The organism is Parachlamydiales bacterium (genome assembly GCA_041671045.1).
In the GTDB taxonomy this organism is placed as follows: Bacteria; Chlamydiota; Chlamydiia; order Chlamydiales; family JABDDJ01; genus JABDDJ01.
The window spans coordinates 1-230686 of the sequence record JBAZCF010000001.1 but is presented as its reverse complement, the minus strand read 5'-3'; the positions used below and the strand labels follow the sequence as shown (position 1 = coordinate 230686).

The 230686-nt window shown below is 41.3% G+C and carries 213 protein-coding genes, 8 tRNA genes and 1 pseudogene (1 of these 222 cut by a window edge); 79 read left to right on the top strand and 143 right to left on the bottom strand.

What is annotated here, in order from left to right; translation table 11 throughout:
- Positions 1-523, top strand: partial view of a phosphoglucosamine mutase gene (gene glmM / locus WC222_01110; GenBank protein MFA6914970.1) — the final stretch only. Its footprint begins 848 nt before the window's first position; only the last 523 of its 1371 coding nucleotides appear in the window; its start codon lies beyond the left edge, outside the window; the stop codon is at positions 521-523.
- 8 nt (positions 524-531) lie between these two features.
- A complete protein-coding gene (gene glmS, locus WC222_01105) occupies positions 532-2358 on the top strand; it encodes a glutamine--fructose-6-phosphate transaminase (isomerizing) (GenBank protein MFA6914969.1) in 1827 nt (608 codons plus the stop codon).
- 179 nt (positions 2359-2537) lie between these two features.
- Here the strand turns inward: glmS and WC222_01100 are convergent, their stop codons facing one another.
- From WC222_01100 to WC222_01085, 4 genes are all read right to left on the bottom strand, one after another.
- Complete coding sequence (locus WC222_01100; GenBank protein ID MFA6914968.1) at positions 2538-3902, bottom strand: sodium:alanine symporter family protein; 1365 nt, start codon at positions 3900-3902, stop codon at positions 2538-2540.
- Positions 3903-3923: 21 nt separating this feature from the next.
- The gene (locus tag WC222_01095) at positions 3924-5270 is read right to left on the bottom strand and encodes a sodium:alanine symporter family protein (GenBank protein MFA6914967.1); all 1347 of its coding nucleotides are present in this window, start codon (positions 5268-5270) and stop codon (positions 3924-3926) included.
- 98 nt (positions 5271-5368) lie between these two features.
- A complete protein-coding gene (locus WC222_01090; GenBank protein MFA6914966.1) occupies positions 5369-8170 on the bottom strand; it encodes a J domain-containing protein in 2802 nt (933 codons plus the stop codon).
- A 139-nt stretch (positions 8171-8309) separates the two neighbouring features.
- Positions 8310-9758: a hypothetical protein gene (locus WC222_01085; protein ID MFA6914965.1), complete on the bottom strand. Its 1449-nt coding sequence runs from the start codon at positions 9756-9758 to the stop codon at positions 8310-8312.
- 57 nt (positions 9759-9815) lie between these two features.
- On the opposite strand from WC222_01085, the gene WC222_01080 reads away from it, so the two are divergent.
- Together WC222_01080 and WC222_01075 are read left to right on the top strand one after the other, a co-directional pair.
- A complete protein-coding gene (locus WC222_01080; GenBank protein MFA6914964.1) occupies positions 9816-10868 on the top strand; it encodes a 3-deoxy-7-phosphoheptulonate synthase in 1053 nt (350 codons plus the stop codon).
- Positions 10853-11302, top strand: a complete 450-nt coding sequence (locus tag WC222_01075) for a hypothetical protein (GenBank protein MFA6914963.1) — start codon at positions 10853-10855, stop codon at positions 11300-11302. Before WC222_01080 ends, WC222_01075 begins: the two co-directional genes overlap by 16 nt.
- A gap of 89 nt (positions 11303-11391) precedes the next feature.
- Here the strand turns inward: WC222_01075 and WC222_01070 are convergent, their stop codons facing one another.
- Genes WC222_01070 through WC222_01040 form a run of 7 tightly spaced genes read right to left on the bottom strand, consistent with a single transcriptional unit; the run spans position 11392 to position 18945 of the window.
- Entirely contained in the window at positions 11392-11814 is a 423-nt protein-coding gene (locus tag WC222_01070; protein MFA6914962.1) for an ATP synthase subunit C, read from the bottom strand.
- Positions 11815-11829: 15 nt separating this feature from the next.
- Positions 11830-13752, bottom strand: coding sequence for a V-type ATPase 116kDa subunit family protein (locus WC222_01065; protein ID MFA6914961.1), 1923 nt, complete (start codon positions 13750-13752; stop codon positions 11830-11832).
- Positions 13745-14392 carry a V-type ATP synthase subunit D gene (locus WC222_01060; GenBank protein MFA6914960.1) on the bottom strand — a complete coding sequence of 216 codons (648 nt, stop codon included), beginning with the start codon at positions 14390-14392 and terminating at the stop codon, positions 13745-13747. The genes WC222_01065 and WC222_01060 overlap by 8 nt, the downstream gene beginning before the upstream one ends.
- A 3-nt stretch (positions 14393-14395) precedes the next feature.
- Positions 14396-15715, bottom strand: coding sequence for a V-type ATP synthase subunit B (locus WC222_01055; GenBank protein MFA6914959.1), 1320 nt, complete (start codon positions 15713-15715; stop codon positions 14396-14398).
- A gap of 23 nt (positions 15716-15738) precedes the next feature.
- Entirely contained in the window at positions 15739-17535 is a 1797-nt protein-coding gene (locus WC222_01050; GenBank protein MFA6914958.1) for a V-type ATP synthase subunit A, read from the bottom strand.
- Positions 17532-18311 (bottom strand): DUF2764 family protein, encoded by a 780-nt coding sequence (locus WC222_01045; protein MFA6914957.1) that lies wholly within the window; start codon positions 18309-18311, stop codon positions 17532-17534. Before WC222_01045 ends, WC222_01050 begins: the two co-directional genes overlap by 4 nt.
- Before the next feature lie 10 nt (positions 18312-18321).
- Entirely contained in the window at positions 18322-18945 is a 624-nt protein-coding gene (locus tag WC222_01040) for a V-type ATP synthase subunit E (protein MFA6914956.1), read from the bottom strand.
- A gap of 186 nt (positions 18946-19131) precedes the next feature.
- On the opposite strand from WC222_01040, the gene WC222_01035 reads away from it, so the two are divergent.
- The 3 genes from WC222_01035 to WC222_01025 all read left to right on the top strand — a co-directional run bounded on the left by WC222_01035 (position 19132) and on the right by WC222_01025 (position 20806).
- Entirely contained in the window at positions 19132-19977 is an 846-nt protein-coding gene (locus tag WC222_01035) for a hypothetical protein (protein ID MFA6914955.1), read from the top strand.
- Between the two features lie 110 nt (positions 19978-20087).
- Positions 20088-20312, top strand: a complete 225-nt coding sequence (locus WC222_01030) for a hypothetical protein (GenBank protein ID MFA6914954.1) — start codon at positions 20088-20090, stop codon at positions 20310-20312.
- Between the two features lie 2 nt (positions 20313-20314).
- Positions 20315-20806, top strand: coding sequence for a hypothetical protein (locus WC222_01025; protein ID MFA6914953.1), 492 nt, complete (start codon positions 20315-20317; stop codon positions 20804-20806).
- Positions 20807-20938: 132 nt separating this feature from the next.
- Here WC222_01025 and WC222_01020 read toward each other — a convergent pair whose 3' ends face one another.
- Complete coding sequence (locus WC222_01020; protein MFA6914952.1) at positions 20939-22789, bottom strand: hypothetical protein; 1851 nt, start codon at positions 22787-22789, stop codon at positions 20939-20941.
- A gap of 215 nt (positions 22790-23004) precedes the next feature.
- On the opposite strand from WC222_01020, the gene WC222_01015 reads away from it, so the two are divergent.
- From WC222_01015 to WC222_01005, 3 genes are read left to right on the top strand one after another with little or no spacing between them, the layout of a single operon-like run.
- Positions 23005-23397 (top strand): hypothetical protein, encoded by a 393-nt coding sequence (locus WC222_01015; protein ID MFA6914951.1) that lies wholly within the window; start codon positions 23005-23007, stop codon positions 23395-23397.
- An 8-nt stretch (positions 23398-23405) separates the two neighbouring features.
- Positions 23406-24380, top strand: coding sequence for a transaldolase (gene tal, locus WC222_01010; GenBank protein MFA6914950.1), 975 nt, complete (start codon positions 23406-23408; stop codon positions 24378-24380).
- Position 24381: 1 nt separating this feature from the next.
- Positions 24382-25899 (top strand): carboxypeptidase M32, encoded by a 1518-nt coding sequence (locus WC222_01005; GenBank protein MFA6914949.1) that lies wholly within the window; start codon positions 24382-24384, stop codon positions 25897-25899.
- Positions 25900-25970: 71 nt separating this feature from the next.
- On the opposite strand, the gene WC222_01000 is transcribed toward WC222_01005, so the two are convergent.
- The 4 genes from WC222_01000 to WC222_00985 all read right to left on the bottom strand — a co-directional run bounded on the left by WC222_01000 (position 25971) and on the right by WC222_00985 (position 32402).
- Entirely contained in the window at positions 25971-28163 is a 2193-nt protein-coding gene (locus tag WC222_01000; GenBank protein ID MFA6914948.1) for a hypothetical protein, read from the bottom strand.
- 217 nt (positions 28164-28380) lie between these two features.
- On the bottom strand, positions 28381-29775 hold the full coding sequence (locus WC222_00995) for a DUF1254 domain-containing protein (protein ID MFA6914947.1): 1395 nt from the start codon (positions 29773-29775) through the stop codon (positions 28381-28383).
- A gap of 32 nt (positions 29776-29807) precedes the next feature.
- The gene (locus WC222_00990; protein ID MFA6914946.1) at positions 29808-31181 is read right to left on the bottom strand and encodes a DUF1254 domain-containing protein; all 1374 of its coding nucleotides are present in this window, start codon (positions 31179-31181) and stop codon (positions 29808-29810) included.
- A 435-nt stretch (positions 31182-31616) separates the two neighbouring features.
- Complete coding sequence (locus WC222_00985; GenBank protein ID MFA6914945.1) at positions 31617-32402, bottom strand: hypothetical protein; 786 nt, start codon at positions 32400-32402, stop codon at positions 31617-31619.
- 226 nt (positions 32403-32628) lie between these two features.
- On the opposite strand from WC222_00985, the gene WC222_00980 reads away from it, so the two are divergent.
- From WC222_00980 to WC222_00970, 3 genes are all read left to right on the top strand, one after another.
- Positions 32629-32715 (top strand) — tRNA-Ser (locus WC222_00980).
- A 102-nt stretch (positions 32716-32817) separates the two neighbouring features.
- A complete protein-coding gene (locus WC222_00975; protein MFA6914944.1) occupies positions 32818-33051 on the top strand; it encodes a hypothetical protein in 234 nt (77 codons plus the stop codon).
- Position 33052: 1 nt separating this feature from the next.
- Positions 33053-33943, top strand: coding sequence for an inverse autotransporter beta domain-containing protein (locus WC222_00970; protein MFA6914943.1), 891 nt, complete (start codon positions 33053-33055; stop codon positions 33941-33943).
- A gap of 99 nt (positions 33944-34042) precedes the next feature.
- Here the strand turns inward: WC222_00970 and WC222_00965 are convergent, their stop codons facing one another.
- Both WC222_00965 and WC222_00960 read right to left on the bottom strand, forming a co-directional pair.
- Positions 34043-34669: a LysE family translocator gene (locus tag WC222_00965; GenBank protein MFA6914942.1), complete on the bottom strand. Its 627-nt coding sequence runs from the start codon at positions 34667-34669 to the stop codon at positions 34043-34045.
- 213 nt (positions 34670-34882) lie between these two features.
- Positions 34883-35710, bottom strand: a complete 828-nt coding sequence (locus tag WC222_00960; GenBank protein ID MFA6914941.1) for a hypothetical protein — start codon at positions 35708-35710, stop codon at positions 34883-34885.
- Positions 35711-35858: 148 nt separating this feature from the next.
- On the opposite strand from WC222_00960, the gene WC222_00955 reads away from it, so the two are divergent.
- Positions 35859-37058 (top strand): MFS transporter, encoded by a 1200-nt coding sequence (locus tag WC222_00955; protein MFA6914940.1) that lies wholly within the window; start codon positions 35859-35861, stop codon positions 37056-37058.
- A gap of 147 nt (positions 37059-37205) precedes the next feature.
- Here the strand turns inward: WC222_00955 and WC222_00950 are convergent, their stop codons facing one another.
- The 3 genes from WC222_00950 to WC222_00940 all read right to left on the bottom strand — a co-directional run bounded on the left by WC222_00950 (position 37206) and on the right by WC222_00940 (position 40195).
- Complete coding sequence (locus tag WC222_00950; protein MFA6914939.1) at positions 37206-38408, bottom strand: BON domain-containing protein; 1203 nt, start codon at positions 38406-38408, stop codon at positions 37206-37208.
- A 197-nt stretch (positions 38409-38605) separates the two neighbouring features.
- Entirely contained in the window at positions 38606-39022 is a 417-nt protein-coding gene (locus tag WC222_00945) for a hypothetical protein (GenBank protein ID MFA6914938.1), read from the bottom strand.
- Positions 39023-39187: 165 nt separating this feature from the next.
- On the bottom strand, positions 39188-40195 hold the full coding sequence (locus WC222_00940; protein ID MFA6914937.1) for a UDP-glucuronic acid decarboxylase family protein: 1008 nt from the start codon (positions 40193-40195) through the stop codon (positions 39188-39190).
- 112 nt (positions 40196-40307) lie between these two features.
- Between WC222_00940 and WC222_00935 the strand changes: the two genes are divergently transcribed.
- From WC222_00935 to WC222_00915, 5 genes are all read left to right on the top strand, one after another.
- Positions 40308-40392 (top strand) — tRNA-Ser (locus WC222_00935).
- A gap of 458 nt (positions 40393-40850) precedes the next feature.
- The gene (locus tag WC222_00930) at positions 40851-41477 is read left to right on the top strand and encodes a DUF6088 family protein (protein ID MFA6914936.1); all 627 of its coding nucleotides are present in this window, start codon (positions 40851-40853) and stop codon (positions 41475-41477) included.
- 87 nt (positions 41478-41564) lie between these two features.
- On the top strand, positions 41565-42485 hold the full coding sequence (locus WC222_00925; GenBank protein ID MFA6914935.1) for a nucleotidyl transferase AbiEii/AbiGii toxin family protein: 921 nt from the start codon (positions 41565-41567) through the stop codon (positions 42483-42485).
- A 22-nt stretch (positions 42486-42507) separates the two neighbouring features.
- Positions 42508-43020 carry a hypothetical protein gene (locus WC222_00920; GenBank protein ID MFA6914934.1) on the top strand — a complete coding sequence of 171 codons (513 nt, stop codon included), beginning with the start codon at positions 42508-42510 and terminating at the stop codon, positions 43018-43020.
- A gap of 517 nt (positions 43021-43537) precedes the next feature.
- The gene (locus tag WC222_00915; protein MFA6914933.1) at positions 43538-44332 is read left to right on the top strand and encodes a sulfite exporter TauE/SafE family protein; all 795 of its coding nucleotides are present in this window, start codon (positions 43538-43540) and stop codon (positions 44330-44332) included.
- Between the two features lie 232 nt (positions 44333-44564).
- Here the strand turns inward: WC222_00915 and WC222_00910 are convergent, their stop codons facing one another.
- The 4 genes from WC222_00910 to WC222_00895 all read right to left on the bottom strand — a co-directional run bounded on the left by WC222_00910 (position 44565) and on the right by WC222_00895 (position 47856).
- Positions 44565-44999 (bottom strand): arsenate reductase ArsC, encoded by a 435-nt coding sequence (locus WC222_00910; protein MFA6914932.1) that lies wholly within the window; start codon positions 44997-44999, stop codon positions 44565-44567.
- A gap of 4 nt (positions 45000-45003) precedes the next feature.
- On the bottom strand, positions 45004-46074 hold the full coding sequence (gene arsB, locus WC222_00905; GenBank protein MFA6914931.1) for an ACR3 family arsenite efflux transporter: 1071 nt from the start codon (positions 46072-46074) through the stop codon (positions 45004-45006).
- A gap of 207 nt (positions 46075-46281) precedes the next feature.
- Positions 46282-47205, bottom strand: a complete 924-nt coding sequence (locus tag WC222_00900) for an alpha/beta hydrolase (GenBank protein ID MFA6914930.1) — start codon at positions 47203-47205, stop codon at positions 46282-46284.
- Positions 47206-47856, bottom strand: a complete 651-nt coding sequence (locus tag WC222_00895) for a DUF2268 domain-containing putative Zn-dependent protease (protein MFA6914929.1) — start codon at positions 47854-47856, stop codon at positions 47206-47208.
- A gap of 265 nt (positions 47857-48121) precedes the next feature.
- Here WC222_00895 and WC222_00890 point away from each other — a divergent pair, with 265 nt between their 5' ends.
- Complete coding sequence (locus WC222_00890) at positions 48122-49138, top strand: Lpg1974 family pore-forming outer membrane protein (GenBank protein MFA6914928.1); 1017 nt, start codon at positions 48122-48124, stop codon at positions 49136-49138.
- A gap of 47 nt (positions 49139-49185) precedes the next feature.
- Positions 49186-50175: an exosporium glycoprotein BclB-related protein gene (locus tag WC222_00885; GenBank protein ID MFA6914927.1), complete on the top strand. Its 990-nt coding sequence runs from the start codon at positions 49186-49188 to the stop codon at positions 50173-50175.
- 84 nt (positions 50176-50259) lie between these two features.
- On the opposite strand, the gene WC222_00880 is transcribed toward WC222_00885, so the two are convergent.
- Positions 50260-50895: a hypothetical protein gene (locus WC222_00880; GenBank protein ID MFA6914926.1), complete on the bottom strand. Its 636-nt coding sequence runs from the start codon at positions 50893-50895 to the stop codon at positions 50260-50262.
- An 85-nt stretch (positions 50896-50980) separates the two neighbouring features.
- Between WC222_00880 and WC222_00875 the strand changes: the two genes are divergently transcribed.
- Together WC222_00875 and WC222_00870 are read left to right on the top strand one after the other, a co-directional pair.
- The gene (locus tag WC222_00875; GenBank protein MFA6914925.1) at positions 50981-52123 is read left to right on the top strand and encodes an FIST N-terminal domain-containing protein; all 1143 of its coding nucleotides are present in this window, start codon (positions 50981-50983) and stop codon (positions 52121-52123) included.
- Between the two features lie 50 nt (positions 52124-52173).
- Positions 52174-53517, top strand: coding sequence for an ATP-binding protein (locus tag WC222_00870; protein ID MFA6914924.1), 1344 nt, complete (start codon positions 52174-52176; stop codon positions 53515-53517).
- 211 nt (positions 53518-53728) lie between these two features.
- Here WC222_00870 and WC222_00865 read toward each other — a convergent pair whose 3' ends face one another.
- Entirely contained in the window at positions 53729-54019 is a 291-nt protein-coding gene (locus WC222_00865; protein MFA6914923.1) for a hypothetical protein, read from the bottom strand.
- Between the two features lie 247 nt (positions 54020-54266).
- Between WC222_00865 and WC222_00860 the strand changes: the two genes are divergently transcribed.
- Both WC222_00860 and WC222_00855 read left to right on the top strand, forming a co-directional pair.
- On the top strand, positions 54267-55715 hold the full coding sequence (locus WC222_00860; GenBank protein MFA6914922.1) for a protein kinase: 1449 nt from the start codon (positions 54267-54269) through the stop codon (positions 55713-55715).
- A 128-nt stretch (positions 55716-55843) separates the two neighbouring features.
- Entirely contained in the window at positions 55844-56431 is a 588-nt protein-coding gene (locus WC222_00855; protein MFA6914921.1) for a hypothetical protein, read from the top strand.
- Between the two features lie 74 nt (positions 56432-56505).
- Here the strand turns inward: WC222_00855 and WC222_00850 are convergent, their stop codons facing one another.
- From WC222_00850 to WC222_00825, 6 genes are all read right to left on the bottom strand, one after another.
- Entirely contained in the window at positions 56506-56778 is a 273-nt protein-coding gene (locus tag WC222_00850) for a hypothetical protein (protein MFA6914920.1), read from the bottom strand.
- 75 nt (positions 56779-56853) lie between these two features.
- Positions 56854-57150 carry a hypothetical protein gene (locus WC222_00845; GenBank protein MFA6914919.1) on the bottom strand — a complete coding sequence of 99 codons (297 nt, stop codon included), beginning with the start codon at positions 57148-57150 and terminating at the stop codon, positions 56854-56856.
- A 113-nt stretch (positions 57151-57263) separates the two neighbouring features.
- A complete protein-coding gene (locus WC222_00840; protein ID MFA6914918.1) occupies positions 57264-58061 on the bottom strand; it encodes a hypothetical protein in 798 nt (265 codons plus the stop codon).
- 167 nt (positions 58062-58228) lie between these two features.
- Positions 58229-58528 (bottom strand): YtxH domain-containing protein, encoded by a 300-nt coding sequence (locus WC222_00835; GenBank protein ID MFA6914917.1) that lies wholly within the window; start codon positions 58526-58528, stop codon positions 58229-58231.
- Between the two features lie 2 nt (positions 58529-58530).
- On the bottom strand, positions 58531-59091 hold the full coding sequence (locus tag WC222_00830; GenBank protein MFA6914916.1) for a YtxH domain-containing protein: 561 nt from the start codon (positions 59089-59091) through the stop codon (positions 58531-58533).
- A gap of 3 nt (positions 59092-59094) precedes the next feature.
- Complete coding sequence (locus WC222_00825) at positions 59095-59463, bottom strand: hypothetical protein (GenBank protein ID MFA6914915.1); 369 nt, start codon at positions 59461-59463, stop codon at positions 59095-59097.
- Between the two features lie 302 nt (positions 59464-59765).
- On the opposite strand from WC222_00825, the gene WC222_00820 reads away from it, so the two are divergent.
- From WC222_00820 to WC222_00805, 4 genes are all read left to right on the top strand, one after another.
- Positions 59766-61823 (top strand): hypothetical protein, encoded by a 2058-nt coding sequence (locus WC222_00820; protein ID MFA6914914.1) that lies wholly within the window; start codon positions 59766-59768, stop codon positions 61821-61823.
- Between the two features lie 38 nt (positions 61824-61861).
- On the top strand, positions 61862-62920 hold the full coding sequence (locus tag WC222_00815) for an aldo/keto reductase (GenBank protein ID MFA6914913.1): 1059 nt from the start codon (positions 61862-61864) through the stop codon (positions 62918-62920).
- Between the two features lie 158 nt (positions 62921-63078).
- A complete protein-coding gene (locus WC222_00810; protein ID MFA6914912.1) occupies positions 63079-63309 on the top strand; it encodes a hypothetical protein in 231 nt (76 codons plus the stop codon).
- Between the two features lie 284 nt (positions 63310-63593).
- The gene (locus WC222_00805) at positions 63594-64016 is read left to right on the top strand and encodes a hypothetical protein (GenBank protein ID MFA6914911.1); all 423 of its coding nucleotides are present in this window, start codon (positions 63594-63596) and stop codon (positions 64014-64016) included.
- Between the two features lie 60 nt (positions 64017-64076).
- Here WC222_00805 and WC222_00800 read toward each other — a convergent pair whose 3' ends face one another.
- Genes WC222_00800 through WC222_00790 form a run of 3 tightly spaced genes read right to left on the bottom strand, consistent with a single transcriptional unit; the run spans position 64077 to position 66435 of the window.
- The gene (locus tag WC222_00800; GenBank protein ID MFA6914910.1) at positions 64077-64565 is read right to left on the bottom strand and encodes a YbaK/EbsC family protein; all 489 of its coding nucleotides are present in this window, start codon (positions 64563-64565) and stop codon (positions 64077-64079) included.
- A 4-nt stretch (positions 64566-64569) separates the two neighbouring features.
- Positions 64570-64983 carry a DUF2000 domain-containing protein gene (locus WC222_00795; GenBank protein ID MFA6914909.1) on the bottom strand — a complete coding sequence of 138 codons (414 nt, stop codon included), beginning with the start codon at positions 64981-64983 and terminating at the stop codon, positions 64570-64572.
- 15 nt (positions 64984-64998) lie between these two features.
- A complete protein-coding gene (locus tag WC222_00790) occupies positions 64999-66435 on the bottom strand; it encodes a PhzF family phenazine biosynthesis isomerase (GenBank protein MFA6914908.1) in 1437 nt (478 codons plus the stop codon).
- A 244-nt stretch (positions 66436-66679) separates the two neighbouring features.
- Here WC222_00790 and hemF point away from each other — a divergent pair, with 244 nt between their 5' ends.
- Positions 66680-67591, top strand: coding sequence for an oxygen-dependent coproporphyrinogen oxidase (gene hemF, locus WC222_00785; protein MFA6914907.1), 912 nt, complete (start codon positions 66680-66682; stop codon positions 67589-67591).
- A gap of 126 nt (positions 67592-67717) precedes the next feature.
- Here hemF and hemE read toward each other — a convergent pair whose 3' ends face one another.
- The 4 genes from hemE to hemC all read right to left on the bottom strand — a co-directional run bounded on the left by hemE (position 67718) and on the right by hemC (position 72040).
- Complete coding sequence (gene hemE, locus WC222_00780) at positions 67718-68782, bottom strand: uroporphyrinogen decarboxylase (protein MFA6914906.1); 1065 nt, start codon at positions 68780-68782, stop codon at positions 67718-67720.
- A 5-nt stretch (positions 68783-68787) separates the two neighbouring features.
- Positions 68788-70092: a glutamate-1-semialdehyde 2,1-aminomutase gene (gene hemL / locus WC222_00775; protein ID MFA6914905.1), complete on the bottom strand. Its 1305-nt coding sequence runs from the start codon at positions 70090-70092 to the stop codon at positions 68788-68790.
- Positions 70093-70116: 24 nt separating this feature from the next.
- On the bottom strand, positions 70117-71064 hold the full coding sequence (hemB, locus tag WC222_00770) for a porphobilinogen synthase (GenBank protein MFA6914904.1): 948 nt from the start codon (positions 71062-71064) through the stop codon (positions 70117-70119).
- A 61-nt stretch (positions 71065-71125) separates the two neighbouring features.
- Positions 71126-72040 (bottom strand): hydroxymethylbilane synthase, encoded by a 915-nt coding sequence (gene hemC, locus WC222_00765; protein MFA6914903.1) that lies wholly within the window; start codon positions 72038-72040, stop codon positions 71126-71128.
- A 698-nt stretch (positions 72041-72738) separates the two neighbouring features.
- Between hemC and WC222_00760 the strand changes: the two genes are divergently transcribed.
- Positions 72739-73773: a hypothetical protein gene (locus WC222_00760; protein ID MFA6914902.1), complete on the top strand. Its 1035-nt coding sequence runs from the start codon at positions 72739-72741 to the stop codon at positions 73771-73773.
- Between the two features lie 169 nt (positions 73774-73942).
- Here the strand turns inward: WC222_00760 and WC222_00755 are convergent, their stop codons facing one another.
- Both WC222_00755 and WC222_00750 read right to left on the bottom strand, forming a co-directional pair.
- Entirely contained in the window at positions 73943-75187 is a 1245-nt protein-coding gene (locus WC222_00755; protein MFA6914901.1) for an MFS transporter, read from the bottom strand.
- Between the two features lie 121 nt (positions 75188-75308).
- On the bottom strand, positions 75309-76736 hold the full coding sequence (locus tag WC222_00750) for an NAD(P)/FAD-dependent oxidoreductase (protein MFA6914900.1): 1428 nt from the start codon (positions 76734-76736) through the stop codon (positions 75309-75311).
- Between the two features lie 310 nt (positions 76737-77046).
- Here WC222_00750 and WC222_00745 point away from each other — a divergent pair, with 310 nt between their 5' ends.
- Positions 77047-78297 carry an FAD-dependent oxidoreductase gene (locus tag WC222_00745; GenBank protein ID MFA6914899.1) on the top strand — a complete coding sequence of 417 codons (1251 nt, stop codon included), beginning with the start codon at positions 77047-77049 and terminating at the stop codon, positions 78295-78297.
- 123 nt (positions 78298-78420) lie between these two features.
- Here WC222_00745 and WC222_00740 read toward each other — a convergent pair whose 3' ends face one another.
- The 3 genes from WC222_00740 to WC222_00730 all read right to left on the bottom strand — a co-directional run bounded on the left by WC222_00740 (position 78421) and on the right by WC222_00730 (position 80077).
- Positions 78421-78843, bottom strand: coding sequence for an SgcJ/EcaC family oxidoreductase (locus tag WC222_00740; protein MFA6914898.1), 423 nt, complete (start codon positions 78841-78843; stop codon positions 78421-78423).
- Between the two features lie 117 nt (positions 78844-78960).
- Complete coding sequence (locus WC222_00735; GenBank protein MFA6914897.1) at positions 78961-79374, bottom strand: SgcJ/EcaC family oxidoreductase; 414 nt, start codon at positions 79372-79374, stop codon at positions 78961-78963.
- Between the two features lie 217 nt (positions 79375-79591).
- Positions 79592-80077, bottom strand: a complete 486-nt coding sequence (locus tag WC222_00730; GenBank protein MFA6914896.1) for a cyclic nucleotide-binding domain-containing protein — start codon at positions 80075-80077, stop codon at positions 79592-79594.
- A gap of 637 nt (positions 80078-80714) precedes the next feature.
- Here WC222_00730 and WC222_00725 point away from each other — a divergent pair.
- Positions 80715-81842, top strand: coding sequence for a uroporphyrinogen-III synthase (locus WC222_00725; protein MFA6914895.1), 1128 nt, complete (start codon positions 80715-80717; stop codon positions 81840-81842).
- Positions 81843-82426: 584 nt separating this feature from the next.
- On the opposite strand, the gene WC222_00720 is transcribed toward WC222_00725, so the two are convergent.
- Complete coding sequence (locus WC222_00720) at positions 82427-83707, bottom strand: hypothetical protein (GenBank protein ID MFA6914894.1); 1281 nt, start codon at positions 83705-83707, stop codon at positions 82427-82429.
- 98 nt (positions 83708-83805) lie between these two features.
- On the opposite strand from WC222_00720, the gene WC222_00715 reads away from it, so the two are divergent.
- From WC222_00715 to WC222_00695, 5 genes are all read left to right on the top strand, one after another.
- The gene (locus WC222_00715; protein ID MFA6914893.1) at positions 83806-84957 is read left to right on the top strand and encodes an ABC transporter permease; all 1152 of its coding nucleotides are present in this window, start codon (positions 83806-83808) and stop codon (positions 84955-84957) included.
- A gap of 1 nt (position 84958) precedes the next feature.
- Positions 84959-85639 carry an ABC transporter ATP-binding protein gene (locus tag WC222_00710; protein ID MFA6914892.1) on the top strand — a complete coding sequence of 227 codons (681 nt, stop codon included), beginning with the start codon at positions 84959-84961 and terminating at the stop codon, positions 85637-85639.
- Positions 85640-85642: 3 nt separating this feature from the next.
- Positions 85643-86743, top strand: coding sequence for an HlyD family efflux transporter periplasmic adaptor subunit (locus tag WC222_00705; GenBank protein ID MFA6914891.1), 1101 nt, complete (start codon positions 85643-85645; stop codon positions 86741-86743).
- The gene (locus WC222_00700) at positions 86736-88148 is read left to right on the top strand and encodes a TolC family protein (GenBank protein MFA6914890.1); all 1413 of its coding nucleotides are present in this window, start codon (positions 86736-86738) and stop codon (positions 88146-88148) included. Before WC222_00705 ends, WC222_00700 begins: the two co-directional genes overlap by 8 nt.
- 108 nt (positions 88149-88256) lie before the next feature.
- Positions 88257-88667 (top strand): DUF1761 domain-containing protein, encoded by a 411-nt coding sequence (locus WC222_00695; GenBank protein MFA6914889.1) that lies wholly within the window; start codon positions 88257-88259, stop codon positions 88665-88667.
- A 79-nt stretch (positions 88668-88746) separates the two neighbouring features.
- Here the strand turns inward: WC222_00695 and WC222_00690 are convergent, their stop codons facing one another.
- Positions 88747-89439: a hypothetical protein gene (locus WC222_00690; protein ID MFA6914888.1), complete on the bottom strand. Its 693-nt coding sequence runs from the start codon at positions 89437-89439 to the stop codon at positions 88747-88749.
- Positions 89440-89498: 59 nt separating this feature from the next.
- On the opposite strand from WC222_00690, the gene WC222_00685 reads away from it, so the two are divergent.
- On the top strand, positions 89499-90155 hold the full coding sequence (locus WC222_00685) for a DUF6629 family protein (GenBank protein MFA6914887.1): 657 nt from the start codon (positions 89499-89501) through the stop codon (positions 90153-90155).
- Here WC222_00685 and WC222_00680 read toward each other — a convergent pair.
- Positions 90136-90369, bottom strand: a complete 234-nt coding sequence (locus WC222_00680) for a hypothetical protein (protein MFA6914886.1) — start codon at positions 90367-90369, stop codon at positions 90136-90138. The two genes, WC222_00685 and WC222_00680, sit on opposite strands and share 20 nt — an antisense overlap.
- Positions 90370-90422: 53 nt before the next feature.
- Positions 90423-91577 carry an MFS transporter gene (locus tag WC222_00675; protein MFA6914885.1) on the bottom strand — a complete coding sequence of 385 codons (1155 nt, stop codon included), beginning with the start codon at positions 91575-91577 and terminating at the stop codon, positions 90423-90425.
- An 88-nt stretch (positions 91578-91665) separates the two neighbouring features.
- Here WC222_00675 and WC222_00670 point away from each other — a divergent pair, with 88 nt between their 5' ends.
- Entirely contained in the window at positions 91666-93165 is a 1500-nt protein-coding gene (locus WC222_00670) for a hypothetical protein (protein ID MFA6914884.1), read from the top strand.
- Positions 93166-93170: 5 nt separating this feature from the next.
- Here WC222_00670 and WC222_00665 read toward each other — a convergent pair whose 3' ends face one another.
- Both WC222_00665 and WC222_00660 read right to left on the bottom strand, forming a co-directional pair.
- Complete coding sequence (locus tag WC222_00665) at positions 93171-96287, bottom strand: hypothetical protein (GenBank protein MFA6914883.1); 3117 nt, start codon at positions 96285-96287, stop codon at positions 93171-93173.
- A 106-nt stretch (positions 96288-96393) separates the two neighbouring features.
- Entirely contained in the window at positions 96394-96630 is a 237-nt protein-coding gene (locus WC222_00660; protein ID MFA6914882.1) for a hypothetical protein, read from the bottom strand.
- A gap of 214 nt (positions 96631-96844) precedes the next feature.
- On the opposite strand from WC222_00660, the gene WC222_00655 reads away from it, so the two are divergent.
- Both WC222_00655 and WC222_00650 read left to right on the top strand, forming a co-directional pair.
- Entirely contained in the window at positions 96845-97489 is a 645-nt protein-coding gene (locus WC222_00655) for an FAD-dependent oxidoreductase (protein ID MFA6914881.1), read from the top strand.
- A gap of 137 nt (positions 97490-97626) precedes the next feature.
- Positions 97627-99072, top strand: coding sequence for a sodium/proline symporter (locus WC222_00650; GenBank protein MFA6914880.1), 1446 nt, complete (start codon positions 97627-97629; stop codon positions 99070-99072).
- A gap of 39 nt (positions 99073-99111) precedes the next feature.
- Here the strand turns inward: WC222_00650 and WC222_00645 are convergent, their stop codons facing one another.
- Positions 99112-99882: a methyltransferase domain-containing protein gene (locus WC222_00645; protein MFA6914879.1), complete on the bottom strand. Its 771-nt coding sequence runs from the start codon at positions 99880-99882 to the stop codon at positions 99112-99114.
- A 145-nt stretch (positions 99883-100027) separates the two neighbouring features.
- Here WC222_00645 and WC222_00640 point away from each other — a divergent pair, with 145 nt between their 5' ends.
- Entirely contained in the window at positions 100028-101098 is a 1071-nt protein-coding gene (locus tag WC222_00640; GenBank protein ID MFA6914878.1) for a glycosyltransferase, read from the top strand.
- Between the two features lie 26 nt (positions 101099-101124).
- On the opposite strand, the gene pncA is transcribed toward WC222_00640, so the two are convergent.
- Together pncA and WC222_00630 are read right to left on the bottom strand one after the other, a co-directional pair.
- A complete protein-coding gene (gene pncA / locus WC222_00635; protein MFA6914877.1) occupies positions 101125-101769 on the bottom strand; it encodes a bifunctional nicotinamidase/pyrazinamidase in 645 nt (214 codons plus the stop codon).
- A 1-nt stretch (position 101770) separates the two neighbouring features.
- Positions 101771-103267 carry a nicotinate phosphoribosyltransferase gene (locus WC222_00630; GenBank protein MFA6914876.1) on the bottom strand — a complete coding sequence of 499 codons (1497 nt, stop codon included), beginning with the start codon at positions 103265-103267 and terminating at the stop codon, positions 101771-101773.
- A gap of 116 nt (positions 103268-103383) precedes the next feature.
- Between WC222_00630 and WC222_00625 the strand changes: the two genes are divergently transcribed.
- Positions 103384-103818, top strand: coding sequence for a hypothetical protein (locus WC222_00625; GenBank protein ID MFA6914875.1), 435 nt, complete (start codon positions 103384-103386; stop codon positions 103816-103818).
- Positions 103819-103902: 84 nt separating this feature from the next.
- Positions 103903-105129, top strand: a complete 1227-nt coding sequence (locus WC222_00620) for an aromatic amino acid transport family protein (protein MFA6914874.1) — start codon at positions 103903-103905, stop codon at positions 105127-105129.
- A gap of 86 nt (positions 105130-105215) precedes the next feature.
- Here the strand turns inward: WC222_00620 and WC222_00615 are convergent, their stop codons facing one another.
- The 32 genes and pseudogenes from WC222_00615 to lpxC form a co-directional block, all read right to left on the bottom strand.
- Positions 105216-106154 (bottom strand): hypothetical protein, encoded by a 939-nt coding sequence (locus tag WC222_00615; protein ID MFA6914873.1) that lies wholly within the window; start codon positions 106152-106154, stop codon positions 105216-105218.
- A gap of 422 nt (positions 106155-106576) precedes the next feature.
- Positions 106577-107584 (bottom strand): type I glyceraldehyde-3-phosphate dehydrogenase, encoded by a 1008-nt coding sequence (gap, locus tag WC222_00610; protein ID MFA6914872.1) that lies wholly within the window; start codon positions 107582-107584, stop codon positions 106577-106579.
- Positions 107585-107690: 106 nt separating this feature from the next.
- Entirely contained in the window at positions 107691-108119 is a 429-nt protein-coding gene (gene rplQ / locus WC222_00605) for a 50S ribosomal protein L17 (GenBank protein MFA6914871.1), read from the bottom strand.
- Between the two features lie 24 nt (positions 108120-108143).
- Positions 108144-109265, bottom strand: a complete 1122-nt coding sequence (locus WC222_00600) for a DNA-directed RNA polymerase subunit alpha (protein MFA6914870.1) — start codon at positions 109263-109265, stop codon at positions 108144-108146.
- 47 nt (positions 109266-109312) lie between these two features.
- Positions 109313-109720, bottom strand: coding sequence for a 30S ribosomal protein S11 (gene rpsK / locus WC222_00595; GenBank protein ID MFA6914869.1), 408 nt, complete (start codon positions 109718-109720; stop codon positions 109313-109315).
- 19 nt (positions 109721-109739) lie between these two features.
- Positions 109740-110108 (bottom strand): 30S ribosomal protein S13, encoded by a 369-nt coding sequence (gene rpsM, locus WC222_00590; GenBank protein ID MFA6914868.1) that lies wholly within the window; start codon positions 110106-110108, stop codon positions 109740-109742.
- A 119-nt stretch (positions 110109-110227) separates the two neighbouring features.
- A complete protein-coding gene (gene secY, locus WC222_00585) occupies positions 110228-111598 on the bottom strand; it encodes a preprotein translocase subunit SecY (protein ID MFA6914867.1) in 1371 nt (456 codons plus the stop codon).
- 153 nt (positions 111599-111751) lie between these two features.
- Positions 111752-112186 carry a 50S ribosomal protein L15 gene (rplO, locus tag WC222_00580; GenBank protein MFA6914866.1) on the bottom strand — a complete coding sequence of 145 codons (435 nt, stop codon included), beginning with the start codon at positions 112184-112186 and terminating at the stop codon, positions 111752-111754.
- Positions 112183-112683, bottom strand: a complete 501-nt coding sequence (gene rpsE, locus WC222_00575; protein MFA6914865.1) for a 30S ribosomal protein S5 — start codon at positions 112681-112683, stop codon at positions 112183-112185. The genes rplO and rpsE overlap by 4 nt, the downstream gene beginning before the upstream one ends.
- Positions 112684-112698: 15 nt before the next feature.
- Positions 112699-113070 (bottom strand): 50S ribosomal protein L18, encoded by a 372-nt coding sequence (rplR, locus tag WC222_00570; protein ID MFA6914864.1) that lies wholly within the window; start codon positions 113068-113070, stop codon positions 112699-112701.
- Between the two features lie 25 nt (positions 113071-113095).
- On the bottom strand, positions 113096-113635 hold the full coding sequence (rplF, locus tag WC222_00565; GenBank protein MFA6914863.1) for a 50S ribosomal protein L6: 540 nt from the start codon (positions 113633-113635) through the stop codon (positions 113096-113098).
- A gap of 29 nt (positions 113636-113664) precedes the next feature.
- Complete coding sequence (gene rpsH, locus WC222_00560; GenBank protein ID MFA6914862.1) at positions 113665-114066, bottom strand: 30S ribosomal protein S8; 402 nt, start codon at positions 114064-114066, stop codon at positions 113665-113667.
- 17 nt (positions 114067-114083) lie between these two features.
- Positions 114084-114641 carry a 50S ribosomal protein L5 gene (gene rplE, locus WC222_00555; protein MFA6914861.1) on the bottom strand — a complete coding sequence of 186 codons (558 nt, stop codon included), beginning with the start codon at positions 114639-114641 and terminating at the stop codon, positions 114084-114086.
- Positions 114642-114655: 14 nt separating this feature from the next.
- Positions 114656-115003 (bottom strand): 50S ribosomal protein L24, encoded by a 348-nt coding sequence (gene rplX / locus WC222_00550; protein MFA6914860.1) that lies wholly within the window; start codon positions 115001-115003, stop codon positions 114656-114658.
- A 16-nt stretch (positions 115004-115019) separates the two neighbouring features.
- On the bottom strand, positions 115020-115388 hold the full coding sequence (rplN, locus tag WC222_00545) for a 50S ribosomal protein L14 (protein MFA6914859.1): 369 nt from the start codon (positions 115386-115388) through the stop codon (positions 115020-115022).
- 16 nt (positions 115389-115404) lie between these two features.
- On the bottom strand, positions 115405-115659 hold the full coding sequence (gene rpsQ, locus WC222_00540) for a 30S ribosomal protein S17 (GenBank protein MFA6914858.1): 255 nt from the start codon (positions 115657-115659) through the stop codon (positions 115405-115407).
- A gap of 5 nt (positions 115660-115664) precedes the next feature.
- Complete coding sequence (rpmC, locus tag WC222_00535) at positions 115665-115874, bottom strand: 50S ribosomal protein L29 (protein ID MFA6914857.1); 210 nt, start codon at positions 115872-115874, stop codon at positions 115665-115667.
- Positions 115875-115881: 7 nt separating this feature from the next.
- The gene (gene rplP, locus WC222_00530; protein MFA6914856.1) at positions 115882-116301 is read right to left on the bottom strand and encodes a 50S ribosomal protein L16; all 420 of its coding nucleotides are present in this window, start codon (positions 116299-116301) and stop codon (positions 115882-115884) included.
- A 2-nt stretch (positions 116302-116303) separates the two neighbouring features.
- A complete protein-coding gene (gene rpsC / locus WC222_00525) occupies positions 116304-116960 on the bottom strand; it encodes a 30S ribosomal protein S3 (protein MFA6914855.1) in 657 nt (218 codons plus the stop codon).
- Complete coding sequence (rplV, locus tag WC222_00520; protein MFA6914854.1) at positions 116960-117304, bottom strand: 50S ribosomal protein L22; 345 nt, start codon at positions 117302-117304, stop codon at positions 116960-116962. The genes rpsC and rplV overlap by 1 nt, the downstream gene beginning before the upstream one ends.
- Positions 117279-117576: pseudogene (gene rpsS, locus WC222_00515) on the bottom strand (30S ribosomal protein S19). The gene rplV and the pseudogene rpsS overlap by 26 nt, the downstream one beginning before the upstream one ends.
- 2 nt (positions 117577-117578) lie before the next feature.
- Positions 117579-118427, bottom strand: coding sequence for a 50S ribosomal protein L2 (gene rplB, locus WC222_00510; protein ID MFA6914853.1), 849 nt, complete (start codon positions 118425-118427; stop codon positions 117579-117581).
- A 31-nt stretch (positions 118428-118458) separates the two neighbouring features.
- Complete coding sequence (gene rplW / locus WC222_00505; GenBank protein ID MFA6914852.1) at positions 118459-118794, bottom strand: 50S ribosomal protein L23; 336 nt, start codon at positions 118792-118794, stop codon at positions 118459-118461.
- Between the two features lie 25 nt (positions 118795-118819).
- Positions 118820-119506, bottom strand: a complete 687-nt coding sequence (gene rplD / locus WC222_00500) for a 50S ribosomal protein L4 (GenBank protein MFA6914851.1) — start codon at positions 119504-119506, stop codon at positions 118820-118822.
- Between the two features lie 33 nt (positions 119507-119539).
- On the bottom strand, positions 119540-120217 hold the full coding sequence (gene rplC, locus WC222_00495) for a 50S ribosomal protein L3 (GenBank protein ID MFA6914850.1): 678 nt from the start codon (positions 120215-120217) through the stop codon (positions 119540-119542).
- A gap of 276 nt (positions 120218-120493) precedes the next feature.
- Complete coding sequence (locus tag WC222_00490) at positions 120494-120988, bottom strand: hypothetical protein (GenBank protein MFA6914849.1); 495 nt, start codon at positions 120986-120988, stop codon at positions 120494-120496.
- A gap of 130 nt (positions 120989-121118) precedes the next feature.
- The gene (locus tag WC222_00485) at positions 121119-123461 is read right to left on the bottom strand and encodes a hypothetical protein (protein MFA6914848.1); all 2343 of its coding nucleotides are present in this window, start codon (positions 123459-123461) and stop codon (positions 121119-121121) included.
- A gap of 93 nt (positions 123462-123554) precedes the next feature.
- Positions 123555-124187, bottom strand: coding sequence for a hypothetical protein (locus tag WC222_00480; protein MFA6914847.1), 633 nt, complete (start codon positions 124185-124187; stop codon positions 123555-123557).
- Between the two features lie 6 nt (positions 124188-124193).
- Entirely contained in the window at positions 124194-125141 is a 948-nt protein-coding gene (gene fmt, locus WC222_00475; GenBank protein ID MFA6914846.1) for a methionyl-tRNA formyltransferase, read from the bottom strand.
- A complete protein-coding gene (gene lpxA, locus WC222_00470) occupies positions 125138-125977 on the bottom strand; it encodes an acyl-ACP--UDP-N-acetylglucosamine O-acyltransferase (GenBank protein ID MFA6914845.1) in 840 nt (279 codons plus the stop codon). Before lpxA ends, fmt begins: the two co-directional genes overlap by 4 nt.
- Before the next feature lie 30 nt (positions 125978-126007).
- Positions 126008-126472, bottom strand: coding sequence for a 3-hydroxyacyl-ACP dehydratase FabZ (gene fabZ / locus WC222_00465; GenBank protein MFA6914844.1), 465 nt, complete (start codon positions 126470-126472; stop codon positions 126008-126010).
- Positions 126447-127346 (bottom strand): UDP-3-O-acyl-N-acetylglucosamine deacetylase, encoded by a 900-nt coding sequence (lpxC, locus tag WC222_00460; GenBank protein MFA6914843.1) that lies wholly within the window; start codon positions 127344-127346, stop codon positions 126447-126449. Before lpxC ends, fabZ begins: the two co-directional genes overlap by 26 nt.
- 242 nt (positions 127347-127588) lie before the next feature.
- On the opposite strand from lpxC, the gene WC222_00455 reads away from it, so the two are divergent.
- Positions 127589-130135, top strand: a complete 2547-nt coding sequence (locus tag WC222_00455; GenBank protein MFA6914842.1) for a hypothetical protein — start codon at positions 127589-127591, stop codon at positions 130133-130135.
- An 11-nt stretch (positions 130136-130146) separates the two neighbouring features.
- Here the strand turns inward: WC222_00455 and lnt are convergent, their stop codons facing one another.
- A complete protein-coding gene (lnt, locus tag WC222_00450; protein ID MFA6914841.1) occupies positions 130147-131757 on the bottom strand; it encodes an apolipoprotein N-acyltransferase in 1611 nt (536 codons plus the stop codon).
- Positions 131758-131904: 147 nt separating this feature from the next.
- Here lnt and WC222_00445 point away from each other — a divergent pair, with 147 nt between their 5' ends.
- From WC222_00445 to rsmA, 3 genes are all read left to right on the top strand, one after another.
- On the top strand, positions 131905-133029 hold the full coding sequence (locus WC222_00445) for an RsmB/NOP family class I SAM-dependent RNA methyltransferase (GenBank protein ID MFA6914840.1): 1125 nt from the start codon (positions 131905-131907) through the stop codon (positions 133027-133029).
- Positions 133030-133097: 68 nt separating this feature from the next.
- Positions 133098-134156, top strand: a complete 1059-nt coding sequence (locus tag WC222_00440) for a peptidylprolyl isomerase (protein ID MFA6914839.1) — start codon at positions 133098-133100, stop codon at positions 134154-134156.
- Positions 134157-134170: 14 nt separating this feature from the next.
- Positions 134171-135028, top strand: coding sequence for a 16S rRNA (adenine(1518)-N(6)/adenine(1519)-N(6))-dimethyltransferase RsmA (rsmA, locus tag WC222_00435; protein MFA6914838.1), 858 nt, complete (start codon positions 134171-134173; stop codon positions 135026-135028).
- On the opposite strand, the gene WC222_00430 is transcribed toward rsmA, so the two are convergent.
- A complete protein-coding gene (locus tag WC222_00430) occupies positions 134993-135427 on the bottom strand; it encodes a hypothetical protein (GenBank protein ID MFA6914837.1) in 435 nt (144 codons plus the stop codon). The genes rsmA and WC222_00430 overlap by 36 nt on opposite strands.
- Complete coding sequence (locus WC222_00425; protein ID MFA6914836.1) at positions 135358-136263, bottom strand: hypothetical protein; 906 nt, start codon at positions 136261-136263, stop codon at positions 135358-135360. The genes WC222_00430 and WC222_00425 overlap by 70 nt, the downstream gene beginning before the upstream one ends.
- Before the next feature lie 136 nt (positions 136264-136399).
- Between WC222_00425 and WC222_00420 the strand changes: the two genes are divergently transcribed.
- The gene (locus WC222_00420) at positions 136400-136819 is read left to right on the top strand and encodes a hypothetical protein (protein MFA6914835.1); all 420 of its coding nucleotides are present in this window, start codon (positions 136400-136402) and stop codon (positions 136817-136819) included.
- A gap of 63 nt (positions 136820-136882) precedes the next feature.
- A complete protein-coding gene (locus tag WC222_00415) occupies positions 136883-137725 on the top strand; it encodes a collagen-like protein (GenBank protein MFA6914834.1) in 843 nt (280 codons plus the stop codon).
- Between the two features lie 155 nt (positions 137726-137880).
- Here WC222_00415 and WC222_00410 read toward each other — a convergent pair whose 3' ends face one another.
- From WC222_00410 to WC222_00380, 7 genes are all read right to left on the bottom strand, one after another.
- Positions 137881-138450 (bottom strand): hypothetical protein, encoded by a 570-nt coding sequence (locus tag WC222_00410; GenBank protein MFA6914833.1) that lies wholly within the window; start codon positions 138448-138450, stop codon positions 137881-137883.
- Between the two features lie 40 nt (positions 138451-138490).
- Positions 138491-138892 carry an ATP-binding protein gene (locus WC222_00405; protein MFA6914832.1) on the bottom strand — a complete coding sequence of 134 codons (402 nt, stop codon included), beginning with the start codon at positions 138890-138892 and terminating at the stop codon, positions 138491-138493.
- Between the two features lie 26 nt (positions 138893-138918).
- Positions 138919-139497, bottom strand: coding sequence for a hypothetical protein (locus tag WC222_00400; protein MFA6914831.1), 579 nt, complete (start codon positions 139495-139497; stop codon positions 138919-138921).
- Entirely contained in the window at positions 139497-140522 is a 1026-nt protein-coding gene (locus WC222_00395; GenBank protein MFA6914830.1) for a tetratricopeptide repeat protein, read from the bottom strand. The genes WC222_00400 and WC222_00395 overlap by 1 nt, the downstream gene beginning before the upstream one ends.
- A 142-nt stretch (positions 140523-140664) precedes the next feature.
- A complete protein-coding gene (locus WC222_00390) occupies positions 140665-141810 on the bottom strand; it encodes an SAM-dependent methyltransferase (protein ID MFA6914829.1) in 1146 nt (381 codons plus the stop codon).
- A 4-nt stretch (positions 141811-141814) separates the two neighbouring features.
- Complete coding sequence (gene dnaE, locus WC222_00385; protein MFA6914828.1) at positions 141815-145555, bottom strand: DNA polymerase III subunit alpha; 3741 nt, start codon at positions 145553-145555, stop codon at positions 141815-141817.
- A gap of 3 nt (positions 145556-145558) precedes the next feature.
- Positions 145559-146899 (bottom strand): MFS transporter, encoded by a 1341-nt coding sequence (locus tag WC222_00380; GenBank protein ID MFA6914827.1) that lies wholly within the window; start codon positions 146897-146899, stop codon positions 145559-145561.
- A 367-nt stretch (positions 146900-147266) separates the two neighbouring features.
- Here WC222_00380 and WC222_00375 point away from each other — a divergent pair, with 367 nt between their 5' ends.
- From WC222_00375 to WC222_00360, 4 genes are all read left to right on the top strand, one after another.
- Complete coding sequence (locus WC222_00375) at positions 147267-149756, top strand: FHA domain-containing protein (GenBank protein MFA6914826.1); 2490 nt, start codon at positions 147267-147269, stop codon at positions 149754-149756.
- Between the two features lie 68 nt (positions 149757-149824).
- On the top strand, positions 149825-151102 hold the full coding sequence (gene hisS, locus WC222_00370; GenBank protein ID MFA6914825.1) for a histidine--tRNA ligase: 1278 nt from the start codon (positions 149825-149827) through the stop codon (positions 151100-151102).
- 52 nt (positions 151103-151154) lie between these two features.
- Positions 151155-152018 carry an FKBP-type peptidyl-prolyl cis-trans isomerase gene (locus WC222_00365; protein ID MFA6914824.1) on the top strand — a complete coding sequence of 288 codons (864 nt, stop codon included), beginning with the start codon at positions 151155-151157 and terminating at the stop codon, positions 152016-152018.
- Between the two features lie 82 nt (positions 152019-152100).
- A complete protein-coding gene (locus WC222_00360; protein MFA6914823.1) occupies positions 152101-152550 on the top strand; it encodes a tRNA (cytidine(34)-2'-O)-methyltransferase in 450 nt (149 codons plus the stop codon).
- Positions 152551-152597: 47 nt separating this feature from the next.
- On the opposite strand, the gene trxA is transcribed toward WC222_00360, so the two are convergent.
- Entirely contained in the window at positions 152598-152921 is a 324-nt protein-coding gene (trxA, locus tag WC222_00355; protein ID MFA6914822.1) for a thioredoxin, read from the bottom strand.
- A 131-nt stretch (positions 152922-153052) separates the two neighbouring features.
- On the opposite strand from trxA, the gene WC222_00350 reads away from it, so the two are divergent.
- Genes WC222_00350 through WC222_00340 form a run of 3 tightly spaced genes read left to right on the top strand, consistent with a single transcriptional unit; the run spans position 153053 to position 157506 of the window.
- On the top strand, positions 153053-153835 hold the full coding sequence (locus tag WC222_00350; GenBank protein ID MFA6914821.1) for an ankyrin repeat domain-containing protein: 783 nt from the start codon (positions 153053-153055) through the stop codon (positions 153833-153835).
- A gap of 30 nt (positions 153836-153865) precedes the next feature.
- Positions 153866-154852, top strand: coding sequence for a rhodanese-related sulfurtransferase (locus WC222_00345; protein MFA6914820.1), 987 nt, complete (start codon positions 153866-153868; stop codon positions 154850-154852).
- Positions 154834-157506: a DEAD/DEAH box helicase gene (locus tag WC222_00340; GenBank protein MFA6914819.1), complete on the top strand. Its 2673-nt coding sequence runs from the start codon at positions 154834-154836 to the stop codon at positions 157504-157506. Before WC222_00345 ends, WC222_00340 begins: the two co-directional genes overlap by 19 nt.
- On the opposite strand, the gene WC222_00335 is transcribed toward WC222_00340, so the two are convergent.
- The 3 genes from WC222_00335 to WC222_00325 form a co-directional block, all read right to left on the bottom strand.
- Positions 157492-159015 (bottom strand): hypothetical protein, encoded by a 1524-nt coding sequence (locus tag WC222_00335; GenBank protein MFA6914818.1) that lies wholly within the window; start codon positions 159013-159015, stop codon positions 157492-157494. The genes WC222_00340 and WC222_00335 overlap by 15 nt on opposite strands.
- A 295-nt stretch (positions 159016-159310) precedes the next feature.
- A complete protein-coding gene (locus tag WC222_00330; GenBank protein MFA6914817.1) occupies positions 159311-159508 on the bottom strand; it encodes a hypothetical protein in 198 nt (65 codons plus the stop codon).
- Between the two features lie 95 nt (positions 159509-159603).
- A complete protein-coding gene (locus WC222_00325; GenBank protein ID MFA6914816.1) occupies positions 159604-159816 on the bottom strand; it encodes a hypothetical protein in 213 nt (70 codons plus the stop codon).
- A gap of 276 nt (positions 159817-160092) precedes the next feature.
- Between WC222_00325 and WC222_00320 the strand changes: the two genes are divergently transcribed.
- Positions 160093-160626 (top strand): hypothetical protein, encoded by a 534-nt coding sequence (locus WC222_00320; GenBank protein MFA6914815.1) that lies wholly within the window; start codon positions 160093-160095, stop codon positions 160624-160626.
- Between the two features lie 81 nt (positions 160627-160707).
- Here WC222_00320 and WC222_00315 read toward each other — a convergent pair whose 3' ends face one another.
- The gene (locus tag WC222_00315) at positions 160708-161688 is read right to left on the bottom strand and encodes a hypothetical protein (GenBank protein MFA6914814.1); all 981 of its coding nucleotides are present in this window, start codon (positions 161686-161688) and stop codon (positions 160708-160710) included.
- Positions 161689-161704: 16 nt separating this feature from the next.
- Positions 161705-164092 carry a phenylalanine--tRNA ligase subunit beta gene (gene pheT / locus WC222_00310; protein MFA6914813.1) on the bottom strand — a complete coding sequence of 796 codons (2388 nt, stop codon included), beginning with the start codon at positions 164090-164092 and terminating at the stop codon, positions 161705-161707.
- Positions 164093-164310: 218 nt separating this feature from the next.
- Between pheT and WC222_00305 the strand changes: the two genes are divergently transcribed.
- The gene (locus WC222_00305; GenBank protein ID MFA6914812.1) at positions 164311-166935 is read left to right on the top strand and encodes a BTB/POZ domain-containing protein; all 2625 of its coding nucleotides are present in this window, start codon (positions 164311-164313) and stop codon (positions 166933-166935) included.
- A gap of 61 nt (positions 166936-166996) precedes the next feature.
- On the opposite strand, the gene gnd is transcribed toward WC222_00305, so the two are convergent.
- Complete coding sequence (gnd, locus tag WC222_00300; GenBank protein ID MFA6914811.1) at positions 166997-168448, bottom strand: decarboxylating NADP(+)-dependent phosphogluconate dehydrogenase; 1452 nt, start codon at positions 168446-168448, stop codon at positions 166997-166999.
- Positions 168449-168555: 107 nt separating this feature from the next.
- Here gnd and WC222_00295 point away from each other — a divergent pair.
- Positions 168556-168628 (top strand) — tRNA-Arg (locus WC222_00295).
- Positions 168629-168660: 32 nt separating this feature from the next.
- On the opposite strand, the gene WC222_00290 is transcribed toward WC222_00295, so the two are convergent.
- Genes WC222_00290 through rsmH form a run of 5 tightly spaced genes read right to left on the bottom strand, consistent with a single transcriptional unit; the run spans position 168661 to position 174058 of the window.
- Positions 168661-169383 (bottom strand): N-acetylmuramoyl-L-alanine amidase, encoded by a 723-nt coding sequence (locus WC222_00290; protein ID MFA6914810.1) that lies wholly within the window; start codon positions 169381-169383, stop codon positions 168661-168663.
- Positions 169380-170864: a UDP-N-acetylmuramoyl-L-alanyl-D-glutamate--2,6-diaminopimelate ligase gene (locus tag WC222_00285; protein MFA6914809.1), complete on the bottom strand. Its 1485-nt coding sequence runs from the start codon at positions 170862-170864 to the stop codon at positions 169380-169382. Before WC222_00285 ends, WC222_00290 begins: the two co-directional genes overlap by 4 nt.
- A 22-nt stretch (positions 170865-170886) precedes the next feature.
- Positions 170887-172857: a penicillin-binding protein 2 gene (locus WC222_00280; protein MFA6914808.1), complete on the bottom strand. Its 1971-nt coding sequence runs from the start codon at positions 172855-172857 to the stop codon at positions 170887-170889.
- Positions 172854-173135, bottom strand: coding sequence for a hypothetical protein (locus WC222_00275; protein MFA6914807.1), 282 nt, complete (start codon positions 173133-173135; stop codon positions 172854-172856). The genes WC222_00280 and WC222_00275 overlap by 4 nt, the downstream gene beginning before the upstream one ends.
- Positions 173132-174058, bottom strand: coding sequence for a 16S rRNA (cytosine(1402)-N(4))-methyltransferase RsmH (gene rsmH, locus WC222_00270; GenBank protein ID MFA6914806.1), 927 nt, complete (start codon positions 174056-174058; stop codon positions 173132-173134). The genes WC222_00275 and rsmH overlap by 4 nt, the downstream gene beginning before the upstream one ends.
- A gap of 120 nt (positions 174059-174178) precedes the next feature.
- Between rsmH and WC222_00265 the strand changes: the two genes are divergently transcribed.
- Both WC222_00265 and WC222_00260 read left to right on the top strand, forming a co-directional pair.
- A complete protein-coding gene (locus WC222_00265; GenBank protein MFA6914805.1) occupies positions 174179-174634 on the top strand; it encodes a DUF5399 family protein in 456 nt (151 codons plus the stop codon).
- Between the two features lie 3 nt (positions 174635-174637).
- Positions 174638-175033 carry a tetratricopeptide repeat protein gene (locus tag WC222_00260; protein ID MFA6914804.1) on the top strand — a complete coding sequence of 132 codons (396 nt, stop codon included), beginning with the start codon at positions 174638-174640 and terminating at the stop codon, positions 175031-175033.
- Here WC222_00260 and pseC read toward each other — a convergent pair.
- Entirely contained in the window at positions 175030-176199 is a 1170-nt protein-coding gene (gene pseC, locus WC222_00255; protein MFA6914803.1) for a UDP-4-amino-4,6-dideoxy-N-acetyl-beta-L-altrosamine transaminase, read from the bottom strand. The genes WC222_00260 and pseC overlap by 4 nt on opposite strands.
- A 71-nt stretch (positions 176200-176270) precedes the next feature.
- On the opposite strand from pseC, the gene WC222_00250 reads away from it, so the two are divergent.
- The 5 genes from WC222_00250 to WC222_00230 all read left to right on the top strand — a co-directional run bounded on the left by WC222_00250 (position 176271) and on the right by WC222_00230 (position 184341).
- Positions 176271-178124, top strand: coding sequence for a methyl-accepting chemotaxis protein (locus WC222_00250; GenBank protein MFA6914802.1), 1854 nt, complete (start codon positions 176271-176273; stop codon positions 178122-178124).
- Positions 178114-179961 carry a methyl-accepting chemotaxis protein gene (locus tag WC222_00245; protein MFA6914801.1) on the top strand — a complete coding sequence of 616 codons (1848 nt, stop codon included), beginning with the start codon at positions 178114-178116 and terminating at the stop codon, positions 179959-179961. Before WC222_00250 ends, WC222_00245 begins: the two co-directional genes overlap by 11 nt.
- A 118-nt stretch (positions 179962-180079) precedes the next feature.
- On the top strand, positions 180080-182035 hold the full coding sequence (locus WC222_00240; protein ID MFA6914800.1) for a hypothetical protein: 1956 nt from the start codon (positions 180080-180082) through the stop codon (positions 182033-182035).
- A gap of 100 nt (positions 182036-182135) precedes the next feature.
- Positions 182136-183014 (top strand): hypothetical protein, encoded by an 879-nt coding sequence (locus WC222_00235; GenBank protein ID MFA6914799.1) that lies wholly within the window; start codon positions 182136-182138, stop codon positions 183012-183014.
- 253 nt (positions 183015-183267) lie between these two features.
- Positions 183268-184341 carry a hypothetical protein gene (locus tag WC222_00230; GenBank protein ID MFA6914798.1) on the top strand — a complete coding sequence of 358 codons (1074 nt, stop codon included), beginning with the start codon at positions 183268-183270 and terminating at the stop codon, positions 184339-184341.
- A gap of 25 nt (positions 184342-184366) precedes the next feature.
- Here WC222_00230 and WC222_00225 read toward each other — a convergent pair whose 3' ends face one another.
- The 31 genes from WC222_00225 to WC222_00075 all read right to left on the bottom strand — a co-directional run bounded on the left by WC222_00225 (position 184367) and on the right by WC222_00075 (position 215911).
- A complete protein-coding gene (locus WC222_00225; GenBank protein ID MFA6914797.1) occupies positions 184367-184612 on the bottom strand; it encodes a BTB/POZ domain-containing protein in 246 nt (81 codons plus the stop codon).
- A 190-nt stretch (positions 184613-184802) separates the two neighbouring features.
- Positions 184803-188444, bottom strand: a complete 3642-nt coding sequence (locus WC222_00220) for a BTB/POZ domain-containing protein (protein ID MFA6914796.1) — start codon at positions 188442-188444, stop codon at positions 184803-184805.
- A gap of 117 nt (positions 188445-188561) precedes the next feature.
- On the bottom strand, positions 188562-190160 hold the full coding sequence (locus WC222_00215) for a protein kinase (GenBank protein ID MFA6914795.1): 1599 nt from the start codon (positions 190158-190160) through the stop codon (positions 188562-188564).
- A gap of 10 nt (positions 190161-190170) precedes the next feature.
- Complete coding sequence (gene sctQ / locus WC222_00210) at positions 190171-191565, bottom strand: type III secretion system cytoplasmic ring protein SctQ (GenBank protein ID MFA6914794.1); 1395 nt, start codon at positions 191563-191565, stop codon at positions 190171-190173.
- Positions 191566-191591: 26 nt separating this feature from the next.
- Positions 191592-192959 carry a hypothetical protein gene (locus WC222_00205; protein MFA6914793.1) on the bottom strand — a complete coding sequence of 456 codons (1368 nt, stop codon included), beginning with the start codon at positions 192957-192959 and terminating at the stop codon, positions 191592-191594.
- A gap of 46 nt (positions 192960-193005) precedes the next feature.
- Complete coding sequence (locus tag WC222_00200; protein MFA6914792.1) at positions 193006-193509, bottom strand: type III secretion T3S chaperone; 504 nt, start codon at positions 193507-193509, stop codon at positions 193006-193008.
- 16 nt (positions 193510-193525) lie between these two features.
- Positions 193526-194842, bottom strand: a complete 1317-nt coding sequence (fliI, locus tag WC222_00195) for a flagellar protein export ATPase FliI (GenBank protein ID MFA6914791.1) — start codon at positions 194840-194842, stop codon at positions 193526-193528.
- A gap of 63 nt (positions 194843-194905) precedes the next feature.
- On the bottom strand, positions 194906-195598 hold the full coding sequence (locus tag WC222_00190; GenBank protein ID MFA6914790.1) for a hypothetical protein: 693 nt from the start codon (positions 195596-195598) through the stop codon (positions 194906-194908).
- A 34-nt stretch (positions 195599-195632) separates the two neighbouring features.
- Positions 195633-196115, bottom strand: a complete 483-nt coding sequence (locus WC222_00185; protein ID MFA6914789.1) for a SctF chaperone SctG — start codon at positions 196113-196115, stop codon at positions 195633-195635.
- Positions 196116-196307: 192 nt separating this feature from the next.
- The gene (locus tag WC222_00180) at positions 196308-196577 is read right to left on the bottom strand and encodes a DUF5407 family protein (protein MFA6914788.1); all 270 of its coding nucleotides are present in this window, start codon (positions 196575-196577) and stop codon (positions 196308-196310) included.
- Between the two features lie 485 nt (positions 196578-197062).
- Positions 197063-197311, bottom strand: coding sequence for a DUF5398 family protein (locus tag WC222_00175; GenBank protein MFA6914787.1), 249 nt, complete (start codon positions 197309-197311; stop codon positions 197063-197065).
- 169 nt (positions 197312-197480) lie between these two features.
- Positions 197481-199634: a type III secretion system inner membrane ring subunit SctD gene (gene sctD / locus WC222_00170; GenBank protein ID MFA6914786.1), complete on the bottom strand. Its 2154-nt coding sequence runs from the start codon at positions 199632-199634 to the stop codon at positions 197481-197483.
- 70 nt (positions 199635-199704) lie between these two features.
- Complete coding sequence (locus WC222_00165) at positions 199705-200097, bottom strand: type III secretion system chaperone (protein ID MFA6914785.1); 393 nt, start codon at positions 200095-200097, stop codon at positions 199705-199707.
- A 71-nt stretch (positions 200098-200168) separates the two neighbouring features.
- Entirely contained in the window at positions 200169-201128 is a 960-nt protein-coding gene (locus WC222_00160) for a hypothetical protein (protein ID MFA6914784.1), read from the bottom strand.
- A gap of 24 nt (positions 201129-201152) precedes the next feature.
- Complete coding sequence (locus tag WC222_00155) at positions 201153-202772, bottom strand: hypothetical protein (GenBank protein MFA6914783.1); 1620 nt, start codon at positions 202770-202772, stop codon at positions 201153-201155.
- A gap of 38 nt (positions 202773-202810) precedes the next feature.
- Complete coding sequence (locus tag WC222_00150; GenBank protein MFA6914782.1) at positions 202811-203368, bottom strand: SycD/LcrH family type III secretion system chaperone; 558 nt, start codon at positions 203366-203368, stop codon at positions 202811-202813.
- Positions 203369-203387: 19 nt separating this feature from the next.
- Positions 203388-207065, bottom strand: a complete 3678-nt coding sequence (locus WC222_00145; GenBank protein ID MFA6914781.1) for a hypothetical protein — start codon at positions 207063-207065, stop codon at positions 203388-203390.
- Between the two features lie 12 nt (positions 207066-207077).
- On the bottom strand, positions 207078-207644 hold the full coding sequence (locus WC222_00140; protein ID MFA6914780.1) for a SycD/LcrH family type III secretion system chaperone: 567 nt from the start codon (positions 207642-207644) through the stop codon (positions 207078-207080).
- A gap of 136 nt (positions 207645-207780) precedes the next feature.
- Positions 207781-208233, bottom strand: a complete 453-nt coding sequence (locus WC222_00135) for a hypothetical protein (protein MFA6914779.1) — start codon at positions 208231-208233, stop codon at positions 207781-207783.
- Positions 208234-208253: 20 nt separating this feature from the next.
- The gene (locus WC222_00130; GenBank protein MFA6914778.1) at positions 208254-208955 is read right to left on the bottom strand and encodes a hypothetical protein; all 702 of its coding nucleotides are present in this window, start codon (positions 208953-208955) and stop codon (positions 208254-208256) included.
- A gap of 523 nt (positions 208956-209478) precedes the next feature.
- Positions 209479-210408 (bottom strand): GNAT family N-acetyltransferase, encoded by a 930-nt coding sequence (locus WC222_00125; GenBank protein ID MFA6914777.1) that lies wholly within the window; start codon positions 210406-210408, stop codon positions 209479-209481.
- 6 nt (positions 210409-210414) lie between these two features.
- On the bottom strand, positions 210415-211665 hold the full coding sequence (gene clpX / locus WC222_00120; GenBank protein ID MFA6914776.1) for an ATP-dependent Clp protease ATP-binding subunit ClpX: 1251 nt from the start codon (positions 211663-211665) through the stop codon (positions 210415-210417).
- Positions 211666-211687: 22 nt separating this feature from the next.
- Positions 211688-212314, bottom strand: a complete 627-nt coding sequence (locus WC222_00115; GenBank protein MFA6914775.1) for an ATP-dependent Clp protease proteolytic subunit — start codon at positions 212312-212314, stop codon at positions 211688-211690.
- A gap of 122 nt (positions 212315-212436) precedes the next feature.
- On the bottom strand, positions 212437-213735 hold the full coding sequence (tig, locus tag WC222_00110) for a trigger factor (GenBank protein ID MFA6914774.1): 1299 nt from the start codon (positions 213733-213735) through the stop codon (positions 212437-212439).
- A 32-nt stretch (positions 213736-213767) separates the two neighbouring features.
- Positions 213768-213839: transfer RNA gene (locus WC222_00105), tRNA-Gly, on the bottom strand.
- A gap of 41 nt (positions 213840-213880) precedes the next feature.
- Positions 213881-213952: transfer RNA gene (locus WC222_00100), tRNA-Gly, on the bottom strand.
- A 37-nt stretch (positions 213953-213989) separates the two neighbouring features.
- Positions 213990-214062, bottom strand: a tRNA-Gly gene (locus tag WC222_00095).
- 53 nt (positions 214063-214115) lie between these two features.
- Positions 214116-214325, bottom strand: a complete 210-nt coding sequence (gene yidD / locus WC222_00090; GenBank protein ID MFA6914773.1) for a membrane protein insertion efficiency factor YidD — start codon at positions 214323-214325, stop codon at positions 214116-214118.
- A complete protein-coding gene (locus WC222_00085) occupies positions 214322-215113 on the bottom strand; it encodes an RMD1 family protein (GenBank protein ID MFA6914772.1) in 792 nt (263 codons plus the stop codon). Before WC222_00085 ends, yidD begins: the two co-directional genes overlap by 4 nt.
- A gap of 49 nt (positions 215114-215162) precedes the next feature.
- Positions 215163-215246 (bottom strand) — tRNA-Leu (locus tag WC222_00080).
- 62 nt (positions 215247-215308) lie between these two features.
- Entirely contained in the window at positions 215309-215911 is a 603-nt protein-coding gene (locus tag WC222_00075) for a recombination protein O N-terminal domain-containing protein (GenBank protein MFA6914771.1), read from the bottom strand.
- Positions 215912-216083: 172 nt separating this feature from the next.
- Here WC222_00075 and WC222_00070 point away from each other — a divergent pair.
- The 4 genes from WC222_00070 to WC222_00055 all read left to right on the top strand — a co-directional run bounded on the left by WC222_00070 (position 216084) and on the right by WC222_00055 (position 218482).
- Positions 216084-216157: transfer RNA gene (locus WC222_00070), tRNA-Arg, on the top strand.
- 7 nt (positions 216158-216164) lie between these two features.
- On the top strand, positions 216165-217232 hold the full coding sequence (gene rlmN, locus WC222_00065) for a 23S rRNA (adenine(2503)-C(2))-methyltransferase RlmN (GenBank protein MFA6914770.1): 1068 nt from the start codon (positions 216165-216167) through the stop codon (positions 217230-217232).
- 169 nt (positions 217233-217401) lie between these two features.
- On the top strand, positions 217402-218061 hold the full coding sequence (gene raiA / locus WC222_00060) for a ribosome-associated translation inhibitor RaiA (GenBank protein ID MFA6914769.1): 660 nt from the start codon (positions 217402-217404) through the stop codon (positions 218059-218061).
- The gene (locus WC222_00055; protein MFA6914768.1) at positions 218036-218482 is read left to right on the top strand and encodes a type I restriction enzyme HsdR N-terminal domain-containing protein; all 447 of its coding nucleotides are present in this window, start codon (positions 218036-218038) and stop codon (positions 218480-218482) included. The genes raiA and WC222_00055 overlap by 26 nt, the downstream gene beginning before the upstream one ends.
- 29 nt (positions 218483-218511) lie before the next feature.
- Here the strand turns inward: WC222_00055 and WC222_00050 are convergent, their stop codons facing one another.
- On the bottom strand, positions 218512-218814 hold the full coding sequence (locus tag WC222_00050; protein ID MFA6914767.1) for a Rieske (2Fe-2S) protein: 303 nt from the start codon (positions 218812-218814) through the stop codon (positions 218512-218514).
- Between the two features lie 12 nt (positions 218815-218826).
- Entirely contained in the window at positions 218827-220407 is a 1581-nt protein-coding gene (locus WC222_00045) for a hypothetical protein (protein MFA6914766.1), read from the bottom strand.
- A gap of 90 nt (positions 220408-220497) precedes the next feature.
- On the opposite strand from WC222_00045, the gene WC222_00040 reads away from it, so the two are divergent.
- The 5 genes from WC222_00040 (at position 220498) to WC222_00020 (ending at position 227206) form a co-directional block, all read left to right on the top strand.
- Positions 220498-221037 carry a hypothetical protein gene (locus WC222_00040; protein ID MFA6914765.1) on the top strand — a complete coding sequence of 180 codons (540 nt, stop codon included), beginning with the start codon at positions 220498-220500 and terminating at the stop codon, positions 221035-221037.
- The gene (locus tag WC222_00035) at positions 221034-223508 is read left to right on the top strand and encodes a 6-hydroxymethylpterin diphosphokinase MptE-like protein (protein ID MFA6914764.1); all 2475 of its coding nucleotides are present in this window, start codon (positions 221034-221036) and stop codon (positions 223506-223508) included. Before WC222_00040 ends, WC222_00035 begins: the two co-directional genes overlap by 4 nt.
- Before the next feature lie 4 nt (positions 223509-223512).
- On the top strand, positions 223513-224565 hold the full coding sequence (locus tag WC222_00030) for a hypothetical protein (protein ID MFA6914763.1): 1053 nt from the start codon (positions 223513-223515) through the stop codon (positions 224563-224565).
- A gap of 89 nt (positions 224566-224654) precedes the next feature.
- Entirely contained in the window at positions 224655-226604 is a 1950-nt protein-coding gene (locus WC222_00025) for a 6-hydroxymethylpterin diphosphokinase MptE-like protein (protein ID MFA6914762.1), read from the top strand.
- Entirely contained in the window at positions 226601-227206 is a 606-nt protein-coding gene (locus tag WC222_00020) for a hypothetical protein (protein ID MFA6914761.1), read from the top strand. Before WC222_00025 ends, WC222_00020 begins: the two co-directional genes overlap by 4 nt.
- An 80-nt stretch (positions 227207-227286) precedes the next feature.
- Here WC222_00020 and WC222_00015 read toward each other — a convergent pair whose 3' ends face one another.
- Positions 227287-228621 carry a hypothetical protein gene (locus WC222_00015; protein ID MFA6914760.1) on the bottom strand — a complete coding sequence of 445 codons (1335 nt, stop codon included), beginning with the start codon at positions 228619-228621 and terminating at the stop codon, positions 227287-227289.
- 193 nt (positions 228622-228814) lie between these two features.
- Between WC222_00015 and WC222_00010 the strand changes: the two genes are divergently transcribed.
- Positions 228815-230326 carry a YifB family Mg chelatase-like AAA ATPase gene (locus tag WC222_00010; protein ID MFA6914759.1) on the top strand — a complete coding sequence of 504 codons (1512 nt, stop codon included), beginning with the start codon at positions 228815-228817 and terminating at the stop codon, positions 230324-230326.
- 116 nt (positions 230327-230442) lie between these two features.
- A partial coding sequence (locus WC222_00005; protein ID MFA6914758.1) for a hypothetical protein occupies positions 230443-230686 on the top strand: 244 nt, incomplete at its 3' end.

Sequence of the window (230686 nt, the reverse complement as noted above, 5' to 3'; positions counted from 1 at the left end):
AAATGATCAAGTTGTAGGCACTGTCATGAGCAATCTCGGTTTTATCAAAGCCATGGAAGCAATGGGCATTACAGTCCACCAAGCTGCTGTCGGCGACCGCTACGTTATCCAGAGCATGCTCCAATACGGCGCTAACCTTGGCGGAGAACAAAGCGGACATCTGATATTCCTTGATCACAATACGACCGGCGACGGCCTAGTTGCTGCCCTGCAAGTGCTGCGCATTATGATCGAAACCGGTTCCAGACTATCAGACCTCTGTAATCTCTATCACAAATATCCTCAGGCTTATGTCAATGTCAAAGTGACTAATAAACCTCCCTTAGATTCTCTTCCAGGCCTTCAGGAAACCATTTCCGACATCAAAGTCAAACTCGGCGACAGCGGCAGGATCCTTGTACGCTATTCCGGAACAGAAGACATCTGCCGTATCATGGTAGAAGGGCCAAAACAAAAGCTCGTCAACCAATATGCTACTGAAATCGCTAAAACTTTAGAAACAGAGCTGCTTCACTCTAAATAGGTATACTTATGTGCGGAATTTTTGGTTACACAGGTCATCGTAAAGCTGCAAAGATAGCTATTGAAGGGCTAAAACGCTTAGAATACCGTGGCTACGATTCTGCCGGGATAGCTCTTTTAGAAAATGGGAACATCTCCTTCAACAAACAGCGCGGTAAAGTCGCAGAATTAGAAAAAGTGCTGAATGGCCACTCGGACAATGCCCATCTCGCCATAGCACACACACGTTGGGCTACCCATGGCAAACCTTCCGAGATCAATGCCCACCCCCATTTGGATGAGAATAAAACTTTAGCGCTAGTCCACAACGGCATCATAGAAAACTACCAAGCCCTGCGCAGTATGCTGATAGAAAAAGGTGTGAAATTCACTTCGGAAACAGATACCGAAGTCGTAGCGCATCTTATTGCAAAAAATTATGAAGGCAATTTGCTTGCAACAATAAAACATGTGCTGACACTAATTCAAGGGGCATTTTCTATCGCACTCATTCATAAAGACTACCCCGGTAAAATCTTTGCCTTCGCCCACCATGCGCCCCTCGCAATTGGACTAGGCGTGAATGAAGCCTTTGTCTCTTCCGATGCCACAGCATTCGGCGAATATACACGTGAAGTAACCTTCCTGGGAAACAATGAAATTGCTGTTATCGATGCAAATAAAATCGAACTATACAGCGTAGACCTTGCCCCCATATCACGCGAAATGCAACAGCTTTCAGCTTCAGCATGCGAAATCAATAAGGGAAAATACGAGCACTTTACCCTGAAAGAGATTTTTGAGCAGCCAACGACCATAAGCAACGCTATTGAAGGACGCATTATTAAAGAATATGGCACTGCCTCATTCCAAGAACTGCGCATGAATCCCAACGACATGTTGTCAATACAACGTATCCTCATACTAGCTTGCGGAACTTCTTGGCATGCAGGCTATCTTGCAACCTACCTTTTTGAGGATCTAGCCCGTATCCCCACGCAAGTAGAGATCTCCTCAGAATACCGCTACAAAAATCCCGTCGTTGTTCCTGGAACATTAGTCATAGCGATAAGCCAATCAGGCGAAACAGCTGACACACTAGCCGCAGTGCGCGAACTGAAAGCAAAAGGCGCCAACATCCTAGCCATTTGCAATATTGACTCTTCTACTTTAGTAAGAGAAGCAGACAACACCCTTTTCCTGCGCGCAGGCCCGGAAATCGGAGTTTGTTCCACTAAAGCCTTTACAAGCCAAGTAGTCATTCTGACCCTTCTCGCACTTCAAATGGCCCGTATGCGCCATCTTTCCAAAACAGAAGGACAGGATTTTATTACTGCGCTTGAAAAATTACCGGAGCAAGTTGAAAAAGTTCTATCGATGGCTTCAGGCATACGACAACTTGCAGAGAAATATTCCCACTACGAGAATTTCTTCTTCCTAGGAAGACGTTATATGTACCCCACAGCAATGGAAGGGGCATTAAAACTAAAAGAGATTTCTTATATCAATGCCAATGCATACGCTGCCGGCGAAATGAAACACGGCCCTATTGCGCTTATTGGAGAGAACTGCCCCACAGTGGCATTCTGCGCTAATAAGCAAACTGCGGACAAATTCATGAGCAATCTCATGGAAGTCAAATCACGCAATGGCCCTATCCTGGCAATTGCAGAAGAAGGAATGCAAGGTCTTGAAGGGATAGCGGATGATGTAATCCTTGTGCCCTCTACAATTGATGAATTAGCCCCTATCTTATCCACTGTGGCTGCCCAACTATTTGCATACTACGTAGCATTAAGCCGCGGTTCGGACATTGACCAACCACGCAATTTAGCTAAGTCCGTCACTGTAGAATAGTAGCTAATAACTGCGAAGCAGTATTTTGCCACGAAATGGCTACATGAAGCTAGCCAGCGAATGAGCGAAGCGAGTAAACGATCTTTTTAAAAACATTGTATGATGCCCTCGACAAGTCGAGGGCTATGAAAGCGGCGACAAGTCGCCGCACTCCTACACTAGGACAGGGTTTGCTTACCTTACCCTTTTTCTGCAGCGATTTCCAGCTTGCGTTGTTGCGCAAACTCTTTCGCTTCTGCAAAAACAACACTTGCTAATGCAATCAGTCCTATCAAGTTAGGGAAGGCCATTAACCCGTTTGTGATGTCAGAAAGCTTCCATACAATCTCAAGATCCAAAATAGCTCCGGGAATAACTACAAGTGTAAATAAGGCGCGGTACCAAGGGATTGCTTTTTCACCCATCAGATATTCCATGCACTTTTCGCCATAATAAGCCCAGCCTACAATAGTGGTAAAAGCGAAAAGAATCAAACCTACCGTGACAATATAATGTCCACCTGGAATAGCCATATTAAAAGCCTTTAATGTCAAACTAGCGCCTGTCATCAGCTTTCCGGCTTCATCCACGCTGCCAAACACCCCGGTCACCCCAATCACTAGGCCCGTGACTGTACACATGATGACTGTTGCCAGAAAAGCACCTGTCATAGAGACTAAAGCTTGACGGCAAGGAACGTCTGTCACTGCGGCCGCTGCTGCAATAGAAGCTGTTCCTAATCCAGCTTCACTCGTCATCAACCCCCGGCTTGCCCCTACTTGAATTGCCATTACAATAGTCGCACCCATAAAACCGCCAAAAGCTGCCTGACCAGTAAATGCAGCTGTCACGATATTTACAAATACTTGAGGAATGTTCTCCCAAAACGTGACCAACACAACAAGGGCGCCACCGATGTAGATGATAGCCATCAAAGGGACTAATACGCTGGCTACTTTACCTATGCTTTTGATCCCCCCTATGAGTGTCAGTGCCACCAATACAGCTAAAACAACTCCTGTCCAGTTGGGATCCACATTAAATGTTGCCTTCATGACGTCAGCAACAGAGTTAGCCTGAAGCATGTTGCCCCCGCCAAAAGCTGCGATGGCACCAAAGAAAGCGAATGCAAAAGCTAACCAACGCCAATTGAGACCACGCTCGATAAAATACATAGGTCCACCGCTCATCTCGCCACGTTTGTCCATGGTACGATACTTTACGGCTAACACTGCCTCAGCAAATTTCGTAGCCATGCCGATAATTGCGGTTACCCACATCCAAAATAGCGCACCCATTCCGCCCACAGTGATAGCTGTTGCCACACCTGCGATGTTACCTATGCCGATAGTGGCTGCCAAGGCGGTCATTAAGGATTCGAAATGCGAAATATCTCCCTTAGCCTGTGATTTTTCATGCCTTAAGACTAAAGAGAGTGCATAACGCAATTGGGTAAATTGGATTCCTCCTAAACGGATTGTGAAATATAAACCCACACCCATTACGAGAAGTGGAAGAGGCCAGCTCCAAATACAAGCATAAAGTATATCCATCCATGATAACACTGTGTCCAACTGCAATACTCCTTATTTAGTTTCTTCGATGAGTTTATTTGTTTCAGATACAACGACTTTAGATAGACCTAAAACTGCTATCAGGTTAGGAATAACCATTAAAGCGTTTGCCACGTTGGCAACCAACCAAACGGTTTCAAGATCTAAAATAGCGCCTGGTAAAATCACAAGAATATAGATGATGCGATAGAAATAGATCCATTTTTCGCCAAAAAGATACTCAAAGCATTTCTCACCGTAATATGCCCATGCGATAATTGTAGTATAGGCAAACAATATAAGGCCGATAGCTACAACGTATTCACCGCCGGTAATCGTTTTCTTAAAGGCTGTGATTGCCATAGAAGCGCCGTTTAACATTTGCCCTTCCAGTGTAGTCGCACCTAAAACCTCTGTTACGGATAAAACCAACCCTGTCATAGTGCAGACGATCATTGTGGAAATCAGCGCACCGGTCATTGTAATCATCCCCTGACGTGCGGGGCTATCAGTTTTTGCTGCGGCGGCGGCAATCGTTGAAATACCCAGTCCGGATTCATTGGAAAAAATACTGTTTGAAATGCCCAACTGCAAAGCTAAGACAACCGTTGAACCTGTAAAGGCGCCTATTGCCGCTTGTCCGGTGAATGCACTTGAAACAATGTGCTGCAAGGCAGCCGGAATATGTTCGATGTGAGCCCCAATGACTATTAATGCTGCGATAATATAGAAAGTTGCCATAAGAGGGACGAGAACTGCTGCTACATGTCCAATACTGCGGATACCGCCAATCACAACTAAACCGGTGAAAACTAATACGACAAGCCCTGTCCAAAGAGGATTGATATTCCAGACATGTCCGACCCCTTCGACTATGGCATTCACTTGAACCATGTTACCGGTGCCAAAAGTTGCGATCACGCCTAAGACAGCGAACAATATAGCAAACTTTTTCCAGCCCAGACCATTTTCTATATATTGCATGGGGCCGCCGATCATCTCACCGCGGGCATCCATATGACGATATTTTACAGCAAGAAGAGATTCAGCGTATTTAGTCGCCATTCCTAATAATGCTGTAACCCACATCCAGAAAATGGCACCTAAGCCGCCCACGGCAACAGCTGTAGCAACCCCGACGATAGATCCGGTTCCAATCGCACCGGCAAGAGAAGTCATCAATGCTTCAAAATGGCTAATGTCACCTTTGGCTTGAGTTTGTTGTTTTGCTATTGCGGCGCGAAAAGCGTACCCTAGATATCGAAACTGAAATCCTTTAAGAATAATAGTCAGGTAAAGACCTGTGCCGAATAGCAAGAGCAGCAAGGGCCCGCTCCAAAGCCATGAATTAAGTAGTTCTAACCAATGAATAATTAACATGAAATTCTCCGTCGCGACGAATAATCCCACAATTTAATAACGTTAAACTATTTCTAATCAAGAACTTTAAAAGTTATCTTCTTACAGCTCGAATAGGATTACTCCCCATCCACAATAAAACTTTCTTTAGGCAAAAGCTTATGCTTGTTTTCGATGTATTCTAAAACCTCTTTAGAGACATTTACCTCAGCAGGATAGCTCCTTTTATCAGGGTGCAGGATTATACTGATGTGACGATAACGTTTTTTGATTTGCACTAGAGTTGAAGCGAATGGAATCCCATACTGTAGCGTAACATAATGTTTACGAATTGTTTCGTCAGAAGCACTGTAATAATTAGGAATTTGGTTTCTAAGGATCTGTTGTGTTGAATCCTCACTAAAGTTACCCATTGATGATATTTGCTTAGCAAGCCCTAACTGCTCAGCAATAGCAAAGAGTGTTTCTACATAGACTATTTTCATTTTGATTGAGGCAGGGTTTTCCGTTTTTTTATACTCGGCTAGTTTTTCAAGAATTAGTTTTTTCTGATCTAATGAAGCAGATACGCTTTTATCAACATTCATATCGATCACTATATTGCAGTATTCAAAGAGGACGGGGTACTTCTCTTTGAGAAGTTTATTCCATTCAGTTTCAACATAGGCTTGAATTTTTTTGATCTTTGCTACGGTGACAGGATCTTCTTTCTCATTTCTCTGCCTAAGTTCTGTAGCAATAGCATTCATAAGGGCAATTTTCTTTTCTTCTAACAGCTCAAGATTTTCACTCAACTCTTTATTAGGATCTAAGATATCTACAATGGAGCGTCTCTCATCCGATTCCAGCATCTTATGAAGCTCTATTAATGCTAATGAACGCTTATACGCATCTTCTTTATCCATGAACATATCGACATAATTCTTATCCATATAGGGCAGAATCAATTCTTTTATGATTTTAGATTTATAATCTTTAGCATAACTTATAACGCTTGCCTTTTCTTGGAAGAGAACGATACTAAACTGCCGTTCAGCCCTTTCAAAGTTCGCTTTTTCTTCTTCAAATCTTGCTTTCCAAGCAGCTTGGATTGTATCGAGAAACCTTACGAAGGGATTATTTGACTGCGGAAGCGCCTTTACAGTAAGATCCATAATTTGCTGGTAATTATCTTTAAGGTATTCTGCATAGTGTTGTACAAACTGTTCACAAAGAGATTGCAGAGTTTTATTTATTTCTGCGTATATTTCCTTTCCCAAATCTGTATTGATGGAGGTGCTCTCAGCTTGGTCATCACGTTCGCACATTACTTGCTCAATACATGAAAACATTTTTTGTAATTTTTCAATACTGACTGACTTGGGCTTATCTGTACCAAACGTTAATAGCAAAGGCTTTTTAGGGTCTTTAGGTGCTTCTGCTTCTTTATTTGATAGGGCAAATTCTTTTTTATTTTTCCGCACGCATTGGAGTGCTTTGCATAAACGCTCCTTGGTTCTTTCATACCCTTCCTTTACAAAAGCACTTATCTCATCTGCCGGACGGTACTGCTTAGGTGTGGGTAGGTTCTTATAATCCTTTAACAGTTCTAAAAAACGATTATTATGCGATTGGAGTTCCTCCAAACTTATTGCATCAATAAATTCCTCAGGGAGTCTATGCTCTGACTTTTTGCAAGGTAATGAAACCATTTGGCCCAACAAAATTTTAGAATACGCATTATTAAGAATTGTTCTGCTGGACTCATAGGATGGGTTACTACCCCATCTGAGCATTAAAGCTCGATACCTTTTCTGGCATTCAGAAAAATCTTTAGATCCTAGCACATCTTCGACAGACTGATCCTTTAGCTTTTCTACCCTCTTCGCTTGCCAACGGCCATAAGCGTCTAGTACAGTTTTCTTCGCAGTTTCAACCTCCTCGACTAAAATCATCGGGAGTTCTCTCTTTATATTATCTTCTAATGCAAGCTCTCTTAAAAGCTGATTACACTTGTCCCTTAAAGCTGTATATGAGTCCTCTTCAGCTTCTTGTAGATTTCCTTCTCGAATGGATTTTGCTTTGGATAGTTGAGGGATAAGCTGTCTTAAGCGCTCATAATAAACCTCTTGAGCATGAGTGGACAGTTTACTCCATTCCTCATCAGTTAATTTGAAATTGACCTTTTCAGTTAGGTCTAGTTTCGTTTTTTGATTATCTTTGGCTGTATTATACAGATTTGTCAGGTCAATGAATTTTCTTAAAGCTAGCTCTCGGGTTACAATAGTGGGGTCATTCATCTCAGTTTTGAATTTTTCAGCGTTGAGGCTATACGGTAGTATCTTTTGAAAATGATTAAAGACTTCTAGATAATTTAATTCCGTAGTGTCGTTACGCTCTGTGACTAGGTTAGTAATATTGTCATTATCTTCTTGCGTGGCAATATTGGTCTTACCCACAACAAAAAAAGCTTTGATAGATCTTTTTTCCATTTCTTTGAGGTCAAAAGCCTCTGAAAAAAACGATCTTACGAAGGATCCAACTAAAGGTATTGCAGCTAAAAAACGAATAAATCTATTTTCAAAGATAGCGTGGATCTTTCCGTTATATTTTTCTATTTTCTGATTTAGAAAGTTAAAGAGTTTTGCCGCACCCACTGCATGATGGGGTAAGAAATTCCCACATAATTCTCTTTCACCGGTAACACCATCCAAAAGGGCATTAGGTGAAGCGAAAAGTGCTGAAAGGGAAGCGAGATTAGTGTTTAAAGAAACATTAAGATCCTTAGCCAAAGTTTCTGTAGTAAGATGAAATCCATCTCCTAGAACATAAAAACCTATTCTATTAGTTTTAGAGTCTACAGAATTAAACTTATCAAGCAGTTCATGATCTATATGAATTGTTTTGTCTAGAACAACCGTATATATGCCCACATTCGCCATTTTAACACCTAAAAATAAATAAAAATCAATTATAACATTTGATTGTTAATATTTCATTAAGAAATAATTTAATAAATTTAACTATTATGAATATAATCAAGTTAGAATCCTGATAAAAAGATCTGTAGCATTCTTTTTATCAGCTCAAAAAGATAGAGGAATTCCACCAGTGCACATCTTCTTTAGAATAGTTCTGCGGAATGTCAAGAAATCGTATCGTCACCCCGGAACGAACGGCCTGTCCTGGGCTGCCATGCATAGTGGTCCAATACCCGCCTTTCAAATCTTGTTCATCGACAATCTGAGGAAGAGAGATTTGGCCATTGAGCAGATGCTGTAAAAGCATCCTTCGGAGGTCAGTTAGACAATGGCAAACAGCGGAAGACACCTCTGCCGGCCAAGGAATAGTATTTAGATATTTTATTTTACTTAAGGACATCTCAATAAAAGATTTTTGCTTATCGTAATCCGCTTGTTGTCCGGCTCCATAAAAACTTTTTACATCATAAGATAATGCCGTTAACGCCATCAAATGTGGATACATCTGGTCAAAATCCAAGGAAGGGTTATAGGTGCTAAACCACTGCCTTACCCATTGGCTCAACGAATGCCCTGGTTTCCATACCCTTTGCGCAAGGGACCAGAGAAGGCAGTGATAAAGAGTTCCTTGCGGAGGAAGATAAGTTCCTGAAAAAGCGATCGTATGCCATACAGGTAGTAGAGGAGAAGAAAAAATCTCATCTATCCCTTCTACATAAAGATGGGGCCATAACCCCCCGCCACAACCTGCTGTAGGGATAATCGGAATCAACATCCCTCGGTAGCGTTCTCCTAATCCCCTGCACAATTTCAGAAAAGCGGCTGCATCCTGGCATAAAAAGCCTATTAAGCACTGCGGTGGAAGCTTAGCAAGTAATTTCTCCCAAAAACTAATCTCGGAATGTATTTTAGGGTAGACCAAAACTAACTTCTGTTTGGGTTTTAAATCAGAAGCCCTCTGCTCAGCATCCTCAAGGATACTATCCAACTTGCTGATTCCCCTATCGTTAAGTTCACGAGAAAGAGGGGTTTCCCATTCTTTTGCAAAGTGGATGACATGATCCATCACAATTTCATTATTCCTAGCACTTCCGAAACTCAATCCATAGTCTTGAGAGGTTATACTTAGTCTTTGCAAGACTTCCTCAGGTAACTGCAATTGTTCTTTATCCCAATCTGAAACCCACAAAGCATTGCAGCCTAAGGCAAGTATATTCTCGCACAATACATCGATACGGTTTTGTATATCGGGGGCTGCTGCATCCAAAAACTCTATGATGAGAGGAGATTTCTCCAGGCAAAAAGGTCGTAAAGTAAAAATGGGGGTGTGCTTCTGATTTAATTCCGAAATGAATCCTGATTTCCATAAAGAATAGGACTGACAAACGCCTTGAATTAGCTCGGGAGAATTTTTAGCGCGCAAAGTGATTTTACCGCGTGAACACTCGGCTATGTACCCTTGCTCGCTGCTGGGGGTATATATAGTTTCCAGCGAAGGAAAGTTTACTTGGTCTGTAAGCGTTTTAAGAAATTTATCTGCTTTATCCATCGAGCAAAAAACACCATTTTGATAAAGTAAATGCTTAATTCAATTTAATAAGAAATTATGCCAGTCATCCAACCTCTACCTTCTCCAGCAGCAATAAAAACGTTGCTACCAGCCCATGGGCATATTTCACAATTTATTCAGAATACCCGGCAGCAAATTCGCCGGATATTACAGGGTGAAGATCCACGTTGGATTGTTATTGTAGGCCCCTGCTCTATTCACGATATCACAGCAGGACTGCAATTCGCTACCAAATTACGTGAACTAGCTCAAAAGACTTCAGAGACTTTATTTATTGTCATGCGTACTTATTACGAAAAGTCGCGCACTGCCGGAGGTTGGAAAGGGCTGCTTTATGATCCTAACCTTGACGGTACCCAAGATATTGAAGAGGGAATAAAACAGACGCGGAAATTTCTTCTTGATATCGCTCAAAAAGGCATCCCTACAGCAGCAGAATTATTGGATCCGTTGACCGTCCCTTATTTAGAAGATCTTATCAGCTGGTCATGCATCGGAGCGAGAACATCCACTTCGCAAACACATCGTCAATTGGCCTCCTCAGTAGATTTTCCTATCGGCATCAAAAATAGCACAGATGGCAGCATTGATAACGCCATTAATGGGGCAGTTTCAGCTTCCCTGCCTCACAGGCTTCTAGGTATTAATGCAGAAGGGCTGGTGTCTACCATTACATCCCGCGGAAATCCCGCTTCCCATGTGGTATTACGTGGGAGCGAAAATGGAACTAATTTCGATAAAGCCTCCTTAGAAATCACAGCACAAAAACTCGAGAAAACCAATCTAGTCAAACGATTTGTTGTGGACTGTTCCCACGGAAACAGCCAAAGAAATCCGCAGAAACAAAAACACGTGTTAAATAGCCTATTAGAAACTGCCGAAGAAGGTTTTTCATCTGTTTGCGGCATTATTTTAGAAAGCCACTTAAAACAAGGGCAGCAGCTTCTGCAAGCAGAAGCACCCCTATCCTATGGCGTTTCTGTAACCGATTCGTGCTTAGGTTGGGAAGAAACAGAGGCAATGCTTCTCGAAATGCATGAGCGTCTTCTAACACATACCTTATCCAAGCGATCATGTCTGGCTCAATAAGGGCATTCCTACTAGCGCTCTGCATATTGCTTGCAGGTTGCTGCAAAAACACATTAGAACTCTACACGGAATTCCTGGGGGTAGAGCAATACGCCAGCTATTATATCGGTACGCCTGACCCTGCGTTATGCAATCCTGACTTCGGGCAGATGCTTGTGGTCAAATGGGATCTTCCCTCAGAGTATTTATGTTATGGACGCATTCATATCCTAGTCACATTACGCTATCAATCCGGAAAAGAAGAAGAAATAGATCTGCCCCTATGTAAAAGAAGCGGCACATCTTCGTGGAAGTTGATGAACGAGAACTTTCTTGCTACTGGAGGGATTGCAACGTATAAGGCTGTACTGATGAGCGACAGCACCCCCCTCAGCTACTGGAACCAAACTCTTTGGAATGAAACAATTTCTGTAGGTGAAGGTACCGACTTGTGATACGGGGATTAAGACAATCCTTTAGGATAACATATGTATACTGCTCCCCATAGTTTGGGAGTTCGGCGTACCGCCTCACTCCCCAAATACTATATGATCAACAAGCTGAATACAAACGTGAACAACGCGAATGATTCGATAATCCCCAATGCCACAAAGCACTTACCGTAGATGGAAGGCTGTTTAGCTGAAGACTGAATACCTGTCGCTGCGCACATGCCCATATAGATGGCCGAAAACATGAACGCCAAGCCAGTAGCAGCTCCGATACCAATTCCTGCAATCCCTGTTAAAGTGCCTGCCTTAATTGCCCTACTCATCAGCAACATTAACAAAAAGCCATAGATAGACTGTGATGAAGGGGCTGCAGCCATACCAATAAATTTTCCGTGACCTTCTTCCACCCTGCTCATTACCGCATGCGAGGCCATGCCGGCAATACCGCACCCCACGCAGCTTCCAATAGAGCTTAAGGCTAGGGGCAGGGCCGGGCCTATCATATCAAGTTCCATAGTCAGTCTCCTTAATTATTCAATTTTCATTTTTTCTAATGGTTTAAAGGCCTTACCACCGCCTTCAAAAGAGTAGTGATACCATTCCAAGAAGTTAAGACGAAGGCCGTGTATCACACCACCCATAATACTGAGAACAATGTTGAAGGTATGCCCAATAATCATGATGATTATTCCAATGATACCCCCGATCGCAAGTGCTCCATCATTGACAGTTTCACTCATAATCACTCCGGCCATACCTAGAGCATATAACCGCAAATAGGATAAGACGTCGCTGAAGACTTGTATGACTTCTAGGGACTCCAGTAAGCCAAAAATCTTGTGGCGGAATATGGAAATTCCTAAAACAAGCGAAAACCCTATGATCATGAGATAAATCCCATCTGTGGCCATTGTATCCACATTAAATCCAAACAGAAATTGCATCAAAGTCGTAGCGCCAAGGTATTTTGGAATGTAGAAATAGCAGCCTATGATGAAGAGAATCCATCCAAAATTGCTAGGTTTCCGTTTGATATAACGCAGCATAGAAATAATGATGTGGACCATACCTATAAAAATGGCCAATTCCATCAATATGTTATCTGTAAATTTATGATATAATTCATAGGACATATGGCCGTTAGGTTTTTTCTCTGCCGCAGTCATAGCAATTTCCGTCGGATCTGTCATCGTTGCAATTTGCGGATACTTCTTGACCCATTCCTGGTATACAGCATCCTTATGCTCCCAATGGTAATCCGTTTTATTACGCTCCAACCAGTTAATGACTGAAACCTTCATCCAAGGACTGTCAGGAGGGAGAGGTATTCCAAAAAAACTATTGGAGAGAGTACCCCAGACAATACATGTTCCCGCTAAGATACCTATTAGAAGCCATATACGATGTCCTAATCCGCTCATCTTTTTATATTTGAAACGTAAAAACAGGACAACGCCTAAGAAAATAAGACCGTAGCCTGCATCTGCAATAATCATAGCAAAGAAAAGAGCAAAAAAACAAAGCACCCATAAGGAAGGGTCTTTATCTTTGCTGGAAGGTACATCGAAAATATTGATCAGGTCTTCACCTACACGTGCTACACCTTCATTTTCCAAATACGTAGGGACTACGTCAGTACTTTCCCGTGCAATCTGTTCGTAATAGACATCTGATTCTTTGGAAAGTTTTTCTAACTGATCCACTTTATCTTCAGGCACCCAGCCTTCGATAGCAAAGACTTCGTCATCCATCGCCATCTCGACAAACTCTTGGGTATTTAAGAGATTGTATCTGTTGAGCTTCTGAATTAAGGCGTGGTGGAGAAAAGTAGAATATTTCTGAAAAGATTTAAGTTTTTCATCATCTTTTGCAAGGGCTTTTTCTGTCTCATGGATTTTTGTATCCAGATCTTCCAAGCTATTATCTACAGCCATCTCTACTAAAGGCGCTACAAAAAGCGGCTCTTTAGAAATTCCCATATAATAATCGATGCCATGGTCAGAGTTAATATAGATAACCTGCTGCGGCAGGGCCTGCTCTCTGACAGTACCGTGTTTGGCCCAATAGAAAAATACTTTGGTATCGCCTTCTTTCTCGACGTACTGAATGTCTTCTTTAGAGAAAAATCCTAACGGTTCAACGCGGGCCCTTTCCAATTTCAGGATGCGCAAAGACTCAGCCTGCTTTTCGATACGTTCGTGCAATTCTAAAAACTCATTGACTATGCTATCTACAAGCTGATAGTTCTCTGTATCCTCTTGTTCTATGACAGGAAGGCTGCGCATGATCTTTAGAGCTCTTGTCAAATGCTCAAGATCCTCAGGGATATCGTGTGTACCTACGCCGGACATATCGATAAAATGAACGATACCCAAATCCTGTGCACTTTTAAAAAATACTTCTTTCTGTTGTATAGAACCTACGAAGAGCATTTTGTTCACATCTTTACGCATCAGGATCCTCCCCGGCAACCAACACTTCTAAGTGTTTCTTCTGCCGCTTGACAATCTTTGTTTTGGCTATTTTTGCCTGAGAGACTGCTGCCAACTGTAAATCTCCTAAGAATACTTTTATCTTCTTGATATTGCGCAAAGCGCGGGGAATCAAAATTTTCTCAAAGAGGTTAACACGGATGGAAACTTCGCGCAGCTCATTCTCCAAGATCTCTTTTTTTTCTTTGGCAACGTCGACAGCTACACTGGAAGAAACTAAATTCCGTATTCCTGTAATAGCGCTATCGGTCCAGATGGGCGTTTCAAAAAGACCATATTCGTAGGGACGAAAATCGATTTTCTCAAAATAAGGAACTTCAATGCCTGCAATATTTTCAAAACGGCGATGGATTTTATCTATTTTTGCAGCTTGCTCATAGTTGATATTAGAAAATGAGGAATACACAGCAGAAAAAGACTCGATTTTTTGGTGCTGTTGACGGTAAGAATTTTGGAGTACTTCAATCTCTTGCCTTGCCTCCTGCACCTGCGCCTGAAGCATGGCTTTTTTTAACTGCAAAGTCGGCAGATACCGTTCTAGCTGGGCTAGGCGGATTTGCTGATTACGCAGATCGTTTTTTGTAAGTTTTATCTCTGCCATTCTTTATTGCACCGTTTGAGCAACTTCCGCCGGCCAGTATCTCTCCACTAAGGTTTGTTTAATACCCGTCTGTCCGGGCTCAAAGCAATCCGAAAGTATTTTCCATCCTAAATCCAATGCTTCAGTGATAGAGTAGTTAACTTCAAGGTCCATCATCTTATCTTCAAACAACTTCCCGTAGCGAATCAACTGCTCATCCCATTTAAAAAGCTTGAAACCCATGCTTTGTCTTTCCCTGGCTTTTTTAGCCTCTGCGTAAAGACGAATCATCGCATTGGCAAGGTCTCCATGGTCTTCACGCGTTACTTTACCAATCACCAACTGTTTTAGACGCGAGAGCGAACCGAAGGGATCGATTTTCCCATTATGCAAGTAGAATTGCCCTTCAGTGATATATCCGGTATTGTCCGGAACGGGGTGGGTAACATCATCTCCCGGCATTGTAGTCACAGCAATAATCGTGATCGAACCACTTCCCTCAATCATGACAGCTTTTTCATAGCGGGAGGCTAAATCGGAATATAATGATCCCGGGTATCCCCTATTAGAAGGGACTTGGTCCATAGTAATACTAATTTCTTTAATTGCGTCCGCAAATGCAGTCATATCCGTCAGCAAAACAAGGACGTTCTTATCATTGATTGCAAACTTCTCCGCACATGCCAAAGCCATATCCGGAACTAATAAACATTCTACTACTGGGTCTGTGCAGCGATGAGCAAAAATAATGGTTTTATTCATTGTGCCCGACTCTTCCGCGTTATCAATAAATGCTTGATATTCAGCAAAAGTCAGACCCATCCCTGCGATGATCACCACATCAGCATCTGTCTGATTCGCAATACGCATCAACAACTTATTGTAAGGTTCACCCGGAATAGAAAAAATAGGGATCTTCTGTGATTTAACCAAGCAGTTAAACATATCGATCATAGGAATATTCGTTGCCACTAACTCACGGGGAATAACCCTTCTAACAGGATTAAACGAAGCACCGCCAATATTTATCGATTCGCCCACAATAGAAGGACCGCCATCTATCGGCCTACCTGAACCACTTAAACGTCTACCCATTAAAGCATCGCCATATACAGCCTGCATTTGACGGCGTAAAAAGGTTACTTGGTCATTGGTTGAAATCCCACGCGTGCTTTGAAAAACTTGCAATGTGACTTCCTCCTCCTCGATCCTTAACACAGAGGCAAAAACTTCCCTTCCATCTTTAAGTGTAATACGGGCTAACTCACCCATCGACACGCCTTTGGCGCGGACTGTGATCAGGTTTCCCCGCATTTTTAATATTCTGTCATATACTATTTTCATAACACACTCATCGATAACGGGTTTTATTTCACTGCTTCAGGATTTTCTATCATACTATGGATCTGCCGCATTTTATTGCGGTACTCATTGGTGTCCCGCGGCATGAAGTTCATGTTCTTTATGTTGTTTTGCAGCTTCAAGAAATACTCTCTCGCCACATCATGAGAAGAGAATTTAAACTCTTGGTCAAAGATCTCATTAATAAGTTTAAAAAGTTCTACTTGTCTATCAATAGGGCAATATGCGTCTTCTTTATCAAAAGCATTTTGCTGCAGGTAGCTGAAATCGTATAATTCTGCTTTTAAGTAGATGATGAATTCTGCCATGGCAGTACCTTCCTCACCTACAACCTCCATCCTTTTTCCGATCTCACTGCCCATGCGCAATAGTTGCGATGCGCGCCGTACTTTACGACCCCAATCATCCAAAAGCTGGTTCAATTCCATTCCAACTTTGTTAGTATAAGACGACCAAGAAATCAACGGATCGATGGATGGGTAGCGGCGTGAATCAGAACGTTCGCGCGACAGCCCCAAAAAGGCTCCGACAACAGCTAAAGTTGCCTGTGTCACGGGTTCTTCAAAGTTGCCCCCTGCCGGTGAGACAGCACCGCAAACTGTAATAGAACCGGTTTTTCCGTCATGCAACGAAACAACGCCCGAGCGTTCATAAAAATCTGCAATACGCGATGCCAAGTAAGCAGGGAACGCTTCCTCCCCCGGAATTTCTTCTAGTCGTCCTGACATTTCTCGCATAGCTTGTGCCCATCTAGAAGTGGAATCTGCTAGTAATAGCACATCCAATCCCATCTGACGATAATACTCTGCTATAGTCATCCCCATATAGACAGATGAATCTCTCGCTGCTACAGGCATGGAAGAAGTATTGCAAATGATGACAGTACGTGTCATCAAGGTCTCGCCGGTATGGGGATCAATCAAGTGTGGAAATTCCCGCAAGATCTCTACCACTTCCCCTGCACGCTCGCCGCATGCTACAACCACAACGATATCCACTGAAGAATATTTTGAGAGATGGTGTTGTAAAACTGTTTTACCTGCTCCAAAAGGACCCGGCGTACAGAATGTGCCCCCTTTCATGATAGGGAACTGCGTATCTAAAATACGTAATCCGGTGTCCATCATTTTGGTAGGCTTGATTTTCTCGCCTTCGAATAAACTATTCTTAATGGGCCAGCGTTGAACCATTGTGAAGGAAAACTCTTGGCCTTTTTCATCTTTAGCTTTAGCTACAACCGTATCAATATTGTATGAACCTGGTTTGATCACCCAAGTTATTGTATACTGACCGTACAAGCTAAATGGCACCATGATCGCATGATGAAAGCGCCCTTCTTGAGTAAACCCGAGGGCATCGCCTCTCTTTAATACGTCCCCTACCTTAGAGGAAGATTGATAGTCCCAGTTTCTTTCTCTATCTAAAGGAGGAAGGTATATTCCACGCGGAAGAAAATAGCCGGAATGCTGTGCAACTTCCTCTAACGGGTTCTGTAATCCATCTACAATTGAAGTAAGAAGTCCTGGCCCCAGCTCAGCCTCTAGCAATTCACCGGTAAAAGACACCCTGGTATTAAACGCTATTCCGCGCGTATCCTCAAAGACCTGAATTTTAGCTTGGTTGCTGCTGATCTCAATCACTTCGCCTTTTAATAGCAAATCATTGACATGCACCATTGCCACTTCACCCTGCCTGATATTTCCATCAAATTCCACCAATAGCAAGTTTCCGAAAGCGGTAATGACTTTTCCTTCTGCGTTAGGGGAAGAGGTTTGTACGTTATCCTCAGTAGAGTTTTTCATGACGGTTCCTTAATAAATGAATCCACAAATTTTAAACCTTTCGTATTATCGAGTTCAAACCAACGCTCCAAAGCAATCAGCTGCATGAAGTAACCTAAAAGACGTTCTATAGAAAATAGATCTACGCCTAGAAAATCGTTTATTTTTATAAAGCGCCACTCTAGCATTGCCTGCATCAATTCTAAGGGAGAGTCCGCATACTCATCATAAATATTTTTCAGCTCTGAATAATTGTCAGGAGGAACAATGCTGCTGGAGTCTTTTTGAACAAGCAGTTCAGCAATGATAGTATCGGAAGGATCCTCAAATTGCAGTTCTTTTAATAAATCCCGCCCCATTTTCTTCGCACGCATTGCTGTAAAAATTAGTCTCCACTCCCGATCAAATTGCAAATATTTGCGAAGAAACCCTTCACTATGGTCAATTTCATAGATATAATAGTTTGCCAGCAATGAGGAGAAGTTTTTTAAGCGATCCTCAGCGGTCTGGTATTTTTCCAAATAATCAAAGAAATAGGGTGGAAGGCCGTTAAAGCCGTTCAACGCCTCTTCCATCTGCATTTTGTTTAAATTTCCATAAGGGGAGAAGGGTTCATGCAAAAGCATGTTGCGCACATTCTCCACATCGTAATAACGACGCAAAACTTTGACTTTATGCAAATCTTCGGCAGACAAATTCTCTTCGAAAAGAATCATAAGTTCTTCAAATGAAATCTCCGGTGGAGCATTTAACTCTAGCGAAGGCAAAGCGGAAGCAGGAAAGTAGTAACGATTCATAACCTACCGTTTAGCTTGTAAAAATCATTTTACGAAAATCTTTGCGTAAATGTTCTGCAAGCAGTTTTTTGATATCGTCCTGGGTTAAAGAAACGCTCATATTTTTACCCTGTACAGTAATTTTTACTCCTCCAGAAATATCACCCACCTCTACAGATTGCTTTTGCAATTTTTGCAGCACTCTTTTAGCCAACAGTTTATTCACTTCTTCGGCATTGACAGACTTAGCCACAACAACAACTAAGTCAGTGTCTAAACCATCTTTTTCAATAGCTTTGACGAGCGCACCTATTATGCTAGCGATAATTGCAGGTTCTGAAAGGCTATCTGAAAGCATATTCTGCAATTCGCTATTAAATAGATGGGTAATCTGCTGCTTCAAGCTTTCAATAGACTGTTTGGATGCTTGCTCCAAAGCTGACTCAAAAATATTCTTGTCTTGCGCAATCTGATTATGAGCCTCTTTTATAAGGCGCTCTTTCTCTCTTTGCCCTTCAACAATTAGTTCAGCCTTGCGCTGCTCCCCTTCCTCGATGATCTTCTGTGATTCTTTCTTAGATGGATCGATCACATTTTTACGGATTTCGTCACTGATTTGCTGGATGCGTGTTCTTCCGTCTTCTAACGTTTTCATAATGACTATATATCCTTAGAGGGTGTTAATTTCTTCTCTGGAATACTCGTTATTTTCCAATTATTGGTATTTTTGCAAGTATATTTTGCCCTCTATTATGCAGTAATTATTGTTTTCAAAAAAAATTATTCTATGTTATATGATCCTAACAAGTCGTCTCTGATCTATAATAAAAGGAGCTTTGCAATGCGCGCACTAACTAGAAGATTACTATTACTAACTCTTATTCAAACAATTTTAATTACTCCCTTTTTACAAGCGGCAAATCCTATAGAAATTAGACCCAATAAACAGGTCCCTTCTTCCCCCACTCCTCCCACTCCGCAACCGATGATCGTACAATTTACCCCTCCTCCCGGATGGGGTGCAGCTGATCCAAGCAGCCTTCCTCCAAGTGTAAAAGCAATGGTAATAGGAAAAGGGAAAGGTGCTTTCCCTCCCTCCATAAATTTAGGTATGGAACCGTATACAGGAACGATTAAGCAATATTTAAAAATTATCAAAGCTATCAATGACTCCCAAGGAAGTCAATGGAAAGACCTCGGAACTGTCCGCACCGCAGCGGGTGATGCTAGTCTTTCACAAGTAGACTCCAAAACAGAGTGGGGAGAAATCCGCATGATGCATGTCATCCTTCAAAAAGAAGGAACCATATACATCCTAACAGCTGCAGCAAAGAAAGACGAGTTTCCTCAGCACTATAAAACTTTTTTTGACAGCATGAAGTCTTTACGGTTTAACGGATCACCCATTGATTTAATCACTAATGCTGCCCAAAAAGAAGCTCTACTTAATCGCATTCAAACCGTAAAATCTGCTTTTAATACTTTAGCTGCTAAAGAGAAAAGCTCATATCCATCTGAAAATGAAGAGACTATTAAACAAAAAGTTTTTAATAATTCGAATTTTCAAATGGAATATTGGAACCCTTTTACCCAAACTTTGGACCGTGATTATGCTATAATGGGTGATGCCTGGAAATCTTTAATCGTCGAGTCGACACAAAACGAATTGATGAGAGAAAAAAAATAATAATCTCTAAGAGAAAAAATTTGCGCAAAATATTTTTGTATGCAATACATGTAGAGAATTGAAAAGAACAATTTACACATATCTTTTTCGACACAATAAGGAGAACAGAAATGAAATTAGTCAAGAAATTGATGGCTTTAGGATTGGCTGTGGCGCTCTTCAGCTCATCCTCCAATTTGAACGCACAAGACTGCTGCGTTGACACGGGAGGCTATTGCTACGAAGATTGCCGTCGCGCACCTTGCATCACACCTGCGATCGCATTAGGCGCAGTAGCATTAGTAGCTATTATTGCTGTTGCAGTTCAAAACTCCAATAGCGGTCACTCACATTAATTGTGTGGACTCTACAATCTATACGGAAAAAGAGCCTTTGGGTTCTTTTTCCTATCTTAATGTTCCTTACTGCAGCCTGCTGTCAAAAAAATTGCTCATCTTGGGATATTTGGTGTAGCTCTCCCGCATGCCCGCAATACTACTCTGCAAAAGTTTCAAATATAATCTGTAATCCCTTTAGGGACATTAAATTTGAAATTATTCGCACAGGAGAAGATTGGAGAGGGATTTTCATCGTACAAAGCGTACCCTTAATACCCTGCGACTGCACTGAACGTACAATTTCAATCTCTATCTCTATAGACTGCGAAGAAAAAATGATTGAAGGAATAGTTTTTGAAGGTGGACAACAAGTACTTCTTAGCCCGGATGACTCCATCACCCTCATTGAAGCTTTGCTTAATCAGCAAGAAGTCACTGTTAAAATGGGAAGATATTGCTCAACCCTGCCACTAGAAGGTTTTTATGATGCCTATACTGCATTCTGCAAATAGCCGAAAAGACACCCGTCCAATAGATACACAGCATATCATAGTTTAGGAACAGGCGGCTTGCCCGCCGCTTTATTCTATCATCCGTCAGGTAAAATTAAGGTGCATTTCCCTAATAAACCTGGGTAACAGCCCTTATGGATCGTCAGCCGTCACAAGCCCCCTCTGAAGACGCATTTCATAAATTGTATTTTCAATCGCTTCAAAATATTGATCTGCAAAAAAGAATTGCTGCCTGATATAATATCCTTCAGGCTCTTCTTTAAGATGCATAAAAAACTCTCCGAACTGGTAACGATACTCTAATAATTGCTGAGCGCCCTCCTCAACATGGCGACGTGCCCGCTTAGGACCAATGTTCTGATCTTTGGTTGCCCGCTGCAAAGTAGCAAAGAAATCCTGAAGATATCCTTTTAAATCACTAATATCGTACTCAACATCATAACCGCTATGATGCTCCTGACGAATCTTAGAACGTACTTGGCGTAATAACTGTTGGAATTTTTCCATGCGCTTATCATGCCCTTGATCTATCGAAGGACCGATAATACCGCTGTGCTGCCAATATAGCCGCTTAAAATCCTGATTGGAAGTAATTAAATGATCCTTCCAATCTGCACGAAGCAGCCGTCCCATTACATAACGCGTATAGTCCACACATTCGCGTCCATAAGCTCCCAACTCATTCATTTCATCCAAAAGCTCCAATACATGATCTGCATGCGTCTTGAAATATTGGGAAGAGATTAACGGCTGCGCAAGAGTATGTAATGCACGGGATATTTGCTTTTCAATATGCTCTGTCTTCTCTTTGTCATTTACTGTAGGGCCTGCTTCCAGTGCTCCTATTAACTTTTTATACTGCAAATCCAGTTGTTCAACCGAAAGGTTCAAATCATTTAACATCTTAGCATAACGAGGCGGCTCCCCCACAGGGGAATCAGCAAATCCCCATCTCGCTCTTACATAAGGATCGGGATGTGAACGCAAGAGGAAATCACGTAGCTTGCTTATGGTACTTCCTAAGGTATGGACTTCTTTTTGATACCCTCTGACCGTTTCTAGTAAAAAAGATCGCCCTTGAAATTCTGTAAAAAGATGCCGAGGCGAGGCTTTCAATGTTCTACTCTTATCATATAACGCTGTTTCCAATGCGCTATGATACTTTTTTAACAGGGTGAAGGTCTTGTCCCTTGAAAACTGCTGGAAAGATTTTAAGACGGACTCATTAGAGGCTGAATGGACTGGAACAAGTCCCTCCCATAATTTTAAAAAGAAATAGAGGGATTCAAACTGCTGGGAATACTCCGTGCCTATGTCATTTAGAATTTCGTAACCATTAAGCTTTTGCACTTGCTTATCCACATCTTCGGCCACTTTCTGATAAGTTTCAAACCGCTCTATGAATTGGTTTGTCTGCATTTCTAAAATATTTTCACAATTTGTTAAATCGCTCTCAAGCTCTTCCTCTAACCCTTGTCCGCCACTCCAGGGACTTAAAAAGCGCTGGTACCATGCTTTTTCATTGCCGGAGCCACTGAGAGCTAATTTTAGCGATGCAATGATTTCTCGTGTTAATTTGATATGCTTGTTCAAGACCTTTGAAAATCCTTGCAAGCTCTCTTTCAAAGAGACTTTCCATTTGGTAATGCTGGCATAAGAAAGCTGATGAAAGAGCTCGTTTACAAAGCCTTCTAACAGTTCAACCTGCTCCCAAAGTATCGTATTATAAGTCCTGATGAGATCCTGCCAACCCTCTTTTCTTTCAGGAATTTCTTTAAGCACTCCTTCAATTTCTCTAGCAGCACTCCTAAAATTGCCTGCGGACGACTCCCCCGGTTGAGCTTCATTGGCAAACTTCTTTATCTCGAGCACTAATGCTTTGGAAATATACTCTTCATGAGAATTCAAGAATTCATCTAGCTTTTGCACTAAGGAAGCGTCGTTCAGGGAAATCCCTAAGAAATCTATACCCTGCCAAGTCATGAAATTCACCCTGGTTAGAAAATATTCTTTTTGAATAACAGGTATTGGGAAAAAAGAAAACGTCTAGCAAATTTTCCCAAACATGCTATGATTATGCACAGGTGAATTCGAAATTGAGATTTTGACCTTACGATTTCCTTCAAATTCCACTCTCTCGTGGTCAATGACTTCACTTAAATTAAAATTTTTATTATCCACATCAAATACAAAGTAATATGTCTAAAGAACAAACTATCCCATTTCAGAAGGGACATGATTTAGAGTTCCCCTGCACTCACTGTGGCAAGGATGTCACTTTCTCGGTTTTCGAACTTGATTCTACGCAAGGAAAGCTCCAATGTACGCACTGCGAACAAAACTATCTTTTCAATGATCCAAAACTATTGCATCAACTTCGCCTCTTCGAGAACCTTTGCCGTCAAATTCACGCCTCTGAAGAGATCCTAAGCAATACGTCGATAGGGATTAATGTGGGATCACACGCCGTAGAGATCCCGTTTAAACTTTTACTGACCCGTTTTAACTCCCGTTTAAAGCTCCAAATGGGAAAAGATGAGGTTATTATTGCTTTTCGACTTGAACCCCAGCAAATGCCTGTTAAAAAATGAGGTAGCCCATGTCCGCAAATACTCCGTCTAAACTTGAACAACTCCGTAAGATGACGACTATTGTCATCGATACCGGTGATATCGACGCTGTTAAAACGTATCACCCTCAAGATGCCACTACTAATCCATCGCTTATCTATGCAGCCTCGCAAAAACCTCAGTATCAGCATCTTATAGATAATGCACTCGATAGAGCAAAAAAAAGCGGCGGCTCTTTAGAGCAAAAAAAAGAAAAAATGATGGACATCCTATTCGTCAATTTCGGCGTGGAAATCCTGAAAAACATCCCCGGCAGAGTCTCAACCGAAGTAGATGCACGTCTATCTTTTAACGTTCAAGGCAGTATTGAAAAAGCTCATACTCTCATTAAACTTTATGAAGAAGCCGGAATAAGCAAAGACCGCATCCTAATCAAACTCGCTTCCACCTGGGAAGGTGTGCAAGCTGCTAAAGTTCTTGAGAAAGAAAATATCCATTGGAACCTCACCCTAATGTTCAGCCTTGCCCAAGCCGCTGCGTGCGCAGAAGCAAAAGCCACCCTAATTTCCCCCTTTGTTGGGCGTATATTAGACTGGCATAAAGAACGCCGTGGAATCGCCTCTTTTGCACCTAGCGAAGATCCTGGGGTAATCTCAGTAAGACAAATCTATTACTATCTCAAAAAGAACGGCTATAAAACACAAGTGATGGGTGCAAGCTTCCGCAATGTGGATGAGATTTTAGAACTTGCCGGATGCGACCTTTTAACCATTGCCCCTCAATTGTTAGAAGAATTGGAAAAGCTGACCGGAGACCTTGAACGCAAACTCGACACCGCTAAAGCCGCTAGCTTAGGATCCGATAAGATCGGAACCGACGAAAATACATTCCGCTATCTTCTGAACGAAGACCCAATGGCAACAGAAAAACTTGCTGACGGAATCCGCCGCTTCGCTGCAGACTCAATAAAACTAGAACAACATCTCCAAACTAGACTAGCATAATATGGATAGTAAAGAAGATTACCAAAACCTTGTCAAAGCTTCGCAAAACAAGTATGTGCTTCGTGGTGTCGAAGCTCTGCTACACTGGGATCAGGAAACATATATGCCTCCTCAAGGAGCTGAATTCAGAGCGGAGCAGCATAAAACTATCGCTTCCCTAGTGCATAACGCATCCACATCAACGGAGCTTAAATCTGCTATTGAAGCTCTAATAAGTATCGAAACCGGCGAAGTAAAAGCGACAAACCTGCCTGTCGACCAACAAGCTGCCCTCATCCGTTGGAGAAGAGACTACAAAAAATCTGTAGCCCTTCCGGGCTGGTTTGTAGAAGAGTTGGCCAAACTCACTTCCCATTCATTGGAAGCTTGGAAGGAAGCAAGAAAAGAAAAAAACTTTAATAAATTCGCTCCCTACCTAGAAACTTTAGTAGAGATGGCCCAACGTCAAGCAGAGTTCTTAGGCTTTAAAGACAATCCCTATGACGCCCTCATAGATCAATTTGAACCGGGAGCAACGACAGCTTCGACAACTGAGTTATTTGATTCTATCAAACAGCCTCTTGTCGAACTGCTTAAAAATATTACAGAACGTCCACAATTAAATACTAAATTTCTTGAAAACCCTGTTTCAGAAGATAAACAACTAAAAATGGGTAAGACCATTTTAGAAGAAATGGGATATAATTTTAGTAAAGGTAATTTAAGCAAAACTACGCATCCCTTCTGCCAATATATTGGCGCAAACGATTGCCGTGTCACCACTCGCATTCAAATCAATGACTTCATGAGCAATCTTAAAGTTGTACTGCATGAGGGAGGACACGCACTTTACGCCCTGCAGCTTCCTGTGGATAAAGCGGGTACTCCGTTAGGAGAAGCTATCTCCATGGCTGTCCATGAAAGCCAGTCCCGGTGGTGGGAATGCTGCATAGGTTTAAGCAAACCCTTCTGGAAATATTACCTTCCTGTCCTACAAAAGGAATATTCGCCTCAGCTAGACGGCATCCAGCTAGAGGATTTTTGGAAAGCGGTCAATAAAGTTAAACCGAGCTTTATTAGAGTGGAAGCGGATGAACTCACCTACCCCCTCCACATCATTCTCCGTTTTGAGATCGAGCAGGCCCTTATCAACAATCAATTGAAAGTTAAAGATGTACCTGAAGTCTGGAATAGTAAAATGAAAGAATTGCTAGGCATCACACCTCCAGATGATAGCATGGGATGCCTTCAAGATGTACATTGGGCCTTTTGCGGGTTTGGATATTTCCCCACCTATCTGATGGGTAATGCCTACGCTGCATATATGCTTGAAGCTTTCACCGCCCAAACACCTGACTGGGAGGCTAGGCTGGCAGGCGGTCAGCTTGCTTTCATCAATGAATGGATGGCAAAAAATGTCCACCAATATGGCAGGCAATTTGACGGACCTGAACTTCTAGAAAATATCGGTAAAAAGCCCTTTACGGCAGACCCCTACATTCAGTATCTGACAGCTAAGTATACTGAAGTTTACGCATAAAAAAGAAACGCCAAGAAACAGACGTATAATCTTGTTTCTTGGCGTAATTTTTTAATCGCTCATTAGACTTCTCAAGTCCAGCTCACCTCAGCGTTCCATAATGGAAGCGAGAATATCCCTGAAAACTCTTGTCGTAATTGATGCTGCAAATTGGCATGGCCCTTTTTCTGAATCGAGTTTTCCAAAACTTTTAAAACGTTCATCAAACGGTAAAACTGTTCAGGCCGCAATGCCCTCTCCCGCCATAACAGTGAAGGAGCAAAGAGCAGATATGTAAGAAAATCATCCCCTTTAACATCTTTATAATTAGGCGAGACCCATTGAAAAAGTGCAAACAAAAGTCCAGAAAATGCGGCTCCCGTATCAATTCCATCTTTGCAACAAAAACTCAAAGCATCTGCCTGAGACAGCTCTACTATCTTCAAAGTAGTAAGAACATAGGTCAAATCAATAAAAGCATGTCTTTCTTCCCTTGTCAAAAGGGTGGCCTTTTCGAAGAAAAGACTGTGGACTGCCTCAATACATTGCGGTAAAAACTCTGAATAGAGCGGCCTTTGCAGATGCGGGGGAAAAAAGAAACCTGAATGATCATCTTTCATATGCTCTAAAAGTATTTTCTTAAAGCTCTCTGCCTCATTTTCATCCTGATAATGATCTGTCTGCCGGTAGAGATCTGTATCATAAGTGAAAGTGCAAACTTCAAGGTGGTTTGAAAAGTCTTTGTGATGCAACAACCCCTCAATAGCTTGACAGCGAGCAGCTTCCTTCCAAGTTGTTTTATCCTGCAGCACGATTAACAGATGTTTCTTGATGCCGCTGCCCGTCTCGCAAGAGGTAAGATAGTTTTTAAACTCTTCATTCACAAATGCTTTATGAACATACTCTTGGTGCGTAGGACTTGGCATGCGGATATAGAGTAATCTCTTATCATTAAAATAAGCTGCATATAGCGGTGAAGGTAAATTCAATTGCCCCATCGGATCAAATTCATCGTTTTCACCATCAAGCAGCATATCCAGCATTTTATTGAGCGGCCCATGCGCATGCACTTGTATCAGATGCTGCAGCTCTTCATAAGATTCCATCAATTCCACTAGACGATCCTGACTTTTGGATCCTTTCTTACCTTTATGAATAAGATCATTGGTGAGCGTTTGCAAGATAGACAGGCCTTTTGCATGGATATAAAGACCTCTACATAATCCCAATGTCGTTTCGCGAATAAGTCCGCCTATTTTATTGTTCCCGATTGTGGAGGAAACTAGTAGTTTCTGGTACTCTTTAGAGTGAAGTATTTCTCTAAGAAAACGTTGGAAATCTTTAAAATATGCAAGGCAACTTTTCGAAGGATGTTCACTCAGTAAATGTTTGGGACTAGCGCTAAGGAGCAATGCCATCGAAGTTTTTGTCAAATCCTCTACTAATGGCTTACCTTTATTGCGCACAGCCTCCCTAAAAAACATATCCAGCTTATTTTTGAGCGAGTTTATCATGGAAGCAGCTGTTGCCTGGATGTATTTGTCCAGCCAGATATCTAAGCGCGGTAAAGTGTGACGTTTTTCTTGACTCCGGAAAAAATGCCCCAAATCACTTACCAATTTCAAATTTCTAATTAGCCTAGGATTGAAAAAACGGGAACCATCCTCTTTACGGATGAAAAATAACTCATATTCAGAGTCTCTCTTTACAGAATGTAAATCAACAAACACATGCTTGGTTGTATCATTAGCAGAATGTTTAAGCTTTAAATGCGCTTTTGCCGCTAAAGGCCCTTTTGATAATGCAAGTATCCACTTGCCCATATGGCCGTCGTCAATTTTTGGTGCGACTTTAGTTAAATAGTAAGCTTGCAGCTGTTGGTACTCTTGTAATTCCATTACACTGATAGGCTGATGCGACAGAGTAAACAAGTTTCCATATTTATCTAAATTTTTTGCAGCTTCCCCCACTAAGACCATAATAGTCCTAATTTCTTCTGCCGTCTGCTTGTCATTGACCTCATTATAGCCTTTTTCGTAGAAACCGATGAGATATTGTAAAATGACGCGGAATATATCTTTTATCACCGCTAGCGTACTTTCTCCGTCGCTATGATGCAGCCATCTGACTGAATGATAAGAAATCTTCTTCTCTTTAATTTTTAGCTGCTGCTCTTCAACAACCCCTGTTTTTTTATCCGCTCCCAACTCCGCAATACTAGAAAGAGTTTCTATTGCATCTACTAACGTTAACTCTTTAGTCTGATCTTTTGTTTTAGTCGCCATATGAAAAACTCAGTTGTAGTTTTTATGAGCAAGTAAACTTCTTAATATTATTATTACAGTTTTAAATATAAATTTGAAAATCAAATAAATAAATACACATTAATTCATACAAATAAAAAATAAAGAAAGACTAAAAAAAGAAAAAAGCATAAGGAAGGACCTTGTTGCATAAATTCCCGACAGGGCATTTATGCAACAAGGTCCTTTTTACTCCTTATCAACCCAAGCGCTTCACTGGAGGAGGCACCCAAGAACCATCTAATGCATTGGACTTGGGCCAATAGAGTCTTAGATTCATTGTGAATGGCCCACTCGAAGGCGCCGGCAACCAGTTTGATTCTTTATCTTTTCCTGGTGACTCTCGTTGAATATAAAGATCCAGTGAGCCGTCGGGATTAAAGATGAGATTGTCCCGATCTCCTATGGCATACCGGTCTATAGGATTAGGAGTAAAAAGCTGACGCTGGTCGTACATGGTCAATGACCAAAAGCCCCGCACTGGGGGAATTTGGGCTTTGTCGAAATGAAGTACATACTGGCGGTCGCTATTAAACGGCTCACCATTTGAATCAGAAAAAGCCGTCGGATAGACAGCATCTTGGATAACATTAGCGCCAAGCCCTGCATAGGCGACACCGGCCCTATGCAAGTAATCCGTACCATAGGTACCTATCGCAGTCAGATTTGTACGCCATCCGTTAGCCTTTATGCCGGAGTTTAAAAATACTTCCTTTATCTGCTTAAGAGCAACTAAAGGGGCTGCATTAAGTGCATCTTGAACATCCTTCGGAGCGGTATCGAATGAAAAATCTTTACCCGGCTCAATGCCAATGCGTTTTAACTGGTCTATTATAGGGTAGTCATTTTCGTGAGGAGGATTGGCTTTCAGCAGGTTGGTAAATATGGTAAAGAAGGTTTTAGCATTCATCTTGTCGATCTGTTCCGGAGGGGAGCTCATATCCTGGTTTGGATTTACTATGCCCTTCGGGGGAGAATATGGCTTTCCATAGGAACTCAAGGGTACTGCTTGCATACCGTCCTGGAACTTGTGTACAGCTTCATAGTCTCCTTTGCCATTCGTCTGAGTCCGGCCAATCAATAATCCGAAAGCTGTCGGGCTTCTGTACACCCGGACTTTATCAGGAAGCGTTCCATTCCAACCAGGGCCGACGATGGCAAAGATCTGTGCATCGTTGCCTGTAGTGCGGCTTCCTGGAGCTGTGAACACGTCAGTCCACCAATCCAACCAGGGTAATAAAAAGTAGCGGCCTTCGGAGGAGGGCACAGAGACGATCAGAGGTTCATTAGAGACATCGTAGTTTAGTGCAGTATAAAGTGTATCCGCATTAGGCCGAACAACGTCGGTAAAAGACGGGTCGGGAAACGTTCGCGCATGAGCTAACTGGTTGATGGGAGCATGCAGTTCTGTTGGTTTGCTGACATTGGTGCCAACATCTCGGGTGATTTGCATCAGCACTATTGGGTAAGCGTAGATGTAGGCTTCTAAAGCTATCTCTTTGGCCTCTTCAGGTGAAATACTCTGTGGTGCAGCGTCTGAAGTTGAAATTCCCAGCATTGCGATACAAAATGTTGCCAGCAGCATTACTTTCATATGAAAAACTCCTTTAAAGCACTTGTATGAGGTTAGCGAATTTTTTTGATAGGAGGTATTGTTAATTCTCCTCGCAAAACTTCGGGTTTTGGAGAGTACATTCTTAACATCACCTGAAAAGGTCCTTTGGGCGCTGGAAGCCAGTTTGATTCCTTGTTTTTCCCAGGAGATTCATGCTGGATATTAATATCCAGCGAACCATCGGCATTAAAGGTGAGTTTATCGCGGTCGCCGATTGCAAACCGGTTGATCGGGTTGGGAACCTGAAACCCTTCCTTATCATACATGGTGAGCGACCAAAAGGCATTTGCAGCCGGGAGTTTTCCCTTTTCAAAATGCAAAACATAGATGTGCTCGCCAGTAGTTGGATTGCCATCCCCATCGATAAAGGCGTTTGGATAGATGGCATCCTCAGGTAAATTGGCGCCCAGGCCAGCCATGGCAACCATGGCGCGCATGCGATAGTCTGTGCCGTATGTTCCCATGCCCCCCAGAGTATAGTTCCAGCCATTGATTATCTCGCCTAGTTTTCCTTGGGCTATCACTTGCTGGAGGTCTGCAATAGCCTCTTTTGCTGCAGTGTTTATCGCTTGGGCAGTAAGCGGATCAAGTTTTGCAAGATCAAACTCTTGACCAGGCTGTATGCCGAGAAGGCGCATACGAAATAGAATCGGATAATCATTTCCATGAGATGGGTGTATCTTCAAAAGTTGTGCAAATCGATTAAGTAATTCGACACCTGTCATTTTATTTATTTGGACAAGAGGTGGAGTGTTGTTTTCAATACTGGGATCTGTAGGAGATTTTGCTAGTTGAACAGGGTTTTTGCCCCACTGGCTTAAAGACGTCAACCTGTAGGAATTTTGAACTTTGTGAACTTGTTCGTAATCGTCAGGACCATTTGTTTGAGTGCGGCCCATAATCCAAACAACCGGGGTCGGCGCGCGAATAAGTTCCACGCCATCGGGTAGTTTCCCTTGCCAATTTGGCGATGCAATCGCAAAGTTTCCCGCTTTTCCACTAGTAGTGCGTGTGCCGGGAACTGCAAATACATCGGTCCACATATCCAGCATTGGAACTAGATAGTAACGCCCGTCCGTATCAGGTACCGACAACACAATGGGCTCTTTACTCACATCGAGCCAGGCAAAAGAATACAGTGTATCAAAATTGAAGCGCACCACATCTTTGGAGCTTGCATCTGGATATTTACGAAAATGTGCAAACTGATTGACAGGTGCGCGCATAGGAATGCTGTTCGCATCTGGAACGTTGGTTACTTGTTTCATGGTGATATCCATCAATACAATGGGATAAGCATAGAGATAGACTTCACGCGCCAAGGATTTTATTTCGTCAGCGGTCAATGTTGTTTGGATTCTTTCTTTTGTAGCATATGACTGCATAGTCTGCGTCCTATAATAAAAATTTTTATATTAGTTCAAATCTGCGCTTATCACAAAAAGAATGGATATATCAAGAACTTTTTGCTTAACTCGATAAAAAGCTAATTTTTTTGACGGCGAAATTTTACAGAGAATCTTTTGAACACAGAAGGTCTTTCTTAGGGTATAATGTAAGCACGATTAAATGTTTAAAAACACGATGGCAGTGCGCCTATTAGCGCAATTTTACGTCGGCTTCGGTTCATGATAGCCAAGCGGCGATTCTTTAAACAAACGGAATGAGGCTGCAAAGAAGTAGGCAATTTTTTGACAGATGTATCAAGTTTAATAAAAAATTGAGTTGAGCAAGATAAAAATAATCGCAAAAAACCCAGCTAGTTCTATGCATTTTAGCTTTTGCAAAACGGAGTTTTGCAAAAGCTAAAAGACATTATATTAAAATGTATAACGTAAGCCCAATGTAATTGGGAATGATACCTCTGTCCCAACTTCACTCAAGTTAACATTTGTTAGTCCACCCGTCAAAGCCGGGTCCAGTTCATTGTTTCTGTTAGCTCTTGGGCCGCCCGAGGCTACCGCTTCAAAACTAACAATTGCCGAGATATTATCGCAGATTTGGATATCAAACCCGATTTGTGCTCCAATGCTCACGCCACTTTTGCCATGATAGTAGATATCGTTTTCAACAAACACACCATCCACAGTCAGGTCATATCTAACTTTCTTGTGATTGATAAAGCCTGCTTTCAAACCTACGAAAGGCGAAACACGATCGCAAATCCAGCTGCGGGAAAAATAATATCTACCACCAAGGTACCATGACCAAGCTTGGTAATCATCAAAACTAAATCCAACAGGAAGTCTTCCTACGACACCATGGTTTTTTCCATCTGCATGTAGATAATTAGCTTCAAAAAATACTTGGCCTTGACAGGATAAATTATATGCAACTTCACCGCCTACGATGTACGGCAGCTTATATTGATCTTTGAATTTTGGTCCGCTATTGAATGAAATCACCGCAGGAACAGCTGCAGGAATTGTCAGCCATACTTTACCTCTTGATGTCCAGTGCGTCGGATTGACACCGCCTTTTACAAGCAAGCTGAAGCTACCCTCTGAAAGTGGTCCACAAGGACAACAAGGGTCTTCACAACATTCGTCAACACAACAAGAGTCGAAAGTAGAGCAACAAGAGCTATCGTTTCCCGACCATCCCATTAATCCTGCTGGAAGAAAGATAGAGACTGCAAATGTTAAAAATAAGTTTTTAAATCTCATGGATTAAACCCCTTAACAGTAAATAGTTAGTAATTTCTGACTATAGGAGCTAACTATCAAACTGTCAAATCATAATTTAATACGGTCTCACTGTGAATGAAATGTGAGCTTACTCGCTTTTAGATATTGACACTCTCCTACGGTAAATGGTATAAAGTTCGCATCTGGAAGAGTGGCAGAGTGGCCGATTGCGTCTGTCTTGAAAACAGAAGGGCCTGCAAGGGCTCCGTGGGTTCGAATCCTACCTCTTCCGATCTTTTTTCTCCTTCCTACCTTCTATTTCTATAGCTATTTACATTGTATTAATATCACATTCTCTTTATGCAAATATTTTTACACTTAACTTTTTGTAAATATGAAAAATATCATTCCCTTCTCCCCTTTTTATATCTTGTTATGCTCCCCTTCCTTAATTGCTAAATCCGATGAGATTAATTCGGTAAATTATCCTGTACAGCGTCTTAACGCTAATGATCTTGTTCAAATCATTAACGTCCAAACAACTGTAAATTTAACTCCAAAACCTCCTGCAGGTTCTGGGGCCTCTCCCATTGCTTTAGAAATGACGCTACTCTATCCCGCTGGCTAGAATGAATAAAATATTAATTCTACTAACAACACTTCTAATAGTTTTTCTTCCCTCCGAAGCCATTGAAGAAGAAAATGAGTTGTATTTTGAGGAAGAACGCTGTGAAGATTTTCAGTCCATGTCAAAAACATGTGCTGAAGTATACGCACGAATGACTTTTGGAAAAATGATAGGAGTTGATGATAGCTATTCAACAATGGGCGTTTGGGCATTCAGGGAAGAGTCAGACTACTTATATTTTTTAGACGGTAGGTTCCACCATATTTCAAATGGCGGTAATGGACTTAACGTGGGCACTGGAATACGCTTTGGCGATATACATAGAGGTTGCGGGATAAATCTCTATTACGATTGGCGTAATATGCACTCTACCAATCTAAGTCAAATTCAAATTGGTCTAGAAGGTTGGCTATGTCCATGGGAGTACCGCTTCAATGCATATATACCCCTGCAATCTATAGAGCATTATTCACAAAAGAAAAGTTCTTACCCGGGCGATTTTGTATTTCATACAACAAAAACTCTTTATCCCTGTCGAATGGCTTCTTTGTTAATGGGAAGAAAATTTAATTATGAACTATGTGATTGCGTCGACTTATATTTTACAGCACTTGCCGGACCTTATTGGATATCTAACAGAAAAAACAGAAATCGCTATGGAGTCCTAGCTAACATAGATTTGTGTATTAATGAAATCATAAGCTTAAAAACTCTATTTTCCTATGATCCCATTTTTCATAGCAGAACTGCAGGCATATTAGTGTCCCTAACAATTCCATTTTTTTGTAATTATGAAAGAGAAAATCAGTGCTCTAAACCGTTATATTACTCTATTCCTGAACGCCTAGATTTAATCCCTGTTAAAGATAAAACTTCTTGCTCGAATAATTGAAAAATACTTAATAGAACATGCATAAGTTTTGAAAACACTTCCACATACACTCTACAGTAAAATAGTCCACTTTCTACAAGGTTTGGCAGGCTTATCGGCTTAAACAAATAACAACTTCACCCCTAGCAACAACAACGCGCCCCCCATTATTCTATCGATGGGGTTTTGAAATCTTTGCAGACGTTCCGTAAAACCATTTATGGTTACGATGTAGGAAAGACATAAAAACCAGCCTATGCATGCTGCCCAATTGATAATGGCAAATTCTACTCTTAAATATGTAGGCGTATTCGGATCGATAAATTGAGAAAATAAACTTATAAAAAATATAGCTGCTTTAGGATTAAGTAAATTTGTTAAAAACCCTTGTGAAATGGCTCCAAAGGTTGTTATTTTCTTTTTTGACTTTGCCATCTCAAGATTCATCGTTGCATGCCCGAAAGAAGAAATAATGCTCTTTAATCCTATATAGAATAGATATGCAACACCCACATACTTGATAACCCCATACAAAATCGGACTCTCTATGATTAGAACCCCGATTCCCACTAAAGTATAAGTTAAATGAATCAAGACCGCCAAGGAAACACCAAAGGCTGTCAGAAAGCCAGCCTTTCTAGAATGTGTTAAACTATTTTTCAACACGATAAAAAAGTCCGGTCCCGGGCTTATTGCTGCGACTAGTGAAATTATTCCCACTGTTAATATACTTGTGAGGTCTTCCATAGTCTACACATTACCTTTAGCTAATTGAATATGCTTGTAATGCTTAGCCTTGTAGGTGCAGGGAATGAATAACTTTCGACTTTTTACCCAGACATAAGCACAAATTTTCTGCTAATTATAGCAAGTATTTTACAATTTATCAATAGATAGGTGTGTGGATGTATTTTTTAAAAAAACCAAGACCTGAGGTTTCAGGCCTTGGTTAAGAAAGAATTAGAACGTATAACGTAGTCCAAGTGTAATTGGGAAAGAAACTTCTGTTCCAACTTGACCAATATTCACGTTGGTTAATCCACCTGTTAAGACAGGATCAAACTCATTATTTCTATTCGCTCTAGGTCCTTGGGAAGCCACAGCTTCTAAGTTCAAAACTGCAGATAGTGCATCTGTAATTAGGATATCAAAGCCGAGCTGAACACCGGCACTGACGCCACTCTTACCGACATAGTATGGGTCCTTCTCAATAAACGTACCGAATAATGAGAGGCCATATTTCACTTGTCTATGGTTTACAAAGCCTGCTTTAAGACCAACAAATGGTGATACACGGTCGCAAATCCAGCTACGGCTAAAATAATATCTGCCGCCAATATAACCCGACCAAGCCTCGTAATCATCATTCACTTCGCTAACAACAAATGTTCCTGCAATAAAGTTGAATGTTTTCCCTTTACCATGAATATAGTTAGCCTCAACGAAAAGCTGTGCATTATCTGACAAGTTATAAGCAATCTCGCCGCCTACAATATAAGGAAGTTCAAATTGATTTCTGAACTTAGCTGTTCTGCTAACAGAGAATACCGCAGGAACTGCTGCAGGTACTGTCAACCACACTTTGCCTCTTTCAGTCCAATGAATTGGATCAATACCGCCCTTTGCAAGTATGCTCCAACCACCTTCACATAATGGACCTTGATAGCAGCAAGGATCCACAGTTTCACAGCAGGAGTTGCAGTTATCCCAGAACCAACCCATGACTTGCGTAGGAGCAGTCACAGAGGCCATTAGCATTAAGTAAACAAATAAATTCCGTAACTTCATAAAAAATCTCCTTAATCACGTTCAGTTTAAAATTTGGACTATAAAAATAAACGATCAAACTGTCAAATCATTTATTTAACAAGTCGTTTTACATATTGATAAAGAAACTTGATCCTGATAAAATAATCCAAATTTTTATAGAGTTAAAATGAATAAAACAGAACTAAAATATATCACTCTAATTATAGCAATAATAATTGCCGCCTGTGTAGAAACAGATATATATCTTCCTGCATTTCCAGATATGATGGCATTTTTTCAGGTATCAGAAACCGAAATCCAACAAGTATTGACCTGGAACTTCTTAGGTATTTGTATCGCCGGTCCATTTTATGGCCCCCTTTCCGATTCGATCGGACGAAGACTCCCCCTTCTTTGGGCATTGCTTATCTTCTTTATTGGAAGCATATTCACCTTCATTTCTGATAATTACAACATCCTTTTAGCAGGACGACTCCTGCAAGGTATTGGAAGCGGTGGATGCTTCACACTTGGAACTGCCGTCATATTCGATGCTTTCCAAAAAGAAAATGCAATGAGAGCGATGAACTATCTCAACTTTAGCATCCCATTTATTATGGCAGGCGCTCCTATGCTTGGTGGCTTCCTGAACAGTGAATATGGATTCCGTTCTAATTTTATTGCGATTGGAATTTTAGTTGGATTCAGTCTGCTATATTGCCTTTTTTGCTTTAAAGAAACACTCGCTCCCCAACAAAGAGCTCCCTTTAACTTCACTAAATTCAGAAAAGATTTTGCAAAAGTTCTGGGAAGCGCCTCTTTTTGGCAGCTTACCCTCATCTTTAACCTGGCTTTTTCAGGTTATATCGCCTTTCTTTCTTCCATTTCGGTTTTCTTTGTAACGAAACTTGGTGTAAGCAAAGATATACTTCCTTTCTACCAATGCGCATTATTAGGTGCTTGGCTTATTGCTAGCATTACATGCTCCCGTTTGATGAAACACTGGGGAGCACCTTTTATGAAAAAAATGTCCTCAGTTTTCATAGTCATAGGCGGGATTGGACTCGCTTTAGGTATGATCATAGATCCCTTAAGCACCTACATCCCTACCGCATCCATGATGATCTATACAGCAGGAATAAATTGGATTCTCTCCACTTATTTTCCTGAATCCATGGAACTTTTCCCAGACATTAAAGGGGTTGCGGCAAGCATTTTAACTAGCCTAAGGCTCTTGATCACAGTATTCGTTATCGGGTTAGTCAATCTGTTCTATAATGAAACCATTTACCCCATTTCTGGGATGGTTATTGGAATAATCCTGACTATGCTTCCACTCATGTATCTATATGAGCGTAAGACTGCTCTACTTCAATCCGCAAACTAGAAATTACCGAAGAAGTTGTTTCCAACTTCTCCGGTAAACACACACATCGCTGAGAGAGTGCTTTATAGGAAAATATGATTTCATCTTCGCCTATAAAACACTCTCTCAGATTAAGGAAGAGAAGATTACCTTCTCTTCCTTTGCAATTTACTTAGAAATTTTTCTAATAACCGCTTGGTTATCTATTGACTGTACACCATCAATTCCTTGAATACGGTCAGATAGTGTTTTGATATCAGATGGGCTGTCAACAACCCCTCTAACAATTACAGAACCATTATTCACAATAACTTCGATTTGCTCAAAACCTTTGCTAAAAAAACCACCGCGAAGTTTGTCTTCGATATTAGTTTTTAAAACTTGGTCGGAAACACTTGTGTTAGAAGGTGCAGTATTACTAAAAGCTAACTCTGAACTTTTTTTGTTGTTAACACTTGTTTGGTCATTAACTTGGTTAACACCTTGTACCTGCTGAATTCTGTTTTTCAGAGCAGCTCTTGTTTGCTCACTATCTAAATTGCCTTTTAAAATAACAATATTCTTCTCTACATGTATCTCGACATCGTCATATTTACCTGCATCACGATCATTGTCAATCACTCCTTGTATCCTTTCTAAAAGGATATGATCGTTGTCCTTGTTGCCGGATTGATCTGCTTCTGTTTTAGACCCGCCCCACCAAGAAGTACTCTTATTAGGATAGTCTAATTGGTTGTCTACGCCATTAACACCTTCAATAGCAGTTACTGTTTCTTCAAACTTTGCTGACTCATCTTTTGAACCGGCAATACCTTTTAATTGAATTTTCTTATCCACAACAATAATGGTGACATTATTCTGGTTTAATTCTCTTCTGTTGCTCAACTCCTGACGTATTCTTTTCAGAAGATCACGATCTTCCTGAGTTTTAAATGCATCTTGAGCAGCTAAAGCTTGATTATTCTGTCCGGAATTGTTGCGAGAATCCCAGTTCGGGTTATCTCTAGAATTCCCATTTGAATTGTTACGATTTGGGTTACTGGAATTTTGGTAATATTGTCCACCATAACTTTGGCCATCTCTAGACTGTCCGCGATAATTCTGGTTGTATTGTCCATAGCCTTGGCTATTACCATACTGTCCGCCATAGTTCTGTCCGCGTTGACCAGTATAGCCTTGGTCTTCTGCGTAGTTACCATAATTGTAATGACCTTGGTAATATCCGCTAGAAGGATAATAGTTACCCTGGTAATAACCTACATCGCCTTGATCATAGCCGCCGCTTTGGCAAGCTGGGCAAGAATAATATGCTGCACCGAGCAGGGATGGGGCAATAGCAACAGCTGAAACGATAGCATAAATAAGCTTCATAAATAATCACTCCTTGAATGGGTATGTGTTAATACTTTCAAATAGGTCTGGAGCGTGCAGATTGACACTGCAAATGTTAGGTAGTTGGCAAACTTTGCTTAAAAAGGCATTTCAGTAGTGTATACATTATTGAAATGCTCTTTAGTTTTGTTTTGTTAGATTTTTAGCCTTAGCAAATGCCTCATTGCTAGAAATGCTTAACGTACATTTTTGGCATTCTTTGAACTTCTTCTGCCTTCTGTATCGTCTTCGTCTGTATCATCGCCCTCATCCTCGTCATCGTCGTCGTCACGATGATTTTTAGGGCTTAGATCTTTTTTTTCTAGACGAACAGGATTTAGATTTTCTTTTATACCGGAAGGCTTTTGGGGTTTCGTTGAACCTTCATTATAGTCTCTTGCGCTGCTTCCGGTAATTAAGCCTGATTCTTTCTCCTCTTCGTCCATCCGAGGATAAAATCCCTCTTTAGAATTAGACTTAGCAGGCTTTTGAACTGTATTTTCTTTTTGCGTTCCTCTTCCAAGATTAGGCTGAGTGTTTGTGCGATTTCCTTCCTCATTTAGCTTTGCAGTAGGATTTTTCTCAGAATTATAGGGTTTCTGTTGCGATGGCATAACTGGCTCCTTTTGTGAATGTTAAATATATAACGTGACAATCAAGATAAGTAATGCTTACAACAACGAGTACAAAGAAATCTCATGAATACCAATTAACTAATTCATTTCAAAAATAAAGTCAAACTTAATGAAATACCCCTCTTCACAAGGGGTATAGAAGATTTAGGAAGGCTTGGCTAAGCTAGCGCGAAAATATTCAATCGTAGATTTCAATCCATCTTCAAGCTGGAATTTCGGCTCCCAATTCAAGACCCTTCTCGCTAAACTAATATCAGGATTTCTTACTTTAGGATCATCCAAAGGTAATGGTAACGAAATTATTTCTGAGGTAGAACCCGTCATCGCTAGGACTTTCAAGGCTAGTTCTTTGACGGTAAACTCGTTAGGATTGCCAATATTTACCGGACCATGAAAACCGTCAGGTGAGTCCATAAGCAATAATATAACGTCTACTAAATCATCCACATAACAAAAAGAACGCGTTTGCTGGCCATCACCATAAATTGTGATCGGCTTGTTTTCTAAAGCCTGCACAATGAAATTGGAAACAACACGCCCATCATCTGCATTCATCTTAGGTCCGTACGTATTGAAAATACGACCTACTTTTATATTTACTCCATACAAACGCTGATAATCAAAAAATAACGTCTCAGCACACCTTTTCCCTTCGTCGTAGCAAGAACGTATACCGTCCGGGTTTACATTCCCCCAATAGGTTTCTTTCTGTGGATGCTCTAAAGGATCTCCATATACTTCACTTGTGGATGCCTGGAATATTTTAGCATGACTTCTCTTCGCCAACTCCAAAACGTTGATTGCTCCAATAACATTTGTCCTCAATGTCTTTATAGGATCCCTCTGATAATGCGGCGGAGACGCCGGACAAGCTAAATTATATACCTCATCTACTATCAAATCTTGCGAAAATGGATCCTCAACATCATGCTGGATAAACTGAAACCCTTTCTTTCCAATTAAATGAGAAATATTACGTAATGAACCGGTATACAAATTATCCGCACAAATCACCTCATTCCCCGCTTCATATAATCTCTCACACAAATGCGATCCCAAAAATCCCGCACCACCCGTCACCAATACCCTCTTTCCTTCCATCACACTTAAAGAACAAACTAATACCAATACTATCCAAATTAATCTTCTCATAAGTGACTCCTCACATTTTTTTGATTTATTCTTATAACCTCCTCTACATATTTACTTGAAGTATATAGTGCTATTGATCTTAATCCCCTTTTATGACAAACTTTTCCTCCTTGGAAGAGTGGCAGAGTGGCCGATTGCGTCTGTCTCGAAAACAGATTCACCGCAAGGTGACGGGGGTTCAAATCCCTCCTCTTCCGTTTAAGGGGTTTTACCCCTTAAAAATCCCCACCAAAGGGCCAAAGGCCCTCTGGACTCCCGCATAGAAGCTTCGCCCCCATCAAAACTTTTTTTTGCTGATTGTGAAAAAAACTCGAATATTAGTTAAACTTACCCAACCAATCAGGATAACAATTCCAACCGTCATTTACATAAGTTCGTTCTAGTTTATGAAAAATATCATCTATAAAGATCTTCGCCATGAAACTTTTGGAAGCAATATAATTCTTTAAACTTACCTTCATCTGGATTTACGAGCTAAATCCTCTTTAGCTAATGCAATCGATTTGCAAAATTTATACCTATTTGTAAGAAAAACATATCATTACTCCTTACATAAAAATAATCAAATCATTGACATTCAAATGATTAAGTTTATAAATGAATTTTTTGAAAATAGCTCTTGTATTTGTAAGAAAAACAGACTAGTATTTCTTACATGAAGAAAAATCAAAAAAAAATGAATAGCATTAATAATCAGATCCTTGAACTTATAAATATCCGTGGGCATGGTGCCGTATTCGTCCCAATGGAGTTCTTGGATCTAGGAAGTCGGCAAGCTGTCGACATTGTTCTTCACCGGCTCGTTCAAAAAGGAATTATTCGCCGTCTGGCTAGAGGAATATATGATTTTCCTGAAGAGCATCCGATACTTGGAAAACTTCAACCATCTCCAGAAAAAATAGCAGAGGCTTTGGTTGGCCGTGACTGCACGCGTATTCAACCAACCGGCGCTTACGCAGCAAACATCTTAGGGCTATCCGAACAGGTTCCAGCTAAAGTAGTATTTTTGACAGATGGACCAAGCCGAACAGTAAAAATCGGAGCAATAACCATTCAGCTTCGACGAACAACCCCAAAAAATATGGCGATGGTAGGACGACTCAGTGGACTTCTGGTTCAGGCTCTCCGCGAACTGGGCAAAGAAAATGTTACCGCAGAGCGGCTTGAGCATTTAATGCGAGTTCTTCCGATTGATAAACGACAAGAACTACTCAAAGACATTCGCCTTGCGCCAGAATGGATGCATTCCATTTTTAGGAAACTGGCAGAGGAGACCGCTTGAAACTTGATTTTTTAAAATTATCTCCTAACGAGCGACATCTGTACATTGAACAGGCTGCCATTCAAAAAAAATGTATCTCCTGTAATCATGGAAAAAGATTTTTGGGTGTGTTGGTTGCTAAATATTCTATTTGAGTCGGAATTCGCAGACAGTCTCGTATTCAAAGGTGGCACCTCGTTGTCAAAGGTATTTGGTGCAATCAACCGTTTTTCTGAAGATATTGATCTCTCTGTGTCCCCTACTTTTTTGAAACTATCTGAAGGCGAAATAACATCTCGTACTCAGGGCGCTAAATGGATGAAAAACGCTGAAGCTGTGTGTGAAGTTGCTGTTCGAACTCAGATCATGCCGGCACTGGAAGCTTCTGTGTTAGACGTTCTAGAAGATGATCAGGTGCGATTCGAGTTTTTGAAAGATCCGAACTCAAATTCGCCGGTACTTCTTTTTCACTACCCATCATTACAACCAACAGGATTTGATTATATCAAACGTTCTGTAAAATTAGAATTTGGTTCTCTTACTGATCAGCAACCAACAGGGCGTCATACGATAACGCCTTGGATTGCCGAGATTTTTCCCAAAGCATTTCCCGATTGGCGTTGTGAGGTCATGGCTCTAGAGATAGAACGAAGTTTCTGGGAAAAGGCTACGATCCTGCACGCAGAATACCATCAACCACCCGACAAACCAATACCAGATAGGTATTCACGCCATTACGCGGATACTGCGATGCTTAAAAAGCAGATTGAGACAATCAAAGCTGTAAATCACCACGATCTGAGAAACCAAGTCGTTTTATGGAAGAGTCAGTTCTTTGGCAACTCATGGGCAAACTATATCTTGGCCAAACCAGGAACCTTTCGCCTTGTTCCTCCTAATGAAAGATTGCCCGCGTTGCGACGTGACTATCAGTTGATGCGCGAAATGTATCTTACAACGCCACCCAGTTTTGATGATATTCTCACTTCTTTATCTAACCTAGAGCATCGTATCAACCTCGTTTTCTAATTAACTACTTTTGGAGAAAAAAATGTTCAAATATATATGCGAAAAACTAGGCTTGAACTTCTCATCAGAAAGAAATCAATCTCCAAACCTTAAAGCTGTTGCAAAAAGTAAGCACGAAAAAGCAGCAGCGACAACAGGAAATTACAGTCCCATTCAAATGCCAGAAGGTGATATCAACATTATCAATACATATCCATCTGTGCTCGCTGTCGATGATTACAAATCATGGGAAGAACTATTACAATGTTTTTCTGATCGCACAACAAATCTGATTATCGATAACTATATAAAAGATCGCCGCATTGGCAAGGATCTGGAAAGTGCATTTGGATGGCAGAAATACTTAATAGGGAAATTTGATAAGGTTCAAATTTTTCAGAAAGACATGCGTGCAAAAGCATTTGTAAATATTAAAACAAACAGCAAAGAGGCGCTCAACTCATTTATGCATTCCAAAAATTGCGAGCAATTTAAACAAGCTTGGTTTTCTTTTCGTGAGGCGCTCACTTCTATCAGAGATAGTAAATCTGATTAACGATGACATCATCAAAAGCGCAAAGGGAATTACTTTTTAATTCATTTTCTTTTGCAAATTATGCACAAATAGGCAGTGTATAGACTAAGCATTGCCTCTCAATTTTTGCTGTGAAGTTGGTTGTTTAGTGTTGGGGATGCCTGCAGGGCATCGGACTCGAAAATAGATTCACCACAAGATGATGGGGGTTCAAATCCCTCCTCTTCCGTTTAAGGGGTTTTACCCATTAAAATCCCCACCAAAGCGCCAAAGGCCCTCTGGACTCCCGTATAGAAGCTTCGCCCCCATCAAAACTTCTTTTTTTGCTGATTGTTATATACACCCGACGATTATCTTAGCGATCTAACAGCTTTCCTTGCTCATCTCAAGGGCTCTTTCGCTCTGAAGAAAAAGTGCTGAACTTTAAAAGTTGACTGCTCATGTTTAAAGGAAATTGATTTTTTATTGATGGTCGATGATGAAGAAAGACAAGATGCCTTAAATTAGAATGGGCTAAACATTCACAAGTACAGGATTTATGAATATCGAGTATTCGATTATTTGCATCACCTCCTTCCTGATTTCTATCATTACCCTATTTTCAGGATTCGGTTTGGGAACGGTTTTAATGCCCGTATTTGCTATATTTTTTCCCCTTCCTCTAGCTATAGCATCGGTCGCCGTTGTCCATCTTGCAAACAATCTTTTTAAGGCTCTTTTAGTTGGAAAATATGCTAAAACTAGTGTTGTAATTAAATTTGGTATTCCAGCCGCTCTAGGCGCAGCTTTGGGAGCATATCTGCTAAGTTTTTTTTCAAATTGGCCACCTCTCTTTTCATATCACCTTTACAATTCAGATTTTAAGATAACTATGATAGGAATAATAGTCGGTAGCATGGTTATATTTTCCTCGATTTTTGAATTGGTTCCTCGATTTTCTGACTTATCTTTTGACCGAGATTATATCCCTCTCGGTGGAGCTATTTCTGGTTTTTTTGGTGGCGTATCAGGTAATCAAGGAATTTTACGCTCAGCCTTTTTAATAAAATCAGGATTAAGCAAAGAGGAGTTTATAGGTACGGGTGTATTATGCAGTGTTATCGTAGATGTTATTCGCATACTTGTTTACGGTTGGGCAGCATACACCCAAAAGTTTACAGAAGCTCTCTCTCAAAATATGATCGGAATTATAACCGCAGCAAGTATCACCGCTTTTCTTGGGTCGTATATCGGATCAAAACTGACTCACAAGATTACATTTAGAATGCTTCAAATCATTGTCGGTTCAATGCTTTTGATATTGGGTTTTGCAATCCTGGTTGGGATAGCTTAAATATAAAATAAAAGGAGACTTCTAGGCAGCGAATGATAATTGGCTATTTTACTAAGCTCTCCATCTCTAGTATTTTCGGAATCACCCAAAAAAGCTGAGAAAACAAATAGAACAAGAAGAAGTAGCACCAAAGGAAGATCTAATGCGTGAACATGAAAAAAGATCACACCCAACATAAAACGAATGAGCATTATCAAATATTTAAAGCCTATTGCTCTAACATCATTAGCTCTCATAAGTTAGCAGGCATCTCAGATACATATTGCTTAATTTCGTCTCTAACACGGCGATAAATAGCTAAGGACTCTTCCTCAGACTTCGTTTTTCGTGATAAAATAGGCGGATTATCAAACCCATGATGAAGGCGTTTTGCTTTACCTAAAAAAACCGGGCACTTTTCATTGGCGTCATTACAAATCGTGACTACATAACCAAAATCTTTTTCACCTAATTCACTTATGAGCTTAGATTGCTGCTTTGAAATGTCTACTCCTACTTCAGACATTACCTTCACTGCTTTAGGGTCAATCCCATGCTTTTCTATTCCCGCTGAATAAGGCTCTAAAACATCCCCTTTAAGCTTTCTTACCCACCCTTCCGCCATCTGGCTACGACAGGAATTTCCCGTGCAAATAAAAAGAATTTTTTTGATTAAAGGCTTGGACATTTAATCACCCTCCCACCTCATTCCCCATCCTATAGATTTTTTTCTTAATCCACAAAGAAACTTGCACAAGGCTTATCAGCACAGGCACTTCAACCAATGGTCCAATAACAGCCGCAAAAGCTTGCCCTGAATTGATACCAAAAACAGCTATTGCAACAGCTATAGCCAACTCAAAGTTATTAGATGCCGCCGTAAAACTCAAGGTTGCAGACTGCTCATAACTAGCTCCAGCCTTATAAGACAAATAAAACGATAGCAAGAACATAATGAGAAAGTAGATAGTTAGAGGTATGGCTATTATCAAAACATCCAAGGGAAGCTGCACAATGAACTCACCTTTCAGAGAAAACATCACTAGAATGGTGAATAAAAGTGAAACTAGGGTCAGTGGTGAGATTAATGGCATCAGAACATTCTCATACCACTCTACTCCCTTAAGCTTAATTCCGATGACTCTCGTGAGAATCCCAGCCAAAAATGGAATGCCTAGATAGATAAAAACGCTATAGGCTATTTCTCCTATGGAAACATCTACTACACTTCCATTTAGTCCAAAGAATGTGGGCAGTATTGTAATGAATACATAAGCATATATTGGAAAGAAAAGAATCTGAAAAATGGAGTTAAAAGCCACAAGCCCAGCACAATATTCCCTATCTCCTCTTGCTAAATCATTCCATACAATGACCATGGCAATACATCTGGCTAATCCAATAAGGATAAGACCCACCATATACTCAGGATAGTGAGGTAAGAAGACGACTGCCAACGCAAACATTAGAACCGGCCCAATAAGCCAGTTTTGGACTAATGACAAAAGAAGAATTTTGAAGTTGCGAAAGACCTCTCCAATACGTTCATATTTAACCTTTGCAAGAGGCGGGTACATCATAAGGATAAGGCCAATTGCTATCGGAATGTTCGTTGTACCAAACTGAAATCTATTAATAACAGTTTGAATGTTTGGATATAGGTATCCACAGCCAACTCCAACTAGCATGGCCAAAAAAATCCAAAGAGTTAGATAACGATCCAAGAAAGAAAGGCGTTTAACCGACGTCTGTATATTTCCCATAATAGCCTCTCATTTTGAAATTATCATTATACTATATTTGTAGGTGTACGCAAGGCAGCTGCAAGCAATTTTTCCAAGTATGCTTCTTGCTGAGGCTGCTTAAAAATCATTCGCACAAATTCTTTTGTTTTTGAACACGATCTTTTTGGAGATCCTCTCAGTAATTGACTAAGGCCTGATAAAATGGCCAGTTCGGATCTATACCTATTAGGAATGAATAAACCTGCTGATTTGAGTTAGAACTTCAGACTTTTCAGGTAAATCCAAAGGTAGCGTTGGAAATCCGTGGACCATTCCTTTAAAAAAAAGATCCATACAGTTTACTCCTGCCTCCTGCAACTTTATTGCATAACCTCTTCCATCATCCCTAAGAGGATCATACTCTGCAGTAACAACTAAAGCTGAGGGTAAATCCTGGAAATTTGCACTTTTTAATGGCAGTGCTAACGGGTTTTGGCGCTGTTCTTTTTCAGGTGCATATTGTGAAATAAACCAAATGCATTGTTCTCGCGTTAAATTATACCCTGACGCATTCTCTAAATAAGAAACCGTATCAAAATTATCATCTGTCATTGGACACAAAAGAATTTGTCCCTGGATTTCAGCCCCTCCTCTATCCCTCACCATCATGCAAACAACTGCCGCAAGAGTAGATCCAGAGCTAGAACCACCTACAAAAAGCCTTTTTCGATCTCCATTCCACTGTTCCAGATGTTCATATATCCATGTAGTTGCGGCATACAAAGCCTCCGGAGCAGCAGGAAAAGGATTTTCTGGAGCTAGTGGATAATCTACAGAAATGACCATGCAATTAGCAAAATGTGCAATTTCTCTACAATGACACTCCAGAGTATCTAAATTGCCAAAAACAAATCCTCCGCCATGAAAAAAAATTAAAACCGGCTGTAGCTTATCAGAATCCTTTCGATAGATGCGTATAGGAATTTCAGTTGAGAAATTCATAATAGTACTGTTCTGAATGCTCAAATCATAGCTTGGAGCCTTTTCATTGAATTTTATTTGACGGTCATTAAATTGCTTTCTCAAATCAGGAATAGAAAGAGTTTCTAGATTCGGTAAAAGCGGACTTTGCTTTAAGTAGTTTTCTAAAATTGGTGATAATTTTCCCATCTATTCTCCACTATAATTAAATACAAAGTCATTTGCAGAAACATCAATCAGTTGTGAGGGACGAAGTCCCCTATGCTCTAGATATCTTCCTACTAAATCAAACCCAATCGCATAACCTGCCCAACGAGGGATCTTCTCATCTTTAGAACCGAAAAACCAATCCTGATGATTATAAAAACGACTGTGGTGTTCCTTCTCAGCCAGTAGAGAAAGAGCTTTTAACTCATGATGCTTAAGTGCAATGCTCCATGGCTTGGGTTCAGTTTGGTTCAGCTCAATATCAAAATGATCCGCTAATCCCTCACTAACAAGTGCTTCAAGCAATGTATTACCATACCCGACGCCTGACATGCGCATGACATGATGTAGCTCATGTGTAACAGTACTTGCAATCCCTTGTTTAAGGTTATCCCTAAGATACGATGAGGAAGGATCAATAGATAGAAAAATTGTGGTGGGATTCTTTGCATAACCACTGATTCCCAGTTCAGGAACTACTGACTGAGGGTCATCCATAACAACAATATCTAATGAAGGGACTATGACTAATTTTTGCGCTCTCTTGAAAGTACTTCGAATGGATTTTTTTATCACTGTGATAAAGTCATCACTTAAGCGACCTGACTGTTTGAGTATGTGAATAATTTGCACCACTTATACCTACTAATACTCTACCAAAGCGTCAAAGACCCTCTGGATTTTTATTTGCGCCGTCATACTATAAAAGATCTTTCCAACACTTTATTGAAAATGAGCTTAAAAAACTCCGTAATCATAAAACAGTAATCGAAAACAACTAAAGTATTGAGCTAACCCTACTCACTTTAGAGAATCCCGTCGAATCCTTTCAAACTTGATTTATAACATAATTACATAATATTTTATTTAATTCACTCGCAGCTTAACAGGAAGATCTATGGAAAAATTTAAAAAAACAATCTCAGTATTTACAGTCTTCATGGCCTCTTTGACAGGTTTTTTACATGCAGATTATCCTTATCGAGATAACGTAACCGCCTATTCTGATAACAATTGTTGCGCTCAAACATGTTGTGAAGAAGCTCCTTCCGGACATTTCTTTGTAAATGCAGACTTGCTTTATTGGAAACCGTATATTTCAGGGTTGGAACTCGATTTTGGCACTTTGAGCCTTTCACAAGCACTTGTTGATGGAACTACAATATTCACAGCCAATGAATTAGATGTTGATCCGAATTTTAAATGGAATGCTGGATATCGGATTGGTGCTGGTTATCAATTTGCTTGCAGCAATTGGCAGATCGGTGCCATATGGACTCACTTTCAGGGAAAAGGCAGCCATAGAGATGGATCGGTGGGAGAATTTGCGAATAATGGTCATTGCAGAACTCACTTGAATCAGATCGATGCTGTCGTTGCCTATAACACATGTTTCTGTTCTTCATTCAATGTGAAACCTTTTCTGGGAATCCGTGCTGCAAAAATCCACCAAAGTATAAGCGCTCAGCTATTTACGGAGATTACCTTAGCTGCTCCGACGACGGTTATTACAGAAAGTAGATTTTTGGACGATACCCAAAATTTTCGCGGACTAGGCCCTATTCTGGGTCTGAATCTTGACTGGGATGTGGGATGCGGTTTTGGCGTTTATGGAAGTGCAGCTACAAGCATTCTCTATGGTAACTATAGAGTAGATTTCGACGATTCTGGTTCGACTCCTGCACCCATTTCGCAAGAAGTGATCAGTAGAATCAGAAAGCGTCTGCATGCTGTCGATTGTGTCGTAGATCTTGCATTAGGCGTCAGTTGGCAGACAAGCTTCATGGAGTCGTATCAGCTAGCTGTAAAGCTTGGATTCGAACACCATCAATACTTCAATCATAATCATCTAGGCGCAAATCGTGGTGATTTGTCCTTTGATGGTGGAATATTGTCTGTTGGTGTAGCCCTTTAAACTTAAAATAAAAGATTTCGAGCATCACGTAAAAAACCGGAGACTCTGTGAAGAAAAAACTATTCTCTTTTTTCATGTTTACCTTTGTTTTGACAACTCAAGGTGTACACGCCTTTCCTAATTCAGTTCCTAGCCGTAGTGAAGGAACATTACAAGTTATTCAAGAACAAGATGCTACTGTCGGTCCTCCAGGACCTGCTGGTCCAACAGGTCCTCAAGGCCCCGTTGGCCCTGCCGGAGCTACAGGCGCGCAAGGTCCCATTGGACCTGTAGGACCCCCAGGACCCGATGGTCCAATTGGCCCCACAGGAGCAACCGGAGCGACAGGACCCGATGGTCCAATTGGCCCCACAGGCGCAACCGGAGCAACAGGACCCGATGGTCCAATAGGCCCCACGGGCGCAACCGGAGCAACAGGACCCGATGGTCCAATAGGCCCCACGGGCGCAACCGGAGCAACAGGTCCAGATGGTCCAATAGGCCCCACGGGAGCAACTGGAGCAACGGGAGCAACCGGTCCTTCAGGACCTGGTGCAATCATTTCCTATGCTTCGGGACAAGATCCTGCTGTTATGACTTCCATTATTACTGGAACATCCGGTACAGGCGCTCTCATTGGTTTTGGAAGTTCGTTATCGGGTGTTGATGTTTCCACAGGATTTATTGATTCTACTACGCTTGGTAGTTACGCCTTTTCAATGCCTAGAGATGGCACAATCACTTCAATGTCAGCCTTCTTTAGCATTAACGTTCCATTAAATCTTGTAGGTACTACCATCGATATAACAGCACAGCTGTACTCGTCAACGACGCCGGACAATACATTCGCTCCTATTCCTGGAGCTTTGGTTACCTTAGCCCCTCCTTTAACGGGAATAGTAAGTACCGGGACAATTAGTAACGGGATAACCACGGGACTATCTATACCTGTAACATCTCAAACGCGGTTGCTTATGGTATATTCCATAACTTCTACTGGGATTTCGCTAACAAATACAGTCAGTGGATTTGCTAGTGCTGGAATAACACTTGAATAGATGATTCTAATTAGAGTACGGCCGTTAAAGCCGTACTCTTTTCTGGGCTTGTTAAAGCATAGCGAGTAGCTACTTCTGCGCGTGTTAGAACTGCCTTCTGATCTGTTTGTTGAGTTTTTCATTTACCGTTTTAAGATGATTAACGGCACTTTCCAAGGTATCTAATGATTTTTTCATGTCTGTATTTTCTTTTTTTGGCATTCTTTTTAGTGCCGAAAATTCATTTTGAATAGCTCTATTGAGATTCCACCGCTTTGTTAGAGAACTAGCAAGTTGGATAATTTCAATAGGATCAAAGGGTTTTTTCAATATAAATAATCTATCGGATTCTCCAAGGCGATTAATGATTTCTCCCCAGCTATACTTGTTGTAAGCGGTACAAATAACAGTTTGTATTTCTGAATCTAGGTCCCAAATTTCATTAATAGTTTCGATTCCATCTTTACCAGGCGGCATGAGGATATCCACAAAGGCAACAGCATAAGGCTTACTTTTTTCAATAGAGCTTCTTACAAGAGAAACTCCATCATCTCCTTGATAGGATGAATCGATGATAAAAGGGGGAAGGGCAGGTTTTTCTATCGCTTCTTCTTCAAAAAGTTTTGCGTTCATTTCCTGAAGTAATTCTGTAGAAGGATTTACTGATGGCGTTAGTATTTTTTTGAAATCCGAATGGATAGATTCGTTATCATCAATAACTAAAATGCGATGATTAGTCATTTTATTCCCTTTTTGTTCTATAAAGCTCCTTATCATGTAGCTTTTTCTATGTCAAAATGTTATTTGAGGTAGAAAAAGGGCGTTTATGAAAATAGAACAAAAAAAATGGTCTGAAGCTAAAGGTTGGCAAACAACCTTTTCTGAATTTGCACAAAATGATAACGCTGATTTTGTCTTAGCTTTTGGTGATCGATTCATTTTGGAAACGGAAGAGCGATTTCAGGAACTAAAACATTTATATCCTAACGCTCATATTGCTCTTTCATCAACTTCTGGAAATATTGTAGGATTGAATATAGAAGATCTCTCGATTATTGCGACTTCAATAGTTTTTGAAAAAGATTCTCATATCGAAATCCAACGTATTAATATCAATGAAGTTGCAAATAGCTTTGAAGCGGGTGAATCCGTTGGAAACCGTTTACATAAAGATGGCTTAAAGCATATTTTTTTGCTATCAGACGGACATCTCGTTAATGGTACAGAGCTAGTTAAGGGACTATTGTCAACAGTACCGATAACCACCTTAGTTACAGGCGGTCTAGCTGGGGATGGAACTCGCTTTGAAAAAACTATTGTCGGAGTAGACGCTCCACCTAAAGTGGGAGAAATTATAGTTGTTGGTTTTTATGGAAGCCATCTGCGATTTGGGGTGGGCTCTATGGGTGGCTGGGATCCATTTGGGATTGAAAGGAAAATTACAAAATCATCCGGTAATATTCTTTACGAACTGGATGGCAAATCGGCTTTAGAATTGTACAAAAAATATCTTGGCGATCAATCCAAGGATCTTCCCGGGTCAGCCTTGCTTTTTCCACTTGCAATACGGCCAAACTTAACTGCAGAGCCTTTAGTCAGAACCATTTTAGGAATCAACGAAGAAGAGCAAAGCATGGTTTTTGCTGGAGATGTCCCTGAAGGATGGTATGCACAGCTAATGAAAGCTAATTTTGACAGGCTTGTAGATGGTGCAATTGAAGCAGCGAGTTTAAGCTATGAAATGATTGGTAACGAAAGTCCTGAATTAGCAGTACTCATAAGTTGTGTTGGGAGACGCAACGTGCTCGATCAGAGAACAGAAGAAGAAATTGAAGGCGTGCGTGATGTAATAGGAAATGCCAAAATAATAGGATTTTATTCCTATGGTGAAATTGCTCCTACTCGTATGGGGACTGGCTGTGAACTTCACAACCAAACGATGACAATTACTACGATTTCTGAGAGATGATGTTTACAAGTCTTTTGCAGCGACAATTAAAAAGATATACTAACCCATCAATGATCACGCCAGCATGGCAGGATTTTTTAGCGGCAGTGAACCGTTCTTATGAACACTATGAGCGTGATCACCATCTTGGAAAGCAGTCTTTAGAAATAAGTACGGAAGAGCTTCGGGAACTTGCATATGAGCTTACTGATAGAGAAGCTCGTTTAAGATTCATTTTAGAGGCTGCATCGGATGGTATCTTGATTTTTAACAATGAGAACAAAATAGTCATTTGCAATCATTCTGTCATAACTTTTTTTGAACTTAATGAAACCGAACAAGAACTTATAGGAAAAGATATATCTATTTTTAAGACAACACCACCCTTTTCTGATATCACTTTGCATAAAGAAGGGAATTTACATGTATTTCAAATATTAAAAAGTGATGGATCTAGCCTCCCTATTGAATTGTCTATTTCAGAAATATCCTTAAGTCAGAAAAAATATAAAATTTGCGTTTTAAGAGATATTACAATTGCTTTGCAGCATCAATTAGCATTACAAAGAGAAATTGATTTACAAAAGCAGCTGGTAACATCAGCACGAGAAGCTGGAATGATGCAAGTTGCTACTAGTGTGTTACATAATGTGGGTAATGTTCTAAACTCGGTTAATATTGGCCTAACAAAGCTTAAAGAAAGCCTTTATTTCTCAGAGGAGGGAAAGCTAACAAAATTGGCTTCTATGATTAAAAGTCATAAGGAAAATCTAACTTTTTTTTTAACGGAAGATCCAAAAGGCAAATACTTACTTGATTACATAGTGACATTAGATGAATTTTGGAAAAATGAACGCAAAAGTTCTGATTTTGAAATTGAAGCCATCTCTAAAAAAATAGAGCATATAAAAAGTATTATTAATATCCAGCAGTCCTCTAGTCGAATGACTAATATGAACGAAAGCATCAATCTGAAATTAATTTTAGATAATTTGCTCTTGGTATATCAAAAAGATTTACAAAAATATAATATAGCTTTGTTGTTTGATTATACTCCTATTCCAAACATTTTGACCGACAGAAGCAAACTTTTACAAATTTTAGAAAATCTGATACGCAATGCTATAGATGCCTTATTGACAGTAAAGACTCAAAGAAATTTAAGAATTCGTATAAATTTACTTGAAAATGGTTTTGTACAACTTATTGTTGAAGATAGTGGCTGTGGTATTGATTCGAGTAATTTATTAAAAATATTTTCTTTTGGATTTACGACAAAAATGGATGGGCATGGCTTTGGTTTACATAGCAGTGCACTTTTTGCTAAAGAGATGGGTGGAGAGTTGGTTGCTCAAAGCGATGGTATTGGAAAAGGCGCTCGGTTTATTTTAACATTGCCTGCAAAGATCTCTTGAGCCTTACGCACATTCACCCTTCTAGTTCACGTATTCCATAGGAGCGTGCTAACTAAGTGTTTTGCATAGAAAATATTTCGGGGACTTGATTTTCAATTTCAAGTCCCTCTATCCTAAAGATTGTTTTGCCTCTAAAGTGCTCTTCTACTTAACTCTAAGTAGGGATAGTAAAAGCCTTTTAAGTATAACCATTTATATAACTATTATCTATTTATAGGAACGAATAAATTTTTTCCCTAAGTATGATAATTTTATTTAAACAATCATATTTAGAGCTACTTTCACTTTCCATTAAATTTAATTTATCCAATGAACTAGAGAGAGTCCACGACCAGGTGTTAATATCATGTTCAGCATGTCCAAAGCGAATTAAGCCCTCTTCTCCCCACATTACAGAAGAAATAGACATAGAATATTCTACGGAATTCAAATCATTCGAAATACCTTCAATAATACGATCATTTTCTGAAGGATAGGAATATTGTGGTTCAGTAACTAACATACAAACTCCACATTTTTATTTATCAACTTAATTTTAAATCATTAAAATTAAGATGTTGTAAATCTCTGTTAGTCTATATAAAAATTTTTCAGATTATTGAAGACACAGCGCTTCATATATTTACATTTAGATTTATCACGTTCAGTAAGATAATAATTTTTAATCATTATTAATATGTGTTATTTTAATAATAAGGCTATTTGTAAATTTTTTAATAATACATTAATTAATTATTAAAAAGGTTAGCATGAGTACAATTGGCGGGCAAAGCGCTACACCTCATTTTGAATCCTTCCATGTTCCTGCAACTGCCCCTGTACAAAAATCAAATGTGGATGCCTACGGGGAAGTAACAACCCCAAAACCCCCAGGGTCTAGCTCAGTTAGTCCACATAGTGAAAATGAAGCAGTTAACCAAGATCAAAACGAATATAAACGTTTTTGGAGTCAATCACAGGGAGTAAATACTCTTAGTCATCCTACAAAATCTTCCCATGTTACAACTCCGCAAGAAGCTAGAATTAATAAACTCCAAAGCATTTTCCCTAATGTCAATCCGCGTCACGTAGTCGAAATGAAATTATCTTTTCATAATGATATTTCCCCATCCCCTTCTCTGGAAAATCATCAAATTAAGCCTCAGGATCCCACGGAAAAGAATCAAAAAATCCACAGCATTTTTCTTACTCTTAAAGATAGTGATGGAAATACGTTCCATGAAACTACAGTCTTAGACAACAATTCCGGTACTCAAGGAAATTACAAAACAATGAGTGTTGGAACTATCCAAGAAACAAACGACATAGTGGCTGTTACAATCCTTAAACCAGAACACACTAATCCACTGAATATTGATAGAGAAGTTTCAGGTCTGACATTGATCAATGATATTGCAGGATGCTGTGGCGCTACTAGAATAGCAAGTTGCGAGGGGCAGCTAGTGATCATGCAGCCTTATTGTGAAGGCGGAACGTTTAAAGATGCAATTAAATCAAATACGATGACAGATCAAGTTTTTTATCTTGCAAACCTTGCCCATACTCTCGCTGATCTCCATTCTCACAAAATTATCCACAATGATATTAAAGATGACAATGTGATGTTTAAATTTGATCCATCCTCCCCTACTCAATGGAGTACCCGGTTAATTGATTTTGGCCAAACTGAAAGGGTGAGGGATGGTGAAGTCATAAATAATACTGGAGGTACTGTTCGCACATTTTCACCAGAGAAAGCGGTAGTATCCCTAAAAATTATTGAGTATCAAAATATTGAAAGAGGAATAGAAGAGCTAAATGAGGCTCTCGATAATGATCCTGATAATCCCGAATTGAATGAACAGTTGAATGGATTATTAAATGAAAGAGATAAAGTGTACGAACAGTATTCTAAATATGTTTTGGATATACGCGAGCCAAATGATGTGTGGACTTTTGGACTTTTATGCTACCAAACCACACACGGCGAACGACTTGAATGGCAACAAAATGTGGAATTGAATCAGGCAAATGACGTGCCTTCCGAAGAAATATTATATCAAGCTTTCCAAGAGATGAGACAACCTATAGCAGACCTAGATCCAAATAATCCTATGGATATGCTTATCAAGGATGCTCTCACTCAAAATCCTAAAAATAGGCCTACGATGGAGGAATTAAATACTCGATTGCAAGAAATGTTAAATCCTCTTAACTAATCTCCCTATTTCAAGCATCGGCAAAGGTCGAAGAGGCATATATCGCCTCTAAACATAACATTTACATTTACAAACTAACCTAATTATAATAAAATTATATATATTTTAATAATTCCGGCATATGAAACATGCATTACATTACACGCGTCCTCTTAATATTAGTCTTATTCTTCTCATATAACTTAAATGCCGGCGCTCTCACAATAGATACTCCAGTTAATAATTTCTGGGTCGGCACTGGATGGGGTAGTCTCCAAACAAAAATCAAATATTTATCTGAAGACCAATCTGAGTATTTAGTAGGTTATATTGAATACAAAGATGATCAAAGGCTTTTAAAAGATTCTGAGGGAAATGTTAAGTTAATAGCTGAAGTTTATCCGTCTGAGGATTCAAAATATAGTAGAGTGCTGCTTTTTAAAACCTCGGATGGTAATCCTGTTGGTATTTTCTATCTGTACAATAACTATTTAGGCTTTAAGTATGAGTATGTCAGTCTATCCGGGGAAAAACTTTTCTTTACGCATGTATATTTTCCTAAACACTCCTATGAAGATTATTTCCTAGTAAAAGAGCGTATTCTTTCCCAGAACCCACGCAACAGCTTCAAATTTATGCGCCTAGCCAATGTATCCGACATCTCAATCTTTGATAGTAATCCCACCTTATGGCTTGAATTCGTCATGATCAAAAGCTTTTTCTGGGCAGCTCTGTAGATCCAATGTGGAATGAGCGCATCCATACATTATGATATGATGACTTCTATACTAGGATAAGGTATTCCTCTATCTTATTTAATGTACAATATTCTATCGATGAGAGGGTTGGCGTCTTTATAATCAATTTCTGACAGCTTAAAGAAATTATCCTTACTGATCATTCGATAAGGTATTTTACCCAATTCAATAATGTTCTTTATTTCTGCAAATAACCTACTTAACCGCTGGGCAGTGAGTTTACTTATCTTACTCTTCGCTGTTTCTTTTACTTCTGCAGCGATTTCAAATACGTTTTTTACTGGATCGATAATGATCCTAGATATTTCTGATATTAAAGATGGCATATACATACTAAAATTTATTGAATTTTAGCATATAAAGAATAAAAAAGCAGTATTTAGTTTTTTATTAGTAACTATTCACTTCTGTGGAGGAGCTGTCTTTTGTGGAGCCTCGGTCTTTTCAAAGGGCGTAGTGGAGAATGTCTCTACTCCATTTACATCTTCACTATAGATAGGGATAAAGTTCATCTTTTCATTATTGCTTTCCTCATCTGCCCCATTATTTTGATTACTATTGTTATAGTTATAGTTACCTGAGTTATTATTTTCACGGTTTTGAAAATGCCCTTGTTCCATCTGTCTTAACGCTTGTAAGTTAGGTGTCTGGATGACTGATAATAACAGCGCGAAGGCAAAAAGTGTGATAGCTCTCATATTCCCCTCCCTTAGATTAATATCTTTATCTAAATAGTAATCTATAAACAATATTTTATCCAACTGATCCATTATTATTAGAAGGGGGATAAATATCCCCCTAGGGAATAGGATTAATTTTTTAGAGTTTCTTCCATCTTGCTAATTTGATCTAGAAATTGTTGCGCCTCTTTTTTACGTAATTCAGTACATTGCGTTGCGGGAATAGTATTTTTAGAACCAGTGAAAGCTGCTAGTCCATGAGGATAAACCCAGCTTGCCGAAGGTAATGAGTCGGCATTAGGTCCTACTAAGGGAGTTAATACTTGTTTCAATATGGCAATGTTGTTCTTCTGAAATTCTTTCGAGTTCTCAGTGATAAATTTCTGCAGATCTTCTTGTGAATTTTTCACGAGCAAATCATTTAGGACCCTATCGCGATAAGTCACTAAAAGTAACTCTGGCGCTGCCATTACACTCTGGTCTGATGTACAAGCTGCATCTATCAAGGTACGGCGAGTGCCTGACATCAACCAAGGCATTGTTTTTAAGACAAAGGTCTGGATGGTAGGATTTTGTGCATAATACTCTTCGCCCAGTTCAAACATCAAGATTGGATGGCCTTGATTCACTCTTGCCTCTAACCACTGACGGCGTTTATTTGCATCCGGCTCCGTCCAAAGGTGGTTGAGAACTTCGATGTAATTTTGTTGTTTAAGGAGCTGATCGATTTTGGCTGTATCTTTTAAACCATTATATTTAGTTTTCAAAGAAACAACATAGTTAGGATCATTTTTCTTGCCTGTGTAGGATACAACATCCGCATTATTGTTGATGGAGGTAATATTACCTTGTTTTTCTACAGTATAACCCTGGGCATTCAAATTGAATGTAAATAATGCTAAGAAAATTATGTAGTAATGAACTTTCATGCGCTGTCTCCTTTGATTCATTTCATAAGAAAACAGGAATATGGAATTACAATAAAGTGATTTCTTGGAATACGAAGAGTGAAATGTTCTTCCTTTTGAGTGCTTCCTAATTTCGGTAACAAGCAAATATTCTGCGGGCTTCTTGCCCGCAGAACCTAAAAGGAAAATTAGGCTACTGGTTTTCGTCTTGGGGCTTTTTTCGCAATGTGTTTTTCATGATGTTCATCCTTTACAGGATGTTTTTTATGAACACTTTTACTATGTGAAGTAGGTGCTTTTTTTCCATTGGCAGCAAACCTTGTGCTTCGATGACCATTATTTGATTTATTTATTTCACCTGCGACTAAATCCTGTACGAATTCCCTGACTTTAGCCCCTGAACGCGGTGTAAAGAGCAGCACGGTAGCGGCGGCAATACCACTACCTATGAGTGCTCCTATAATAAATTCCTTATTTTCAATAGCCATAGCTATCTCCTTTTTTGCAACTGGTGCAAAACATTTAAGCCAAGACCTGCCCAATCCATTATTTGTTCTAGAACTTCAGATTTGCCTTTCTTAGCACTACTTGAATTGAGTTTATTGACTATTGTTAATAAAGTATCTTTCCAGTCTTCTAGATGCTCTACAGCATCGTGACCTTTTTCACCTACTTGATGTACGAAGTCTTCCGCTTTTTCACGGATATCGCAGTATTGATTTCCTAAGCGAGCTCTAAGCTTGCTTCCAGATTCTGGAGCCAATAATAGGGTTACGATGGCAGTAAGAATACCACCACAGGCTAATCCTATAAGCATTGAAGAATTGGAGCTTGTTTCTTCTTCTTGTCCGTGGAATAAATGATGGCCTCTTTTTCTTAACTCATCTGCAAAGTCGCTTGTACTTTGTGAGACAGAATTATATCCATCAACGATTCCATTACGAAGTTCTCTACCTGATCTTGGAGCCAAGAGTAAACCGGTAATACCGGCAGCTAATCCTCCAAGTAGAGCCCCTTTCAGAAATCCAATGCTATTTCTTTCGTGATACATAACTTACCTCCGGTTAAAAAACCTTTCGCCTAATTTTATACTAACGATCAACCATTCAACTAAGTCGTCTGTGTACGATTCTTTGCGATTAATATTAGCTTCAACTTTGCGGTCACTTTTCCCCAGTTCTTCGTATGCTTCTATTATCTCTCTATCTTTTTTGATTTTTTTGGTTTTTTTCTCGAGCATCTCCCCAACATCTGTAATGGCTTGCAGGGTGGGATCCAAAGAACTCAATTTCCTTTCAGTTTCAGAAAGGGTACGGTCCACTTTTACTAGGAGCCTTTGCAACAAAATGAGGGTATAAATGAAGGTGATAGCAAGTAAGACGAAAAATATTACTGCTATGGCGACTGAAGTTTCGATATTCATAGATCTCTCCTCCGACTATCTTAGACACTCACCGATCCATTTTTAAGAATGTCATTATCTTTCTTTCTTTGTCAAATCAAGGTGATTTTTTAAGTGTCAGATACTCTGACATTTCCGCTCACAATAGCTCTTGATAGCTCTTTTTTAATGAAAATATCGTTAATATAATCTATTTAAGATGTAACATAGCGATTTATTTTACGATATAATAGTTCTTCTTATAAGAAGCGCGACAATTAATTTATTACAATTTATATCAAACGTTACTAAATGTTATAATGACGTCTTTTTAGGATTATTCTATGTCAGCTATTTTAGGTATTGCATCTTCGTCTACTGGTTCTTTTATAACTCAGAAAGATCTTGCAATGGATGAAATAAAAAAAACATCCTTAGTGGAGCAAGCTGCTCCTGACACTGCATCCTTACCTATTTCAATCGATAGCGTTTCTGAAATTAAAACACAACAACTGCAAATCCTTCCCTACTGCCTTAATGAAGCTTTGGGGCTTGAGCTTTTACACAACTCCAATTTACCCCTCAAAATTAATAAAGAAAGGGATCCTTTACCCGCATCCAACTTTATGACGACAAGCTTTGCCCTTCTTAAAAAGCTAAATATAGCTTTAGTCAATGAAGACGAATCCGCTTATAATTTAGCTTTAAAAAAACAGGATCTCTTTTGTCTTGGAATCTTTTTTTTTGGATACCTAACCGGTTGCGGAGTCAGATATGATTATAACTCGACGACCTGCGGAAAGATGTTTAAAAAAGGTATTATTGTAAAAAAAGAGAGTTTTGAAGACCCTTTTTTTCTCTTACTTCCACCTGATATCCAAGAGATGTTCCATAAAATATTTTTTGATATCGACTCCCTCACAGCATCGCATATTGTTCAGCTTTTGCAAAAATTTGTCCCATTATCACCTGTTACTCCTAAAATAGTACATGATGTAAGCCGATACAAGCGATTCGGTGAGAAATCAGAAAACGAAATCATTTTTTTCAAACATAACACGTCTTTGCCCGTAAGTTCAAAAACTATGGATGAATTGACTGTTTTAGCTCTGAATACTCTGGCCACATGCCCCTTTGAAAGGAAAATCTGGATTCATGAACTGACACCTACTCTAAATCTCTTCGCAGTTAACGTACGTAAAGGCCTGAAAATTACCACTCAGATCTATGCCATGACTAGCCCTCCCAAACGGGGTGGTTGGAGCGAGGTCCATTTCGGAATAAAACTATCTACAGGTAAATGGATTGCTTTAAAAAGTGATAAAATCGGAACTCAATTCGTCATTAACGAGGTGGCTAAAACACGACAAATACACGCAAAGGTGGAAGAAAATAAAGCCGAATTAAGAAAAGAATACCCTGAAGCATTTTCTGAAGATCCTAAAGGCCCCAAAATCATTGTAATACAATCGAATCCTCATACGTATGTATTGGAACCCCATCAGATGATCACAGATAAATGCGATTCCGATTCCAGAGGGGTATGCATTTATTTTAACGATAAAATCCAAAAATTTTCACGAAACTACACAACTTTAAGCAACGACATCCTTACATTTACACGGCGCATTGCAAAACAATTAACCGAATTGGAAAGAAATTTAGAAGAAGATAAACTTAGCTATTCTGACTATCTGATGCGTAAACAATATTACAAAATCCAGTTAGAGACAGTTAATAATAAATTATTTATCGCCGGTAAAGAGCTATATTTGATGCGAGCAGATGAAATCTCTTTGCATAAAGAGATACTGCAAAAACGTCAAAAAAAAATCATGGGTCTTTGCTTATATGAAATTATTGCTTTAGCCATCCTGCATGAGCTTTCCTTTACACATAGCGACCTCAAACCTGAAAACATACTAATAACGAATACTTCCTCGGATAGACCTAAAGCTGTATTTTGCGACTTATATAGCGCGCAACAACTACATTCTTATATTAAAAATCCTTTTATTTTTGCGAATAAAAATCCACCGGGCCTTTCCCAAGGCACGGAAACATATATTTCTGAAAAAGCAATAAATGCAACAACTGTTGCTTTACTCGCAGAAGATAATTATGCTTATCACATTGCAGTAAAGGGCTCAGACAATTTTGCATTGGGGGCAATATTATATTTTCGCCTTACAGGGATTGAGCTTCCTCGGTATTTTCAAACGGTCCTCAATCACCAAAATAATTACACTGTTTGTGTTAAACCCCATCCGGATGCTTACCGAGATACAGCGTTTCTTCTTTTACCCCCCGAAATACGAACTGTTCTCTGTAAGCTCATTTCTAATGATGATTCGATTACACTTAAAGAAGTGGCTAATTTATTCCGCAAATATAAAGAGTAAATACCTACTTGCCAAAGAAATAATTTGTCGGCATGACCATGAATTCCCTAAAAAAAGAGGTATTTATGGAATTCAGACAATTAGGCCGCAGTGGATTCAAAGTACCTGTTTTAAGTTTTGGAACAGCAACTTTTGGGGGCCAAGGCGAGCTCTTTAAAGCATGGGGTGAGACTGATGTCAAAGAGGCCAGCCGTCTTATCGACATCTGTCTGGAAAATGGTGTAAATTTCTTCGATACTGCCGATATTTATTCCAGGGGTGCATCTGAAGCAGTCCTCGGAGCTGCCATCAAGGGCCGCACTCAAAACATTCTCATTTCGACAAAAGCAACTTTCCGTTTCAGCGATAATGACCCCAATGATGTAGGTTCCTCACGCCATCACCTGATCAATGCCTGTGAAGGAAGCCTTAAACGTTTGGGCGTGGACCACATTGACCTTTATCAGTTGCATGGGTTTGATGCTTTTACGCCTGTGGAAGAGACACTGCGCACTTTGGAGAATTTAGTTCAAAGTGGAAAAGTCCGCTATATTGGCTGTTCCAACTTTTCCGGCTGGCATCTCATGAAATCTTTATCAGTCTCAGAAAAATATGGACTGGAACGTTATATTGCATATCAAGGTTATTATTCGCTTATAGGCAGGGACTATGAATCTGAACTTATGCCATTAGCAATAGATCAAGGTATAGGCTTGCTAGTTTGGAGCCCTTTAGGCTGGGGAAGGCTGACAGGTAAGATTGATAGACAGCATCCCAACCCCCCAGCTGTCAGCAGGCTGCATGATACAGCGCAATTTGGGCCGCCAGTGAATGAAGAGTATCTTTACAATGTTGTGGACGTATTGAAAGAAATCTCTAAAGAAACAGGTAAAACAGTCCCACAAATTGCCATTAACTGGCTTTTACAAAGACCTACAGTTGCCAATGTTATTGTGGGAGCCCGGACTGAAGAACAGCTAAAAGACAATTTAGGCGCTATCGGATGGAATTTAAATGCAGAGCAGATTTCCCGTTTAGATAAGGTAAGCGCACTTCCACTCCCCTATCCTTATTGGCATCAGCGAGGTTTTAAAGAGCTAAATCCTTCTCCTGTTTGATCTCGTATATGCCATGAGGGTAACCTTGTCCTAGTGTATAGGAGTGTCGGCGACTTTTCGAGGGCACTCCTATACTAGGGAACGCTTCATTTGGGTTATTGTCCCTGGCTCTGATTATACTTCTTGTTTTGGTTCAGTGCAGAATTTGGATTTGAATATTGCATCAACTGATCAAAATTCTCATTTGGTTGGACATAGGTATTGCCGCTGTTGCTACTCCCTTCATTCTCTCCTGCATGATATGCCCCACTATAGTGGTTATTCCTATCGTAGTTACTATTTCCCCTATTAAAATTGCTGTTAGATCGATTGAAATTGCTGTTAGATCGATTGAAATTACCACCGTCCGAACGATTGAAACCGCCGCCGCCTCTTTCAAAGCCATATAATGATGAGTAGGATCCTGGGAGAACGGAAAATAAGGAGAGAACTGCGCTTAAAAGAAATATTTTCTTAATTACTTTCATAAATCCTCCAATAATAATAAATTAACCTTCACGCTTTATTATAATTATAAAATATTAATTAATATAGAAAGGCAAATGGCCTTATCCTAGGTAAAAAAGACTAGATCCTAGGCTAAATATTTTTAGATTCAAGATGAAAAATATATCCATAGGTCAAAAAATATATAATGGTTTAAGAGTTTGAGTTGTAAAAACATGGAGGCCCTATGGACATTCTCAATAAATTTCTGCTTGCTGCTGTCATCGGATTAACTCTTCAGTATCCTCATTTAGAAGGTGCTGAAAGAGCTGCACCTGCCCATCAACAATCGGGAAATTATAATAGATCCTATAATAACTCCTATCAAGACCACCGAAACTACAATCGTGGTTACAATCAAGGAGTTAACAGAGGTTATGATGAAGGCTTAAACCAAGGCTATACCAATGGCGGATGGTACGATAATGGAGGCAACGGATGGGTTCAGCCCATTGATCTAAACAATGCTGAACAGTATGCAAATCCGGATTCAGCCCAAAACCAAAATTACCAATACAATCAAAATCAGCAGAATAATCAGAATCAGCTCAATCAAGACCTAAACAGAGATTCAAATCTTTTGAATCAAGAGCTGAATCGTCAATATTAAGCCCATGAAAGCACTCTCTCATCCCTTCTCTTTGAGAGAGTGCTTTTTTAAGACCGTGTTCTAAGCCTGTTTTAGGTCGATGTATTTTCCATTAGTCAATGGCTGCAAATCTGATGAAAGCAATTGAAATACTGAAAATGGCGTTCCAGCAGCCGCCCATAAAAGTTCATATTTCTTTAATTCTTCATCTAAGAAAATAATAACTTCTTCTTGGTGCGCTACTGGCGGAACACCTCCAATAGCAAAACCTATGCGTTCTTTCACATACTTACCATCCGCTTTTTCCAACTCGAGACCGGTAGCATGCGTAATTTTTTGCAAATCTACACGATTTGATCCCGAAGCGATAATGAGTACCGGTCTTTGTGTTTTCTTATCTTTGAATACTAAGGATTTTGCGATTTGCGAAACTGAACAGCCTATTGTTCTAGCAGCTTCTTCTGCACTACGCGTCGTATCCGGCAGCTCTTTAACTTGATAGGTATATCCTCGTTGTCTCAGATAATCCTGAACATTCTGAGCGCTTTGAGGTAGTGAACGTTGTTCCATTCTTCTACCTCCACAATGAGAATTTTTTGGTTAATTCAGCAATAACCTCTTTAGGACCGAACAAGACCATTCCGTAAAACTGCAATTGTTCTTTTTTCGTTTGCTGGGTCCTTACTTCCTGATCTTGCCAAGTTCCTTGAGTCATCGTTTCGGTAAATACAGTATACTCAACTCCCCTCTCCTGCGCATGTTGAAAAAGTGTTTGCAGCTGATTAGAATTTTTTGCCTGCAATATGATGTAGGGCATCTTTGAAATGTTAGGATAAATGGTTTTCTCTGCATCTTGAAAATTCATCAAATGGACCTCTTCTGCTGTATGGGCGGCTCCAAAGCCCAAAGACAGGTGGGCTAAGGCATTCATAGCTACACCGGGCTCTATCTGTTTATTAATAATCGCGACTAGTTTTGTATTAAACATGTTATTATCATCTCCTTAACTTACATTTATCTCTGTAGTAAAACAGTGGATTGCTTGCGCATACACCTTTACCTTGTAATTCTGATCCTCGACCGAAAATTCCACTTTTACAAATCCCGGTCTATCTACAAAATGCCCTTGTTCCACCCAGAAAACTGTGTCTTCTTTTTTCAAGAGCTTGTTTTGATGGACATATGCTGCCAAACCTCCTAATACAGATCCGGTAAAAGGATCTTCGGGTATTCCTACCATGGGGGCGTAACAACGCATATGAAACTGATGCTTCATATCGAATGTTTCCGGTGTCAACATACAAATAACAACACACTGATGCTCTTTACAGAAAGTACCAAAGGACTTTGGATTAGGTTCAATCGTCTTTAATAGTGCTAAGTCTTTTACAGTAATAAATAGGATTTTTGTTGTTGCATCATACTGCACAGGATAACTGGCAAAAACTTCCTCTGAAACGCCTGCCGCATCCGCGATCATTTTAGGAGTGATTTTAGACATCTTAAGATCTACTTTGGGAGACTCATAGGCGACATAAATTTTATCTTCCCCTTCAGCAATGGTCTCCATATGTAAGAGCCCGCACATTGTCTCAACGAGAAATTTGTGTATGCCTTTTTGTTCGATTCCAAAGCGTTTTTCGTGGGCTATAGTAAAAAGGGCGCCTACAGTCGAATGTCCACAAAATCCGATTTCATGACCTGTAGGAGTGAAATAACGTAAACGAAAGTCTCCCGCCTCGCTTGGGAGGACAAAGGCTGTTTCTGAAAGGTTTAACTCGCGTGTGAGTTTTTTCATCGTGGGCTCATCTAGATATTCTGCATCTAACACTACACCTGCAGGGTTTCCTCCAAAGCGCTTATCAGTAAATGCATCCACTTGATGTACTTGTACTTTTTTCAGGCTTGTAGCAGTCTTGAGATAGTTATAGACGGTAGCGCGTGATGTTTGGATTTTTAAGGCTATGTATGCTGAAGCTTCTTTGTAATCAAAGAGTCCTTGGCGTTGCAATAATACGACTAATTCGCGTTTATCTTTTTGTGTTGCCGCTTCAAGGGTTATTTCTTTGTTTCTAAAGTATTGGCTAATAATTTGATCTATTGATCGTTCCCAATTTTCATTACCGGTATTTCCTATATCAGCTTCTGTGATCAACACGGATTCTAGTTGTTTGTGCAAATCGAAGAAGAAATTTAAATCCATACGTAAACGCAGACACCCTTCCTCCAAGGAATACAACATTGTTTTTACTTTTTTACCGCTTTTGAGCTGTTCTATGCTGGGACTCTCTGAATAGTTTCGGTTGATCTCTTGGTCTTCTTTATGTGAAGAGAAGGAATTAATGATTTCCTCCGCCCCGTCTTTAGCATTAAAAAAAGTTGCCTCCACTAAAGGGAAAAATAAATTTACAATGGCTCTGATAAGTTGCTTGGTTTTCATATTCACCTCATACAATTAGAATGATATTCTAAATTGGAATTTTAGTCGATATGAAAATTCACTTACTTGCTTACATTTATCAACAATTAACCCTGTAATTAATTTGGACTTAATCCCTTTGCGAATTGCATGCAAACTAAATAACTAATATTTCTTTATTCTTTACATGAATTTTTTTTTATGGTTCGATTGAAACGTATAACAAAATATTAGAACTACTTAAAGGAGAGGGCCTGTGAAAGCAATGCGAGATAGGATGGTAGAATGCGTTACCCTAGGACAAAAAAACATTTGTCAAGCTTTAAGTGAAATCGACAAAAAGCAATTTGAACCGCATCCTTGGACTTCTACAGAGCTTAATGGGCAGGGTTCTGCCAATATTTTTTCTAATGGAGCCGTTCTAGAAAAAGGCGGTGTGAGCGTTTCTACGGTGCGAGGAAAAGTCTTTGGAGATATGGTAAAAATGCTTTCCATCGAGCAGCAAATTGATCCTGCGAAATTTAGCTACTTTGCTACAGGCATCAGCATTGTCTTGCATCCTAACTCCCCCATGGTACCAACCATCCATGCTAATTACCGTTATTTTGAGATTGAAGATGAGAAAGGTAAAGTCGTAACTTGGTTTTTTGGCGGCGGGACAGATTTGACTCCTTACTATTTGTTTGATGAAGATGGAGTGCATTTTCACCAGACGCTAAAGGATGCCTGTGACCCTTGTGAAAAGGGATTGTATGAAAAGTTAAAGCAAGAAGCCGACAGCTACTTTTATTTGCCCCATCGCAAAGAACACCGAGGAATCGGCGGCATTTTTTCCTTACGCATGGATGGAAGGCCTGCAGAACAGATTTATCAATGGGTTGAAAATTGCATTCGCGCCTTTACTGAAGGGTATATTCCTATTGTGAATAGACGCAAAAAAGATGCCTATACCGAAGCTCAAAAAAGATGGCAATTAATAAGGAGAGGGCGCTATGTCGAATTCAATTTATTATACGATGTAGGCACGCACTTTGGGCTCAAATCTGGAGGCAATGCAGAAAATATTTTGATGTCACTCCCACCTTATGTGGCATGGGAATTCAAACATCAATTTCAGCCTGGATCTCCAGAAGGAAAATTAATGGAAGTCATTAAAAACCCTAAAAAATGGATTTGAATATATTTTTGAAGTCTCCCTATTGAGGATATGAGTAGAAAATAGCACCACTAATATGGATTTTCATTACGCTAATTGTTTAGCATAATGAAAATCCATGATTAAGACGGCTGCATTCAATCTCATCTAACCCGCAGGGAAATTTTTGACAAGATCCACTAAAAATTTGACATTATCTTCTGGTACGTTGGGCGTAACACCATGACCTAAATTAAAAATATATCCTTTAGTTCCTTGCATCGATTTCAAAATGCTCATCACCTCTTTTTCCAATACAGATTTGCTGCATAAGAGGAAATAAGGATCCAAATTGCCTTGCAAAGCGATCGTTGGCTTCACAACTTTCCTGACATTAGAGATGTCTATCCTAGAATCGATGCTAATTACATCAGCCCCGATGCCTTCAATTAAAGGATAAAAAACAGAAAAAGTTGTGCCAAACACAGTCACAGGGATGTTATTAGGATTATCTAAACGACTAATCACTTGCTTGAGATAAGGCAAAGAGAGCTCTTTGAAGGAATTCCACGACAAAACATTGCACCAAGATTCAAATATTTGAATAGCATCTACCCCAGCTTTGATCTGTTCATTTAGGTAGATAATAGTAGCTTCTGTCAGCTTATCTAACAGCGATTTAATCAAAGCAGGCTGATTTGAAATAAGGCCCATAAATTCGTTTAGGTCATGGCCTTCTCCTTTGCCTACAATGTAGGATGCGACTGTAAATGGAGCGCCGGCAAAACCGATTAATGGGGTTTTATGAGGCTTTAAGGCCTCTTTGGCAAGCTTAATGGCTTCCATCACATAGCTTGTAGTGACGGATATTTCCTCTGGCCTCAACCGATCGACATCTTTTTGGGATCTGATTGGATGCTTTGCAACAGGTCCCTTTTGGTCGATAAATTCGATTCCAATCCCTAAAGCATCAGGTACAGTCAAAATGTCAGAAAATATGATCGCAGCATCCATATGGAAAGCTTCGATGGGCTGCAATGTCACCTCACAGGCTAGTTCTGGAGTAGTGATCAGTTGCTTCATGGAGTATTTTTCTCTCATCTTTTGATAAGCTTTCATATACCGCCCAGCCTGCCTCATCAACCAAATGGGAAAATGTTGGACTGGCTGACATTTTGCAGCTTGGATATATGAATATTCCTGCGTTATTTTTGTCGCTTTTGTTGTCGCCATTGTCGTCATTTTTGACCTACTTGTTGTATTGATTCTAATATTGATTCAAAGGCTTCCACAGTTTGATCAATTTCTTTCTCATGATGCGCCGAGGAAAGGAAATTGGATTCAAACTGAGAAGGGGCAAGGTAGATGCCTTTTTCTAGCATCCCCTGAAAAAATCTAGCAAATTGCGCCTTATTAGCGGTTTGTACATCTTTTAGGCTGTTAACAGGATTAGATGTAAAAAACAAGGTGAACATCGTGCCTATGCTATTAATCTGAAATTGAGCTCCTCGTTTTTGCATGACCTGCTTAAAGCCTTGCACCAATCTCTTTTGCATATTTTCTGCTGCAGTAAACAGCTCCGGGTGATCTTTTAAATGCTGCAGCATAGCCGAGCCTGCAGCCATGGCTAAAGGGTTTCCGCTGAGAGTTCCTGCTTGATAGACTGGTCCTAACGGGGAAAGAAAATCCATAATTTCAGCACGCCCTCCAAAAGCCGCACAAGGAAGGCCGGCACCAATAACTTTTCCTAGGCAGGTCAAGTCTGGTTTTATTTTGAAGACAGCCTGAGCGCCTCCTGGGCTGACGCGAAATCCTGACATGACTTCGTCAAAAATCAATAGCGTCCCATGCTTTTGACAAAGCTTTTGAATGTCATTTAAAAAGTTATTCTGGGGTAAGACGACTCCCATATTTCCTGGGACCGGCTCCACAATAAGCGCAGCAATATCTTCAGGATAAGATTTGAAAGCCTCAGCTACACTTTCGATCTGGTTATAGTCGCACAAAATTGTATGCTGCACAGCTTCGGGTAAAACGCCTGCGCTATCGGGATATCCATGTGTGAGCCCTCCTGATCCAGCCTGTACAAGCAAAGAATCCACATGTCCATGATAGCAGCCTTTAAATTTAATGATTCTTTTCCGCTTTGTAAATCCCCTGGCAAGTCGAATGACGCTCATGGTAGCCTCTGTTCCAGAATTGACCATGCGGACCTTTTCACAACTGGGGAAAAAATGACGGATCAATTCGGCAAGCTCAATTTCTTGCTTACAAGGAGCTCCGAAGCTTGTGCCATGTTCCATGGCTTTTTGGATGGCTTTCAAGACAATGGGATTGGCATGTCCAAATAACATGGGGCCCCATGAAAGCACATAATCGATGAAAGCATCTCCATCCTCTGTATAAAGATAGCAGCCTTCAGCTCTGCTGATAAAAAGGGGATCTCCTCCTACAGCTCCAAATGAACGTACGGGACTGTTAACACCGCCGACCAATATTTTTTGTGCTGATTTAAATAGTTCTTTCGATTTCTTGTTGTTCATTATCTCTCCCTACAAAAATTAGCTTCAGATTAAAGATACGATCCTATCAGCGTAATATGTAATAATTAAATCAGCGCCTGCTCTCTTTAGACAAATTAAAGTTTCTTTAAATGCTTCCTGTTCATCAATTAAGCCATTATCTGCAGCATATTTTAAAGTGGAATACTCTCCGGAAACTTGATAAGCCACAATCGGAAGTAATGTCTCTTGACGTAATGTTTGGATGATGTCCAAATATGGCAAGCCTGGCTTGACGATCAAATAATCCGCGGACTCATCAATGTCTAACAAAGCTTCTCTTAAGGCTTCCCTTTTTTGCGAAGGTTGAATTTGATGGTGTTTACGATCGCCTATAAAAATGTCATCTGAACTAGCTTCTCTGAAAGGACCATAAAACTGTGAAGCAAATTTAGCTGCATAAGACATGATGGGAATCATAGGATATCTAGCTTGATCAAGTGCCTGCCGAATAGCCTGAACCATGCCATCCATCATTCCTGAAGGCGCAACAATGTCTACTCCTTTTTCGGCATAAGAGATGGCCACTTTTTGCAAACTCTCTAATGTTTTGTCATTGTCGAGATGCCCTTCACACATAATGCCGCAATGCCCATTGGAGGTGTATTCACAAAGGCAACAATCAGCTATTAAGACAATTTCCGGGAAATTCTTTTTAATCATAGCTATTGATTTTTGCACAACACCATCAGAAGCATAGGCTTTGGAGCCTTGTTCGTCTTTTTCAGAGGGAATTCCAAATAAAATCACGGACTCAACGCCTAATTTAGCAACTCGCTCGACTTCAGGAAGCAAAGAAGCAAGAGAGTGTTGGTAGACGCCGGGCATTTTTTTGATCAGCTTTTTCTCGCGGCTGCTCTCATGAACGAATAAAGGGAAAATGAAATCCGATTTGTTGAGTTTCGTCTCGGCCAATAATTTTCTCAATTGAGGTGTTTGTCGGTACCTCAACATACGTAACTCTGGATATGACATAAAAATCCTTTAAATAATAATTAGGTTCCAGACGCAACTATTAATCGTATTGCTCCTTCCAGGCAAGCAATTTAGTGCTTATTTTTGCCGCAGCTTCTTGACGCTCCTCGACAGGAAACTTAATTCGTTCTTCAAAGAACTGATCCATCGTAGAGGAAGATATAAAGACTATGAGCGTAATAGTTTTCCAGTCAGGACTCAATTCAGAATATATCCCTAGCGGAATGCGACAATCAAATCCTACTTTTTCTAAGCATGCCAGCTCTGTACTTGATTTGATTTCTTGCTCTGGACTATTGACTGCACGGCAAATTTCTACAAGTTCAGGGTCATCCCTGCGAGTTTCCAAAGTGATCACTCCTTGGCCTGGTGCTGGACAAAAAATGTAAGGGCTAAAGCGGTAAGAAATGACATCTTGCAGTCCAAGTCGGATTAAGCCAGCTTCTGAAAGCAGGAGGGCATCTGCTTTGCCTTCTTTTAATTTTTGCAGACGCGTCAAAACATTACCGCGATAATCGATGAATTGAATGTCAGGACGCAATTTTTTTATTAGCGCGCGGCGGCGTAAACTCCCTGTTGCAATGACAGCTTCTTTGGGAAGTTGATCGAAGTGCGTTAAGGCTTTGTTGAAAATCAAAACATCCGTGACAGCTTCAGGCGTTAAAAAAGCTGCCAGGCTGAGTTCCTTAGGAATGGCGCTGGTAATATCTTTAAGGCTATGCACAGCAATGTCGACTTGTCGATTCTTCAACGCTACCTCTAATTCTTTGATAAAGACTCCTTTCCCACCAATTTCGCAAAGAGGACTGTCTAAATCAAGATCACCGGTAGTATGGACAACCTGAATTTCAAAGGAGATACTTGGAAATAAAGATTCAAATTTTGATTTCACTATTTCTGCTTGAGCTAGCGCTAATTTGGATCCGCGCGTCCCCAATCTAACTTTTTCAATCATAACCGACCTATGGGGTATGGAATTTTAGGAAACTTTTATTTGAGATGTTAGTCCATTATTATTTTAATCAAAATATCTTTTTACAAGCCAATTTTAGGCGTAAAAAGGGAATTATCAAACAACTAGGCAGAGCACCTTAGCATAGATTCTCATTACGCTAATCATGTAGCGCGGCTGTATATCTAGACCATGGCGTGAGCCCGATTAACAAATAAACCATTGATCTTAAGTAACTTATAAATAATTCCCTAAATATGAAAATCAATCCTTTTCAAAATGTTATGTATAGAAAGCTACCTACTAAACAACTGTTCTGAGCGCCTAGTGCAGCTGATTAGAAGGTAGCATTTCATTTAAATTTTAAACATATTATTTTTCATGATATATGAACCACAACTTTTAAATTAATTGACTATAGATTTTTTATTAACTATTGCAAATCTCCACTGAATTAAAGTACTTAAATTAGACGCAAATTTTATTTAACATAGATTTTTGATTTTTTTACTTTACCGTTAATATTCTTATAAATTAATTTAAAGTTATAGATTTTATTATTACATTTGGTAATAATAAAGAAAGGAGTTAGTAAATAGAGGTTTTTATAATAAAGTAAAAGAATGCATTTTATTTAATTTTAAAATTTTCCTTGTCTTTATAAAAAAAATTAACCGGGAAGATATTTTATGAAAGTAGCAATGGTTGGCTTAAATGCTCAATTACAGAATTTCGAAAGTTTTCTGAAAATAGGCAGTCATATAGATTCTCGATTAAGTGAACTTGAAGAAGAAGTCGAGGGGATTATTTTATTACATACTTGCAATCGAATAGAACTATATTTTCGTTCTGATAATCCAAAACAGGATTCTATTAAAATAAAAAAATTTTTGGATAAACATAAGCTAATTACAGAAGACTGCCAGATTTACAGTTTATATGATTACGATTGTATCGCACATTTATGTCGACTAGCCAGCGGATTGATCAGCCCAGTTTTCGGAGAAAGCGCTGTAAGTGCTCAAGTAAAAAGGGCTTATCAAGAGGCTTTAGACCAAAAGAAAATTTCTAAAGAGCTAAACATTTGTTTCCAAAAAGTTTTGCATATCGCTAAAGATGTAAGGAATGAATTTGGCTTGAATGATATTCCTTCCATTGTTTCAAGAGCCATTTTACAAGAAGCTGAAAAGATTTTTTCAGATCTTCACAGCAGAAAAATGCTTTTTGTTGGAAACTCTAAAATCAACCATGAGATCATGGGGCATGTGCATAAAATTAAGAAAAACCATAACTACTTGACCAATCGTACTGCTGAAAATGCAAAACACGCTATTGAAGCCTTTCAAATGGAATACATTGAATGGGAACGTCTTGAGGAGTGGAGCGAATTTGATATCATCATTTGCGCTGTAACCACCGATAATTATGTTATCAGTTCCTCAAAAGATGTCTATTCAGTGAAAACCAAGCTCATAGTCGACTTAGGAGTACCTCACAATGTGAACCCTTCATTAAGTCATTCAGATATGAAGCTTATTAACATGGAGGCTTTAAACTTGCTGTGCGTACCCTTTTATGAACACCTATTTAATTTGTACTCAGCTGCAGATCAATTCATTGCTTCGAAATTAGGTGGCTATATAAGTCGCTTAGAGCTAAGCAGAGACTTAGATTCAGACAATGTTGATATTGAGACCTACTTGAATTCTTCAGCCACGATGAAAGTGAAAAGATAAGTGTAAACCTAGGAATCAATACTTCCGAATTGACGAAGGAGGGAGATTTAAAATCCCTCTTCCGTATCTCTCCCTATTGGACTTCTTTCGAAATTCGCTTAGGTTGAGAAAGAAGCATTTCAAAAATAAAATTTAGTCAACTGCAATTTAGGTCAAAAAAATCTATCCTCTAGTAATTTAATGAGGGCTGATTTTTACCTATAGCTATAAATATTCCCCCAGCGAGAAATATGACTAATGATGCCAGCCAGATAGGGGTTTCTGGAGAAAATGACGCAGCTAAGAATCCTGAAGCCAACAAAGGAAGGATCCCGGCAAAGGCCATGACACTTCCATTTAATCCCATTGCCTCTCCTTGCCGCTCTCTGCCTGCCCGCTTGGAAATTAAAGCCGTAAGGTTAGCCATTGTTAATCCTGAAGTCATTGAGAAGAAAGGGGCATTAAGATAAAGATATTTGGATATATAGATGTTCACAAAGACTAAAACAAAAAAGGCTGTGCCCCAAATACTGAACTTAAGGACTTTTTCTTCATTAGCAAATTTGCTTACAAAATTTGTTAAGAAGACCTGACTGATTAAAATACATAGCCCAATGAACGCATAATATTTTCCGATGTCTCCCTCAGAATATTGAAAGCGGTGCGTTAGAAAAACAGGAGCAAAGGAAGTGTAAAATATAAAACCAAACATGAAAAGAAAGTTAGTGATGAATAAAGTCCGAAGGCTTACGAAATGCCAAGCGCCAAATATGCGATGTAAGGCCTTAGAAAAAACAATGGTGATATCGGGATTTTTTTTGGCATGAGTTTCAGGGAGTACTTTCACAATAAAGAGAACATTGAAAAATGAAAGTAAGGCAGCAAACCAAAAAGGTGTTGCAGCCGAAAACCAAGAGACCATTTTTGGGTCTGCTAGGATGCCTCCAATGATTGGTCCTAAAATTAGACCAACGCCAAATGCTGCGCTTACAAGTCCAAAATTTCTGGCTCGATTATCGGGTCGAGAGATATCTCCAATGGCAGCTTGGGCTACCACAATATTTCCGGAGAACATACCTGAGAGGGCACGCGCAAAAAATAATAACCCGATGCTATGAGAGTGTAGGCCTATTGCAAAAATGATATAGCCCACACCTGTGCCTGCAATTGACCAAGGCAGTACTTTTTTACGCCCTAGCTTATCTGAGAGTTGTCCGAAAATTGGCGCTGCAAAAAATTGGCCGATTGAATATGTGGCCATTAAAAGTCCAAGTAGCTGATACCCAGTTGTGATATTTTCTCCAGTAGGATCTAGCAAATAATGAGACGATGCCGGATTTGCAAAAAGTTGCGGTAGAATGGGAATAAGAATGCCAATACCAACCATATCTAATACGATTGTAAAAATGAGGGGTATAAGGGGAGATTTACTCATATCGATTTATGCCTTTAAGTTTCGATCCTGGAGGTTTGGTTAAGTGTAGGCTAGTCCTTTTCAAGCTAGTTCTGGCTATGCTTTCATTCTATTTCTGAACCTTCTAGCAGTTTAGCGCATTTCATTGTTTATGCTTAAGGATGACATCTTGACAGATTTCTTTGGCGACGCGTATGCCTGCATAGACAGCGGCATCAAAACCACGGCTTTTTAACTCTGTGTGCTCACCTGCAAAATATCTGCCTAATGATGGTTGATTGATAGCCTCATAATAGCTTGGGATTTTAGCTGAGGGAAGGTAGTAGTGAAATGCGCCTTGAGCGGTTTCCATTCTTCCCCAATCTACTGTTTCAACAAACTCTAAACACCCCTGAGTTGAAGGACGAATTTTTTCTAAAATGCTTTTGGTGTGATCAGCCAGAGAGATCCTATCCTTCTGTTCAGCTTGATATAAACGTTCAACGGTTTGACCACTTGAAAAAGCATAAATTCCCCATACATCTGGACCGCTTAAAGGAGTTTCACGTGTATCTTTATTATAGACAGGCACAACCATATTAATATCGGTATCCGTCCACATAAAGAGTGGCAACCCATCTTTTTCCCAAAAGGGAGATGTGACACGAAAAAACGTTTTTACTGAAGGCGTATATTGAATTTTTTCAAAGGCTTCTTTTTGCAGACCGGTGAGGGGGGGATCCATCTGAATGGATCGCATGGGCCCAGCAGGTACAGTAAATACGACTGAATCACAAATAAATATTTCTCCATTTTCAGCTTGAACCTCGTATTGATCACCCATTTTTTTGACTGAAGTAACTTTTGTATTGTAATGTATATCTTTAAGGTTTGCTGCAATAGCTTTTGGAAGATTTTGTTGTCCGCCATGTACAAAATAGTAATTTGAAAATACCACACTCTCAGTAATCCAAGTTTTCATAGCAATATTAAATGCGGAAACTTTAGTAATGTCATCAACTTCAGAATTTGTTTTAATAATCGATAACGCTTCAGCTGGAACGTCCTGCTCTTTAAGAAATGCCTCTAAAGATTTTTGTGAAAGCTCTGTAAAGAATGGATCTGTGAAAACATGCTCAAAAGAGCTGGGCTTTGGGATTTTTGCGATATAATACCTGAGCAACATCATGGGGGTAATTTTTTGAATGTCTATAGGCAGAGGGTTATTTTGCCATTCAGCCCAATCTTTTTGCTTGACCCACTCGTTTTGATTCTTAAAGTAGTATGCGATATTAAAGGCTTTATTTAAAATGCTCATAGGTGCAGATGTTAGCTTGATGCCTACTTCAGAAGCCAGGGCATGTAAGGTCGTATAATAAAAGCCAATGGCCTCGCCTCCCCCTTCACCGCCAAATTCTGTTGTTAGCATACGTCCGCCTGGATACGAATTTGCCTCAAGTACAGTGACGCTAGCTTCAGGGAGATCTTTCTCTAATTGAAACGCAGCTGTTAAACCGGAAAGTCCGCCTCCAATAACAATCACACGATGCTTGTGCGCTTTCATAATACTACCTTTAATTTCATAGGCCATTATCACAACTCTGATTTTAAATAGAAGGCTGCTATTGCTTGCCAGAATTTCAACAAAATGGGAATCGTTGATTTTTTTTTATCCTATTTCTCATTTAAATGAATAATCAGGAAAAGACAAGAATTAAATTTGATAGAGAGTGTTCTAAAATACGTAGTACTTTGGCTGCATCAAAAAAAAGATTGACATTTCTGGGACACCTTGCAATGGTGCTAATATGGTCATCTTATGGAGTTTTTTCCTCTCGATTATATCGATTCAATCATCATAAGACTTGATCCCATTAATTTAGAATAAAAGGGAGTACTCTATGAAAAAACCATCCATTTTGATTATTGGAGCTGGCATCACGGGATTAACAGCTGCTTTTTTTGCCATGAAAAGAATCCCTGGAGCTCAAATCACGATTCTGGAAGCAGATCATCGTGTAGGCGGGCGCGTGTTAACCATTGATAAAATTGAATTAGGTGGCGAGACCATTTATTGTACCCCTGATGCGGATGAAATGTTTTCCGCATTAAAGCTTGATAAGATTCCTGGTTTAACTGGAGATCGAGAACTGATGGGAAATGGGGATCCGATTTCCCTTATACCTACTTTAGCTATGATGCAAGAAGTTCCTGAGGTTAATGAGTCTCTGTGCCAGTTTTTAGAACGGGTAAGAAATTTTTCTGCTAAAGATATCATACGCTCAAGCCTATCAAGTATTTTTTTTGCGTATGATGCGGAACAGTTGTCTGCAGATTTTGCTAAATTTAGAATGATTGGGGCAGGACGTCTTTTGAAAAATGAATTTCCTTGGGTAAAGCCAGAGGAAGGCATGGAGGAATTTGCCATAAAAATGGCTGAGTATTTACAGCTTCCTGAAAAGGGCGGAAAAATTATTTTGGGATGTAAAGTTCAGGCCATACAAGTTGAAGATGATAAAGTTACCGTGCAAACAGATACACACGAGAATTTTACTGCTGATTTTATCATTGTCACGGCTCCTCCTGCAGCTGTGATTAATAATCATATCAATATTGAACCTGAGCTGCCTAAAGATTTAATCAACGCCTTTGACCACATTAAAATGGCAAATTTAGGCAAGTTATTGATTAAATTGGAAAAGCCAAAAGACATCAAAATGCGCATAATTTTTTATCCAGAGGATAATAGTTTAGTCAACCAGATGGTCGTTTACCCAGGCTTGGAATATGCTTTAGTCGCGATTAACTTCTCCATTATTAATAAATTCACTCAGAATGAATTTGAGGAGCTAATTAAAAAGGCTATTGGAAATTTTGTTGGAAATTTTGAAATTATTCACACAGCACTTTGGGATGGAAGTCACCCCAGTGGAGGTGGGTACCCTCTTGTTCTTCCAGAAAAATCCAAAGATGGTATGCGGGTTCAGGAAATTCAAAATGTAATTGACAGGTATAATCAGCAGTCAAAAGCTATTTTTTTTGCTGGGGATTGCGTAAGGCTGGATTATTATGGACTACAGGCTTGTGTGGAATCAGCAATCACCTCTGTCACACAAATTAGTAATCTAATTACTATACATGCTAAACCTTAAGTGATCTTTGAGGTCTCATGGTCCAAAATGTTTTTTTGAAGATAATGTAGTAAAGTACTGTTCAACTTAAGGAGCCTATGGCTCTTTAAGTTGAACAGTACTTTAGCCTCTCTTTAGCCTAAGCTAACCTAACTTTTTAGTGAGCTGATAGCTTGATACTTCCCACTTCCCATTATTTTTTGTAGCTGTAAATAGCATGAGAATTGTGAAAAGTGCGCTGGGATTATTCTGGAAATGACTTACTGTAGTAACATTCACAATGGCGACATCAGGACGCAAATAACGAATGTCTTCAACGATAAAATTTGAATCAAGATTTACATAAATAGTATCAAATATTTTTTGAAGAAGCTCTGTAATGGTATTGCGTCCTTTCAAAAGCGTTCCTTCTAATGGCACATAATCGACATCTTCGGCAAAAAATTTTAGATACTCATTACTCTTTTTTAAGTTCCATCCTTGTTGCATTTGGTTGACAATAGCACGAATTCCAACTTCGTCCTCTTCCGCTGCACGTGACACAGGTTCTAAACTTTTATTTAACATGTTTATCTCCATATTTTCGATAATAATCTTTATGGATATGCCATGGCGGCCTAATTAATTTAGATCCTCCGTTATATCCTTGATAGAATCCAAGAAAATACTTTTTTAAATGCTTGGCTATATTTTCCTAAAAGGGGTGAACTGATAGACCGTAATGTCCCATTTAGAATTATTCTTTTTCATCACTAACTGCATGTGTCCATTAATCGTTTTGGAAGGGTCCTTTAGTAAAACCGATTCAGCACGAATATGTACAGTAGCCACATCTGGACGCAAAAATCGAATTTGTTCAACAGTGAGATTCCAATCTACATCTTTATAGGACGTATCAAAAAGTTTTTGAAGGCTCTGAGCATTTGCCTCACGCCCCTTTATATGTAATCCATTAGCGGTAATGAAATCTGCATTTTCTTCAAATAGATCCGAAAACTCTTTACCATTTTTATTGTTCCAAGCGGTTTCAATATTTTCGACGTGTGTTCGAATGATTGCCTCTTCTTCGGTTACCATTTTTAAAGTTTTTTCTGCCATTTTTTTATCTCCTATTGATTTCTATGAGCCACAAGGAAACCTAATTAGTCGTTCTCTATACTCTCTGAATAGCTTAGCTTGATTTATTTGTCTAAACTTCTTATCTACTTTTTAAAGAAACCTCACGAGTAATTTATAACTCCGATTTATGGCCCTCTATAGGTAAATCGGCTCAAGATAAGGTCTCTCTTGAAGACTCTTTTGCTTTGATTACTATTTAGCGGCCTTCAACGTGCTCTTTTTTGTTTGCTGTTGCATACTTTTGGTTTTTATCCTGTTCCAATGAAGCTATTTTCAACTTGGAGCTAGTAATGCGCAAGCGATTGGCTAACAAGCAAGAGATAAACCAAAGAAATTTAAATGCAAGCTCTATATTTTTGGATTTTAATTCCATAAACTTAGCATTATCCATTGTATCTACTATCACTTCTGTTTGAGCTTTAACAACTACTGAAGCAGGATGTCCATCAAGAAATCCCATCTCACCAAATAAAGTCCCTTCCGAAATATCCCCTAATTTGATTTCATTCCCTTCAATATTAGTAATAAAAACGTCGGCCACTCCAGATTTCAGATAATAGAAATCACGCTTAATTTCTCCGAATTTAAGAATTTCCTCTGAGGACTCATAAGATTTTTCTTCGTAGTAAGTTGAGATTTCTTCCCATTCTTCTTTAGTAAAATTTTTTCTAAAATCAGCCATATGTACTTCCTTTTTATACATTTAACACTTTCTTTCAGATCACATTTTTCAAAGACTGCTTTACAGTAGGCTGCCTCTTTTTAAACTGCAATCTATCTTAGCTTTTACTCTAAAATCTCATTCCTCAGACTAAGCAAATATACACACTGCTTAGGCCTTCATGGATTATATTACACTATTCGTATAAGCGGCATAACTGTTTGATTTTCAGGGTGTAGTAAAAAAACTTAGAGCATATTTGCTAATATAGTCGAAGCTTTTTATCTAGCATGAAACAAGGGATATGTCGCTACATGATTAGTGTAATGAAAATTCATGCTAGGAAGGCTTGGCTTAATAAGTGTTCTTGCTACAACATTTACTTTAGCCAGATATAAAAGTAAAGTTACTGAAAAAACTCGGGAAAATTTACTAGAACACCTATCATTTTCAAAAAAATCGCTCTGATATCTTCCATAAGCTACATTTCATTTCCAAGCAAATGTTCAAAACCTATGAATATTTTTTTCTTCAATTCATCATTATTTGATACAAATAACCCTCTCTTTAAATAAAGATTATTAAATAATCTCTCAGCCTTTCCTTTTTTCCTATATAGACAAAAATCGGTAAATATTCTAACTATGATGAAAAGCAGATGTTTGAAACAGATCCAAGTAATTTTATGAATGCAACCTCAACACCTTCAAAATTTAAAATCTATGTTGTGGGTTTCGGCGGAGGAAATCCCGAGCACTTGACGTTGGAGGCTAAAAAATATTTGCAATCCGCCAACCTCATTTTTTACGACTCCAAAATACATCCCAATCTGTTCTTTTTAAGTTCTAAAGAGGCTAAATGGGTTTCTATATCCTCTTTAAGTAAACGACAACTCCATTCCAAGCTAGAAAAACAGCTCGATATAAATCAAAACGTCGTTTTTCTTATCCCTGGAGCACCTGAACCTAAAGTCATCAATGCTCTTTTGGACAATCGGCAATTTCCGTATACACTCATTCCAGGCATCTCTTCTGATAATTCACAAGATTTCCCTTTGCCTAAGAACCGTGCAATTGTCTTAAGAGGCATCGATCAATCCCAAAGCTTTTTAAATGATCTTGTTGAGTTAGGTTTGGATGTCATTCAGTGTCCTATGATCGAAATTATTCCTAATAAACAAGCGCTTAAGCGTCTGACCTCTTCTTTTATCTCCGGTTTTACTAGCTTAATTTTTACAAGCAGCAACGGCGTTACTATTTTCTTTCATCATCTCATCGAAAATGAAATCGATATCAGAATCTTAGCTAACAAAAAAATCTTTGCTGTCGGACCGAAAACAGCGGAAAGTTTGAAATTATTCGGACTTATCCCTGATGCGATACCTGAAAAATTTGCTGGTGATACCATACTCAAACTGTATAGTGAAAATCTCCAAGAAGAAAAAATTTTAATTCCTAGGGCTAAAATTGCTCGCCAAACATTGCCAGAAGAATTGAAAGCCAGAGGTGCCAAGGTATGCGATTTGAGCGTTTATCGCACCGTTTCTCCCAAGCTAAAGCCCATTGCTATTCAGGACAATGACTTAGTGATCTTTACAAGCTCTTCTACAGCTGATCATTTTTTCCAGAGTAAGCTTTATAAAAATCAACGTATCGTACCATTTTGTATCGGCGATTACACGAGGCTGACTGTAGCCGGTTATTTTTCAGGAACCATTTACACATCAGATCAAGCTACGGCTGAGTCATTGACAAAATGTATAGAAGATTATTTAAAAAATGAGTAAGAAATCAGTTTGCGCAATGGATAAATGAGTTTTCAAGCAGGCGACTTTGCAGAAGTATGAGCTAATAATTTGATCTATTAATCGTTCCCAATTTTCATTACCGGTATTTTCCGTAAACTACCTACAAATCACATGCCAAACTAAACAACTAATGAAAATTTTTCCATTGAAAATTTTATTTAACACAATTCAAGTAATTGTAAATTAATCACTTATAACTAATGTTATTGATTATTAAATCTAATATTATTAATAAATAATCTTAATTAATGTTATTATAAACGAAAAAACAGGTACTTAATATTTTAATTAAGTTCCTTATGAAGCAGTATAACTTCTCTCCTTTAGAAGAAAGGACGGTTCTTGATGCTGCAATACGAGCAGCATTAGCGATCTATCTCATCAGAATAACGCCACCATTAGTGAGGGTAACAGCGTCACCTCAACTGTTACCTTCACCATTACCTTAAGCAATGCAAGCAGATAATAACGGCGATTTATTTGCCTCCAATGGGGATACAATAACCTATTCTTTAATAGAACCCGACTCAGCTTATTTGAAGCCAAATCGGGTTGGCATTTTCCTAACTTAAATCAGGCCATCCACCCACATCTTCTTGTGATTTGAGAATGTCTTCGAATTTCAATGCCTTGATTTTCTTTATGATTCTTTCATCCACAGAATCTCTCTTCAAATTGCACCCTGCATTTTCAAGTATGATGGGATAAATGCTCTCCGCTGAAAAGGTCGATATTGGCACCGCAGCAGAAAACATTTGCTCATAACTTAAACGACCGCGGATTTTCGCTTTGGAGTCGAGAATAGGTGTTCCACTCCCACTGCCCACTTTCACCCCTACATACTGGCCCATTGCTTGGCTTGAACGGATCGGACCTATATTTCCTGAAATAAATACTTTTAAATTCGGTTTTGCGGTGGTGCTATCCTCTACATTGATTTCAGGCTTTACGTCCGTTTTGTTAACATACAAATTATTGATGTATTGGAATTGGAATATGACGTCACCTAGTTGATCGGGATTATCTACTCCTGTTGTGTACCTGGATCCGGAACGTGTATAGTTATAAATTAAATTATTTACAGCTTCCATCTTGATGTCATAGTCCCTTTTATTAGCATCGACATCATTCGTTTCAAACTGAGGCCCACGCATAACATAGTTTGCAAACAAGCAATGATGAACGGATAGGGTGTTAGCACTGGCATTAAATCCATACGCGTGTTCATCGCCATAAGGATGGATTTTAGGATTAGCTAAAGGTTCTGTAATGAAGCACCACTGGATAGTGACATTCTCACTTCTTGTCACACTGACAACCTCATCGCAAGACCAGGAAAGAGAGCAATGGTCTACGATGACATCTTTTGATGTATCGATGTTAATGCAATCCAATCCAACGGATTTTTCAGGACGTGAACGTCCTTCCTTTTTATTTTCCTCTAATACTTTAACATCCCCATGACGGACACGGATATAACGTACAATGATGTCATGGGTATCTGAAAATTCAAGTCCATAATTTTTAATGCAAATTCCTTTATCTGGTGCTGTGGATCCATCAATGGTCAAAAATGGTTCTTCAATAACGAGCCTGTCTTGGAGTGAGATGTTGCCCGAAACATCAAATTGGACAATACGCGGTCCTTTTTGATTTACCGCCCATCGAAAAGAACCTGTTTTAGGATTATTGGGATTATCATCGAGCCTGGTAACTTTTATTATCTGTCCGCCCTTACCTCCCTTTGAATTAGCTCCAAACCCTTCTGCACCTTCAAATGCTAATTCAGCATTTACCGATCCCAGCCAACAAGTGAAAAATAAAATTGCCAAAAGCTTATACATGAGTTTCTCCCGTTAGTATTTCTAAGTCATTGATCAATATAAGGTATTATCTATAATAAAAATTATTTAACATTACAAAAACTTTACAACGCTTACTCATGCTAACTTTAGCTCTCAAAATGCTTGTGGGCAATAAATCATCTTTTTTAGGGGTTATTTTCGGCATTTTTCTCGCCACATTACTGATTTCCCAGCAGTCTGCAATTTTTTTGGGACTGGTTTCACGTTCCTATAGAATGGTAACAGATATTTCAGCTCCCAATGTATGGGTCATGGACCCGGCAACAGAAAGCAATGATAAACTACGCAATATGTCCCTGAAGAATTTATCTTTGGTTCGCAGCGTAGCAGGGGTGGAGTGGGCTGTACCTATCGGCATTTCAATTCTCCCTATTGTTTCGGAAGAAGGCGTATTTGAAATGGGTGAGGTGTATGGAATCGATGATAGCACGCTGATTGGAGCTCCCGTAATTATGCTTGAGGGTTCGATTGAGGATTTAAGGCGGCCCGGAGGCATTATAGTGGATACGCAATCAGCAAATGGCGTACTTGCTAAAAAGCTTCCTGACGGACGAACTATTCCCGTGAAAATTGGAGACACCCTGGAAATTAATCGACAACGCGCTGTGATTGTAGGAATCTGTTCTATTACCCCAGGATTCTTTCCTCAGCCGGTAATTTTCACTACGTTTTCGCAGTATAAAGCATATACAGGTTTAGGTGAAAATGCGCTCGGATATATTGCTGTTAAAACGGCCCCTGGGGCTAAGGTCTCGGAAGTCGTCCGCGGAATAGATAATATCCAAAATATTACTGCGTTGACGAGGGAACAACTTAAGAACAAAATACGAGATTTCTTTCTAAAAACAGGTATTCTGATCAATTTCGGTCTATCAGTAGCCCTAGGTATCATCATAGGATTCTCGATTGCAGGCCAAATTTTTCATAATTTCACAGTAGAGAATTTAAAGTACTACGCCCTAATCAAGTCCTTAGGGGGAAAACGCAATACCCTATTGAGTATGATCCTACTGCAAGCTTTTTTCGCAGGTGCTATAGGATTTATATTAGGAACCAGTGCCACAATGCTTTGGGGAATGACCATCAAAAATACAACGCTAGCTTTCCTTTTCCCTTGGCAACTTCTCTTATTTACAGGAGGAATTATTCTAGTCATCTGCTTATCCTCAGCGCTGCTAAGCATTCATCGTGTATTAAGTGCTGATCCTAAAGTACTTTTGGGGAATTAGCATGCATAAGCCTGTCATCACATGCAAAGGGATAAAAAAAACTTACGGTTCTGGCGACCATCAAGTAGAGGCGCTTAAAGACATTGATCTGGATATCTATCCTGAATGTTTGACTTTGATCGTTGGACCTTCGGGTTCAGGTAAAACAACCTTATTGTCGATATTAATGACGATTTTAACTCCTGACGAGGGAGAATTAATCATATTTGATAAAGACATTCACACTATGTCGATAGATGAAAAAGCTGAATTTAGAAATCAGAATTTGGGTATTGTCTTTCAATCGCTATTTCTAATTCCTTCCCTTTCGGTCATAGAAAATGTGATCTTACCTTTAACGATTGCCGGAACAGCAGAAAATATTTCTCTGGAAAAAGCGCAGTCATTGTTAGATCAGCTGCATATTGGCCAGAAAGCAAATGATCCTCCAGAAGAACTATCTAAAGGACAGCAACAAAGGGTTGCTATCGCTAGAGCACTAGTCAACGATGCCAGAATACTAGTCTGTGATGAGCCTACAAGCGCTCTTGATGAAAGCACTGGTGCAGAATCGATGAAACTGCTGAAAGCCATAGCTCAAAATTCAGGCTGTGCCGTTGTGGTCGTAACGCATGACCAGAGAACTTTTCCCTATGCTAATAGAATTGTTGAACTAAATGACGGAAGAATTACTTCAGGTTAAAAGATGCAAAAGAACTATTTTAAAGTTATCCTAACGCTATCTTTTCTAGGTCTATTATTGATAATAGCTTCGATGTGGAAAGAAAATCAGGAAGTAGTCATTCCGGAAAGAAATACACTTCATCCCGTATCCCCTTTCAAGAACTATATTTCAGCAGTTGGAATTGTGGAGGCCAGCAGCGAGAACATCTCGATCGGAGTACCACTGAATAGAATTGTAAGCAAGGTAATGGTCAGTGTGGGTGAAAACGTCAAGAAAGGCGCACCCTTAATTCAATTAGATGACCGCGATTTAAAGGCTGAGCTTAAAACTCAACAAGCCTTATACGATATTGCTGCGGCTAAACTCCAAAAACTGGAACAAGCTCCCAGAGAAGAAGATATCGCGGTTGCTAATGCCGATGTGATTAATGCAGAAGCTGAACTTAAGCAATCTCAAAAACAATATGAGATGGTCCAAAACCTACAAGATCCACGTGCGCTTAGCCAACAGGAAATCGATCGCCGTCATTTCGCTTATATCCAAGCGGAAGCTAAGCTTACCCAGTCCAAGGCAAATCTGAATAAAGTAAAGTCCGGCACTTGGAAACCTGATGTAAGCATTGCAAAATTTGAGTTGCAACAGGCTAGAACAAATGTGGAACGTGTCAACACTGAGATTAATCGGACGACTGTTCTTTCACCCATTGATGGTAAAGTACTGCAAATCAAAATCCACGAAGGAGAATTGCCTCCTGCTGACACTTCCAGAACGCCCATTATGATTGTGGGAAATACGGATGAAAAACATCTAGAAGTCAGCATTAATCAATACAACGCCTCTTATTTTGATCCTAAGGCTCCTTCGGTAGCGTTTTTACAGGGCGATGCACGTGTACAGGTACCGTTAGAATTCGTTCGCCTAGACCCCTATTTGGTCAATAAACAAAATATTACCAACGATATTTCAGAGAAAGTGGATACACGTGTCCTGCAAGTCGTGTATAAATTTGTAAATAACCCTTATCGCATATTTGTAGGACAGCAAATGGATGTGTTCATTGAAACAAATCCTAATCCAACCCCTAACACAATTTCGCACGAAGATGAAATTTCAAATGCGTAAGCTATTTATATTATTATTCCTCCTAGGGGGTTGTTGTCATCGTCCTTGCCCTTGCGAGATGGAAATTGACATTCCCAATCAATGGGAATCCCCCCTCACCTGCAACATGGAGCCAAGTGTTTTGGAAGATTTTGTCTGGTGGGATGCTCTTGAAGATCCTATATTAAACTCTCTGATTGAAAAGGCTTCGATAAAGAATTTAGACCTGAATAGCGCTGCCTTGCGTATTTTACAAGCGCGTTTAGAACGTAATGGCATGTCAGGAGCTTCTCTACCCCATATTGATGCATCAGTATCTGTAGGCGAGTTAGGATTTAATAGAAAAATCCTTAAAGAGGCACTTGGTTCCTGTGTTGGAAGCCGTACAGCCAATGTAGGGTTTTTCGAGGCCGGGTTTGATGCCGATTGGGAAATCGACTTTTTCGGAGTCAACAAACATAAGATAGGGGCTTTGGAAGCTAGAATTCATGCCTCAGAAGAAAACTATTTTAATCTCTGGTGTACACTAACAGCTGAAATTGCGCGCAACTATATTGAGTTACGTGGACAGCAAAAGCAACTGCAAATCATTCAAAACCTCATTGCAGCCAACCAAGACAATGTCGTTTTAACGGAAGAACTAGTGCGGATAGGGATTAAGAACACCGCCGATAGAAAAATTTCCGAAGAACAATTCAACCGTATGAATGCCCGTAAACCTCAAGTAGAACTAGCTATTCAGAAGTCGATCCATCGCCTTTCCATTCTTACGGGCCTATATCCTTCCCAATTAGTCTGCGAACTAACCCCTCTTGCTCCCTTGCCGAAACTTCCTTGTGTTTTACCTGTAGGCATACCCACAGAACTACTCCGTAATCGCCCAGATATTAGAAAAGCTGAACAGGACTTAGCTGCTGCCATGGAATTGGAAGAAAGTGCCATAGCAAGCCTTTACCCACGATTTTCCATTAAAGGATTTATTGGCGATATTAGCACTAAATGTGGGTCTAGCGGGGTCTATTTTATTACTCCGCAATTGCTTTTTCCCCTATTTAACAGCCGTATGCTGGAAAAAGACGTAGAGATGAGTAAGACTGAAACACAGATAGCTTTGCTCGAATACCACAAAGTGATTTTAAATGCTTTTGAAGAAGTTGAAAACGCTTTGGCAGCACTAAAATCTTCACAGGAAAGAAAATCCTATCTACAAAAAGCCCTTGAATCTGATGAGGAAGCTCTCTATTCAATTTCTGATTTATATAACCAAGGTTTTAACAGTTATTTCGAAGTATTAACCATACAACAAGCATTATATAGCTCCGAGGAAGAGCTGCTACAAATTAATATTGAGCTGTTACTTGAATATGTCAGTTTATATAAGTCATTAGGCGGATCGAAGTGGATGCTGTTGGATAATTGTCTTTGAACCGATGAGATCTGAGGTATATTGCAGTTCATTTATCTATTCAAAAAAACGTTTAATTAATTATACCTGATTTTGAACAAACAAATGCAAATTATTGCAGGAGATCAAATGGAAGTTTTACACCTTATAAATTATTGGGCAGTGATTGTTGCAGCCATTGTTTTTTTTCTTCTAGGCGCTCTGTGGTTTTCCCCAGCCCTTTTTGGATATCCTTGGATGAAATGCTGCAATATCAAGGAAGAAGATATTAAAAGTTGTGGCGGCCTCAGCTATCTTTGGGGATTCCTAGTATCATTCCTTTATGTTCTAGCCCTAGCTTATTTCATAAAACAAACTAATGCTCATACTCTTGGTGAAGGCGCCTGTTTGGCCTTTTGGGCTTGGTTAGGTTTTGTTGCTACAACCCTAGCAGGTAGCGTTATCTGGGAAAGAAAACCTTGTGGATGGTGGGCAATTACAAGTGGTTACTATCTTGTAGGCTTGCTAATCAGCAGTGTTATTCTAATTCTCTGGATCTAAGTAATGATCCGAGTGCGGTGATAGATTTGACAAGTCGCCGCACTCCCCTATTAGGACAAGGTTAGCATTTAGCAGAAAATCACTTCCCTGCAGAAAGCTCGTCCATTTTTGCTGCTGTTATCCCATAGTTTAATAAGGTGTCTTTCAATTTTGAATAGTATTTCATGAACTTTAACGTTTCATTATGGGAGTCTTGCAGGTTTTCAAGATTCTTATCGGGGTGTACTTTTAGAAAGGCTTTTTTCCCTTTACTCATAGCTAAGCTATATGTGGCAGTACTTAGTTCAAGTTGTTCTTTCATCTGATCGTTATAACAATGGATGAATTTGGTTTTTGCTTTCTCTAGCCTTGTAAAGGCTATTTCGATTCTCTCCTCTAATTTAACCAGCATATTCCCGATATTTACCTGCGGAACACAGGCAGTCAGGCCAAGCCAATCGATGCAAGTCATGTAGATATTTTCTGTTATACTGCGGGTAAAAACATCCTGCTCTCTGATTCTATTCAGGGCCTTTTGCCCTCGTACAGCATATTCTAAATAGGTTAGATCCCTATAGATTTTCCAAGAAAAGGAAACTAAATCCTTTTCAGCGGCATATGTGGCCTGACTTAACTTTGGGGTAACCAGTTCATAGCAAAGAGTATTAGACTCTGTTTTAATAATGGTATACCGGCAGGATTTCTTTGCTGCTTTCTCACTTTCTAGAATAAGCTCTTCTAGGAAATCAGTAAGCGTCTTACATTGAGTGTCTTCTAAGGAAATTGATAGCATATATTGAAAATAATTTTTTTATTCATATAGTTTCATCATATTCAATAAGGAGTTTTATTATGTGTTTTTCCGCCGAAGCCAGTTTAGGAGGAGCCGCAGTTCTAGGAATTATTGGCTACGCTACACTTAAGAAAACCTCCTTACAACCTTCTTTACAGTTAATTGCGATCATACCACTTATGTTTGCATTACAACAACTCTCAGAAGGTTTTATCTGGTTGTCTTATAGTTATTCTTTTCCCGAATTATTTGTAACTGCAGTAAAATACATCTTTCTTCTGTTTGCATTCATCATATGGCCGTTTTGGATTCCTTTTGCCTTTTCCTATGCAGAATCTCCTGGCTGGAGGCTGAACGTATTGAGAGCAATCACAGTATTAGGAGCTTTTACATCCCTTACCTTTGCTTATACGGGATTTTCCCAAACGTTGAATGTGATTATGTGGGGGCAAAGTTTAAGATATTTAGGAACCGTTCCCGATTTAACACTTCCTTATGTAGTCGCCACTGTTCTGCCCTTCTTCATTACGTCGATACAAAAATTCAAATGGGTCGGAGTAGGGATGTTTGGAGCGTTTTTACTAACGCTTTATATTTATTTCTATAACTTTATTTCTGTATGGTGCTTTTTTGCGGCCCTTCTTAGCGCAGGCTTTTACCTAGCGCTAAGAGAGGAGCCTGAAAGAAGTCGTCTTACTACTTCTTCCAAAGTGTAAACAAGAAAGGCAGCATAGTTGCTGTCTGTTTGACTGGATGCTCGCCTGTTTCTGTAGCTTTATTGACATTGTCAATTAAGCTTTGAAACAGGTGATGTAAATAATTATACAATGCGGACACCCATCCCACTAGGGTAGTAAATGCATCCGGGAAAAATTTCCAGATAACAAAGAATAACAACCCAAAAAACACAAAATTAAATATAAATCGCATAGCAACTCCGGGGGTTGCGGTTATATATATTTACTTTAACATAAACGATATTATTACAAAATTTCCTCTGAAAGAAGAGGCGAACTTTTTTTTAGAAATCCACAGAGTGTTAGCCCTGTGCCCCAGATAGCAAAAAAAACAAAGAGGGCTATGCTCCCCAAGCGGCTAGTAAATTCGGCCGCCATCATAGGGCCTATGGTAGAGCCTATGCCATAAGTCATTAATAACAAAGCAGCTATAGAAGAGAAAGAAACATGCGGCATAGCAGTTGCCATATATGCGATACTTTGCGGGTAAAGAGTAAAAGCTAATCCGCCCATAACAAACGAGTTAATTAAAACATTCCAATAGGCAGGAAAAAAGAAAATCGAAAGGGTGGGAAGAAGTATAAGCATACTTGTTCCAATCAATACTTTATCTCTAGGAAATCTATCGGAAATCCAACCAATGGGCCATTGCAGCAACACTCCGCCAAAGATTGTGACACTAAGAAGAATGGAAGGAGAAATTTCATATTCCACCGCGAATTGCGGTGTGAAGCTATAGACTCCGCTCAGGATAATTCCCGAACAAATACTGCCAAATACTCCTAATGGGCAAATTAGAAACATCGAACGCCACTGGGAAATGGAGCTATTATCGGCAGTGGACTCTTCCATATGGATCGGTTTATTTTCGAATAAGAGAGGTAAAACACCTACTGCTGTTAATACGGAACATAGGATGAAAGGTAGGGAAGAGTTCGAGGGTATAAAATCTATAAAGTATTGGCCTATGGCTTGCGAAAAATAAAGGGCAACAGTGTAGATAGCTAAAATCTGTCCCCTTGTAACTGCAGTACTAAAAGAAAGGAGCCAACTTTCAATGACGATATAGATCAAACCCATGCAAATTCCTGCGATAAAACGCATAGAGATCCATAGCAAAGAAGAGTCAAGGCCTCCCATAGCCAGAACAGTCATAGCTGTAGCTAGAGTCGATAAGATAAACGTATTGTTGTAGCCTATCCTTTTCACAAAGAATTCGCAAAAAAAAGCTGCGATAAACATTCCGCCGTAGTAGGCAGAATGCATTGCTCCTACCACTTGGTCGCTATGTCCATTGCTTTTAATTAAAAGAGTCGTAAAAGTAACAAAATATGCGGTTGCTAGGACCACAAAGACGAGGCTTAGGAGAGGATTAAATAAGGCTTTAATTAAAAATAACATAACTATTAAATTTTGTTGATTTCATTATAATATAAATTTATATAAATTTCAATAAAATAATAAACATACGACACCGAGCAAATAAAACGTGGATAAATTTTGGAAGGAATTACAGACAGGCGACATTCAATTTAGAGACCGGTGGCAGTTCGAGCTAAAATCAGAATTTGCTGCTACCTCAGCCAATCCAAAATCAAACCATCGCCAAGAATTCTACATCTTTGTTCCCAACTCGCTTCTGATAAACTCGCAAACCTATACTGTAAATGACTTTTTCAAAGATCAAAACAATTTTATCCGTTTTAAAACGCCACGAATCACTTTAAAAGAGTTGCTAGATGAGTCTAATGAAAACTCTCCTCTTACACGATTTAAAAAAGGTTTAGTCGAAGAGAAAAAATTCACTTACGAACTGAAGCTGCTTGCCAATATTGTAAGAAGTGAGTTACGTGATGAAGTCCATCAACTGGTGGATTTTCTTAAAGACAGGAAAAAGCCCCTCGATTTGGAGCTCTTCGCGAAAAATGTCACTCAGCTATGCGTTGAATGGAAGGTGTTCCGTCAGAAATTTAAAGAGACGATTATCTCTCTAGATACAACCAATGGATCTAACATTGCAGTTACATCAGCCTATGTAGATGAGTTTCTAAGTGGAACCTTTGATTTTTATTTTGTGGGCTTGCTGAAATACCTAAGAAAGCTGAACGACGCCTCCTTGTCGGCATGTGATGCACTCATCTGTGAACTACTATCGGATGAGCTAAAAATACGCGTTAAATACTTCCCCTTGTATGCTAATCCGCAGGATCCTTCTGCACGTGATGAAGAAATCCCCTATCGCCAGAGCCTACTGAACAAATTCGTAATGGATGTATTGCATTTAGTGTCTAACCGCGATGCCTTGATGAATAAGCATAGAAATCTTATCGGCAGTATTGCAGCAGGTATAGCTATGCTTGTTTTCCTATTGTTGTTTGTCTCTCAAGCAAGTCAATTCGTTGTCAGCTCTGAGCCTTATATCTTTCTGACTGTTGTATTTTATATCCTTAAAGACCGCATAAAAGAGGGGTTACGTTCAATTCCCTCCATACGTGGCTTTGGGTGGCTTGCTAACTATAAAACGGAAATAAGATCGCCTGACAATTCACGACTAATGGGAACCTTGATGGAATTGTTTACCTTTTTAGATCAAAAGGATGCGGATCCTAAGATTATGGAAATTCGCAATAAACATTTTCATACCATGTTGGAGAAATTCCAACGCCCTGAGAAAATCATCTATTATAAGAAAAGCGTCTGTATGTTTACTTCGTTGTTTGCCAAATATTCAAGGCTGAACATTATCTCACGCTTTAATATCAGCCAATTCTTTTGGAAAGCAGGCGATCCTTACTTTGTTTACAACGTTTTTGATCCAGAGACAAAAAAAATTGTCGAGATAGAACTCCCCAAAACCTATCATATCAACATCATCCTCAAAAATACCTATGCCGAAAACGACACTACAACCAAAGTCACCTATCAAAAATTCAGATTGATAGTGGACAAAAACGGTATCAAAGAGGTCCTGCAAGTCAACACAAACTAAATAAATTAAGTCCGCATTTTGCGGTTATATTCTTGGAAAGCCTCTAGGTTGTTTTGATTAAGATAAGATACTTGCTGTTGATTTAGTTTGCGCAGTATTGAAGAATCTAAAAGCTCAATCGTTTTAAGAGTCAAGTATTTGGGATGAAACCTGTTTATATTCTGCATGTCCTTTGAATTCTCAATATCTATTAAGACTTCACCATTAATCTCATTAAAAATCTCCTGATAGACTTGAAATTCTTCATCTCCAAAAGTGTTGAAATTTGAAGCTAATTCTAGAAATGCAGGAACGGTCAAGGCTTCAAGAATTTCAACTGTGAAAAGTGTTGTAGGTATGGCATGAATTGTTCTTTCTAGTGCCTGTTCTTTTTTCATGCGGTCTAGATACGTCCTCTTACCTTCCTCAGATAATACTGCCACTTGTTGTGGGCTTAAGGCCTTTAATAGACTTATATCTAGTCGCCTCATAAGCTGTGGAGTAAATCTGGCTTGCGTCTGATTAATATCCATTCTTTGGACAGATTCGGGAGTAAGATTATCTGTTTTGGCAATATTAGCCACTCTGTCTAAATACTGTTTGTGAGCCGGAGCATTTTGTGTACGCAGATATTCCACCTGCCTTGGTGACAGCTTATTTAATGTCAAAAGAGTCAGTTTTTTTATTGCTGCAATTGTCAGATATTTTGGATGCAATCGCTCAATATTGTCTAAAACCCTACGGTTATCAATATCAAACAAAATGTGCTCATTTAATTTAGTCATTTTTTTCTCAAACAGTTCAAAGGCATCGTCATCCATAAGATTCAATTGGAGTGGAGTAATTTCTAAAAATATGGGAGGGGGCAGTTTTTCAATATCTTCCTTAGTTAATACAGAGCCGTTCAGAGCGGAAAGAGTCCTTTCCAAGACGGCACTACCCATCATCCGATTTAAATAAGCAACTTGCGCATCGCCAGACAAGTTAGACACTTGACGGGGCGTAAGGGCCTCAATCTGCTGGTTTTCCAGCTGGTTAATTAGTTGCGGGTCAAATTTATTCTTTATCTGATAAGGGGTTAAAAGACTGATATGCTGTGGTTGGTACTTAAGAATTGCATTTTCTTTTAGATTATCAGGATGTATTGCAGGTAGAAATTCAAGATAGAGATGGGGAGGTATCTTTGAAAACAAGCGGACTTGTGCATCCGGGCCAATATTTTGGCCTATACCGTAGAAATCTTGTGGATTAATATGTCCTGCCTGCATCTGGCTTCCCAAAATATAATCCCGTACTTCAGGCTTCATGCTCTTATAACTATCCCATGAAATCTGTCCCACAAAAGACGCTACCGGCATACTTTGCGCCTTAGCTACTGTCATGCTCTTCCAATCTGCTTCAGTAAAGCCGGCAATGGTCTGACCGGCCTTTTGAATAGCGGGATTGGCCTTAAAATGAAACGCAATAAAAACTGTATCATCCAATTTATTAAGGAATTTCTCTTTAATTTTGGCAGCTCTATCTATCTCTATAAAGTGCTGTAATACCGGAACTGGAAATTGATTAATGTGATCTTTGGAAAGATGGACAAACATTCCCGGTTGGAGTGCTAATAAAAAGGCGGCTTTAGATTCTGGATTATTGTTGGAGGCTACAAAATTTTCGAAATACCTATCTACATAATGTTTTTGAACATTCTTGGGCATATTTTGGAACTGTTCACTCGTGATGGAGAGGAATGAATCAGGATGCAATAGATTTAAATCAGTGGATTTAAGCCCTTTAAAGGCTATTTCTGGAAGCACTCTAATCTTTGTGGGGGAAATTTGCCTAAAATTCACGTCCCCTATTTTTTCCTGTACAACTTTAGCATAGGCCTTCTGAGCTGCCTTAGGTAATAAATCGTATTGTTCTTTGGAAAAATCTAAAAGAACTTCTAGATGTGCATTTCCAATATGCTTAGGTGTCATTTTTGAGAAAAGTGCGGGCGGCAAGGTGCTTAAATTAGTCATTGCAACAGAATTCATCATAGACGGTTTGCTTGAAAACTTACTAAGATATGCTTTTTGAGTTTCTTTCGGAAATCTCTTCACCTGATCCGCTGTAAGGGAAATAAGTTGTTTATCAGATAACGATTTAATAACTTGAGGAGTTACATCCCTCATGACAGCTAGGGGGATGTCTTCAACGCTGTGGTCTTTTAATACCTTAAATGCATTTGCAGCCAAAGTTTTCCTTAAACCTTCAGGTAAAGATTTAAAGTGGGATAACATTTTCGGATCATTTAAAGGGATATCTACTAATTTTTGAGCAACAGCAATTTTAGAACTCTCGCTTAAAGCATTATATTGTTCTTCTTTAATATTAAGTAGCTGGTCTTTAGTCCGATGATTAACTTCCCCATTCATTTTTTCTGAGTATGCTTTAAGAGTGTTCTTAGGCATTAATGAAGCCTGATCACTCGTAAGATTAACAAGAACATCTTTTGAAGCATTATCTAAATGGGCAGGTGTCATATGTTTGATAGCTTCAGTTGGAAGCTGATTCAGTGCATATAAATCTACATGAGACATTAACAAAGGATCACGTTCGAATCTTTGGATGTAGGCTTTTTGAGCATCTTTCGGTAGGCGGGAAAATTGTTCCTCATTTAAAACGACAAAGGCTTTATCCGGTATTTGAGCTATTTCCTTTGGGGTAACATCTCTAAATAGATAGAGTGGAATATTCCCAATCGTAGCGTCTGTTGAATTACTTAGGACATTTGAAATGATTATATGACGATCTGGAGAACCTACCTTATCATACACATCTTTAGCTTTCGGCGCGTTAAGCTTCGAAATTTCTGCGTCTCCCACTTTGATGATATTCAGTTTCACCATCCAATTTTTAATTCTATTTTTCACATTACCGGAAATAGTCTGCCCAATAGGAATAGCTTCAAGAGTTTTGGAGCTTTTCGAGTGCTCCTCTGCGCCGTTAAAAGACACCAAAGATTTTAAAAAATCGACTATAGAATCTCTTACAGAATTTCTTTTGGAAAAGCGTTGAGATTTGACGGGCATTTCGCTTTTTTCCTGAGGTAATTCAATTCCGGCATGGGATTGAACTCCAGAAGTAGAACTTGTAATTCTTGGTGGCATAAAATGCTCCTTTTAAGTCTATTTAGTCTTAAAGTTGCAATATCTATGCCAAAGTAAATGAATATTATTGAAAAAAGTTTAATATTCAACTCAATAAATTTTATAACTATTGAACAAATATTTCGAAAGGGATGTGCTTATTAGGATTTAAAGGACGTATTATCTCTTGTTTTAAGAAAGCTTCTTTAAGAAGGGAAGGACTCACTTCATCAGAACGTGTAGAAGGATTAAAGCCAAAAAATGACATATCTAGTGTAGAAGTGGATGCTACCCCATTGAAATGCCTGTAAGTTTTTACAGTAGCTTGAATGATAACGCTAAGAGTATAATGGCTGCAAAACATCGTCTTTTCAAATTGAACATCCTCAATGTTGTAAGGTTCGGCAAATAAGTTAAGCTTACTTTTTAAGACCCTCAGTGGAATAAAGTTTTCTTTATTATAAGAATATAAGTTTGAAAATTTAATTTTTCTTTTCCCACGTATTAACTCAAATAAATTTAAATAAAACTCCATCTTAAAGCAATATCTCTTATGCTCTTCAACGTGGCAAAGGATAGTGGGCGGGGAAGATCATCGCACAGGAGAATACCCTTATGAAGATCCTGCAACAGTCTTTAAACGCCTTGAAGCTTGGACAAAAGAAAGATTTCCTTCCTACACATCTACAGACTATCAGTGGTCTGGCCAGATTCTAGAGCCTATGGATGGACTCGCTTTTATAGGGCGGGGTACCCACAAGCAGACCTATATTGCTACAGGAGATTCAGGTAACGGAATGACCCACGGAACCATAGCCGGAATCCTTCTCACGGATTTGATATTAGGTAAAAAAAATCCGTGGGAAAACTTATATGATCCTCACAGAAAGACTTTAAAAGCCTTCAAAAAGTTTGGCGCTGAGAACTTAAATACATTAACACAGTATGCCGATTGGGTCACAAGATCTGATGTAGATAAATTAGAGGAAATCCAACCCGGCGAGGGAGCCATATTAAGAATAGGTGCAATGAAATTGGCTATCTACAAGGATGATAAAGGCATCCCGCATGAACTTTCTGCTATCTGTCCCCATTTGGGTGGACTGGTGAGATGGAATGCCATAGAAAAAACTTGGGATTGCCCTTGCCACGGATCACGCTTTACAAAGGAAGGTGAGGTCATTAACGGTCCGGCACTATCCAATTTAAAAAAACCGAAATAACATTAACAGTCTTATATTAAAATAGTTGCGATGCAGCATGACGCTTTAATCCTCATTTATCTATTCCACTATCCTGTTGACTTTTTGACATCTTCTCTGCAAGAATGGATTTTTTTTTCAAAAGGACGCTAATTTCCGTGGTCAGTACACCAATGCTTTTAGCTTTTGCGATTTATTTCGCCTTCTTAATTATTATCGCCGTCGTTTCCCATAAAACGATGCGCACCTCTACGGATTTTATTGTAGGCAACCGCAGCTTGAATTTCTGGGTAATAGCCTTATCAGCACATGCCAGTGATATGAGCGCTTGGCTTTTTATGGCATTTCCCGCCGCCTTATATATGGGTGGTATGCCCAAAATTTGGATTGCACTTGGACTATTGCTCGGCATGTTTTTCAACTGGAAGCTTGTAGCCTTAAAACTCAGACAAGCAACGGAAAACTTCCAAGCTAATACCCTTTCTGCATTTTTTGAAAAAAGATTTCATGACCACCGCGGACATATTCGTATCTTAACCGCTATCATGCTTGTATTCTTTATGAGCTACTATCTGTGCGCCGGTTTGATCGCTATGGGCTTTGTCCTAGATTCTGTCTTCGGCATTGACTACTATTGGGGACTTGCTCTTTCTTCCTTAGTTATCATGGGTTACACCTTCGCCGGTGGTTTTATTACGGTTGCTTGGACGGACCTTTTTCAAGCGATCTTCTTGCTCATCATGATTGCTTTGGTTCCTTTTGCAGCCTTATCCGAGATGAACCACGGTATTGACCAAGTCATCAGCACGGCGCAAGCAAATAACATTCCCCTTAGTCCCCTGGCAGACTTATCCTTTGTATCTATTGCCAATCTTATCCTCCTAGCTTTCGGTTGGGGCTTAGGCTATTTCGGTCAGCCGCACATTGTGACAAAGTTCATGGGCATCCGCCACCCGGAAGAATTAAGAAAATCGATGTATCTAGGTATGACCTGGCAGCTTATAGCGCTTAGCTTAGCTGCTTTTTGCGGCCTGGTCGCCATAGCTTACTTCCCTGTAGGCATCAATAATCCTGAGTTAGTGTTCGTTGAAATGGTTAAAAACCTCTTTCATCCTTTCCTAGCAGGATTTGCCCTATGCGGACTGATTGCAGCCAACATGTCTACGATGGACTCTCAAGTTTTAGTTTGCTCTTCCGTGTTAAGTGAAGACCTCTATGGAAAACTTATTAATCCTAAAGCGTCCCCAAGACAACTATTACGTGCTGTCAGAATATGCGTTATTTTAATCACATTGATATCCCTCGGCGTGGCATTTATGCGTTCCTCCACGGTCCTAGATACAGTAATATACGCCTGGGCAGGTCTAGGCTGTTCTTTCGGTCCCGTTATCCTCTGCGCACTATATTATCCTTGGGTTAACCGTTATGGAGCGATTACCGGCATTCTAGTGGGTGGTACAGTAGCTGCTTTATGGAACTACTTTTATCCTGTGGATGTGGCCATTGAGATACCGGCTATGGTGCCAGGATTTGTGCTTAGCTTCCTGAGTATCTTCATTGTCTCTTGGGCGACTAATAAGAAAGAAATCGTACCAGCAGTTTAGTATACATTATATACGGAGGCTTGCCTCCGTATTCCATTTCTACCCTTTACTTCCCCACATTAGAATACGTCTGAAAGGATAGAAGAAAGGCCTTTGCTCCCCGAAATAAGCAATAATGCGATATTTGTACGTTGCTAGGAATTCTTCAAATACATCTGGAGGCAAACGGCTTTGATAATAGGTTAATAGCGTTCCTTTTACCCATTCTAACACGCTTTCTGTCGACTCCAGGATGTGTGGATAGATCTGAAGCCTCACAGCTTGTTTATGAAAGTCTCCCTCTACTAAAAGTTGTGCGTAAGATTCAGGGGATAACGCATACAAAGGCCTCCCACCGTCAAAATAAGAATTGAATGGGGGTTCCTCGGCCAATTCACGTGCAATAACATGTGTAGGATACTCATTATTTGCGGGGATCTGAAAAGCAAGCTGCCCTTTATCGGCAACTAGGATAAAAAGATGTTTGAATAATCCGACATGGTCTGGAATCCATTGTAAAGCAGCATTAGAGAAAACCAGATCGAATTTACGGTCAGGAGTAAATTTTGAGATATCAGCTTGCCGAAATTCCAATCCTTTTTTAACAAGCTTCTCAGCTTTTTCCAACATAGATGGAGAAGAGTCTATACCCAAAGTATAGCTTGCTTTAAACATAGTATGAAGTTCTTCGGTCAGCTCACCCGTGCCGCAGCCCAGATCCAAAATAGAGATTCCCATTTTTGGTTCTATCAGCTCTACAAGATCGTAAAAGGGCTGCTTACGTTCTTGTGAAAACTTCTGGTATTGCTCTGGATTCCATTTATCATTCATAAAAAAAACTTCTAAAGTGTAATTTTGACACATGCTAACATTTCAATACTTTCCTTCCAATGGAGCTTATTAACCCCTTATGCGAAATATCTATTATATTTGTCCTTGTACGCCTGTTCCTTGCGGAGGAGTACAAAAAATATATATGCATGTGGACGTCCTAAATCGAAATGGATTTTCGGCCTATGTTCTCCATCAAGACGAAAATTTCCGCTATCCTTGGAGACCCAACAACACTCCTTTAGCTTATTTCGAATATGATTTTTGGGGTTCAACCTTCAGGGAAAAAATCCATTTGCTCCGCATCAAGGAAAAGAGAGTACTGGGTTGGGAAATGCTGCTTAAAAACACGCACATCTTCACTACAAACCCGGACGGATTAAAAAAGTGCCTCCCAAAATTTTGTTCAGAAGACGTCATCGTTATTCCGGATTACTTATCTTATTATTTTAAACCCTACTTCAATGACATCCCCACCGTCTTATTGAATTTCACCGCCTATTTCATCTACCATAGTCTAACCTTAAAAGACGTACTGCAGAATTCGGGCAGAATAGACTATCATAGAGGAGAGAATATTCTAGGCTCACTCGTATGCTCACAAGACTCTCAGGAGTATTTGAAATATTCTTTTCAGTCTCTTCCGGTATATGTCTGCCAATGCTGCATAGATCTTGAGCAGTTCACTTATACACCCCAAAAGAAAAAGCAGATCGCTTTTATGCCCCGCAAGTGCGAGGACCATCTCGTGCAAATCCTCTGCATGCTAAAACAGAGAGGTCATCTAGATAACTGGAATCTAGTCCCGCTTACAGGCATGCCTCAGGAAGAACTTGTTCAGACCCTTCAAGACTCTGCCATCTATCTAAGCACTTCTTATCAAGAAGGTTTTGGATTGCCGCCTGCAGAAGCCATGGCATGCGGAGCGGTCGTCATAGGATACCATGGTGAAGGGGGAAAAGAATATATTAAGGCTCCCTACGCCTATCCTATAGAGCACGGAAACATTCTTGCATATGTGAAAAAAGTCGAAGAACTTGCGAATTTATTTGAAACAGGCCCGGAGGATTTTATAAGCATCGGGAAATCAGCTTCAGACTATATACACAAAACCTACCCGATACAAAAGGAAGAGAACAGTATCGTCGAGAGCTGGAAAGAGCTTAAAGAAATATTTTTTCAAAAAGAGAGCTTAAAAGTCCCGTTCTGCATTTAGATACAATCACGGGGTAAAATCCTCTGTTATACAAGATTAGATGCAAACATAGCTTTAAGCTCTAATGAGTTTATCACTCTTGCCCCAGCTTGGCGCATCTCCTCAAGAGCATGACTGCAATCATCAGCATGCACATCAATGCCGCAGCAAACGTCATTCACAATATAAGCCTCAAAACCTAGTTGGACGGCATCAAAGACAGAATATTTTACGCAATAATCTGTTGCCAGTCCTGCAAAGTAAACTTTAGTTACATTTTTAGACTTTAGATAATCACCTAAGCCTGTTGTTTGCTTATGGCCATTGTCAAAAAAACAGCTATAGCTGTCGATTTTAGGGTCTACTCCTTTATAGAAAACTTTGTGAAAATGTGCTGCATCGAGTTCAGGAGCAAATTCCGCGCCCTTAGTTCCCTGTACGCAATGAGTAGGCCAAAGAATTTGTTTGATCCCATTTAGATATATCGTTTCTCCCACCAGCTTGCCTTGATTTGCAGCAAAACTGCCGTGATTAGGAGGATGCCAATCTTTTGTGGCTACGATGACATTAAAGGGAAGTGTGACTAATTGATTTATGCCAGGAATAATACGATGGCCCTCATTTATGGCTAAGGTTCCACCAGGCAGGAAGTCATTTTGTACATCAACAACGATCAGAGCATTAGCACCCATGTTATACTCCGGAAGAAATCTGTTCGCGAATTCTCTTAATTAATCCTAGTTTTTTATAGTAGAGTGATGATTCCAGTCCAGAACTATATATGTGAGGATTGAAAAAACGTTTTATTCCAACGGCAAATCCTTCTAAATTTTTAAGCGTAGTTTCGCGCATCTCTTTAAGAGCAGGCGATGCATATACACATTTACCATTTCTATACACCGGTATGAGCAAGTCGGCATAGCTCCAATCCGCTTTAGCCAAAATGGGTTTTGTCGGATCGTGCTGATCTATAATTGTACAGTTGTCTTTAGGAGGATCGCGCATATCATAAATACAATCGGCTACGTTTTCTTCCCCTTTTTTATAACGGCGCACCTGCAGAATACCGGGAGTTGTCACCTTAATTGGCTGTTCGGAAAGCTTGATTTTATCTTCCCATTCCCCTTGTTTATTCCTCAAGGCAGACAATTTATAGACACCATCCAAAGCAGGCTGGCTGCCGCCTGTCACAAGATGGGTACCAATCCCCCACACATTAATTTTGGCACCCTGGCGTTTTAATTCGCTGATAAGGATCTCATCTAGTTCATTGCTAGCTACAATGACTGCATCTTTAAAGCCGGCTTCATCAAGTAATGTACGGCTTTGGATACTTAGGTAAGCTAAATCTCCGGAATCTAAACGGATTCCCAGAAATTCATGTCCATTAGCTTTAATGCGTTTTGCAACCTCGATTGCATGCTCAACACCTTTTAGAGTGTTATAGGTGTCCACTAGAAACAAAGAATTATCAGGCATAGCCTTCGCATAGGCTTCAAATGAGGCTAACTCGTCATCAAAAGCCATTACCCAGCTATGAGCATGAGTCCCCCTCACAGGAATATCCAGCAGCTTCCCCGCAAGAACATTCGAAGTTGCGCTGCATCCCCCAAGATAAGCTGCACGGCTTGCTGTCAAACCTCCATCAATTCCTTGTGCGCGCCTTACCCCAAACTCTAGAATTTCCTCTCCTTGAGCTGCAAGGAGCATTCTTGCAGCCTTAGTTGCAATAAGTGTCGGGAAGTTTATCAAATTAAGCAATGCTGTCTCAAACAGCTGCGCCTGAATCAAGGGAGCTTGTACGCGGATAAGTGGCTGCTGGGGAAAAACAACGGTCCCTTCAGGGACTGCATCTATATTACCGGTAAAACGCAAATTTTTCAGATAATGTAAAAACCCTTCCTCAAACAAATCCTTTCCGGCCGGATTTTTCAATTGGCGTAAATAGGCAATATCGTCCGCTGTTACCTCAAAGCGCTTAACCCACTCGATCACAGACTCTAGGCCGGCAGCAACAGTAAATCCCCCATAAAATGGCATCCTACGAAAGAATAAATGAAAAACCGATTCCACTTCGGTCAGTTGATTTGCCCAGTAAGCCTGCGCCATCGTAAGTTGATATAAATCAGTTAATAATGCCAGTGAGGAACCGTAAACACTTAAAGGAGAATAAGAAGCAGAAGAACTCATTATAGGGGTAAGCTCCGGAAATATATTAGGATTCCATCATAAGCTTTTATCCCAAGCCTTGCAAGATTTGACGTTCCTTAATATAAGGAAGACCAAAAGCCTAAAGATTGAAATTCATGACTAAATATTTATTCCTCTTATTTTTCATTCTAGCTTGCCCCCTAGGAGCGCAGGAATATGAATGCACAGCTGATCCTCAGTGCGAAGAGCCGTGTGAAGGCGTGTGCACTGCCATATGCTACGAACCCTATTGCTACACTAAGCCCCGCTATTCTTTTTCCACTGTGACAGAAGGTGTGCCCGTGCTCAAACAAAGCAGACGCTGCCGCATGGAACGTCACCAATGCGCACACATTTACAATCGATATTCACACGACTATGATTACGAGATTCAACCACGTATGCGCATACGTCATAAGAGGATACGTCATTGTGTTCAAGAACCTTGTGTCCGCTATAGAAAAGTCTATCGCAGACAGGCGATTGAACCCCTACCTGAATGCAACGCGACAGCTTTCCCTGAGTGTGTAACGGTAGAAACGCAACCATAGCCGTTGCACAAACTTTTAATGCTATCATCTAGCTGATTATGATATACTTCAGCCTTCTTTTTGATGGCGCGGAGTCAATTCACTATGCAACAAAATACCATTCCCGATACCGACAATTACCATGGCGGAAGTTTATTAAGCGGTATTCTTATTGTTTCAGGGACATGTATCGGAGCCGGAATGCTGGCTCTCCCTGTCATCACCGGAATGGCAGGATTCTTACCTGCTATCGTCATCAGCACACTTTGTTGGCTGTTCATGCTTTGTACAGGCATGCTATTTCTCGAAGCGACTTTATGGCTGGAAGATGGAGCCAACGTAATGACGCTCACAGGACATTTCCTTGGAAAACTAGGAAAGATCGCCGGGGGTGCCTCATTCATTTTCCTTTATTATTGCCTCCTTATTTCCTATTTTTCCGCAGGATCAGGTTTATGCCGTTCCTTGATTAATAACTTCACGGGGATAACAGTCCCAGGCGGCGAACTAATCGCCATTTTTACAATTATTTTTGGCCTTATCGTATGGCTAGGGCCGCGGATGATCGACCGGGTCAACGGCGTTTTAATGATCGGTCTCGTGGTCAGTTATCTTCTCATTGTCTTTATAGGGGCAGACGTTATCCAAGCAGAACTCTTGCAAAGGATGGAATGGAATTATATGTGGCTTGCCGCCCCCACGCTTTTTAGCGCTTACGGTTTCCATAACGTTATTCCTTCTCTTGCAACATATTTGAAACGCAATGTAAGTAATCTAAAATGGACGGTTATTATAGGGACGACGATCCCATACATCGTATATAACATCTGGCAGTTGCTTATTATTGGATCTCTGAACGAAGTAGAGTTGGAGGCGGCAGCGATCAGCGGAATGCCCATTACAGATACTCTTCAAGCCATTACTTCTACTCCTTGGATGAGTACTGCAGGAACATATTTCGGCCTTTTTGCCCTAGTGACCTCGCTTCTAGGCGTAGGGCTTTCCATGATTGATTTTATGGGGGACGCCCTTAAAGTACGGCGGGATGGATTAATGCGCTTAGCATTATGTGTGATTTCGTTCACACCTCCTGCTTTCCTAGCTTGGATATATCCGGGGATCTTTCTAAAAGCCATTGGCGTTGCCGGCGGCTTTGGGGAGGCCATCCTTAATGGAATGATCCCTATTTTAATGGTTTGGATAGGGCGTTACCAAATGCGATTAACATCTGCATGCCGTCTATGGGGTGGAAAACCTCTATTGGTAGTTCTTATGCTCTTTACGCTTTTGATTATTTGCATCGAATGCTTCGATCTTTTCTTTTATCATTAATATCTAGTGATAAAACTCAAATGAAAAAGGGGAGTTCAGCGACAAGTCGCTGAACTCCCCTTTTTAATAACGTCTATTAAAGATCCCTATGAAATAGGTTCTTCATCATCGTCTTGACGGGTATTTTCCACTGCATGAGGAATAGGCTCTGCTAAATTCTCCTCAACATGTTCTACTTCAATAACCTGCTCTGAGTCCTCTGTAACAATAGATATAGCCTGTTCACTCGGTGCAACATCCTCGGCTTGAGGTTCACTTTCACCCTCTGCTTCACCGGCAGCTTCTCTCTGTTCACGAGAATAGAAAGCATCTTTAAATTTATCGCTTTCACGATATTTTGCAATCGTCTCGGAAATGAGTGTAGGAGGAGGAGGTAATAATGAAGAGAGGAGTGAAGTTGAAACTGCCGCAGGAGTATGAGGCGATACCAATTCTGACTCAGCATCGTTAGGCGGTACTAAGGAAATCTTATCAGATTCTTCGAGGAGTTCTTCCCCTTCAGAGCCTTCATCCGTCTCGCTCCATCCCTCTTTATTAGCCTCGTCACGGCCGCCGCGTCTTCTGCGATAATGTCTTCTGCGATCACGCTTGCGATCAAAACGACCATCGCCTCTTTGTTCTTCTGCAATAGGAGCATCTGCCGGTGTTGCTAAAGGAGCTTCGCTGATTGTAGGCGTTACGGCAATAGGAGCAGGCGGAGTTTCTATCCTTTCAACATTCTGCTCACGATTTTGACGTCCTTGTTCTCTGCCGCCGCCGATCTTAATCGATCTTTCTACGCCGACATGCTTTAATACCATACGTGCTTCACGCACTTCCAACACTTCATAATCACTTGTTGGTACAAGAAATGATTTAGGTTTTTCCACTGAACGGAAAAATAGTGCGCTTCCAAAAGAAACGACTTCTACTGCATCGACAAAGAATTCCTCCTGGCCCGAAGCTTTGCTGCTGCGGACAACGAGCTTGCACCCTTCCTTAGGAGTAATCACTGTCTCTATAATTGGTTCTCGGGTAAAGTCCACTTTCTGTAAATCCTTTTATGGGGTTCGAGAAGCCAGCGCATAAGGAAGAGACCTCTATAAAAAAGAGATCAAAATTCGAATCATATCCTCAGCCACAACACTCATACGCTGCTTGTAACTTCTGCTAAATAGTGTAACAAAAAGGAAGGAAAAAAGGGAGTACCGTCATACATGATATGAAAAAAAACTGAGGGAGCGCCTACGGAGCTTGAGCCTTAGATTACGACCTACTGCTCGAAGAATAGCGAGCAATATTCGACTCCTAGATAAAAGAGCCTTGATAAATAAGCATGGCAGGTATTTGAAGCGGGCTATCTCGCCAAACTCCTTGGATTTTGGCGAGACTGGACTCTAAAAAATGTTCAGGAATGGTATAGAGACAGATTCCAAGGGAAACTCCCTAAAACCCATCAAAAACACACTTATTTTTTAGACTGCATGAATATCATCAAATCGACTACGCGGCTAGCGTAACCCATTTCATTATCATACCAGGCAATAATCTTGAAGAATTTATCATTGAGAGCTATACCAGCTTCTTTATCAAAAATAGAGGAGTAAGTGGAGCCAATAAAATCGGACGAAACAACTTGCTCGTCGCAGTAACCTAAGAATCCTTTCATTGAACCTTCAGAAGCATTTTTCATTGCTTCACAGATAGCCTCATAGCTCGTCGACTTACTAAGTTTCACTGTAAGGTCAACTGCAGATACGTCGATGGTTGGAACGCGGAAGGCCATCCCCGTTAACTTTCCTTTGACCTCAGGAATACATAAGGCCACTGCTTTGGCTGCCCCTGTCGTTGAGGGGATGATATTTTGCGAAGCAGCTCTTCCGCCACGCCAATCCTTCTTCGAAGGAGCATCTACAGAGGGTTGAGAAGCTGTCATTGCATGGACTGTAGTCATTAGACCTTCATCTATGCCAAAGTTATCCAACAAAACCTTGGTAATAGGAGCAAGACAGTTAGTAGTGCAGGATGCATTGGATACGATGAGGTCGGTTTTGGGATTGTATTTTTCTTGATTAACACCCATTACAAATGTGGGAATATCGCCTTTAGCTGGCGCTGAAATAATAACATGTTTAGCCCCTGCTTGCAGATGTTTGCTTGCATCTTCATGAGAGGTGAATAATCCCGTGGACTCGATGACGTATTCAATATGGTGTTGGGCCCAAGGTAATTTAGTTGGATCTCTTTCACCTAATACCAATGTTTTCTTTCCTTTAACGACCAGGTAGTCGCCCTCTACCTTAATTTCCTCAGGAAATTTACGGTGAACGGTATCGTATTTTAATAAGTAGGCAAGGTTTTCAACGGGAACGATATCGTTTATAGCGACGACATGATAGTCAGGGTGTTGGCTAAGGATACGGAATACTAAACGACCGATACGTCCAAAACCATTAATTGCAACAGGAATAGGCATGACATGAACCTCCGCGAATGAGTCAATAGTGATGATAGCGATGTTGATTATCTGAGTAAAGAGGTTTCGCGGAGAGGGGGAGCCTCTCCGCGAAAAGAAAAATTAATTATTCGGAAAGATATTCCAAATAGCAGAGCAATGAGTTATCACCTACACGCTGGCGATTTTTAATGATACGGGTGTAACCGCCATTACGCGCTGTAAAACGTGGGCCGATTTCTTCAAACAGTTTTTTAATGACAACGCGGTCATCGTTATAGCTGCTTGTATTGCCCGCTTTAACTTCACGTTGTTGTTTAGGCGTAAGCGTGTTAAAACGAACCATCAGTTGAGCAACAGCTTTACGACGGTCGCTTAGGGTATTACTCTTAGCCAAAGTTACCAATTTATCAGCATAACTGCGTAGAACTTTTGCTTTTGCTTCTGTCGTTTCGATGCGTCCATGCACAATCAGTGACTTAAGAGCATTAGCTAGCATGCAGCGTCTATGCGAACTCGTCTTATTGAGTTTGGATTTATGGTTTAAGTGTCTCATTCTATGAAAATCCTTTTATATTTCTTACTCTGTTACTGATGCATCAGAGAATTCTTTACGGCTGTGGCGCTCTTCGTTGTATTCAGAAATTTTTTGCCGTACGTTATCATGGTTAATTCCGTACTTGGAGAGATCCATTCCGAGATAGAGTCCCATTTCGGTGAGTTTTGCTTTAATCTCATTAAGGGACTTCTTACCGAAGTTTCTAAATTCCAACATTTTGCGCTCTGGAATCGTTACCAGCTCAGCAATCGTTTCAATGTTTGCACCGGCTAAGCAATTAGTCGATCTGACGGAAAGTTCCATCTCATCGATACGCATTGCCAATTTCACCATGATTTCGTCATGGTCAGCATCGCCATCGCCATCGCCTTCATCAAAGAGGATGATATGTGATTGGAGACGGTTAAATACTTCAAAGTGTTTTAAACCGATTTGAGCGGCAAAGCTGAGAGCTTCAACTGGAGTGACGCGTCCATCGGTAGTAATTTCAATGATCAGTCTATCAAAGTCTGTGTCTTGTCCTACGCGAGTATACTCAACATAGTAGTTAACAAGACGGACAGGAGAGAAGCTAGCATCTAGCAAAATTTCGTCTACTGTACGATCAGCTATGATGAGGCGTTCGGAAGGAACGTACCCACGACCGATAGCGACACGGAGATCTATTTGCTTGGTCATCGGTTTGGTGACAGTGAACAGATGCAGTTCAGGATTAACGACTTCAAAACGGCTATCTTTGATGACATCTTTCAATTTAACTTGAATTAGACCTTTATGCTTATCGAGATCGACTTGCGAAATGTCAAGCATAGTGGTCAAAATTCTTTCTTCTCTTGAGTCGGGAACGTCGTCAGTAGTTAGGCGACGGAGTAGAGCTCCCTTAAAATTGAGGACGATGTTCGTCATATCTTCAACGATACCGTCTATAGCCATATATTCGTGAGGTATCCCCTCCAACCTAACGGAAATAATCGCCGGTGATTCTAGGCTGGAAAGCAATATGCGTCTTAATGCATTACCTACAGTATGGCCAAATCCTTTCTCAAACGGTTCAGCAATAAAACGTGCGAAGGTGGTAGATGCTGAGTCTTCGTCGATAATGATTTTGCTCGGCATTTCAAATGTGCCGTACTTAACTGCCATGGATTAACTCCTAAATTTTGTTCTATAAGGCTCTTCCAGCCTAGCGATTATACGCGTCGGCGTTTTCTTGGACGGCAGCCGTTGTGGGCTACCGGAGTAACGTCACGTATTTCAGTAATCATAATGCCTGAGCTTAAGATACCTCTTACTGCGGATTCGCGTCCAGCACCTGGGCCTTTAAGTTCAAGTTTGACTTCTTTTACACCATAAGCTTGTGCTGTTTTAGCAGCATCTTGAGCTGCTACAGTAGCGGCGAATGCTGATGATTTCCTTGAACCGGAGTAGTTAACTTTACCGGCAGAGGACCAGGCAATAATGCGACCTAATTGGTCGGTTATGCTTATGATGGTGTTGTTAAACGTAGCTTTAACGTGTACGATCCCTTGAGGGACTTGGTGCACGATTTTTTTACGTGTCTTAACTGTTTTTTTTGTATTTGCTGCTTGTTTAGACAAGGTCAAAATCTCCTAAGTATTACTTCTTCTTGTTCGCGACTGTTTTACGGCGGCCTTTTCTAGTACGGGAGTTAGTACGTGTTCTTTGTCCGCGTACAGGCAGACCTACTCTATGACGCAGGCCGCGGTAGGAGTGAATGCCGATCAAACGTTTAATGTTATTTTGGACTTGACGACGCAAGTCACCTTCAACGATGTATTCTGCTGCAATAAGTTGGTTTAGGCGAGCGATATCGTCTTGCGTCAGCTTGTTTGCGCGCATATCAGCGTTCAGGTTTAAGCGCTTAATAATCTCATTGGAGAGGTGTCTGCCGATGCCGAAAATGTACATCAGGCTGATTTCTAAGCGTTTATTGTCAGGTATATCTGTACCTACTATTCTAGGCATTTAAGGCTCCTAATTCAAATAAGGATCTATAACTTTACCACAGCTTGTCTTAACACACAAGGATCTGCGGGAACTTTTATTATTTTTCCCGGTGGATGTCCCGGGGAGTCAGGGTGTTCTTATCGTCCACGTACGCGTCCGCGCTTCATAAAGCCTTCGTAGCGTTTCATAAGAAGATGAGATTCCACTTGTTTCATTGTATCCAGTACTACACCCACAAGGATTAGCAGGGCTGTACCACCAAAAAAGTAGCTTATTGTAGGAGAAACCGACAATATTGAACCTATAATATTAGGGAGAATAGCAATTGCAGCGAGCGTAGATGCGCCGAGCAAAGTGATATAGCTCATTGTAGATTCAAGGTAATCTTGGGTGGGTTTGCCTTGTTTAATTCCAGGAATGAAGGCACCGTTTTTCTTCATATCCGACGCGATCTGGTCAGGACGGAACTGTGTCGCTGTCCAGAAATAGGTAAAGAAGAAAATTAAACCAACGAAGAAAACGTTGTAAGCGGCTTGTCCAGGGGAGACCCAGGAAGCGACTTGACCCAGCCAGTTACCGCTTCCCAAAAATGTGCCTACTGTAGCAGGGAACATTAATAGAGAAGAGGCGAAGATAACAGGGATAACGCCAGCGTAGTTGATTTTAAGAGGTATGTACGAATTTCCGCCTTGGACTTCCTTACGTCCGACGACACGGCGAGCGTATTGCAAAGGGATACGCCGGTGTCCTTGAATGATTAATATCGTACCTATTGTGACGAGAACGAAGACAATAAGCATGATAGTTACATAGGCGAAATTCATTTGTCCTGGCTCTTGCGAGTCTAGGTTAAGTTGTTGGAACACCATCCCGATAGCGGAGGGCAATTGGGATAGGATGCCTAGCGCGATGATCATGCTCATACCATTACCGATGCCGCGGTCGGTGATTTGTTCACCAATCCACATAAGGAAAACGGTACCTGTGGTCATTGTAGTGATGGTAAGCAGATAAAACAGCCAAGGGGCTCCTAAAAGCTGGATGTCTAGCAGTTCGCTAGAAATGATGCCCGGTCTGGACAAGTTCATTTCAAGGGCGTATTTCGCGTAAACGAAAGACTGCAGCACGGCAAGTATAACTGTTAGCGCACGAGTATAACGGTTCATTTTACGGCGTGCTTGGACATTATTTTCACGCATTTCACGTTGGAAAGATGGCCAAAGGGCAACAAGCAGCTGTACAATGATCGAAGCAGAGATATTGGGAACTACGCCCAGCGCTGCAACCGTCATTTGAGAAAACGCACCACCGGAAAATATTCCGACGAGGGTGAATAAGCTTTGAGCGCCCCCCGTAAGGTGTTGGAAGAAGCCTACGGCGATTTCGCCGTTTATGCCTGGGACGGGAATGAATACCCCGATACGGCATATGGCAAGCATAAGGAGGGTAAAGAGAATTTTAAATCGCAGTTCAGGTACTTGGAATACGCGTACGATGTTGTGGAACATTTTTTTTCCCGGCTGTATATTGTCCCGCGCTTAAAGGGTGATTTGTCAAATGGTTGCGAATGCTAATATTAGGGAACAATCACAGCAATTTCACTAAGACCCTTTATAATATAAATCAGGCCGGCATGGGCAACGCCGGCCTGTACAAATAAACTATGCGTTATGGCTACGGAGCTTTTCTTTAGCACCATTCGAGATCGCATCGATCTTGAATGTAACTTTTTTAGTCAACGTACCGTTTCCTAACAGTTTAACTTTTTCATTTGGGCTATTAATGAAGCCTTTTTCGTATAGGGATTGTCCGTCGACAACTTCACCGTCGTTATAAACAGCCTCAATCTGATTGATGTTGACTATTTTTAATCTACGAGCGAAGCGTACATTGCTAAATCCACGAATAGGCATTTTCATGAAGGTACGGAACTGTCCGCCTTCATAGCCGTAACGTCTTTTATAACCAGCGCGAGCACCGGCACCTTTTTGTCCACGTCCGGAAGTTTTTCCGAGACCGCTACCTGCGCCGCGGCCTACTCTTTTACGAGATTGTGTAGGACGGCTGACGTTATGTAGAAAGGATAGGTCTGTCATGATATTCCTCTACGCTGTTTAATTTCATCGCGCGTCTTTAGCTGTTCGAGGGCTTTGAATGTGGCGCGCAAAATATTGATCGGATTGTTTGCGCCGAGAATTTTTGCCATGACGTCTTTGACGCCAGCCATTTCAAGAACAGAGCGTACGAGTGATCCTGCCACGACACCTGCGCCTTCTGGAGCTGGGGCCATGAAGACGGTTGCGCCGTCTTGCTTTACGCTGACTTCATGAGGAATAGTGCTTCCCATGGTCGCGTATTTACGCAGATTTTTACGTGCAGACTCTCCGCCTTTACGAATCGCGTCTGTTAGTTCGTTCGCTTTAGCGAAGCCATAACCGATGCGGCCTTTGCCATCACCCACAAGAATAAGGGCGCTGAAGCTGAACTTGCGTCCACCTTTGACGACTTTGGAGCAGCGGTTGATGTGCAAGACTTTCTCTTGCAGGTCAGACGCAGGTTTTTCTTTTTTATGTTGGTCGCTTTGCTTAGCCATTGGTCTTCCTGCTAATTAGAGGTGAATTCCGGCGGCGCGCACTGCATCAGCAAAGCTTGCAAGAACGCCATGGTATTTATTACAACCTCTATCAAAGATTACTTCTTTGATTTGGTGTTTGTGCGCTAATTCAGCCATTTCCTTGCCAAGAGCTTCAGCAGTAGCTTTAGACTTTTTACCTTGGGGGGTATTTTTTTTGGCCTTAGCGTAGGTAGAGACGTGGGCGAGTGTCGCGCCTGCTTCGTCGTCGATCAATTGAGCAGCAATGTGCTTATTGCTCTTGAACATGCAGAGACGCGGTTTGTGGCGTGTTCCGTTTAATTTAACGCGAACACGTTGAGCACGCTTTAGTCTCATCTGTGGTTTATTTTTTATTTCGCTATGCATAGGTAACCTATCTAACTACCCTACTTTACTTTTTGCCTGAGGATTTGCCCTGTTTACGCCGGACATACTCGTCTTTGTAACGTACACCTTTGCCTTGGTAGGGTTCTGGTGGGCGCACAGCGCGGATGGAGGCGCAATATTGTCCTACTTCCTGCTTGTTATTGCCTGTTACAGTGACGATGTTTTTTTCAACTTTAACTTGAATACCCTGAGGTATTGCTAGCTTTGTGGGATGGGAAAATCCGAGCTGCAGGTCGAGGAAGTGGCCTTGTACGGTTGCACGGTAGCCGACACCGATCAGTTCGAGTTGCTTTTCAAACCCTTTAGTAGTGCCTTCTACCATATTGCTTATTAAGCTACGGTAGAGGCCGTGAAATTTTCCCATATCGCTTTTCGTAGCATCGGGTTCGACCAGTATATGACCGTCTTCGATTTTAATGCTAATGCCATCAATTAGATCTTGTGTCAAAGTACCTTTAGGGCCTTTAACAGAAATCTTGCCGTCGTGCACATTGACTTCTACGCCTTTTGGAAGGGCGATGGGTTGTTTACCTTTACGAGACATCTATTGAATTACTCCTTAATACTCGTTTTCTACCATACCATACAGAGCAGTTCGCCGCCTAATTTGCGACGAGTTGCTTCAACACCTGGCAGGACGCCTTGCGACGTCGATACTATAGATAATCCAAGTCCGCCGTAAAAGTAAGGTATGTCATTATGTGTGACATAACGTCTTAGGCCTGGTTTGGAAATGCGGCGCAAGTCTTTAATTACAGGCAGGCGGTTTGTATCGTATTTCAAGAAAATACGGATGGTCCCTCTTTGAGGGGTATCGTGTTTAACGAGGAAGTTCTCAATAAACCCTTGTTGTCTTAGGATTTCGGCGAGGCTTTCCTTCATCTTACTCCAGTTAACATCGACAAAGCGACGTTTAGCTCTGCCGCCATTGCGGATTCTGGTGAGGAAATCGGCGATGGGATCGCTTATTGCCATGATTTCGTCTCCTTGTTTTATGCGGCTACGCAGATGGTTAAGTTCTTGAAAGGAAGACCGAGGAGTCTAAGCAACTCGATGCATTCTTCATCATTCTTAGCATTGGTGACGAAGGTAATGTTCATCCCCTGTGCGCGCTTTACTTCATCTAGGTTTAATTCCAGGAAAACCTGTTGGTCGTCGATACCTAGAGAGTAGTTACCTCTGCCGTCCCCTTTGGCTTTGAAGCCTTGGAAGTCGCGTATGCGTGGGCATACGAGGTTACAGAAGCGATACATGAAGTCAAACATGCGTTTTCCACGCAGAGTGACTTTGGCGCCGATAGTTTGGCCTTCGCGCAACTTGAAGTTGGAAATCGCCTTGCGGGATTTCGTTGGTACGGCGCGCTGACCGGCTATGAGCGTGAGTTCTTTCAAATGATCTTGTATGGCATTTTTATCTTTAGAAGCTTCAGCCAATCCCATGCTGATAATAATTTTATCAAGCTTTGGCACCAGCATTTGGTTACTATAACCAAACTTCTTTGTAAGATCTTGCCTTACGGTGTTTTGATATCTTTCCTTTAGCCTAGACATCGTCACATCGTCCCTTATGGTTGATTCTTTTTAATTGTGCGGTAGACCACCTGTTTATCACCATCGCGATATACAAGCTGACGTTCACCTTCCGGGGTCGTGTGCACTTTAAGTTTAATTGGTCGGTCATCTGCTGTGCAGATCATAACATTAGAACGGTGAATTGGCCTTTCTAATTCTAGGATGCTGCCTTTTTGTGCGTCACGTGTAGGCTTCATATGTTTTTTACGTATATTGATGCCTTGGACTATCACTTTTTCGCCTATGACTGCGAGTACTTCGCCACTGCGACCTTTGTCGTTGCCGGCGATGGCGATGACTCTGTCGCCTTTGCGGATATTTTTTAAGCGTTTTTTTGTCATCTTAAGCCGTTCCTTATTAAATCACTTCGGGTGCTAGAGAGGCGATTTTAAGGAATTCCCTGTCGCGAACCTCTCGTGCGACAGACCCGAAGACGCGTGTTCCGCGCGGATTTTTCTTCTCATCAATGAGGACGACTGCATTGCTATCGAAGTAAAGGACTGTTCCATCTTTACGACGGACGCCGGCCTTTGTACGTACGATCACAGCGCGGACTACATCGCCTTTTTTAACGTTTCCATGTGGATCGGCTTCTTGAACCGAGCACACTACGATATCGCCGACGCCAGCGTAACGACGTCTTGTACCACCGAGGACTTTGATGATCTTGACGCGTTTTGCACCGGAGTTATCGGCGACGAAAGCTTGAGCTTCTTGTTGTAACATTTTCTATTGCTCTCCGTTAAGCCACTACGCGCCATCTTTTTAATTTGGACATCGGGCGCGTTTCCATGATGCTCACTTCGTCTCCGACTTTGTAGTCGTTGCCTTCGTAGTGGGCATAGTATTTCTTGTTAAGGGTGATCACCTTGCCATAGCGTGGATGCAACAATGTGCGCTGTACGCGGACGACAAGAGTTTTTTGCATCTTGTTAGATACAACGATCCCTTTCTTTATTTTGCGTTTTTTTCTTTCAGTAGCGTTTTGCGTTTCCATTATTTTTACCTCGCTTCGGCTTGCGCAGTTTTGCTGCGGAGTACCGTGAGCAGCCTTGCAATCTCTTTACGCTTGTGGCGTTTTAGATGGGGCTTCTCAAATTTTTTAGAGAATTGTGCGCTGTTGATAAGTCCGAATAGCTCTTTACGAGCATCGTTTAGCAATGCTTCAATCTCTTCTATCGATTTTTCTTTAATTTCTTGTGCTTTCAGCATTGCTTCCTCACACTTGTTCAACTCTTTCTACAAAGCGGGTAGGTATACCTAGCTTTGCGGCGGCGCGACGTAGGGCGCTTTGCGCTAATTCGCGCGGCACGTTACCTACTTCAAAAAGTACTCTACCGGGGCGTACTACGGCTACCCAGTGGTCGAGACCGCCTTTACCTTTACCCATACGTACTTCTGCGGGTTTTTTGGTGACGGGTTTGTCCGGGAATATGCGGATCCAAACTTTACCACGGCGCTGGAAGTATCTATTGATAGCAACACGAGCAGCTTCGATTTGTTTGTTAGTAATCCAGCCTCTTCCAAGGACTTGAATGCCGTATTCGCCAAAATCGACGAAATTACCGCCTTTTGAAAGACCGCGACATTGGCCTTTCATCATTTTGCGATGTTTAGTTCTTTTTGGTTGTAAGACCATGGTTAGGTGGCCTCCTTCTTAGCGGGAAGTGTTGTAACTTCATCTCCGCGATAGATCCATACTTTTACACCGATGCTTCCGTACACGGTTTCTGCTCTTCCGTAAGCGAAGTCCACGTCAGCACGTATTGTATGAAGAGGCGTACTGCCTTCTTTATACCACTCTGAGCGGGCGATTTCAGCGCCGCCGATACGTCCGGAGACTTGCACTTTGATCCCGCCTGCACCAGCGTCCATAGAAGCTTGAATGATCTTTTTCATAGCACGACGGAAAGGGATACGTCTTTCGAGCTGTTTTGCAATAGCATCAGCTGCGATTTGAGCATCGAGATCTGGTCTTTTGACTTCTTCGACTTCCACCCATACTTCTTTACCGGTTAGTTTGCTTAGTTCGGCTTTAAGGATATCAATTTCTTGTCCTTTTTTACCGATAACTAGACCGGGTCTTGCTGTGACAATAGTCACTTCAATTTTGTCGCTCATACGACGGATTTCAATGCGTGATACGCCTTGGCAGCTTGGCTTCTTCATTAGTTCTTGACGGATCTTGAAATCTTCCGCTACGAACTTGCTGAATTCTTGCTTGTTTGCATACCACTGGGAACGCCATTTTTTGTTGCGTACGAGGCGGAATCCGACTGGATTTACTTTCTGTCCCATTAACGTACTCCTTCCAGGTTGGCTACGACGACGGTGAAGTGGCTTGTTCTTTTCATTATCGGATGACGTCCGCCGCGGTTCTTTGGTTTCGCACGTTTTAGTGTTGGACCTTCGTCGACTTTAACTTCGACGATGACTAGGTCTTCACGGCGTGCGTTTGCTTGTTCTGCGTTAGCGACAGCGCTGTCCAGTGTTTTGAGAAGCAGACGCCCTGCTTTCAAGCCGCTAAACTTAAGCTGGGTAGTGGCATCAGCGACAGTTTTACCGCGGGCTAGGCCTGCAGCTAATCTTGCCTTTCTTGGGCTGATACGAATATATTTACTTATGGCTTTTGCTAGTTGCATTGGCTACCTTACTTCTTAACTGGGTGTCCTTTAAATGTTCGTGTGGGAGCGAACTCGCCGAGGCGATGTCCAATCATATTTTCTGTCACGAACACGGATATAAATTTGCGTCCATTATGCACATCAAATGTCAGTCCGATCATATCTGGAGTGATCATTGAACGGCGCGACCAGGTTTTGATCGGTTTTTTGATGGAGGCGTTACGCTGGCCTTCAACCTTTTTACTGAGATGGTGGTCGACAAATGGACCTTTTTTTAGGGATCTAGCCATGGTTATCTCTTCCTACGGTCTTTGACGATAAGCTTATTGGACTTTTTCGGTGAGCGGGTTCTGAGTCCGCGTGTGAAAATCGCCCAAGGTGTTTGAGGAATATTTCCTTTGCTTCGGCCTTCACCACCACCGTGCGGGTGGTCAACAGGGTTCATTGCAGTACCGCGTACTGTAGGACGAACGCCTTTCCAACGCATACGACCAGCTTTGCTTTCTACGCGAAGGTTGTTTTCCAAGTTGGAAACTTGACCTATAGTAGCGCGGCAGGTTTCGTTGATAAGTCTCATTTCGCCGGAAGGTAAACGGAGAGTAGCATAACCGCCGCTGCGTGCCATTAGCTGTGCGCCTAAGCCTGCTGAACGGACGAGTTTTCCACCTTTACCGGGGATAAGCTCGATACTGCAGATGGTGATACCTAGTGGCATATCTTTCAACTTCATGCAGTTGCCGACGCTATAAGGAGGCACTGCTGTTGTTTGAACGACGTCGCCGGCTTTCAATCCGTGGGGAGCTAATATGTAGCGTTTTTCGCCGTCTTTATAGTGAAGAAGCGCGATATAAGCAGTACGGTTAGGATCATATTCAATAGAGGCGACTTTGGCTGGAATATTTTCCTTGTCGCGTTTGAAATCGATCACACGGAAGCGTTGTTTATGACCGCCACCTTTATGACGACAAGTGATGCGTCCGGTGACTTTGCATCTTCCGCCTGTGCTTTTTTTGGAGCGCAGGAGGGGCTTATGTGGTTTTACAACGGCGTTGGTTTCAGCGTTTGCCCGTGTGAGTGTTTCATGGACGGGCAGAATGAGCTGACGTTGTCCTGGTGTAATTGGTCTATATTTGCGTAACATTCTCTAGATGCCTTTCTTTTTAGCCTCTACGTTAAACGCTCTCCAGCACATCGTCTTTTTCTAGGGTGACGATGGCCTTTTTGTAAGAAGAGGTAGTCCCTAAGCGTCCGCGAACACGGCGTGCTTTGCCTTTGACGTTGATGGTGTTCACTGCGACCACTTTTACATTAAGGTGGGCGTAGATCTCTTCTACAGCGCGTGCAATTTCAATTTTATTTGCCTTTGTGTCAACAAGAAAAACGTACTTGGGCAGTGTAAAACGGCGCAAGGACGGGTTGCTTTCTTTGTCTTTCAAAGAGCTGAGCATTGTGCTCTTTTCTGTTATATATCGTTTTTTGACGATATCGTAAGGGGTCTTTTTATTCATTTTCGATCAATCCTTCCTATATTCCTTAAGCGCACAGCCACTCTTCAATTTCGCGCAGGGCATTTTCTGTCAGCACGATTGTATGAGCAACGGCGACGTCATAACCACTGATAGTGTTAGCCACTTGGAACTTTACTCCTGGGATGTTGCGTGCGCTAAGGGAAAAGTTTAAGTGTTTATCATTATGGACGTGAATCTTGACTGAGCCATCTTCTGTGGGGATTTCGTGCGTTGTGCTTTCGGCGAGGAATAGTGTACGGCGTGGCATCTCGAGCGATTTTAGAAACTTAACAACGGAACTAGTTTTAGGCTCATCCATTGAGAAGTTTTCTATGACGACGATTTTGTTCTCGCGAATTTTATCGGCTAGAAGAGCGCGAATTACTGCGCGTCTTTCTTTCTTGTTGATACGGATGTGCTGGTCAAACTTTGGTTTAGGACCGAACACACGACCACCACCGCGGAATTGTGGACCAACGAGGTTACCGTGACGTGCTCCCCCTGTGCCTTTTTGGGCAGTGGGTTTTTTTGTCGTGTGGTTAACTTCTGCGCGGGTCTTTGTATTTGCAGACCATTGACGGGCATTGGCACGCAGGGCTACAATGTAATCCTTTATCATTTGGCCATGAGCTTCTGCATTGGCGAGAGTCTCGTTGCATTTGATATCGCCCAATTGGCGGCCATCGATGGAATATTTTTTTAGAGTTGCCACTTTTAATTTCTCCAAACTATCTAGCTTGTTACCTTACGCTGCTTTCTTTTTACGCTCAGTGCGTTTTTTAATTGCAGGCGCTATGGATATTAGTCCATTGCGTGGTCCGGGAACTTGCCCTTTGACGATGATAAGGTTATTTTCTTTATCTACTTTTACGACTTGTATATTTTGCACTGTCACTTGTTCACTACCCATGTGGCTAGCGCGTTTGCCCCCTTTCAAGCAACGACCGGGAGTACTGCGCATACCTGTAGAACCGGCATGACGGTGGAAGCCGGAGCCGTGCGAAGCGGGACCGCCTGCATAACCGTGAAGCTTCATTACCCCTTGGTAACCTTTACCTTTCGAGACAGCAGTTACGTCAACGAAAGCTATATCTGCGAATAGGTCGACGCCGAGTTCTTGTCCTACGGAGTAGTCTTCGGTTTTTTCAACGCGTGTTTCATGCAGATTGCGACGAGGAGCAATGCTGTTTTTTGCGTAGTGTCCTAACTGCGGCTTGTTAAGGCGGCGGCTAAGTGTACGTGGATCTTTAGTAGTGATTTTGTCGAAACCTAGTTGAAGAGCTATGTAACCGTCATTTTCTTTAGTTTTGATTTGAGCGATGACGTTTGGCTCGAGTTCTATCACTGTGCAAGGCATTAAAGTGCCTTTATCGTCAAAAAGCTGAGTCATTCCTCGCTTTTTTCCTTTAAGTTTGAGCGCCATATCTATACATCCTTACGTGAAGTTGCGCTGTCCAACAGCTTGGTCTTTTGTAGCTATGTTGTTTAGCGTTTATCGCTTAAGAGCTTTTACTAGAAGAGTGAAGCGGTACGCACGTGATGCGTTCGATTCAGTTACTTCTAGGATGCTGCCCTTTTCAGGCACTTTTTGAAGCTTAAATGAATAGATTACCAAAGATATAGATTTATCTCAAGCTATTTCCTATTTTTTACTGCCGTAAAACTATGCATCTTAATTTTTTCTCACTGTCATATACTCCTAAGGTATATTTAGGTGTTCGCCATTACGTAGAAGGCGTTTTCTTTTTAGGAACTTCTTATCCGCATTAGACAAAAATGTGAGATAGGCAGGAAGATCACAGATGCGTGTTTTTTCTGGCAGAGTTTTCCAACCAACCTCAGAAATTGAGCCTGACACACACACTAGGATCGTTCCTTGTGTTGGAATAGCTAATACTGACTCCCCTTTTGAATTTTTCTGTATCTTCAAATTAGGATATATTGCGGCTGTATCCAGTGGTTGAGCTTGATTTATCAAGTGGGGAATAGCGGTATGTTTTGAGACAGTATAGACTCCAGGATACTTGACAGCCCCTATAACCTCTGCTGTTATATTATCATTGTGCAGAGAACTCTTTTCTGTATTTAAGGTAGTGTCATAACGTACGAAAGAAATAAAAGAAGCGCCTAGGATCACACCGGCAAAGAGAATGACAGCGAAAACTTCTCTAACTTGCAGCTTAACCGGGGGCATTATTTTGATATCAACCTGGGGATGGATTTGCTAATAGTCGCCTACCTTGCGCGGCAAGCTTTAGCGAAAATGAAAGGGGCCTGGCTTAGCCAACTTTAGAATAAGTTGTCAAGCCAGGCCGCCCTATCTTCTAGTAGACTGAAGTAGCAGCTACTCTGTATTGCTGCTCTTTCTTTTTGTCATCGATCTGTCTTTCGCGTACGTATTTGTATACATCCATTGAAGACACTATCACACCTAGAACGTTTACGAATGGAATAAGAGCGGTCGCTGATGTTGCCGCAATCGTTAGACCTACTGCGCAAATAAGAGCTTTGCACGGTTCATAACGTTGGGTAATAGTGCGCTTCTCTTCCAATAGTTCTTTCGTATTTGAAAGAGCTTGATGAGTCTTATACCAACTAATCGCTTTGCCTATGTTTTTAAATTGATAAGCTTGCTCTACAGTAGCATTCTCAATGGAAAGCTGTGTATCCTTCGTTAAGGTTATAACGCCATTTACAACTCCCACACCGTCTGCACTCAAAAACACTTCATTTTTCAATATAAGCTCATTATCGCCCAATCGAATCTTAGAACCTACCGGCAGAACGATATTGCCTTCGTTCACAACAGGATTATTATTTGGAAGAGTAATGACTGTTCCTTCATACACAGTTAAAGAATTTTTCAACGCAGGATTGTACCAGTTATATACTTTTAGGATCTGGTCGATTTCAGCAATTTCTCTCTTAAGAGCACGGATTTCGGTGCCTCTAAAATAGCGATCCCAGCTCTTATTCAATGTGTCCAATGACTCAATTTTATTAGATCTTTCCACTTTGAAAGCATCCAAGTTAGCTTCATTAAATGGATTTCCTACTGTGAGTTGGTTTAAGAGAGCATGCTTCTCTATTGCTGATTTTGTAATCGATACTTCCCTATTGCCAACCAAAATCTTTTTATTTGTGTCTCTTTGTTGCTGAACTACTGCATCTGAATACTTGTCATTCAAAAAACCATTTTCTGAAGCATGTAATCTAAGCTGATATTTGGTGACTTTTGAACCTGCTTGGTTGGCTTTAGTATCATTTCTTTCGATTTCTGCATCAGCATTGCGGTATCCCCAGTAAGCAGCACCGATAACAGCGGCGTCTTTAATCATTTTAACGCTCAGGATCACACTGCCTAAGACAACTTTAGCTGACAGGAAGCTGAGCTCCACTAAGCCGGTCGTCTTGATCAATCTTAAGAAATCCATGAAATGTGAGGCTGTTAACCAGGTACGGTTGTTAAATTTCTCTCTTGTCCAATTTTGCCATGCATAGAAACCGTTGTCATCAGTAGTAACAAACTCCCTCATACGGTCGCCGAATTTCAAACCACTGATGGTGGAAGAGAATGTCGCGGCTTCCGCTGCAAACGTTGTCACACCTTCATTGCTTGCGATATAACGTAAGGCTGAGTTGTCCAATGGTGTTTCTGCAACATAAGTTGCTAGCGCTTTCGTACAATAAATAACGGAAGGAATACCTTTAGCCACTTTTTCCATAGGCTCGTTAGATTTTGCGATCACTTCAGAAACCTGGAAGGTTTTAGAGAAGAGTGTATCTTCCCCTGCATTGCGATTTACCGGAAACATATGCTTCGAGATAAATTCCGGGTTGCCTGTGCGTACATCACTACCCTTAAGCGCATTTTCGAAATCATCAATGACTTTTACGTTGTCGTAGCTTCTCTTGTAATAAAACTGGAATGCCGCCAGGGCAAGAGTGGACACAATCAGAGCTGTCGTTGTAAATGCAATCGTTCCTGGAGAGAAAAGAGTGACTTTTACAGCTGTGCTAAACAAGAATAGACCACAAGCACCCACTTTAGTAGCGCAGCGTGCCATCAAAAGATTATAGTTGGTACTGCGAATGTTTGCACGGCGTTCAGCTTCTGCTGCAGTCATTAAACCTTGCGCCACCTTACCATCATCAAAGCCTTTCACATAAGTCTTTTTAACGGCGCAATCGATTCCGTAAAAGCTATACCCTGCGGCTGTTAACCCTATGATAAAAGGAAGGCCGGTGGCTACGATGAACGCATTACCTAGAGTGGAGGCTGCTCCACCCAATTTATCTGCGCAGCTCGCTATGGAGAAAAGACCGATTTTCGCAGCAGCAGCTATCGTACCGAAAACTTCTAGAGTGACAAAGCTTGTCATTTGGAAGTTTGTGTAATAAGTAGACGTTCTCCAAGCTCCGCTAACGAAGTGGTTAGCATCTTGGCCAATACGTGTCGCATCTTCGGATACGGTGACGTTTTCAAGGATTGTCCTCGCCGGAGCAGGTAGATCTTTCGATAATTCTAGAGCCAAATCAGCCCAATATTGAAGTCCATCCGGATCATTCTTTGTTTCGCTTGCAAATTTTGAAGCGGTACTTAGAGTATCCGTACTAACGTCCCAGAGTCTAACAGATGGATTAACTGTTGATGAAGGTATGGCCATAAAATTCTCCGATATAAAAAGACATAAATAGTAGAAGATTATTATACCAAATACAGTAAATATTGTAAAGATACTATAAATACGATTTTGAAATTATAAATAAAAACTTGAAAAATAATTTGACACGGCATTTAGAAAACCAGTAAGTGAAGCAATGCCAACCAATAAAAAGAAGATAAGCCCGGAAGGACATAGAAATGCAGCGACAGAAGAGATGATAGCCGCTAGCGAAGCCCCTATGCCTTTCAGGGCATAAGCTCTTAGATTGGCGCTTAACTCCGGCTCTTGCTGATGGATTTCCTTGGCACAGAGAAAGAGTTGTGAATAATAGATCAATGAAAGTAGATGCGAAGCTAGGAAGAAGCCGCCGGCATAAGCAAGCATACGTTCTTTCGGAAAAGGAATATTCACAAGATTATAATGTTGAAGCGAATACGCCAAGTTGGCTGCTCCCGAACAGCCGAAGAGTATTCCATGCAAATAGAAGAGAGTCTGCGGAGGGAGATAACATTGTGTATGCCTTGTGATTTTGAAAAGATTCTTCGAATGGGGGCTATGGGCATACACTTGGGTTTCAATAACCCCATAGGCTAGCCTATAGATTCCTACTGTAGGAGTAATCAAGGGAAAATATTGCTGTACCCAAGTCAACGATTGGCTGAATGGTTGCTCAATCGTGGAGAAAGAGAAAGGAGGAAGAAAATTGAATATCGCTGGAAAGTTCATACAGTTCTAGGGCATAGCAAAATGAAAAGCGCTTTGGGGCATGCCGCGAGTTAATTCATCCGCTTGCATAACCTTTTTACCTTCAAGTTGAAGTTGTATGATCTCGATCGAATGTTCTTTGCAGGCAACGATAACTCGTTTGGGACCCCATTCAAGGATAGACCCGGGAACCCCTGAAGCCTCATGGACGCGTGTTTTGAAGATACGCAGCCTTTTAATGACATCCTTATGGGTAATTTTGCACCAAGCCCCTGGTTCCGGATTGGTTCCGCGGACAAGATCATGGATTTCTTGGGCAGGAAGGTTCCAATGGATTTCAGAATCTTCCAATTCTATTTTCGGAGCCAGGGTAGCTTGGGAGTGGTCTTGCACTGTGCGGCTCGCATTATGGCGGGCAAGTGCTTCTATCGTTTGTACAACGAGTTTTTCCCCTACATAGCAAAGCCGTTGGGCAAGTTCACCATAGGTCATCTCAGGAGTTATCTCCACCTTCTCGGTAGCAATGATATCCCCTGCATCCATTTGTTTGACCATGTGCATGATGGTGATTCCGGAATATCTTTCACCGGCCATAATCGCACGTTGGATCGGTGCTGCGCCCCGGTATTTTGGAAGCAGGCTTGCATGGATGTTTATGCATCCAAGAGAAGGCATATCTAGTAAATGCTGCTTGATGATTTCGCCATAGGCAACGACCACAAATAAATCTGCATTAAGGCTTTGCAGCTGGGCTGAAGGCTCGGGTGCAGAAACCTTATCGGGTTGTAGAAGCAACAGATTATGTGAGAGGGCAACCTGTTTTACGGGAGTAGGCTGAGGTTCTTTGGAGCGCCCTTGGGCCTTGTCGGGCTTAGATACAACCGCAGCAATTTCGAGACCTTGCGCTATAAGGTATTCGAGAGTCTGTGCGGCAAAATCAGGCGTTCCAAAAAAAACTATTCTCAGCTTTTTCATGCTTTTCCTGCTCCGGCTAAAGGAGCGCCTAAGGATTCGCTTTCACTCTTGGTCTGATCGTTCATTAGTCCCCTGCTCGTTTCCTTGCAGAAAGTATAGAAATGGACGATTTCCGGAGTTTGCTCCATATTATTCTTAATATACTCGAGAGCTTCTTGAAATTTCATATCGGAGCGGTAGAGTAGATGGAACGCATCGCTCAGCAGCTGGCGAGTTTCGATGGGGAAATTGTGGCGCTTTAAGCCAACAAGGTTGATTCCGCCGAATTTAAAGGGGATGCCGGCACCAATAAGATAAGGAGGAATATCATGAGTAATACGGCTCATACCGCCGATCATGGCGTGGCGTCCGATGCGGACATGCTGGTGTATACCGGTCATTCCGCCTATGATGGCGTTTTCTTCGATAGTAACGTGGCCTGCTAATGAAGCGTTGTTTGTCAGGATAACCTTATTGCCGATAACACAGTCGTGCGCTACGTGACTATAAGCCATAATGAGAACGTCGTCTCCTATGACAACTTGTGATTCTTCACCGCAGGAGGAGTTAACAGTGACAAATTCGCGGATTTCGCATCTTTTGCCGATCTTAACATAGGTTTTTTCACCACGGTATTTTTTGTCTTGTGTTTTGGTACCGATAGAGGCGGACGGATAGATAACTGTCCCTTCTCCGACTTCGGTATAGCCATCAATGTAGGCAAACGATTTGATGATGACATTATCATGAAGGATGACATTTTTCTTTACTACAGCGAAGGGCTCGATAGTCACATTTTTTCCGAGAGTGGCCCCATCTTCAACATAGGCTGTAGGATGTATTTGATTATTATGCATAAAATGGTCTCATTTTATTTGTTGTCATTATTAAGAGCCAATCTGGTCGGGCTGTATGAGTACAAAACCTATTTCTGCTTCCACTGCAATCTTATCTTCTACGGTCGCGATAGCTTTAACCTTACCGCCTCGGGTGCTTAGTTGCAGGATCTCACAGCGTAGCCTAAGAATATCCCCAGGTAGGACCGGTTTGCGGAATTTTGCATTGCCAATATTTAACAGAAGGGCGATTTTATCCTTTTGGTCACTTTTCAAATGAACCATAATCCCTCCGGCTTGTGCTAACGCTTCAAGAATTAAAACACCGGGCATGATAGGAGCACCGGGAAAGTGCCCTTGAAAAAAAGCTTCATTTATAGTGACATTTTTTTGACCTATAATGATCCCCTTTTCGAGGTCAATGTCAATAATCCTGTCGACGAGCAGAAAAGGGTAGCGATGAGGCAAGATCTTAAGAATTTCCTTCAGATCAAGTTGCGAATGCGCTGTGACCATGAGTTGCCTTTGTTTGAATTAAGTTATGAAGCTCTTTTGCTAGGCCATAATTTGCGGCATGACCCGCTTTTACAGCGATGATATGTGCTTGAATATCGTATCCTATAAGAGACAAGTCGCCTACGATATCTAGGATTTTATGCCGAACAGGCTCATCCGGAAAGAATAGTCCGTTTTTGCTTAAATAAGCCTCGCCTTTTACCACGACTGCGTTATCTAAACTTCCCCCTTTAATGAGACCCTTATCCATAAGGAAGGATATTTCCTCATATAGACAAAATGTCCTGCAAGGAGAAAGTTCGCGATTGAAAATTTCAGGTGTGATGTCGAATGAATTATATTGACTCTTGAGTGCCGCTACGCGGGGATAGTGTAATGTATAGCTAATTTTGTACTGAGGGGCCGGAAGTGCTACAAGAGTGATATCACCCGTGTTAAAATACACTGGTTCTTTGACTATTAAAGACATTTTGGGGGATTTCTGCTCACAAACTCCTGCCTTTTCAATGAGTTCCACAAAAACGTCGGAACTGCCATTCCCTACCGGGGGCTCAATATTAGATAATTCTATAATGGCATTATCAATTTGATTGGCAAAAAGGGCTGCCATTAGATGCTCTACTGTATATATCTTTGCTTGGGCGTTCCCAAGAACAGTACAGCGATCCGATGTATCGCATACGGAAGGGATCAAAGCAGGTATAGAGGCTGAGCCAGGGATATCGGAACGGTTAAAAATGATCCCTGTATTTTCAGGTGCAGGAATAATTTTTAAATCTACTGTTTCTCCGGTATGTAAACCGATACCCGTATAGTCTATAGAGTGGGCGAGCGTTTTTTGGTTGCGCGTAGGTGCAATGAGAACTTTATCCACAAAATGTCCGCAGATTACAAAAAATTAGTAACTTATGCTAACCGAGTCGAACATTTTATTCAACACGTGATTGAGTCCTAACACCCCCTTGAAATTTTAAATAAATAATAATTTATTAGATAAATCTACAAAAAGGCATCAAATTAAATTTATCTTTTTAGCATATGATCTATCACTACTTAAGTTTGCAGATTTAAACATATCCAAATTATAATAAGTACATACTAAAAATGGAGCTAATAATGAGCGCTGTACAACCCTTGGATCAATCTGCTCTAGAATTATTATTTACACAAGGTCAAATTAGCCAAAATGGGAAAACGGACAATTTCTCTGATTTAATGAAAAAAGACGAGTTTCTTAGTAACCCCCTTCTATATCAAACCGCAATCAATATCATTAATACATATAAAACTCCCGAGCAATTAAAATCCGTAATACGAGCTTATGAAGTTTTGCGCTGTAACAAAGTAGCGAGTTTACCTATCCATAATCTTAGTTTCTATGACTTTGTAACGCCCAAAAAGTTCAGTTCATTAATTACATCCACTGAAAAAATTCTCACCGATAATTTTGCGGCGTGCGTTCAGGCAAGAGCAGAGATGTATGCTCAGGGTGCCGAACTCGAAATAAAATTACACCAACATACCGCCCAGATCGAAGGACTGATGGAAGGGTTTCAATCTCTTGGTATAGACACTTCTGATTGGGAAGAACTTAAAAAAGAGCTTGCTCAAGGTAGAGAAGCAGATGCAATACATAGATGGAATAGCCTTCTAGCTAAAATTCGAGCCGGTGTGGATTTTACAAAAGCTGAGGCAGGAATGTCAGGGACTAAAACAGTAGAACTCTTTGTTTTAGATCCGTTAACGCATATAAAAAGCATTCCACCAAGAAATACCCTTCAAGTACGTTTTCTATCGATGCTACCGGAAATTGAAAACGAGATAAAGGAAGCCTGCAAAAGCGATCCTCTCCCAGGGTATAAGAATAAGTTAGACAATATAGTTCAAAGCCATTTAGCAAAAACGCTTGCTGCCTATTTTGATCCTGACCCTTCTAAGTTAGAGAATGAATTAAAAATGCTACTTTTGGTCATTGATGCAAGAGGAATACCTTCTAATGCACCCAACTTGCTTAGTTCTCTAGGGATTGCAACCTTAGGAATAGCTGCTAAAATCATCGGTTACACACCACTAGAACATTCCGAGATACCTCATAGGTTATTCTTTACCGGCTCTGAGTTGAGTGAAAAATATCCTTCATTAATTCTTGACAATAGGGACCTAACTGCTTTTTCATTGCAGCCTTTGATAGATGAGAAAGATCTAATCGAGAAGTTCAAATCCAAGACTAAAACATCATCACAAAAAGTGCATCCCGTTGTCATAGGAAACGATACTTACATTACAGCTAAGCCTCCAAAGATCAAACCTATGTATGACATGCTTACCCATCAAGATTTTTTTAGCGCCTTAAAAAACAATAATGTCAGTACCCTCGTAGATCTTCGTATGAATTCTGAAAGCCTTTTTCCTTTCTTAAAAAATATGGGTGTGGGGGAAAAAATTAATCTGCCGCAAAATCATTTTGTGGAGTTGACAGAGGTAGCCAATGTAGAAATACCGGATGCTGCGCATCAATTACAATCACTTTCCAGATACAAAATCCATTACTTTGATGGAAAAGCTAACCGCACCTATACAATTTTGCAAATAAGAAATTGGGATAAGGATGCCCCCCCGGATCCGGCAGTGCTCAGATACGTATCTCAAGAGCTTAGAAAAGAGGAATTCTCTAATAAAGGTAAAGTAGCGTTTGTAGATACTTATGATAAATTTGATTTCAATAATCATTTAGGGACACGTGCATCCCCTTTCTTACTTTATCACCACCTCTCAAAATCCGAAACAAATCCTATAAACCCACTTAAAGCTCTAGAAGGACTTGAAGCTTATGTGAGGACAGATTTCACTGCAGAAACACTCAAACCTGTCATAGAAACCCTATTTGAAGATATTCAGATGCGAAATGGCATTGAACAAAAGCCAAAGCCCACTACAGATACAAATGTCTATTTTGAATCGCTTCTAAAAAATGTTCAAGAAATTATTGGAAAATATCAAGCTCTCAGATATCTGAACACTGATAAGATAGTCGACTTACTTAAACAGTTTGCGCCTGCAGAAGCTCCAGCTCAATTGCGCATTAGCCAGTATTTATCCACTATGCTTCATAGGAAATCTAGAGAAGTTTCTGATAATAGAAGGTTTGAAAAAACATTAGAAAATCTTTTCTTTTTGCTTGTGATGGGTATAGATTTTTCTACATTTAGCGCACGTGTGAAAAATACACTTTCTCAATATAAAAAAGCAGATGATGAAGCTGTTTTGAGTGTGCTTGATAATGAACCTGAATTTAATGCCTGTTTTCCGGAGCATAGTGTTTATAAAAGCTTTGGCTACCTGGTTGCAGAGAATCACTTAGCCGATTTAGGGCAGGCAAATGGCCCATTGGATATTCTTAGACACAGAGAAATAAATTATAATGCTTATTATCAAGGCAAAAATTTTGACGATACTGTTGCATTGAAACTTTCTCAAAATATGGATTTCCTAAAAAATATCTCCACAAGAGATCTTGCAATGATTCCCGTTGTTTTCTTCGAGAAATATATTGATAAATCCAATATCCAACTTCTCACTCCAGTAGCAATCTCCCATTTGACTCATGAACAAACAATGGCACTAGAGCCTATTATAGAAGCTCAAAAAGAAAAACAAAACTAAGATGGTTTTTGTTAAATAAATCGAATTCTAGTTAAAAGAAAAGCGCTCATCATTATAGAAAAGATAAGCAATGGCAAATCTCCCCCATGAGAATAGAAGGTGGTATAGTTATAGACAGGCACTTTTACTGAGAGTGAAGCAGAAAGCTCTGCAGGATTAGAGTGCCCCTCACCCAATTCTGAGATTGTCTTCCCAAAACTATCCATAGCACAAGTCACCCCCGTATTACAGGCGCGTAATAAAGGAATCCCACCCTCCACCGTACGCAAACGGGCATGTTCCATGTGCTGACGGGTAATTGCAGGAAACCACGCGTCGTTAGTAACATTGATAAGTACTTGAGCACCTTTTGCACATCCATCCTTAGTTAATGCCCCAAATGTTTCATCGTAGCAAATCGAAGGCGCGATAGTGAAGCGACCGCATTGCATGACCTTAGCCTCTTGCCCAGGGGTAAAAGAGCCTGTAATACCGTAGGAACGTGCCAGTTCTGCCACAGCTGCAAAAGGTATATATTCACCCATTGGAACGAGAATGCGTTTTTCATATCTTTCTATACGTGGTTCTTGATCCCTGCCCAAGGGAGAAAATAGGAGTGCTGCGCTGAAGAGCACCCTTTCGCCATTGGGAAGATAATCAATATCTTCCATTCCGGAGAGCACAGGCGCTCTAAAAATGTTAGATAGGCTTTGCACAAAAAAAGCATTGTTCACATACCCCTCATCACCAAAAGGCGGATTAGGCAAGGGTAGATAGGCAAGGACATCATTTCCATAGGTGTTTCGGAATAAACCGATGGCTTTTTCATAGGGGTATGCAAGCATATATGCCCCGAAAGGCACTACCATTTCCGGCAAGGCTACCACATCAAAGCTTTCGTCCTTATGAGGAGAAGTGATTTTAAGGATCTGATCCCATTCCCCTAACACGAAATCTAAAAAGGCTTTGGTACTATGAAACTCCAAACTTTCTTCCACGGGGAACGCAGTCTGGACCAAAAGGGCGTTCATTGTCGGTACATTCAGTTCATTATTGGAGTGGTATTGGAGATGTACAGCGCCAAACAAGAACGGAAAAACTGCTGCGATGCTCCATAGATAGTAGTTTTGGCGAGCGAGCAATACTGCTGTAAGCAATACCCAAAAAGATAGTCCCATCACACCTACGACCGAGGCCATCTGCAAGGAATAGATGTTTGCGGAAAGCGCCAATCCTAGTGGGTTAAAGGATACGCCGGAGAATATAAATAGTCTGCTCCACTCCATAACAAACCAAAACGAGGGTATTGCCAGAACTATCCATCTTTTACGTAGATAGTTAGGTGTAACATATAAGCTTAAAAGACCAAATTGAAGCGCATAGATGGAGATGATAAAAACATAGACTGCATAAATATAGAGAAAAGGATGGGAAAGGAACCAGAAAAACTGGACAGCTTGAACAGCAGCAAACCAGCCGGCTCCTACAAAAAAACGTTTCTTCGGGTCTTGGACATCCAGTAATGCTTTCAATATACAAGCATACCCTCCGGCACCTGCAATCAGTGCCAGCCAGGAACTAAAAGGTGGCTGCCCAAAAGCGCAAACAATCCAGCCTAAAAGCAAAAGACCCAGTGTTCTCATAAATTCATCTTATTTTTTCCTAAAATTTTATCTTATCTCTCTATTTATATCTATAAAATGAACCTGCACAGCTTATTCTAACAACAAATGTAAAAGTCTCATTAGAAAACAGTCCCAATTATTTCTGAATTAGTTTATACTATTAACATGGAAAAATTACCTTTCAGAGATTTTCATCTTTTACATCTTTTAGAAGATTATTCAAATTTCGACCGTCCGTTGGACGTGGCCATTTGCCGCTATTTTCGCGCAAATAAATCATTGGGTTCTAAGGACCGCTATGAAATATCCGAATCAGCTTACGCTCTTGTCCGATGGGCGGGGTTATTAGAAGCCCTATACCCCAAAGCAGGGTGGAGAACATGGTTGAAAGCTTTAAGAGAAGGCTGCTTACAAAATCCGCCGGCAACTCTTCCTGCCCATACGAAAGTAAGTTTCCCTAAAGAACTTTTTGACCGTATCGTTCATTCCCTAGGTGAAAAAGAAGCTGTACGTATTTGCCATGTATGCAACACCCCGGCCCCTACCTATGTTCGCGCCAATACCATTAAAATTTCTAGGGATGAACTTCTGCAGCGTTGGGCAGATAAATATGAGGTGTCTCCTGCTAAAGTTAGCCCTGAAGGGATCATCTTCAATAAAAAAATCCATTTTTTTAGCATCGATGAATTTAAAGAAGGACTATTTGAAGTCCAGGACGAAGCCAGCCAGCTTATTTCAGGACTTGTAAACGCTACTCCCGGTAACCTAGTAATGGATTTCTGCGCAGGCGCCGGCGGCAAAGCCTTAGCGATAGCTCCCCGACTTCAGGGTAAAGGCCAATTATATCTACACGACATTCGCGAACATGCTTTGACAGAAGCTAAAATCCGCTTTAAACGTGCAGGAGCTCAAAACGTCCAATTTTTAGCAGATACCTCACCAGCCCTCACTAAGCTAAAAAAGAAAATGGATTGGGTATTAGCAGATGTTCCATGCAGCGGCACCGGCACTTTACGCCGTAATCCTGATATGAAATGGCGTTATGACGACGAGCTATTACAACGCCTGTTAGGCCAGCAAAGAATGATTTTTGAAAAAGCTCTCAGCTACCTAAAGCCTGATGGTTCAATAGTTTATGCTACGTGCAGTCTCCTAGACGAAGAGAATGAAATGCAAGTTGAGCATTTCCTCAAGACCTATGGATTGAAACTAGTGGGTGAGCCTTTTAAATCTATCCCCTCCTTCAAAGGAATGGACGGATTTTTTGGCGCTGTCATGAAACAACAGTAAATGATGGCTATTTTTTCGCAAGTGGTCTATGCTAAATGCTTTCAGCATTGTGAGGATTGGGTAATTCTATGAAAAAAGCTATTTTCGCACTATTTACCGCCGTATCGTGTATACTTTCTCCTACCCTTGTAGAGGCTCTGCCCGACTCCAGCGTACTTTCATCTTCGAAAAACCCTACGCACGTTCACTACCACAATATTGTGTTGGCTAAGGTCAATAACAAAGCCGTCACCCTATATGATGTGGTAAAAAAACTAGACATGGTTTTTTATCGCCAGTTTCCCCAATTCAAAGATCTTATCGAAGCGAAATACCAGTTTTACACAATCAACTGGAAATACGTTATGAATGACTTGGTGGAAAAAGAACTGGTCCTAGCCGATGGGGAAGAAAACAATATCAAAGTAACGACCGGTGAGATCCGCCAAGAATTAGAAACCCTTTTTGGACCTAATATTGTTGCGAATCTGGATGAGCTAGGCTTAACATATGATGAAGCTTGGAACATGGTCAAAGGCGATCTCACTATCCGCAGAGTCATGTCAGCACGTATCAATCCCAAAGCAATACGCGCCATGACACCACAAGCGGTGAGAAAAGCTTACGAAGCGCATGCCGCTGAAAACATCCTCCCTGAGAAATGGACTTACCGTGTCATCTCTTTCCGTGATAAAGATACGACTAACTCCGCTGAAGCAGCCAACTTGGCTCACTACCTCCTGACCGATGGACAAGTTCCCTTCAATGACCTTGTGGCTGAACTTACCAAAAGAGGCCTTCAAAAAGGGACGAACGTCAGCATTTCAGAGGAGTTCTCACATACACCTAAAGAAGTATCCGAACTTTATAGAGGCAGTCTGATCTCCCTTGAACAAGGAACTTACTCTGTACCTATTGCACAAAAAAGCAAAGCCGGCGGAGGTGCAGTTGTACGCCTATTCTATATGAAAGAAAAGAAACCTGCCGGAGCAGAGCCTCTCGATAAAGTAGAAGTTACCTTGAAGGAAAAAATCTTTTCTCAAGTATCCGGCGTTGAAACAGAAGCCTATTTCACTAAACTACGCAAAAACTTCTCCGTCCAAACATATATTAACGCGGATGAGTACCAGCCGTTCACTTTACAATAGGTCGGCCTCACTCTATGCCCATATATCGTCCTACAGAGTTAAAACAGTTTTTAGATAGCCTTAGTACAGGGCCTAAAAAACACCTTTCACAGAATTTCTTGATCGACGGCAATATCCTGCGTAAAATCGTAACGACGGCGAAGGTTCAAAAAGGCGATGTTGTACTTGAAATCGGACCAGGTCCGGGTGCTCTCACCGAATGCCTTATGGAAGCCGGAGCACGTGTCATTGCAGTTGAAAAAGATCCCATCCTTTCCAATGCTTTGAGTAGATTAACTTCATTGGGCGATTTGCAGATCTTTACAGATGATATCATGAAATTTGACATGCTTAAACATGTTCCGCCTAATGCCAAAGTGATTGCCAATCTGCCTTATCATTTGACCTCCCCTATCCTTGGGCTTCTGATGCCGCATAAGGAAATCTTTTCTTCAGTGCATGTTATGGTACAAGACGAGGTGGCCAAACGTATGACCTCCGTACACGGATCTTATGAATATAGCGCTTTGACAGTATTTTTGAATTATTATGGAAAACCTTCCTACAGCTTTAAAGTAGGCAGGAACTGTTTTTATCCCGCCCCTAAAGTAGATTCTGCTGTCGTTTCCATTGACCTCTTAACTCCCCAGGCGGATATAGATAGAGAGACATTTTTCTTTCTTGTCCACCAAGCATTCAATCAACGTCGAAAAATGCTGAGAGCGTCACTAAAGGAAACCTTAGATAGTCAGCTCGTAGAGGATGCCCTCTTCAAGATCGGTTTGCCCACTACATCCAGACCGGAGAATTTATCTATTGATCATTGGAAAGCTTTTTACAAAATTTTAGAAATTCCTTTAGCGTCTGCCCCTAAGCGTGAACCCCACGGTTAACACAGCAATAAAAGCCAAGGCCGCAAGCATCTGCATTGGCGTCCATTCGCTAAAAATACCTGAAATTCTTTTCCACCAAACAACCTGAACGTCTTTTTGAGATTTAAGCTCTACATGTCTCTGGTAGCTGCCGTCTGAACTGGCTATCAGCAGCTCCCCTACTCTTTGTCCTGTACGCACAGGGAAACTCACAGAGTCCCATAATAGCTTGCAGGTAAGTTTAGGTTCTTCCGCAGGATAATAACGGAAGGTAACGTCTTCATCTAAATAGGTAGTGATAGGAGCTGTTGCATTCGCATTCTGTAAAACAAAAGGCTGTTGTCCTTTGCTCAGCAAGGTTTGTTCCAACTGCTCTTCCTTAAAAGCTGTTTCAAAGAGCTTAACAGCATCCAAAAACATATCTCCCCTTTCTTAGTCTTCAATAAGACCGCAATAAGCAGACGATTGTCCTTTTCTGCTGCAGCAACAAAAGTGTTCTGTGCGACCTGGATATAGCCTGTTTTGATTCCTAACGCATAGGGATAAAAGTACTTACCAGGTTTTAACAGAGCGTTTGTCTGTACCCAAACACTTGCTTCCTGCATATTCGTCTTAGGTCTGGTATAGCGGACTGTTTTAACGAGTTCCAAGAATTGCTTATTTTTCAGCGCTTCTTTAGTCATCAAAGCCAAATCATAGGCTGTTGTATAGTGATCCGGATGATAAAGTCCATGGGGATTTGTAAAATGGGTGTTATGACAACCAAAAGATTTCAGATAGTCGTTGACACCTTGCATGAACTGATCCACGTTCCCGCCGATGAATTTTGCGATGACATTGGCAGCATCGTCTCCTGAAGCTAACATGAGACCATAAAGTAGATCTTGTAAAGAAAGGATCTCGCCTTTTTTTAATCCGATATTCGAGTAACCGGGCTCAAGCCAATGGGCTGGCAGAGTATAGTTCGATTGTTTCTTATCCTTTACTGATACCCAGGCGACTGAATCCTGATCCGCTGCAATCATCTCGTGCATTTTATCGCCGGCAGTTAAGAGAGCAAAAATTGCAGTCGCAATCTTTGTAGTGCTGGCAGGATGGTTCCGTTGGTGTGCTTCTTTTTCATACAAAATGACCCCTGTATGGCCATTCATCAAAATAGCTGCTTCAGCTTTAACCTCTACATTTAGGGGCGCACCTTGCAAATGCGATGCCAAAATGAGAACACCAAAAAGGAATTTTTTTACTTTTTTCTGCATACCCAAACTAGAGAATTTAGCTTATAATTGTAACGACTTCAAAAAATAAACACAGCTTAAAAAGTTGGCCTAAAACTTGCTATTTCATTGGTGATAATAACTTTCAAATTTGCTAAGGGATTTAGGAGACAAAGCCATGATGGACAACTTGCAAGTTCTAGAACAGCATTACAAGGAATATACTAAAAATCTAATGGAATGGATTCCGGATGGAATTATTCATGTGGACTTAGGACTCTTACAGAAATTGGATCTGCTCGATGATAATTCAACCGATGTGTCATTAGGCTTAACAAGATACTTTAATGTCATAGAAACATTCGAAAAAATAACTCTTATTAATGAGCAATTCGTCATTTGGATTGTTCCTGAAATGCAGAATAATCAACTTGTCACATACACTCTTATAGCACTTAACAATGACAAAGGACCTAAACTTGAATTGGCGTTTGCCACTTCAGGGGTTTATAATTCATCAAAACTTGTTTTGAGAGTTCTAGAAAAATTTCTTGTTGAAATTCAAGAAAATGAACAACTTATGCAAGATTACGGTTAAAAATTGATTTAAATTAGCTAAAATCTTACGACTATGGTTCTAACCCCTTACTTGGGAAGAACCATGAAAAAAATCTATTTTTTTGCTTGTGCCTTAGCATTTTTCGCTACATCTTTTATTTCCATAGAAGCCAAAAATTCGCTCCCAAGCACATTAATCAATGTACTTGAAGACCCTGGCCCTCCCGGCCCTCCTGGCCCAACAGGTCCTCCAGGTTCAGAAGGACTTACAGGTCCGCGCGGCCTTAGAGGAATTCCTGGTGTGTCAGGACCTACAGGTGGAACAGGCCCTCAGGGTGCTACTGGACCGCAAGGAACTCAAGGATTCTCCGGCATTCCGGGTCCTCAGGGTACACCTGGTGAAAGCAACATCCCGGGACCCCAGGGCCCACAAGGAGAACCTGGCCCTCAAGGGATCCAAGGTCAGCCTGGAACGGATGGATCGCAAGGTGCGCCAGGCCCACAAGGTCCTCAGGGTCAAACAACATTAGAAGCCTACACATCTTTCTATAAAACAACTAATGATTCTGTCAGTTCCTTCCAACCCATTATTTTTGATCAGTTAGGTGCTAGCAAGGGTGATATCATCTATAATATGGAAGATGGAAGTATCCACATTCCGGAAACAGGTGATTACGCCATCGCTTATACAGTCGTAGGGAATTCCACTAACGTAATTGCAGCAGGAATTTTGCTGAATGGACAAACTGTTGTAGTGAACAGTAGAGTCAAGTCTAATGTGGCTGAAAATAGTTATGTCACAATTACGAACAATATTATTAACAGCTTTACTGGGGGGGATGTTATCCAACTCATTAATCTGGGGGAAAATACTTTGGTATTTGATAATACCGGTGCTTTACTACCTACAATAAATGCATCCATCGCAATTGTTAAGCTGGATTAGTTGTCGCTGCCTTGTTGGTCCTCGACTTAGCGAGGAACATATAACATGGGAATATATATTGCGTAACATGCCCTCGACGAGTCGAGGGCTGGGAAAGCGGCGACAAGTTCGCCGCACTCCTCTACTAGGAGATGTTTCGTTTCGTGAAATAGAATTTATGTTTTGTTTTGCCACCAATTAAATTTTCTATTCAGATATTCAATACCTGCACATGACCCCACAAAAGAAAAAGCACCTGCAAAAATTAAAGCCGTGACTTTATATGCAGGGTACGCACCTGCGGCATATACCGTAAAACCTATACATATAGGCGCTCCAATAAACGCCATAATTAGAAGTTCTGAATCATCTTTACGGTCATATTGATGTGTCGCTATACAGTAGATAGCAATCGCACTGTGCTTAATACAATTATAAACTTTTGAATCTTCTGTTACTTTATTAAAGACGCGTTTGGCACCCTCTAGAGTGTAAGGACTAATTATAAATTCCAAAAATATAGACGCGACTATACAGCCAATCTTAAGGGCGGGAAAATAGTGATACACAGCAAAGGAAGCTGCATTAAGAACTATACCTCCGACTCTAACATTCAGTAGATTCTCATTTGTCTCTATTTTAGATCTTTTAAATATCTCGGTATACCTTTCGACCAAATTTTCAACGAACTCTTTTGTTGAATTTATTAGTGTATTGTTATAAGTAATAGATAGATTGACAGACATAATAACTCTTTTAATTAAAAGAGTAAATTTTAACATCAATCTATTTAAAAATCAACTTCTTTTCTAGAATAAGTAAATTGGAATTGTTTTCACGTTTATAAATTACATTATCCATAATTTGTTTAATGTAATTAATACCGTGTCCACCAAGAGTCTCTTTGTCCGTATGATTTTTTGAGTATTCAAGAGGATTAAAGGGAATACCATAATCTTGAATTTGAATTTTTAAAGTAGCCGGCTTATCTGAAGTAAATACACATTCCAGAAGTATTTCCCCTTTTTCATCAGGATAGGCGTAATAAATCACATTGACCAAGGCTTCTTCTAGAGCCAGCTCTATCTTGGAGATGTCTTCTTCCGAGACTGCATGTAAAGCAATACAGGTCCGTGCGTAATCCAGCATGGAATACAATGAATCTAAGTTTGCTTGAAAGGATTTCATCCTAAGGGAGAAACCTCACTATAAAATTATTCGCAGCATAAGTCTGATGCACAAAAGATCAAACGGTCTGCTATCCTACGTGCTAACTCTCTACTCAGCGGGAAAATGGAAGCATCACGGGCTGCATCATAATCAGTAAGCTGGCCTAACGAAAACACATTGACTGCATCGCGGTTAGGGTAATATTCATGGTCAAAGTCTACAGCTGCTTCTACCAGTAGAGGCCCCAGAAGAGGAGCATTGTCGCATGCACGATAGAGGGTCATTTCCACCTGAACTGCAATGCGCGTCTCTACAGGAATAATGTTATGCCTTAATTTTCCGCTTCGTTTTCGATCATAGCGGAATCCGACATTTTCATCATCGAGATCCAATATTCTAATTGCAAGAACTGTTTGCGGATTGTCAGGATAGTACTTAAATTGGGTACGTGAGGTGACTTCACGAATGATGGATGTTGTAAAAAGTCCATCTTTATCCCCTTCAATTAGAGGAATACTTAGAGTCATAGAGGGGCTGCTCCCGCCGGCGCCTGCTTTATATCCGCAAGAGACTGCCAAGCCAAAAAGCAAAACCAAAAGTATGCTTACGCCCCCTTTTTGCATCAGTCGAACTCAATATCAGAAGGAATACAATTAGAGTTATCTTCTATTTCAGCTGAAACTTTAGCCGTCGCAGCGGGTGGTAATAGCCATCCTAAGTAGGCTAACTTATCACGACTACGGGCAGCAATATTAGTATCAGGGAATTGCTCTGCGCAAGCATTATAATAGATAGCAGCGGCACGGTCCCAGCCGCTTCTTTCGTAATATCTACCTAGCTCATAAAAACCGGAGGCGTAGGTTTCTTTTACATCCATCACTAGGGCTTGAGCAACGGGGAGGTTCTCATCGCGTGGAAATACTTTGGCAAATTTAATATAGGTCAGCTGTGCAAAGGAAAGTAAATCGGGATTTTGGTATTCAGTTTGAGCCATCCAAAGATAGTTATTGATGATATTCACGTAGCATTCGGGCGCTAAGCTATGCTTTGGGAATCGTCGGAGAAAAACTTGATATGTATCTACCGATTCGCGGTAGTTTCCTAACCAAGCGAGCAGGGTAGCTTTAGAAAAGAGAGCCTGTGCTGCCATTTCGTGGTTAGGTAGGGCAAAAATAATCTCATCATAGACTTCTATGGCATAGGAGTAGCCTGGAACAAGCTTTGGGAGAGTGTTGTAGCAGAATAGGCGGCGTTTATGCCCATTAGCATAGATATCAGCAATGCAGAATTTATATTCTATGGCTTCAAAAAAGTGTGTGGAATCTGTTCGATGACGCAGATAGCAATTTAAGGCCTTATTTGCATCTTCATACTCACACAAGTGGAATTCACAGATACCGAGGAAAAAGGCGGCATTCGGGCCATATTCGCTGTTTGCATAATTGCAGGTGATAATTCTAAAGTGTTTTGCGGCATCTTTCCACTTTCCGCAGTTAAATTCTTCGCATGCAATCTTATAGTGTTCGTCGGAGTATAATGACGGATTTTCGGCTGTGTCGATCCACCGTCCGTCTTTCCATTTTACGCCTGCGTCCAAAGGCAGAATACAAGATGATATAATAATTATTAGTAATGTGAAATATCTCATGGGCAACCTCAAGCTGAAGCTTAAAACTTTAAAATACAACTGCCTTGATGTCAAGAGACAACAGGGTTTCAAAACGGTTTAGTACAAAGCTTCCGCTTCAGAAATCCTTCAGTCCTTAAACCGGGCGAGTTGAGCACTCGATTTATGGATTCAAACGCACTTCTAAAGAGGGTGTAATATTTAACATCTTTTTAAAGGTGTCGTATTCGTCAGAGCTTTGGGCTTTAACGTTTCCTTTTTGTTTTATCGCCCTTAGAAGAATATTTTTAGGGGTGTGTTCCATATCAATGAATTCTAAGACTTGGACAGCATATCCTTGCAGCTCTAATAGTTGAGCACGAGCTGCGTCTGTTACCAGGGCAGCAAATCGTTCTTTCAAGATACCGTGTTTTAAGAGAGGTTCTAATGCACTGTTCCGGATTTGATTGAATAGTTCATGCTGACAGCAGGGAACGGCCAAAATAACATCGGCATCCCATTGGACGGCTTTTTCTAGTGCAGCATCTGTGGCTGTATCGCATGCGTGCAGAGTGATCACAAGGTCGATTTTTCCTTGCGGCTGCTGCTCGTTTATATCGCCTACTGCAAAAGTGAGGTTATCCCATCCATAGTTTTGAGCTGTTTTGCTGCAAAAATCAATCACATCTTTTTTCAGATCTAAACCGAGCATATGAATAGACCGATGCATCTTTTCGGTTAGAAAATAATAGAGCGCAAAAGTCAAATACGCTTTACCGCAACCGAAGTCAATAATCTGCAATGTCTTGTCTTTGGGCAGGGCATGTAAACAATCTGAGACCAGCTCTAGATACCGGTTGATCTGTTTAAATTTATCGTATTTGGACGGAAGTATCTTTCCTGTAGTACTCATGATGCCCAGATCTATTAAGAAGGGTATCGGCGTACCTTCTTCTAAAACCCTATTTTTTTTCCGGTTATGGCTAATGACCGGTAGCTGTGTCGAGATATTCTTTTTTAATAGGGTCGGCTGTAACTGCTTGTTGATCAGGATTTGGTATTCCTGGGAGTCCGTGCTAAATAGAATTTGCTTATAGGAGGGTAATATATCTTTTACAATATAGCTAAAAAGCTGTTCAGAAGTTTGATTTACGTGAAAAACCTTTTCTTGATGATAGGTGCTAATTTGGTATTGAAGGTGTTTTTGGATTAAAACCTGACGCAGGGTAATTTTCTGAGCACAGTCTTTTTTGCGTGGTGAGCTGGCAGTAAACTTTAGTAAAGTATTCTTATATAATGCATCTTTCAATATTTCTAGCAGCTTATCCAAAATCTCATCCTACTTTCAATACAAAGGGCTGGCTAGACACTAACTGTAAGAAGCTATTGTCCACTTTTACACCCCATCTCTCGTCAATGCTGACGGTGGCGATAATGTCGCTGCCCGCAATGAATTCTAAGATGATCGGCTGTGTACCTGCATGCTCTTTAAATAGATTTTTAAGTGATAACACATGGCTGTTACGCATTTTATTAGCATCTAAAGCGATCACTAAAGGTTTGCTGGGGGTACTCATGGTTTCCTGCTGAGTTTTTTTGGGTTGTTCTGCCTGTTTCTCTGCGGGCTTTGATTTGAAAAACTGCATCTTATTTGTTTGATGTTTTAACTTGTCAAAACTTGCGTCGCACGCTGCGATCATTTGGTCATCAGCTGCTGTGAGGTCGTCCATCCAGCGGCAGGATAACTTAGGGTTGCCGTCGCGTGCGTCCACTTGTAAAATGGCATACATTAGCTGGTTTTCGCGCAGCAGTAAGTGCTTTTCTTGATACAGGTCAGGCCATACCGGGAGCTCATAGCTATCTATCCCATCGCCAACCATCAGGATAGCAAATTTACGTTGAGACTTGGAAGAAAAACGTACTTGTACGGACTCGATCAAGAAAGCGGAACGGAATATTGCATCAGCGGGGAGCTCTTCCACCTTAGAAAGCGGCACGCAAGATAATCTTTGCAGGATATGCTTATACGCATCCATAGGGTGCCCGTCCAAGAAAAAACCAAGAAGTTCTTTCTCACGTAATAGCTCTTCCATTTTCGTCGAAGACTTAGGCACTTTTGGAGGATTTGCAAACCGTGCAGAATCATCCTCACCCATTAATGTAAAGAGTGACATAACACCCATAGCGGCTTCCCGCTGACTTTTAGAGGCGCTGTCAAACATAGGCTCTATACTCAACCTGAGTTGATCCCTAGTCCAACCGATAAAATCGAAGCATCCGGCATTGACTAAGTTTTCAGCAGCTTTTTTACCAACTTTAGAGGGGTCTAAACGCTTAAAAAACTCGTAGAGGCTTGTAAAAGGGCCGTTTTTATTTCTTTCTAGAATGATGGCATCCACAACGCCCTCACCGATACCTTTGATACCGGACATGGCAAATCGGATACCTTGCGCTGTAGCTAAAAATATCTTACCTGCCTCATTAATATCCGGTGGAAGGATAGCGATATCCATCGATTGGCTTTCACGGATGAATTTAGCTACCTTGGTCAGGTCTGCGCTATCGCAGCTCATCAAACTTGCCATCCATTCTTTCGGATAGTTTGCTTTGAGATAGGCTGTGACATAGGAAAGGTAGCCATAGGCAGCAGCATGGGATTTATTGAACCCGTAGGATGCGAATTTTTCCATCTTGTCGAAGATCTTCATCGACTGGACTTCGTCGATATTATTCTCTAAAGCCCCTTTGCGAAATTTTTCCCTTTCCTGTCCCATTTGTGCGGCATCTTTTTTACCCATTGCACGTCGCAAAACATCGCCTTCGCCCAGAGAATAGTTGGCAAGTTTGCTAGCGATAGCCATGACCTGTTCTTGGTAGACCATGATGCCGTATGTTTCAGAGAGGATATCTTTCATCCAGGGATGGTCATATTCGATGGCTTCATTTCCATGCTTACGGGCAATGAAAGAAGGGATCATATCCATGGGACCCGGCCGATAAAGGGCGCCGACCGCGATAATTTCTTCGAATTTATCCAAGTGAAGCTGACGAGCTAGGTCTTGCATGCCGCCGGATTCTAGCTGGAACACACCTAAGGTCTTTCCTTGGTTAAGCATCTCGAACGTTGGCTGGTCGTCTAAAGGGAGGTTGACCCAATCGATAGTGCGCCCAGTACTCTGGTGTATAGCGTCGACGCAGATTTTTATGGCTGTCAAGGTTTTAAGGCCAAGGAAGTCGACCTTCAACATCCCTACCATTTCTACCGGCTTCATAGAGAATTGCGATACAGGCATCTCATCGCTATCTTTCGAAAGGAAAATGGGGATATGTTCGATGAGCGGCTCGCCGGAGATCAATATTCCCGCGGCATGGATGCCGGTATTACGAATGGAGCCTTCCAGCTTTTGTGCTAGATCAATCACTTGATTAGCTTCAGGATCTGTCTGAATAAGGTTGCGAAGTTCCACCTCTTTTTCTAAGGCTTTCTCCAAAGTAATATTGAGATCTTCCGGTATAAGTTTGGCAATGGCATTGACTTTGGCCAGCGGTACATTAAGTACCCTTCCCACGTCTTTAATGCTGGATTTAGCTTTCATCGTACCAAAGGTAACAATCTGAGCAACATTGTTTTTACCATATTTGCTCAGAGTATACTGGATGACCTCTCCTCTTTTATCCATGCAGATGTCAACGTCAATATCCGGATAGGAAATCCGCTCAGGGTTGATAAAGCGCTCGAAGAATAAATGAAAGCGCAGAGGTTCTATATCGGTGACTCCAATGAGATAGAGGACGATGGAGCCTGCGCCCGATCCCCTTCCCGGACCTACCGGAATGTCATTGACTTTAGCCCAGTTAATGAAGTCCCAAACGATGAGCAGATAGTCGCACATGCCTTTAGGAATGATTGTGCTTAATTCATACTCTAATCGGTCTTTTACGATCTGCACAGGGTCTTGGCCGGGATAAACCTCAGCAACTTTTGCAAGCCGCTCAGGGGTATACCGTTTCGGAATCCCTTCTTCACAGAGTTTCTTTAAGTATTCTTCAACAGCTTTAGTTTGCGTCTCTTTGTTATATTCCGTCCCTTCTAATGTTGGGGGAATATACACAGGATAATGTTTAGTCTTAAAGTCGAGCTCTACCTTACATTTCTCTGCTACCAAAAGGGTGTTGCTGATGGCTTCCGGCAAATCGTGAAATAAGTCAGCCATCTGTTGCGGGCTTTTAAAATAGCATTCATGCGAGGCGTATGTGCGCCTTTTAGGATTTGGAATTAGATTCTTCGGATTGCCTAAGGAATCCATTTCCCAAATTTGACAAGGCTCCCCCGACTGTACGTTTAGCAATATTTCATGCGCACGCCAGTCTTCCCGCTTCATATAGTGGCTGTCATTTGTAGCTACAAGGGGGATTTTATATTGATGGGAAAGGGTGGCCAGTTTGGCATTCACCTTAGTCTGCTTAGTAATGAAGTCTTGGTACTGTTGGTATAACCAGGATTCTTGAAGCATTCCGTCGCTCTGCAGATCCGCTTCGCTCATGCTATGACGTTGCAGTTCCAGATAGTAGTCTTCCCCAAAGAGATCTTTATACCAGAGGATCTGTTCAGCTAAAGAATCATCGTCTCCGCTTAGGATTTCTTGGGCAATCTTCCCGCTTAGACAAGCAGAGAGGCAGATAAGGCCCTCTTTATATTTTACAAGGGTTTCCACATCAATGCGTGGTACGTAATAAAAACCTTCAAGATAAGCAATGGACGAAAGCTTGCAAAGATTATGATATCCCGTATCATCTTTAGCTAATAGAACAAGGTGATTATTTGTCCGCTTACCACTCTCACGTGTCTTTTCGTGGCGAGAGCCTTGTGCGACATAAACTTCGCAGCCAATAATAGGCTTAACGCCTGCACCTTTGCAGGCTTTATAAAATTCTACGGTGGCAAACATATTGCCATGGTCTGTCAATGCCACAGCCGGCATCCCGTACTCACCGGCCTGCTTAGCTATAGCTTCAACAGGCGCAGCGGCATCTAGGATAGAATATTGCGAATGAACGTGAAGAGGGACCCACATAATTTACTTTTCATCTACATAATGGTAGCGCGTTACATTCCATAAGGGGAGCAAAATGAGGGTAGCTAGAACACTGCAACCTATCAAGGCTATAAAAAAACCATCCCATCCATGCTCTTGAGCAACCTTACCTAAGGGATAACCAGCGACTGCGGCGCCTAGATAAGCAATGAACCCAATGAATCCGGTCGAAGTTGCTGCTGCCTTTTTATGAGTGAGTTCCGCTGCTGCAACACCGATCAACATTTGCGGCCCGAAGGTAGCAAACCCTAAAAAGAATACCCCTAAAGAATCCATCCACGGATAACCGGGGGGGATCCACCAGAAGAAGATAGTGGAAGCAATCATTGCCATAGCAAAAATGGCGTTAACAGGGCCTCTTTTGGCATGGAAGTATTTATCCGACGCCCAGCCGGCACAAATACTGCCTGCTACGCCGCCCACTTCAAACAATGAGGCTACACCATTACCACCTAGCATCCGATACTGCTTAGTTTCAATAAGATATAAAGCTGTCCAGTCATTGACTGCTGTACGAACGACATAGACGAAGAAGTAGGCAATACCTAAAATCCAGATGTAAGGATTTTTCAAAACATAATCTACGAGCAGCTGCCTAGCTGTCAGTTCTTGTTCTTCTTCAAGTTGGTGCCTCTTGTCAAGGTAGTCATTTCGGTATTTTTCAATAGGAGGCAATCCTAAGGATTGGGGAGTATCCCTAAGGCGGTTGAGAAGAAAAAAACTTCCCAAGATACAGATAACACCGGGAATATACATTGCCGCGCGCCAACCGTACCACTCTAATGCAGCACCTACTACCCAAGGAATAATAAAGGCACCCACATTATGGGAGACGTTCCAACTTGACCACCAAGCGCCGCGTTCCGAATGGGAATACCAGTGCATGAGTAAGCGCGCACAGGGAGGCCAACCAAATCCTTGGAACCAGCCGTTGATCCCCCAAAAAATAAGAAATGCGGTAAAGGAAGAGGACATTCCGAATAAGATATTGATCACACCTGTAACGAAAAGACCGGCAGCCATAAAATAGCGCGGATTGGAGCGGTCGGACATAATTCCGCTGGCAAATTTACTGACGCCATAGGTGATATAGAATATACTACCAAGCAATCCGAGATGAGCTTTGTCAAGATGTAACTCTTGGCTTATACCCGGCATTGCGAAAGTAAAACTTTTTCTCGTAAAGTAATAAAGGGCATATCCGATAAACATCGAATAGAAAATACGAACTCGCCAATACTTATAGAGAGAATCAACTTTTTTAGGATCCTCAATCTCTTTAATATGTGGTGCTGGCTGGAATAAACTGAGTAAGCCTGACACTCATTGCTCCTTTTATTAAACTAAAATCCTAGTATTTCCCCTGAAAGGGATAAATCATATCACAAGAACAATTAATTTATTATGACGGGGCTTCCTTTCGCCTACTTTTTTTGGAATGTCTAGTTTTTAACGTGCAGCTCGATTTTCCTCAAGGTAAATCTAAGGAAAAGGGCAAATACTTCCTATGGAATGTGTAAGCGGCAACTGAAACGTTCATTTCTCCTGTTCATCTGAATACCTATGACAAGCCTATTTTTTGTATTTTTCGCCCTTAATTAAAAGTATGTTGACGTAAGTATTTTCCTGTGTTAGAAAATTGTCCTAGTCATTAATATATGAAATTCCTCTTCGATCCCTGGGAAAAGTCATGTTCAAAATCACAATTTACAGCCATGGCCAAAGCAAAGAGCATTCCTTTGCCCATAAATCCCGTGTCGTTTTAGGAAAAGCAGGCTCAGAGGGCATTGATTTACCCTTAGAGGGTGAACAACTTGCATCACACCATCTAACGATTGAAGCTGCAAACAACGTCTACGTCCTCTATAATACTTCCAATGATCCTTTTGCTACTCTTAATGGCGAACCCTTTGGAAAACGCAAGCTGCGTGACAATGATATTATTCACGCGGGTCAATCTACTCTGCGCTTTCAACTCGTTTCCGAATCACCTGAAGGCAAGGACCTTCCAATAAACGAACAGCCGCTTGAAAATATTCTGGACAGTGCTATTCAATCGAAAAATTCTAATGACTTTTCCGTTCCTTTCCACAGCAGCACTATGGCCGACCTGGAGAGAGAGCTTGAGGACTTAGAAGAACTCCCTTACGAAAATGATTATAAGAATGGACATCTGCAATATTCTCAAAATGAAATTGAATTGGATGAAATCGAATCCTTAGTACGGGAAGTAGAAGCAATGGAGTGGGAGGAAGTGCAGGCCTTGACGCTGCGCGAACATCCTACAAACTCGACTCCAAAAGCACCTTCCCCTTACACTCACTTAAATACCGGTAACGCGGATGAAATTGAGCCGCCTTTAAAAGGTGTCGAGCCGTCTAAAGTAAAAGCTAATGAGAATCTAGCTTCTTCACAAAATGACGCTAAGAAAAAGCCATTTACAAAGCCGAATGAAACCTCCAAACTTCCCGCAAACAACGCAAAAAGCACCTTTTTTCCATATATCCATTGGAAATGGTGGATTGTCCTTTCCTTATTGACATTGTTACTGCTCTTCTTACTCGGTGGAAGTTTCTATTACCACATGCAAGATAAACGACGTTTAGAAGAGACAAAAGCAGCTCAAGGTGTAGCCGATATTGCTATGGCGCTAATGTACGCCCGTGTAAACCAAATTATCCCTCCCAATCAAAATTGGTCTAATCCCGCATATCTAAAGAAAAATTTGGGTGCAGTCCTATCCTCTAAATACCAGATTTTAGCTACCATTGATGCACATGGCCAATTCAGCAATAGCCCTTACTTACTAAGGATTTACCCTAACAAGGATCTCTCCCAGTTTATTGTTATTGCACAACCTGCTCCTAGTCCACTCCAATCTATTTTTCCTCGTACTACAATTATTGTGGACTCAAAAGAAATGGAACTGCGCAAGCTCAAAGATCTGCGGGAACTGAATAGAGTCCTTGCGACAGCAAAACCTTTTGAGAATTTTGATACCAATTCCAGTTCTGCAATCATTAAAAGCGGCGAACTCATTCCTCTTAACTCCCTGACACTTAGCAACAGTAAGCTTGGCTTTTCACCCCCCCGCTCCCTGGCTGTTCTTAGACCGGGTTCAGATAACCGTATCTATAATGCTCCTCGTTACTATCTCTTCGGAGAACGTATCCTGAACAAGATTGTAGCGCTGGAAAATGAAGGGTATGAGATTTCCACCGCTTCTGTTGCTGTACAAGACCTCCACGAATTGGAGAGCCTACCCAACTTAGTCCTCTACTCTACTCAAGGGATGACTAAAGCACTCCACGCTCAACGTGCTCTTGCCACACTTTCTCCTGATAGTAAACTGCTTGTAGGCTATTTAAAACTCAATCCTGAGGGGAAAGTCCTAAGCAGCCAACTTCTCATGAAACATGCCCTGACACCTGGCTGGCAAAAAAATCGTACTGATACGGAGATTGCCTTAAAGGAAACGAAAGATACCCCTTTCTTGAATGATACCGAAATTCTCGAACAAAATAAATTTCAGCTATCACTGCAATCTATTCAAATAGCCCGTAAAGAAAAACTTACTCTGATCCTGAATCAAATCAAAGCGTTACTTGACAACCAAGTTACCTCTCCATCCATCGAATTCGTACAAAACTATCAACTGCTGAATGACGAGCTCATCTCTGTAATCGCTACTCTTAATGAAGAAAATGCTCTGCAGCTGCGCTATTTGATGAGGCAATATAGCGATGAGCCTTTAGATGAGCTACTCAAGAAAGTACAAGCTGCCGGTTTAAGCCAATTACTGACCTCCTCACCTTCCCCTAACACAGATAACAGCGACCAATTAAAGGAAGCGTTTGAAAGCAAGCTCAGTGATATTAAACAGGCAAGAAACCTGGAAAGCCTAGAAGCTGCCGTACAAACCGCTATCCAATGGATTGCTTCAGACACTTTGCAAGACCCGCAACTTCTATCCGGTTTCCAAAAACAGACTAGCGAAACTGTCATTCAAAAATTGGGAGATTTTTTATTATCCCCACAGGATAATCTCCCTCAAACTGAACTTGTTGCAAACAAAAGATTGCTTTTAGAAACAGTTCTCAGCCACGCATGGATTAAAGATGATGAAATCAAACATTATTTTCTTAACGAGTTTGATATTCTCTCCTCCCAAGAAGAATAAATGACCTCTAAGGGTGTAGATCATCGTCCATAGAAACTTCAAAGCTTAATTTTAGGAACATATTTTTTATGACTTTTAATGCACCTCCAGGGGTTTTTGATATTATCCCTGACTCCCCCAACGATTTATGGCGCTCTTCGTTTCTCTGGACTCATGTTGAAAACATTGCACGCCACTGCGCTGAACTTTTCGGCTTCTCAGAGTTACGTACTCCACTTTTTGAAAGACAAGAGCTCTTTCAACGAGGTGTAGGAGACGCTACTGATATTGTTTCAAAAGAAATGTATACATTTGTGGATAGGGGCAACAGAGCAATGGCATTAAGGCCCGAAGGCACTGCCCCTGCCATCCGAGCCTATATAGAAAACCGTTTGGACCAACAACCTGGACAGCAAAAGCTATTTTACCTCGCTCCTATGTTCCGTTATGAAAGGGCGCAAGCAGGACGCTACCGCCAACACCATCAATTCGGTGTGGAAGCCTTCGGTTCAGATGCCCCTGCACAAGATGTCGAAGTTATCGACCTGCTGTTCAACTTCTATGAAAATTTAGGCATTAAAAACCTAACCCTTAACATTAACACCCTAGGTGATAATGAAGGACGTCTGGTATTTAGAGAAAAACTTGTCTCCTACCTTGAAAAGTACTCTGCAGACTTATCCAACGATAGTCAGAATCGACTCAAAATCAACCCTCTTCGTATCCTCGACTCTAAAGACCCTAAAGATCAGGAAATTCTGCAGAATGCTCCCAGCCTCTTTTCATGCCTCTCCGATGCTTCAAAATCGAATTTTGAACAGGTTTGCAACCTATTGAAAGGGATAAATATCGACTACACCATAAGCCCTAAGCTTGTTCGAGGACTGGACTATTACAACGGCGTCGTTTTCGAGGTTACCTCCAATGTTCTCGGTTCTCAGAACAGCATCGGCGGCGGCGGAAGGTATGACGGGCTCGTAAAAAAACTAGGCGGACCCAACACTCCCTCTTGCGGCTTTGGGACTGGCTTAGAAAGGATTATTCAAACTCTAATTGCACAGGATTCAACACCTCCTCGCCTACCCGGCCCCCGCTTATACCTCATCGCTTTAGGTGAGACGGCTTACAATTTCTGTTTCAAGCTTATGCATGAGCTTAGAGCGCAGAATATCCCTGTCCAAATGGATCTTAGCAACCGTAAACTTGCGAAATCCATGCAATTTGCAAATTCTGTAAGGGCAGAATTTACAGCGGTTGTGGGAGACAACGAATTAGCTGAAAACATACTCCAACTTAAAAACATGTCCACAGGTGAATCAAAAAGAGTTTCTTTAGAGAAGATCCCTGAAATTCTAAAATTCGCTTGAACTTTATTAGAAGCTTTCCTAAGTTTAATCTTCCATTTATAGGAGGTAAACCGTGTTTACTTTAAAACCACTGCACCTGATAGCCCTTGCCGGAGCAACGATGCTCACTGCTTGGGGAAGCTTAAACGGTGCACCATTGCAAGCACCTGCGGCAAATAACCAAGTTGAAGCCAACCAAAAAGGACAACTTCCTGCCGGGTTTACGCAAAGCGAAATCAATAAATTGTCAGAAGCTTTTGGACATTTTATCGGCCGCAATTTAAACAATCCCGGTGTTCACTTTGATCTAGAAAGTATTATTCGTGGTATCCGCGCAGGCTATGCCGGTCAACCAGCACCGATGAGCGACCAAGAGTATGAAAAGCTAATGACAAAGCTGCAAGAATCGGCTTTTCAACAACTTTCTCAGGAAAACCTTAAAGCAGCCGACGCGTACTTAGATAAAAATAAAAGCGTGGATGGCATGATTCAGGTTGAACCAGGGAAATTACAATATCTTGTCTTAAAACAAGGCAGCGGCACAGAAGTTAAAGGCGATGGCGTCCCTCAGATCAATTATGTCGGCAAATACATCGACGGTACAGTATTTGGCAGCTCCGAAGAAGTGGGCGGTCCTATCACTATTCCTCTTTCACAGACAATTAAAGGCTTTAGCAAAGGTCTAGCTGGAATGAAAGAAGGTGAAAAACGCCGTTTATTTGTACACCCTGATCTAGGGTATGGAACATCCGGCCAACTGCCTCCGAATGCCTTGCTTATTTTTGATATTGAAGTTGTCAAAGCAGACACTCCCAATTATAAAGGCAATTCAACTTCTTCCTTAAGCGGAAAAACTAAATTAGGCGAAGACGATGAAGACGATGATGATGATCAATCAGACGATGATGATGATAGCGATGATGATCGTCTCTTCTAGACAATAATTTCATTTGGAAAGCGGTTTACTACCGCTTTCCATCCTCGACATTTAACTTCTACTGCGCTAGTATTTCAGCATCGTGAAAATTATCCTCTTTAATCCCCAGATCCCACATAACACGGGTGCTATCGTTCGTCTTTGCGCCGTCACCGGCTGCTCCTTGCTTCTTGTGCCGCCTCTAGGCTTCAGCCTCGCCAACCGTCATTTAAAGCGTGCTGGACTAGATTATTGGGAAGGTGTCCAGGTCGATGTAATGGAAAATTTAGAGGAACTACTAGAAGAGAAGAAAGATAATTTCTTTTTCTTCTCCAGCAAAGCGCAAAAACTTTATTCAGAAGTCTCTTATACACAAGATAGCTGGCTCATCTTCGGTTCTGAAACTACAGGGTTGCCCCCACATTTTAGAGAAAAGTGGCCGGAAAGTTTTGTGACTTTACCCATGGTCAACGGCACCCGCTGCTTGAATCTAGCAAATAGCGCCAGCATTGGTGTTTATGAAGCGTGGAGACAGATAGGTTTTAGTTATTAATCCTTCATATTACCAAGATCAAACCCAGTAATATGAAGATTGAGAGACTACTGATGTTGGTTGATAGCTTCCATCAGCTGCGTTTTCATGGTAATGCCGACAAAACGCTTCACTTCTTTGCCATCTTTAAAAACAATCAATGTAGGAATGGAGTGTACGCCAAACTTAACGCTTACATTTTGAGCTTTATCTACATCCACTTTCGCTATCATTGCCTTGTTATTTACTTCATTAGCTAACTCATCAATGATAGGTGCAATAGCTCTACAAGGTCCGCACCAGTCAGCATAAAAATCCACCAGGACTACGCCTTGGGATATTGCTGTTTCAAAAGATTGGTCATCAAGGTATTTAATATTCGGATTAGACATTTTTCCTCCTTTTCATCTGTTTATCTATTCTATTTTCTCATAGGAGTGAATTAATACCAACCTCTTGTCACATCTATTTGGCATGTAACTTGCACCTCTTTGAGTGAAATTCACTCTTAACAGGTTGTCCTATGTCATTTAAGGTGGTCAGCAACGCAAGGATGCAGCAACTACCGGAAGAAGAAATTATGCTGCGCTTAAAGAATATTATTCATACGCACTCCAATAATATTTGGATACGCGACGATTTATCTCTATTTGATGAAAATAAACTCTCTCCTTTGCTTAGAGCTACCTGGATGATAGCGAAGCATTTTGAGGGCCTTAAATATCGCTTTTTTCATATTAATGCTCAGCAGTCGGCGCAATCATTCCGCTCCATAGAAAGAGAGATTGCCAAGGGTATAGCTCATCAAGTGGAGATCGAAAAGCTCTTTCGGCAAGCCATTACTATTTACAATCTCATCATGCCAAATGATCCTTATGTCTTTCTACCTCTCCCTATCCATAAGGCAATTTTGGAAAAGAACCTCCCTAAGGTCATGCATCTGGTCATCCAAAACAAAGATTTCCTTAATCAAATCAACAGTCTTGGAGAAACCCCCTTGCATGTCTCCATAAAAACCAAGTTTGATGCGGCAACGAATTTTCTTCTTTCTGAGCATCCTAATCCTTCGGAAAAGGATGAAATCTCCGGAAACACTCCCCTTCATCTTGCAGTCGAAATGGATGATATCGAATTAGTGCGCATCATCTTAAGAAAACATATTTCGCCAAAAATTCTAAATACGGGTGGACAGACACCATTGGACATTGCCCGCAATCTAAGAAACAGACCCCTCATTAAATTGCTCGAAGAGTATGAGGCCTATTACTTTAATCATTATTTCGAAGCACTCGTCGCTGGCGAATAATCCCTTCTTTAGCTATACTTTTCTACTACTATGACTCAGCAAAAAATTTATTACGTTTTAGCTTATTATGCTTTTATTACTATCGAGGATCCTCATAGTGAAGTTAAGCTACATAAACTGTTTTTAAGCACCCGCGACGCTTCCTGTAGGATTTACATCTCGGAAGAAGGTATCAATGGGCAGCTCTGCCTAGAAAAATCCGATGCAGAAGCTTATATGGATTGGATGAAGGAAAGGACACTCTTCCGTGACGTTGTCTTTAAAATTCATACCTATCACGAACATGTTTACCCAAGAGTAACTATCAAATACCGCAAACAGCTTGTTGCCCTGGATAAAACTGTCGACTTAAAAAACGCAGGCCAACATATCTCCCCTTTGGAATGGCGCCAGAAAATGGAAGGCGAACAGAAACCCTTCTTGTTGGATGTGCGCAATCACTACGAGTGGTTGGTTGGTCATTTTGAAGGCGCTGTGTCCCCTGAATGCGATAATTTCCGTGAGTTCGATGAATACGCTGATAAACTCGTCAACGAAATAGACCCCAAAACCACTCCTGTGATGATGTGCTGCACCGGCGGAATCCGCTGCGAGCTCTATTCTGCCTTATTGAAGGAAAAAGGATTCGAAGAGGTTTATCAGCTTGATGGTGGAATCATCAATTATGGCTTGAGGGAAGGAAGCTCCCATTGGTTAGGCAAACTGTTCGTTTTCGATGATAGATTGACCGTACCGATCAGCGATGAGCCGGCCCCTACTATTGCGGTATGCAAACACTGTCAAGTTACAGCTGAAAACTACTACAACTGCGCCAATATGGATTGCAATGAGCTCTTCATTTGCTGTCCCGATTGCTTACATCAATTTGAAGGATGCTGTGATAGCGCTTGCAAGAACGCCCCAAGAATACGTCCTTATCATCAAGAAGATGCGCATAAACCCTTCAGAAGGTGGCACCATTACTTTGAAGATAAGCCCCAAGCAGAAGTAGGGCAAACATGTCAGGACCAAGCCTAGCCTATATATTAATTGATATCCCCTGTCCCGACGACACACAAAGCTATCTTCAATTCGGTCTGACAGATGATCTTGGTAAGGTACGCCCACTAACACCGGCGGAACTTACCCAGATCAATAAATTTGCAGTCATGACAGCAGACAAATTGGTTTTGGAATGGCTGCGGAAGAACGCCCCTGATTGCCTGCTTAAAGGGCATTTTCTCCCTTTAGATAGCGCCCTGCTGCGCCTGATTGCGGCAACAGCGAAATTCTTCTTTCGCGGCAAACGCCTTCTTTGCGACTTTTTCTCAAAAAACAGCTTTATCTATTCCGTCTCCAAAGAGAGTGAAGCACGTTGGCAATTGACTGCTAAAATACGCGAAAAGGATAAACTCTTCCCTTTGTCAGAATGTGAAGCCCTAAGAAATGGAAACCCTACCTGTTATATCCGTCACGGACAGTTGAAATTTATCGAAAATACAACTCCTTGGCGTCATATCAAAGCCCTTTACACCTCCAAATCCATTATCATCGATGACAACTGGAAAGAATACCTTACCACCCTCAAAGATGAGCCTTGTTTAGAACTGATAGATACCACTTTCTTTTCTATGCACGACCCTATCCCCTTCCTCGTCCTCACCGACAGAACGGGTGCCTTTGCATCACTCAAAATGGACTACGGCCCAGGTAAAATCATTTCCTATGTACGAGGACAGCATTTCCCGCAAAACCAACCCTTTCGCGTACCCCGTGCTGAAAAACATTGGGAAACCGACTTATTGGAAACAGACTTCTTTTGGAAACCTACCGGCACATCCCAGTATTATTGTCCTTTGGACAAGGTTAACAAAAGCCTGACCTTCCTTTTAGAGATGGGATGGAAAATTGTGGATGCCCACGGAAATCTTCTCAAATTATGCCAGAATAGTTCCCTTGCCCTAGATGAAAGCCCCACGCATATTTCGTTGCAAGGCTCCTTGAATTATGGAACTTATAAAGCCAACTTAAAAGACGCTTTGGGAAGCTTCAACCGCCGTGATCGTTTTATCCCTTTAGGGACGGGAGAAATAGGCTTACTTCCGGACTCTCTTCAAAATCTAGATCCTTCTACCTTATTAACAGAAGGAGAATGGGTAGCAGATGAGTTGCAATTCAGCAAAAATAAAGCCGGATTATTAGCGCCCCTTTTTGAACAAACAGAGAACTTCCAAGCTTCGGATAAGTTAAAAGCCTTCTGCCAAGGGAAAATGGAACAAAACTGCTTAGAGCCCGTTTCTGTCAGCACGAATTTCATTGGAGCATTACGCCCCTACCAACAGATAGGTGTGGATTGGCTTATGTTCCTTTACAACACAGACCTGCATGGTCTTCTGGCTGATGATATGGGACTGGGTAAAACAGTACAGGTCATCGCCTTTTTAGCCAGTTTGCCACAGCAAACATATCCTAGCCTTATCGTTGTCCCCACATCATTGCTGGCAAATTGGCAGAAAGAACTGGCACGCTTCTATCCCAAAGCTACCGTTTATCTGCATCATGGAGCCCAGCGCACCTCTGAGGAATGGGACAAAGACATCATCATTACCACCTACGCCACGTTACGTTTAGATGGAAGTCAATTCCTAAAACAGAGATTCCACTGCTTGCTGCTGGATGAATCCCATCTGATAAAAAATGCTTATACGCAAACAGCTCAAGCTGCCTATAGTATTAAGGCTGATTTTCGTTTGTCCATCACAGGCACGCCCATAGAAAACAATTTGAATGAATTGTGGTCTCAATTCCATTTCCTTATGCCCGGATTACTCCAAAGCCAAGAAAAATTCCGTTCTGAAATTGAGTCCGGTACTGTAGATCCCCGTTTTCTGGCTCGTATCCGCCGTCAAATCAAGCCTTTTGTTTTACGCAGGACCAAAAAAGAAGTCGCACCTGAGTTGCCGGAAAAAATTGAGCAGACGGTTTGGATTGAAATGTCCCCTGAACAAAGGCAGCTCTATGACACCTTCCTCTCCGGGGCACGGCAAAACATTCTCTCTAAAGTTCAACTAGAAGGAACTTCTAAACATAGATTAGAAATTTTAGAGATCCTTTTAAGACTACGCCAAATTTGCTGCGATCCACGCCTTGTAGCAGCACAACATGAAGAAGCAGCGTCTATTCCAAGTGCCAAACTTGAAGCAATTATAGAAGATTTAACCACGCTTGCAAATGAAAATGCGAAAGTCCTTGTTTACAGTCAATTTACCAAACTTTTGCAGTTAGTGGGGAAAGAACTTAAGAATCAAGGAATGGATTACTTCTACCTTGATGGGCAAACAAACAATAGAGCAGACATCGTAGAGAAATTTCAAACGTGCGCTTCCCCCTCCTTTTTCCTGATCAGCTTGAAAGCAGGTGGCGTAGGGTTAAATCTGACGGCTGCTGACTATGTGCTTCTATTAGACCCTTGGTGGAACGAAGCTGCTGAACAGCAGGCGATCGATAGGGCACATCGCATTGGGCGGCAGGAACCTGTGATAGCTAAACGCTATGTTGTCTTGGATACAATCGAAGAGAAAATCATGAAGCTTAAGGCAGAAAAGCAGCGTTTAGCTGGCGACCTCTTTGAAGCATCGCCTGCAGATATGCAAATTTCCTTCACAGATTTAGAGCTATTATTGAGCATTTAAGTCTATCGTTTCCTCGATACTAACAGTCGGATTAGAGTGGGTGACAGTAATATTCTGGATTTTGTTCGAAGAAATTTCCTTAAGATTTTCACAAGAATCTACCTTCATTACAAAATCATTATGAGAGGTTTGGGCATTTACATAGCTTAAAGAAGGGCAATTAAAAATAAGCATTTGAGTAAGTTTATCGCCGGAAATTTTAACGTATGTCAGGTTTTTATATCCCATTAGGTTCAAATCAAAAGGTAGCGTGGAGCAAGTATCAATTTCAATTCTTTCAATCTTGGAAGGAAACTTTGTCAAAGTTCCTCCGGAGTTGAATTTCAAAGATCTGAGGTTAGGCAGATTTTCAGGAACAAAAGCTTCAATATCCACACAATCATCAAAAGATATTTTTGTACATCTCTCCAACACAGATTGAGAAGGGAGAAACGCACATCCTTTTAATTCTAAATCTCTTAAGTTATTAAACTTATCTAAAGGTGCGGTGGAGACATCTAAAGTCACTTCTAATGGACAAACTAAGCTTAAAGCACTTACATGCTTTACATGTGATAATATTTCATTTAAACGAGCATTAAATTCCGGTTGGTCAGAAAGCTCTATTTGTACACCCACAAAATGTTTACCATTTTCCTTAAAAAATTCTTCTGCCGCCTCGGCAGATCCAAAGAAATCTAAGCGAGGAGCTATAAAATGAATTTTACCCGAGAATTTCGCTGTAAAAGACTCCACCCTTATTAAGAATTCAGCTAGTGTTTGAGTATTGCTGTTAGTTTTTCCCAAAACCACCTGATTAAATGCCTGCGAATTAGCCAGCACTTTAGATTCTGTATTGCTATATTTAACTATGTTATAATTCAGATTAAATTTACAGTCTGGAGCGATTTGAAGCACTTGTTCGAAATATGCTCCCTGTGCATGACCACTATCGATATTAACATCGATCTCACTTACTCGATTATTAAGAGCCTTGAAAGTGCTTTTCCCTTCTACAGGTATAGAAGTGGTGTGTGTATAAAGCATTTTGAAATCAATATGAAAGCTGCCTTTGCGGTAATGTTTTTCAAGTGTTTTCAATTCTTTAGCTGATAGGTAAGAAAAGCTCCTTAAATCTAAGACTTTTTCATTATGTCCATAATATTTAACAAATTGAAGCAGATCTTGAAAATTTGTATTCGGCACCTTGACACATAAAGAGAGATTAAGAAGTGTATAGCGCATGAATTTATTTGTATTGGATAAGTCTTTCTTCTCTTTCAAAGACAAATAGCAAAAGATGTTTGCTAAAATTTCCGCGGGAAGAGTTTCCAAATTCAAGCAGCTTCCTCTAATTGCCGCCAAACGACTATCAATGACCGGAGTGAAGAATACATTCTTTGATCTAAGATAAACCTCTAATGTTGAAAATTGAGTCATCAAATTAGGAGTAAAGAAATTTAAATTATTTTCCAATAAGGATATAATGTACTTTGGATTTACATCCACCTTAGTATCAATTGATAACATTGAGCTCAACCTAGTCATTTCTGAATTAAATGTGACACTCATAGGCCTCCAAAGTTTTTATACTCTAAATATCTCAAATTATTATTTTTGTACTATAAAGATTCTGCAAATAAAAATTAATTAAATAGTTACTAGCACTTTTCAAATCTAAAATATGTTTATACATACATTAGACTTCTTTCAAAAATTTAAGGGGAAATAAAAAAGCCCCAACATCGTGGCCGCGACATTGGGGCTAAGCTTATTATCTATTATTATTTCTTATATTAGGTCTACATATTATCTACTTATTTAATTATTCTTCGTATTCATCAAAATTTTGAGTATTATGTTCTTGTTTTAGCATTTCCCTTGCCGTTGCTTTGACAGTCTTTATCCCTTCAGAAAATCCCACTTTTTGCATGAGTGTATTTAAACTCGCTATTTCTGTAAGAAGGTAGTCATTTTCACTCTCCAACCGAGCTATCTCATCTTCGAGTTTGACTTTTGCCATTGCAACCTCCATGCGCTATATGCGCCATTAAACAATTAAATTATTAACGTCGTGTAAAGATTATTTCAATTTTGTGTAAAATTTTAAGATGGCTTCTAGTAGTCTCCACGATCGTCTTTTACATTCTCTAAATATCCTTTCTCTAAAATCTCTGTCGCGGTCGCCTTAACAGTATGTATTCCGTATGAGAATCCGACCAAGCGCATCAGTGCGTCTAGCTCTACTATCTCTGTAGTCAAATGGTCATTTATAGACTCTAAGCGCGCCAACTTAGCTCTTAGCTCTGATTTACTCTCTGCTTTATTCATCTGACCCTCCTTCCTTGCTGAAGTTGTCTATGTAAGTGCAATTCCCATGCCATCAACTCCATTAGCAAGAGAAGCCCATAGTATCCCCTCCAATCATTAACAAATCATTAAGATGAGATCAGGAAATAATTTAGATTTCCTAGTGTAATTTTTGGATCTTAAAACCGCTTTCCTGAATATTTCTAAACTAGGATTTGAAATTTCCCCTGGGCAGAAACTATGGTAAATATTACCCTTCAGCGGTAAGCTTTTATTTCAACTAGGGAACATTCTACCTTGGAAAAATTCTTTGCTGCCTACATTTGGAAAAACGGTCTACCACAGGGGCTAAATCTAGCCACTTCCGAATCATTGACATATAAAATTGTCAGCGATCCTTATCATAAACATATTTCCATCGAAGAGTACCTTCATGGCAACTTTCATCGCCTTATCTACGACACTAAACTTTTAGATTTTCGTACCCTACGCACCGAAATTCCACCTATTTGGAACAAAAGCGAAGAAAATGGGCGGTATATAATACGAGACCAAAACAACCGCACCCTATGGATAGAGCTCTATACTTATGAGCAGAATTTCTGCACTCAATGCCAGGTTCTCTCGCCTCACGGCATCCTTCTCTCCACCCATAAAATCTTTTATACTTCCTTAAACCACCCCTTCAATGGGATCACACTCTTTGATCCCCTCAACATCCCTGTTATGTACAAAAAATACTCCCTTTCTTCAGACGGTGAATTTGAGGCCATGCTGGAGCAATCTTGGCAACCTAGCCAAGATGGACTTTCTACGGGAAAAGCTATCTAGAGGAAATGTGCTATGACAGTTTTAAAGGATCGTTTCGTCCAGGTTAAGGGTCCTTAACCTGAACGAAACGGACTTACTATACTAATAACCGCGATTGCGCTGGTTGTAGTTAGTGAGGATATCGTAGTCAGATTCAGATACAGGTTTGTTTTGGAAGAACCAATCTGTCGTGACATTGCTGCCGGCATAATGGTAGGTAGGGCCATGTTTATTTCCTGCAACCCATGTGATGCGTACTGCTAAGACATTGCCGTCGCGATAGCGCTCTTCGATACCATTAGGCACGCCATTAGTATAAGGAACTTTGGAAACAACCTCTGCATTCTCAAAAGTGATCGTTGTTCCATTCTGAATGCCGTTTGTCCATTCCTCAACACGTGAAGGCTCACCATCAGGCAGGAAGGTCTGGACTGTTCCGTGACGCGTTCCTTTTAAAAGAGGAATAACTTCTTTAGGGTTGCCATTGGAATGAAAGGTCGTGATTTGGGCGATCTCACCGTTTTGGATGAGTTCTCTTGCTATGAGTTGTCCGTAGGCATCGCGTTGAATGCGTGTGCCGTTGCCTTCGTGAACGCGGCCTTCTACAGTATGCTCAGCATTATAGTACTCCCCTTCTACAAGAATATCATTGTCGAAAGATTCTTTGCTTTTTGGCACACCTGATTCGTACCAGGAAGTGACTTCTTTACCCTTGGCGCCTGTGGGCTTTACTTCTTGCCTAGACCCGCCGGAACGGTAGTAAGCTGTTTCAGCCATGAGGGCACCGAAATCATAGCTTTCTTTTCTAGCTACGGTAGAACTGTGAGGAAAGGAATACGTGCAATCGCCATGAAGCACGCCGTTATCATAGTATTCAGCAACTGTAGTGCCGTCTTTGCGAGTAGAGATGACTTGACCGCATTGGCCCCTTTCTTCCCAGTCTTCAGGCGCTATTTCTATTCCATATTTATGGACATATTTTTGTTCGATGACTTCCTGACAGGGGTCGTAGCAATTACGAGAGTTGCATGAAGCCAGAGTTAGGGCGAGAAGGGCCCAGTGAAAGTATTTTGATTTGTGCATAGTCTTGCTCCTAATATTAACGTCCTAGAGATTTATTCACATGTTGTGTGATGCGGTCGTGCTCTATATCGACAGCTTGTTGAGCGATAGTTTTTTTGTCGTCTCTGTAAACAAAACGCAAAGTCACATTCTTTTGAGACGCTTCCAGTTTGCCGCCTCTGAAGATATCTAGTAAAATGACTTCCTTCAGCAAACGTGAAGGGGCAGCTTGAGCGGCTTGCAGAAGAGGTCCGACAGGTTGGGATTCATTAAGTGTAATTGTCCAATCCCTTTCCGAAGCAGGGAAAACAGGGAGAGCCTGGTATTCCTTGCTGGGTAAGCGAACCTGTAAAAGATTATGCAGGTTGAATTCTGCAAAAAGAACCTTTTGATCGATGTTGTAGAAGCGTAGGACTTCAGGATGGATTTCTCCGAAGGCACCCACTTCATTCTCACCCACGAACACGGCTGCTTGCCTGCCGGGGTGCAGGGTAGTCAATTTACTTGGAGAAGTGACATAGGGGGCAATTCCCACTCCCTGAAGGAAGTTTTCTATCATTCCTTTTAAAGAATAGAAATCTACTTCCTCGGTTTTCTCCAGCCAGTTATAAGGTGCGCTGTTTCCAGTGAGGATAATGCCGACGGCATCTTGATCTATATAGAGATCATTCTGCTTATAATGTACGCGTCCCAATTCAAAACCGCTGATAGAGCGTATTTGATGGTCGAGGTTATGTTTTACAGCCTGCAGCATTCCGGGCAGCATAGAGGGGCGCAGAACGGACTGGTCTATGGAGGAGGGCTTAAGAACCTCAATGATAGCATCGCGTGGAAAACTTTTATCCACTGCGTGAGCTATTTGCTGGGGACTGATAAGGTCGCAGGTGAGAAGTTCCTGCAAGCCTTCACCTACTAACAAATGACGTATTTCACCTTCAAAAATATAGACAGGGTTATCGCCAAAAGCGGAATTTCTATAACTGCCCTGCAAACGTGGAATATTATCGTATCCATACATGCGTGCGACTTCTTCAATGATATCGACTTCTTCTTTCACATCATTGCGCCAAGAAGGTACTGTGACGGAGAAGACCTCTTTAGTAGCATCATAGCGAACTTTCATTCCTAGACGAGAAAGAAAAGTTTCGATCTCACCGCTGCTAAGCTGAACACCTAATAATTTTTGAACCTTTTCCAGTCTGCAGTCAATAATCAATGGCTGCTTTTTACCGGGATAGGCTTCGGTCAGGGTACCTACAACTTCTCCACCACAGAGTTCAACAATTAATTCCGCAGCTCTGAGTAATGCTAGAGAAGCATTTTCAGCATCAATTCCTTTTTCGAAACGATAAGAGGAATCGCTGATCAGCCCCAGCCTTCTGCTGGTTTTACGGATTGTTTTAGGATCGAAGACAGCACTTTCTAAGACAATCGTGTGTGTGGTATCAGTCACTTTAGAGTTGTCTCCCCCCATGACTCCGCCAAGAGCAATAGGGCCTTTCTCATCACAGATAGTGATATCGCCATCTGCTAGTAAATAATTGTTTCCATCTAATGCCGGGAAGTTATCCCCCGTTTGTGCTGTTTTGACAAAAAGGGTATTTCCGGAAAGTTTATCCTTATCAAATGCATGCAAAGGCTGTCCAACTTCCAATAATACATAGTTGGTGATGTCTACAACATTATTCACAGGCCGTAACCCGGAGGCAATCAATTTCCTTTGTATCCAGTCCGGTGAAGGACCAATTTTTACGTCTTTAATTTCGCAGCAGGTATAGCGCGGGCACTTGACAGCATCCGTAATGACCACCTTATAATTAGGCACACCTGCGGGCCAGTTGAACACTTTAAATGGAGATTTTAGCGGAAGGGATAAGGATGCAGCCAGTTCACGAGCAACACCAAATACAGAAAGGCAATGGCCTAAGTTCGGAGTTAGGGACACTTCAAAAACAGTATCTATATATAAGGAGGCGAGATCTTTCCCTACTTCTGCAAATTCGCTAAATTCCGCAATTCCTTCGTCCGCTGTGCCAAGATTCAATTCTTTTAAACTACAGAGCATTCCTGAAGATTCTACTCCTCTCAGAGCAGACTTTTTGATTTTGAAATCTTTACCACCCTCATCCTTTAAGACCGCTCCCAACTTTGCAAAGGCGGTTTTTAGTCCTGTGCGGCAATTGGATGCTCCACAGACCACTTGATATTCATTAATCCCATCGCTCACTTGAGCCACGACTAAGGAATCGGCATTAGGATGTTTTTCTGTGGACTTAACTTCGCCCACAACAACACCACTAAAGTCCGGCCCGACATCATCTACGCTATCAACTTCTAAACCCAAGACAGTCAATAACTTAGCTATTTGATCTACAGGGAGATCAATATCAACAAATTGCTTTAACCAAGAAAGGGAAATCTTCATGAATATGTACCAACTCTGAAACTATGCTAACAGCATACTCAAATCTGAAAAAGACTCAAGTATAAATAAGACGAGGCAAAATTATCCAAAACGTTATTGCACATTTTATTTACAATAACTAATAAGTTTGTTATAATCATATTTTTATATTTTACAACCTTAAATAAAACTGCAATTTAAATTAATAAATTTGTTTCATACAACTTCTATGAGTATTAATGCCATCTATTCAAAATAACCTGTTAGCTGAATTAACCGAGGATATTGCTGCATTAAATTTTGCTCCTTCCTCAGAGCCTAGCATTATCCGTAAGTTTGGTCATGTATTTTCTTTTGGGCTAATTGCGTGGAATCCACAGCTCGAAGCCACAATTCGTAAAATTAGTAAGAAACTAGATACTTTTTTTGAAAAGAACCAATCCTTAGATCATTTTGAAACTACTTATGTCACAAATCTCATAAAACAACTCAGAAAATTATCCAAAGAGAATTATTGTGATTTTTATACCTCCTATGATGAAAAAATAATAACTTTAATTGATACAGTGTTTTTAAAAGAAACCAATATTTCTATTCCTTTTCTCGACAAATTCCTAAAAGTTCCTAAAGAATATTATTCCGACTTTCCTGAAAAAATGCGTAGACCTTCTCCTCAACACGAGGATGAAATCTTAGAATCTGTTTTATCCTTTACTCCTCCTATAAATTCTACACTCACATTAAAACAAAAAGAACTACTAAGAGAATTTTGTACTCAAATTACTTCTAACTGGAATTTAGGCAGACCAAAACTTATGCAAAATGTGCGCACATTCCCCACTGCATTTTTTGAGTTCGTTATTGAAAATGACTTAAGTCCTAGACAGATCCTTCCCCGTTGGTTTATAGGTGAGCTTATCGATTCCGATCGTTTGAACGATTTAACGGTCTCTTCTCGCCTTAAACTCTTAAAATATAAAGATATTCATCCTACTTTTGTAGGACATATTTTACACAACTTAATGCATGAAACCACTATTCAATCCATATCAATTGAAGAGATCAAAACCCTCCCTTGGCAATATCAAGCCTATTTTTTCATCCATGCAAAAGATAAAGAGAACCTCCAAGCTATTTTTAAATCTATGGATCCTCATAGCGAAGATGAAGTACGTGATTTTCAGATAAACGCCAAGTTATTCTTTGATTGCTTTTATGAATATCAGTCCTCTGATGTTGCATTCTTAGTAGAAGCTTTGGACAGTGAAAATTTATTTTGTATTCATTTTCTAAAGATGGTCATTCATACGATAATATCTGATGACCCACAGTGGCATGAAAACCATTTTCTAATGCAAGGAATTAATAAATTAACCCCTGTTATTTTCTCAAAAATTATTTCAAACAGTGACATTGAGCATTTGAAAAAGAAAAGTCATTGTTATTATTATAACAAGGAATATGAGAAAAGATTTTCTCTTCATACTGACATATTAAACGCTTTTATTCTCAGACCTGTTTCTTTTTGGACGAATAAACACGCCTGGGCGATATCTAAGGAGATTGCTAAAGAGGTCAGTCAGGATGTTTGCAAACCTTCAGCTCAAATCATTGAATATCTTGAAAGTTCTCCTGAACTCTGTGCTTTTTTTACTAAGAAAGTTTCATCTCTCTCTAATCAAATCGAGGCGCAAGAATTGTTGAATGCACAAGAATTGTTGAATGCATTTGCTCCCTATCCTTGGAAGTTTTGTTTGGTCATGAGTCAAGTACCCAAGGGCTTTGCTCTCCTCAACAATTTAAAGCCTGTAATCTTCCCTTCCCTTGCGAATTTCTACAAACAATATCCATATGCAGAAATTAATGAGAGTCTCTATGCACTTAAAGATGCTGCTGAATGGAAAGTTGCGCTTGAAAAATTTGATCGTTTGGAGAGCGATGATTGTCAAATCATCAGCGCCCCTATATTAATTTCCTCAGAAGAACATGCTGTCAAGAGCATGGAAATAAAATTAATTCATATTCTTGGAGCAATACAAAACCACTGGACATTTGACAGGCTACTAAAAGGTTTATTACCTACCGAAAATAACGAAAGGGCTCTCTTTTACATCTCTCCTAAAACTGCTGACATTCTGGAAGAGCTTTTCAAATATAATATTCTCCCTTCCGCCCGACACGATAGAATTGCTCGGCTGCTTGTAGCTTTCGCGATGTTAAATACTCCTGCCCCCTACCTATCTTTTCATCAGTTTTTTAATAATCCACTTTTCTCCGATATCACAATTCAAGATAGCGATAATAAGCAGTATTTTGCCCACCGCGCTTTATTAGCCCTTGCCCCGGATATAATGAAAAAACTAACACTTCAGAAAAACCAGGTGTTGGTTTTGGATGCGGACGAAATGAAAAGATTTAAAGCTATCTACCGCCAAGAGGTTTATGTTAGTGATTTACCTTTCGATATAAACGCCGGAAAATTGCTCTGTGCGGGTAATGTGAATGAAAATGATCAGCCATCACCAGAACATCTACTTTTAGAATCCTTTTATGATGTTACCTTGCAATGTGTTGACGCGAACTTCAAAGCACATAAAGTTATTTTAGCAGCGTATAGTGACTATTTCCACACTATGTTCTCGAACTCCATGGCTGAAACACTGCTGAGTGAAATAGCTATGCCTCAGATACATTCTGCTATTGTGGAGGTATTCTACAAAAATGAAACGCTCGAAATGGAAGAAGGTCAAACTGAAGAGGATCTTAATCTAGTCATTAGAATGTTTGATTTGGTCAATGGGGGCGAGCACTATTTTCCACTCTGCAAACCTTACGGCATTCAATTTCCCATTTACCGTAGGTAGTCCATCTTATAAAAGCTTCCCCTATACTAGGGGAAGCTTATTTCTCAAAAAAAATCTGAAACTAAGCGTTATAGGATCCGGCGCTGACCCCTGTTCCACTATTGATCCAGTCTGTGTGGTGGTATTCGCCACGTGGACGGTCAATGCGCTCATAGGTATGTGCACCGAAGTAGTCGCGTAATGCTTGGAGCAGGTTTGCTGGCAAACGAGAACTACGGTACCCATCATAGAAGGCTAACGCACTGCTAAAGCAAGGTGTGGGTACACCCATCTGCACAGCTGAGGAGATAGCATTACGCCATCCGGCTTGGCTGGAAGATATTTCTTGGACGAAGTAGTCATCGAGCAAAAGGTTTTCCAGTTTTGGATTTTTTGCATAAGCATCTTTGATTTTACCGAGAAATTGACTGCGGATGATGCAGCCTCCACGCCATAACAAAGCAACAGCGCCGTAGTTTAAGTTCCACTTATATTCCACAGCAGCTTGGTGCATCAGCATGAACCCTTGAGCATAGCTAATGATCTTCGAGGCGTACAGTGCTTGACGGATATGCTCGATGAATTCGCCGCTGTCCCCTTTATAACTTTCTTGAGGACCTTTCAGCAGTTTGCTAGCCCTTTCACGCTCTGTTTTAAGGGAAGATAGATTGCGTGCAAACACTGCTTCACCGATGAGTGTTAATGGCATACCTAAATCTAGGGCATTAATCGCAGTCCATTTACCTGTGCCTTTCTGACCTGCCACATCTAGGATCTGGTCTACAACTGATTTTCCATCTTCATCTTTCTGACGGAACACATGGCTGGTAATCTCGATAAGGTAGCTATTGAGCTGCTTCTCATTCCACGAGGCAAAGACATGCGATAACTGCTCGTTATCTAGTCTAACGCCATTTTTTAAGAGTTGATAGGATTCGCAGATGAGCTGGATATCGCCATATTCAATGCCATTATGGACCATTTTAACATAGTGTCCGGCACCTTCATCACCTACCCAATCGCAGCAGGGTTCACCTGTCTCGACTTTGGCGGCAATGGATTGGAAGATTTCTTTAATATGCGGCCAGGCTTTAGGGTTGCCGCCGGGCATGATGGAAGGGCCATTACGGGCACCTTCTTCTCCACCGGATATGCCTGCGCCGACAAAGAGAATGCCTTTAGCATCCAGATCTCTTGTGCGCCGGTTCGTGTCTGTAAAAAGACTGTTACCGCCGTCAATTAGGATGTCGCCTTTATCAAGAAGAGGAAGAAGTTCTGCGATAAGTTCATCTACGGCCTGTCCTGCTTTGACCATCATAATGATCTTGCGTGGTTGCTTAAGGGATTTTACAAATTCTGGCAGAGAGTGGGTGCCGATGACTTGTGAGTTTTTTGCGGGGCCTTTTAGGAAATCATCTACCTTAGTGACTGTACGGTTGAATACAGCAATCTTATACCCTTTATCATGTATGTTAAGAGCAAGGTTTTGCCCCATTACTGCGAGACCTATTAGTCCAATATCTGCTTGTGCCATAAAATCCTCATGCTGTTTTTTACATAGACTAACGAAAAGGATGAGTAATTCACAATCTAGAATGTTGTAAGGAATTCTACGGAGTATTAATATAGCGTCTCTCTTTTGTTCTCGTAGCTCAGTGGATAGAGCGGTTGCCTCCTAAGCAACAGGTCGCGCGTTCGAGTCGCGCCGAGGACGATTCTTTTTTCCTCAATAGAATTGAATGAAAGCTATATTTTTGCGGTGGGTTCTAAGATAGCCAACTTCTGTGCAGCGAAATAATGCTCAATTCCCTGGGCGATTCCTAGTGCAATTTTCCTACGATACACCGCTTGAAGAATGTTATCCCTTTCGGTTTCGTTAGTAAGAAATCCCCCTTCGATAAGAACTGCCGGCATAGTAGTTTCCCTGATCACGGCAAAATTCCCTTTTCTGACGCCGCGGGCTTTGGCTTGTGTTTGTTCGATTACGCCGGTAAGGATATATTGCCCTAGGAGTTCAGAAGCTTTAGCGCGTTGGGGTTTCTCTTTGCTTTGGAAGAAATAGACTTCAATTCCGCTAGCCTGGGCATTGGGAGCTGAATTATAGTGGACACTGACAAACAGGTCGCAACGGCAGTCATTGGCGAATACAGCGCGTTCGATGAGATCAACGGCTGAGTCGTCGGATCTAGTCATTAGAACGCGATAGCCCAGCTTTTGAAGGTATTTTTGAAGTACACGCGCCGTGACAAGATTGAGCTCTTTTTCTTTATAAGAGGGTGTCTTACTCGAATGTGTTCCCAGATCTTTTCCTCCATGCCCCGGATCAATGACTATGGTCTTAACTTGAGGCTTGATTCGGCCTAAATTTGACAGGTCATTGGGTGTATAAGTGGAAGCTTTCTCCCCCCATAAACTTGAACAAGTCAGCAGAACAAGAATCAATGGAGGAATAAATTCGCGTAGTTTCATGAGATTGAAGTTTGGTTTTGTGCTTTTGCGCAGCAGATGGAGTATGCTACTTCTCTGTCATCAAAGGGAATGGTGGAGTGGGCAAAGATTTGTTGTGTTTCATGGCCTTTTCCGGCGATGAGGATGGCGTCTCCGGGGGAGGCCATTTCAATGGCATGTCTAATAGCGTTAGTGCGGTCGACCTCAACAGTTACTTTATCCAGAGTAGTGAAGCCTTCTAAAATTTGATGGATAATCTCTTCCGGGGGCTCGTTACGTGGGTTGTCTGAGGTAACGATAGTGAAGTCGGAGAGCTCCTCGCACACTTTTGCCATGCGCGGCCTTTTTAGTTTGTCTCTATTGCCGCCGCAGCCAAATACTGTAATGATCCTGCCTTGGACACTTTTTCTAAGAGCTTGCAATACAGTTCTGAGTGCGATGTCTTTGTGGGCGAAGTCTACGTAGATCTGCAGGTCTAAGGGATTGGGAACCCTTTCTAACCGTCCTTGGACGGGATTGATCGTTTTGGCTAGAGGAGCAATTTCTTCCAGGGAATACCCTGCACATATAGCTGTGGATGTTGCTGCGAGGAGGTTATAAATATTATGCAGTCCTATAAAAGGCAGTTCAAAAGGCTCAAGCTTATTTTTATAAGCTAAGGTTCCTTTGATTCCAGTAGTAGAGTATTCGATATCTTTTGCTGTAATATCTGCTGGGGGAAATAGTCCATAGGTAATAACTTCGGCTTTGCAGCCTTCACGCATAAACTCTGCGTGTGCATCATCATTATTTATGACAGCCCATTTAGGTTTGTCACCTGAATTAAGATTTTGGAAGAGCTTCTTCTTAGCTTTTGCATAGGATTCCATCGTGAGGTGGTAGTCAAGATGCTCAGCGGAAAGGTTGGTAAATATCCCTACATCGAATTCGATTTGCTCTACACGCTTTTGTTCAAGTCCGTGTGAACTGACTTCCATGACGACGGCTTGGCAGCCTGAGGCAACCATTTCTTTAAGGAGTTTGAAGTTTGTAATGATATCAGGAGTGGTAAAACCGGATTTATAACTTGTCGAACCGATAAGGCATTCTATGGTTCCGATCATTCCACAAGGCTTTTGAAGGGCATCTAGAAAATGTTTGACCATATAAGAAGAGGTTGTCTTCCCATTTGTGCCTGTAATCCCTGTAATGAAAAGCGAGCTATCGGGCTGTTTATAGTATTCTGCAGCCAATAAAGGCTCTAAGGCAGCAACATCGCTGGCAATAATTTGGACTGCGTTACGCAGGACAGGATTGAATAAGTCTGTGAGGATAGCGACAGCGCCTGCATCGATAGCTTCGGGAACATACTGAGTTCCATCGAGCGAAATTCCTTTCTTAGCAACGAAAAGATTCCCGGGTGCAACATAGCGTGAGTCTGAGCAAAGACCTGTGATCTCCACTTCTTTCGATCCTTTGACTAGGACATGGGGAATATTCTTAAGTATTTTTTTTAGTTTCATGGACCATTGCGCCTAGCATGCTTCAATGCTTATTCCACTTTTCGTAGTTTTCTTGCAACTGTACCGTTTCTTGGTGCCACACTGCACGTTTAGGATCCCTGCGCGGGTCTCCTACAGGATACCCCCACGGATCATCTTTTTCAACACCCAAATATTCCAAAGTTCTTTTTCCGATACGTCGGAATATTTGACCGGCGCAATTGCCGCCGTGGTGATTTTTTCCATAGCCTGGAATATACCCGTATTCAGGTTCATCCATCGTGATGGAAAGCACGAAGGCCGGTCTTTTCACCGGAGAAAACCCTATGAAGGAACTGATGTAAAGCGTCTCCGAATAACTTCCATTCACAAGCTTCTTCGCAGTACTGCTTTTCCCTGCTTCGCTATAGCCATGGATATCGGCTCTGGGGGCTGATCCCCCTTTAGTGACAAAACGCATAGCGTCGGAAATGGTTTGCGTTATCGAGGCAGGGAGCACCTGGACTGGAGCTTGGGAGGGGATCTCTTTTGAACCGATGCTTTGAATGAGGCGCGGCTTCACCAAATAGCCCCCATTAGCAATGACGGCATAAGCGCGTACTACTTGCAAGCTGCTGGCTTGGATATTATATCCCATTGCCAATGAGTAGGGAGTAGCAACGGACCACTCTAGCTTACCATTGGGATGTTTTTTTCCCGGAGTGGGGATAACGCCGGGCGTTTCACCGGGATATTGTATCCCTGTACGTAATCCAAAGCCAAAACACTCTTCCAATTTTTTCCGGTACCATTCGTTGCCAAATGCCTTCAACACCCTATCGATCATCCTTCCGCAGTAGATGTTGGAGGAAAATTGCATTGCCATATTGAAGTTCAGAAAATTGTGTAAACGGGTATCGACAAGGGGTTTTGATCGTCCGGGAAAACGGCTATCGGAGGTAGCGACTTTTTCTGACAACGTGAAGAGGGGGGATTTCCCTAATTTATCCAACTCATAGTTAGCTAAGAGAGCTAATGATAGAGTGATTGCTTTCATTACCGATCCCGGCTCGTTAGAATCAGAAACAGCTTTCAGGCGTGTGTGTTCAGCTAGCAAGGGGTCGCTGAAAAATAGAGAGTATTTCTCCGGATCAAAAAATGGATATTGGGCCAATGCAAGGATATCGCCTGTAAAGGGATCCATAAGAACAGCCCAACCGCCTCTAGCACGGGATTTGATGACCCCTTTTTCTAGTTCTTCTTCCGCAATTGCTTGGATATAGGGATCTATGGTCAGAGTTACTGAGGAACCATCTTTCGCCGGGATAAGAAGATCTCCCCCCTCAAAAGTATGGCGGGGTGAACGCATAAGCCTTCTTTTCCCAGCTCCTCCCTTTAAAATAGGGTCGAGCGCCAGTTCCAAACCACCGGTGGGAATAGCTTGTTTAGTCTGTTCATTTTTCATGCCTTGCACAGTATGCAATACTTGTGCTAATAGGGCTCCACAAGGATATTTACGGCACCAATCGGGTACAAAAAACAAGGCATTGCGGGGGATTTTCTGTTTTTTTGCGAAAGTGAACCACCATTTCTCAATCTCTTTTCGCTGCTCCGGAGTCAACCCTAGCATAAGCTTACGGCTGCGTGAAGTGCGTTCAAGCTGTGATAACAGCTGTTCAGGAGTATACTGAGGCATCAACTGTGAAAGCAGGGCAGCGGTTTGCCGTTTATTCTCGGGCGAGAAGACTGCAGGATCAGCGTAAAGATGATATTGTTTTAGGTCTAGGATGAGAGGCTGCCGCCGAGTAGTATGCGGCCGTGAAGGAGTTGTCTCAGCAATAAATCCGCCTCGTTTAAAAGGCTCCTCGACAGTGATATAGTGTTGTTTACTGGCAATATTCTGCCAATGTGCCGTTTGATCTATCTGCAGATAGAAAAATTTTATGATAAGAACAGAAAGCAGCCCTAAACAAGCCAATGAAGCAATAAGTAAACGGATTCTATCCTTAGAGAGCGTGGGAGTTTTCTTGCTCATAACTTTGACTGCGGAATAGAGATGACTTCATTTTTCTCGGGAAAACGCAGATGTCCGTAAGCTGGCAGACGGGCCTTCTTTAGCAGGTTCTCCGGACTCCGGTCCTTATCGATTTCATATTCCAAGGCCAGGTTATCTTCTTCCAATTCACGAATGTTCTTTTCTAGAAGTGGAATTGTTCTGCGTAAGAGAAGAATTTCGTTTTGTTCGCGGATGTACAGAAAAATAAATAAGCTCAGCGTACCCATCACGATAAAAAAACGAAAGACATCCTTCATATCTTTTCTATGGCCCTAAGTTTTGCACTGCGGCTGCGGGGGTTTTGAGCAATTTCTTCATCCGTTGCACTCGTTGGCTTGCGCGTAAGGATTTTTACTGCGGGCTCTTTATCTAAGAACATTCCGCCGATACCGCTTGTACTCACTTTATCGGAAGCTTGATCTCTAAAATATTCTTTAACGATGCGATCTTCTAAACTATGGAATGTGATGATTGCTAAAATACCATTTGGCTTCAATAACTTTAATGCGGCAGGCAATATTTGCTGAAGGACTCCCAATTCGTCATTTACGGCGATTCTTAGCGCCTGGAAGACTAAGGTGGCGGGATTGATACGCTGTTTATATTTTGGAACTAGCGGCGCCAGTAACGAGGCAAGCTGCAGGGTTGTCTGAATTGGATTCTGTTTTCTAGCCTCTACGATTATCCTTGCTGCTCTTTTGGATTGAGGTTCTTCGCCATATTTCCAAAACAAGGACACTAAATCACTTTCAGGCCACGTATTGACAATCTGTTCTGCGGTTAAATCTGCTGTAGTGTCCATACGCATATCGAGGGGGCCATCGCGCATGAAGCTAAACCCTCTATCGGGCTGGTCCAACTGAATAGAAGAAACACCGATATCCAGTAGGATGCCGTCCACTTGGGAAATGCCCTTTTCCGCGGCTATTTTAGCGATATCTTTGAAATTTCCCTTAGCAAAAATGACTTTTTCTTTGCAAAAAGACAGCCGGTTCTCAGCATATTTTAATGCATTTTCATCTTGGTCAATTCCAATTAAATTCTTTATCTCGGGATGAGCCTTCAATATGCCTTCGCTATGCCCCCCCAATCCGAGAGTGCCATCAATAAAAAATTCTAGTTCCTTTTCATTAAAGAGATCTAGTACTTCGTTTAATAAGACTGAAATATGAGGATGCACAGTGAAAACTTCCTGTTTTTTTACAGAAGTATACCATAAAAGCACTATGATGATAAAATAAGTCTTGTGGAGACGATAAATTATTGTCTCTAGGACTATTGGAAAAATAAGGACATTTTTATGGCCGGAATGACAATCGACCAATACGATCTAAGCGTATATAACATGTACGCTATTCGTACGATGATGAACGAGCAGATTAACCAGCAATTACGTCTGCGTGAAGCTGCGAGTATTCCACCCCAAATCCAAATAATAGATATTTATCCTAGGATGAAGGAATTGGATATGCTTTTAGGTATTGTTCCTATGAACAATCCCTGGGCGTATTTCTTCCCTCCTAAGAAATTCCGTACTAGGCGCCGCTCCCCTTTTTCTTTTTCTCGCATTGTGCCAAGCTTTGGCTCTCTTTTGCGTCACGACGAGGAGTTAGAGCTATTAGATTCTATTCCTTGCTTCTCGAATGAAGAGGAAGAAGAAAAAGAAGCGTTAAAAGGTATGATAAAAGAGCTGAAAATGATTAACAATTGGATGGGCTTCATAGTTGGCCGCATGGGACAATTCCTACAGGGATAAAGCATGAGCAGAATCAATTGGCGCGAAAAACTAAACTGGTCCGATGAGAATATCGATGAACTAAGGCTTGCGGGCTACGCTTATTTACGGCAGGGGAAATACGAGATGGCAGTGTCTTTTTTTGAGGCACTGAGTATTGTAGACCCTGAAAGCTCTTATGACGTGCAGACGTTAGGGGCTTTATATGTGCAAATAAATCAACCTTTAAAAGCCTTGAAATGCTTTGATAAAGCCTTGAAATTGGAAGCTGATCATGCTCCTACCTTATTGAATCTTACAAAAGCATTATTGATGATCGGAAAGAAGGACGAGGCTATACGGCTCGCCCGCATTCTTTCCAGAGAACCTAATTCCAAGATAGCCAATACAGCGCAGGCATTGATCTTGGCCTGGGCTTAGCAGCCCAGCAAACTCCTCAATGTAGTTACAATATACTTCACTTCGGGGAGCTCCAACTCATAATACAACGGCAGGGACAAAGCTGCCGCATAGTATCCTTCCATATTGGGGTAGAACTCGCTGATATCACCTACAACTTGGCGCATCGCCGGATGGCGATAAATAGGTATGTAATGTACCTGTGTGCCAATACCCTTCTGCATTAGTTTGTCCATAATCTCAGGACGTGTTTTCCCAAAGCGCGCAAAATCAATTTGAGCCACCATCAAGTGGAATGCCGTATTCTCATCGTCTGCATTAAATAATTGAATTCCTTTTAGCCCCTCTAAAAGCTCGCGGTAATAACCCACAAGGGCGCGTCTTTTCGCGGCAAACGTATCTAAACGTTTTAATTGGGATAGCCCTAATGCTGCTTGGATGTCTGTAAAATTATAATTTCCCGTCGCCACCTGCACTTCATAATACCAAGGTCCGGGATGCTGCTCCATCTTTTGGGGATTGCGCTCGATACCGTTGTTTCTGAAAAGCCTTAGCCTGTGAAAAAGTTCCGGGTCATTAGTGGTAACTGCACCCCCTTCTCCTGTGGTAATATTCTTTACAGGATGGAAGCTGAACATCGTCATTTGACTGTGCTGGCAACAGCCCACCGGATTTCCGTCAGCATAGCGTGAACCTATTGCATGCGCAGCATCTTCAATGATCACGGTGTCCGTCCTACGGATCATCCTTTCAATTTTTTCTATATCCACAGGAATTCCTGCAAAATGCACCGGAACAATGATCTCCTTACCCCTCGTTTGGGTACGATTAAGATTAGGTTCCAAAGCGGATAAATCCATATTACCGGTGGACCTATCGATATCGATGAATACAATATTTGAAGTGGAAGCCAATGCGGAGCCGCAAGTGGAAAAAAATGAGTTCGGTGTAGTCAAAACATAATCATTGGAAGAAGTTTGCGCAGCAAAATAGCAGGCTTGCAAGGCGGAAGTTCCGTTATTGAAAGCGACGGCGTACTCGGCTCCGCAATATTCGGCTAAAGCAGACTCGAAAGCTTCAACATGTTTACCGCGAGTAATGATCTCTTCAAGTGCGGCCTGAGATAACGCTTGAACATCCTGTTCATTGATAGATTGTCGTCCGTAAGGAAGAAAAGATTTACTCATGTAATATCCTTAAAAAAGCTTTTGCATGTTATAAAAAGCTAACTATACCAAAATTGGCGATTTAGTCAGCTATGTCTAGCATTGCCCTGTTATTAAATAAGCTACAGCAGAGATTTACCTATAGGCAGCGCTTTCTCTTTTTTGCAGCGGTCTTTTTTATTGCTACTCCTCTACCCGATTACTGGGTAGTGAAAGAGTATAATGCCCTCATCGCCTTTAAAAAACACCAGATCAACGGATTAGATTATTACCGTCAGGTATTAAAATTACGGCGTTCCTTTACAGGAGGTATGGATAATCCTAACACCCTGAATATTCACTCGGCTATAGCGAAAGAATTTGCAGAGCTAGATAAGTCATCCCCACAGTTCCAACATATAGAAGATAAAAGTTATTGGGATGAATTTAATTTTTATGCACCTCTCTACCCGCGATTGAGTAAAATTCTCGCCCTTTTTCATGAGTATCTTGCTGCATTAACTAACACCGGGATTAAAGCAAAAGAAGACGATCTCAGAAATATTAATGGTAAGTTAGACGGAGAATTCTTCCATCTAGCCTTCCTGACCGGACTACTGTCCGATCCCACACTTCCCTTCCCGAATGTACTTAATCTAATGCTAGCCCTGAATTTTGAGCCCATCCAACCCGCTGCGTTAGAAAGGGATTATGATAGTATTCAGAGAGCCTTTCCTGAATTCAAGCATAACATCGAGAAAATACGCTATCTCAATAGCGAAACCTCTGAGGAATGGTCTAAACAGAGTTTCATCCTATTCGACAATATCCTTAAGAAACAGCTACGCTCTTATGAATGGCTAAATACCTTCTTTTTATTCCTATTGCTGCTAGTCACAACCAGCGTAATATTATTCGTTTTCATGCGTATCCTGACCAGGCACCTAATGAAACTTTTAGATCATATTGAAGCACTATCCAAAGGGGATTTTTCAACCCGCTACTACCCCACATCCGATGACGAATTCTCACAGGTCGGACTGACATTAAACAACATGGCCAATGCGCTGGCAGATATGGCGGGAAGAATCCACTCCTTAGGAAGCACGCTCACATCCTCTTCAGAACACCTTACATATGAAGTAACGACACATGAAACCAGTGTCTTGGATCAAGAAAGCAGCATCCATGCCACAGAAACTATTGCCAATAAAATTGCTACAGATTGCCGGAATTTCATGAAAACGATCAATGATTTAAGCAATAACGCCATGCAGCAGCCGTTGACTCAGAACACCCAGAAGAATCTTTCCAGCTTAAGGCAAACTATTGAAGAGATCTGCATAGATACCTACGCCACCCTCAACACGATACAAGACATTAGAAAAGAGCTCCTACATGCTGCAAGCCATATTCCGCAACTGGAGAAAATAAGCGAAGAAGCCCATATGCTGGGCTTGAATGCATCCATAGAAGCCAATAGCAGAGGCCAACACCATTCTCAATTCTATAAAAGCACACAAGCTATTGAACAATTTACCGAACGTACATCCCATGCTACACACCATATTGACGCCATTTTAAAAGAGATTTCCCTGCTAATTGTAGAAGCGGAAAGCAAAATCCATCACTGTTCGGATGAGTTGGAGCAAGGCAAGGACGAATTAAGGATGATTCATAACCAATTGCACGGTATTGATAAGCAGGTTGTGGCGCAAATGGACGAATTTGAGAAATTAAATAATGCCCTAAAAAAACAAGCCTTCGAAGCGGAAAACATCATTGATGCCATCACCCATGTGAGGAAAAATGCCAATCACACTAAAGGGATATTCCTGCAGCTGCATCATAAAGTGCTCCATTTAGGTGAATCCACACGGGAGCTAAGACATTTGCTTGAAGTGTTTTTTAGCGAACCTAACGCAAATACTATGTACAAAGAGGGACGGGATCGGAATGGTAACTGAAGAAGCCTCGACTATTTCTTGGCCGCAAATAATCATGCAGCACATTTTAAACCTAAGTTATTCAACGAAGGTAAAAATTGTGATCGCCATTTCCGCCTTGTTGTCAGTTTCAGGCGTAGTCTTCGTGACTAAAGCACAAGCACCTTTCCAAAATGCACTTTCGACACAACTTCCAGGAATAGAACTATTTGACCAGTGGACTAAAATCGTCCTAGAATTCCAAGAACAGACTGCTCACCCCTCCCCAGAAAAATATAATAAAATCACCGACATCATTAATCAAATTAGAACGCGCTATTTACCTGCGTTCGAAGAAACTATTCAAAACGACCCCGAAAAGCTATTGGTTCTAGCTTCTGCGTTAGGTGAAATAGAGCAGATCAATACTTCCGCCTTTGTGGAAAGCCTCTCTGACGATGCCATCCTTAACAGGATTATTAGTCTGAATGCAGAATTAGGGAGTATTATCTATAAAGCAAATAACCAACGCCTTGGTGTGGATGTTCCTTCCGTTTTTCTTACCAACTTCGTTTTCAGCAAGATCATCTATAATCAAAAAGATAACTTCTTTACACCGTTGCTCCCTTCCATGCTGCAAGATGTACCGGAACATCTTTTCACTTTGCCCCCCGGTACAATGCTGGATTTAGCCCGTAAATGGAGCGAATCGACGGGAGATACCCAATATCTGTATGCTCTTAGACTGCAATCACACCTCTTATGCATCGCTAAAAATATTATGCAAGACCAGCTAGACCGCCTTCAATTCCGTCAGAACATCAGCTTTATTTGCGTAGCCATCGGCCTCCTCATCGTTATTACTGTATATTCAACCCGTGTGATGCGCACACCACTGGCTAATCTCCGCTTTGCGGCGCAGCAGCTAGCAAAGGGCAGCCTACAACATCGTGCAAAGGTGGACTCTCAAGATGAAGTAGCCAAAATGTGTGCCGGCTTTAATTCTATGGCAGCCCTCTTAGAAAAAGCTGTCACCTCCACTTCGGATGTCTCGGGGAAACTGACAGAAACGATAAACACTATCACGACTTCAGCTAAAAATTTTGAACAAAACGTCTCCGACCAAGATAGGACAATTGGCCAAATTGCAGACAACACTGAAGGGATCACCCAGAATGCTCAGGAGCTTGTTGAAGCATTAGAAGGCGCCTTAAAGGTCGCAACCTTCACTCATATCTTTGCTACTACAGCCCAAGGCAGTATACGGACAATGGAAGATGTTCTAAAATCCACCAGCATGGCGGCTTTGGAAATTGTAAGTACTTTGAGCAGGCTAGAAGAAAAATTTGCCAGTCTTTCGAACATCATTACAACTTTGGTCAATGTCGCGGATGAAGCTAATCTCCTCTTTATCAATACGGCACTTACTTCTAGTGCGACACCGCATAGGCAGAGCGGATTTGGTATTATCGCGAGCAAGATCAGCGAACTTTCAGGGCAAACAGCGTTCGTCACACTTGAAATGGAGGACAGCATCAAAGCGATATTAAACGCTTTGGCAACTGCGGTTACTCAAATTCATCATATTTCCCAGCAGATGCAAGCACATAGCGCCGCCGCCGCCGGTCTAGTGACTCAGTTTGTAACTATGATGCAAACATCTAAGGTTCAATGGGAAACATGTACGCAGATGCAGGCTGTCATCCAGCAGCAACGCAGTAGCGCAGAACAAATACGCCACACCATCACTCTCCTTTCCCAGGGGGCAAAAATCACAACCCGTTCAGTGCGTAATCTTTACTCCCAAATTCAGTACTTAGGGGAAGCCTCTTCCAATTTACAGATCATTTTTGATCGCTTTCATTTCCATCCTAGATAATTTTTTTTTCATCCCCGGCAAACTAGTCTAGAGATCAAAAGCTAATGTTCGACTTCACTTGTGTATAAATCATGGGATGTCATAAAAGTAGTACTCCGTTCTATTCTTGAGGTTAGCAATGAATCAACAAACAATGCAGAATTATCTGAGTGAAATCCATGAGATATTGAATGGAATCGAAAAAGGGTACAAACAAAAAAACGATTTGATACTTAGCATCTTAAGACATCAAGAACACTATGCTAACAACCCCCTTCTTCAAAAATTTTTTAACGCAGAGTCCGAATTCTACCAAGGCGATTATGAAAACTCTCTGAAAAATTATATTCAGGCTAAAACAATCCCCTTCTTCCAATTCTTTTGCTACAGAGCCTCTGCATTTATCGCTTACCAAAGAAATCATTTTGACCAAGCCCTGCGCTTTGTAAAGAAAGCCCAAGCTCTCATCCCTCAGGACAAAGAAACACAGCTTCTCTACGACATTCTACAAGAGCACACTAAGGAAGAAGAAACCTCGCAAGAACCTCTCAGCACCCACTATCAAGTAGACAATACAGAGCACTCCCTAAAGCAAGATTCTTCCGAGGACGAAACCTCTCAGAACTTTATCAACACCTTATCCAGCCTGTATCAAGCTGATAATGTAACTTCTCATATCCTACAAGACCTTGAACTCCCCATGAACTCTCCCCTTTCCAATAGTGGCATTCCCCCTTCCAATGCAGCTCTCACCCGCCGTTTTTATGCTCTTGGCGATGATGAAGAAAAATCCTCCACTTCAATTAAAACACATAACCAGGAAACTGCAATGTCTCTAGCCGATTTGGAGGACACAGACCTCCACACACACAACAAACACACGCATAACATTGCCCATGACAGATTAAATACTGCTGAACAAGCTTTGGAAGACCGTATTCAATCTTTCCAAAAACAAAAAGCCCAATGCCTAAACCAGTACGTCAAACGTGCACGCCAACGCAAACAGAACCTCGACAACTACCTATATGTATTCAACGGCTGGAATAGCCGCCCTCAAGGCATCCAGTTGAATGTCAATCAGGAAGAGCCTTCTTTCGCCCATTTCCTACTCAGCAATAACATGCGTAAACCCACTACAGGACTCTATATTAAGTGGAATGGCAAAGGCATCGTCATCAATCCAGGAAAAAACTTTCTTGATCAGTTCCATCGTGCAAATTTAAATATCACCGACATTGATATTGTGGTTGTCACACAATCCGATCCTGATGCTTATACCGATGTGAAAGAAATTTATGATCTCAACTACCAACTGAATAAAGTCAGCTCAGAACTGCAAATTATTCAGTACTATTTGAACCATAAAACGTATTTCGAGCTTTCTCATATCCTGCAGCCAAACTTCAAACAAGAACGCAATGCAATCCATAATTTAGAACTCTATGTGGATTCTCCCGATGTAGAAAAAATTGAGATTACACCTGAAGTAACCCTCAACTACTTCCCTACTTCAACGAAAGAAGCTTTATCGCTGCATCAGAATGATAAAAATCAACATGCGCAGCATAACTCTTCCTTAGGTATCCGCTTTGACCTTAAGCAACCTTCTAATCCTGCTGATAGCCGTAAAGCCCTCAAGCTAGGTTATATCTCCGGAACTTCCTGGTCGCCTTTACTCAGCCACCACCTTGGACATTGCGATATTCTTTTTGCCGGATTCGGACATACCCAAATTAACGATTTCAGCAAATTGAACTATAACGAAAGCTGCTTAGGCTATTTCGGTACTTACTCTCTTTATGAAGAGATCAAACCAAAAATGCTTTTCAGCTGTGAATTCGATGGACGCGAAGGCGACATCCGTTTGGAAATAAGCAAAAAAATTCGCCAAGAAACAGCCAACTCGCAAACGACTGAAAACTCCAATGTGATCCTTCCTGCTGATACAGGACTCTTTTTAGACCTGAAAAACCTTCAGATCCGCTGCTCCGTCAGTGAAGAACTCGTGGATCCCTCTTTAGTACGCGTTGTTAAATCGGGCGAAGCGTTTAGCAACTTGCTCTATTTAGCACCTAGCTGCTTCTTAGAGTAATTCAAAGGGCATAAAAGACTAATATTGGTCTTTTATGCCCCTGTACAAAATAATAATTTATCCTTATTATTTCATAAGTTAATCCCCCTTTTGGAGACTTATGTTTAATAAAATTATTCTTAATTTATTATTTTCAGTTTTGGTATTCACGACATCGCTCTCTGCACTCCCCTTTAATGCCGGAAGCACAGCCTCCTATAATTTATCGCAAAAAGCCCTCCTGAATATTTCCTTCCAATCTTCGAGTTATAAAGCTAATTCTGATTGCACTATCGGATTCGATGTCAAAATCCTAAAAGACAACAACGGTTCTTATCCTCTTGAAGTAGAATTTATTTTAAGACACGCCTATGTAGATGAATCCCAAGTAGACGGCTTATCCGTTAGGAAGATCTACTTTGATTCAAAGCAGCTGCCTGAAGTGGAAAACATTAACCTCGCCAACTTTTACAATAAACTACTCAACCATCCCCTCACGTTTAAAATAGACGGCGAATTTCAGGTGACCGAAATTTCCGGCTATCTCGAGGAGCTTTCTGAAGATTTTTCCAGCCCTTCACAGATCGGCTTATTAGGGACTACACCCTCAAGTTTCGAATTCTTATTCACTCAACTTTTCCATCTTGCCGATCAAACACTCGTGGAAGGCAAGTCATACCCCGTTTCATCCTACCAGCTTCTTAACTGGGAAGACGAGCCCCTGAATGAAAAGGAATATGAAATTCAACAGACAAGTATCTATCAAATTAATTCCATTCGTAATGGAAGTATTGAAGGTGTGTGGAAAGCAGAATCCAACCTTATTGGTCGCAAGGATGATTGTAATGGAAACGTCTCTTTAGAGAGTAATGTAAGCTGGGACATGAATAACCCACTAAAGCAAACAAGACATCTTGACGCTACAATTGAAGAGTCCTCCTCTGTTTTTGTACCCGTTAAAATCCTTCTGAAAGTAGAACAAGACTGGCAAGCTCTATAAGCTGAATCCAAGTATAGATGTGCCATGACAGGATAAACCTATCCTAGTATAGGAGTGCGACGACTTGTCCTTACAGTCGGGTCGCGGTAGAAATGTCGGTTACCCGAACTCATCATTACTCATAAATAACTGCGAAGTAGTATTTTATGAGTAATGATGAGCAATCTTTAAAATTAATCTATAATGAATACTTTATACTATCTTAATACAAAAAGGGCATAATTATCCTTTTTTAATATTAATGGATAGTCTTATGATTTCTTACATTTCAAGTTTATATGCTAGAGATGATCGTTTTGGTGATTTTCTCATTGAACCCCAACGTTATTACCAAAACAGAATCACTACCCTAGCAGACTTCAAACCTGAAGATTCTCTTTCAAACCGCATTGAACGTATTCTTGATATTGTAATTTCAATATTGCCGACCATAGGTGCTTATATATGTGGCGCTATTGGAGCAATTATCAAATCATTCTCAGGTGTTAATATCACTAGACCACCGTCTGTGGTAGATCCTCAAAGTGTTTTTAATGCTTTAGAAAATCCTGATACTCAAATAGTTGTTGTTCCACCACTTTCAGAACATCTCTGGTCTCCCAATCCTCCTCCCGAGGATGGTTCATGCATATTCTCAAAAGAAAATATCTTTGATGATATATTCATTCACATCGGTAGTTACCTGTCTTTAGGTGACCTTGCAACATTACAGTGTGTTAGTAAGGATTTTAAAGTAATGTTCCGCGCTCCTCCTTTATGGAGCAAATATTTAGAAGACCCGAATGTCAGAATCTGGGGGGCTTTACAATGGAGATTTCAAAGAAATATTGACAACGGCAGGTTCGAATATGTTTGCTCTTCCGAAACTCAGGAGTTTGAACATGATCCTTATGGTCAACTCGTAGCTTTTGACGAAGTCAGGAACAATAACTATGAAGAACTAGTCTACATAGCAAGGCTTATGAAAGGTGGTCCTATCGCTTTCTTAAAAATTCCAGTCATCGATAGCCTTCCTTCTATTGAGGAGCTGGACGCCCACATGAATACTCCGGTTGTCCGTGGTACAACAACTGAAGGCGTTACATTTTTAGCGATGCGCATTATCCAAACAGACGTAGAAAACGCAGTCCCTACTCTACTGGTTTTTACACGACCCATTGCTCAAATTTGGCTTAATGAAAAAAATAGTCTATGGGAAAAAGGTCAGCTGAAATTTTCTGACGATAGGGTCTTAGGTTATGTAAAAGACATTATTGGTAGGGAAAATCTTGCCTTTAGCACTGAATTTTACAGAATCAATCGTTCTATCAAACTTTGCGAAGCTTAAGAAAACAGGACTATCGCCCAAAGTTTTAAGCTAGAACCTCTTGTATTTCTTCCACCGGAATAATCTCCTCTTCTACGTGAAGAGGATCTTTCTGAAGTGCCAGAGGAGCCATCGGCTTAAGTTGGTCAAGACAGTCTTGAAAATAGGTCTGTTGATCCCATACTTCTTCTTCCGTTCCTTGATAATCCGGCAGGACATTTGTATAGATGTATTCAATAACATCCGGTGTGATTTCCCTGATTTCTATTTCATTAGAACAAGACTCGTTCAAATTTCTTCGCGTCCATCGGTACCGGTACTTGCTGTCGGTAGGCCTCACACACCAGATTCATCTGGCCTGGATCAAGTGATAATATAGGCAATTCTTTACTGGATGCATCCACTTTAAGGGCGCTGACCAAAGGGTTTAGTTTCATTTTCTAGTTAACGGTGATCCCTATTAGGTCATTAAGACAGCTTATTTATTGACAGATGGAGGGCTGATGGGGCACTAGATCTTTTACATCTTCAAGTTCAATAAAAGGATCTTTTTGACCCACCAAAGGAGCCATCGGGTTAAGTTGATCAAAACAGTCTTGAAAATAGGTCTGTTGGTCTAATATCTCTTCTGCCGTACCTTGATATTTCGGCTGGACACTTGTATAGATGTATTCAATAACATCCGATGTGATTTCCTGAATTTCTATTTCGTTAGAACTAGACTCGCTCATCCCTATAGAAAACATACTGTTAAAATAGTCTGAAAAGGCTGCCAAAACGACTTTATGAGCATAGATTACTTTGTCGTCAATTTTTAAGGTTATGTCAGAAAAAAGCGGATTATTGAATAAACTCGTGAGCGATATTTTTTCCACTTCAGCTTCTTTATTTCCAAAAATTATTTGACAAGTTCTTCCCTTACTTGAAAGCATCTTAGAATTTCTTCCGTTACATAAAAAGATCTGTTCTATCATCAAATTAATAGCATTATAGTTCTCGGGCATTTGAATGACTTCTTCATTTGTCTCTTTATCGAATTTCTTCGCGCTCATCGGAACCGGTACTTGCTGTCTGTACGCTTCAAGGACGAGGTTCATCTGTAAGGGATTAAGTGACAATTTAGGCAATTCTTTACTGGATGCATCCACCTTAAGGGCGCTGACTAATGGGCTAAGTTCCGGAATCATGTACAAGAAAGCCTTGTGGGCAAAAATTTGACATATTAACTTTTTTTCAGGATTTTTGGGATTCTCTATAGCATATTCGATGATGACATCAGAATGTTCTTTATTATTGAAGTACTTATGCAGATTCACTTGTGGAAGAATGCGGTCTGGGAAGATGATTTTAGCTAGGTTCTCCTGACGTCTGCTGTCTAAAATATTAAGGTTAAATAGCTGAAAGAGCAGCTGGGTGTCGCCTAAAGGGATTTTACGCTTCTCAATTTCCCGGGATATCCAATCGTCTTGAATCGCAAATACGACATGCAAGAAGGATAAATGATAATCATCCGATAAGTTCTCTAAGAAAAGTTTATAGATGCTTTTTGGCTTTTTGCTAATCGATTCTAAAATTCTATGCCAAGTTGTAAGTGTGTCATACGATTTACCCGCAATGAACTCTTGGTATAAGCTCCATACTTGCTGTAATTGAGGATATTCGGAAGCCTCTGGAATTTCCATTAAGGAAGCCAGCTGTGTTTTTAAACTAGCTGTCATATTTGTTAACACAACCAGAAGCTTTTCTGGACGCGTTGCTAATATTTTCAGTAGATCCTGATGAAACCCTGGATTAGAAGTAAAATTAACAACGTTATAATAAAAATCACCTAAGGATCCAGTGTCATGAATATTATCGAGAATACGTTCTGCACCGACAGCTAGTTGAGAAGGCTCTATTTCAAACAAGCGTTTCATAAAAACAGGAAAGTGCGAATCCACAATTTTCTGGCATGGATCTGGAAGATTTTTATAACCCATAATGAAAAATGCGTAATATGTACTGACATCAAACAGAGATAACTCTTTTTGTAAGAAATCACTTACAACAGTCTGTGCTTGAGGTGCATTTTCCAAAAACAAGTGGCCTATCATTTTAATAACCACTGAAGATTGTTCTTCTGAAAAACATCGAGGTGCCGGTCCACCCACAACTATCTTGAAGAAATCTATTTTCCTTTCAGATGTTTCCAATTGCGTCATAACTCTAGAAAAATTTTGATCTAAAAGAGAATACCTTCCACTTAGTCCAAAAAGCAGAGAGTTAAGATCTTTCAACGTGAGCTCAACAACAATTTCTTTTTGCTTGGGAGATAGAAGTTCATAATAATCTAAATAAAAAGAACATGTATTTACAAGATGTTCTGAATGCTTGGATTTGACATTCAATAAGTGCTTTAGCAATTGGTTATTATCATCTATCTTAGTAAAAAGCTGTATGATATGCGGTTTAAAATTAAGCCCTAAATCAGATCTTGCGAATAGAGCTTCAAAGAAGATTCTTTTATGATCAAAATCTAGATTTTCGAGGATGAGGGCTTCAGCTTGGTTATACGTTTGAGTATTAATATTTTTAGCTATGTGAACGCAGTGAGTAGGAATAAATTCCTTTACGAGTTCCTTTTGTTCTATTGTTAGCCCTATAAAGAAAGGACCGTTAAAGCATGCTAAAAAGAAATTTTTGTTTCTAAGAAAGTATCTAAATATTGTAGGACCTAGCGAGGAAAGGGAATTCAATAATAAAGGATTTTTACTAAACTCACCAGGCAAAGAGAAAATACTAAAATGCTTCTCGAGTAAGTCTGCTATTTTCTTTAAGTCACTTTCGTTGCATTCTTCTCGATTTAACCTCTCCTCTAATTTAGCAAAAAAGAAGCTGAAATCCATTATCCAAGGAAAGCCGTCCTTGTCACCCATTTTCTGAAAGGTACTGAATAATAAAGTTTCATCTTCACTTTTCAGGTAAAACGGAAATCTATGTCCTGCTCTTATTCTATTTGAGACTTGGTCTGGGTTATTAGGATCGTTTAACGGAAAATCACCAAAATCCAACTGTTTAATTTCGTCAGCAGATAGTGTATCTAAAAATGTTTTTAGAAATAGAAATTTTGAAGATATTTCTTTAATAAAATTCAGTATAAATTGATTTTCAAAAATTTTATCTTTGATTAGTTTCTCAATAATTTTATAAAAGTCAACTGTGTGAACTTTCAATTTGGAACAGACTTCCAATATCAAATAACCAAATTGTTTTGGGAAAGTTTTGTAAGAGAGGATGAGATCCGTATGTTTTATTATTGAGATAAGAGCCTTATTTAAATTCATGTCGCCAAACAGTGCATAAAAAGTTTCATAAGGATTGAAGTTGTAGGTATTTATCACCTGCATCGTTTGAGCCAAAGAAGAATGATGAGAATTAAGAACTTTAAGAAGATCTATCGTCGTGTTTCGATCTGTGATCTCACGGACTTTATCCCCCAAAGCCCCTCCATTTTCTTGAATAAAAATCTGGAGTCTTCTAAAAAGATCACGACTTTGGTGCCATGAATAGGTATCACTGCCTAGGTCTAAAGTGGGCTGGTAAACCTCAATAATTCTGTGAGTTAAATGATCTAAGGATGCATTTTCAGCGATATAGCCACAAGATATAACTGATAAAAATTTAAAAATACCCTGTGTCAAAAAGCAGCGAGAAGGAAGATTATAAACTTCTTGATGGAGATCCCATATTTCTTTTTTATATTTTGCATCTTTCATGGAAACATTATAGGCATTTTCAAATACAGATTCGCAAACTGAAACGACTTTTTGATCTAAGGGGAGCGAGCCATTTTTTGCTGAAAAAAGCAAATCATCTAATATATTTCTTTCTATAAGATAATTTTCTGAGGGGGAATTAGAAGAAATTTTTTCTTGAAGTAACCTTACAAATTGGAGAATTCCCTCATTAAATTCAGGATCTTGCGAAATATATCCCCATGAAAAATGGTGGACAAATCTCCGCCATGCACTACAAGAAACATGAGGGAATAAGCTTGTTATTTTACAAACGAGTTTATTCTCGGTATCATAATAATTTAAACTATTAGCCATATTAGCAGACATATTATTTTCAAAATAAGTCATTTCATTCCTAATTAAAAAATAATTATTACACACAAGAAGTAATAAAGTCAATAAAGAATACAGCAAAACAAGCTACTTTCAAAGTGTATTAAAAATTGAACTTAAAATAATTATATATTAATTTCTGCGAATGCCGATCATATTAACAGCACGTTGGCGGAAAAGATCCACATTTTGCACTTTGGCACGACGGTAAGCATTTTCTAATTGACGTTGCATGGGAGTATGACCGCTATCCTGAAAAGGCTGCAGCCACCAGTCCTCGCTGAGGAAGTTAGGTGCAATAAACGGCACATCCACATCCTGGCGGTGGGAAATCAAAACAATAGTATCCCCTATATTCCAATCCCGTGTTTCAAAACGGAATTCTGACATATGTTCGATGCCGATGGCAGGATGCCCAGGAGCTAGGATCTCCACACTTTTATTTTCGTTATCAAAAACGAGCAGCTCACCATGTCCGCACGATAGGTAAGACATTTTGTTCGTATGAGGATTAAGAACTAAAAGAGAAAAAGTAAACAATGAGTCCATATGATCTAAGGTGATCATTTGCTGAAGATCTGCAATGAAGCTGCCGGGTGTAACTACTTTAGTTGCTTGGATGCCTTTAGTCATTCCACGCATGACAGCGGTATAGAGGATGCCTTTTACACCTTCGGCAATGGCTTCCCCTGCTATTAATGCTAAGGTTCCGTCGTGGAATGTAAAAAAGTCATAATACCCACCCGAAAGATTCCCTAGCTTGTGTATGACAATGGCGCATTCTGTTTCGGGCCATAAGGGCGGTGGCGGTCGTAGGGCCTTATAGGCCTCTTTAAGGTTTTCTGACAGCTCGCTTAGATGGTCTCCGGCTAGTTTTTCTTTCTCTACGGCATTGGAATGCAGATAGGAAGAAATGTCCGTGATAAAGTCTACAACATCTTGGTAGCGGTCTGCGGGCTTAGGTTGAAGAGCCTTTGCTAATATCTTCTGCAGACCTTTAGGGACTAGGGAAAGATGGATCTGACCCAAGCTAAGCTTCCCTTGGATAAGTTCATAAGCAATGATACCTAATGAATAGATATCGGAAGGGTAGCCCACGCTTTCAGGGTTGTCCCGTTGTTCGGGACTCATGTAGATAGGAGTACCGATTAGGCTCAATTTGGATTTAGATCCTTCAACAAGGGTATCTGTCAACAGCTGTGCGATACCGAAGTCGATGACTTTAAGGACCCCTGTGTCGGAGACAAGGATATTCTCCGGTTTCAAGTCCCTATGAATCACACCGTGAGTGTGGAGATGGCAGATAGCATAGGCAATATCAATGACCATTTCCAGGGCCTTACGCAGGGACATCGGCGTTTGCAAGATATATTGTCTTAGAGAGATGCCTTGAATAAACTCCATCGCGATATATAACCCCCCCTCCCATTCGCCATGACCGTAGAGTTTGACGATGTTAGGGTGGTCTGCCATCGCGATGATTTCGGCTTCATTCAGAAAACGCTGCACGATATCGGGATGCGAGACATATTTTGGGGAGAGGACTTTGACAGTGGTGGGTTCTTTGGTATCGGGATGAGTTCCTAGGTAGAGGATGCTCATGCCTCCTTTTTCAAGGAGGCTTTCGATTTTATAAGGTCCGATATGGGTAGGGATCTTTCTAAAGTCAGACAATTGGTCTGGAATATGGGGGGCAGGTATAATAGGTTTTTCAAAGTCCTGAGAACTCATAGGGTAGTACTTATCCTACTTCTGTAATACGCACACCCAATGTTTCGCCGAATTTTAAAAGTTCACCCCGGCCAATGCGTCTGCCATTGACTACTAGATCTACGCCATCTTCAGGACTGACATTAAGATTGAGCATATTGCCTGGCTGAAGTTCCATCATTTTCTCGACGGTCATTTGAAAACGGCCCACTTCGACTACGACGTGCATAGGGATATCTTTGAGTGAGCCTGATTTAGCAGAACTTTGGACAACTTCACTTTTTTTCCCAGCGGAAGCTGAGGCTGCAGGTTTGGCCGGAGCAGCGGCTTTTGCAGGAGAAGGTGGCGCTGCGGCTGTTGCCGTAGCAGCTGCCTTATTCTCTGTATCGGTGTCTTCATGCTCTGTATGCGTTTCAATTTCGGAATCATCATCAAAATCAAAATCAGAATCGTCATCAAAATTAAAATCGGAATCTTCGTCTTCGTGCTCGGTCTTGTCGTCATGTTCTGTTTCTTCATGCTCGGACTCGTCATCGAAGTCAAAATCTGTGTCGTCATCATCATTTTTAGGCATGGTACTTTCCATCTCATTGTATGAGGGTTGTTCATCTAAAGTGATATTCCCTTCGCTCAGTTGTGCTTTATAATAGGGGATATCGTAAACCCGCAGCAGCAGGGAGCCGTCGTGCAGGTTATCGTTAATGGTGCAGCTGTCCAGAAATACGAAGTCGCCCGCCGTAAGGTTTTCCCATTGGGAACGGCGTATATTAAAATAACCGGCTTCTATGCTCACGGGAAGGGTAAGTTTTTGAGCTAGGGTCGGATTTTGGCTGGCTTCGAAAGGAATCGTATGTTTTTCTTTCCAGTTCTGTCTAAGGGTATTATCCAAGAAAAGCCTGACGATGAAATGCCTGTCTGCGGCTTCCACATCTATATCCATCGAAAGCATAGTTTCAGGTGTGAAATCACTTTGGGGCAAAATATAAGGCTGCAGGCCTTTTTCCCAGTCCAAGGCTGTGAACTGGTCGCAAAAGGCAATGGTTAATAAATGGTAAAAGGCTTGTTCATAGGAGCTGTCTATCGCATTTAATTCTAAAGGACGGTGCAGGATGAATAAATAGATGGCAGCTTGAAGGTCTCGTTTATTGATGGCAAAAATTGCCTTGCCTTCGTATCCGGATAAGCCGATTTTAATAAGGTGGGGGTCTTCGCCTAGCCCTGAAAAAAGTTCCTGGCTATCAAGCCATTTCCAATCTTTGGGATGCAGTGAAAGTTTACTGAGTTCGAACTGTTTGATAATCGCTTCAACAAAGCGCTGCCAGGGGAAGGGTTGAATTTTCCCTGTTAGAGGTATTTCATCCACTTCAAATAATGAAGGCGGCAAGGATTTTAGCCAGCTGTAGGGTACGTTCGTTTCAGTGCTCACACTATCGTTCTCAGTTCAATGATTTTCTATTTTTTGCGCTTTTTTTCCTCGTCTTCATCGTCGGGTTGATTATTTTTACCAGACCCTTGCTGATCTTGTTGATCGCGGTCTTTCTGGTTCTGTTGCGCATCCGCGACGTAACGGGGAACTTCATTTAGTGTCGTCGTACTCAATTGCTGTACGATCATTCCCCTATCATTATGTTCAATGGCGGTTTTTAAGCTCGCTAAATTTTCATCTAGAAGTCTTTTTCCCGGTCCGGTCAGGTTTACAAAGGTGATATTCAGCTGATTGGGAGCATTTTTAAATGTCTCAATCACCACCTTGACGCCATTAAACAGGGGTGGATGTTGCAATGTTATCGTAGTTTCAGATGACCCATCATCACTTAAGGTGTATATCTCTTTAACAATTTGGTCAACTATTTCCTGCAGCTTTGTAGCCAGAGGTGCTTTCTGGACAGGCTGTTCCGAATTGACTGCGATCTCCCCTTTTTCTTTAGGGAGTGCCCCAGCCGGAATAAAGGCAACAGAACGGGGGTCTATAGGCGTATTATCATCGGCGCGGGGTTGTTCGGATGGTGCATTGCCCTTTTCGGATTTTTCTTGGGTAGTTTTAGGAAGTTCTTTTTTAGCATTCACTTCCTTTGGATCCTGAACGCCTAGAGCTTTTTTCATTTCCGCTGCTTGTTGATCCTGTACATTTTTAAAATGAGTTTCGCCTTCTTTGGAACCGGGCATAGCGATTTGTTTCTGCGGCTCCGACTGTTGCTCCTTGATCAGCTGCTTTCCATGCACTATATCTTCCGTAGGTGTTTCTACGACTTCCTGTCCGTCACTTTGCGGAACTATTATTCTAGGAGCATCCTGCTTGCTAGTTTTGTTCCTTGCATTGTAGGCAGCCTGTGCTTTCTGCAGGTCCTCTTTATCTTTTTTCTCTACAAAAACAGGAGCGTTATTTTGCCTTACGTCGTCCAGCTTGGACTGTTGATCGGTGACTGTTGGCGTAAACTGTTGTTTACTAATAACTTCAGGTTCTTCCGGAGGTGCTTCAACATCCGCTTCAGTAGGAACGTTGACTAATTCAGCCACGTTATCTTCTGTTTGCGGCTGTTTGGGAGCGCGCTGGGGTACGGCTACTGCGTTTTTGGCAGGGCGGGCTTCTTTTTTTGGCGTACCGAAGATCGAAAATTCTTGATCATCGTCAGATTCTTCGACTTCACCCATGTCTTTACTATTTCTTTTAGCATCGACATCGGTTTCTTTTATTTTGCGTCGCTCTTCCGCCATCATTTTGCGAAATGAGTCATCTGCCGGTTGGACACGGGTAGTGTCTTTTTTACGATTAGGCTCCAAAGATGGAGATCTATGAAAAAAACTTTCTGGTACCTGCATTGGATACCTCCCTGTTGTCTACGTTGCGGTTTTACAAACCGTTCCGCTATTTTTTTGAGCGGTGCCTTCCTACAAATATAATCGAGCCCATCTCATCTTGCTCGACGGCTTCCGCCCTTTCAATTTCGAACATTGCTAGCTTTGTCCAGTCTTTGCGGTGAGTCATGAGTTTATCGACTTCTTGCCGTTTTATCCTTAGGACTTCAATCGCTGTCTCTAGGTTCTTTTCCGCAAGCTCTACCTGACCTTCTTGGTCTTTAACTTTTTTTTCTTCGCCTACTAGTTTTTCCTGGACGACTTTGATGTAGGCCTTCATCTGTAAAATTTCAGGACTTGTCGTTCCTTCATCCATTATTGAACGCAGCTGAGTGAGTTTGTCTTTATGGTGCTGTTTAACTTTATCTCGCGCTTCTTCGGCTTCTTTAAGCTTCTCTTTCTCTTTTTCAAGGGCTCGGCGTTTTTCGGCGACGACTTTTTCTTGTTCCTTTACGCGGTTTTCTTTCACCGTAATAATCTGTTGAAGAGGGTATACCAACCTTGGATCGCCCATAATAGCTTAGCCGCCTCTACTTAAATATTGCTCTTAATAGCTGTACTGTCTCCTGGAATGAACATTTTTCATCTACAGACTGCTTAAGGAATTTTATCACTTTGTCGATATGGTCGATGGCAAAATCCCCCATTTTATCGGTACCGCGTTTATATTCGCCAATTTTTATTAACAGTTCGTTTTTAGCATAGTTTGCCAGTACTTCCCTCAGCTTACCGACCAATTGCAGGTGCTCTTTCGAGATAATACCGTTCATAACACGGCTTGCAGAGGACATAACTTCAATCGCAGGATAGTGGAATTTTTTTGCTAGGTCGCTGGAGAGGATAATGTGTCCGTCTAGAATGGACCGTACTTCGTCCGCTACAGGCTCGTTCATATCATCGCCGGCAACGAGAACGGTATAGAACGCTGTGATAGACCCCTTTTCACTGTTACCGGTACGCTCCAGGAGTTTGGGCAAAGTGGAGAATACGGAAGGGGTATAGCCCGCACGTGCCGGAGGTTCGCCCGCTGCTAGCCCTACTTCACGTAAAGCACGCGCAAAACGGGTAACGGAGTCCATCATAAGGATAACTGATTTGCCTTGGTCGCGGAAATATTCGGCTATGGCCGTTCCTACGTAGGCAGCGTTTAGTCTTAACTGGGAAGCTTGGTCTGAGGTGGATACCACGAGGACGGATTTCTTCAGTCCCTCAGGACCAAGGTCTTTTTCTATAAAATCGCGAAGTTCTCTTCCCCTTTCCCCGATTAAGCTGATCACGTTTACATCGGCTACGGCGTTACGGGCAATCATGCCCATCAAAGTGGATTTACCACCGCCTGCAGCAGCGAATATACCTACCCGCTGTCCTTGTCCTGTCGTTAATACACCATCGATGGCTCTGACACCCACAGAAATGGGGTCGCTGATACGTTTACGTTTGGTTGGATCGGGAGGGGGCTGGATGACGGGATAGATATCATCGCAGATAAGGGGGCCTTTGGTCTCTACATCCATAGGTTCGCCCAAGCCATTTAGGATACGTCCTAAAACGTTGGGGCCGATTTTAATGTGTAGAGGGAGATGCGTGGGGATAACCTCAGAGGATGGCCCGATACCCTTCATTTCGCCTAGGGGCGAAAGGAACACTTCGTCGCGTGTAAAACCAACGACTTCAGTACGTAAGGGTTCGCCTTCTCTTTTGACTAAACAGACTTCACCAATCTTAACGCCGGGGACGATTGCTTTGATAAGCATCCCGACGACTTCTGTGATGCGCCCGTTAACAGTCGTGAGCTTGATGTCGTCAAGCCCTCCTAAAATCCTATCAAAATGGTCATCCATTCCCATAGGTCCACCTACCTGCCCTTGCTGTTAATATAATGCCGCCCGCACAAATGTGCGGCGCAGGCATTATACTTGTACGTTCATTAATGTTTTTGTCGATTCTAGTGATTTGTTTAGCAAACTGGTGAAAAATTCGAGTTCTTGTTGTACAAAGCCTACCTTGATCTGGATAAGCAGCATGTTGGCAGGTGTAATGGATTGGTTATTGGCACCCATACTACTAACTTCTTTAGCAATATGTTGCAGCTGCGATTCACCATTTTCCAAGTAACCGAGGAACTTTTCAATAGGGTTGCGCAGACTAGCTCTGGCTTCACGCGTTTCAAAGGTGGTGTATTGACCGCCTGTTTTTTCTATAGCGACTCTAAGTTTTTCGTCGATATGGGAAAGTTTACTTTCCATAAGAGACTGTACGGACGGATCGATCTTAAGATCAGCTGTTTTAAGCTTTTTCTTAATTTCGTCTACCTGTGCTATAACGTCACGGGTTTGTACTGCCAGCTCATCCGGCGATTTTTTACGCATCCAATCGACGCGGCCACCTACTTCACGGATTTCCTCCATGAGGGTAACCTTTTTCATCTGCTGTTCATTAACTTCCGTCACGCGTTGCGACTTGGAGTTTTCAGCAGTTATTAAAGCGTCAAAATGTTCTTTATTGGGTGGAATGCGATCTGCTTCATCTATGTAAGCATCGCCATCGACTTTACGCTTTTCGTCGACTCTTCCAATTTTTTCAATTTTTTCATACTCTGCCATGACTTTCTCCCTAACTTTTCAGGATTGAATCCTGCTATTGGGGTTTTGCGGGAACTGCTGCTGGCCCTTTTTCGACTTTTTTGGAGCCGTCTTCAAAGGAAAAGCGTGTCTTACCCGTCTTTAAATCTTTTTCAGCCCACTCCAGCGATATTTTCGCCAGGTTGATGATTGTAGGATCAGTGGTCTTACTTAAGACTTCACTTATTATTTCTTCGCCTTTGCTACGCTTGGGCTTGGTCAGCAGGAAGCAGATCCCCAGGAAAACCTGAGCTAAATTATTATCCGGTTCTTGCTTGATGACAGATTCAAAGATTTTGGTAGCCTCTTTGATTTCCAACTTATTCAAAGCAATATACCCTAACCCTATCTGAGGTGCGACGCTCTGGGGACTAATCACCTGAGCGGCATGAAAGATACGGCTAGCGCTTGTCTCATCGAGTTGCTTGACTGCGATGAAGCCTGCTTCAATAAGAAGACCAAAATCTTCTTTTAAAACTTTTTGTTTATCCTGATTCATATAAAACCTATTGCGGTAGAATTTGCGCTGTCATCTAAGGCTTTTGTAGAGATGAATATCTCATCTCAAGTAGCACCCCGTCCTATTAAGTACATTAAGCCAAAGGCATGGTTTAGCTGGTATAATACCTGTGCCGAACCATGCCCTGTGGCAAACTTGAAGAAATATCGAAATACTTCTTCAAGTAGTCGATTAACCCTTAACGTTACGGGCCATCGAAGATATTGCTGAGTTTGATGCTGAAACAACGTTTGTCGACATTTCAGAAAGCTGTGACAAGTGGTTCATCAACATTTGCATTTCAAACATATCGCCGATGCTGATGGAGCTTTTGCGATCTTTGATCTGCAGCAATTTAGTTTTAGCGCTGATTGTAGCGTCATGGACTAAACGGAAAAGTGAATTAACATTAAAGCCAGACTGTACGTTATTACCAGCGAAGAACTGTAGGTTCTGTGGCATAATATTACCCTCCTAGGGATATTTTTTGGTTATTGTGTTTCAATCCTTACTAGAAAGTACATTTCCTCGGGGAAATTTCATTTGCCCCGTTTCTGAATCTCAACACACTAAAATCTTTTATACGCTTCGACGAGCACTTTGCAGGGTTTCCTACTAAGCCCTGTTTATGTTCTTGCCGGCCAGAGAAGCCACATCCTTGAAATACACAGGTAAAGTATGCTTACCACAGTCTTGGGCTTAATCTTAGTTCGAAGCATAAGATGCATTCCTGAACCTTATGTCTTAATAACACTTCCCCAACCCTGTTCTGTAGGCTGCCAGAGGGATATTTCTTCCTATCCGACAATCTACCTGTGTATATGCCAAGGGGGCATCTACCCTACCTTGCATTTCCATAACAAGCCTTAGCTAGGTAAACCCCTGCCAAGTGCTCGTCGAGCGGACAACACTGCAGGCATACTGCAGCGTATCTTAAACTTTTGCGCCTATTTAATCGTTTTGAGGCGCGCAATAACTTTAAGGAAGGCTGTATAACCGTGTAACAGCGTTCCGTAGCGGTCAAACTCTTCTTTGCTCTCACCGCTTCTGAGAACTTCTTTTACCAATTGGATACGGCTTTCAATACGTTCTTTCGTTTTTGAGAAAAAGGCTCTATTTTTCAGTTCAGTTTCCAATTCATAGATGAACTCGTCAGTTTTATCTTTCTTTTTTTTATGGTCTTCGAGCCCAAACATATTTACCTCGTATGCGTCTATGTCGTTCGGTTATATATACCTTTTATATCGAAGTCTCTTTCTCTACTATCTTTATTTTATCAAATCCAGATAGATATATCAACATAATATAATAATAATTATTTAATTATTTTATTCTGCGATAGAAACATACAATATTATATTCATTTTAATAATCTACTCTATATTTTATTCCGTCTTTTTCAAGGAATATCACATTCGGCTTAATGCTTGTAATAGTCATGCCGTCCAAGATATCGCCCCTTCCCAGGATACGTCCATTAATCACGACGCTTAGGTTTACTCCGCCTTGGTTTGAGGCGCCTGATACCTTGTATCGGTCTGAAATATTCACTAGAGAAGCTTCTGCAGGCAATTCGCTGACATAACTACGTACATTACGAATGCCGGGAATAGACTTAGTTTCTTGTAAAATACGATTGAATTCAGCTTCTTTTCCGGAAGGAATGCCACCTGTCAAGGTAACTTCCCCGCTAGTTATCTTTATCTGAACATCGCGGATGCCCACTTTTTGGAGCATCGTCTCAACGGAACTCGTGACTTCTTCCTCTACGATGATACGTCTATCTAACTGGTCAAGGTTAGGAAAGTTCGTATTGATGTATTCAGATAGTTGTTCTGCTTGGTCGCGTGTTTGGAGGTAGCCTGTAAGAACAAACTGGCCGGGCTGAGGAGTTTGAATCGTTACACCTTTCCAAGCTTTATTACGTGCGAGGATAGGGTTGATCTCACGTGTGACAAACTCGTCTATAATAATGCCCTTATCGTCGATTGTTTTAACGAATGGAAGGCCTTGCAGATTATATATAAGCTGGTTTTTATCAGTCGCATTCAGAACGTGCCCTACTAATAATAATCGTCCCGAAGGTTGATTATAAGAGTATTTGACATCTTTAAATGGAGAAAGGGCATCTTTCAGAGTCGCATTAATATTTAACGGTTCTTCGATCGAAACAGGTTCGCTTCTAAATAGAGCCAACGTTCCGATGCCTACGACTAAGAAAAGTCCTGTCACTAAGGAAATAAGTAGAAATGCTCCGAGAGCTGTGGTCTTACTTGTAGGTTTTTCTTCTAATTGCGAGGTAACTTCCGTAGGAAGGGGTGCTAAGGGAGGAACTACAGATGCAGTTTCTTCTATTTTCTCGTTTTTGTTTTCTTCTTGTTGGAGGACTTTAACAATGGAAGGAAGCATGGGGGAGATAATTGTTTGCATTTCCCCTTCGCGGTCAAAAACGACAAAAGAGGTTGTGCCTACAGAAACGATGACGTTTGGCTCCAATGCGACGCGGCCTTCGACTTTTTTACCGTCAATCATTGTGCCGTTACGGCTTTTTAGATCTTCGAGAACTAGAGTATCTTCATCAGAAATCGTGATGCGGGCGTGTTGACGCGAAACACTCGTATCATGAAAAACAATATCGCAGGTATTTGGGTCGGTACCAATAAGATAGTTGGATGCGGCCTGCATAGAAAACTCAGCGCCTGTATTAGGTCCGCCTACGACTTTTAATAGCCAGCGACCTGTTTCCAACATATCAAAATTAACTTCGGCAATTAAATCCTTATTATCATTAGAAGCTTCATCCTGAAAAATAGTATCCATTACGTCTTTATTTGTACTTTCTGTGTTAGTATTATGGGAAGGTTCTTGACCTTCAGCGGAATATTTTTCCGCACCTATAGCATGCTCTTCTGCCGGAAAAATGTCATCTTGTTCATCAGAAATGGGGCTTTTTTCTTCTTGACGCTCCAATATTTCCTCTTCTAGCAATTCTTCTGCTGCTTCACTAGGGGGATTTTTTTCCTCTTGTTCAGAGGATTCGAGGACATCTTGTTCCCCTTCAGAGTTTAAGGGTTCGACTTCTTCATTTTGATCTTTAGCGTCGTCTCCGCTAGCTAGACTTCCTAAATGGGATTTTTCGGCATCAGACATACGACTTTCCCCCTTTTCTGGGCTCACCTTAGATTCTAAGATTTCGGAGCTTGCGGGATTTTCTTCCTTTTCAGAGATGTGGTATCGGAAAAGTGTGCTCCCAATTTTGATGGTATCCCCTTCTTGCAACATGCGCGGCTGATCTACGACCTTATCGTTTACTTCGGTGGGTTGCTCCTGACTTAAATTCTCGATGACCAGTCCATTGGCTACCCGGTGGCAGCGAGCATGTAAGCGCGACGCATCCGGATCCTCTATGACAAGTTCACAATTATCGGGATCACGACCGATGGTCCACTCTTCACCTTCCAGAAATGGAAAGGACAGACCCTTTAAAACACCTTCTTCTGCCACAAGTTTTGCCGACATCTGTACCGTCCTGATAGAAAACGTTCAGCATCAATAATAAAACAGTAAAAGCATGTTTTGTGCCAATGGTCTATTTAGCTAAGACTTCTAATTCTAATACAGCGCGCCAGGTGTCTACTATTTCAACGTAGTCTTCTATGATCTCGTAAAAATCTCGATATTGAGGTGCATTTCTTACCCATTGGGAAAGGACTAAATTTTCTTTTTCATCGAGACTGAAGATAGCGCCGCGGGTGGACTCACCCAAATTACAGGAAGCCAATAACTTAAGAAAAAAATCTCCTTTTTTCTCTACGGTGCAGGATCCTAATACCGTATAAAGGCTAAATCCACTATCAATAGCAGTCAGCACAATCGAGAGGTCATCCCCTAGAGGGATTTCAAATACACCGGGTGTTGAAGTACTAAAACCGCGCTTTACTTCCCACTCTTTAGCCAATTTTTCGAGGTGTCTTTCCAGCATTATTTCCTCCTACAAAAAGAAGGAGAGTTAAAACTCTCCTTCTAGTTCCAATATATCCAAGCTTAACAGGCCTACCCTTTTAAAAGTTGGGCTGCTGCTTCTTTGGCTTTTCTTATCGCATCGGCAAGACCATCCAAAGCTTTGGAGAACGTGTCTTGTTCCTCTTTTTTCTCCTGCGATGCTGCATCGGCGCCTTTGCTGTAAGCTTGTGCGGCATCTTGAGTTAATTGAGAGTCGGCCGAGTGTTCCATACTGCTCGCTTCATAGATGCCTGATGCACCCTGCGATGCGCCACTGCCTAATCCACTCGCAATCTGACCCACAGTGGAAAGATTGTCCGATTTCATTCTTCCTTTATCCCAAGCTTTATCGTCTGGTTTTGTAAGAACAGCTGTTCCGTTTGCATCGACCGCCCCTGTATCCTGTCCACCTTTTGCAGCGGCTTGCGTTTTGCTCAGGTTACTGGCCTGCGCTCCGGCAACACCGATTTGAACGACAGCAGAGAGGACAGCAATGCCTAATGCCATCAAACCGCCGGTGCGTTTATCATCAGCAGCTTCATAGCCCTGGTCTCGAGCTAATTTTGCAGATTCACGGCTCTCAAGATTCTGTGTATTTTGGAATTTGGTATCGACTGCATCGATCTGCTGCATTAGGCGTTTGACTTGGTCCATGGCTTCCGCAACAATAGCAAAAAACGCGATGGAAGGTCCGGTGAAATAAGAGTCCACTTTTCCTCCTGGAGGGGGAGTGCCGTTATTTCCTTCGGGTAGGCTGGGAACTTTGGAGTCCACTTGAGTACCGTGTGAAGTACCCTTGCCACCCACCCCCGAATTTTCTCCTGCCCCGCTTAAAGAATCCTTAAAAGCAACATCTTTGTCTACTTGTCCGGATCCCTTAATGGAGCCATCCGATTGGACTTTACCATCTGCATTTATGCTTTCGGCAAGTGAAGGGAGATTATTTTTTATATAATCGTCATCTATTACACCGCCGCCACTATTTTGATTGATTCCAATGTCTAACAACATATTATTACTCCTTGTTTAATACCTTTATGCGGCAATGGCCACAGAAGGGAGTGGAGAGTTTTGTGCACTCAATCCATTTTGTACTGACTCTCCAAAGGATCCTACTGTAGACAAAAACGAGCCTAAGTCTTTTTCAAAAGCTTCAGGATCGCCGCTAGCATCACTTAACATTGCTTTGCAAATGGCAATCATATCCTTAAAATGGCCGTTCGTCAGTGCTTGCATCGATTGTTGTAAAGCAATATTTTTTGCAGCATTTTCATCATCCACTTCCTGTGTACCGGCATCATTTGTAAGATGTTGTAGATGCGGCTGTATAAAATTTTCTAATGAGGAGGCCAATGCTGCCTGCCTATCCTCATTATTATTTCCACTCACTAAAATTGCTGTTGCTAGTATTCCTAAAAGGACAGCCGCATGAAAATCGGCCCTTTCCTTTTCCGGAACCTGAGCTGCATCTGCAATTCCATTGATTAAACTTTCAAAGAGGCCCGTTTTTAGAACAAAATGCATCGTGATTTGTGCATCAAAGGACTTACTAGCCTCTACTTCCTTTTCGCCTTTTTGTGGTGTCATTCCCAAGCCATTTGCACTGACCAAAGCAGCCGTAACGGCTACACCCAAAAGCAAAGATGTGACGAATGTTTTAACTACGTGCTGCGTTCCTCCTAAATTATCCAAAATCCCTTTTTCAAGACCGGCATGCAAGCCTCCGCCCATCACACCAGACCCTTCCTTGTCGCCTTCCAGGCCAAACTGGGCTATGCTTTGACCCATAAGCGCTGCAGGAGCAGCGTGTGCAGGATCAGAGAAGGATTGGGCGATTAAAAGAGCTGCTTGCAGTTGAGGTAAGAAAACGCCGGAAGATCCTCCGATGTCCCTACCTGCCAAAGAACTTACTCTTTGCTCAAGCTGGGCAGCCAAATCTTTCATTTTTTCAGCATCGCCGGCAGTAGCCTGTCCCGATAATGCTTTTTCTGACACTTCAGAGAATGACTGCATTAAACCGGTGAAATTTCCGGCTTCTTGCATCAAGGCATCAAAGTCGGGGTAATTGTGCCCTAGCTCCTCAAGGTTTCCCTGCAGGAAAGCAGAGACATCTTCACCGTTTTTAGTGGCACCTAGAAGCCCCACATAAGGGAGCAATGCAAAATTCTCATAGAGCTGCGTATTCATTGCATCTTCTGCCAGAGGCTGACCGGCGCCTTCTGCTCCGGATAGTATCCTGGCTGCAATATTCAATAAGTGTCCCAGCCCCGTGTATAAAAAGCTCCTTTGGTCAAAGGGGCGTTGCTCTTCTTCCCCTAACCTATTCTGTGCATCTTCCGGCATGGAATTAATAAGCTGTTCCCTTTTATCTGTTAGAGCATCATCCGAAGGTTTTTGAGAGACATCGCCCATGCGCATTTTGAATAATGGCATATCCAAAGACGGCTTGGGAGACTGAGACTGGTAGTGCCCGCTTCTTTTCATTTCATCCGTATTCAGCATCATCGCCATGGCTGTCGGATCATTGATAGTATCTTGGGTGATCAATAAAGCGCGGTGCGGCACCGTTTCGGCAGCAGTTTTCGCAGTATCCTCTTGTAAAGGACCTTGGGGGCCTCCACTACTATAACTAGCATCTGAACCTAGAACTGTCATCCTTGACAACTCCTTTCCCTCCAATAGAGGGAGGGAACTTATTTTTCTTCAGCTCCGGCATTTGCGACCGGAAAATTTGCTACATGCCCTTCAAGCATCATTTTGGCCTTGTCGGACATCTGAATGAATTCAGGTGAAGTTCCGGCTAGCTCTATGACTTTTTCAAGAGAAGCTTTGGCCTCATCATATTGATTCATCTGCATGAAGCATTCGTATTTATAAAAATGCGGCAGGGGGCTGGTAGGGATCGTATTCGCTAAGACATCATATACGTCCGCTGCGTTTTTATATAATTTACGCATTTGCAAACAGGCTGCAAGGCCCAAGATAAAGTTTTTATCCTTACTGTCGAGAAGGTTTAAAAGCTCAAAATATTGCTGTGCTTTCTCGAAATGGCCATTTCGATACATACGGTAAGCTTCATCATAAGTGAAATCCAGCACTTCATGCGGAATGTTCAGTGCGGTAAATAAAGGAATTTTTTCCTTTAGAACCCTTTCAAATGCAACATCCATTTTTTTAAACATTTCATCTTTTTCAGAAGGCGTCAGTTCTTTTACCCTTTCTTCAATCGTTCTTGCTTTTTCTTGGCCCATAGCAGATCCTCCTTGTTGTTTAACCTTGCAATGATTGTGCCAGACCTGTACCGATGCCTGACATATCCTTCCAGAATTTTGATTGCGACTCACTGATCGCTTTAATTTGTTCCATAGGCTCACCTAAAGCTTGGATCAAATTATTGATACATTTTCTAATGAATTTGAGCATTTCGGCACTTTCTGCCAGCCAGGCGTCCAATTCCAGCATAATTGCTTGAGACTCCGCTAATGCATTGTCTTTAAGGCCGCTGACCAGTTGTTTACCGCCTCCGGATAATGCTTCTCCCGTACCTAAAATCATTTTCATTTTTGTATTGAGGGTAGCGCCTTCACTCTTCATAAAAGCTTCGTCGGTATAGTCATTCATCCAATTGATTTCTTTGGTGACAGTACCGTCTGCATGGTGAACATCTTTCGTAGGATTGATATTCAAGGCATCTTTCATATTTTGGCCAGATTGTTTAAGGCCTTCAAAACCTTCTTTTACAGATTCTACCGGCGACTTACAAAAGTCTGCTATGCCTGTGCATATATCATCAATTCCTTGCGTAAAGCCTTTCATTGTATCGCCCACTCCTTTCATCATATTTTGCATGAGAACCGCAACCCTTTCCATAATACGGCTAGCAATGTTTTTAAAGGCTTCGGTAAAGGTGGTGCTTGGTGTAGAGATAGAAGCCATTCGCGCTTGCTGTGCTGATGAGGCACCTCCCGTGACCATATCGGGTGTTACTGTCATAAAGCTATCCAGATTCTTAAGAAGGGCTTGGCCGGCTTCACTGGTCGCTCCATCAGCCATTCCGGTGAGGGCTTTTACTAGCGACTGTATCATTTGTTTCATGGCTTTTCCTATAGCCTTGATAGCCTCTCCCATCGCTTCAAAAACAGCCTTTACAATGGCTGAAAGGACTGCAACTAAAATTCCTATCACCGCTTTCATTACGGCCTTCATAGTGGCTGCAGCACCCTGCTGGGTTGCTGTAGAAATAGCTTTAGCTGCCGCTGTCATTGCAGCCTTCATTGGTGCCATGGCTAACTGAACAAAGCTCAGCAACAGTTCCACCGCCATGGTGACATAACTGAAGGCCTCCGCCGCCGGGCTTCCCGCAGCTTGTAAAGAGATATTTATAACCTCCATAATAGCTATGATGACAGCAACTATCAGTCCAACGATACCGCCAATAAGGATAACCGCCAAAATGATCATGATGACAGCCATGATGATCATAAGGAAGATCATCAAAATGCCCATGCCTTCCATTTTTTCTATTGCTGCATCCCTTTCCGCGAACTGCCTTTTCATTTGCTCTAGGCGGTTCATCTGTTTAGAAAGTTCTGTCACGGCCATATTTTTGGCCCGTTTGGAGTCTCCTGCATTCATCGTGAACAAGTACTCTTTACATGACTGCAGGGCTTCACGTGTGAGCTTTAAAAATTGCAAATAGACAGAAGCGAGAGGGCTATCTTTTGCTGCTTTGATGTTCTGTTTGAAATTATCAATTACCTCATCCGCCATGTGCAAACTGCTTTTAGCTAGTCCGGCGACATCCGGGCTTAATTTTCCCGCCCCTAGAGGAGCATCAATTTCCAAGCTGCCCGGGCTTACACCATATTTTGCGGATACAAGTGTAAGGGCATTGCCAAGGATTGTTTTTATGAGGTTTTGCAGTTCTTCAGGAGCATCTGCACCACCGGCCAATTGTTTTTGAATTTGCTGTGCTTGGTCTTTGCTGATGGTCCCATTTTCCTTTAACTCACCGATAGCTTTCTCTAACACCATCGCCAATTCACCATTCATCACAGCCCCAAATCTATCTAAACCGGGTTTAGGATTCCAAGTATCAGGCGCCCCTAGCTGAGTGCGGAGCTGGGGAATGATTTCGCCTTCTATTTGCTTGAATAGTTCTGTAATTTGTTCTGTGGAGGCTACATTTGAATTAGGGTTATAATGCAGCTGGCGTAATTGGGCTACATCCTTGTCTGTGATCTGGCCGGAACTCCTCAGATTATTTAAGGAGTTTTCGAAAGCATTGTCATAGCTTTCAGTACCATTATCCGTAAGACTGACAGTTAAAGACGACGATTGGTAAGTTTTGGGTATGCCAAAATTCTCTTCAAAACCCTCTTTGGAAGAGGCTAAAATATTCTGATAAATTTCCTTAATATCCGGGTCCAATTGATCAGCAAGTTGGGGATTGTTTTTAGCGAAGAGAACCTTATTTTGCGCATCGGGAGACAATCCCATTTTGCCCATGGCCTCTTTAAAAAATGTCTCTGATTCGCTGTTGATCGCGCTGTCCATCTCGCCCTGCGTAGGCTCTCCGGACAACTTAGCAAAAGCTTCCGCTTTGCTATCCTGCATCATCTCTTTAAGCAGCTTCATCACGGATTTTGGGACGCTGTCGGGGTCAACTAATCCTTTTTGCAGCAGCGCTTTAGCTTCTTCTTCGCTGATCCCCAGTTTTTTTGCCAGTGAAGCGATTTTGTCTCCTCCTGCAGCAATTTTACCGTCAAGGAGTTGTCCTGCCAGGTGCTCGGTCGCTTTATCCATAGCGCTATCCGTCGCCTTATCCATTAGTTTGGCAGCAGCCCGTGCAATCTCTACCGGTACATCTGCAGTAGGATCATCTGCTGCTTTTTGCAGAAGCTGTTTTACATCGTCTTCGCTCATATTTAACTGTTTAGCGAGAAACTTGACTTTCTCTGCTCCGCGGCCCTCTGAACTATTGATCATCGTGGTAAATTCACTCTTAGGATCGACTGTAGCTTCTTCAGAAAGCTTCTCAGAATGTAGCTGTACATTTCTTGCAAGAGTTTTGACTTCAGGGGGCAGGTCTGCATCGGGATTATCCCGCGCTTGCACGACCATTTCTTTTACTTCTTCGGGTGTTTTTCCTAATTGTTTAGCAAGTGTCTCAATGCTGCCGGAAGAACCGTTCAAAGCGCGATTAAAGGTCTGATCGCTTACTTGTTTTTCTGATTCAGCATCCGCTTGGCTGCCTAGTGTGTTAACAAACTCCTGCACATCAGGATTATCGCTTTGGCCTGAGACAAAAGCCTGGTTTACTAGCTGCCGTGCCTGATCCGGTGTGACTCCCAGTTTATTGGCAAGTTCCTGTAACTGGTTTCCGGACCCATTCAGTAATTTATTGAAATTTGACTGTTTCAAGCCTTCAGAAGTGGCTGATTTTGTGGAAACAGTTTGACCTAAAGCATTAAATGGAGAGGCCAGTTCTTGATTTGGATTAGCTTTAGCAAAAAAATAGGCAATGCGAGCGGAGCCTGGGTCCAAACCATTTTGTTGTGCAAATTGTTTAAGTGCATTTTCATTTAGATTGCGGTTCTCCTGAGAAAGCTGATTAAAAGGCAATCTGGGTTCTCCGCCTGATGGAGAAGGACCTCTCATAATTAACTGTCCCTTATTAAGAGCACTTTCCGTTGATCCTTCTTCTGAGTTTCCATTAGCTTCTTGTTCGGTTTCGGAATTCTGAGGTGCAGGGTCTAATAATTTGGGTATATGGGCATCCTGAGTATAAGTTGCAATGACGGGGGCTGCAGCGATATCCGCCTTCATCAACTGATCTTTAATCACTTGCTGTTTTACTTGTTGCTGCTCTTGCTGCTCTTCTGCCTGGTTGACCTGCCATTGATTTAATATGTGACTAGTACGATCACCAATATTGTTGTCGCTCATGACACAAACTCCTTAAATATTTCCCGCGTTACCTTTTTTCATTCCTTCGCCTTCAGCTATTTCTTTGCGTAGGCTCTGCATTGTAAGTAATGCGCGGTCTTTTAGTGTGGCATATTGCTGCTTGTTTCCTGAACGCTTTACCGCCATTTCCAAGGCAATAAGAGCGGCCATCATGTCCCCCATTTGGATATAGCAATCAGAAGCATGGAAATGCGGTATGGGGTTCTCCGGGTCTAACATTCCGCAGAGTGAATATGTTCCTACTGCGTTGCGAAATTCTTTTAACATATGAAAACAAGCGGCCAATCCCATCGTATATTTTGATTCGGATGCATTTAACATGATCAATAAACGGAACAATTGGCATGCATCCCTATATTTACCTGTGTTGTAAAGGCGATACGCTTGTCCGTAAATGCCTTCCATCATTGCTTCATTAATACCTAATAAGTCTTTTGGGATCTGGCCTTTCTGAAGCAAATCACCGGCCATACCTTGCATTTTGGTGGAAGTTTGCCCTTCCACTTCTTCACCAACGGCTTCTGCTGCCCTTTTTACACGTTGCGGATCCCCCTTCATGGCTCCTCCTTGAGATCGGTCATCTATTCGTTCTAAAATTTGTCATTCAATGATGCGTAGTAATTAACTGTCTTGTAAGCCGTTAAAGGTAGACGCATTGAATGCGTCCACCCTTCTATTTTTCAGCCTATCCACCTTAGCGGTAAATAGTTGATAATATAGTACTTAGCTCTTGCAGTAATGCAGTTGCCAAGTTTGCTTGTTGCGTAACGCCGTCATTCGTCTGGTTCAAGTTAGATTGTAAAGATTTCGAATCGTCACTAATCTGTGAACGTAGTGAACGCAATTGTTCTGTATACGAGCTGTTGACACGGTTCTCATCATCACGCAAGTTACCGTCTTCGGTGGTTGTACCACCGAAAAGCGAGGTGTTTTGCGTAAAGATAGGGATTTTGTTCATCAATGTCGTATACGCCTGCTGCCAAGAAGTCAGGAGTTGTAACCTTTGAGCTTGCGCTACAGCAACTCCTTGCAGGGTACCGATGACTTGAAGGATCAGCTGAAATACCAAATCTATACGGTATGTCTTCTCAAAGCCTGAGCCTGATATCGACGAACCGCTCATTTGGTCTACTGGTGGAACGGACATAATCCTTACTCCTTACCTAATTAGGTTTTAGCAATATTTCTAGCAGTATTTACGATGATATCGTTGATTTTACTGAGGATCGCACCTGCTGATTTGTTATATTCTTCAAATACATAGAGAAAACGCCGCACTTCTTCTGTTTTAGTGTCATTTAGAGACTGCCCGGCAGTTATGGCTTGTGTTAGGGCACCCTGAAAAAGACCTGTTTGAGAAGTGTCTAGGCCATCTTGCCTATCATAGTTATCCATAACCCAAGCTTCTGCATCTTGCTCACTGCTTCCAATTTGTTCGATTACCTTGTTAGCTAGAGTATAAATGGAGTTGGGATCATCTTGAATTGCATCCTGCTCATCACTGGGCAAGCTATTCAATAAATCCTGCAGAGCATCTTCAAGATCCTCTTTGTAATCTTGAATTTTGCTGTAATCAAAATCCGTAAGCTCGGGTTTGATGGAGCTTCCGAATGTATAGCTCGCTTGTTCTTCGTAATCGCCTTCGTCAAATTCGGGAACTTCCCGGTCTTTGACTTCAAGTTCGTTTTTAGCATTCTGAAGAGCTGTTAAAGCCGAGAGAATGTCCTTAGTGGATTTTAGTGCATCTTCAAGCCTTTCCATATGGTAGCCTATCACCTCATTCGCAGCTTTGATATAGAGAAGCTCTATTGCTGCTTGTTCGGTGTGGCCGTACAGTTCGGCAGGATCAACTGGCTGAACGGACGACATAGTGTCCCTCCTTCCTAATTTTTTGCTATTTATTAGCAACCCTCAGGGGCTTAAGAGAGATAATGGAGCAGTTAAAATGCTCATTTTCTATCTTTATTCCGGTCAATTTTGGTTGCTTTCCCTTGTAGCTTTTGCATTTAGAGCAGCCCCTAAAAACTTAGGATTTGCCCTATTGTTCACCTCAAGCTTTCCCAAGAAAAATTGCATTTTTCATGCCAGCTTTAAGAGAACGATTGGCGACCCTTAAACAAGAGAAAACTATCCAATCATGAAACTCCCTTATTTATTATTATAATTTATTTAATTAATTAAACAATAGCAATTACAGATAACTAACATAACTAATAATTAAACAATTCAAACTGTTATAGTTACACGTTTAATGAATGACAATTAAGCCGGAATTTACTATTAAAGAGAGAAAATTGTGAAAAGAAGTGCCAAAAGGATAGAAGGAATTACCGGTTTAAACCACATATCCTTATCAATTAATTGACTATATAGAATTAGGTGCAGTGAGTGTTTAAACGGAATCCCAATCTAATTCTTTTAGATTTAGAGTCGAGATATAGATATTTTCAATTTTTTTTGCATGAGGAGCTAACTCACGCATCGCAAAGCGACGCCAAGTAGAATGTCCTTGCGTAAAGTTTATTTCACACATAGCCCATTGGATGGGAGAATTATGCTGAGCTGCAATTGCTATGTTGCCTAACTCTAAGAAACAAGCTGTTCTTCGGTATTCAGGTGAAACATAAAAGACGGAAAAACGAATTGTTTCCTTATTTACACGATGCGTAATCAACCAGGCAATAATTTCACCCTCGCATCGAATACCAAGACTATTCAAGGGTTCAATAGCATATTTAGTGGAAAAAGGACTCACGTGCTCAGGAAAGCTTCTCTGTTGATCTTTGAATTTCAAGGTTGCTCTTTCATCATCCGTCAAATCGGTCCATTTAAAGATTTCGCAGCCTTTAGGAAGAGGGTAGCTAGAATAGGGAGAGACGTATTCCCATGCATCAAGGAAAAGCCGAATGATTTCATGATGTGGTTCACCCCAACCGGTTTTGGCGAATAAATCTTGCAATGTTGAGGTGAAGGGATCTTCTTTGATGTACATTGCCCAGCAGACATGCACATTACGCTGTATGAGGTCTTCTTTTAGGAAATTCAGTAGTGAAAGGCCGATCCCCTGCTGACGAAATTCAGGCAATACGCTGATGTAAAGTAAATCGGCGGCAAAAAGACCTTTATATACACTATAGGATAGACACCCGATTAAGCGATCCTCAGCATAAGCGCCTAGAAGCAAAAGCTCCCCGCTTTTAATGCCCATAGGATTGCGTCCTGTAAATAGGCGGGAAGACAATTTTGACTCCAGTAAAGCAGCATATTCCTGCCGCTTTGCCGGAGTCAGTTGTTCCGGTCTTTCTACAATGATCTTAATCATAAGAGATTAGGCGATTTTGCGGTTTTTTCCTGCTCTTTGAACATTAGGCTCCTTACTTCCTTCCACGACTTCTTTATCTATGGCGACTTCTTGGATAGAGCTATCGGAAGGAACTTCGTACATAAGGTCCCGCATTAATCCCTCGATAATCATACGCAACGCACGTGCACCTGTGCCGGCAACAATAGCTTTTTTTGCAATGGCTTCAAGAGCATCTTGAGTAAAGTTGACTTTTACACCTTCCATCTCAAACATTGCGCTATATTGTTTTATGATAGCATTTTTAGGACGGACTAGGATGTCTACAAGATCTTCCTGAGTCAATTCGTTACAGTTAGCGATGCTATTAAAGCGGCCGATAAATTCAGGGATCATTCCAAACTGAATGAAGTCTTCTGTCTCAGCGCGGCTGAGAAGTAAAGATTTCTGGGTATGGTCGATGACTTCTTTTTCAGAAGATCCGAAACCAATGGTCCCTTTTCCTAGTCTGCGCGCAATCGTCTTATCTAGATTGACAAAGGCGCCGCCTACGATGAACAGGATATTTTCGGTATTAACCTTAATGTATTCTTGGTTAGGATGCTTTCTGCCACCTTTTGGAGGGACATTAGCAATTGTTCCTTCAACAATTTTAAGAAGAGCTTGTTGAACGCCTTCACCGGACACATCACGTGTGATGGAGACATTGGCAGTTGTGCGATTGATTTTATCAATTTCATCGATGTAGATGATGCCCATTTCTGCTTTAGTTACATCATAATCGGCAGCTTGGAGGAGACGGAGAATAATATTTTCTACGTCTTCGCCCACATAACCGGCTTCAGTTAAAGTAGTAGCGTCGGCAATGGCAAAAGGTACGTCAAGAATTTGCGCCAGAGTTTTGGCTATTAATGTTTTACCGGATCCTGTGGGACCGAATAGTAAAACATTGGATTTGCTGAACTCAATGCCGGACTCTTTATTCAGGGCTCTGATGCGTTTGTAGTGATTATAGACGGCTACAGAAATAGTTTTTTTAGCGCTTTCCTGACCGATAATATATTCATCCAACCTTTCTTTAATTTCTTTCGGCTTCAGCACTCTGAATTCATAATTGGTGGGAGTGGCTTTTTTATCTAAGATGCCGGAACAAAGTTGAACACATTTGTCGCAAATATAGACATTGGGTCCGGAGATAAGTTTTTCAACGGCTTCTTCAGTACGGCCACAGAAAGAACAAGCTGGAACCTCTTTTTGCGCAAACGGCTTTTTAGTCATAACATTTCCTATTTTCAGAACTTTAAACTTTAGGAGCTATTGGAGGTGCTACTTGGACAACCTCATCTATTAATCCATATTCTTTGGCCTCTTCGGCGCTCATAAAAAAGTCACGTTCAGAGTCGGCCGCGATTTTTTCAAGGGGTTGTCCTGAACAATTGGAGAATATTTTTATTAAGAGATTTTTTTGGTAAATTATCTCTTTAGCTTGTAGTGCGATATCGGATTGGGTTCCACCTACGCCACCATGGGGCTGGTGGATCATCACTCTGCTATGAGGCAAAGCGTAGCGTTTTCCTTTGGTGCCGGCAGCTAAAAGAAGAGCAGCGATAGAGGAAGCTTGTCCAATGCAGTATGTACGTATATCGCAACCTAGCCACTTCAACGTATCATAAATAGCCAAACCGGAGGTTAGGTATCCACCTGCGGAGTTAATATAAACATGGACGTCCTTTTTCGGATCTTCCATCTTTAAAAAGAGCAGTTGGGCAACGACAACGTTGGCAATTTGATCGGTAATATCAGTGCCGAGGAAGATGATTCTGTCTTTAAGCAAACGGGAATAAATGTCCATTGAACGTTCACCGCGTCCAGTATCTTCGATAACATAAGGGGTCAGAGAATTTTTTGGCCGTTTATCTTGTTCCATGCGTTCCTCAAAAAAGTAATAAATCTATGTATATCTGGATACTCTAGTTATAGACGGTATCACACTCAGCGGTCAAGTGAAAAGGAAATTCCCAGGCGGCTAAAGCCGCCCGGATAAAATAGCTATTGTGCTTCAGCTGTTTGGATAAGAAATTCCATTGCTTTAGATTGGAGCACTTGTCCATAAAGCCGTGACATTTCTTGTTCGTCCATTTTAGATTCTTTACCCTTCATAATGACTTCGTTCATATGAGCGTAGTAAAGATCATTTTCTGTGACTTTCAAGTTGTTTTGCATGGCTACTTGCTGAGCTAGAAGGTAGCGGCGGAGAGCTTGTTTAAGTTCGGATGTCGTGTTTTGCTTAATCTTCTCTGATTCTGAATGGAATTGTTCTTCATCCCCTTCTTGTCTTGGGAGATGAGCGATATGTCGACGCGCCATTTCCTTTGATGCATTTTCGTACATCGATTTAGGAACATCAAAGTCATATTTCTGATTAAAATATGCTTCAAGCTGATGGATTTTATTTTGATCTGCTTCGCGAGCATGATCTAATTCAATTCTTTTTCTCACTTGACTGCGCAGCATTTCTTCACTATCGCATCCGACTTGCTTAATGAGTCCTTCGCTTAAGGGGCTGATTTCGCCTTGTTTAATTTCAAGCAAAGTGACTTTTCTTCCATGATGATGGCCGGAATGATCGGAAGCATCGCAGTGAACATTGCATTCTTTGCTTTCGCCCACATTTAATCCAACAACCAGATCTCTTAGCCATTCTACAACATGCTCAGATCCGACTTCGAAAGTTGTCCCTTCGGCGACCTTAGCAGTTTGTCCTTCATCGTTGATAATGGCATCGATGTCAACCATAACGAAATCGCCGGCTTGAGCAGCGCGCCCTTCGACAGGTGTAAATTCACCGTGTTCAAAACGCAGTTTGTAAATAGCGAGCTCGACATCTTTGTCTTCTACAGGACGGATAGCAACCGGCTCGAACTTGAAGCCGTTCAAATCTACATTAGGAACCTCAGGACGGCTTTCGAAATCAAAATGCAGAGAGGCTTCTTCTTTACGCACGAGTGAATTGACTTTTACATTATTCACACTTTTTTCTGTGCGGGGGTAAATTTTTACCAGATCGATGGCATCATTGAAAGCAGTGCGGAGGAGGATATTCTGCCATTCTTCTTGGATATATTTGCCAAATTTTTCTTCTACGACAGCTACGGGGGCGTGTCCTTTGCGAAAACCGGGGAAAGACATTTCCTTATTGATCGTTTTCAAGGCTTTCTGATAAGCGGCCTCAACGGCTTTAGGGCTTACAGTGATATCCAATGAAACTTGGCAACCGGGCTCAAATTTAACTTCAACCGAAATATTGTCTGATTGAAATTTTTGTGAATTTTGTTTTAGGTCCGACAAAGGAAACCTCTCTTAGAATATGTTTGGAAAAAAGCGGGCGATGAGGCTCGAACTCACGACCCTCACGTTGGCAACGTGATGCTCTACCACTGAGCTACGCCCGCAAGACTGTATGTGCTTCTTAGAAGCTAATCAAAATCAAAAAAGCGGGCGATGAGGCTCGAACTCACGACCCTCACGTTGGCAACGTGATGCTCTACCACTGAGCTACGCCCGCAAAAAAAAAATGTTATAAGAAGTAATGAACTTCTCTGAGCGGGTGATGAGGCTCGAACTCACGACATTTACCTTGGGAAGGTAACGCTCTACCAACTGAGCTACACCCGCAAATCGTAAGAACAATTTAGGGCCTCGCTCAATTTTCCGCAAGGGCTTTTTTATTAAGGCACCGGATCACATCCTCCATGATGCCATGGACCGCATTTAAGAAGCCTTTTAACCGTCAGCCAAATCCCCCGCAGCGTCCCGTGCTTTATGATCGATTCTTTAGCATAATTAGAGCAGCTGGGATAAAACCGGCAGCTCTTACCTAGAAGAGGACTGATAGCCAACTGAAAGAAATTAATGAGAAAAAGGGCTATGCGCTTCATATAGCCCCGATAAAGTCTTTTAGCAGGGTCAGAGCCACTTCAATAACGATCAAGCCAATAATAGTCCATTCAAGACGGCTTGAATGCTGGTGATTAAGTTCATTACCCAACATTTCAAACATCTCGTGAACGAGGCTTAAGCGTTTATTTAGAACTTCCAGCCTTTTTTGCAGCTCGTCGTCTGCGGCCACTTGAAGGTATAACGGTTCTAATTCCGGGTAGTCCCAAAAGAAATCCGGCGAATCCAGAACGTCCAGGCGAAGATTGATGGAGCTGCGCACATTGAACAGTTCGCCCATGCGTTGACGTATGGCTCGGCGGGAGAGGCTGATATGCCCGTAGCGCGACAATTCCTCAGGAATATGTTCTGAGGAATCATAAGTTTTCTGAACTGCAGTTTCAAAGGCTGCGAGCTTAACCGATTGTGCCAGACCGTATGAAATAGAAAGTTTCGTCAATACTTCCGCGTCTGGCAAGACAATTTGACCGTCTCTGACTTTCGCTACATCACCATAAGTAAATTCTGATTCATCCACTTCTTTAATGGGAAGGCTTCCCTCCTCAAAAGGCTGGATTGTTTTGAGCATGATTTCTGCTTCGTCAGTTTCTAGACACCAACAAACACAGACTCCGTAGGAGAAGAAAAAACAATCTGCACGCCCGTTCTTACCCTGCATTTCAATATGGATAACATTACGATAGAGTGTAGTGGAATATTCGCTTTGGAGAAAATTATAAAGGGGCTTCACCCTGTAAGATGTTGCCGTACAATAGGCTGTGCACTGCATGCTTTTACACGTAAAAAGTTTATTTTTTGGGGGCAGTAGACAGTAGATTTGCGAAAGGGGGGACTTGAACCCCCACGAGGTTTCCCTCACTACCACCTCAAGGTAGCGCGTATACCAATTCCGCCACTTTCGCTCAATAGGTAATAACGCAAACAACTATAGCACTACAGGGAATTCCTCTGCAATTATTTTTCTTCATTCGATTCTACACACGAATAAACGGTCTATTTTCTGCGCCAATTCATCAGGAAATTCCGTGGTCACCGCTTGCAATTCCGAATGTGTACGGCAATACGCAAGATGCACGCATGTCAACCATTCCTCTGGACTAAAAGGGACTTCATCCGGAAGCTCATCACTCCAAATCCCCTCAAACCGTAAAAGCTTTAACTGAAAGCTGCTGACGATTTTCCATGCAGGCTCCCCTCTTTCTAGGCGACGTAAGTAATCCTTTAGCAATGCATACAGCACAGGTGCAGGCCTCTCTTCAGGCTGCGAATTTACAATCGCATTCAATAGACTCACAGAACCTTGTAATGTACTCAAAGAGTTACGTAGACCTAGAAAGCCGTAAGAAAGCCTGCAATCCTTGCTCTGCCACAAAGACCCATTTTTGCGGTTTAAGGTGATTTCCACTTCATTTAGAGGGGTAATCAATGCTTCACCGCCCCCTTTTTTGGCGCTGCTATGTGATACATAGACTGCAATAATCCCCAACTCCTCGCTAAATAGATGGACGATGGAAGCAACATCGTTATAGCGGGTAGTTTTAACAATAATGCCGGTATGCGCTTCCAAAACATTCTCCTGTCTGACTTCTTTAGAGGATTAGCTTCTTTCGAAATTCCAAATGAGTATAAATAGACAGGCTATAACAAAGCAAATAAAGCTGATTTTAGAGAGTTAACCTTTCGTATTTGTTAAAAAACCTCCAGGTGGTGTAACCTTATCGGTGTATTAATTTTTACTGGCACCGATAGCTCAATCGGATAGAGTACCCGGCTTCGAACCGGGTGGTTAGAGGTTCGAACCCTCTTCGGTGCATAATTTTATGTCAGACCTAATTCCCATTCTAGCAGAAACCTGCTCATCCTATTCACAAAAAATCCTTTCCCTCTTAGGAAAGGGTGCTCAGCACGCTGCCCTCGTCTATGAACAGTTTTTTCGCAGGGGCGCAATTCACCTGCATCATCCTGCTTTCTCTAATGCCAGAACCCTCTTAAAACAAATCTGTGAAGCTACGGACTTTGCTCTACCCTTATTGCATAGACAACTGGATGACGGGACAACGGGAAAGTTTCTTTTAAAGACTTTAGATCACCTGGATACGGAATCGGTGATCATCCCTATGCAGGCTGGAAGCACTTTGTGCGTTTCCTCGCAAGTAGGCTGCCGTTTAGGCTGCGCTTTCTGTGAAACGGGAAGGATGGGCCTCATACGCCATCTTTCGGTCCAAGAAATTACAGCCCAATTATTCATCGCCCAGCATGTATTGAAACAGCCTATCCGTAATGTGGTTTTTATGGGGATGGGAGAGCCCTTCGATAACTATGAGAATGTATTGCAGGCAGCGCGAGTAATGAACGATCCTTTAGGATTAAATATAGGCGCCCGCCATATCACCCTTTCTACGAGCGGTTTAATTGAAGGGATTTATCGTTTAGCCGAAGAAGAAGGCTTTACACCCAATCTCGCAGTGTCGTTGACAGCTCCTACTAACGAATTACGCAACCGCCTTATGCCCATCAATAAAAAGCACTCCTTAGAGGACCTTTATGTTGCTATGGAGCATTATTGTAACAAAAAAAGAAGGCAGATCCTTATTGCATATGTTCTATTAGAAGGAGTGAATGACACACTCGAGCATGCCGACCAGCTTCAATCCTACCTTAAAAATCTACCTGTAAAAATCAACCTTATCCCTTACAACCCGCAGAGCCGAGACAGATACTCTCCGCCGCCCTTAGAAATTATGGAAGCTTTTGCCCATAGATTACGCTCTAATGGACATCAAGTTCTTATTCGACTCACAAAAGGGAAGGACATTATGGCTGCATGCGGCCAGTTAGGAAATCTAGGCTTGCGAAAACAACTCATCGCCTTGGGTAAAACTCCCTAAAAAGCGCTGTATCGATAAAATCAGCTCTCTTCCAATACGTCATCTCCTGTTAATTTGAGTTAATATCCTCCTTGGAAGATAATAAGATTATGCTTCCTTTGTTTTAGGGGAGGTTGATATAGTCATATGTTCTGCATGTCTAATAAATGTTTAATCTCATGAGGAATCTATGAATCGCAAAGAAAAAATCGCTGAATTTATCAATGAAGGTTACACCATTAGCGTTACTGGCCGCCATGTCTTGGTGACAGACGCAATGAAAGATTACATTATCGATAAACTTTCAAAAATGGAGCGCTATTCCTCGAGAATATTAGAAGTTGTCGTCACAATGGATATCCAAAAGTTGGATCATCGTGTAGATATCACGGCTAAAGTCAATCATTTGTCTATTCGCAGCAGCGCAATCTCTGATGACATGTATGTCTCGATTGATCAAGCTGTAGACAAACTAGAAAAACAATTCCTTAAGTATAAAGATAAACTGCAGGATCATCAACACCGTGCTCTAAGCTATGTTGATATGAATGTGAATGTATTACAGCCTCTGCGCGATGGAGATATCTTTGAAATCAACGAAGAGATTGAAAATGAAAATAAGCGCCATATGGAAGAGAAATATAAGCCTCACCGTATTGTAGCACAGGAAAGCCGCCCTCTGAAAACATTAAGTTACGACGAGGCCGTCGTCAAAATGGAACTATCAGGCGACTCTTTCCTCCTATTCCGCTGCGTTGAGGACAATCAAATCAAAGTCATTTATCGCCGCTCAGACAATAATTACGGAATACAAGAACCTGAGAATGTTCACGCCAAACAAACCGGATAAAATCCTTTGTTCCGTCCGATCCATTTGGGTAACCGCAACTCCTGAGGAAAAGCTCAGACAGGCTATACTAAAGTATATGCTCGATAAAGGCGGTTATCCGAAGGGTAATACAGCAGTCGAGGTCCTTATCGGCCAGGAAAATAATGCCCGTAGGGCAGATATTGTTGTCTATGCCAAGTCTTTAGAGAAAGGGTTATCACCCTATCTTATCGTTGAATGTAAAGCTGTAAAACTCAATGCGCAAATGATCCAACAGGTAGGAGGCTACAACCACTACTTTGAGGCCCCCTTTATTGCTTTGGCTAATCAGGAGGAAAGCTATTGGGGATGGATGGATGCAAAAACAAAATCCTACCGTTTGCAATGGGGGTTTCCTTCTTACAAGGACTTGGCATCGTGGAAACCTGAGCTTGGAGCTTGAGAAGGCTCCCCCCTTATTGGCGGATTCACTTATCCATCTAAGCAAACAAAGCCGTCTTTAACTGAAATTCGAATTTTCTTGGCATTCTCTCCAGGCATATTGATACAGCTGCCACTTTTGATGTCAAACTGCCAGCCATGCCAAGGGCAAACAACTGTGCATCCGTCCATTTCACCTTCACCTAATGGACCGCCCATATGAGGGCAGACGTTCTCTATAGCGTAGAACTCTCCATCGCAATTAAAAATGACGATTTCTCTGCCGTCCTCCAAACTAGCTATAGTCTTTTTCCCTGGAGCTATATCTTCGCAGCGCGCAATTTTTCTTCCCATTCGCAAACCTTTTTAAAAACCATGATCTCCCCCTACAACACCTTCAGAGGGACGTGAAAAATAATAGGTTGTAGTGTACGGGTTTGTACTGACAGCCGTCAACCATCCAGGCAGATTTCCCATAAAATTTTTCAGTTCATCATCTTCATCTATCCGGATGACCATAGATCCATGTGGAGGAAGGTGGTATATGCGCTCTATCACTTCCGTATCAGCTTCACGGTAAAAGCGCACAACAATCTCAGCCTCGCTTTTATAATGAATCTGAGGGCAGGAATTCATGATCCAAACTTCCGGATTAGGCTGGTCGGACAAAATAGGCGCCCATTTGAAAGAGTGTTTCTTATCTATCCAAGAAGGATTGAAAGGCTGCAAGTTGGTGCAGATATTACAAGGCAGGCTTTTAGGCGATGCGCCAATATCCAATGCAAGTTTGATGCGTGCGGGTAGGTTCGTCCCTTCGTCAGGACGTGCAATAAGGCGGGCTCCTAAAGGAAATTCATTCTCCAATCCTAGCCTGCGGACATGGGCTGCCGCATCAATGTTTTCAAAGGAGGAGGAGGGCGAAGTGATGTGTAGAGCTTTAGGAACTGTTGCCACACGCTCCCCGTCTTTATTGTATATTTCCAGGTCTACGCTAAAACTGCTGGGAGAGTAAATAGGATAGAAATAGTATTTTGTTTGCGCATTCCCTTGTGCGCATAGCGGGAGCATCAAAGCGGCAGTATACCATTCATCATTAACAGCATACCAATAGTCTGAAGATGTATTTGCACGTGTGCAGTCATAGTATGTGTGCGTGATCGCCATTGCGGGCGGATTCAGTTGCCGGTTACCGACAAGCAGGCGGGGAAATACCCATCTCACATCAAAGGCAATCCTTAGTGTTCCCACACGTTGATTAAGGAATTTATCCAGAGGTAAAACTTCATTGAGGTGTATTGTCTTAGCTTGGTAGGGCGCTAAATCCCCTAAATTGATATGTTCCTTCAGCACATGCCCTGCGTGGTTAAAACATTCCACATGAAGATGGCTATTAGGACATTTTTCAGGACCATTAAGCAAAGTAACAAAGGGCTGAATATTATCTGTCGAATAAACATTAAATCCCGCTTCAGGAACCTTCGTCTCACTGTTGGCCTGCATATCTTCATAGTTATTGTAAACGCGCTGAGCTGTGTGCACACAAGTGGAAAAATCCTCGCCGTAGTAATTGACCAGCAGCGCGGGAAAAGGAAAAACTAAGTTCTGCAAAGAGAAAAATTCGACTTCCACTGTGCCTTCAAATTCGCTGTCAACATGCCTTCCGGCTTTTTGCAAAAGTTCAGTAAGCTCTATGCGGTAACCTTTAGCCTCTTTAATGGTAGTAACAAAACGTACTAGAACGTTACCTTGGGAATCCCGCAGTGTTGTAACTTGAGTCAGCTCTGTGATGTTACGTTTAACGAACCAATACCCCATAAATAGAATGCGCGAGCTAATTCCCTGATACTGAAACACAGGAAAAAGTGAAGATGCGCGAAGAATAGGCTTTGCGGCAACGATTGTTTCAGTAGGAGCGGTATTCATAAGGTGGGCGTAATAACTTCGCATTCAGGCCTCTTTTTCTTACTTTTTTGCTTATTATATAAATGAAGGATAAAATAATTATTATAAATGTCTTTCATTTTTGCGGAGGTTTTCATGAATCAAGAAGAGCGACCACCCTTCAATCCTTACGGCGACCAACCGCATCCTTTTGAAAAAGTCTACTCTCTCATAGAAGAATTGCTCAATAAAATCGAAGAAAATAAGACAAAGCCATTAACTGAAGTTCCGGAATGGATTTTTGAGGAGTTAGACCGTGTTCAGAAAGAAGTCCAACGATTTTCAGATATCGCCGAAAAAACCAGCCCTATTACCGATTTGGATGTGAACCAATTTAGAAAGTTGATGAGGAAACTGCCCTTGGAAGATCGTACTATAGAACTTGAACTGGTAGAGAAAGCTCAGAAACTTAAACTTCGCACACAATTAGTCCAAAGGGACTTACATCTTGCAGCTCAAGCTGAAATCCCCAAAAATATTAACGCTGACATTAATGCTTCAGACAAATCTCCGATGTCTCTTTTGAATAAGGAAGAAAGTACAAAAGAAGAGAAGAAAGAAGACGCTAAAAACCTTCAAGAATATAAGAAAAAATTCGGTCGTGTAGGCGGTAAGAAAAATTGGCGTCCTCTATGAGTTCCGGCCTTTTTGAAAGGAATAGGGAGATTTGGAAAAGCCTGCTCCCTTCTGCTGATAAATATATTCCCAAACTCGAAGCTTCTTCACCGCTAACCGAATATTCTTCTGCAGAAATTCAAAACATGAATTCTTCTTTGCAAGCATCTCATCATCAATGCTTCCTTATCTATGGAATCGGAGAGGGCGCCCTCTATAAACTCCTTAGACCTTGGCTTGAAAGCAACCCTAGCCGCACTGTCATTTTTGTAGAGGACAGCCCCCACTCCCTAGGCTCTTTTTTAAATACTGAGCTGGCAACTCAATTTTTACATGATAAACAGGTTTTTCTTCTTTTTGGAAATACGGAAGATGAAATGGGGCATTTTATCCACCTAATTTCACTTTCCAACTCCAAATATAACTTTCACTTCGCGGCAATGCCCAAAAAAAATCAGGCGATGGCGTCCAGTCTTCAAGCATTGGCACGCTTCATTTGGCTGCGGTCTCAGGAACATGCCCGGGAATATAAAGCAGCCTCTAAAGCCTTTACGAATAATTTCTATCATAATCTCTATCTCCTGCCGGAATCAAAAGACTACTCAAATTTTTTAAACGCTTTCAAAGGAGTTCCTGCTATTATTGCAGGTGCAGGTCCCTCCTTATCGCGCAATCGACACCTATTGAATGGCGTTAAAGATAACGCGTTGCTCATCGGAGGAGGAACCTCTATCAATGCCTTGAATAGCGGAAATGTGCAACCTCATTTGGGCGTGGGCATAGACCCCAATCCCTCTTTTTACAATCGCATTCTTTCCTCCACTGCATGGGAAGTCCCCTTCATCTACTATTACCGTATGTACCATCAGGCCATTTCCCTAGTCCATGGCGAAAAAATCTTCATGAATTTTGCTCCGGGTATTACCATCCCCTACTGGTTTCATGAACAGCTAGGAATCCACTTTGCTTCCACCACAGATAAAGAGATGCTTAACGTCATTAATGTCGCGACGTTTATAGCCCTTCAACTCGGGTGCAATCCCATTATTTTTGTGGGAATAGATCTAGCATATACAAGCGACTCCTCCTACGCTAAAGGATTGCAAAGTGTAGCATCGCAGGTTTCCGCTACCTCCTTTACAACCAAAACAGAAGATGAAGAGATTATTGTCCGTAAAGATATCTATGGTCAGCCCATTAAAACACTCTGGAAATGGACCTTAGAATCGCTATGGTATAGCAAGTTAAAAGCAGACTACCCCGATACCACGTTTATCAATTGCACTGAAGGGGGATTGGGTTTTCATGGCATACCTAATCAAAGCCTACAGGAGACTCTTTCAGCTTACTGTAAAGAAAACTTCGCGCCTGATGAGAAATTGCAATCGTTGCTTAAAAACACCAAAAGGTGCACCAACGCAACTACTCAAGAACTTTCCAACTTACTATTGCAATTTGATGCCAGCTTGGAAAACTGCCAGAAGGCCCTCGAAGGAGCCCTAACCCTAAATAAAAACGATGGCGCCTGGGAAAAATTACCACTCAGCTGCGGTCAAGAAATCAGCGAGGAGCCCGCATATCGCCACCTTATTCAAACCTTTGACGACTATCTTCAACTGCAGCTCCAGCTCCCCTTTCTACGCCTAGAGACATTAAGGGCTGAGATAGGTGAAAGCGTATATTTCAAGGAAAAGATTGCACTTCAGGAGAATCGCTTAAAACAGATTCTAGATGCTATCCATTCGAACCGGAAAATGATCTCGAATGCGATTGCCTCTCCCCATTTACCTCCCTTGAATATACCTCAGGATGGTTATGAAAAGAAAATCTTTGATGGAACAGTTTTAAGAACCTATTACCCTGACGGTACTCCAAAATCCATTATCCCCTACCTAAATGGATTCTTCGATGGTGAAATTCTACTGTATTATCATGATGGCTCTTTGAGCCGAAAACTCCATTATCAAAAAGGGAAAAAGCACGGAAACGAAGAAGTGTGGAATAGGGGCGGACAACTTGTACTCCAAGCGGAATATCGGGAAGATACCCCAATTGGAATAGCCCGTGAATGGCATTTTAATGGTGTACTGGCCAGGGAATGCCGATATAATGAAAATGGAGAAGTATTGTCCGCCCAAAATTGGGATAAAAATGGTAAGTCTATTACTAAAAACTCTAATCAGCAAAAAGATTATAAGCAGCAGCTCCTTTCCCAAGTTATTCTCTTAGAAAATGCCTTAAAGGGAATCCTCATACAACTTCGGCATATCCCTGCTTACCAACAAGAGTTCGGAACCCACACCCAGGCCTTTCTTCAGCGCACCCTGAAGTTACGGAATACATTGACAGCATCTGCAGAGACATCTAAAGATACGGGAGAATCCTTAGAAAACACTTCTGCAAAATCTCAGGCTATCGAAAATGAAATCCATTTAATCTCCCAAGCTATCAGTGCGGTGATAACAAAAATGCAACAACAATTGAGCAAATAGACTTATGAATGCACAACAGACGATAGAAAAATTCATTCAAAAAGTTTTAATGCAGTTTTTTCCAGAAAATGCTTTAAAAGCTATTATTAAGCCTTTTTATAATACAGCCGACTTCGGTGATGGGGGCTTTGGAAGTCCTTTCAATTACCATATTTTTGACCAGAATAATACACTCCTGTTTGTTGCAAAATCTGAAGTCATTGACCAACAGCAGTTTGAATATGCACATCTACTGCATCCCTCCAGTTCTTTATTAAAAAAGCTTCCCCTGGAACACTCAAAACTTATTCTTCCGTTTTACTCTGAAGCACATGAAGCCGACAATGCCTATTACCAATGCGTCGCCATCGAGGCCGCAAAAGGCCAAAGTATTACGCGATACATTTCTGCCTTAGCAAAGAAGAAAATCAGCTTGTTCTCAGTTCTTGAGATAACAAAAGAAGTGGGAACTGCCCTTTCTGAATTAAACGCCTTGCTTCTTTACCAGTCACATAAGCTAGAAAGTATTCAAGAAGAAGAGGAAAATAAAATTGCCGGCATTTTTGCACTCTATATAGAAGAACATCCAGAATGGTTTCCGTTTACACTAGAAGAATTCAAAGCCGGTTTTGCCCATCATCTCATCCAGGCATACAAACAACCTTTTTCCCTTGGAGTAGTTCACGGTGATAGCAACATCAGTAATATTTACTATCAAGAAGGGAGTCCATCCATACAGTTTATTGATAGCTTGAGTGTTTTCCAGTCTATTTCCCCTCAAGGGAAACCCATAGGAAATATTGCACATGAATTCTCACGTACACTCTGTTCTTTTCAGCTCATGGGCTTTTACTATGGTTTGGCAGAAGATGAAATATCCCAGATAAAAGAGAGCTTTATTCAAAATTACACTGTGAGCATTCCAACAAAGCAAATCCATTTTTATTCATTGCTCTTTTGGATGGCCTATACAATTATTTGTTATAAAGTCAGCCTTACACGAGCAACCCTACTTATTCCCCTTACAAAATTACGTACTTATATCCTTGATCAAGCAAAAATTCTATTAATCCCCTAATTACATTCTAATCTCTAGGCGGATGCAACAGAATGTGAAAAATATTCTCATTGGTTGTATTCTGAAATTTAACTTACCTTTCCAATCTCATGCATAACGAAAAACTTTTCCATAAGAACCTCCAGCTTTGGGCTTCTACACATCCTAAAGAAGCATTCCTTCTCCCTTACAGAGAAGATCCAGATCTCCAATTTTGCCAAACAGGAAATGAGCAAGAGAATCTAGTGCGTATAACCGATGGGAAAAGCTGGTATTATCATTCCCCAGAAGATGCAGTAGCTGAAGCTGAAAAATGGAAAGATCAACTTCGTCTCGAAAAGAAAAATATCGTTTATATTTTCGGAATTGGCTTGGGATACTATTACAACGCCCTTAAACCCTGGCTTAAAAAAGATCGCACCCGCTCTGTAGTCTTCTTTGAAAATGATCTCGCTGTTGTCAAAAGCTTCCTACAAACCCAAATAGCAAGCAAATTCTTAAAAGATCCCCAAGCAGCTTTATATTACTTTGAAGACCTAGAAAAAGATTCGGAAACATTCGATGCCATGTATTGGAACTATATCCATACCCAAATGGAAGTCTCAGCACTAGCCCTTTATGAAACAACACAAAAGCTACTGACGGAAGAACTGCATCATAAGATCATCTATGATGCCTCCATAAAAAATGCATTAGTCGAAGAATATCTGCGGTTCGGAGCCAATTTTTTCAAGAACTTCTACGCCAATGAGCTATACTTTGCGGACTCCTACCTAGGGAATAAATTGTTCGGCAAAATGCCTGACATTCCGGCTATCATTTGCGGTGCAGGGCCTTCACTCAATAAAGCTTTACCTCTTCTTAAAAATCTTAGGGAAAATGCCGTTATCTTCGCCGGGGGGTCTGCCCTGAATGCCCTAAGCAATGAGCAAATTCTCCCCCATTTCGGTGGTGGTATCGATCCCAACCCTACTCAACTTGACAGGTTGTCCACCAGCAGCGGATTCGAAGTTCCCTTCTTCTACCGCAACCGCATATTGCATCAAGCCTTTCGGAAAATTCACGGCCCGCACTTGTATATTACCGGCGCCGGAGGTTACGACGTTGCCGATTGGTTTGAAGAACAGCTGCAGATACCGCATGACGAGTACATTGATGAAGGCCACAATATCGTTAATTTCTGCCTTCAAATTGCCAGTAGATTAGGTTGCAATCCCATCATCTTTGTAGGGATGGACCTAGGGTACTCAGGAATGCAAACTTATGCTTCAGGTATAGAATCCAAAGTTTCCATCACAAAAGAAGAACTCACAAGCACGGGTGATTTTGATAAAGACGCCATCTTGCGCACAGACATTAACGGAGAGCCGCTTTACACCCTGTGGAAATGGATTGCAGAATCCAACTGGATTGGGGCGTTTGCCAAAGACAATCCTGGGATCACTCTCATAAATAGTTCAGAAGCTGGACTAGGCTTTCCTGGCGTTCCAAACATCCCCCTCAAAGAAGTTTCAGAACAGCACCTTAACCGCCAGTACGACATCAACAACCGCATTCACGCCGAAATCCAAGGCAGCTCTATGCCGGATGTTACTGAGGAAAGAGTGGATGGGCTTGTCAAACAAATGTATGAAAGCGTTAAACGATGCATCGATCAGTTCAACATCCTCATCAATGAAACTAAAGTTATCCAAGAGCGTATCGAACGCGAGCAAAAAGAACCCGCCATCTTACAAACAGGCCGTGCAGCATTGGCAGAAACAGAACTCAATGATGAAATAGCTTATCAATACATTATCGATCTATTTAATAATGTTTATGCCCGTGTATTAAACATAGAGATGCGCCGTATACGCTTAAGCAGGCTTAGTCCATTGAAAAAATCACTCGCACGGGTCGCACTAAATTTAAAAAGACTATATTTTCTAAAAGATGTCGCACGTGTGAATGCCGGTGTCATCGAACTCGCATGGCGAGCCAAAGAGCTGGGGGATATGCCCACTCCCGAGCTGCTTCAGAAATTAGGATTAACACTCGCCTCTGTTGAGGAAAACTCATGAACCTACCACGGTATAGCTTTGAAAATAACCAATATACCATTGAAGACAAAGATATTGGCCTAAATCATCAAGAAAAATGGCATCCATTAACTATTCCCAAAGATAAAACGCGAGGCAAACATCCGTCTTCTGACCATTATTTTGAAATATTCACACAAGGGCCTACCCCCTACGCTTACGGATGGATTAAAAATAAAAACCTCGATGGCGAATATCTTCAAGTCTATGCAGATGGTAAACCCAAAGGCCGCCAATATTACAAGTCCGGCAAGCTGCACGGCCCCTCACGCTTCTATACTGCTTCAGGACATGTCATTAGCGATGCTTGGTACATAGAAGGACTTCAAGAAGGCCGCTGTAATTGGTATTATGAAAGCCAAAGAATCTATAGCCGGCAAGTCTATTCCAAAGGGCAGTGGCATGGAATACAATACTTTTATTTCCAAGATGGCGTATTAAAAAGCGAGCTTACATATAAGCAAGGAAAGCTTCACGGAATCACAAAACTCTTTTATCCTAACGGTGAAGTAGAACGTTATTATGAATATGAGGACGGTAAGCTCTTAAAAATGGAAACCTTCCCTCTTCTCAAAGAAAGCTGAAACTACCAGCGGTGCAGCTCTGAAAAAGTCACACACCGCCGGAAATGATGAAAATAGGTTTTTATTAACGCTAAAGACATTTAATTCATTCTAACAATGATACTCTTCTTACGTCCAAAGTCAATTTCTCTGGCTAAGATGTTATACGTCGCACTTGATAAATTAATAGTTTTGAAAAGACTTTTCTTCTCAGAAGAACAATCTATTTTAAGCAGGGTATCGGTGCTACTAGCTACCACACCACACATGGCAGAGCTATTACCCATATTTAAAAGGATCTTCTCACCTATCCTAAAAGGTTCTAATGGGTTGATGCGAGGTGCAAGTAATCCATGTAAATCAATCTCCTCTCCCTTCGTTAAATATTCAATTTTTCTTTCCAGGGCATGAGGCGAAATGACCGACTGGCTGTAATTAAATTCCCTTGATAGGATGAGATGCCGCACCATTGCAAAATCAACGATTTTTGGGAGCATACTCGCATCACGCGAACAATTTATTTTAAGTGAAGAATCTGTATCCGCAACAATTCCGCAAACAGCTGAATTATTACCTGTATTTAACAATACTTTTTCTCCTATCCTAAACGGAGTAAAGGGATTCACAAGCGGCACACTTCCACAATGTAAAACAACCACATCTCCAGGGGCTAATTTTTCCAATCGCTTCTCTAAAGCATCTTTAGCAGGAATTATCGTCTTATAAAACATATCGTAGAGGCCGTACAAGTCGACCTTTTCAAGCTTTAAAGGATTAAAGCCTATTCCTGATTCCTTATGGCCAAAGTTAAATTCTCTTGCTAGAATCAAATCCTGTACCCTCTCAAAATCAACGATCTTAATATTATTTTTTTTAGGACTTGAACAATCAATTCTGAGAGGGAACTTACCTTGGCTTGCTATTACCCCGCAAATAGCTACCCCCTCGTCAGCTTTTACCAGCACTTTTTCGCCTATTCTAAAAGAAATTAATGAGCTGGCTTGAAACATTATTCCACTACACAAAGCTAGCTCATCACCTGGTGAGAGTTCCTCAATTTTTCTTTCCAATATATTTCTAGAAGGCAATGTGCAAATGCACGATGCTAACAACTTTTCTATAGATAGTATGATCTTGACCACAAGAGTATCTACACATTCCATGTAAAGGTCATTTATACATTGGATTTTATTCTCAGCTAAAATTTGGTATACCTTGTAAACATAGTAAGTTTCTTTTGGTTCTTCTTTCCCAACCCAGGACGCTTTTCCTGTTTTGCAATTATATTTAACGCTAAAAGTAAGCTGCCCTTGGGTATTTTTTACTGTGTAATATTGATCTGTTGATTGAATAAGGCTTTTAATAGAGCTTAAGAAAAATCGGCCATCTATTTCTGTATCAAAGTTTAAAAATGAAGAAGAGGATATTATTGTCATTACTTTCCGAAATTTAATTAACAGGCGCTGACAGTATACTCTGAGAATTACTATTATGAAATTTATTTTTTTCATGCCCTTAAAACCATTTTAAAAGGCACATTATTTATTTCTTCCTAGGAGAAACACCTCTCCATACTAGACAAACATCTACCAAAAAACTACTATATCCTTCCTATTTTAAGGATACGCCATGCCTGTAGCAAAATGTGCAACTTTTACACTTTGGGGCCTTGAGGCTCTTCCCGTCACCGTTGAAGTTGACGTCACGCCTACAGAAAAACCGACCCTGGTTATCGTAGGCCTACCTGACTCTGCAGTAAAAGAATCTAAAGATCGTGTCTTGACTGCCCTTAAAAATTGCGGATATCCCCTCGGTGCTTACCACTGTACTGTCAATTTAGCTCCTGGGCATTTACGTAAGGAAGGCTCATGCTACGACCTTCCTATTGCCCTAGGCATCATCGCCGCTACGGGACAAATGCCTGTCTCCGTACTGGATAATTACTTTATTGCAGGAGAACTCAGCCTAAACGGTGATATCCGTTCCATTGCAGGAATTCTTCCCTTAGTACTGCTTGCGCAAAAGAAACAGGCAAAAGGTGTGCTAATTCCACACTCTAATAGCCATGAAGCAAGCGCCTCTTCCATTGATGTTTTTTCCTGCCATTCTTTAAAGGATGTCGTCGCCTTCCTTACTCTCAAAGGAACATTAACGAAAGTCCCTAAAGTGGAAAATTTTGCCGGAGATTCACTAAAACCCTTAGTAGATATGAATTCTATCAAAGGGCAAGAAACTGCAAAAAGAGCCCTCGAAATCGCCGCCGCCGGCGGACATAACATTTTATTCAATGGCCCTCCCGGATCAGGAAAAAGCATGCTTGCAAAAGCCCTTCCCGGCATTTTACCTCCATTATCATTATCTGAAGCATTGGAGGTAACACAAATCCATTCTGTGGCCAGGCTCCTAGAACAAAGCTCTAGCCTGCTTCGTCATCGTCCTTTTCGCTCGCCTCATCATACCACAAGTTATGCAGGCTTAGTCGGAGGCGGATCAAACCCTAAACCAGGGGAAATTTCTCTCGCCCATCACGGCGTGCTTTTTCTCGACGAATTGCCCGAGTTCAGTAGTTCTGTGCTTGAAGCTCTAAGACAACCTTTAGAAGATAAATCCGTCACCATTAGCCGCGCCAGACAACAAGTAACTTATCCCAGCCAGTTTATTTGCATTGCAGCGATGAACCCCTGCCCTTGTGGATATTATGGTCATCCTTCCAAAGCCTGCAAAGATTCTGAAGCTCAACGCCATCGCTATACCGGCAAAATCTCCGGCCCCCTACTGGATCGCTTTGATATCCACATCACTGTTCCACCTGTAAGTTATAAAGAAATGCATGAAAGTGCAGAAAATGAATCATCTGCTATAATTAGGAATAGAGTACAAAAAGCGCGTCTAAAACAACACTCCCGACAGGGGGAAAATAAAATCAACGCTACACTGACGCGCTCTGACCTGCATTTGTATTGCCCTCTAGATAACGAATGCCTTCAGGTCATAAAAATGGCGATGGAAGAACATGGAGTTTCTGCCAGAGCTGCTGATCGCATTTTACGTGTAGGACTTACTATTGCAGATCTTGCAGATGAGAATTTAAACGCATTACATCTTTTCGAAGCATTTAGTTATAAATGTTCTATTATTTAATAATAATACGGCAATATTTTCCGCTCCTAGGTATATGCAAAATATAGTTGTAAGAAACTAATAATTAGTATATTCTTAATTTAATAAACAAATTTAAATTATAAATTGGAGCCTTTATGGGTAAGTTATCCAGCCTACTACAGATTTTCAGAAGCGGTAATACTAATCCTCCCCCAGTAATCAATGAAAATACCGCTCCTCATACTTCCAATGTTCAAATACGTCCTACAAATCCGATTGCACCGAGTGCCGCAAATCCAATTACATCTGCTAAACCCCTTCCACCTGTACCGCAGCAAGCTGTCCGCACTAACACTCAAGCTACTACAGTATTAAACTCAGGAACACCTGCTCATGCAG

What these genes read in the sequence shown, in the direction of transcription:
- glmS (MFA6914969.1), top strand. Translation starts at nt 532, where the DNA reads ATGTGCGGAATTTTTGGTTACACAGGTCATCGTAAAGCTGCAAAGATA.
- WC222_01095 (MFA6914967.1), bottom strand. Translation starts at nt 5,270, where the DNA reads ATGTTAATTATTCATTGGTTAGAACTACTTAATTCATGGCTTTGGAGC.
- WC222_01090 (MFA6914966.1), bottom strand. Translation starts at nt 8,170, where the DNA reads ATGGCGAATGTGGGCATATATACGGTTGTTCTAGACAAAACAATTCAT.
- WC222_01085 (MFA6914965.1), bottom strand. Translation starts at nt 9,758, where the DNA reads ATGGATAAAGCAGATAAATTTCTTAAAACGCTTACAGACCAAGTAAAC.
- WC222_01080 (MFA6914964.1), top strand. Translation starts at nt 9,816, where the DNA reads ATGCCAGTCATCCAACCTCTACCTTCTCCAGCAGCAATAAAAACGTTG.
- WC222_01075 (MFA6914963.1), top strand. Translation starts at nt 10,853, where the DNA reads ATGTCTGGCTCAATAAGGGCATTCCTACTAGCGCTCTGCATATTGCTT.
- WC222_01070 (MFA6914962.1), bottom strand. Translation starts at nt 11,814, where the DNA reads ATGGAACTTGATATGATAGGCCCGGCCCTGCCCCTAGCCTTAAGCTCT.
- WC222_01065 (MFA6914961.1), bottom strand. Translation starts at nt 13,752, where the DNA reads ATGCGTAAAGATGTGAACAAAATGCTCTTCGTAGGTTCTATACAACAG.
- WC222_01060 (MFA6914960.1), bottom strand. Translation starts at nt 14,392, where the DNA reads ATGGCAGAGATAAAACTTACAAAAAACGATCTGCGTAATCAGCAAATC.
- WC222_01055 (MFA6914959.1), bottom strand. Translation starts at nt 15,715, where the DNA reads ATGAAAATAGTATATGACAGAATATTAAAAATGCGGGGAAACCTGATC.
- WC222_01050 (MFA6914958.1), bottom strand. Translation starts at nt 17,535, where the DNA reads ATGAAAAACTCTACTGAGGATAACGTACAAACCTCTTCCCCTAACGCA.
- WC222_01045 (MFA6914957.1), bottom strand. Translation starts at nt 18,311, where the DNA reads ATGAATCGTTACTACTTTCCTGCTTCCGCTTTGCCTTCGCTAGAGTTA.
- WC222_01040 (MFA6914956.1), bottom strand. Translation starts at nt 18,945, where the DNA reads ATGAAAACGTTAGAAGACGGAAGAACACGCATCCAGCAAATCAGTGAC.
- WC222_01035 (MFA6914955.1), top strand. Translation starts at nt 19,132, where the DNA reads ATGCGCGCACTAACTAGAAGATTACTATTACTAACTCTTATTCAAACA.
- WC222_01030 (MFA6914954.1), top strand. Translation starts at nt 20,088, where the DNA reads ATGAAATTAGTCAAGAAATTGATGGCTTTAGGATTGGCTGTGGCGCTC.
- WC222_01020 (MFA6914952.1), bottom strand. Translation starts at nt 22,789, where the DNA reads ATGACTTGGCAGGGTATAGATTTCTTAGGGATTTCCCTGAACGACGCT.
- WC222_01015 (MFA6914951.1), top strand. Translation starts at nt 23,005, where the DNA reads ATGTCTAAAGAACAAACTATCCCATTTCAGAAGGGACATGATTTAGAG.
- tal (MFA6914950.1), top strand. Translation starts at nt 23,406, where the DNA reads ATGTCCGCAAATACTCCGTCTAAACTTGAACAACTCCGTAAGATGACG.
- WC222_01005 (MFA6914949.1), top strand. Translation starts at nt 24,382, where the DNA reads ATGGATAGTAAAGAAGATTACCAAAACCTTGTCAAAGCTTCGCAAAAC.
- WC222_01000 (MFA6914948.1), bottom strand. Translation starts at nt 28,163, where the DNA reads ATGGCGACTAAAACAAAAGATCAGACTAAAGAGTTAACGTTAGTAGAT.
- WC222_00995 (MFA6914947.1), bottom strand. Translation starts at nt 29,775, where the DNA reads ATGAAAGTAATGCTGCTGGCAACATTTTGTATCGCAATGCTGGGAATT.
- WC222_00990 (MFA6914946.1), bottom strand. Translation starts at nt 31,181, where the DNA reads ATGCAGTCATATGCTACAAAAGAAAGAATCCAAACAACATTGACCGCT.
- WC222_00985 (MFA6914945.1), bottom strand. Translation starts at nt 32,402, where the DNA reads ATGGGATGGTCGGGAAACGATAGCTCTTGTTGCTCTACTTTCGACTCT.
- WC222_00975 (MFA6914944.1), top strand. Translation starts at nt 32,818, where the DNA reads ATGAAAAATATCATTCCCTTCTCCCCTTTTTATATCTTGTTATGCTCC.
- WC222_00970 (MFA6914943.1), top strand. Translation starts at nt 33,053, where the DNA reads ATGAATAAAATATTAATTCTACTAACAACACTTCTAATAGTTTTTCTT.
- WC222_00965 (MFA6914942.1), bottom strand. Translation starts at nt 34,669, where the DNA reads ATGGAAGACCTCACAAGTATATTAACAGTGGGAATAATTTCACTAGTC.
- WC222_00960 (MFA6914941.1), bottom strand. Translation starts at nt 35,710, where the DNA reads ATGAAGTTACGGAATTTATTTGTTTACTTAATGCTAATGGCCTCTGTG.
- WC222_00955 (MFA6914940.1), top strand. Translation starts at nt 35,859, where the DNA reads ATGAATAAAACAGAACTAAAATATATCACTCTAATTATAGCAATAATA.
- WC222_00950 (MFA6914939.1), bottom strand. Translation starts at nt 38,408, where the DNA reads ATGAAGCTTATTTATGCTATCGTTTCAGCTGTTGCTATTGCCCCATCC.
- WC222_00945 (MFA6914938.1), bottom strand. Translation starts at nt 39,022, where the DNA reads ATGCCATCGCAACAGAAACCCTATAATTCTGAGAAAAATCCTACTGCA.
- WC222_00940 (MFA6914937.1), bottom strand. Translation starts at nt 40,195, where the DNA reads ATGAGAAGATTAATTTGGATAGTATTGGTATTAGTTTGTTCTTTAAGT.
- WC222_00930 (MFA6914936.1), top strand. Translation starts at nt 40,851, where the DNA reads ATGAAGAAAAATCAAAAAAAAATGAATAGCATTAATAATCAGATCCTT.
- WC222_00925 (MFA6914935.1), top strand. Translation starts at nt 41,565, where the DNA reads ATGGAAAAAGATTTTTGGGTGTGTTGGTTGCTAAATATTCTATTTGAG.
- WC222_00920 (MFA6914934.1), top strand. Translation starts at nt 42,508, where the DNA reads ATGTTCAAATATATATGCGAAAAACTAGGCTTGAACTTCTCATCAGAA.
- WC222_00915 (MFA6914933.1), top strand. Translation starts at nt 43,538, where the DNA reads ATGAATATCGAGTATTCGATTATTTGCATCACCTCCTTCCTGATTTCT.
- WC222_00910 (MFA6914932.1), bottom strand. Translation starts at nt 44,999, where the DNA reads ATGTCCAAGCCTTTAATCAAAAAAATTCTTTTTATTTGCACGGGAAAT.
- arsB (MFA6914931.1), bottom strand. Translation starts at nt 46,074, where the DNA reads ATGGGAAATATACAGACGTCGGTTAAACGCCTTTCTTTCTTGGATCGT.
- WC222_00900 (MFA6914930.1), bottom strand. Translation starts at nt 47,205, where the DNA reads ATGGGAAAATTATCACCAATTTTAGAAAACTACTTAAAGCAAAGTCCG.
- WC222_00890 (MFA6914928.1), top strand. Translation starts at nt 48,122, where the DNA reads ATGGAAAAATTTAAAAAAACAATCTCAGTATTTACAGTCTTCATGGCC.
- WC222_00880 (MFA6914926.1), bottom strand. Translation starts at nt 50,895, where the DNA reads ATGACTAATCATCGCATTTTAGTTATTGATGATAACGAATCTATCCAT.
- WC222_00875 (MFA6914925.1), top strand. Translation starts at nt 50,981, where the DNA reads ATGAAAATAGAACAAAAAAAATGGTCTGAAGCTAAAGGTTGGCAAACA.
- WC222_00870 (MFA6914924.1), top strand. Translation starts at nt 52,174, where the DNA reads ATGATCACGCCAGCATGGCAGGATTTTTTAGCGGCAGTGAACCGTTCT.
- WC222_00865 (MFA6914923.1), bottom strand. Translation starts at nt 54,019, where the DNA reads ATGTTAGTTACTGAACCACAATATTCCTATCCTTCAGAAAATGATCGT.
- WC222_00860 (MFA6914922.1), top strand. Translation starts at nt 54,267, where the DNA reads ATGAGTACAATTGGCGGGCAAAGCGCTACACCTCATTTTGAATCCTTC.
- WC222_00855 (MFA6914921.1), top strand. Translation starts at nt 55,844, where the DNA reads ATGCATTACATTACACGCGTCCTCTTAATATTAGTCTTATTCTTCTCA.
- WC222_00850 (MFA6914920.1), bottom strand. Translation starts at nt 56,778, where the DNA reads ATGCCATCTTTAATATCAGAAATATCTAGGATCATTATCGATCCAGTA.
- WC222_00845 (MFA6914919.1), bottom strand. Translation starts at nt 57,150, where the DNA reads ATGAGAGCTATCACACTTTTTGCCTTCGCGCTGTTATTATCAGTCATC.
- WC222_00840 (MFA6914918.1), bottom strand. Translation starts at nt 58,061, where the DNA reads ATGAAAGTTCATTACTACATAATTTTCTTAGCATTATTTACATTCAAT.
- WC222_00835 (MFA6914917.1), bottom strand. Translation starts at nt 58,528, where the DNA reads ATGGCTATTGAAAATAAGGAATTTATTATAGGAGCACTCATAGGTAGT.
- WC222_00830 (MFA6914916.1), bottom strand. Translation starts at nt 59,091, where the DNA reads ATGTATCACGAAAGAAATAGCATTGGATTTCTGAAAGGGGCTCTACTT.
- WC222_00825 (MFA6914915.1), bottom strand. Translation starts at nt 59,463, where the DNA reads ATGAATATCGAAACTTCAGTCGCCATAGCAGTAATATTTTTCGTCTTA.
- WC222_00820 (MFA6914914.1), top strand. Translation starts at nt 59,766, where the DNA reads ATGTCAGCTATTTTAGGTATTGCATCTTCGTCTACTGGTTCTTTTATA.
- WC222_00815 (MFA6914913.1), top strand. Translation starts at nt 61,862, where the DNA reads ATGAATTCCCTAAAAAAAGAGGTATTTATGGAATTCAGACAATTAGGC.
- WC222_00805 (MFA6914911.1), top strand. Translation starts at nt 63,594, where the DNA reads ATGGACATTCTCAATAAATTTCTGCTTGCTGCTGTCATCGGATTAACT.
- WC222_00800 (MFA6914910.1), bottom strand. Translation starts at nt 64,565, where the DNA reads ATGGAACAACGTTCACTACCTCAAAGCGCTCAGAATGTTCAGGATTAT.
- WC222_00795 (MFA6914909.1), bottom strand. Translation starts at nt 64,983, where the DNA reads ATGTTTAATACAAAACTAGTCGCGATTATTAATAAACAGATAGAGCCC.
- WC222_00790 (MFA6914908.1), bottom strand. Translation starts at nt 66,435, where the DNA reads ATGAAAACCAAGCAACTTATCAGAGCCATTGTAAATTTATTTTTCCCT.
- hemF (MFA6914907.1), top strand. Translation starts at nt 66,680, where the DNA reads ATGCGAGATAGGATGGTAGAATGCGTTACCCTAGGACAAAAAAACATT.
- hemE (MFA6914906.1), bottom strand. Translation starts at nt 68,782, where the DNA reads ATGGCGACAACAAAAGCGACAAAAATAACGCAGGAATATTCATATATC.
- hemL (MFA6914905.1), bottom strand. Translation starts at nt 70,092, where the DNA reads ATGAACAACAAGAAATCGAAAGAACTATTTAAATCAGCACAAAAAATA.
- hemB (MFA6914904.1), bottom strand. Translation starts at nt 71,064, where the DNA reads ATGTTGAGGTACCGACAAACACCTCAATTGAGAAAATTATTGGCCGAG.
- hemC (MFA6914903.1), bottom strand. Translation starts at nt 72,040, where the DNA reads ATGATTGAAAAAGTTAGATTGGGGACGCGCGGATCCAAATTAGCGCTA.
- WC222_00760 (MFA6914902.1), top strand. Translation starts at nt 72,739, where the DNA reads ATGGTTGGCTTAAATGCTCAATTACAGAATTTCGAAAGTTTTCTGAAA.
- WC222_00755 (MFA6914901.1), bottom strand. Translation starts at nt 75,187, where the DNA reads ATGAGTAAATCTCCCCTTATACCCCTCATTTTTACAATCGTATTAGAT.
- WC222_00750 (MFA6914900.1), bottom strand. Translation starts at nt 76,736, where the DNA reads ATGGCCTATGAAATTAAAGGTAGTATTATGAAAGCGCACAAGCATCGT.
- WC222_00745 (MFA6914899.1), top strand. Translation starts at nt 77,047, where the DNA reads ATGAAAAAACCATCCATTTTGATTATTGGAGCTGGCATCACGGGATTA.
- WC222_00740 (MFA6914898.1), bottom strand. Translation starts at nt 78,843, where the DNA reads ATGTTAAATAAAAGTTTAGAACCTGTGTCACGTGCAGCGGAAGAGGAC.
- WC222_00735 (MFA6914897.1), bottom strand. Translation starts at nt 79,374, where the DNA reads ATGGCAGAAAAAACTTTAAAAATGGTAACCGAAGAAGAGGCAATCATT.
- WC222_00730 (MFA6914896.1), bottom strand. Translation starts at nt 80,077, where the DNA reads ATGGCTGATTTTAGAAAAAATTTTACTAAAGAAGAATGGGAAGAAATC.
- WC222_00725 (MFA6914895.1), top strand. Translation starts at nt 80,715, where the DNA reads ATGTTTGAAACAGATCCAAGTAATTTTATGAATGCAACCTCAACACCT.
- WC222_00720 (MFA6914894.1), bottom strand. Translation starts at nt 83,707, where the DNA reads ATGTATAAGCTTTTGGCAATTTTATTTTTCACTTGTTGGCTGGGATCG.
- WC222_00715 (MFA6914893.1), top strand. Translation starts at nt 83,806, where the DNA reads ATGCTAACTTTAGCTCTCAAAATGCTTGTGGGCAATAAATCATCTTTT.
- WC222_00710 (MFA6914892.1), top strand. Translation starts at nt 84,959, where the DNA reads ATGCATAAGCCTGTCATCACATGCAAAGGGATAAAAAAAACTTACGGT.
- WC222_00705 (MFA6914891.1), top strand. Translation starts at nt 85,643, where the DNA reads ATGCAAAAGAACTATTTTAAAGTTATCCTAACGCTATCTTTTCTAGGT.
- WC222_00700 (MFA6914890.1), top strand. Translation starts at nt 86,736, where the DNA reads ATGCGTAAGCTATTTATATTATTATTCCTCCTAGGGGGTTGTTGTCAT.
- WC222_00695 (MFA6914889.1), top strand. Translation starts at nt 88,257, where the DNA reads ATGGAAGTTTTACACCTTATAAATTATTGGGCAGTGATTGTTGCAGCC.
- WC222_00690 (MFA6914888.1), bottom strand. Translation starts at nt 89,439, where the DNA reads ATGCTATCAATTTCCTTAGAAGACACTCAATGTAAGACGCTTACTGAT.
- WC222_00685 (MFA6914887.1), top strand. Translation starts at nt 89,499, where the DNA reads ATGTGTTTTTCCGCCGAAGCCAGTTTAGGAGGAGCCGCAGTTCTAGGA.
- WC222_00680 (MFA6914886.1), bottom strand. Translation starts at nt 90,369, where the DNA reads ATGCGATTTATATTTAATTTTGTGTTTTTTGGGTTGTTATTCTTTGTT.
- WC222_00675 (MFA6914885.1), bottom strand. Translation starts at nt 91,577, where the DNA reads ATGTTATTTTTAATTAAAGCCTTATTTAATCCTCTCCTAAGCCTCGTC.
- WC222_00665 (MFA6914883.1), bottom strand. Translation starts at nt 96,287, where the DNA reads ATGCCACCAAGAATTACAAGTTCTACTTCTGGAGTTCAATCCCATGCC.
- WC222_00660 (MFA6914882.1), bottom strand. Translation starts at nt 96,630, where the DNA reads ATGTTTTGCAGCCATTATACTCTTAGCGTTATCATTCAAGCTACTGTA.
- WC222_00645 (MFA6914879.1), bottom strand. Translation starts at nt 99,882, where the DNA reads ATGAATGATAAATGGAATCCAGAGCAATACCAGAAGTTTTCACAAGAA.
- WC222_00640 (MFA6914878.1), top strand. Translation starts at nt 100,028, where the DNA reads ATGCATGTGGACGTCCTAAATCGAAATGGATTTTCGGCCTATGTTCTC.
- pncA (MFA6914877.1), bottom strand. Translation starts at nt 101,769, where the DNA reads ATGGGTGCTAATGCTCTGATCGTTGTTGATGTACAAAATGACTTCCTG.
- WC222_00630 (MFA6914876.1), bottom strand. Translation starts at nt 103,267, where the DNA reads ATGAGTTCTTCTGCTTCTTATTCTCCTTTAAGTGTTTACGGTTCCTCA.
- WC222_00625 (MFA6914875.1), top strand. Translation starts at nt 103,384, where the DNA reads ATGACTAAATATTTATTCCTCTTATTTTTCATTCTAGCTTGCCCCCTA.
- WC222_00620 (MFA6914874.1), top strand. Translation starts at nt 103,903, where the DNA reads ATGCAACAAAATACCATTCCCGATACCGACAATTACCATGGCGGAAGT.
- gap (MFA6914872.1), bottom strand. Translation starts at nt 107,584, where the DNA reads ATGCCTATTCCTGTTGCAATTAATGGTTTTGGACGTATCGGTCGTTTA.
- rplQ (MFA6914871.1), bottom strand. Translation starts at nt 108,119, where the DNA reads ATGAGACACTTAAACCATAAATCCAAACTCAATAAGACGAGTTCGCAT.
- WC222_00600 (MFA6914870.1), bottom strand. Translation starts at nt 109,265, where the DNA reads ATGGCAGTTAAGTACGGCACATTTGAAATGCCGAGCAAAATCATTATC.
- rpsM (MFA6914868.1), bottom strand. Translation starts at nt 110,108, where the DNA reads ATGCCTAGAATAGTAGGTACAGATATACCTGACAATAAACGCTTAGAA.
- secY (MFA6914867.1), bottom strand. Translation starts at nt 111,598, where the DNA reads ATGTTCCACAACATCGTACGCGTATTCCAAGTACCTGAACTGCGATTT.
- rplO (MFA6914866.1), bottom strand. Translation starts at nt 112,186, where the DNA reads ATGACAGACCTATCCTTTCTACATAACGTCAGCCGTCCTACACAATCT.
- rpsE (MFA6914865.1), bottom strand. Translation starts at nt 112,683, where the DNA reads ATGGCTAAGCAAAGCGACCAACATAAAAAAGAAAAACCTGCGTCTGAC.
- rplR (MFA6914864.1), bottom strand. Translation starts at nt 113,070, where the DNA reads ATGCATAGCGAAATAAAAAATAAACCACAGATGAGACTAAAGCGTGCT.
- rplF (MFA6914863.1), bottom strand. Translation starts at nt 113,635, where the DNA reads ATGTCTCGTAAAGGTAAACAACCCATCGCCCTTCCAAAAGGCGTAGAA.
- rpsH (MFA6914862.1), bottom strand. Translation starts at nt 114,066, where the DNA reads ATGGCAATAAGCGATCCCATCGCCGATTTCCTCACCAGAATCCGCAAT.
- rplE (MFA6914861.1), bottom strand. Translation starts at nt 114,641, where the DNA reads ATGTCTAGGCTAAAGGAAAGATATCAAAACACCGTAAGGCAAGATCTT.
- rplX (MFA6914860.1), bottom strand. Translation starts at nt 115,003, where the DNA reads ATGACAAAAAAACGCTTAAAAAATATCCGCAAAGGCGACAGAGTCATC.
- rplN (MFA6914859.1), bottom strand. Translation starts at nt 115,388, where the DNA reads ATGTTACAACAAGAAGCTCAAGCTTTCGTCGCCGATAACTCCGGTGCA.
- rpsQ (MFA6914858.1), bottom strand. Translation starts at nt 115,659, where the DNA reads ATGGAAACGCAAAACGCTACTGAAAGAAAAAAACGCAAAATAAAGAAA.
- rpmC (MFA6914857.1), bottom strand. Translation starts at nt 115,874, where the DNA reads ATGCTGAAAGCACAAGAAATTAAAGAAAAATCGATAGAAGAGATTGAA.
- rplP (MFA6914856.1), bottom strand. Translation starts at nt 116,301, where the DNA reads ATGGTCTTACAACCAAAAAGAACTAAACATCGCAAAATGATGAAAGGC.
- rpsC (MFA6914855.1), bottom strand. Translation starts at nt 116,960, where the DNA reads ATGGGACAGAAAGTAAATCCAGTCGGATTCCGCCTCGTACGCAACAAA.
- rplV (MFA6914854.1), bottom strand. Translation starts at nt 117,304, where the DNA reads ATGCAACTAGCAAAAGCCATAAGTAAATATATTCGTATCAGCCCAAGA.
- rplB (MFA6914853.1), bottom strand. Translation starts at nt 118,427, where the DNA reads ATGTTACGCAAATATAGACCAATTACACCAGGACAACGTCAGCTCATT.
- rplW (MFA6914852.1), bottom strand. Translation starts at nt 118,794, where the DNA reads ATGAATAAAAAGACCCCTTACGATATCGTCAAAAAACGATATATAACA.
- rplC (MFA6914850.1), bottom strand. Translation starts at nt 120,217, where the DNA reads ATGGCGCTCAAACTTAAAGGAAAAAAGCGAGGAATGACTCAGCTTTTT.
- WC222_00490 (MFA6914849.1), bottom strand. Translation starts at nt 120,988, where the DNA reads ATGCCCCCGGTTAAGCTGCAAGTTAGAGAAGTTTTCGCTGTCATTCTC.
- WC222_00485 (MFA6914848.1), bottom strand. Translation starts at nt 123,461, where the DNA reads ATGGCCATACCTTCATCAACAGTTAATCCATCTGTTAGACTCTGGGAC.
- WC222_00480 (MFA6914847.1), bottom strand. Translation starts at nt 124,187, where the DNA reads ATGAACTTTCCAGCGATATTCAATTTTCTTCCTCCTTTCTCTTTCTCC.
- fmt (MFA6914846.1), bottom strand. Translation starts at nt 125,141, where the DNA reads ATGAAAAAGCTGAGAATAGTTTTTTTTGGAACGCCTGATTTTGCCGCA.
- lpxA (MFA6914845.1), bottom strand. Translation starts at nt 125,977, where the DNA reads ATGCATAATAATCAAATACATCCTACAGCCTATGTTGAAGATGGGGCC.
- fabZ (MFA6914844.1), bottom strand. Translation starts at nt 126,472, where the DNA reads ATGGTCACAGCGCATTCGCAACTTGATCTGAAGGAAATTCTTAAGATC.
- WC222_00455 (MFA6914842.1), top strand. Translation starts at nt 127,589, where the DNA reads ATGAGCGCTGTACAACCCTTGGATCAATCTGCTCTAGAATTATTATTT.
- lnt (MFA6914841.1), bottom strand. Translation starts at nt 131,757, where the DNA reads ATGAGAACACTGGGTCTTTTGCTTTTAGGCTGGATTGTTTGCGCTTTT.
- WC222_00445 (MFA6914840.1), top strand. Translation starts at nt 131,905, where the DNA reads ATGGAAAAATTACCTTTCAGAGATTTTCATCTTTTACATCTTTTAGAA.
- WC222_00440 (MFA6914839.1), top strand. Translation starts at nt 133,098, where the DNA reads ATGAAAAAAGCTATTTTCGCACTATTTACCGCCGTATCGTGTATACTT.
- rsmA (MFA6914838.1), top strand. Translation starts at nt 134,171, where the DNA reads ATGCCCATATATCGTCCTACAGAGTTAAAACAGTTTTTAGATAGCCTT.
- WC222_00430 (MFA6914837.1), bottom strand. Translation starts at nt 135,427, where the DNA reads ATGTTTTTGGATGCTGTTAAGCTCTTTGAAACAGCTTTTAAGGAAGAG.
- WC222_00425 (MFA6914836.1), bottom strand. Translation starts at nt 136,263, where the DNA reads ATGCAGAAAAAAGTAAAAAAATTCCTTTTTGGTGTTCTCATTTTGGCA.
- WC222_00420 (MFA6914835.1), top strand. Translation starts at nt 136,400, where the DNA reads ATGATGGACAACTTGCAAGTTCTAGAACAGCATTACAAGGAATATACT.
- WC222_00415 (MFA6914834.1), top strand. Translation starts at nt 136,883, where the DNA reads ATGAAAAAAATCTATTTTTTTGCTTGTGCCTTAGCATTTTTCGCTACA.
- WC222_00410 (MFA6914833.1), bottom strand. Translation starts at nt 138,450, where the DNA reads ATGTCTGTCAATCTATCTATTACTTATAACAATACACTAATAAATTCA.
- WC222_00405 (MFA6914832.1), bottom strand. Translation starts at nt 138,892, where the DNA reads ATGAAATCCTTTCAAGCAAACTTAGATTCATTGTATTCCATGCTGGAT.
- WC222_00400 (MFA6914831.1), bottom strand. Translation starts at nt 139,497, where the DNA reads ATGCAAAAAGGGGGCGTAAGCATACTTTTGGTTTTGCTTTTTGGCTTG.
- WC222_00395 (MFA6914830.1), bottom strand. Translation starts at nt 140,522, where the DNA reads ATGAGATATTTCACATTACTAATAATTATTATATCATCTTGTATTCTG.
- dnaE (MFA6914828.1), bottom strand. Translation starts at nt 145,555, where the DNA reads ATGTGGGTCCCTCTTCACGTTCATTCGCAATATTCTATCCTAGATGCC.
- WC222_00375 (MFA6914826.1), top strand. Translation starts at nt 147,267, where the DNA reads ATGTTCAAAATCACAATTTACAGCCATGGCCAAAGCAAAGAGCATTCC.
- hisS (MFA6914825.1), top strand. Translation starts at nt 149,825, where the DNA reads ATGACTTTTAATGCACCTCCAGGGGTTTTTGATATTATCCCTGACTCC.
- trxA (MFA6914822.1), bottom strand. Translation starts at nt 152,921, where the DNA reads ATGTCTAATCCGAATATTAAATACCTTGATGACCAATCTTTTGAAACA.
- WC222_00350 (MFA6914821.1), top strand. Translation starts at nt 153,053, where the DNA reads ATGTCATTTAAGGTGGTCAGCAACGCAAGGATGCAGCAACTACCGGAA.
- WC222_00345 (MFA6914820.1), top strand. Translation starts at nt 153,866, where the DNA reads ATGACTCAGCAAAAAATTTATTACGTTTTAGCTTATTATGCTTTTATT.
- WC222_00340 (MFA6914819.1), top strand. Translation starts at nt 154,834, where the DNA reads ATGTCAGGACCAAGCCTAGCCTATATATTAATTGATATCCCCTGTCCC.
- WC222_00335 (MFA6914818.1), bottom strand. Translation starts at nt 159,015, where the DNA reads ATGTTATCAATTGATACTAAGGTGGATGTAAATCCAAAGTACATTATA.
- WC222_00330 (MFA6914817.1), bottom strand. Translation starts at nt 159,508, where the DNA reads ATGGCAAAAGTCAAACTCGAAGATGAGATAGCTCGGTTGGAGAGTGAA.
- WC222_00325 (MFA6914816.1), bottom strand. Translation starts at nt 159,816, where the DNA reads ATGAATAAAGCAGAGAGTAAATCAGAGCTAAGAGCTAAGTTGGCGCGC.
- WC222_00315 (MFA6914814.1), bottom strand. Translation starts at nt 161,688, where the DNA reads ATGCACAAATCAAAATACTTTCACTGGGCCCTTCTCGCCCTAACTCTG.
- pheT (MFA6914813.1), bottom strand. Translation starts at nt 164,092, where the DNA reads ATGAAGATTTCCCTTTCTTGGTTAAAGCAATTTGTTGATATTGATCTC.
- WC222_00305 (MFA6914812.1), top strand. Translation starts at nt 164,311, where the DNA reads ATGCCATCTATTCAAAATAACCTGTTAGCTGAATTAACCGAGGATATT.
- gnd (MFA6914811.1), bottom strand. Translation starts at nt 168,448, where the DNA reads ATGGCACAAGCAGATATTGGACTAATAGGTCTCGCAGTAATGGGGCAA.
- WC222_00290 (MFA6914810.1), bottom strand. Translation starts at nt 169,383, where the DNA reads ATGAAACTACGCGAATTTATTCCTCCATTGATTCTTGTTCTGCTGACT.
- WC222_00285 (MFA6914809.1), bottom strand. Translation starts at nt 170,864, where the DNA reads ATGAAACTAAAAAAAATACTTAAGAATATTCCCCATGTCCTAGTCAAA.
- WC222_00280 (MFA6914808.1), bottom strand. Translation starts at nt 172,857, where the DNA reads ATGAGCAAGAAAACTCCCACGCTCTCTAAGGATAGAATCCGTTTACTT.
- WC222_00275 (MFA6914807.1), bottom strand. Translation starts at nt 173,135, where the DNA reads ATGAAGGATGTCTTTCGTTTTTTTATCGTGATGGGTACGCTGAGCTTA.
- WC222_00265 (MFA6914805.1), top strand. Translation starts at nt 174,179, where the DNA reads ATGGCCGGAATGACAATCGACCAATACGATCTAAGCGTATATAACATG.
- WC222_00260 (MFA6914804.1), top strand. Translation starts at nt 174,638, where the DNA reads ATGAGCAGAATCAATTGGCGCGAAAAACTAAACTGGTCCGATGAGAAT.
- pseC (MFA6914803.1), bottom strand. Translation starts at nt 176,199, where the DNA reads ATGAGTAAATCTTTTCTTCCTTACGGACGACAATCTATCAATGAACAG.
- WC222_00250 (MFA6914802.1), top strand. Translation starts at nt 176,271, where the DNA reads ATGTCTAGCATTGCCCTGTTATTAAATAAGCTACAGCAGAGATTTACC.
- WC222_00245 (MFA6914801.1), top strand. Translation starts at nt 178,114, where the DNA reads ATGGTAACTGAAGAAGCCTCGACTATTTCTTGGCCGCAAATAATCATG.
- WC222_00240 (MFA6914800.1), top strand. Translation starts at nt 180,080, where the DNA reads ATGAATCAACAAACAATGCAGAATTATCTGAGTGAAATCCATGAGATA.
- WC222_00235 (MFA6914799.1), top strand. Translation starts at nt 182,136, where the DNA reads ATGTTTAATAAAATTATTCTTAATTTATTATTTTCAGTTTTGGTATTC.
- WC222_00230 (MFA6914798.1), top strand. Translation starts at nt 183,268, where the DNA reads ATGATTTCTTACATTTCAAGTTTATATGCTAGAGATGATCGTTTTGGT.
- WC222_00220 (MFA6914796.1), bottom strand. Translation starts at nt 188,444, where the DNA reads ATGACTTATTTTGAAAATAATATGTCTGCTAATATGGCTAATAGTTTA.
- WC222_00215 (MFA6914795.1), bottom strand. Translation starts at nt 190,160, where the DNA reads ATGAGTTCTCAGGACTTTGAAAAACCTATTATACCTGCCCCCCATATT.
- WC222_00205 (MFA6914793.1), bottom strand. Translation starts at nt 192,959, where the DNA reads ATGCAGGTACCAGAAAGTTTTTTTCATAGATCTCCATCTTTGGAGCCT.
- WC222_00200 (MFA6914792.1), bottom strand. Translation starts at nt 193,509, where the DNA reads ATGGGCGATCCAAGGTTGGTATACCCTCTTCAACAGATTATTACGGTG.
- fliI (MFA6914791.1), bottom strand. Translation starts at nt 194,842, where the DNA reads ATGGGAATGGATGACCATTTTGATAGGATTTTAGGAGGGCTTGACGAC.
- WC222_00190 (MFA6914790.1), bottom strand. Translation starts at nt 195,598, where the DNA reads ATGGCAGAGTATGAAAAAATTGAAAAAATTGGAAGAGTCGACGAAAAG.
- WC222_00185 (MFA6914789.1), bottom strand. Translation starts at nt 196,115, where the DNA reads ATGAATCAGGATAAACAAAAAGTTTTAAAAGAAGATTTTGGTCTTCTT.
- WC222_00180 (MFA6914788.1), bottom strand. Translation starts at nt 196,577, where the DNA reads ATGCCACAGAACCTACAGTTCTTCGCTGGTAATAACGTACAGTCTGGC.
- WC222_00175 (MFA6914787.1), bottom strand. Translation starts at nt 197,311, where the DNA reads ATGTTTGGGCTCGAAGACCATAAAAAAAAGAAAGATAAAACTGACGAG.
- sctD (MFA6914786.1), bottom strand. Translation starts at nt 199,634, where the DNA reads ATGTCGGCAAAACTTGTGGCAGAAGAAGGTGTTTTAAAGGGTCTGTCC.
- WC222_00165 (MFA6914785.1), bottom strand. Translation starts at nt 200,097, where the DNA reads ATGCTGGAAAGACACCTCGAAAAATTGGCTAAAGAGTGGGAAGTAAAG.
- WC222_00160 (MFA6914784.1), bottom strand. Translation starts at nt 201,128, where the DNA reads ATGTTGTTAGACATTGGAATCAATCAAAATAGTGGCGGCGGTGTAATA.
- WC222_00155 (MFA6914783.1), bottom strand. Translation starts at nt 202,772, where the DNA reads ATGACAGTTCTAGGTTCAGATGCTAGTTATAGTAGTGGAGGCCCCCAA.
- WC222_00150 (MFA6914782.1), bottom strand. Translation starts at nt 203,368, where the DNA reads ATGGGCCAAGAAAAAGCAAGAACGATTGAAGAAAGGGTAAAAGAACTG.
- WC222_00145 (MFA6914781.1), bottom strand. Translation starts at nt 207,065, where the DNA reads ATGAGCGACAACAATATTGGTGATCGTACTAGTCACATATTAAATCAA.
- WC222_00140 (MFA6914780.1), bottom strand. Translation starts at nt 207,644, where the DNA reads ATGAAGGGGGATCCGCAACGTGTAAAAAGGGCAGCAGAAGCCGTTGGT.
- WC222_00135 (MFA6914779.1), bottom strand. Translation starts at nt 208,233, where the DNA reads ATGTCCGTTCCACCAGTAGACCAAATGAGCGGTTCGTCGATATCAGGC.
- WC222_00130 (MFA6914778.1), bottom strand. Translation starts at nt 208,955, where the DNA reads ATGTCGTCCGTTCAGCCAGTTGATCCTGCCGAACTGTACGGCCACACC.
- WC222_00125 (MFA6914777.1), bottom strand. Translation starts at nt 210,408, where the DNA reads ATGATTAAGATCATTGTAGAAAGACCGGAACAACTGACTCCGGCAAAG.
- clpX (MFA6914776.1), bottom strand. Translation starts at nt 211,665, where the DNA reads ATGACTAAAAAGCCGTTTGCGCAAAAAGAGGTTCCAGCTTGTTCTTTC.
- WC222_00115 (MFA6914775.1), bottom strand. Translation starts at nt 212,314, where the DNA reads ATGGAACAAGATAAACGGCCAAAAAATTCTCTGACCCCTTATGTTATC.
- yidD (MFA6914773.1), bottom strand. Translation starts at nt 214,325, where the DNA reads ATGAAGCGCATAGCCCTTTTTCTCATTAATTTCTTTCAGTTGGCTATC.
- WC222_00085 (MFA6914772.1), bottom strand. Translation starts at nt 215,113, where the DNA reads ATGCAGTGCACAGCCTATTGTACGGCAACATCTTACAGGGTGAAGCCC.
- rlmN (MFA6914770.1), top strand. Translation starts at nt 216,165, where the DNA reads ATGTCAGACCTAATTCCCATTCTAGCAGAAACCTGCTCATCCTATTCA.
- raiA (MFA6914769.1), top strand. Translation starts at nt 217,402, where the DNA reads ATGAATCGCAAAGAAAAAATCGCTGAATTTATCAATGAAGGTTACACC.
- WC222_00055 (MFA6914768.1), top strand. Translation starts at nt 218,036, where the DNA reads ATGTTCACGCCAAACAAACCGGATAAAATCCTTTGTTCCGTCCGATCC.
- WC222_00050 (MFA6914767.1), bottom strand. Translation starts at nt 218,814, where the DNA reads ATGGGAAGAAAAATTGCGCGCTGCGAAGATATAGCTCCAGGGAAAAAG.
- WC222_00045 (MFA6914766.1), bottom strand. Translation starts at nt 220,407, where the DNA reads ATGCGAAGTTATTACGCCCACCTTATGAATACCGCTCCTACTGAAACA.
- WC222_00040 (MFA6914765.1), top strand. Translation starts at nt 220,498, where the DNA reads ATGAATCAAGAAGAGCGACCACCCTTCAATCCTTACGGCGACCAACCG.
- WC222_00035 (MFA6914764.1), top strand. Translation starts at nt 221,034, where the DNA reads ATGAGTTCCGGCCTTTTTGAAAGGAATAGGGAGATTTGGAAAAGCCTG.
- WC222_00030 (MFA6914763.1), top strand. Translation starts at nt 223,513, where the DNA reads ATGAATGCACAACAGACGATAGAAAAATTCATTCAAAAAGTTTTAATG.
- WC222_00025 (MFA6914762.1), top strand. Translation starts at nt 224,655, where the DNA reads ATGCATAACGAAAAACTTTTCCATAAGAACCTCCAGCTTTGGGCTTCT.
- WC222_00020 (MFA6914761.1), top strand. Translation starts at nt 226,601, where the DNA reads ATGAACCTACCACGGTATAGCTTTGAAAATAACCAATATACCATTGAA.
- WC222_00015 (MFA6914760.1), bottom strand. Translation starts at nt 228,621, where the DNA reads ATGACAATAATATCCTCTTCTTCATTTTTAAACTTTGATACAGAAATA.
- WC222_00010 (MFA6914759.1), top strand. Translation starts at nt 228,815, where the DNA reads ATGCCTGTAGCAAAATGTGCAACTTTTACACTTTGGGGCCTTGAGGCT.